This window comes from Ketobacter sp. (genome assembly GCF_003671495.1).
GTDB lineage: Bacteria > Pseudomonadota > Gammaproteobacteria > Pseudomonadales > Ketobacteraceae > Ketobacter.
In genome coordinates this window covers 57,672-223,631 of the sequence record NZ_RCHN01000045.1, presented here as the reverse complement: position 1 = coordinate 223,631, position 165,960 = coordinate 57,672, and the positions used below count along the sequence as shown (strand labels likewise).

The 165,960-nt window shown below is 55.7% G+C and carries 160 protein-coding genes, 3 tRNA genes and 3 pseudogenes (1 of these 166 cut by a window edge); 134 read left to right on the top strand and 32 right to left on the bottom strand.

Annotated elements, in window-relative coordinates; translation table 11 throughout:
* The first annotated feature begins 137 nt into the window (after nucleotides 1-137).
* The 20 genes from rpsB (at nucleotide 138) to D9N14_RS21275 (ending at nucleotide 22,237) form a co-directional block, all read left to right on the top strand.
* Nucleotides 138-905 (top strand): 30S ribosomal protein S2, encoded by a 768-nt coding sequence (rpsB, locus tag D9N14_RS21370; protein ID WP_290583636.1) that lies wholly within the window; start codon nucleotides 138-140, stop codon nucleotides 903-905.
* Between the two features lie 129 nt (nucleotides 906-1,034).
* Entirely contained in the window at nucleotides 1,035-1,916 is an 882-nt protein-coding gene (gene tsf / locus D9N14_RS21365; RefSeq protein WP_290583634.1) for a translation elongation factor Ts, read from the top strand.
* Between the two features lie 110 nt (nucleotides 1,917-2,026).
* The gene (gene pyrH, locus D9N14_RS21360; protein WP_290583632.1) at nucleotides 2,027-2,758 is read left to right on the top strand and encodes a UMP kinase; all 732 of its coding nucleotides are present in this window, start codon (nucleotides 2,027-2,029) and stop codon (nucleotides 2,756-2,758) included.
* A gap of 5 nt (nucleotides 2,759-2,763) precedes the next feature.
* Complete coding sequence (frr, locus tag D9N14_RS21355; RefSeq protein WP_290583630.1) at nucleotides 2,764-3,321, top strand: ribosome recycling factor; 558 nt, start codon at nucleotides 2,764-2,766, stop codon at nucleotides 3,319-3,321.
* 69 nt (nucleotides 3,322-3,390) lie between these two features.
* Nucleotides 3,391-4,158: a polyprenyl diphosphate synthase gene (gene uppS / locus D9N14_RS21350; protein WP_290583628.1), complete on the top strand. Its 768-nt coding sequence runs from the start codon at nucleotides 3,391-3,393 to the stop codon at nucleotides 4,156-4,158.
* Nucleotides 4,159-4,968: a phosphatidate cytidylyltransferase gene (locus D9N14_RS21345; RefSeq protein ID WP_290583626.1), complete on the top strand. Its 810-nt coding sequence runs from the start codon at nucleotides 4,159-4,161 to the stop codon at nucleotides 4,966-4,968.
* A gap of 10 nt (nucleotides 4,969-4,978) precedes the next feature.
* Nucleotides 4,979-6,169: a 1-deoxy-D-xylulose-5-phosphate reductoisomerase gene (gene ispC, locus D9N14_RS21340; protein ID WP_290583624.1), complete on the top strand. Its 1,191-nt coding sequence runs from the start codon at nucleotides 4,979-4,981 to the stop codon at nucleotides 6,167-6,169.
* A 38-nt stretch (nucleotides 6,170-6,207) separates the two neighbouring features.
* Complete coding sequence (gene rseP / locus D9N14_RS21335) at nucleotides 6,208-7,572, top strand: RIP metalloprotease RseP (protein ID WP_290583622.1); 1,365 nt, start codon at nucleotides 6,208-6,210, stop codon at nucleotides 7,570-7,572.
* 48 nt (nucleotides 7,573-7,620) lie between these two features.
* A complete protein-coding gene (gene bamA / locus D9N14_RS21330; protein WP_290583620.1) occupies nucleotides 7,621-9,978 on the top strand; it encodes an outer membrane protein assembly factor BamA in 2,358 nt (785 codons plus the stop codon).
* A gap of 67 nt (nucleotides 9,979-10,045) precedes the next feature.
* Nucleotides 10,046-10,516, top strand: a complete 471-nt coding sequence (locus tag D9N14_RS21325; protein WP_290583619.1) for an OmpH family outer membrane protein — start codon at nucleotides 10,046-10,048, stop codon at nucleotides 10,514-10,516.
* A 6-nt stretch (nucleotides 10,517-10,522) separates the two neighbouring features.
* Nucleotides 10,523-11,578 (top strand): UDP-3-O-(3-hydroxymyristoyl)glucosamine N-acyltransferase, encoded by a 1,056-nt coding sequence (lpxD, locus tag D9N14_RS21320; protein ID WP_290583617.1) that lies wholly within the window; start codon nucleotides 10,523-10,525, stop codon nucleotides 11,576-11,578.
* Nucleotides 11,579-11,669: 91 nt separating this feature from the next.
* The gene (gene fabZ / locus D9N14_RS21315; RefSeq protein WP_290583615.1) at nucleotides 11,670-12,107 is read left to right on the top strand and encodes a 3-hydroxyacyl-ACP dehydratase FabZ; all 438 of its coding nucleotides are present in this window, start codon (nucleotides 11,670-11,672) and stop codon (nucleotides 12,105-12,107) included.
* Between the two features lies 1 nt (nucleotide 12,108).
* Entirely contained in the window at nucleotides 12,109-12,876 is a 768-nt protein-coding gene (gene lpxA / locus D9N14_RS21310) for an acyl-ACP--UDP-N-acetylglucosamine O-acyltransferase (protein ID WP_290583613.1), read from the top strand.
* A 13-nt stretch (nucleotides 12,877-12,889) separates the two neighbouring features.
* Entirely contained in the window at nucleotides 12,890-14,086 is a 1,197-nt protein-coding gene (lpxB, locus tag D9N14_RS21305; RefSeq protein ID WP_290583611.1) for a lipid-A-disaccharide synthase, read from the top strand.
* Nucleotides 14,076-14,666, top strand: a complete 591-nt coding sequence (gene rnhB / locus D9N14_RS21300; protein WP_290583609.1) for a ribonuclease HII — start codon at nucleotides 14,076-14,078, stop codon at nucleotides 14,664-14,666. The genes lpxB and rnhB overlap by 11 nt, the downstream gene beginning before the upstream one ends.
* A 28-nt stretch (nucleotides 14,667-14,694) precedes the next feature.
* On the top strand, nucleotides 14,695-18,162 hold the full coding sequence (dnaE, locus tag D9N14_RS21295) for a DNA polymerase III subunit alpha (RefSeq protein ID WP_290583607.1): 3,468 nt from the start codon (nucleotides 14,695-14,697) through the stop codon (nucleotides 18,160-18,162).
* A 144-nt stretch (nucleotides 18,163-18,306) separates the two neighbouring features.
* The gene (locus D9N14_RS21290; protein WP_290583605.1) at nucleotides 18,307-19,260 is read left to right on the top strand and encodes an acetyl-CoA carboxylase carboxyltransferase subunit alpha; all 954 of its coding nucleotides are present in this window, start codon (nucleotides 18,307-18,309) and stop codon (nucleotides 19,258-19,260) included.
* Nucleotides 19,260-20,042 carry a sulfite exporter TauE/SafE family protein gene (locus tag D9N14_RS21285; RefSeq protein WP_290583603.1) on the top strand — a complete coding sequence of 261 codons (783 nt, stop codon included), beginning with the start codon at nucleotides 19,260-19,262 and terminating at the stop codon, nucleotides 20,040-20,042. Before D9N14_RS21290 ends, D9N14_RS21285 begins: the two co-directional genes overlap by 1 nt.
* A gap of 84 nt (nucleotides 20,043-20,126) precedes the next feature.
* On the top strand, nucleotides 20,127-20,768 hold the full coding sequence (locus tag D9N14_RS21280; RefSeq protein WP_290583601.1) for a DUF2057 family protein: 642 nt from the start codon (nucleotides 20,127-20,129) through the stop codon (nucleotides 20,766-20,768).
* Between the two features lie 380 nt (nucleotides 20,769-21,148).
* Complete coding sequence (locus tag D9N14_RS21275) at nucleotides 21,149-22,237, top strand: porin (protein ID WP_290583599.1); 1,089 nt, start codon at nucleotides 21,149-21,151, stop codon at nucleotides 22,235-22,237.
* A 208-nt stretch (nucleotides 22,238-22,445) separates the two neighbouring features.
* On the opposite strand, the gene fabB is transcribed toward D9N14_RS21275, so the two are convergent.
* Nucleotides 22,446-23,660 (bottom strand): beta-ketoacyl-ACP synthase I, encoded by a 1,215-nt coding sequence (gene fabB / locus D9N14_RS21270; protein WP_290583596.1) that lies wholly within the window; start codon nucleotides 23,658-23,660, stop codon nucleotides 22,446-22,448.
* Nucleotides 23,661-23,714: 54 nt separating this feature from the next.
* Nucleotides 23,715-24,230 (bottom strand): 3-hydroxyacyl-[acyl-carrier-protein] dehydratase FabA, encoded by a 516-nt coding sequence (gene fabA / locus D9N14_RS21265; protein ID WP_290583646.1) that lies wholly within the window; start codon nucleotides 24,228-24,230, stop codon nucleotides 23,715-23,717.
* A 341-nt stretch (nucleotides 24,231-24,571) separates the two neighbouring features.
* Here fabA and D9N14_RS21260 point away from each other — a divergent pair, with 341 nt between their 5' ends.
* The 7 genes from D9N14_RS21260 to D9N14_RS21230 all read left to right on the top strand — a co-directional run bounded on the left by D9N14_RS21260 (nucleotide 24,572) and on the right by D9N14_RS21230 (nucleotide 32,697).
* Nucleotides 24,572-26,560 carry a heme lyase CcmF/NrfE family subunit gene (locus tag D9N14_RS21260; protein ID WP_290583594.1) on the top strand — a complete coding sequence of 663 codons (1,989 nt, stop codon included), beginning with the start codon at nucleotides 24,572-24,574 and terminating at the stop codon, nucleotides 26,558-26,560.
* Nucleotides 26,557-27,099 carry a DsbE family thiol:disulfide interchange protein gene (locus D9N14_RS21255; protein WP_290583592.1) on the top strand — a complete coding sequence of 181 codons (543 nt, stop codon included), beginning with the start codon at nucleotides 26,557-26,559 and terminating at the stop codon, nucleotides 27,097-27,099. Before D9N14_RS21260 ends, D9N14_RS21255 begins: the two co-directional genes overlap by 4 nt.
* A complete protein-coding gene (locus tag D9N14_RS21250; protein WP_290583590.1) occupies nucleotides 27,096-27,548 on the top strand; it encodes a cytochrome c-type biogenesis protein CcmH in 453 nt (150 codons plus the stop codon). Before D9N14_RS21255 ends, D9N14_RS21250 begins: the two co-directional genes overlap by 4 nt.
* Nucleotides 27,549-27,578: 30 nt before the next feature.
* On the top strand, nucleotides 27,579-28,841 hold the full coding sequence (ccmI, locus tag D9N14_RS21245) for a c-type cytochrome biogenesis protein CcmI (RefSeq protein ID WP_290583588.1): 1,263 nt from the start codon (nucleotides 27,579-27,581) through the stop codon (nucleotides 28,839-28,841).
* Between the two features lie 172 nt (nucleotides 28,842-29,013).
* On the top strand, nucleotides 29,014-30,438 hold the full coding sequence (locus tag D9N14_RS21240; protein WP_290583586.1) for an HDOD domain-containing protein: 1,425 nt from the start codon (nucleotides 29,014-29,016) through the stop codon (nucleotides 30,436-30,438).
* A gap of 370 nt (nucleotides 30,439-30,808) precedes the next feature.
* The gene (gene adk / locus D9N14_RS21235) at nucleotides 30,809-31,462 is read left to right on the top strand and encodes an adenylate kinase (RefSeq protein WP_290583584.1); all 654 of its coding nucleotides are present in this window, start codon (nucleotides 30,809-30,811) and stop codon (nucleotides 31,460-31,462) included.
* Between the two features lie 449 nt (nucleotides 31,463-31,911).
* The gene (locus D9N14_RS21230; RefSeq protein ID WP_290583582.1) at nucleotides 31,912-32,697 is read left to right on the top strand and encodes a hypothetical protein; all 786 of its coding nucleotides are present in this window, start codon (nucleotides 31,912-31,914) and stop codon (nucleotides 32,695-32,697) included.
* 56 nt (nucleotides 32,698-32,753) lie between these two features.
* On the opposite strand, the gene mobA is transcribed toward D9N14_RS21230, so the two are convergent.
* Complete coding sequence (mobA, locus tag D9N14_RS21225; protein WP_290583580.1) at nucleotides 32,754-33,335, bottom strand: molybdenum cofactor guanylyltransferase MobA; 582 nt, start codon at nucleotides 33,333-33,335, stop codon at nucleotides 32,754-32,756.
* A gap of 86 nt (nucleotides 33,336-33,421) precedes the next feature.
* Between mobA and D9N14_RS21220 the strand changes: the two genes are divergently transcribed.
* From D9N14_RS21220 to D9N14_RS21195, 6 genes are all read left to right on the top strand, one after another.
* Nucleotides 33,422-35,329, top strand: a complete 1,908-nt coding sequence (locus D9N14_RS21220; RefSeq protein WP_290583578.1) for an ATP-dependent DNA helicase — start codon at nucleotides 33,422-33,424, stop codon at nucleotides 35,327-35,329.
* A 59-nt stretch (nucleotides 35,330-35,388) separates the two neighbouring features.
* Entirely contained in the window at nucleotides 35,389-36,081 is a 693-nt protein-coding gene (gene tsaB, locus D9N14_RS21215; protein ID WP_290583576.1) for a tRNA (adenosine(37)-N6)-threonylcarbamoyltransferase complex dimerization subunit type 1 TsaB, read from the top strand.
* 49 nt (nucleotides 36,082-36,130) lie between these two features.
* A complete protein-coding gene (locus D9N14_RS21210) occupies nucleotides 36,131-36,568 on the top strand; it encodes an acyl-CoA thioesterase (RefSeq protein WP_411267968.1) in 438 nt (145 codons plus the stop codon).
* Nucleotides 36,569-36,595: 27 nt separating this feature from the next.
* Complete coding sequence (locus tag D9N14_RS21205; protein WP_290583572.1) at nucleotides 36,596-37,402, top strand: undecaprenyl-diphosphate phosphatase; 807 nt, start codon at nucleotides 36,596-36,598, stop codon at nucleotides 37,400-37,402.
* A gap of 82 nt (nucleotides 37,403-37,484) precedes the next feature.
* On the top strand, nucleotides 37,485-37,850 hold the full coding sequence (locus tag D9N14_RS21200) for a hypothetical protein (protein ID WP_290583570.1): 366 nt from the start codon (nucleotides 37,485-37,487) through the stop codon (nucleotides 37,848-37,850).
* Nucleotides 37,851-37,885: 35 nt separating this feature from the next.
* Nucleotides 37,886-38,653 carry a class I SAM-dependent methyltransferase gene (locus D9N14_RS21195; protein WP_290583568.1) on the top strand — a complete coding sequence of 256 codons (768 nt, stop codon included), beginning with the start codon at nucleotides 37,886-37,888 and terminating at the stop codon, nucleotides 38,651-38,653.
* A gap of 4 nt (nucleotides 38,654-38,657) precedes the next feature.
* Here the strand turns inward: D9N14_RS21195 and plsB are convergent, their stop codons facing one another.
* Nucleotides 38,658-41,159: a glycerol-3-phosphate 1-O-acyltransferase PlsB gene (gene plsB, locus D9N14_RS21190; protein WP_290583566.1), complete on the bottom strand. Its 2,502-nt coding sequence runs from the start codon at nucleotides 41,157-41,159 to the stop codon at nucleotides 38,658-38,660.
* 333 nt (nucleotides 41,160-41,492) lie between these two features.
* Here plsB and D9N14_RS21185 point away from each other — a divergent pair, with 333 nt between their 5' ends.
* The 15 genes from D9N14_RS21185 to rpoS all read left to right on the top strand — a co-directional run bounded on the left by D9N14_RS21185 (nucleotide 41,493) and on the right by rpoS (nucleotide 56,941).
* The gene (locus D9N14_RS21185) at nucleotides 41,493-42,410 is read left to right on the top strand and encodes an ABC transporter ATP-binding protein (protein ID WP_290583564.1); all 918 of its coding nucleotides are present in this window, start codon (nucleotides 41,493-41,495) and stop codon (nucleotides 42,408-42,410) included.
* Complete coding sequence (locus tag D9N14_RS21180) at nucleotides 42,410-43,144, top strand: ABC transporter permease (protein ID WP_290583562.1); 735 nt, start codon at nucleotides 42,410-42,412, stop codon at nucleotides 43,142-43,144. The genes D9N14_RS21185 and D9N14_RS21180 overlap by 1 nt, the downstream gene beginning before the upstream one ends.
* 25 nt (nucleotides 43,145-43,169) lie before the next feature.
* Nucleotides 43,170-45,113: a GldG family protein gene (locus D9N14_RS21175; protein WP_290583560.1), complete on the top strand. Its 1,944-nt coding sequence runs from the start codon at nucleotides 43,170-43,172 to the stop codon at nucleotides 45,111-45,113.
* A 15-nt stretch (nucleotides 45,114-45,128) separates the two neighbouring features.
* The gene (gene tilS, locus D9N14_RS21170; protein WP_290583558.1) at nucleotides 45,129-46,478 is read left to right on the top strand and encodes a tRNA lysidine(34) synthetase TilS; all 1,350 of its coding nucleotides are present in this window, start codon (nucleotides 45,129-45,131) and stop codon (nucleotides 46,476-46,478) included.
* Nucleotides 46,479-46,555: 77 nt separating this feature from the next.
* On the top strand, nucleotides 46,556-48,199 hold the full coding sequence (locus D9N14_RS21165) for a CTP synthase (RefSeq protein WP_290583556.1): 1,644 nt from the start codon (nucleotides 46,556-46,558) through the stop codon (nucleotides 48,197-48,199).
* Nucleotides 48,200-48,219: 20 nt separating this feature from the next.
* Nucleotides 48,220-49,089, top strand: a complete 870-nt coding sequence (gene kdsA / locus D9N14_RS21160; RefSeq protein WP_290583554.1) for a 3-deoxy-8-phosphooctulonate synthase — start codon at nucleotides 48,220-48,222, stop codon at nucleotides 49,087-49,089.
* Nucleotides 49,090-49,129: 40 nt separating this feature from the next.
* Complete coding sequence (gene eno / locus D9N14_RS21155; RefSeq protein ID WP_290583552.1) at nucleotides 49,130-50,428, top strand: phosphopyruvate hydratase; 1,299 nt, start codon at nucleotides 49,130-49,132, stop codon at nucleotides 50,426-50,428.
* Between the two features lie 128 nt (nucleotides 50,429-50,556).
* Entirely contained in the window at nucleotides 50,557-50,874 is a 318-nt protein-coding gene (locus D9N14_RS21150) for an FtsB family cell division protein (RefSeq protein ID WP_290583550.1), read from the top strand.
* A gap of 8 nt (nucleotides 50,875-50,882) precedes the next feature.
* Complete coding sequence (gene ispD, locus D9N14_RS21145; RefSeq protein ID WP_290583548.1) at nucleotides 50,883-51,599, top strand: 2-C-methyl-D-erythritol 4-phosphate cytidylyltransferase; 717 nt, start codon at nucleotides 50,883-50,885, stop codon at nucleotides 51,597-51,599.
* Nucleotides 51,600-51,613: 14 nt separating this feature from the next.
* Nucleotides 51,614-52,087 (top strand): 2-C-methyl-D-erythritol 2,4-cyclodiphosphate synthase, encoded by a 474-nt coding sequence (gene ispF, locus D9N14_RS21140; RefSeq protein WP_317622659.1) that lies wholly within the window; start codon nucleotides 51,614-51,616, stop codon nucleotides 52,085-52,087.
* A complete protein-coding gene (gene truD / locus D9N14_RS21135) occupies nucleotides 52,084-53,112 on the top strand; it encodes a tRNA pseudouridine(13) synthase TruD (RefSeq protein ID WP_290583544.1) in 1,029 nt (342 codons plus the stop codon). The genes ispF and truD overlap by 4 nt, the downstream gene beginning before the upstream one ends.
* 140 nt (nucleotides 53,113-53,252) lie before the next feature.
* Nucleotides 53,253-53,882, top strand: a complete 630-nt coding sequence (locus tag D9N14_RS21130; protein ID WP_290583644.1) for a protein-L-isoaspartate(D-aspartate) O-methyltransferase — start codon at nucleotides 53,253-53,255, stop codon at nucleotides 53,880-53,882.
* 52 nt (nucleotides 53,883-53,934) lie between these two features.
* On the top strand, nucleotides 53,935-54,891 hold the full coding sequence (locus D9N14_RS21125; protein ID WP_290583542.1) for a DUF368 domain-containing protein: 957 nt from the start codon (nucleotides 53,935-53,937) through the stop codon (nucleotides 54,889-54,891).
* A 170-nt stretch (nucleotides 54,892-55,061) separates the two neighbouring features.
* Complete coding sequence (locus D9N14_RS21120) at nucleotides 55,062-55,829, top strand: peptidoglycan DD-metalloendopeptidase family protein (protein WP_290583540.1); 768 nt, start codon at nucleotides 55,062-55,064, stop codon at nucleotides 55,827-55,829.
* 113 nt (nucleotides 55,830-55,942) lie between these two features.
* Nucleotides 55,943-56,941, top strand: coding sequence for an RNA polymerase sigma factor RpoS (gene rpoS, locus D9N14_RS21115; RefSeq protein WP_290583538.1), 999 nt, complete (start codon nucleotides 55,943-55,945; stop codon nucleotides 56,939-56,941).
* A gap of 909 nt (nucleotides 56,942-57,850) precedes the next feature.
* Here the strand turns inward: rpoS and fdxA are convergent.
* Complete coding sequence (gene fdxA / locus D9N14_RS21110; RefSeq protein ID WP_290583536.1) at nucleotides 57,851-58,174, bottom strand: ferredoxin FdxA; 324 nt, start codon at nucleotides 58,172-58,174, stop codon at nucleotides 57,851-57,853.
* A gap of 119 nt (nucleotides 58,175-58,293) precedes the next feature.
* Nucleotides 58,294-60,879, bottom strand: a complete 2,586-nt coding sequence (gene mutS / locus D9N14_RS21105) for a DNA mismatch repair protein MutS (protein WP_290583524.1) — start codon at nucleotides 60,877-60,879, stop codon at nucleotides 58,294-58,296.
* A 199-nt stretch (nucleotides 60,880-61,078) separates the two neighbouring features.
* Between mutS and D9N14_RS21100 the strand changes: the two genes are divergently transcribed.
* The 4 genes from D9N14_RS21100 (at nucleotide 61,079) to fnr (ending at nucleotide 65,223) form a co-directional block, all read left to right on the top strand.
* Nucleotides 61,079-61,663: a CinA family protein gene (locus D9N14_RS21100; RefSeq protein ID WP_290583523.1), complete on the top strand. Its 585-nt coding sequence runs from the start codon at nucleotides 61,079-61,081 to the stop codon at nucleotides 61,661-61,663.
* A gap of 57 nt (nucleotides 61,664-61,720) precedes the next feature.
* The gene (gene recA, locus D9N14_RS21095; protein ID WP_290583522.1) at nucleotides 61,721-62,749 is read left to right on the top strand and encodes a recombinase RecA; all 1,029 of its coding nucleotides are present in this window, start codon (nucleotides 61,721-61,723) and stop codon (nucleotides 62,747-62,749) included.
* A gap of 218 nt (nucleotides 62,750-62,967) precedes the next feature.
* Nucleotides 62,968-64,377 carry an oxygen-independent coproporphyrinogen III oxidase gene (hemN, locus tag D9N14_RS21090; protein WP_290583520.1) on the top strand — a complete coding sequence of 470 codons (1,410 nt, stop codon included), beginning with the start codon at nucleotides 62,968-62,970 and terminating at the stop codon, nucleotides 64,375-64,377.
* 84 nt (nucleotides 64,378-64,461) lie between these two features.
* Entirely contained in the window at nucleotides 64,462-65,223 is a 762-nt protein-coding gene (fnr, locus tag D9N14_RS21085; protein WP_290583518.1) for a fumarate/nitrate reduction transcriptional regulator Fnr, read from the top strand.
* Nucleotides 65,224-65,241: 18 nt separating this feature from the next.
* Here the strand turns inward: fnr and D9N14_RS21080 are convergent, their stop codons facing one another.
* Nucleotides 65,242-65,691, bottom strand: a complete 450-nt coding sequence (locus D9N14_RS21080) for an Hsp20/alpha crystallin family protein (RefSeq protein WP_290583516.1) — start codon at nucleotides 65,689-65,691, stop codon at nucleotides 65,242-65,244.
* Nucleotides 65,692-65,946: 255 nt separating this feature from the next.
* Here D9N14_RS21080 and D9N14_RS21075 point away from each other — a divergent pair, with 255 nt between their 5' ends.
* The 12 genes from D9N14_RS21075 (at nucleotide 65,947) to D9N14_RS21020 (ending at nucleotide 78,010) form a co-directional block, all read left to right on the top strand.
* Nucleotides 65,947-67,407, top strand: coding sequence for a flavin-containing monooxygenase (locus tag D9N14_RS21075; protein ID WP_290583514.1), 1,461 nt, complete (start codon nucleotides 65,947-65,949; stop codon nucleotides 67,405-67,407).
* A gap of 132 nt (nucleotides 67,408-67,539) precedes the next feature.
* Entirely contained in the window at nucleotides 67,540-67,845 is a 306-nt protein-coding gene (locus D9N14_RS21070) for a hypothetical protein (protein WP_290583512.1), read from the top strand.
* A gap of 199 nt (nucleotides 67,846-68,044) precedes the next feature.
* Nucleotides 68,045-68,761, top strand: a complete 717-nt coding sequence (locus D9N14_RS21065) for an acyl-CoA-binding domain-containing protein (protein WP_290583510.1) — start codon at nucleotides 68,045-68,047, stop codon at nucleotides 68,759-68,761.
* A gap of 19 nt (nucleotides 68,762-68,780) precedes the next feature.
* Nucleotides 68,781-69,236 carry a regulatory protein RecX gene (locus D9N14_RS21060; protein ID WP_290583508.1) on the top strand — a complete coding sequence of 152 codons (456 nt, stop codon included), beginning with the start codon at nucleotides 68,781-68,783 and terminating at the stop codon, nucleotides 69,234-69,236.
* Between the two features lie 142 nt (nucleotides 69,237-69,378).
* Nucleotides 69,379-71,976 (top strand): alanine--tRNA ligase, encoded by a 2,598-nt coding sequence (gene alaS, locus D9N14_RS21055; protein ID WP_290583506.1) that lies wholly within the window; start codon nucleotides 69,379-69,381, stop codon nucleotides 71,974-71,976.
* Nucleotides 71,977-72,126: 150 nt separating this feature from the next.
* A complete protein-coding gene (locus tag D9N14_RS21050) occupies nucleotides 72,127-73,362 on the top strand; it encodes an aspartate kinase (protein WP_290583504.1) in 1,236 nt (411 codons plus the stop codon).
* A gap of 153 nt (nucleotides 73,363-73,515) precedes the next feature.
* Nucleotides 73,516-73,701: a carbon storage regulator CsrA gene (csrA, locus tag D9N14_RS21045; protein ID WP_290583502.1), complete on the top strand. Its 186-nt coding sequence runs from the start codon at nucleotides 73,516-73,518 to the stop codon at nucleotides 73,699-73,701.
* A 138-nt stretch (nucleotides 73,702-73,839) separates the two neighbouring features.
* Nucleotides 73,840-73,932: transfer RNA gene (locus tag D9N14_RS21040), tRNA-Ser, on the top strand.
* Between the two features lie 176 nt (nucleotides 73,933-74,108).
* Nucleotides 74,109-74,185: transfer RNA gene (locus D9N14_RS21035), tRNA-Arg, on the top strand.
* A 424-nt stretch (nucleotides 74,186-74,609) separates the two neighbouring features.
* Nucleotides 74,610-74,855, top strand: a complete 246-nt coding sequence (locus tag D9N14_RS21030) for an OadG family protein (protein ID WP_290583500.1) — start codon at nucleotides 74,610-74,612, stop codon at nucleotides 74,853-74,855.
* Between the two features lie 46 nt (nucleotides 74,856-74,901).
* A complete protein-coding gene (oadA, locus tag D9N14_RS21025) occupies nucleotides 74,902-76,689 on the top strand; it encodes a sodium-extruding oxaloacetate decarboxylase subunit alpha (protein WP_290583498.1) in 1,788 nt (595 codons plus the stop codon).
* Between the two features lie 16 nt (nucleotides 76,690-76,705).
* Nucleotides 76,706-78,010, top strand: a complete 1,305-nt coding sequence (locus D9N14_RS21020) for a sodium ion-translocating decarboxylase subunit beta (RefSeq protein ID WP_290583495.1) — start codon at nucleotides 76,706-76,708, stop codon at nucleotides 78,008-78,010.
* 114 nt (nucleotides 78,011-78,124) lie between these two features.
* On the opposite strand, the gene D9N14_RS21015 is transcribed toward D9N14_RS21020, so the two are convergent.
* From D9N14_RS21015 to hemH, 3 genes are all read right to left on the bottom strand, one after another.
* The gene (locus D9N14_RS21015; RefSeq protein ID WP_290583493.1) at nucleotides 78,125-78,529 is read right to left on the bottom strand and encodes a hypothetical protein; all 405 of its coding nucleotides are present in this window, start codon (nucleotides 78,527-78,529) and stop codon (nucleotides 78,125-78,127) included.
* A gap of 114 nt (nucleotides 78,530-78,643) precedes the next feature.
* Nucleotides 78,644-80,410 carry a serine/threonine protein kinase gene (locus D9N14_RS21010; protein ID WP_290583491.1) on the bottom strand — a complete coding sequence of 589 codons (1,767 nt, stop codon included), beginning with the start codon at nucleotides 80,408-80,410 and terminating at the stop codon, nucleotides 78,644-78,646.
* Nucleotides 80,411-80,486: 76 nt separating this feature from the next.
* Nucleotides 80,487-81,488 carry a ferrochelatase gene (hemH, locus tag D9N14_RS21005; RefSeq protein ID WP_317622655.1) on the bottom strand — a complete coding sequence of 334 codons (1,002 nt, stop codon included), beginning with the start codon at nucleotides 81,486-81,488 and terminating at the stop codon, nucleotides 80,487-80,489.
* Between the two features lie 99 nt (nucleotides 81,489-81,587).
* Between hemH and bcp the strand changes: the two genes are divergently transcribed.
* Entirely contained in the window at nucleotides 81,588-82,058 is a 471-nt protein-coding gene (gene bcp, locus D9N14_RS21000) for a thioredoxin-dependent thiol peroxidase (RefSeq protein ID WP_290583489.1), read from the top strand.
* Nucleotides 82,058-82,915 (top strand): rhomboid family intramembrane serine protease GlpG, encoded by an 858-nt coding sequence (gene glpG, locus D9N14_RS20995; protein WP_290583487.1) that lies wholly within the window; start codon nucleotides 82,058-82,060, stop codon nucleotides 82,913-82,915. Before bcp ends, glpG begins: the two co-directional genes overlap by 1 nt.
* A 32-nt stretch (nucleotides 82,916-82,947) precedes the next feature.
* Here glpG and modC read toward each other — a convergent pair whose 3' ends face one another.
* The 3 genes from modC to D9N14_RS20980 form a co-directional block, all read right to left on the bottom strand.
* Entirely contained in the window at nucleotides 82,948-84,033 is a 1,086-nt protein-coding gene (gene modC / locus D9N14_RS20990) for a molybdenum ABC transporter ATP-binding protein (protein WP_290583486.1), read from the bottom strand.
* Entirely contained in the window at nucleotides 84,030-84,713 is a 684-nt protein-coding gene (gene modB, locus D9N14_RS20985; protein ID WP_290583484.1) for a molybdate ABC transporter permease subunit, read from the bottom strand. Before modB ends, modC begins: the two co-directional genes overlap by 4 nt.
* Nucleotides 84,714-84,746: 33 nt before the next feature.
* Nucleotides 84,747-84,823, bottom strand: a tRNA-Arg gene (locus tag D9N14_RS20980).
* A gap of 248 nt (nucleotides 84,824-85,071) precedes the next feature.
* Here D9N14_RS20980 and D9N14_RS20975 point away from each other — a divergent pair.
* The 5 genes from D9N14_RS20975 (at nucleotide 85,072) to D9N14_RS20955 (ending at nucleotide 89,736) form a co-directional block, all read left to right on the top strand.
* Nucleotides 85,072-86,250, top strand: a complete 1,179-nt coding sequence (locus tag D9N14_RS20975; RefSeq protein WP_290583482.1) for an acyl-CoA dehydrogenase family protein — start codon at nucleotides 85,072-85,074, stop codon at nucleotides 86,248-86,250.
* 8 nt (nucleotides 86,251-86,258) lie between these two features.
* Nucleotides 86,259-87,386 (top strand): acyl-CoA dehydrogenase family protein, encoded by a 1,128-nt coding sequence (locus D9N14_RS20970; RefSeq protein WP_290583480.1) that lies wholly within the window; start codon nucleotides 86,259-86,261, stop codon nucleotides 87,384-87,386.
* Nucleotides 87,387-87,498: 112 nt separating this feature from the next.
* On the top strand, nucleotides 87,499-88,464 hold the full coding sequence (gene arsS / locus D9N14_RS20965) for an arsenosugar biosynthesis radical SAM (seleno)protein ArsS (protein ID WP_290583478.1): 966 nt from the start codon (nucleotides 87,499-87,501) through the stop codon (nucleotides 88,462-88,464).
* A gap of 4 nt (nucleotides 88,465-88,468) precedes the next feature.
* Nucleotides 88,469-89,143, top strand: a complete 675-nt coding sequence (locus D9N14_RS20960) for a TIGR04283 family arsenosugar biosynthesis glycosyltransferase (RefSeq protein WP_290583476.1) — start codon at nucleotides 88,469-88,471, stop codon at nucleotides 89,141-89,143.
* On the top strand, nucleotides 89,140-89,736 hold the full coding sequence (locus D9N14_RS20955) for a TIGR04282 family arsenosugar biosynthesis glycosyltransferase (protein WP_290583474.1): 597 nt from the start codon (nucleotides 89,140-89,142) through the stop codon (nucleotides 89,734-89,736). The genes D9N14_RS20960 and D9N14_RS20955 overlap by 4 nt, the downstream gene beginning before the upstream one ends.
* Before the next feature lies 1 nt (nucleotide 89,737).
* Here D9N14_RS20955 and D9N14_RS20950 read toward each other — a convergent pair whose 3' ends face one another.
* The 4 genes from D9N14_RS20950 to flgA all read right to left on the bottom strand — a co-directional run bounded on the left by D9N14_RS20950 (nucleotide 89,738) and on the right by flgA (nucleotide 92,298).
* Complete coding sequence (locus D9N14_RS20950; protein ID WP_290583472.1) at nucleotides 89,738-90,505, bottom strand: flagellar brake protein; 768 nt, start codon at nucleotides 90,503-90,505, stop codon at nucleotides 89,738-89,740.
* A gap of 78 nt (nucleotides 90,506-90,583) precedes the next feature.
* Entirely contained in the window at nucleotides 90,584-91,081 is a 498-nt protein-coding gene (locus tag D9N14_RS20945; protein ID WP_290583470.1) for a flagella synthesis protein FlgN, read from the bottom strand.
* Between the two features lie 86 nt (nucleotides 91,082-91,167).
* Entirely contained in the window at nucleotides 91,168-91,479 is a 312-nt protein-coding gene (gene flgM / locus D9N14_RS20940; RefSeq protein WP_290583468.1) for a flagellar biosynthesis anti-sigma factor FlgM, read from the bottom strand.
* Nucleotides 91,480-91,596: 117 nt separating this feature from the next.
* On the bottom strand, nucleotides 91,597-92,298 hold the full coding sequence (gene flgA / locus D9N14_RS20935; protein WP_290583466.1) for a flagellar basal body P-ring formation chaperone FlgA: 702 nt from the start codon (nucleotides 92,296-92,298) through the stop codon (nucleotides 91,597-91,599).
* A gap of 156 nt (nucleotides 92,299-92,454) precedes the next feature.
* On the opposite strand from flgA, the gene D9N14_RS20930 reads away from it, so the two are divergent.
* From D9N14_RS20930 to D9N14_RS20740, 41 genes and pseudogenes are all read left to right on the top strand, one after another.
* Nucleotides 92,455-93,402: a chemotaxis protein CheV gene (locus D9N14_RS20930; RefSeq protein ID WP_290583464.1), complete on the top strand. Its 948-nt coding sequence runs from the start codon at nucleotides 92,455-92,457 to the stop codon at nucleotides 93,400-93,402.
* Nucleotides 93,403-93,461: 59 nt separating this feature from the next.
* A complete protein-coding gene (locus tag D9N14_RS20925; RefSeq protein ID WP_290583462.1) occupies nucleotides 93,462-94,307 on the top strand; it encodes a CheR family methyltransferase in 846 nt (281 codons plus the stop codon).
* Nucleotides 94,308-94,486: 179 nt separating this feature from the next.
* Complete coding sequence (gene flgB / locus D9N14_RS20920) at nucleotides 94,487-94,891, top strand: flagellar basal body rod protein FlgB (protein ID WP_290583460.1); 405 nt, start codon at nucleotides 94,487-94,489, stop codon at nucleotides 94,889-94,891.
* 2 nt (nucleotides 94,892-94,893) lie between these two features.
* Nucleotides 94,894-95,337 (top strand): flagellar basal body rod protein FlgC, encoded by a 444-nt coding sequence (flgC, locus tag D9N14_RS20915; RefSeq protein ID WP_290583458.1) that lies wholly within the window; start codon nucleotides 94,894-94,896, stop codon nucleotides 95,335-95,337.
* A 16-nt stretch (nucleotides 95,338-95,353) separates the two neighbouring features.
* Nucleotides 95,354-96,034 carry a flagellar hook assembly protein FlgD gene (locus D9N14_RS20910; RefSeq protein WP_290583456.1) on the top strand — a complete coding sequence of 227 codons (681 nt, stop codon included), beginning with the start codon at nucleotides 95,354-95,356 and terminating at the stop codon, nucleotides 96,032-96,034.
* A gap of 15 nt (nucleotides 96,035-96,049) precedes the next feature.
* Nucleotides 96,050-97,387, top strand: coding sequence for a flagellar hook protein FlgE (gene flgE / locus D9N14_RS20905; protein ID WP_290583454.1), 1,338 nt, complete (start codon nucleotides 96,050-96,052; stop codon nucleotides 97,385-97,387).
* A gap of 230 nt (nucleotides 97,388-97,617) precedes the next feature.
* Nucleotides 97,618-98,355 carry a flagellar basal body rod protein FlgF gene (locus tag D9N14_RS20900; RefSeq protein ID WP_290583452.1) on the top strand — a complete coding sequence of 246 codons (738 nt, stop codon included), beginning with the start codon at nucleotides 97,618-97,620 and terminating at the stop codon, nucleotides 98,353-98,355.
* Between the two features lie 95 nt (nucleotides 98,356-98,450).
* Complete coding sequence (gene flgG, locus D9N14_RS20895; RefSeq protein WP_290583450.1) at nucleotides 98,451-99,236, top strand: flagellar basal-body rod protein FlgG; 786 nt, start codon at nucleotides 98,451-98,453, stop codon at nucleotides 99,234-99,236.
* A 19-nt stretch (nucleotides 99,237-99,255) separates the two neighbouring features.
* A complete protein-coding gene (flgH, locus tag D9N14_RS20890; RefSeq protein ID WP_290583448.1) occupies nucleotides 99,256-99,954 on the top strand; it encodes a flagellar basal body L-ring protein FlgH in 699 nt (232 codons plus the stop codon).
* A gap of 11 nt (nucleotides 99,955-99,965) precedes the next feature.
* Nucleotides 99,966-101,063 carry a flagellar basal body P-ring protein FlgI gene (locus D9N14_RS20885; protein ID WP_290583446.1) on the top strand — a complete coding sequence of 366 codons (1,098 nt, stop codon included), beginning with the start codon at nucleotides 99,966-99,968 and terminating at the stop codon, nucleotides 101,061-101,063.
* Between the two features lies 1 nt (nucleotide 101,064).
* On the top strand, nucleotides 101,065-102,087 hold the full coding sequence (gene flgJ, locus D9N14_RS20880; protein ID WP_290583444.1) for a flagellar assembly peptidoglycan hydrolase FlgJ: 1,023 nt from the start codon (nucleotides 101,065-101,067) through the stop codon (nucleotides 102,085-102,087).
* A gap of 14 nt (nucleotides 102,088-102,101) precedes the next feature.
* Complete coding sequence (gene flgK, locus D9N14_RS20875; protein WP_290583442.1) at nucleotides 102,102-104,084, top strand: flagellar hook-associated protein FlgK; 1,983 nt, start codon at nucleotides 102,102-102,104, stop codon at nucleotides 104,082-104,084.
* 10 nt (nucleotides 104,085-104,094) lie between these two features.
* Complete coding sequence (gene flgL / locus D9N14_RS20870; protein ID WP_290583440.1) at nucleotides 104,095-105,318, top strand: flagellar hook-associated protein FlgL; 1,224 nt, start codon at nucleotides 104,095-104,097, stop codon at nucleotides 105,316-105,318.
* Between the two features lie 160 nt (nucleotides 105,319-105,478).
* Nucleotides 105,479-106,486: pseudogene (locus D9N14_RS20865) on the top strand (flagellin hook IN motif-containing protein); the annotation flags it as partial.
* Nucleotides 106,487-106,510: 24 nt separating this feature from the next.
* Nucleotides 106,511-107,017 carry a flagellin gene (locus D9N14_RS22740; protein WP_411267967.1) on the top strand — a complete coding sequence of 169 codons (507 nt, stop codon included), beginning with the start codon at nucleotides 106,511-106,513 and terminating at the stop codon, nucleotides 107,015-107,017.
* A gap of 265 nt (nucleotides 107,018-107,282) precedes the next feature.
* A pseudogene (locus tag D9N14_RS20860) lies at nucleotides 107,283-108,287 on the top strand (flagellin hook IN motif-containing protein); the annotation flags it as partial.
* 27 nt (nucleotides 108,288-108,314) lie between these two features.
* A complete protein-coding gene (locus D9N14_RS22735) occupies nucleotides 108,315-108,827 on the top strand; it encodes a flagellin (protein ID WP_411267966.1) in 513 nt (170 codons plus the stop codon).
* A 98-nt stretch (nucleotides 108,828-108,925) separates the two neighbouring features.
* The gene (locus D9N14_RS20855) at nucleotides 108,926-109,393 is read left to right on the top strand and encodes a flagellar protein FlaG (protein ID WP_290583434.1); all 468 of its coding nucleotides are present in this window, start codon (nucleotides 108,926-108,928) and stop codon (nucleotides 109,391-109,393) included.
* A gap of 167 nt (nucleotides 109,394-109,560) precedes the next feature.
* On the top strand, nucleotides 109,561-110,979 hold the full coding sequence (gene fliD / locus D9N14_RS20850; protein ID WP_290583432.1) for a flagellar filament capping protein FliD: 1,419 nt from the start codon (nucleotides 109,561-109,563) through the stop codon (nucleotides 110,977-110,979).
* A gap of 10 nt (nucleotides 110,980-110,989) precedes the next feature.
* Nucleotides 110,990-111,415 carry a flagellar export chaperone FliS gene (gene fliS, locus D9N14_RS20845; protein WP_290583430.1) on the top strand — a complete coding sequence of 142 codons (426 nt, stop codon included), beginning with the start codon at nucleotides 110,990-110,992 and terminating at the stop codon, nucleotides 111,413-111,415.
* 6 nt (nucleotides 111,416-111,421) lie between these two features.
* Entirely contained in the window at nucleotides 111,422-111,733 is a 312-nt protein-coding gene (locus tag D9N14_RS20840; RefSeq protein ID WP_290583428.1) for a hypothetical protein, read from the top strand.
* Between the two features lie 153 nt (nucleotides 111,734-111,886).
* Nucleotides 111,887-113,320, top strand: coding sequence for a sigma-54 dependent transcriptional regulator (locus tag D9N14_RS20835; protein WP_290583426.1), 1,434 nt, complete (start codon nucleotides 111,887-111,889; stop codon nucleotides 113,318-113,320).
* 148 nt (nucleotides 113,321-113,468) lie between these two features.
* The gene (locus tag D9N14_RS20830) at nucleotides 113,469-114,722 is read left to right on the top strand and encodes a sensor histidine kinase (RefSeq protein ID WP_290583424.1); all 1,254 of its coding nucleotides are present in this window, start codon (nucleotides 113,469-113,471) and stop codon (nucleotides 114,720-114,722) included.
* On the top strand, nucleotides 114,719-116,080 hold the full coding sequence (locus tag D9N14_RS20825; protein WP_290583422.1) for a sigma-54-dependent transcriptional regulator: 1,362 nt from the start codon (nucleotides 114,719-114,721) through the stop codon (nucleotides 116,078-116,080). Before D9N14_RS20830 ends, D9N14_RS20825 begins: the two co-directional genes overlap by 4 nt.
* A gap of 59 nt (nucleotides 116,081-116,139) precedes the next feature.
* Entirely contained in the window at nucleotides 116,140-116,457 is a 318-nt protein-coding gene (gene fliE, locus D9N14_RS20820) for a flagellar hook-basal body complex protein FliE (RefSeq protein WP_290583420.1), read from the top strand.
* Between the two features lie 26 nt (nucleotides 116,458-116,483).
* Nucleotides 116,484-118,169 (top strand): flagellar basal-body MS-ring/collar protein FliF, encoded by a 1,686-nt coding sequence (gene fliF / locus D9N14_RS20815; RefSeq protein ID WP_290583418.1) that lies wholly within the window; start codon nucleotides 116,484-116,486, stop codon nucleotides 118,167-118,169.
* Nucleotides 118,162-119,193: a flagellar motor switch protein FliG gene (gene fliG / locus D9N14_RS20810; RefSeq protein WP_290583416.1), complete on the top strand. Its 1,032-nt coding sequence runs from the start codon at nucleotides 118,162-118,164 to the stop codon at nucleotides 119,191-119,193. Before fliF ends, fliG begins: the two co-directional genes overlap by 8 nt.
* Before the next feature lie 22 nt (nucleotides 119,194-119,215).
* On the top strand, nucleotides 119,216-120,136 hold the full coding sequence (locus D9N14_RS20805; RefSeq protein WP_290583414.1) for a flagellar assembly protein FliH: 921 nt from the start codon (nucleotides 119,216-119,218) through the stop codon (nucleotides 120,134-120,136).
* On the top strand, nucleotides 120,108-121,457 hold the full coding sequence (gene fliI, locus D9N14_RS20800; RefSeq protein ID WP_290583412.1) for a flagellar protein export ATPase FliI: 1,350 nt from the start codon (nucleotides 120,108-120,110) through the stop codon (nucleotides 121,455-121,457). Before D9N14_RS20805 ends, fliI begins: the two co-directional genes overlap by 29 nt.
* A 7-nt stretch (nucleotides 121,458-121,464) precedes the next feature.
* A complete protein-coding gene (gene fliJ / locus D9N14_RS20795) occupies nucleotides 121,465-121,902 on the top strand; it encodes a flagellar export protein FliJ (RefSeq protein ID WP_290583410.1) in 438 nt (145 codons plus the stop codon).
* A gap of 159 nt (nucleotides 121,903-122,061) precedes the next feature.
* Nucleotides 122,062-122,355: a lipid asymmetry maintenance protein MlaB gene (locus D9N14_RS20790; RefSeq protein WP_290583408.1), complete on the top strand. Its 294-nt coding sequence runs from the start codon at nucleotides 122,062-122,064 to the stop codon at nucleotides 122,353-122,355.
* Nucleotides 122,356-122,381: 26 nt separating this feature from the next.
* Nucleotides 122,382-122,744, top strand: a complete 363-nt coding sequence (locus tag D9N14_RS20785) for a response regulator (protein WP_290583406.1) — start codon at nucleotides 122,382-122,384, stop codon at nucleotides 122,742-122,744.
* Between the two features lie 4 nt (nucleotides 122,745-122,748).
* Nucleotides 122,749-124,956, top strand: coding sequence for a chemotaxis protein CheA (locus D9N14_RS20780; protein WP_290583404.1), 2,208 nt, complete (start codon nucleotides 122,749-122,751; stop codon nucleotides 124,954-124,956).
* Between the two features lie 73 nt (nucleotides 124,957-125,029).
* Nucleotides 125,030-125,539, top strand: coding sequence for a chemotaxis protein CheW (locus D9N14_RS20775; RefSeq protein ID WP_411267965.1), 510 nt, complete (start codon nucleotides 125,030-125,032; stop codon nucleotides 125,537-125,539).
* A 125-nt stretch (nucleotides 125,540-125,664) separates the two neighbouring features.
* Nucleotides 125,665-126,477, top strand: coding sequence for a CheR family methyltransferase (locus D9N14_RS20770; protein ID WP_290583399.1), 813 nt, complete (start codon nucleotides 125,665-125,667; stop codon nucleotides 126,475-126,477).
* Nucleotides 126,477-127,142, top strand: a complete 666-nt coding sequence (gene cheD / locus D9N14_RS20765; RefSeq protein WP_290583397.1) for a chemoreceptor glutamine deamidase CheD — start codon at nucleotides 126,477-126,479, stop codon at nucleotides 127,140-127,142. The genes D9N14_RS20770 and cheD overlap by 1 nt, the downstream gene beginning before the upstream one ends.
* 8 nt (nucleotides 127,143-127,150) lie before the next feature.
* Nucleotides 127,151-128,218, top strand: coding sequence for a chemotaxis response regulator protein-glutamate methylesterase (locus D9N14_RS20760; RefSeq protein WP_290583395.1), 1,068 nt, complete (start codon nucleotides 127,151-127,153; stop codon nucleotides 128,216-128,218).
* A gap of 7 nt (nucleotides 128,219-128,225) precedes the next feature.
* Nucleotides 128,226-129,137, top strand: a complete 912-nt coding sequence (locus D9N14_RS20755) for a hypothetical protein (RefSeq protein ID WP_290583394.1) — start codon at nucleotides 128,226-128,228, stop codon at nucleotides 129,135-129,137.
* 125 nt (nucleotides 129,138-129,262) lie between these two features.
* Entirely contained in the window at nucleotides 129,263-129,565 is a 303-nt protein-coding gene (locus tag D9N14_RS20750; protein WP_156871627.1) for an STAS domain-containing protein, read from the top strand.
* A 45-nt stretch (nucleotides 129,566-129,610) separates the two neighbouring features.
* Nucleotides 129,611-131,356: a fused response regulator/phosphatase gene (locus tag D9N14_RS20745; protein WP_290583388.1), complete on the top strand. Its 1,746-nt coding sequence runs from the start codon at nucleotides 129,611-129,613 to the stop codon at nucleotides 131,354-131,356.
* A gap of 16 nt (nucleotides 131,357-131,372) precedes the next feature.
* The gene (locus D9N14_RS20740; RefSeq protein ID WP_290583386.1) at nucleotides 131,373-131,717 is read left to right on the top strand and encodes an Hpt domain-containing protein; all 345 of its coding nucleotides are present in this window, start codon (nucleotides 131,373-131,375) and stop codon (nucleotides 131,715-131,717) included.
* 10 nt (nucleotides 131,718-131,727) lie between these two features.
* Here the strand turns inward: D9N14_RS20740 and D9N14_RS20735 are convergent, their stop codons facing one another.
* Together D9N14_RS20735 and D9N14_RS20730 are read right to left on the bottom strand one after the other, a co-directional pair.
* Nucleotides 131,728-132,243 carry a hypothetical protein gene (locus D9N14_RS20735; protein ID WP_290583384.1) on the bottom strand — a complete coding sequence of 172 codons (516 nt, stop codon included), beginning with the start codon at nucleotides 132,241-132,243 and terminating at the stop codon, nucleotides 131,728-131,730.
* A 130-nt stretch (nucleotides 132,244-132,373) separates the two neighbouring features.
* Nucleotides 132,374-132,841, bottom strand: coding sequence for a YchJ family protein (locus D9N14_RS20730; protein WP_290583382.1), 468 nt, complete (start codon nucleotides 132,839-132,841; stop codon nucleotides 132,374-132,376).
* A gap of 236 nt (nucleotides 132,842-133,077) precedes the next feature.
* On the opposite strand from D9N14_RS20730, the gene fadB reads away from it, so the two are divergent.
* From fadB to D9N14_RS20685, 9 genes are all read left to right on the top strand, one after another.
* Complete coding sequence (fadB, locus tag D9N14_RS20725; RefSeq protein ID WP_290583380.1) at nucleotides 133,078-135,225, top strand: fatty acid oxidation complex subunit alpha FadB; 2,148 nt, start codon at nucleotides 133,078-133,080, stop codon at nucleotides 135,223-135,225.
* A gap of 24 nt (nucleotides 135,226-135,249) precedes the next feature.
* Nucleotides 135,250-136,425: an acetyl-CoA C-acyltransferase FadA gene (fadA, locus tag D9N14_RS20720; protein WP_290583378.1), complete on the top strand. Its 1,176-nt coding sequence runs from the start codon at nucleotides 135,250-135,252 to the stop codon at nucleotides 136,423-136,425.
* A 145-nt stretch (nucleotides 136,426-136,570) separates the two neighbouring features.
* Nucleotides 136,571-137,236, top strand: a complete 666-nt coding sequence (gene bluB / locus D9N14_RS20715) for a 5,6-dimethylbenzimidazole synthase (protein WP_290583376.1) — start codon at nucleotides 136,571-136,573, stop codon at nucleotides 137,234-137,236.
* A 16-nt stretch (nucleotides 137,237-137,252) separates the two neighbouring features.
* A complete protein-coding gene (locus D9N14_RS20710; protein WP_290583374.1) occupies nucleotides 137,253-137,525 on the top strand; it encodes a TMEM165/GDT1 family protein in 273 nt (90 codons plus the stop codon).
* Between the two features lie 34 nt (nucleotides 137,526-137,559).
* Nucleotides 137,560-137,943 (top strand): DUF6394 family protein, encoded by a 384-nt coding sequence (locus tag D9N14_RS20705; protein ID WP_290583372.1) that lies wholly within the window; start codon nucleotides 137,560-137,562, stop codon nucleotides 137,941-137,943.
* A gap of 6 nt (nucleotides 137,944-137,949) precedes the next feature.
* Nucleotides 137,950-139,677 (top strand): potassium channel family protein, encoded by a 1,728-nt coding sequence (locus D9N14_RS20700; protein ID WP_290583370.1) that lies wholly within the window; start codon nucleotides 137,950-137,952, stop codon nucleotides 139,675-139,677.
* Complete coding sequence (locus D9N14_RS20695) at nucleotides 139,674-140,108, top strand: CBS domain-containing protein (protein WP_290583368.1); 435 nt, start codon at nucleotides 139,674-139,676, stop codon at nucleotides 140,106-140,108. Before D9N14_RS20700 ends, D9N14_RS20695 begins: the two co-directional genes overlap by 4 nt.
* On the top strand, nucleotides 140,098-141,090 hold the full coding sequence (locus tag D9N14_RS20690; RefSeq protein ID WP_290583366.1) for an MBL fold metallo-hydrolase: 993 nt from the start codon (nucleotides 140,098-140,100) through the stop codon (nucleotides 141,088-141,090). Before D9N14_RS20695 ends, D9N14_RS20690 begins: the two co-directional genes overlap by 11 nt.
* Nucleotides 141,091-141,224: 134 nt before the next feature.
* On the top strand, nucleotides 141,225-143,462 hold the full coding sequence (locus tag D9N14_RS20685) for a putative bifunctional diguanylate cyclase/phosphodiesterase (protein WP_290583364.1): 2,238 nt from the start codon (nucleotides 141,225-141,227) through the stop codon (nucleotides 143,460-143,462).
* Between the two features lie 31 nt (nucleotides 143,463-143,493).
* Here the strand turns inward: D9N14_RS20685 and D9N14_RS20680 are convergent, their stop codons facing one another.
* On the bottom strand, nucleotides 143,494-144,486 hold the full coding sequence (locus D9N14_RS20680) for a GlxA family transcriptional regulator (RefSeq protein WP_290583362.1): 993 nt from the start codon (nucleotides 144,484-144,486) through the stop codon (nucleotides 143,494-143,496).
* A 140-nt stretch (nucleotides 144,487-144,626) separates the two neighbouring features.
* On the opposite strand from D9N14_RS20680, the gene D9N14_RS20675 reads away from it, so the two are divergent.
* From D9N14_RS20675 to bfr, 6 genes are all read left to right on the top strand, one after another.
* Nucleotides 144,627-145,130, top strand: a complete 504-nt coding sequence (locus D9N14_RS20675; protein WP_290583360.1) for a hypothetical protein — start codon at nucleotides 144,627-144,629, stop codon at nucleotides 145,128-145,130.
* Between the two features lie 9 nt (nucleotides 145,131-145,139).
* The gene (locus tag D9N14_RS20670; RefSeq protein ID WP_290583358.1) at nucleotides 145,140-145,952 is read left to right on the top strand and encodes a thioesterase family protein; all 813 of its coding nucleotides are present in this window, start codon (nucleotides 145,140-145,142) and stop codon (nucleotides 145,950-145,952) included.
* A 55-nt stretch (nucleotides 145,953-146,007) separates the two neighbouring features.
* On the top strand, nucleotides 146,008-147,354 hold the full coding sequence (locus tag D9N14_RS20665) for a DegQ family serine endoprotease (RefSeq protein WP_290583356.1): 1,347 nt from the start codon (nucleotides 146,008-146,010) through the stop codon (nucleotides 147,352-147,354).
* 189 nt (nucleotides 147,355-147,543) lie between these two features.
* Nucleotides 147,544-147,798 (top strand): hypothetical protein, encoded by a 255-nt coding sequence (locus tag D9N14_RS20660; RefSeq protein WP_290583354.1) that lies wholly within the window; start codon nucleotides 147,544-147,546, stop codon nucleotides 147,796-147,798.
* 91 nt (nucleotides 147,799-147,889) lie between these two features.
* On the top strand, nucleotides 147,890-148,075 hold the full coding sequence (locus D9N14_RS22730; RefSeq protein WP_290583352.1) for a (2Fe-2S)-binding protein: 186 nt from the start codon (nucleotides 147,890-147,892) through the stop codon (nucleotides 148,073-148,075).
* A gap of 91 nt (nucleotides 148,076-148,166) precedes the next feature.
* Nucleotides 148,167-148,637, top strand: a complete 471-nt coding sequence (gene bfr, locus D9N14_RS20650) for a bacterioferritin (protein ID WP_290583350.1) — start codon at nucleotides 148,167-148,169, stop codon at nucleotides 148,635-148,637.
* 68 nt (nucleotides 148,638-148,705) lie between these two features.
* On the opposite strand, the gene D9N14_RS20645 is transcribed toward bfr, so the two are convergent.
* The 6 genes from D9N14_RS20645 to D9N14_RS20620 form a co-directional block, all read right to left on the bottom strand.
* Complete coding sequence (locus tag D9N14_RS20645; protein WP_290583348.1) at nucleotides 148,706-149,572, bottom strand: DUF4123 domain-containing protein; 867 nt, start codon at nucleotides 149,570-149,572, stop codon at nucleotides 148,706-148,708.
* 15 nt (nucleotides 149,573-149,587) lie between these two features.
* Complete coding sequence (locus D9N14_RS20640) at nucleotides 149,588-150,325, bottom strand: RNA polymerase sigma factor (protein ID WP_290583346.1); 738 nt, start codon at nucleotides 150,323-150,325, stop codon at nucleotides 149,588-149,590.
* Between the two features lie 347 nt (nucleotides 150,326-150,672).
* Nucleotides 150,673-151,596, bottom strand: a complete 924-nt coding sequence (locus D9N14_RS20635) for a hypothetical protein (protein WP_290583344.1) — start codon at nucleotides 151,594-151,596, stop codon at nucleotides 150,673-150,675.
* Complete coding sequence (locus tag D9N14_RS20630) at nucleotides 151,586-152,245, bottom strand: hypothetical protein (RefSeq protein WP_290583342.1); 660 nt, start codon at nucleotides 152,243-152,245, stop codon at nucleotides 151,586-151,588. Before D9N14_RS20630 ends, D9N14_RS20635 begins: the two co-directional genes overlap by 11 nt.
* Before the next feature lie 158 nt (nucleotides 152,246-152,403).
* Complete coding sequence (locus D9N14_RS20625) at nucleotides 152,404-153,207, bottom strand: potassium channel family protein (RefSeq protein ID WP_290583340.1); 804 nt, start codon at nucleotides 153,205-153,207, stop codon at nucleotides 152,404-152,406.
* Between the two features lie 44 nt (nucleotides 153,208-153,251).
* Entirely contained in the window at nucleotides 153,252-154,271 is a 1,020-nt protein-coding gene (locus D9N14_RS20620; RefSeq protein WP_290583338.1) for an AraC family transcriptional regulator, read from the bottom strand.
* A 180-nt stretch (nucleotides 154,272-154,451) separates the two neighbouring features.
* On the opposite strand from D9N14_RS20620, the gene D9N14_RS20615 reads away from it, so the two are divergent.
* A complete protein-coding gene (locus D9N14_RS20615) occupies nucleotides 154,452-155,633 on the top strand; it encodes a CaiB/BaiF CoA transferase family protein (RefSeq protein WP_290583336.1) in 1,182 nt (393 codons plus the stop codon).
* Nucleotides 155,634-155,699: 66 nt separating this feature from the next.
* On the opposite strand, the gene D9N14_RS20610 is transcribed toward D9N14_RS20615, so the two are convergent.
* From D9N14_RS20610 to D9N14_RS20600, 3 genes are all read right to left on the bottom strand, one after another.
* The gene (locus tag D9N14_RS20610; RefSeq protein ID WP_290583334.1) at nucleotides 155,700-156,362 is read right to left on the bottom strand and encodes a TIGR04211 family SH3 domain-containing protein; all 663 of its coding nucleotides are present in this window, start codon (nucleotides 156,360-156,362) and stop codon (nucleotides 155,700-155,702) included.
* Nucleotides 156,363-156,445: 83 nt separating this feature from the next.
* Nucleotides 156,446-156,745 carry a YciI family protein gene (locus D9N14_RS20605; protein WP_290583332.1) on the bottom strand — a complete coding sequence of 100 codons (300 nt, stop codon included), beginning with the start codon at nucleotides 156,743-156,745 and terminating at the stop codon, nucleotides 156,446-156,448.
* Complete coding sequence (locus tag D9N14_RS20600; protein ID WP_290583330.1) at nucleotides 156,745-157,329, bottom strand: inner membrane-spanning protein YciB; 585 nt, start codon at nucleotides 157,327-157,329, stop codon at nucleotides 156,745-156,747. The genes D9N14_RS20605 and D9N14_RS20600 overlap by 1 nt, the downstream gene beginning before the upstream one ends.
* Before the next feature lie 88 nt (nucleotides 157,330-157,417).
* On the opposite strand from D9N14_RS20600, the gene D9N14_RS20595 reads away from it, so the two are divergent.
* The 6 genes and pseudogenes from D9N14_RS20595 (at nucleotide 157,418) to rluB (ending at nucleotide 163,218) form a co-directional block, all read left to right on the top strand.
* Entirely contained in the window at nucleotides 157,418-158,284 is an 867-nt protein-coding gene (locus D9N14_RS20595; protein WP_290583328.1) for a PHP domain-containing protein, read from the top strand.
* A gap of 42 nt (nucleotides 158,285-158,326) precedes the next feature.
* Entirely contained in the window at nucleotides 158,327-158,947 is a 621-nt protein-coding gene (locus tag D9N14_RS20590) for an L-threonylcarbamoyladenylate synthase (protein ID WP_290583326.1), read from the top strand.
* A gap of 163 nt (nucleotides 158,948-159,110) precedes the next feature.
* Entirely contained in the window at nucleotides 159,111-160,325 is a 1,215-nt protein-coding gene (locus D9N14_RS20585) for a tryptophan--tRNA ligase (protein WP_290583324.1), read from the top strand.
* A 140-nt stretch (nucleotides 160,326-160,465) separates the two neighbouring features.
* Nucleotides 160,466-161,227: pseudogene (locus D9N14_RS20580) on the top strand (segregation and condensation protein A); the annotation flags it as partial.
* A gap of 184 nt (nucleotides 161,228-161,411) precedes the next feature.
* A complete protein-coding gene (scpB, locus tag D9N14_RS20575; protein WP_290583322.1) occupies nucleotides 161,412-162,206 on the top strand; it encodes an SMC-Scp complex subunit ScpB in 795 nt (264 codons plus the stop codon).
* Between the two features lie 172 nt (nucleotides 162,207-162,378).
* On the top strand, nucleotides 162,379-163,218 hold the full coding sequence (gene rluB / locus D9N14_RS20570; protein WP_290583320.1) for a 23S rRNA pseudouridine(2605) synthase RluB: 840 nt from the start codon (nucleotides 162,379-162,381) through the stop codon (nucleotides 163,216-163,218).
* Nucleotides 163,219-163,246: 28 nt separating this feature from the next.
* On the opposite strand, the gene D9N14_RS20565 is transcribed toward rluB, so the two are convergent.
* From D9N14_RS20565 to D9N14_RS20555, 3 genes are all read right to left on the bottom strand, one after another.
* Entirely contained in the window at nucleotides 163,247-164,194 is a 948-nt protein-coding gene (locus D9N14_RS20565; RefSeq protein WP_290583318.1) for a GGDEF domain-containing protein, read from the bottom strand.
* 290 nt (nucleotides 164,195-164,484) lie between these two features.
* Nucleotides 164,485-165,243, bottom strand: coding sequence for a YciK family oxidoreductase (locus D9N14_RS20560; RefSeq protein WP_290583316.1), 759 nt, complete (start codon nucleotides 165,241-165,243; stop codon nucleotides 164,485-164,487).
* Nucleotides 165,244-165,329: 86 nt separating this feature from the next.
* Nucleotides 165,330-165,960, bottom strand: the 3' portion of a protein-coding gene (locus D9N14_RS20555) for an HAD family hydrolase (protein WP_290583314.1). 53 nt of this gene lie beyond the right edge of the window; only the last 631 of its 684 coding nucleotides appear in the window; its start codon lies off the right edge, out of view; its stop codon occupies nucleotides 165,330-165,332.

Here is a 165,960-nt window from a genome sequence, read left to right as displayed (position 1 = left end):
TAAAGCGCCGCTCTAACTAAACCCTAAACCACACATGTTCCGACACATGCATCAGGGTGCCCGGTTTGCCGCACGGCAGCGGGGTTGATTCATGGGGAACATGGAGGCTTAACCCACTGAAAATTCAGGAGTCTATTATGACTACGCAAGTCAGCATGCGTGAAATGTTGAAAGCTGGTGTTCATTTTGGTCACCAGACCCGTTTCTGGAACCCCAAGATGGGCGAGTTCATCTTTGGTGCCCGTAACAAGATCCACATCATCAACCTGGAACAGACCGTTCCCGCATTTAATGATGCCCTGCAGTTTATTAACAAACTGACCTCCCACAAAAACAAAATTCTGTTTGTCGGCACCAAGCGTGCGGCCAGCAAAATCATCCAGGAGCAGGCTCGTCGCGCTGGCATGCCTTATGTTAACCACCGCTGGTTGGGCGGTATGTTGACCAACTGGAAAACCATTCGCCAGTCCATCCGTCGCCTGAAAGATCTGGAAACCCAGAGCCAGGACGGCACCTTCGACAAGCTGACCAAAAAAGAAGCGTTGATGCGTACCCGTGAAATGGAAAAGCTGGAGCGCAGCCTGGGTGGAATCAAGGACATGGGTGGTCTGCCGGACGCCATTTTTGTGATCGACGTGGATCACGAGCGCATTGCGGTCACCGAAGCCAACAAGCTGGGTATCCCGGTAATCGGTATTGTGGACACCAACAGCGACCCGGACGGTGTGGACTACATCATCCCCGGTAACGATGATGCCATCAAGGCCATCCAGCTGTACGTTGAGTCCATCGCAAATGCCTGTCTGGAAGGCGCAGAATACGCCAAAACCCAGGGCGGTGCTCCGGAAGCCGATGGTTTCGTAGAAGTGGCTGAAAGCAGCGAAGAAGCCCCTGCTGCCAACTAATCGAAACAGCCGTCACATATAGTCGTTATAACAGTACTTGTTGTGACGGATCGAAGAAGGGGGCGCGGCCCCCTTTTTTCCAACTGAACAGACTGCAACCAAATTCATTCAAGGTAAGAGGAAATTCTCATGGCTGTGACTGCCGCCCTGGTAAAAGAACTGCGTGAGCGCACCGGATTGGGCATGATGGAATGCAAAAAAGCCCTGGTGGAAACCGAAGGTGATATCGAGCTGGCCATTGATAACCTGCGTAAGTCCGGGCAAGCCAAGGCTGCCAAAAAGGCGGGCCGTACGGCTGCTGAAGGTATCGTAATCGCCAAAGTTTCTGCCGACGGCAAAACCGGCATCCTGCTGGAAGTAAACAGTGAAACCGACTTTGTGGCCCGTGACGACAACTTCCTGAAGTTCGCCAACGGCGTTGCTGACCGTGTACTGGATACCAAAGAGACCGATATCGCCAAGCTGCTGGAAACCGCCATGGTGGAAGGTGGAGAAGACACCATTGAGACCACCCGCTCTGCCCTGGTGCAGAAAATCGGTGAGAACATTCAGGTGCGTCGCTCCTACGTTGTGGAAAGCGAAGGTCTGGTATCCGCTTATGTTCACAGTGGCAAAATCGGTGTGCTGGTGTCCCTGAGCGCGGGAACTGACGAGCTGGGTAAAGACGTTGCCATGCACGTGGCTGCTTCCAACCCGCTGGTGGTGAACCCGGATCAGGTGGATCAGGCGACTCTGGATAAAGAGAAAGAAATTTTCTCAGCCCAGGCAGCAGAAAGCGGCAAGCCTGCCGACATCGTGGAAAAAATGGTGCAGGGCCGTATTTCCAAGTTCCTGAAGGAAGTGAGCCTGGTAGACCAGCCTTTCGTAAAAGACCCGGACACCACCGTGGGTAAGCTGGTGAAAGGTGCCGGCGCTGAAGTGATCTCTTTCACCCGCATCGAAGTGGGCGAAGGCATCGAGAAAGAAGAAGTGGACTTTGCTGCGGAAGTAATGGCTCAGGCCCGCAAATAATCTCGCTCCTCTCTAAAAGGCACTCATGGACTGCATGATACTCTCTGGGTATCATGCTCCCCCATGGGTGCTTTTTGATAACTAACGCTTTCTGATTTTGGAGTATTTGCATGCCAGCGACCGACCGTACGCCCAAGTACAAGCGCATCTTGTTGAAGCTCAGCGGTGAAGCCCTGATGGGTGATATGGACTTCGGTATCGACCCTAACGTGTTGAATCGTATGGCATTGGAGATCGGTCAGCTGCGAGGGATCGGGGTCCAGGTCGGATTGGTGATCGGGGGAGGCAACCTGTTTCGGGGGGCGGCCCTGCAGAAAGCCGGGTTGGACCGGGTATCCGGCGACCACATGGGCATGCTGGCCACGGTAATGAACGGCCTGGCCATGCGGGATGCCCTGGAACGTTCCAATATCTCCACGACCCTGATGTCCGCCATTCAGATGAGCGGTGTGGTGGAGCATTATGATCGCCGTAAGTCCATTCGCCAGCTGGAACTGGGGGATGTGGTGATCTTTGCCGCCGGTACCGGCAACCCGTTCTTTACCACTGATTCTGCCGCCTGTTTGCGGGGAATTGAAGTGGAGGCGGATGCGGTATTCAAGGCGACCAAGGTGGATGGTGTTTATGATTCCGACCCGGTGAAGAACCCGGAAGCGATCAAGTACGAGCGCCTCACCTATGACGAAGTGCTTGAAAAAAAGCTGGGAGTCATGGATCTTACTGCCATCTGTTTGTGCCGGGACCATGATCTGCCCGTGCGCGTGTTCAATATGAACCAACCGGGTTCGCTGCTCACTGTGACATTGGGTGGGGATGACGGAACCCTTATCGAAAAAGGATAAAGACCGTGATTGACGACATAAAAAAAGATGCTGAAGTGCGCATGAAAAAGTCTCTTGAAGCGCTGGCTAATGCTTTCAAGAAGATTCGTACCGGTCGTGCGCACCCCAGCATTCTGGACGGTGTGATGGTGTCTTACTATGGGGCGGATACCCCGCTCAAGCAGGTTGCCAATATCAATATTGAAGATGGGCGCACCCTGGCCATCAGTGTTTGGGAAAAACACCTGATCCCGGAAATTGAAAAAGCCATCATGAAGGCCGACCTTGGCCTCAACCCCAGCAGCAATGGTGACCTCATTCGTGTGCCAATGCCGCCTCTCACGGAACAGACCCGTAAGGAAATGGCCAAGATATGCAAGGCCGAAGCCGAGCAGGGTCGCGTTTCTGTTCGCAATATCCGTCGTGATGCCAACAGTGACCTGAAGGATTTGCTGAAAGAGAAGGAAATCAGCGAAGACGAAGAGCGCAAGGGCCAGGACGACATTCAGAAGCTGACGGACAAGTACGTGGCTCTGATTGAAGAGATGTTGAAGAAAAAAGAAGCGGACTTAATGGAAGTTTAAGTTCAGGTTGCTTTCCGGCAGGGGCTGCTCGGCCCCTGTCGCGTCTGTTTTTCACTCCAGAGGATCACTGTGAAAGTACAATCTTCTGCGCCAGATCTGGACAGCGTCCAGTCTCCGGTTCCACGCCACGTGGCGATCATCATGGATGGCAATAACCGCTGGGCCAAACAGCGCGGGTTGCGTGGGGTCGAGGGCCACAAGCAGGGGGCCAAAACCGTTCGCGACACCGTTGAAAATTGCGCACGGGCAGGGGTGGAAGTGCTCACAGTGTATGCTTTCAGTAGCGAAAACTGGCGCCGCCCCCAGGCTGAAGTCAACGCACTGATGAACCTGTTTCTGGAGGCCCTGGCGGAAGAGGTACCGGATCTGCATAAAAACGGTATCCGCCTCATCTTTATCGGCGACCTGTCCGCCTTCAGCGATGAGCTGCGAAGCAAAATGCAGCAGGCCATGGACCAGACCGCCGGGAATCGGCAGATGGTGTTTGCGGTGGCGGTGAACTACGGCGGCCAGTGGGACATTACCAACGCCGCCCGGCAGTTGGCACAGCAGGTGAAGTCCGGTGCGCTGGAGCCCGAGGACATCACACCGGAGCGCATGCAAAGCCAGGTTGCGCTGGGGGATCTGCCTCCGCCGGATCTGTGTATTCGCACTGGGGGCGACAATCGCATCAGCAACTTTCTGCTCTGGCAGATTGCCTATTCTGAACTGTATTTCACCGATCTGTTCTGGCCTGACTTCGATAAGTCGGCCCTGGAGCAGGCGTTTGCGGATTACCAGCGGCGCCAACGACGCTTTGGTCGCACCAGTGAACAAGTAGAAGCGAGCCAACAATAGATGCTGAAACAAAGAATAATAACAGCACTGGTTTTGTTGCCCCTGGTTCTTGGGGCAATTTTTTATTTACCAACCCCTTGGTTCGCCCTGGTGATGGTGATCCCGGTCGCGGTGGCAGCCTGGGAATGGGCCAACATCATGGGGCTGGAAGAGCAGCCCGCCCGCTTTGGCTATGCCGCATTGGTGGTGGCAGGGCTGGCGCTGGAATATTGGATCGAACTGGACCTGGTGCTCGCCCTGGCGGTGATCTGGTGGTCCCTGGCTGTGGCGCTGGTGCGAGCCTATCCCGCCAAAGTATCGCTCTGGTCCTCCCGTGGGGTACAGGGCGCTATCGGTTTGCTGCTGCTGTTACCTGCCTGGTGGGGCCTGTTGGTGTTGCATCGCCAGGAAGGTGGCTCCTGGTGGTTGTTGTATGCTTTTCTATTGGTATGGGGTGCGGACACCGGAGCCTATTTCGCCGGTCGTGCCTTTGGTAAGCATAAGCTGGCCCCCGCCGTCAGTCCTGGTAAGACCATAGAGGGCTTGCTCGGAGGGCTCGCACTGACCGCGCTGATTGCCATTCTGGTGGCGACTCAGACCCAGGCCCTCAGCACGGTCAGCCTGGCCTGGTTCCTGCTGGTGAGTCTGGTGGCGGTGCTGGGCTCGGTATTCGGGGATTTGGCCGAGAGCATGTTCAAGCGTCATCGGGGCATCAAAGACAGCAGTCAGATCCTGCCTGGGCACGGTGGTATTCTGGATCGCATCGACAGCATTACGGCCGCGGTACCCCTGTTTTCAGCAGGTATGCTGCTACTCGGCGCTTTCAAGTAAAGGTGCCTTCATGAGCCCAGTGCAAAATATAACCGTTCTTGGCAGTACCGGGTCCATCGGGCTCAGTACGCTGGACGTCATCAGTCGTCACCCTGAGCGCTATCGTGCTTTTGCACTCACTGCCAACCGCAATTCAGAGGCCTTGTTCCAGCAAGTGGTTAAGTTTCGCCCCCGCTTCGCCGTATTGCGTGAAGAGTCCGCGGCGGAGGCGTTGCGGAACCGATTGCGTGGTACCGGGTCTGATACTGAGGTCCTGGCGGGCACGGCGGGGTTGATTGCCGTTGCTGAGCATCCGGCCGTGCAGCAGGTGATGGCGGCCATTGTGGGAGCGGCCGGTCTGTTGCCTACCCTGGCAGCGGTGAAGGCCGGCAAGCGCATCCTGCTGGCCAACAAGGAATCTCTGGTGATGAGTGGGCAGTTGTTTATGTCCGCGGTCCAGGAAAGCGGGGCCCAGCTGTTGCCCATCGACAGTGAGCACAATGCTATTTTCCAGTGTATGCCGGCGGATTTTTCGGCCGGCCTGCAACGTCGGGGGGTCGAGCGGATTCTCCTGACCGGCTCCGGTGGGCCGTTTCGCACGTTGCCCCTGGATCAGTTTGCCGGGGTGACGCCGGATCAGGCCTGCGCCCATCCCAACTGGGACATGGGCCGGAAGATATCGGTGGATTCGGCCACCATGATGAACAAGGGCCTGGAGTTTATTGAGGCTTGTTGGCTGTTCTCCGCCGCTACCGATCAGGTGCAGGTGGTGGTGCACCCACAGAGCGTCATCCACTCCATGGTGCAATATGTGGATGGCTCTGTGTTGGCGCAAATGGGTAACCCGGACATGAGAACCCCCATAGCCTATGGTCTCGGTTGGCCCGGGCGCCTGGTGTCCGGCGTGGAGCCGTTGGATTTGGTCAAGGTGGCGCAGTTGGATTTCCAGGCGCCGGATGAATCCCGCTTTCCCTGTCTGCGATTGGCGCGGGAAGCCATGGAGGCCGGCCAGACAGCGTCAGTGGTACTGAATGCGGTGAATGAAGTGATGGTGGATGCGTTCCTGCAGGGGGCTGCCCGATTCACGGATATTCCGGCGGTGATCGAAACGGTGCTGGAGCGATGCCCATTGGTGGACGCAGTGGATATTGATACTATCCTAAGGGCGGATGAAGAGGCCCGGAGGCTGGCTCAAGAGCACATTGGCGTTCGAAAAACCTAATCCGGTACGGTTGAAACAACAACAAGATAGAGGCTCAATTGTTCGATTTTTTGCAAACTCTACTGGCCTTTGTGGTCACGCTTGGATTGCTCATCTTTGTCCACGAGTACGGTCATTTCTGGGTGGCCCGCCGCTGTGGCGTCCGGGTGCTGCGCTTTTCCATCGGGTTTGGCCAGCCACTGGCAAAATGGACCGATCGTCACGGCACAGAATTCGTGGTGGCCGCCTTGCCCCTGGGCGGCTTTGTCAAAATGCTGGGTGAACCCGGCAGCGACGTCAGTGACCACCAAAAACAATTCTCCTTTGCCCACAAATCGGTATTCCAGCGTTTTGCCATCGTTTCTGCCGGTCCGCTGGTGAACTTGTTTTTTGCGGTGCTCCTGTATTGGATGCTGTTTGTTTCCGGCGTGAGTTCCCTGGTACCTTACGTTGGTGATGTGAAGCCCGGCAGTCAGGCTGAAGCCGCCGGCTTCCAGACCATGGACGAGATTGTGGCCGTGGATGGCGAAGCCACCGAAAGCTGGGATGATGTCACCATGGCGCTGATTGCCCGCATTGGCGAAAGCGTGCAGGTTCGTTTCAGTGTTCGCCCCGACGGCAGCAGCGTGACCGTGGATCGTGTACTTGACCTGCAGAACTGGATGCAGGGCCAAGAAAAAACCCATCCTCTGAAATTGCTGGGAATGGAGCCCTACTTTCCGGCGATTCCCCCGGTGGTGGGTGAGCTGGTGGAAGGTCGCGCCGCCCAGCAGCAGGGTATGCAGCCCGGGGATCACGTGCTGTCGGTCAACGACGTGGAGATTCAAACCTGGGACGAGTGGGTGGAACTGATCCGCCAGAACCCCGGTATCACCATGGATGTGCTGGTGGAGCGCGCAGGCAAACCGGTACCGTTGCGGATCACACCGGAACGGGTGACGGGGGAAGACGGTGAGGCCTTTGGGCAGATTGGCGCAGCCAACTCACCGGAATATTCCACCTTGCCGGACTTTATGGTGCGCAAGCTGGAATACGGCCCGCTGGCGGCAGTGGGTAAGTCGGTGGCCTACGCCTGGTCCCGGATTGAACTAACCGTACTCTCCATTGCCAAAATGGTGACCGGGAAAATATCGCTGGATAATCTGAGTGGGCCCATCACCATTGCCAAAGTGGCCGGAGACAGCGCCAGTTACGGTCTGGAATCGTTCCTCAGCTTCATGGCCTATTTAAGTATCAGCCTTGGAGTGTTAAATTTGCTGCCCATTCCCGTTTTGGACGGCGGGCATTTAATGTACTATCTCGTTGAAATGGTTAAAGGAAGCCCGGTATCGGAGAAAGCCCAAGCGTTGGGAAACAGCCTGGGGCTCGGCTTGCTGGTCATGTTTATGGGACTTGCATTTTACAACGATATTATGGGGCTTTGATCCCGCCTTTTTAGGACCAATTGATTTTCCTGCGGACTTGAGCGTTAAATGAATCGAATTACCCGTTTTGTGCTGTTGTTGTGGGTGGCCATTGTGGCAAACGCAGCGACAGCAGACTCCTTCGTCATAAAAGATATTCGAATAGAAGGATTGCAACGTATTTCCGCCGGTGCAGTATTTAATGTATTGCCGTTACGGGTGGGGGATGAGGTGAATGACAATGTGCTGGCCCGTTCCGCCCGCATCCTGTTCAAGACCGGCAATTTCCAGGACATCAATCTGCTGCGGGATGAGGATATCCTCATCGTTCAGGTCAGCGAGCGTCCCTCTATCGCCAGCATCGAGCTGGAAGGCAACAAATCCATTGAAACCGAAAACCTGATGGAAGGCCTGTCCCAGGCCGGCCTCAGCGAGGGCAGCGTGTTCCAACGGGTGACCCTGGACCGGCTCAAAGTCGAGTTGGAGCGCCAGTATATTGCCCAGGGCCGCTATGGCGCCCGGGTGGACCCGGTGGTGAAGCCCTTGCCCCGTAACCGGGTGGCGATCCATATCACCATTAAAGAAGGGGATGTAGCCACCATTTCCGGAGTGAACATTGTTGGCAACACCGTGTTCCCCGATGAGCTGTTGGTGGAGGAGTTCGACCTCAAGGAATCCCACATGTTTTCCTTTTTCAAAGGCGACGATAAATACTCCCGCGAGAAATTGTCCGGCGACCTGGAAAAGTTGTCTTCCTACTATCAGGACCGCGGCTACGTGAATTTCCGGGTGGAATCCACTCAGGTTTCCGTAACCCCGGAAAAATCGGAAGTCTACATCACAGTGAACGTCTCGGAAGGGGAACGCTTTACCGTCAATGAAGTGAAACTCACCGGTGATCTCAAGGTGCCTGAGGCGGAGTTGCGCCGACTCATCCTGCTGCAGCCGGGGCAGACGTTCTCCCGTGCCCTGGTGACCACCTCCAATGAGCTGATTTCCAAGCGTCTCGGTAATGAAGGTTATACCTTCGCCAACGTCAATGGCGTACCCTCGTTGTCACAGAACGGTGACAACACGGTGGATGTGACCTTTTATGTGGACGCCGGTACCCGGGTGTATGTGCGTCGCATCAATTTCTTCGGCAATACTAAAACCCGGGATGAGGTTCTGCGCCGGGAAATGCGGCAGATGGAAGGCGCCTGGGCCTCGGGCCAGTTGATCGAGAACTCCAAGGTGAGATTGGAACGACTGGGCTTCTTCAAGGGGGTGACGGTGGAAACCCCTCGTGTTCCTGGCGAAGATGATCAGGTGGACGTCAATTATTCTGTGGAAGAGCAACCTTCCGGCTCCATCGGTGCCAGTGTGGGCTATCAGCAGGGCACCGGCTTTGTGTTCGGTGCCAACCTGTCCCAGACCAACTTCCTGGGTACCGGTAACCGGGTCAGCATTGCCGCCAACCGCAGCGATATCCGGGACAGCGTCAGCTTCTCCTTCCTTGATCCCTATTACACCATTGACGGCGTTTCCCGGGGCTTTTCACTGTTCTATCAACAGACCGACATCAGTGAAGACGACGTTATCTCCAACTGGGCCTCGGATCGCTTTGGTGGCAACCTGACCTTTGGTTACCCCACCAGCGACATCTCCCGACTGAGCTTTGGCATTGGCTTTGAGAATGTCACGGTGTACGCCAGCCAACGCTCCCCGATTCAGGTGTGGGAACTGGTGGGCTATGACCTCTATGAGGCCAATATCAATGGCGAGTATACCCAGTCGGACAAGTTCACCAACTTCCCGCTTACTGGCAGCTGGAGCATCAGCACCTTGAACCGTGGGGTGTTCGCCACCAGGGGCTCCTCCCATAGCGTGTCCCTGCAGGTGACGTCGCCCGGCAGTGACCTGGAGTATTTCAAGTCCACATTCCAGTCGCAGAAGTACTTCCCGCTGACCCAGGACTGGACCTTGCGGCTGCGCTCGGAGCTGGGCTATATGGATGCCTATGGAGCGGATGATACGCCACCGTTCTATGAGAACTATTACGCCGGCGGTTTTGGTTCCATCCGCGGTTATGAGGATCGGTCCCTGGGGCCTCGCGAAATCCAGTCTGCCTATGATTTTGGCGATCCAAGGGCCATTGGTGGTAACCTGCTGGTGGAAGGCAGTGCAGAATTCATTTTCCCCATGCCCTTTGTGAAGGACAACCGCTCCTTCCGTACCCTGCTCTTCATTGACGCGGGTAACGTGTTTGATACTCATCGCAAAGAGGAATATGGTTTCGAAGTGGATGAAATACGCATGTCGGCGGGTATTGCCCTGTCCTGGATTACCGGTATCGGTCCGTTATCGTTCAGCTTGTCCAAAGCCTTTAACGACCAGCCCGGTGATGATATACAGGCGTTCCAGTTCTCTCTGGGGCAGCCTTTCTAATAAAGAACACACGCAGGTAATGAGGTTTATAGTGAAAAAGTTTCTGGTAGTGCTGGTAGGATTGTTCATGGCCCAAACTCTGATGGCGGCCGAAACACCCAAGATTGTCACCGTGGATGTATTGCGTGCCGTGATGTCCACTGAAGAAGGCAAAATCAAAATCGAAAAGCTGAAGGGCGAGTTCGAGAAAGAGAAAGCCGGCCTGGAAGCCCTGAACATGAAAGGGAAAAAACTGCAGGACCGAATTCAGAAAGACGGTGCGGTGATGTCCACTGATGAGCGTCATAAACTGGAAAAAGAGCTGATGGAAATTGCCCAGGAACTGAAGTTCAAGGAGCAGCAACTGAAGCAAAGCGGTCAGGCTGACCAGCGTCAGGTGGTGGAATCCATGTTGCCCAAATTCCAGCAGGCCATGAAGCAGATCATTGCTGAGCAGAAAATCGATATGGTATTGCGACGTGAAGCGGTGCTGGATCTTAACCCCAGCCTCGACATCACGGACTTGGTGGTCACCAAAATGAACAGCATTAAAGATTAATCAGCCATGAAAAGTGTTGCGGTGCGGGATGCCTGGCCTTTGGGTGAACTGGCCCAGGCATTGGGGGTCGAGCTGCAAGGGGACCCAGCCCTGGAAGTGAAGGGTATGGCCACTCTGGCGGCGGCTCAAAGTGGTCAGCTCAGTTTTCTGGCGAACCCCCTGTATCGCAGCCAGCTCGCAACCACGGGCGCCACGGCGGTTATCCTGCAACCCCGGTTCGCAGACGAATGCCCGGTGGCAGCGCTGCTGACGGATAATCCCTATCTGGTGTACTCCCGGGTATCCCACTTTTTCGACCGTCGTCCGCGGCCGGCGGCGGGTGTCCATCCCAGTGCCTATGTGGCGGACGGAGTGGTGATGGGGGCTGGCTGTCGTATTGGGCCAAAAGCCGTGATCGAAGCCGGCGTTCAGCTGGGTGACAATGTGGAAGTGGGGGCCGGTTCGGTGATTGGCCCCCACAGCCGAATCGGCAACGATTGCCTGTTCCACGCCAACGTGACCCTGTATCACGGTGTGACCGTGGGTGATCGTTGCACCTTCCATGGCGGTGTGGTGATTGGAGCGGACGGCTTCGGCTTTGCCAACGAAGCCGGGCAATGGAAAAAAATCGCCCAGCTGGGTGGGGTGACCATTGGTAATGATGTTGAAGTGGGTGCCAATACCACCATCGACCGTGGGGCTATTCAGGATACCTTGATTGGTAATGGGGTCATCATGGATAACCAGATCCAGATAGCACACAACGTGGAAATTGGTGAGGGAACCGCCATTGCGGGTTGTACCGGCATTGCCGGCAGCACGCGTATCGGCAAATACTGCACGATTGCGGGGGCCGTGGGCATTGCCGGTCACCTGGAGATCGCCGACCGGGTTCATCTCACCATGCGCAGCGCCATCACCAAGAGCATCGCTGAGCCGGGGTCATATTCATCCGGTACTGCCATGTCCAAAACCGCTGAGTGGCGGAAAAATGCAGCCCGCTTTCGCAGCCTGGACGACATGGCCCGCCGGATCAGCCGCCTGGAAAAGCAGCTTAAATCACTGCTGGTCAGCAGCAAGTAAGACATATCGTGTTACGTTAATGGACGTGATTTGTGGCTGGAATGTCCATAAGCTAGTGATTTACAATGAGATAAATCCTACCGTTTGAACTATGATGAATATTAACGAAATCAAGGAAATTCTCCCACACAGAGCCCCCTTCCTGCAGGTGGACCGGGTGCTGGAGCTGGTGGAAGGGGAGTACATCGTTGCTGTACGGGGCATCTCCAACAACGAACCCGTGTTCGAAGGCCATTTTCCGGACAATCCCATCTTCCCCGGGGTGTTGATCATTGAGGCCATGGCCCAGACTGCAGGATTGCTGGCGTTCAAGACCGTGGGTCAGAAGGCGGAAGCCAACAAGGTGTACGTGGTGGCCTCTGTCGACAAGACCAAGTTCCGCCGTTCGGTGGTGCCGGGGGAACAGTTAAAAATTCGAGCGACTATTAAAACCAGAAAACGTACTATCTGGAAGTTCCATGCCGTGGCGACGGTTGATGGCGAGGAAGTCGCCGTTTCCGACATAACCTGTGCTGAAAGGGATTTATAGATTGATCCATCCACAAGCAGTCGTTGATCCAAAAGCTGAGCTGGCCTCTGATGTGGAGGTTGGCCCGTTTACCTATATTGGTCCGGGTGTCACCGTGGACTCCGGCACGGTCATCCACTCCCACGCCTGTATCAAAGGCCCTACCCGGATTGGCAAGCGTAATCGTATTTTTCAGTTTGCCTCCATCGGGGAAGACTGCCAGGACAAAAAGTACAAAGGTGAACCCACCAGCCTGGAAATCGGTGACGACAACCATTTCCGTGAGTGCTGCACCATCCACCGGGGTACCGTGCAGGATGAGGGTGTGACCCGCATCGGCAACCGCAATTTAGTGATGTCTTACGTACATGTGGCTCACGATTGTGTCATCGGTAACGATAATATATTTGCCAACAATGCCACCATGGCCGGCCATGTCCATGTCGCCCATGATGTTATCTTTGCCGGCTTTTCCGGGGCTCATCAGTTCTGTCATGTGGGCCCGTATGCCATGCTCGGCATGGGTGCTCTCACCGGTAAGGACGTACCGGCTTTCATGATGGTGGCCGGTAACCCCGCTCGACCCGCAGGGATGAACTTTGAAGGCATGCGTCGGCGCAAATTCAGTAAAGAAACCATGTCTCTGCTCAAAGATGCTTACAAGACGGTCTACATGCGCGGGTTGAAACTGGAGCAGGCGTTGGCGCAATTGGAGGCCAAGCCAGAGGATCAGTATCTGCAGCTGTTTCTGGACTCCATCAAAACCTCCAATCGCGGAATAGCCCGTTAAGCCTGGGAGCATTATGTCCACGCCGGATCACGCAGACATCACCATTGGTATTGTCGCTGGAGAGATGTCGGGTGACCAGCTGGGTGCTGGCCTGATCCGGTCTCTCAAAGCCTATTGGCCCAACGCCAAGATCTTTGGCATCGGTGGGCCGGCAATGATTCAGGCCGGGTGCGAAACCCTGTTCCCCATTGACCGCCTCAGTGTCATGGGGCTGTTCGCGGTGCTGGGCAGGTTGCGTGAACTGCTGCGTATCCGCAAAACCCTCAAGCAACGTTTCCTTGATGAAAAAATTGATCTGTTTATCGGCATCGATTCACCGGATTTCAATCTGCCTTTGGAAGGATACCTGAAACGCCACGGCGTGAAGACCGCCCATTATGTGTCGCCCACTGTGTGGGCCTGGCGGCAAAAGCGGGTGTTCAAAATTCGCCGGGATGTGGATTTGATGCTGACCCTGCTGCCGTTTGAGGCGGACTTCTATCAGCGCTTCGACATGCCGGTCAAATTTGTCGGTCACCCGTTTGCGACGGACATTGACCAGAGTATTGATCACGATCGGGCCAAACGTTATTGGGAATACGCCCCTGCCGACAAGGTGGTGGCGGTATTGCCGGGCAGCCGTGGTGGTGAGCTCAAATACATGGCACCCCTGTTTCTGGAAACCATGCGCATGGTGCATATCATGTGCCCCCAGGTGAAGTTCATCGTGCCGCTGGCCAATGAGCAGCGTCGCCAGCAGTTCGAGATGCAGCTGTTGCAATTCGATGCGGAACTGCCAATCAAACTGGTGGACGGCCATGCCCGTGAAGTAATGGCGGGGGCGGATTTTGTGCTGGCCACCTCTGGCACCATTACCCTGGAAGCCATGTTGCTGAAGCGTCCTCTGGTGGTGGCCTACCGCTGGGGTGCCCTGTCCCACGCGATTTTCTCCCCTTTGGTGAAGAACAAATTTATCGCATTGCCAAACCTGCTGGCGGACGAGGAAATTGCCCCCGAATTTTTGCAGGAAGCGGCGACTCCGGAAACCCTGGCACGGGAGTTGTACAGCCTGATGCAGGATCCGGAACGCTGCAAAACCATGCAGGCCCGTTTCGGTGAAATCCATGAGCAGCTGAATCTGAACGCCAGTGAACAGGCTGCCCAGGCCATTGTGGAATTGCTTTCCGGAAAGGATTCCTGCGTCCGCCAGGGGGTGGTGGATGCAGGGTGAAATGAATTTTTCCCAGGGGAAGCTCGTTGCTGGTGTGGATGAAGTGGGGCGTGGCCCATTGGCCGGTGCCGTGGTGGCCGCCGCAGTGATCCTCAATCCCGCCAAACCGATTGCCGGGCTCACGGATTCCAAAAAACTCACCGAGAAGAAGCGGGATCAACTGTTCGATATTATTCAGCGCGATGCCTTGGCCTGGGCGATTGGCCGAGCCGAGGTGGAAGAGATTGATTCGCTGAATATCCTTCATGCCAGTATGTTGGCCATGCAGCGCGCGGTGGAGCAGCTTTCACCCCAGGCGGAATTTGCATTGGTGGATGGTAACCGTTGTCCAAAGCTCCCTTGTCCCAGCCAGGCCATCGTGAAGGGCGACCTGACCGAGCCTTGCATCAGTGCTGCTTCGATTCTGGCGAAAGTCACCCGCGATCGGGAAATGGACCGTCTGGAATTGGTGTACCCTGGTTACGGTTTCGCCAAGCACAAGGGCTACCCCACCAAAGTGCACATGGAGGCCCTGCAGAAACTGGGCCCCACCGACATTCATCGCCGAACGTTCGGCCCGGTAGCCAGGTTATTGACCTGATTCCGTAATCCACTTCAGGTGTTCTGACATGACTCAGCCATTCGTACATTTGCGCGTTCATTCCGAATATTCACTGGTGGATGGGTTGGTTCGAATCAAACCGTTGGCCAAGCAGTGCTCCGAAATGGCCATGCCGGCATTGGCTCTCACCGACTTCTGCAACATGTTCGCGTTGGTGAAATTTCAGCGCGCCACCATGGACGCGGGCATCAAACCCATTTATGGCGCCGATGTCTTGATTGAGTCCGTCCAGCCCGACGAGCCGCCTTCACAAGTGGTGTTGCTGGCAAAAAGCCTGCAGGGTTACCGCAATCTGACCGAGCTGGTGTCCGAGTCCTATCTGCATGGACAAAAACTCGATAAAGCGATCATCTCCCGGGATTACCTGAGCCAGAAAACCGAAGGTTTGATTTGCCTTTCCGGCGGCAAGCAGGCCGAAATCGGCCGAGCACTCCTGAGCGGCAAGCAGGAGCGGGCATTGGAGCTGGTGCAGGAGTACAACCGTCTGTTCCCCGATTCATTTTATCTGGAGCTGCAACGCACCGGGCGACAGGATGACGAAACCTACCTGCATCTGGCGGTGGAGCTGGCCTATAAAACCGACTGTCCTGTGGTGGCCACCAACGATGTTCGCTTTCTCAAGCGGGAAGACTTTGAAGCCCACGAAGTGCGGGTCTGCATTTATGAGGGCTGGACCCTGGAAGACCCCAGCCGGGAGCAGCGTTACAGCGAAGAGCAGTACCTGAAGTCGCCGGAGGAAATGTGGGAATTGTTCCAGGATATTCCCGAGGCCATTGAGAACACACTGGAAATTGCCCGCCGGTGCAGTTTTGAGATTCCCCTGGGCACCTATTATCTGCCAGATTATCCAGTGCCGGACGGCATGACCCTGGATGACTTCATCATTGCCGAATCCAGAAAGGGGTTGGAAGAGCGCCTTGCCTTTCTGTTTGATGTGAATGCCCCGGACTTTGCCGAGATCCGCAAACCCTATGATGAACGTTTGCAGGTGGAGCTGGATGTGATCATCCAGATGGGTTTCCCCGGCTACTTCCTGATCGTGGCGGACTTCATCCAGTGGGCCAAAAACAACGGCGTACCGGTGGGGCCGGGGCGGGGTTCCGGTGCCGGTTCGTTGGTGGCTTATGTGCTCAAGATCACCGACCTGGACCCGCTGGAATACGACCTTCTGTTCGAGCGCTTTTTGAATCCCGAGCGGGTTTCCATGCCCGACTTTGACGTCGACTTCTGCATGGACGGACGGGATCGGGTTATTGATTACGTGGCCGAAAAGTACGGTCGAAATGCGGTGAGCCAGATCATCACTTTTGGTTCCATGGCCGCCAAGGCGGTGGTGCGGGATGTGGGGCGGGTGCAGGGGCGTTCCTACGGTTTTGTGGATCGGATCGCCAAGCTGATTCCGTTCGAAGTGGGCATGACCCTGAGCAAGGCCATGGAGCAGGAGCCGCAGCTGCAGGAGCTGTACGACCGGGATGAGGAAATCCGCGAGCTGCTGGACATGGCCCTCAAGCTGGAAGGCATCACCCGCAATGTGGGCAAGCACGCCGGAGGTGTGGTGATTGCACCGTCCGCATTGACCGATTACGTGCCCCTCTATTGCGATGAGCAGGGCAACAACCTGGTGACCCAGTTCGACAAGGATGACGTGGAAGCCGCCGGCCTGGTGAAGTTCGACTTCCTGGGGCTGCGTACCCTGACCATCGTCGACTGGGCGTTGAAAACCATCAACCCCATGCTGGCGAAGCAGGGCAAGCCACCGGTGGATATCGATCGCATTCCGCTGGATGATCAGGCCTCTTTCGACCTGCTGCAAAAAGCGGAAACCACCGCCGTGTTCCAGTTGGAATCCCGCGGTATGAAAGACCTGATCAAACGCCTGAAGCCCAGCACCTTTGAAGACATCGTGGCACTGGTGGCGTTGTTCCGCCCAGGGCCTTTGGGATCGGGCATGGTGGATGATTTTATCGCCCGTAAGCACGGCCGTCAGAAAGTGGATTACCCTCATCCTGATCTGAAACCGGTCCTGGACACCACCTACGGTACCATCCTCTATCAGGAACAGGTCATGCTGATTCCCCAGGTGTTGGCGGATTTCACTCTGGGCGGTGCGGACCTGCTACGCCGGGCCATGGGTAAGAAAAAAGCCGACGTCATGGCCCAGCAGCGGGGGCTGTTTGTGGACGGCGCCGCCAAGAACGGGATCGACCCCAAACTCTCCGGTGAGATCTTCGACACCATGGAAGAGTTTGCCAAGTACGGGTTTAACAAATCCCACTCCGCCGCCTACGCCCTGGTGTCGTACCAGACCGCCTGGTTGAAAGCCCATTACCCGGCCGGCTTTATGGCAGCGGTGCTGTCGGCGGATATGCACAACACCGACAAGGTGGTGACCCTGATCGACGAGTGTCGTCGCATGAAGCTGGCCATCGTGTCGCCGGATGTGAACGTCAGTGAATACAAGTTCACCGTCGATGAGCAGCAACAGATTGTCTACGGCCTGGGGGCCATCAAAGGGTTGGGGGAAGGCCCCATCGAGGCAATTCTGGAAGGGCGCGAAGACGGCAAACCCTTTAAAAACCTGTTTGAGTTCTGCCGCCGCCTGGATATGAAAAAGCTCAATCGGCGTTCCATGGAGGCGTTGATTCGCGCCGGTGCCCTAGACAAACTGGGACCGGATCGCGCTACCCTTATGGCCAGCCTGGAAGAGGCCATGCGTTACGCGGAGCAGGAAAGCAAGAACCAGGACCTGGGCATCATGGACATGTTCGGCGCGGTGGAAGAGGAAGAGCGGCCGGAACCGGAATGGGCGCGGGTGAAACCCTGGAGTGATGATGAGCGCCTGAACGGTGAAAAGGATACGCTGGGACTGTATTTGACCGGCCATCCCATTGATCAGTACCTGGAGGAGATTTCCCACTTCGTCACCAGTCGCATCGCCGACGTCAAGCCGGGCAGCAGCCGGGAATCCCGAACCATTGTGGCGGGACTGGTGATCGCCCAGCGGGTGATGAAGAACAAACGCGGCGACAAAATGGCGTTCCTGACCCTGGATGACAAGAGCGGCCGCCTTGAAATCTCCATTTTCTCCGACACCTATGAAGAGTATAAGGATCAACTGGTCAAGGATGCGGTGTTGGTGGTGGAAGGGGAGGTCAGTATTGACGACTACTCCGGCGGCCTCAAAATGGTGACCCGCAAGGTGTTCGGTATCGCCCAGGCGCGGGAAAACTACGCCCGCCTGATCAGTCTGGATATTGGGCAGACCGCGTTGGGTCCGGATTTCAGCCAGAAACTGCAATCCGCTCTGGCGCCCTATCGGGAAGGGGGCTGCAAAGTTCGGGTTCAGTATTCCCGCCCCGGCGCCAAAGGGCGTTTGTACCTGGGGGATGAGTGGCGTATCTCCCCCAAGGCTGAATTGATAAAGCAATTAGAACAGCTGTGCGGTGAACGCGCCTTAACGGTTTTGTATCGCTGAGATTCTTCCATAACATTTTGCCACAAAATCGATGACGCTCCCTTTGCCTAAATCTCGACACCGGGCAGGGCATCACGTAAGGTATTGCCCTGAAAGATACTCACAGGCACGTCGCCGATAACAATTAAACAGGATCAGAGCTTTATGAATCCTAACTATCTGGATTTCGAACAACCGATTGCCGAACTGGAATCCAAGATTGAAGAATTGAGCAGCATGGGCAATGGTGCTGCATTGAACATTACCAGCGAAGTGAAGCAGCTCAAGGACAAGAGCCTGTCGCTGACGGAATCCATTTTCTCCAACCTGTCGTCCTGGCAGATCGCCCAATTGGCCCGTCATCCAAAGCGTCCTTATACGCTGGATTACGTGAAGCGGATTTTCACAGAATTTGATGAATTGCACGGTGACCGTACCTTCGGCGACGACAAAGCCATTGTGGGCGGTGTCGCCCGGTTGGATGGCAAGCCGGTGATGATCATCGGCCATCAGAAAGGCCGCGATGTAAAAGAGAAAGTACGGCGCAACTTCGGCATGCCGCAACCGGAAGGTTACCGCAAAGCCATGCGCCTCATGCACATGGCGGAGCGCTTCAAAATGCCGTTGCTGACCTTTATCGATACCCCGGGAGCCTATCCCGGCATCGAAGCGGAGGAGCGCGGTCAAAGTGAGGCCATTGCCCGTAACCTGGCCGTAATGGCCAGCCTGCGCACCCCGATCATTGCCACCGTCATCGGTGAGGGTGGCTCCGGTGGCGCCTTGGCCATCGGTGTGTGCGATCACCTGCAGATGCTGCAGTACAGCACCTATTCGGTGATCTCCCCCGAAGGCTGTGCTTCCATTCTGTGGAAGAGCGCGGAGTACGCGTCCGAAGCGGCGGAAGCCATGGGCCTCACCGCCAAGCGCCTGCATGAGCTGGGCCTGGTGGACCAGATCATTCCTGAGCCCCTGGGTGGTGGTCATCGCAACCACGACGCCATTGCCGATTCGCTGAAGGCCTCGCTCATTGAGAACCTGGAGCGACTGACCGCCAAAGACGAAGAAACCCTGATGGTGGAACGCTATCAACGTCTGATGAGCTACGGTTTCAGCGGCTAATGGAGTTCCTGATTTACCCCGCCCTCGGTGTGATGGCGGGGCTTGCCGCTGGCTTGTTGGGTGTCGGCGGGGGACTGATCATTGTCCCGGTTCTGATTTATTCTTTCAGCCTGCTTGGCTTTCCTCCGGAGGTGCTGACCCACATGGCGGTGGGCACCTCCCTGGCCACCATCATCCTCACTTCCTTTGGTTCCGTGTATCAGCATCACAGGAAAGGTGCGGTGCTGTGGCCGATCCTCACCTGGTATGCACTGGGCCTCGCCGTGGGGGCATTCCTGGGGGCTAAACTGGCGGATGTCATTCACGGTCGCCTGTTACAGATTCTCTTTGGTGTGTTCGCCATACTGATCGCCATTCAGATGGCTTCCGGCGTCAAACCCCGGGGTTCCCGTGAGCTGCCAGGCGCGCTTGGCTTGTCCCTGACCGGTGGCATCATCGGCGCGGTGTCTGCCATTTTCGGCATCGGCGGAGGATCTCTCAGCGTGCCGTTTCTCACCTGGTGTAACGTCAAAATGCAGCAGGCGGTGGCGACTTCTGCGGCTGGCGGCATGCCCATCGCCCTGGCCGGCAGCCTGGGCTTTGTTCTGGCCGGGTGGGATAAACCCGTACCCGAATACAGTCTGGGCTATGTTTATCTGCCGGCGTTATTGGGTATCGCGGTCACCAGTGTGCTGTTCGCCCTGGTGGGCGCGCGCCTGGCGCATCGATTGCCGGCGGCCACCCTCAAAAAGATCTTTGCCGGCCTGTTGCTACTGGTGGGTGTCAAGCTGCTGTTAGGCTGATGTAATTGTTTCAGGTATTGTCACTCCAATGTCATTATTTTGTAATATGGTGCGGGCTGGCTGATCAGAACTAAGGATTCCCAAATGAAGCGTTTCTCAACTTACCTTTTCGCGACTCTTTCCACTGTGACATTCCTGACGAGTTGCGCCAATCAACAGGTGCAGGTGGCCTATCAGGGCCCGGAGACCAACACCGCGCTGGTGACATCTTCCGGAACGGTGCTGATCAAATACGTTGATAACGATGAAGTGCATGAGGGGTTTATCGGGCAGGAGATCACCTATCGTGTGGACGCCGGCCAACGGGTTCTGCTGCTGGCGTATTCTGATCTGTTCAACGTGAGTGCGGATGAACACGAGAAAGTGGTTTCCAGACCGGCCAAGGTCACCTTTAAGGCGGAGGCGGGCAAAACCTATAAAGTGGTGAATCCGAAGCAGTCCAATTTGGAAGCGGCCAAGACGTTCGCCGAAGCACCGGAGTTCAGTGTGATTGATGCGAAAACCGGAACCGAAATCGAGGCTTCGCAAGAACTGAGCCGCCCCAGAACGTTCCTCACAGAGTTAAAGTCCGCAGTGACTCCGGTCTACGAATTTGAAAGCGATCAGGTACCGGTGGCACAGGTGGAGGCGGCTGCATCGTCGTTGGAGCAGCTGAAGTCCGTCTGGAGTCGGGCCACTGAGGAAGAACGAGAAGCCTTCCGTTCCTGGTTGTCCACCGGGCAATAGTACGCTGCACTGTATTTGTATCATATTATTATTTTGGTGCGTTTTTTGAGCGAAAAAGGTGCACCAAAACCGTTGCTTTTCACTCAATTGTCATATAATCGAAACATCGCTAAATGAAGGATTTAGACGATATCGCGTGATTTTCGGATTAACGAACCCACGCAGCTAAAGGATATTATTAAAAAAATACGGAGATACCCGACTATGAGGGTGTGCAGTTGGGAATACACTATACACCCTGTTCTTCGTATAGAAATCATGCAGATAATGTCCTTTGAATAATCCGTTTGTCACGAAAGTGTCATATAGCTTATTCATACTTCGCTGCGTTCGTAAGCCGACAAATTTGCGAAAAACCTCGGACCCTCTAGGAGAGAAAAATGAAAATCAAATTGCTTCCCTTAGCTATTGGTGCTGCGATTGCTATGCCTGGCGTAGCAATGGCTGATGTCAACTTTTACGGCAAAATCAACCTCGCTTACGGCATGTCAGATGTTGATTATGCTTATGACTTTGATATTGAAGACGGCACTATCCCGCCAGCTTCAGTCGATGTTACCTCATCCGATCGCTGGGAGTTGACAAGCTACAACTCTCGTTTTGGGGTTAAGGGCTCTGAAGACATCAATGACAATCTGAAAGCCATTTACCAGATTGAATGGGGTGTTGATATTGATGGCGGTTCAGCTGATATGTCTCACCGTGACCGTTTTGTAGGTCTTGAGGGTGGCTTCGGTACGTTTAAAGCGGGTAAGTTTGATACTCCTTTGAAGAAAGCCCAAGGAAAGATTGATTTGTTCGGTGATACTACCGGTGATATCAAATACATCTTCGCTGGTGAGAACCGTATAAACAACATTCTTCAGTATTCTTCCCCAGAAATGGGCGGTCTGCAGATTAACTTCGCGTTTGCGCCTGGTGAAGAGTATGAATCTGATACTAATGATGATCCAAAGGATGGACCAGCGGATTCGTTCTCGGCTTCTGTAACGTTCAATGCAGATAACATCTATGCCGCAATTGCACACGACTCAGAAGTTACAAGCGATGTTCGCTTTTACATTGATAGTGGATTTAACATCCAAGACTTCTCTGCCCCGATGGATACCACTCGGTTAGTGGGTGTGTTCGATCTGGACGCCATTCAATTGGGTGCGATGTACCAAGTTGCTGAAACATCCGATGCTGATGTGGATGGTGATTTCGAGCAGAGCGGATTCCTGCTGAGCGGTTCTTTCAAGATTGATGCAATCAAATTGAAAGCCCAGTACGGTATGACCACGTTGGAAGACAATGATGGTGGCGAAGAAGTTGACTCAGAACTGTTCGCTGTAGGTGCAGACTATATTCTCAGCAAGCAAACTAACCTGTATGCTCAGTTCACTACTGTTGGATATGAGTTCGACGTTGATGGCGGTGAAGAGCAAACTTCTGACAAGTTTGATCTGGGTATCGTCCACAAGTTCTAATCTCTCTTAGATCAGAGCTTACAAAAAACGCCCGCATCATGCGGGCGTTTTTTTATGTCTGCGTTTCTTGCTTTACCACCCAGGCATCTCAATAAAAGCGCTTCAATAAAAAAGGGCAGCTTTCGCTGCCCTTTTGTCCGGCCATGGTTTCTGGCTCACGTCTTGTGTGGTTTACGCGGCGTAGTTACACAACGTAGTTACACAACCATCAGTCGATCTTGCTGAATACCAGCGTGGCGTTGGTGCCGCCAAAGCCGAAGCTGTTGGACATCACGGTCTTCAGGCCGGCGTTGTCCTTGCGCTTGCGGGCGATGTTGGCACCTTCGATCTTGGCATCCAGTTGTTCAATGTTGATGGATTCCGCGATGAAGTCGTTCTCCAGCATCAGCAGGCTGTAGATGGCCTCCTGTACACCGGCAGCGCCCAGCGAGTGGCCGGTGAGTGATTTGGTGGAGCCCACCACCGGCATATCGGCACCGAATACTTCCCGCACCGCGCCGATCTCGGCCGCATCACCCACCGGGGTGCTGGTGCCGTGGGCATTGATGTAGTCGACGGGGGTGTTTACGGTGGAGAGAGCCATTTGCATGCAGCGCATGGCTCCTTCACCGGAGGGCGCAACCATGTCGCTGCCGTCGGAGGTGGCACCATAGCCCACCAGTTCGGCATAGATCTTGGCGCCGCGGGCCTTGGCGTGCTCATATTCTTCCAGCACCAGCATGCCACCGCCACCGGCGATCACGAACCCGTCACGGCTGGCGTCGAAGGCGCGGGAGGCTTTGTCCGGGGTGTCGTTGTATTTGGTGGAGAGGGCGCCCATGGCGTCAAACATCATGGTCAGGGCCCAGTGTTCCTCTTCGCCGCCGCCGGCAAATACCACATCCTGTTTGCCCAGTTGGATCAGTTCCATGGCGTGGCCAATGCAGTGGGAGCTGGTGGCGCAGGCGGAGGTGATGGAGTAGTTCACGCCTTTGATTTTGTACGGTGTCGCCAGGCAGGCGGAAATGGTACTGGTCATCACCCGCGGCACCATATAGGGGCCAATGCGCTTGACGCCTTTTTCCCGCAGGATGTCGGCGGCTTCCACCTGGTTTTTGGAGCTGCCGCCGCCGGAACCGGCCACGATGCCGGTGCGGATGTTGGACACCTGGTCTTCACTCAACCCAGCGTCGGTAATGGCCTGGCCCATGGCAATATAGGCGTAGGCGGCTGCGTCACCCATAAAGCGCAAAGGTTTGCGATCAATATGCTCAGCGATGTCGATGTCAACCTGACCGGCCACATGGCTGCGCAGGCCCATCTCCTTGTATTCTTCTTTGAAGCGAATGCCGGAACGGCCTGCGCGCAAGGAAGCGGTGACGCTGTCTTTATCGTTGCCGAGGCAGGACACGATGCCCATGCCTGTAACCACTACACGTTTCATGGTAATACCCTTTGTTTGTGTCGCGTTGCTTATTATCGTTGTTATAGGCCAGGATCAGAAGCTGTCGGTGGAGGTGAACAGTCCTACGCGAAGGTCCTTGGCGGTGTAAATTTCCCGGCCATCCACCTGCAGGGAGGCATCGCCGATTCCCATCACCAGTTTGCGCTCAATCACGCGCTTCATCTGGATTTCATAACGTACAGTTTTGGCGGTGGGTAACACCTGGCCAAAGAATTTCACTTCGCCGGCACCCAGGGCGCGGCCGCGACCCTTGTTGCCTTTCCAGCCCAGGAAGAAGCCGATCAGTTGCCACATGGCGTCCAGTCCCAGGCAGCCGGGCATCACCGGGTCTTCTTCAAAATGGCAGGCGAAGAACCAAAGATCGGGTGTGATGTCCAGTTCGGCGATGATCTCGCCTTTGCCGTGGGTGCCGCCCTCGGCACTGATGTGGGTAACGCGATCCATCATCAGCATGTTGGGCAAAGGCAAACGTGCGTTGCCGGGGCCGAACATTTTGCCGTGTCCGCAGTCCAAGAGTTCTTCAAGAGTGTATGAGCTTTTTTGAATCATCATTAAAAAGGTCTTGTTGGTGAACGAGTTGTCAGGCCGATTGATCGGATTTCGAGATGGCATTCCCATGTGCCAGGCCAACGATACGGATAGTTATTGTTGTTCGTCTCGAGGTGACTACAGCCTGTGCATACTTACTTTGGTACTCAGGGCCACATGTTAGCGGTTCTGGGAGTAAGAATCGACCGCTTGGAAGCCTAATTTGTATGGGAATGTGTTCCAGGCACAGAGGCTTGGGCCGCACGGTCACGATTGGCGTGGAAAGCTAGGGCAGAGGTGGGCTTTGTGGTAAGGTAAGCGGCGGATTTTTCAGCGATATAACGACTCAGAGAGGTTGGTGCGTGATTCCGGAAATAGGGCATTTTGCCATTGTGATGACCCTGGTGCTGGCCACGGTTCAGGCGATTGTACCACTGGCCGGGGCTACCCTCGGTAACGAGCGCTGGATGGCCGTGGCCCGGCCGGCGGCCTATGGTCAGTTTTCCTTCCTGCTGGGGGCCTTTGTGTTGCTGGCCTACAGCTTTGTAATCAACGATTTCACCGTGTCTTATGTGGCCAACCACTCCAACACCCTGTTGCCGGTGGGTTACAAGATATCCGCGGTGTGGGGCGGCCACGAAGGCTCCCTGTTGCTGTGGTCCCTGGTGTTGTCCGGCTGGACCGCTGCAGTGGCGCTGTGGAGCCATCACTTGCCTACGGTGGTCTCGTCACGGGTATTGGGGGTGATGGGCCTGATTTCCATTGGTTTCAACGCCTTTCTGCTGTTCACATCCAACCCCTTTGACCGCCTGCTACCGGACTTTCCCCCGGATGGCGCAGATCTCAACCCCTTGCTGCAGGACCCTGGCCTGATCGTTCATCCCCCCATGTTGTATATGGGATATGTGGGTTTTTCGGTGGCGTTCGCGTTTGCCATCGCCGGTTTGATGGGGGGGCGCCTGGACAGTGCCTGGGCGCGCTGGTCGCGACCCTGGACCACGGTGGCCTGGTGTTTTCTGACCCTGGGGATCGCTCTGGGTAGCTGGTGGGCGTATTACGAGTTGGGTTGGGGCGGCTGGTGGTTCTGGGATCCTGTGGAGAACGCCTCTTTTATGCCTTGGTTGGCGGGTACGGCGTTGATGCATTCCCTGGCAGTGACGGAAAAGCGCGGGGTCTTCAAGGCCTGGACGGTGTTGCTGGCCATCCTCACATTCTCATTGAGTTTATTGGGTACATTCCTGGTGCGCTCCGGGGTGTTGACGTCGGTACATGCCTTTGCGGCTGATCCTACCCGTGGCTTCTTCGTGCTGGTGTTCCTGTTGTTGGTGGTGGGCAGCTCGCTGTTGCTGTTTGCAATTCGCGCCCAGGCCTTGAACAGTGAGAGCCATTACGATCTGTTTTCCCGTGAAGTGTTCCTGCTGGTGAACAATATCATCCTGATTTGTGCCACCGGAGTGGTGCTGGTGGGCACCTTGAGCCCCATCCTGTTTGATGTGTTGGAGTGGGGAAAAATTTCCGTGGGTGAGCCCTTCTTCAATACCACGTTTGCGCCCATTGCGTTGGTGCTGATGGTGTTTGCGGCGGTGGGCCCGTTGGTGAACTGGAAACGGCATAATGTCGCGGTACTGCGCCGCTCTTTTCTGCAGGCATCGGTGATTTCCATCGCGGCCGCCGCCATCTGCCTGTGGGCTTTTGATGCCGGTTGGAACTGGCTGGTGTTTGTGACCTTAATGCTGTGCGTGTGGGTGGTCAGCCATTCTGTGCTGGATGCCTGGAAGAAGATCCGTTCCGCCAAAGCCGGCACCTGGGCCGGTATCAAGCGCTTGTCCCTCAGTTATCGCGGAATGCTGGTGGCCCATATCGGCATGGCGATCACCGTGGCGGGCGTGGCGATGACCAGCAACTTCGATGTGGAGCGCGATGTGCGCATGCACGCGGGCGATGAGGTGGACATCGGGCCATATCATTTTGTGTTTGAAGGGGTGAAGGAAGTGGAAGGCCCCAATTATTTTGCCACCCGGGGCTTTGTCTCTGTCACCAAAGCGGGTTCACCGGTGGCGTTGCTGACCCCGGAAAAACGCCGTTACCACGTACGCCGAGATGTGATGACCGAAGCGGCCATTGATGCCGGGTTCAGTCGTGACCTGTATGTGGCATTGGGTGAGCCCCTGGAGGATGGCAGTTGGGCCGTACGGATTTATTTCAAACCGTTTATGCGCTGGGTCTGGGGCGGTGGTGTTGTGATGGCGTTGGGCGGTTTTATTGCCATGAGCGATCGTCGCTACCGCATCAAGGTCAAACAAAAGATGTCCAATCTGGCCAGCGGCCTGGCAGGAGGCAATGCCGCATGAGTCGAACTAAATGGTTGGTATTTTCCCTGCCGCTGCTGGCGTTTCTGGTCATGGGCTATTTTTTTCTGCGGGCCCTGGATTCCGATCCGTCCCTGTTGCCTTCCACCCGTGTGGACCAGAAGGTTCCACCCTTCTCATTGCCGGAACTGGCTGACCCCCAGCAGATGTTATCGGAACAGAACCTGAAGGGGCCGTTGCTGCTGAACGTGTGGGCCACCTGGTGCCCATCCTGCAAAGTGGAGCACCCGGTGCTGAACGAATTGGCAAAAAACGGGATTCGCATTGTGGGCCTCAACTATAAGGATGTGCGTGAGGCAGCCATCCAGTACCTGGAGTTCAATGGCAATCCCTACCAGCAGAATATCTATGATGAAGCCGGTGACCTGGGGTTGGACCTTGGGGTGTACGGTGCGCCGGAAACCTTTCTGATTGATGCCCAGGGGGTGATTCGATACCGGCACGTGGGGGTGGTGACGCCGGACAACTGGCGTGAGCTGCTGTGGCCCAAGTGGCAGGAAATGGGAGGCAAAGGGCCATGAGAGCGTTGCTGATATTAGTGCTGATGATGGGGAGCTCTGCGTTCGCCACCATCGACGCCTACGAATTCAATGATCTGGAGAAAGAACAGCGCTTTCGCGTGTTGATCGGGGAATTGCGTTGCCCCAAATGTCAGAACCAGAACATTTCGGATTCCAATGCCGGGCTGGCGAAGGACATCAAGGATCGCACTTACCGTCTGATCAACGAGGGTAAGAGTAATCGCGAGATCACCGACTACATGGTGGAACGTTATGGGGACTTCATTACCTACCGCCCACCCATGAAACCCGCGACCTGGTTCCTGTGGTTTGGCCCCTTTGTGCTGACCCTGTTGGCCCTGACCATTTTGCTGGTGCGTAAACTGAGAGCCCAGCCGTCTGCCCCGGTGCGTGTGGATGCAGAAAAGCATAAACAGGTGGAAGACCTGCTGAAAAAGCTGGATGACTGAAGCCGGATTACTGTTTAAGGAAACCTGACTATGACCCTGATGTGGGTAGCCCTGGGGGCAATGACTGTTATCGGTGTGCTGATTATTGTGCTGCCGTTGATACACTTCCGTCCGCAGCAGGAACTGTCCGGCGATGTGATCAACGCCGCGGTGTTCAAGGACCGAATCGCAGAATTGAAAGTGGATCTGGCTGAAGGCCGGTTGGACCAGGCGGAATACGATCAATTGAGCCAGGAGCTGGAGCTGACTCTGCTGAGTGATGTCAGCATTCGTGACGGCCACCAGCCCCGTCTGCTGGGAGGCAAATGGCTGGTGATTCCCCTGGCACTGCTGATTCCCGTTGCTGCGTTCGTGGTTTACTGGAGCGAGGGGTATCACCCGGAACTGAATCAGTGGTTCGCCAAGCAGGAGACCATGGCGCGAGTGATGCCGTTGATGATGGCCGGTAAATTCGAGGTGATCCAGGACGAAAACATCGATGTAGCAGACTTTATCCGGGCGTTACAGCGTCAGCTGCAGGCCGACCCGGAAGATGCTCAGGGCTGGTATTTGCTGGGCGTCAGTTACCTGCAGGTGCAGTTACCCCAACAGAGTGAAACCGCATTTCAGCGGGCATTGAACCTGGAGCCCAACAATGTGGATTTTGTGATGGGTTATACCCAGGCCACGTTGGCGGCCAATGGTGGCAACATGACGCCGCAGATTCGTGGCACACTGGAACAGGTGATGCGAGCCCAGCCCAATAACCCCAAACCCTACATGACCATGGGGATGGCCCTGTTTCAACAAGGGGATTTCGGTGCGGCCATCGCGGTTTGGGAACGTTACCTGGCTCAGGACAACCCCGATCCCCGTGCCGTGCAGCTGTTGCAGCGCAGTGTGGAGGTGGCTCGTAATCAGATGGGCGAGTCTGCACCCAGTCAACCCCAGGTGGCAGGCAGTGGCCCCAGCATTCAGGTAACTGTGGATGTGGCGGCTGACGTGAAGACCCGCCTTGGCGCCACGGATACCCTGTTTATTTATGCGAAGGCCCAGAGTGGTCCCCCCATGCCCCTGGCCGTGGTGCGGCAACCGGTATCCCAATGGCCGGTCACCGTGACCCTGAGTGATGCCAACGCCATGACGCCTGCCATGACGCTGTCCAAATTCAAGAATGTGCTGGTGTTGGCCCGGGTCTCTGCGACCGGCAATGCGATTCCCCAATCCGGTGACTGGGAAGCAACACCACAGCCCCTGGAGCTGAGCGATGGCGGTAAACAGGTGCAATTGGTGATTCACACGCAGCGACCTTAATGCATCCGGTTACCTTAATGGATTATGTAATGCCGGTTGCAGTGTGAACAACGTCTCAAGGGTTGGGAGAATCATTGAGTAAACTGAGTATACAGTGAGCAACACACAGGTCCGTGGTGCCATTTGCTGACTACACTTTCCAGAGATTCTGATGTGTAAGTCGAGGCGACCCATGGATATAGCCCAATCGATCGAACGTTATCTTCAACGGAAGGAAATAGCGTTCACCCTACATTCCCACGCTCAGGAAACCAGTCTGTCCGCGCTCTGTCATGATTTGGGCATTGCACCGGAACAAATGGCGGTTCCGTTGTTATTGCGCACTGAGCGGCAAGCCTATCTGATGGCCATTATTCCCCTCAGTCACCGCTTGGACCTGGACCGGCTCGAGGCCTTGTTGCGGCGCCAGTTTGTGTACCTGGATGAGGCGGAAATCAATGCCTGGTTTCTGGATTCCGAACCCGGCGCAGAACCGGCCATTGCAGAGCCGTACAATCTGCCCTGCATCGTAGAGCGTAGCCTGTTTGAATGGCATCGTGTCTATCTGCGGGCGGGCAGCCATCGGTCTCTGATCAGTCTCGACAACGATAACCTGAAAAAACTTTACCACGCATACCCCAAAGCGGTGATCTCAAACCCGTCGCGTCAGTCAGCGGGGGGGGAGCCGGCCACGGAACTCAACCCAACTTCCATCATCGCGATTTATAACGCGCTGGACAGCCTGGATCGCTTGCCCGCCATTCCTGCGCTGGCCATGCGTTTATTGGAACAGGCCAGCAGCTCGGACACCTCGGCGGCGGATCTGGCCGCCACCATTGAAATGGATCCGTCGGTGACGGCTCAGGTGATGCGCTACGCCGGTTCGCCGTACTTCGGTTATCGTGGCAACCTGGATTCCGTGCAGCATGCCATTACCCGTGTGCTGGGGTTTGAAATGGTGAGTAACATTGCCCTGGGGATTGCCTCCAGCAAGGCGTTTGATGTTCCCCAGGACGGTCCCCTGGGATTGAAAGCGTTCTGGAAGCACGGTTTGTACAGCGCGGTGCTGGCGCAGAGCCTGGCCCGTAAAATCAATCGTCCCCAGACGCTGAATCCGGCCCGGGCCTACCTGTGCGGGCTGTTGCATAATTTCGGGGTGTTGTTGATGGGGCATCTCTTTCCCCAGGAGTTTCGCCTGTTGAATCTGGAGGTGAAACGGTATCCCGATCGGGCGCTTCATGATATTGAACAGGATATGGTGGTGGCGGGAGAGGTTCAGCAATTCATCCGTCTGGGTCATGATCATATGGGGGGCTACCTGTTGGAGCAATGGCGCTTACCGGAAGCCGTCAGTATTTGTGGTTATTACCATCACGATGCCGAATACGATGGTGATTGCGGAGACTACGTGGCGCTGATTCAACTTTGCAATCAGTTGCTGGCCACCCGTGGCATCGGAGACTGTGGCGCTGCGGCTGGGCAGGAACGGGCAGACGACCGCAACGGGCCGGTTTGGCGGTCAGATCTGATCGAGCGGGAAGCGGCGCTGGCGGTATTCGAAAAAGTCATGGAGCTCGCCCCGGAATTAGACAATCTAGCTGATAATATGGCGGCCTGAATCCGCATTCATCCCTGCTGCCCCCGCCGCTCCAGCGCGGGGGCCTTCCTTCTGCGAATCTTTGTAACATAATCTAACCCATTTAAAATCAGGCAGTTAACTTGAGGAATCCGGGCAGGCTTGTAACTGTGGGCGTTCGTGTGTATGTTTGGCGATTCTTTTCTCGCAGGTGGGGCATGTATTCTTCGTCCCCGCGATTATAATACGGAAAACTTTCGACTAATTGCCTACTTCAAATGGCTGTGTGCTGCGTTAGGATTACCTGCGAAAGTAGGCACAGGAAAACTATTTCAAGCGGTCGTCTGGCGCAGGCCCAAACAGATTGCTGCTCTCCGCATTTATCTACCAACTACTTATGGAGTCAAACTCGATGCGTATCATTCTTTTAGGCGCTCCCGGTGCCGGTAAGGGGACTCAGGCACAATACATCACCGAAACCTTCGGCATTCCACAAATTTCCACCGGGGACATGCTGCGGGCGGCCGTCAAAGCCGGTACTCCCCTGGGTCAGGCAGCCAAAAAAGTAATGGACGCGGGTCAGTTGGTTTCAGATGACATTATTATCGGCCTGGTCAAAGAGCGCATTCAGGAAGCGGATTGCAAGAACGGCTTTTTGTTCGACGGATTCCCCCGCACCATTCCCCAGGCAGAAGCCATGTTGAAGGAAGGGGTTGAGATCGACCACGTGCTTGAGATCGCCGTCGAGGACGAAGAAATCGTAAAACGTTTGAGTGGTCGGCGGGTGCATCCGGGGTCCGGTCGTGTTTATCACGTGATCTACAATCCCCCGGCCGTGGAAGGGAAAGACGATGCCACCGGCGAAGACCTGGTGCAGCGTGACGACGACCAGGAAGATACTGTGCGCAAGCGCCTGGAAGTGTATCACGATCAGACAGCCCCTCTGGTGGGTTTCTATCAGGACATGGCGGCCAAGGGCGAAGCCAAAACCCGTTATAGCCGGGTGGAGGGGGTTGGTTCCGTGGAAGACATCACGGCCGCGGTGATGGCTGCCCTGAAAAAGTAAATTCGTGCCCCGCAGATTGAAGTAAGGCACCCGTTGGGGTGCCTTTTTTTTTGTCCAGATCTGGATCGAGTGCAGGCCCATTATTCGGTGCCGGCATTTTCATTTTGAAATCCAAAGCCGATCGCGCAAAGGCGTTGCCGGTGGGTGCGCTTGATTGGATTTGGGGCTGTTAATTTCACGCCCCGTTTTTTGCGTCGCACGCGTGTGCAGTCGTGATGAAAGATGAGCGCTTTTCTTTATAAAAACGCATCAGAAAATAAAGAAAGTGGAATTTTTGCTTCGATTTTTGGAAAAAAGGGGGGCTATATGGTGGAAATAAATTAATTATTAAATAATATTGCCATGTGTATGTATCACATGCATTTTTTTTGTGCTACTTTTTCTTTAAGCACATTTACAAGCTGAATGAATGTGCCTGCCTGAAATGCCATAGCTGAGGAGACAGAACAATGGCAAAAGCAAAGAAAGCCGCTGCGAAAAAACGTCCTGCACGTAAAGCAGCACCCAAAAAAGCGGCAGCGCCTGCTCATCCGATTTTGGAAAAAGCGGAAGCTGCATTAACGAAAGTCCAGGCGGAACTGGCAGAAGCCACCAAAAAGGCTGACGCTGCCAAGAAAGACGCCACCACCAAAGCCAACGCGGCCAAAAAAGCCGGCACCAAGGCCGCTCAGCGTTCCGCTGAGTCTGCCAAGAAAGCCGCAGCCAAAGCCGCTGACCAGGTGAAAGCCAAGCGCGAAGCTCTGCGTCACGCCAAAGTGGGTCATGCGGTTGCCAAAGTAGAGGCCTCTGTTATTGAAGCCGAGCAAAAAGCCGTTGCCACAGTCAAGGAATTCGCGGATTCCCTGGGCAAGAAAGCCGAAGCCGACCTGAAAAAAGCGGTGGCTGCTTTCGAAGCTCGCTGGAAGAAGTCCCGTGCTTCTGCTGACTCCAAGAAAGTGAAAACCAAAGAGAAGCGCGAAGTGGCCAAAGCCAAGGCTGCTGCCAAGAAAGCCGCCGTTAAGAAGAAGGTGATTGCCAAGAAAGCCACTGCCAAGCCGAAGAAGCGCGTTGCCAAGAAGCGCGTCGTGAAGGCAGCTGCAGCCGCCGCGCCAGCACCAGCGAAGAAAGCCGTTAAAAAGGCACCGGCCAAGAAAAAGGCCCCTGCCAAAAAACGCGCTCCCGCGAAAAAAGCGGCCGCCAAAAAGGCTCCCGCCAAGAAAAAAACAGTATCCCGTGGTCGTCCCAAGAAGGCATAAGCCCTCTGACCCAGTGATCTGAAACAAGAAAAGCCCCAACATGGGGCTTTTCTTGTTTATGTGGGAAGATTTTTCTCAAATTCAGATAATTCAGAGGGGGTGTTCAGGTTGGTGAAGGCCTCATTGTCACCAATGGTGACACGGGTTGGGTGTTGCCGTTCACACCACAGGGTTAATTTCCTGTCTCCTGCTTGTAAAAAATCGTCGATGGACGTCGCCAGGGAGCGATGGTACAGCCCAAACAGTGGCTGCAGACGTCTCTGATCCTCGCACAAAATCAGCTTGGCAGGCCGATGCCGGCAGAGAGTTTCCACCAGGTTCAACGGGATCAAGGGGGCATCGGTGGGCACCACCAGTGCGTATTCGGTTTCGATGTGCTTGAGGCAGGCTGCAATGCCGCCCAGGGGGCCCAAATAAGGTGTGTTGTCGTGGTAAATGGGGTAACCCAGTGCTTCATAGGCGGCCAGATTGCGATTGGCACTGATGACGATGTGCTCCACCTGGGGCTGCAGTCGTTCGATGGCGCGTTGAATCAGTGGCAGCCCCTGCAGGGGGACCCAGCCTTTGTCTTCCCCCCCCATGCGTCGACCTTCACCACCGGCCAAAATCACGCCGGTGACGTCCTTCGGTTTTGACATTCTGGTTCTCCGTTATGGTACATTGCGCCGATCAGACCTTGATGGCCAAGTATAACCGAGTTGTGATGCCTGCTTTGAGTGTATCCGTGCAAGAATTTTTAGCAGAGGGTGGCCCTTTGTCCCGGCAATGGCCCGGCTACCGGGTGCGGCCGGAGCAGATTCGACTGGCGCAGGAAGTGGAGAATGCCATGACTACCCGGGTCTCCATGGCGCTGGAGGCGCCCACGGGAACGGGCAAGACTCTGGCGTATTTGCTGCCGGCACTGCTCACCGCGACCAAGGTCATTATCTCAGTGGGCAATCTTACCCTGCAGGACCATTTGCTGCTGGGGGAATACCAGAAATTGCGCACGTTGCTGCCGGATTTACGCCGTCTGGTGGTGCTCAAAGGCTGTGACAACTATTTCTGTCATTATCGTTTTCATCAAGCACGGGAAGGGCAGGTCTCCACCGAGGCCCAGAAGACCCTTCATCGGTTTTGGCATGAGCTTTCCAACTGGCTGCTGCAGACCCGTAACGGTGAGGTTCAGTCGTTGCCAATGAGCGCGGACTCGCTCAATGAGCTCCAGCCCTGGATCACCCTGGGAGCCGATCAATGTGTTGGCCGTCGTTGTCCCCATTTCGAGGAATGCTTTTTCCAGAAAGCCCGGCAACAGGCGGCCTCTGCCGATCTGCTGTTGATTAACCACACCCTGTTGTTGAGTGATCAGCGGCTGTTTGATAAGGGCATGGGCGCCCTGTTGCCCAGCACGGATACGGTCATTGTAGATGAGGCCCACCAACTGCCGGATCTGTTGATTCGGCGCAACACGCATTCCATCGAGGATTATGCTGTGCGGCGCTGGCTCAAACGGGTGCGCAAGCTGATCAAGGGGCACACCGCTCTGTTTGCTGACCTGCCCGGTACAATGCAGCGCCTGGAGCGCATGTGGGAGCAGATTCGGCAGCAATTATTGCGTTCGGATGCTGAACCGGGGGTCAAGGTGGTGAGCGGGAACAGCTTCAAGCCATTGTTGCGGCTTCTGCAGGAGATGAACTCGGTCCTCTGGGGTGTGCATGTGGCAGCAGTGGATGTGAGTGCCGAGCTGCGACAACTGCGCGACTGGATCGAGACACTGGAGCAGTCGGAACAAGACGAGTCAGTGCTGTATTGCGATCTGGATCAGGGGCAACTCCGCGTGGTGGCGGCGCGACTGCACAATCCCTTCACCAGCATTAACAGCCAGTCAGTGTCCTGGGTGTTTTTGTCTGCGACCCTGGTGGTGGATGGCGGCTTTGATTATTTCCGCCGCAGCCTGTCGTTGCCCTCTGTGGAAACCCATTCCCATCAGGCGGCCATGGACTACGGCCAGCAGGCCATGCTGCTGGTGCCTGCGGATCTGCCGTTGCCGTCACAGGAGGATTTCTATCCGCGCTGGGTGCAACAGTGCGTGACGTTGTTGGATCACCTTGAGGGCGGCATGCTCATGTTGTTTTCCAGCCACGGGGCATTGCAGGAAGCCGCCGCACTGATTCAAGACCGCACGGATCGTACGGTGTTGATCTATGAGGCGGGGAGTAACCGCCACCGCCTGTTGCAGCGTTTTCGGCAGGAGACCCGCAGCGTATTGCTGGCCACCGGCAGTTTTTGGGAGGGCATCGACGTGAAAGGTGCGGCGCTCAGTTGTGTGGCCATTGATAAATTGCCTTTCGCTGCACCGGATGATGTCATCAGCCTGGCCTGGAAATACAAAGCGAGTCAGGAGCAGGTGTCGGTGTTCAACGATTACATGGTGCCCCATGCGGCAACCCGTCTGCGCCAGGGGGTGGGTCGGCTGCTGCGATCCCATGAGGATGTGGGGCTGGTGCTGCTGGGGGATAATCGCATTCTGAAGAAGTCCTACGGGCTGCGTTTTCTGCACGCGATTCCCCCCATGCCCCTGGTGCAGTCCCTGGCGGAAGCGCAACCTTTTCTGCAGCAACAGGGCCTGTGGCGGCCGGGATCTGAAGCCTGATTTTCCAGCTGCGGGAAAACCTGAGATAATGCCCGCTTTCCGTTGCCGAGCCCCGCAGTATGAGCCACACAATACTCGCCATTGAGACCTCCTCCGAAGCCTGTACCGTCGCCCTCAGTTATGGGGCCGAGCCGCTTGTTCGTTATACGGATGAACCGCGCAAGCATGCGGAGCTGGTGTTGCCCATGGTGCAGGAGCTCCTGGGCGAGGCGGGGCTCTCCCTCAGCCAGGTCGATGCCATTGCGTTCGGCCGTGGACCGGGTGCCTTCACCGGGTTGCGTATTGCCGCCGGCATGGTGCAGGGCCTGGCCTTTGGTGGGGAGCTGCCGGTGGTGCCGGTGTCCTCTCTGGCGGTGGTGGCCCATCGTGCCTGGCGTGAGTACGGCGTGCAGCAGGTGCACGTTGCTTTTGATGCTCGCATGGGGGAGGTGTACTGGGGCTCGTACGTCGTGGAGCATGCCGGTCGCGTAAGGCTGGTGGGAGAAGAGTGCGTGCGCAAGCCGGACCAGGTGGCCACGCTCGCAGGTATTACGGCCCAACCGGGCTGGTCTGGCGTTGGCAGCGGCTGGTGTTACCAAAAACTACTTGAGCTTGGCACCGGTCCATTGCAACAATGCGAGCCGTCTCTGCTGCCCCACGGGCTGGATCTGTTGGCGTTGGCACAAACCGAATTCAGTGACGGCAATCAGGTGGCAGCGGAGCAGGTGGCACCGGTCTATCTGCGCAACGATGTGGCAGCCAAGGCCAAATGATCAGAAACCGTGTTAGGGGTCATGCATGAACCAGGAAGAAGTCAACGCACTGGAGTGGGATTACGGCGCGCCTTCTTTCCATCGAGTCATACAGGTGGACGATCAACACATCGATATCATGGGCCATACCAATAATGTGGTCTATGTGAGTTGGCTGGAAGACGCCGCCTGGGGGCATTCCCAGGCGTTGGGCCTGGGCTGGGATAAATACACCGAGTTGAACCGGGCCATGGTGGCCCGTCGTCATGAAGTGGATTACCTGGCGGCCACCTTCAAAGGCGACACTCTGGTGATGGGCACCTGGATTGTTGAAAACGACCAGAAGATTTCCATCACCCGCCGTTATCAGCTCATCAGACCAAAAGATGGTGCCACCGTATTGCGTGGGTGCACCAAATGGGTCTGTGTGGCCGTGGATTCCGGCAAACCCAAAAGAATGCCGCCGGAATTTGTGGCGGGCTATCGCATTACCACCCAGGTACCGTAGTGGTTGATACTGATTAAGGATGGGTAGATGGATATTATTATTCAGGCGTTGATCTTGGCCGTGATTCAGGGCCTGACGGAGTTCCTGCCTGTTTCCAGTTCAGCACACCTTATACTGCCGTCGCAATTGCTGGGCTGGCCAGATCAGGGGCAGGCCTTCGATGTGGCGGTGCACGTGGGCACCCTGATGGCGGTGGTCACCTATTTCAACCAGGACATCCGCCGCATGGTGGCGGGCATGTTCACGGGACTGCAGACCCGGGAGATGAACCAGGATCTGGGGCTGGCGTTTGCGGTGGTGGTGGGCACCATTCCGGCGGTGGTGTTTGGCGGCCTGTTCAGTGATTTCATCGAAGACAATCTGCGCTCCAGTTTTGTGATTGCGCTGACCACCATTATCTTTGGCCTGCTGCTGTGGGCATCGGATCGCAAGGCCAACAGCGGCTTCGATCTGGCGCGGATGACGCTGATGCTGGCGTTGGTGATCGGTTTCGCCCAGGCCATCGCACTGATACCCGGCACCTCCCGCAGTGGCATCACCATGACCGCAGCCCTGTTCCTGGGCTTTAACCGCGTCGCAGCGGCCCGTTTCTCCATGCTGTTGTCCATTCCCATTATCGTGGCGGCAGGCACCCTGGAGACGGTCAAGCTGGCCTCCAGCGGTATGGAGGTGCCCTGGAACCTGATGATTCTCGGTATCCTGGCGTCGGCTTTCAGCGCGTTTCTCTGTATTCACCTGTTCCTGCGCCTGTTGGAGCGAATCGGCATGACGCCCTTTGTGATCTATCGCCTGCTGTTGGGGGCAGGGCTGTTGTTGTTTGTGGGTCTAAACTGATTAGGACTTGATCCCCGGGCGCTCCGGTAACAGGTCAGGCTATACTTAGCTGATCTGCATTTCAGGTGGAACCTAATCAACCATGCGCGTCAGCGGCGGCTTACAATCCTATGTGTCCAATGGACTGTCCGGGCGGGAAGATCCCCGTCTGCAACAGTCGTCCCTGGACCGTGCCCGCCAGCAGGAAACCGCCCCGCAGAAACCGCCTCAGTCGGACGACGTTCAAATCAGCGATGCGGCCCGTCAGGCGGCTGCAACCCGGCAGATTGTGCCCACCAACCGCACCGAATCCAGTCAGGCCAATTATCAGTACTATCGCCCCCTGGAGCAGGCCGACCTGCCGTCCTCCAAGCAGCGGGCCCTGCAGGCCTACACCAATACCCAGCAGATCAGCCGTGAAGCACAGGGCAGTGGTGAGTTCCTGGGCAGTATTGATCTGTTTGTGTAATACTGCTCGGCCTTCCTGTTTCGAGAGAACCTGTTGTGACGTCCTGGATTGCCGTCGACCAGCCTGAATTCCGCTCCCGCGTTCGCCAGTTGGGCCTGCCCGTGGCTTGCCTGGATGGGCATTGGTCCAGTCAGGTGGCGGATCAGACGGGGCTGAGTGCGGTGCTGGAGTGGCGGGATGGCCTGGTGCAGCTGCGTCCGCTGGATAAGGCGCTGGGCAATCCGGTGATGGTGGATTTTATCCACGGCAAAACCGGCTTTCGTTTTTTGCGGGCCCAGCATGAGATGATCGTGAAGGCCGTAGCCGGGCGCAGTAAAGAACCGCTCACCGTAATCGATGCTACCGCTGGCTTGGGGCGCGACAGCTTTATTCTGGCGGCGGCGGGCTTTTCAGTGCAGGCCATCGAGCGTCATCCGGCCATCGCCTGCCTGTTGTGGGACGGTCTGGATCGCGCCAGTTTGTCGCCAGAGGGTGCCACGGTGGCCGGGCGTATCTCACTGCAGTGGGCGGTGGCGCACGAGCGGTTGGCAAACCTGCCTGAATCCGAGCGGCCTGATGTCATTTACCTGGACCCCATGTTTCCGGAGCGCAGCAAGCAGGCACTGGTAAAAAAGGAAATGCGCTTGTTTCGGGATCTGGTGGGGGAGGACCTGGACGGCGAGGCGCTGCTGGAGATTGCCCTGCAAACCGCCCGCAAGCGGGTGGTGGTGAAGCGTCCCCGCAAAGCGGACAGTGTGGCGGGGCGTAAACCGGGCTACCAGCTGCTGGGTAAGAGCAGCCGGTTTGATGTGTACCCGGTGTAAAACCCTATTTGGATTTCACCTCTTCTGTGAATTCCTTTTCCAGGTCCATATCCGCAATCTGTTGAATACTCTGCCGGGTATCTTCACCCAACAACGAATGAGCATCCTCATGGGAGCGCAGTAAGGCATCCCCGAAGGTGAGGTTGCCGTCTTCATTGATGTTCAGCACACCGTTTTTCACTAGCGCCTGGATAAAGTTGCGGAACAGGGATTTATCGGAGAACTCCGGGCCGCTGAATTCATGCAGCAGGGACATGCGTTGGGCCAGCATGGTACAGGCGTTTTCCAATTGCGCCCGCTGCAGTTTGCCGGAGCCGGATTTCACCAGGATTTCCACCGCAATAAAGAAACGCTCCAGGGAGTGTTTGGTGGTGTTGGCCAGTATGCTCAGGTGCATGAACTCGGTGGCACGGCTATCCGGTGCCCAGACTTCTGTCTCGTTGGCAATCAGGTAACCGTGGGCCACCAGCAGTTCCACGCTGCGGTCCACAACATCGGGAATTTCCTGTTCATCCCAGTGGATAAAGAGCTCTGATTGGAAGAACACATAGAGCTGGCGGATCTGCCGGGTCAGGGTGTCCCGTTTGATGCGGCGGTTATTCAGCACCAGGCAGGCCACCAGTGAGATCAGGGCAAACAGGTGGATGATGTTGTTGCGGTAGTAACTCATCAACAGCGCTTTATCGTCCGTGAGCCGGATCACATCGCCGAGGGCATGCTTTTGCCGGGTGAGAACGTCCATGCGTTCACAGTAGGCAATGATATCTGCGCCGCTGATGTCCGGCACCACCACCAGTTCGGTGTAGGGCACTTTACGCAGGAAATCCAGGTAGAAATCCAGTTGTTTGGCCAGCGCCCGTTCATCCATGGCCTGCTTGGGGGTGGACAGCAGGGTAATGCTCATCAGGTTGATGGGGTTCACCACGGCGGCGCCGTTGATGCGGGTGATGATCTCGGTGCCGATGTTGTCCACGGTCTGGGATACCCAGGCCGGTGGCTTGTTGTCGTCATAGGGGAACTCGCGCCACTCCTCGGTGACCTCACTGAGGGCGTCATTGAGGTGGATCGGGTGGCCGAAGTTCACATAGACCCGCCCAAAGGTGCCGCGGATCTTGCGCAGGGTGCGGAAGATATCAAAGATCGACTCCTGCTTTTTCTCTTTGCCATACAGTTCACCCAGATAGGTGCCGCCTTCCAGCACTTTCTCGTAACAGATGTGCACCGGCACAAAGACAAAGTTGCGCCGCCGGGTACGCAAAAAGCTGCGCACGGTCATGGCCAGCATGCCGGGGCGCGGTGCCAGCAGGCGGCCGGTGCGGCTGCGCCCGCCTTCGATGAAATACTCTACTGAGAAGCCACGGTCGAAGGTCATGTTCAGGTATTCGTTGAACACGGCCGTGTAAAGTCGGTTGCCTTTGAAACTGCGGCGCAGGAAGAAGGCGCCACCGCGGCGCAGAATCGGGCCCACCACCGGCATATTCAGATTAACCCCGGCTGCAATGTGCGGGGGCACCATGCCATGGCGGAACAACAGATAGGACATCAGCAGATAGTCGATGTGGCTGCGATGACAGGGTACATAAATGACTTCGTTGTCCGTCGCCACTTTTTTCAGGCGATCAATGCCATTCACCGATACCCCGTTGTACAGTTTGTTCCAGAGCCAGGTGAGCACGATGTAATAAATACGGATCACTGAGTGCGAGTAATCGGCGGCGATTTCGTTGGCATAGCTGCGGGCGGTGGCCTCGGCTTTGCGGCGGTTGCCTTTGGCCGAACGCTGGGTTTCCGACTCAATGGCGGCGGTGACCGACGGCATACGCAACAGCGCATTCACCATGGTGCGGCGGTGGGAAAGGTCGGGGCCGATGACGGCTTCCCGCAGGCGGCGGAAATGGGTTCGGAAGACCCGGCCCAACTTGCGAACCGCCCGCTCTTTCGGCAGGCCTTCGTTGAGCACTGTGCGCAGGGACACCGGCTCATCAAAATGTACCACCGTCTGGCGGCCCTGGATCATGATGATCAGCAGCTTGCGCAGCAGCCCGGGCACCCGCCAGGTGTCAGAGAACAGAATTTTAAAGATGGAGTTTTCCCGGGCCGGTGCTCGACCATAAAACAGGGACACGGGCACCAGTTGTACGTCCAGCTCAGCATTGTGTTCCAGCTCGTCGATCATGCTGAGCAGTTTTTGCGGTTGCGCCAGGGCTTTCTCCTTGCGTTCCCACACCCAGCCTTTCCCCGTCAGAAAGTAGGAAGCCCGCTTATGTTGATAGCGACCCACGGTGAGGCCTTTGCTGGGATCGGGCAGCCCCAGGTTGATGCATTCCCGTGCCATCACCAGATAGTCAGCGAGGGATTCATTCTTCAATACGTAACACACCGGCTGATTGGGATCGATGGAAAGACTTTCCCGGGTCTCCGGTTGAACCTGGGTGCGTACCATCCAGAACAGAAAGCGCTTAGCCAACCAGATGAACAGCAGATCCAGTCCTAACCAATGGGTCATGTGACTACCTATAGAGTCCTTAAAATTGGCGCCAGTCTACTGCCTAATGCCAGCTTAGGCAAAAATCTGCCACTCGTCAGTGTAACAAAGCATTAATCCATAAAGTTTACAAAAATAAGCCGTTGAAAAATCGTGTCTCCGGTTCCATATTACCGGCTCCCTTTGTGGGGGCTGAATGTCGGTTCGGCCACCGAACTTTCCGGAACGGCATGGGTCCAAAGGGGCGTTTTGGGGTATCGAACCCCACCCTATAAAGAAAATTGAATAACTTGTCTTTTCGTGTCTCGGTGTGAACGCGGGTCGCACGTTGTTAATTGAGAACAGGGATTCAACATGATCAGAATCGATAACTTGACCAAGACCTTTGGCCCCTTTACCGCGGTCAATGGCCTTTCCTTTTCGGTCGCGCCTGGGGAGGTACTGGGTTTCCTGGGACCTAACGGTGCCGGAAAATCCACCACTATGAAGATGATCACCGGCTTTCTGGCGCCGACTTCGGGTAAAGTCACGGTGCTCGGCCACGACGCCACGGAACAGCCCTTGAAAGCCAAGGAGCTGATCGGCTATCTGCCGGAGGGCGCCCCCAGTTACGGCGATATGACCCCGCGTCAGTTTCTTGCCTTCATCGGTCAGGTGCGCGGGTATCGCGGAGCAGAGCTGCAAGCGCGGGTGGAGCGGGTGGAAACAGCCCTGCAACTGTCTTCGGTCTTTGATCAGCCCATCGAAACCCTGTCCAAAGGTTTCAAGCGCCGGGTGGGGCTGGCTCAGGCCATTATCCATGATCCCAAAGTGCTGATTCTGGACGAACCCACCGATGGCTTGGACCCGAATCAGAAGCAGGAAGTGCGTAACCTCATTGCCAACCTGTCCAAGGACAAGATTGTCATTGTCTCCACTCACATTCTGGAAGAAGTGTCCGCCGTATGTACCCGCGCCATCATCATAGCCGGTGGCCGGATTCTGGCGGATGGCACTCCCCAGCAACTGGAAGCCCGCTCCCGCTATCACGGCGCCATCAGCATGACTTTGCAGGGAGCCGAAAACGCCGAATCCGAGTTGGTCAAACTGCCTCAGGTGGCCAGTGTGGAAGCGGATCAAGGGCGCCTGGTGGTGTTCCCCAAATCAGGGCAGTCCCTGTTTGCGCCCGTGAACGCACTGATCAGCCAGCAAGGTTGGCAGGTGGATGAACTGCATGTGGAACGGGGTCGTCTGGACGAAGTGTTCCGCACCATTACCCAGGAGGTGGCCTGATGCGTCAGACAGCCGTGATCTTTAAACGGGAACTGGCCAGTTATGTGGCCACTCCACTGGCCTATGTGTTCACCGTGATTTTCCTGGTGCTGGCCGGTTCCTTTGCCTTTTTCTTTGGCGGGTTCTTTGACAACGGCCAGGCGGACCTGCGTGCGTTCTTCAACTATCATCCCTGGCTCTATCTGTTTTTAGTGCCCGCCCTGTCCATGCGCCTGTGGGCGGAGGAACGCAAGAGCGGCACCCTGGAATTGTTGATGACTCTGCCCATCAGCCTGCGGGATATGGTGCTGGGAAAATTCCTGGCCGCCTGGGTGTTCACCGGCATTGCATTGATCCTGACCTGCCCCATCTGGTTCACCGTGAACTACCTGGGGGACCCGGACAACGGGGTGATCCTGGCCAGTTATCTGGGCAGTTGGTTGATGGCCGGCGCCATGCTGGCGGTGGGTTCCTGCATTTCCGCCTGTACCAAAAATCAGGTGATTGCGTTTATTGTGGCCGTGGTGGTGTGTTTTCTGATGATGGTCAGCGGCTGGGAAATCGTCATGGGCTGGTGGCCGGACTGGATGGCAGACTGGTTCATTGAGTCCGTGGCCGCACTGAGTTTCCTCACCCATTTCAACGCCTTTGCCAAAGGTGTGCTGGATCTGCGGGACGTGCTGTATTTCCTCATCATGATTGCCGGCTGGCTCACCGCCACCGCCATCGTCATCCACATGAAGAAAGCCAACTGAGCGCCAACGAGGAGGAGCCGAGACAATGCGAGTAAGCAAATGGTTTTCAGGTGCCGGTCTGGTTGTGCTGGCGTTAGCAATGTTGTTCTCCACGCTGTTCACCGATTGGGTGTTCAAAAGTGCCCGGGTGGATCTGACAGAAGGAGGCTTGTACACCCTGTCCACGGGCAGCAAAAATATTGTCAGGGATCTGCAGCAGCCGCTGGATCTGTATTTCTTTTTCTCCACCACCACCACCAAGGATGCCCTGGCCTGGCGCAACTACGCCAAGCAGGTGCGGGAACTGCTGGAAGAGTTTGAGCTGGCGTCCCAGGGGCGCATCAAACTGACCGTGATTGATCCGGAGCCGTTCTCGGAGGATGAGGATCGCGCCGCCGCCTTCGGTCTGCAGGCAGCGCCCATCGGCAACGCCGGCGATACGGTGTATTTCGGCCTGGTGGCTCAGTACGGCGAGCTGGAGGAGGGCGCCAGCGCGGAAGAGAGCGAGCGTCCTACTTTGCAGATTCCATTCTTCAAACCGGATCGACAGGAATTTCTGGAATATGACATTGCGAAAATGATCTATCAGGTGAGCCAGGAGCACAAACCCCGGGTGGGCCTGATTGCCGGCCTGGAGGTGGAAGGCGGTTTCAATATGATGATGCGCCAGCCCACCCAGCCCTGGTTCAGCGTGGACCAGATTCGGCAGTTGTTCGACGTCAGCACCATCGGCAATGATCAGGAGGACATCTCCACGGAGGATTACGATCTGCTGGTGGTGATTCACCCGAAAGACCTGCCCGACACCACGCTCTTTGCCATTGACCAGTTTGTGCTGCGGGGCGGCCATGCCATCTTCTTTGTGGACCCCTACGCTGAGTTGGCCCAGGCACCTGGCAGTAAGGCTTCCGATGATCTGAACAAGCTCTTCAACGCCTGGGGTGTGGACGTTTCCACCCGGGAGTTTGTAGGGGATGCCCAGCTGGCATTGCAGGTGGGAAGCCCCAGCGGACAGCCGGTTCGTCATTTGGGTATTCTGCAGTTGACCGACCAGAACCTGGCCCGGGATAACCAGATTGTGAGTCAGCTGGAAACGTTGCACATGGCCAGTGCCGGTTACATCAAGCCCCTGGAGCAACGGACCACGGAAGTAGGCGTGCTGATGAAATCCTCCGCCTACGCCATGCCCATTGTGGCCAGCAAGCTGGACATGATGCAGGACCCCAGCGGCTTGGCCATCGGCTTTAAACCCACCGGTGAAGAGTACGTGCTGGCGGCCACCGTGCGGGGTCCGGTGCAGTCCGCGTTCCCGGATGGCGTGCCGGTCAGCGAAGGGGAAGACGCACCTGAAAATGAATCGGAGACGGATTCTGAGGGCGCTGCACAACCTAACGCAGCCGCCGCCACGGATCAGCCGGCGGAGTTCCTGCAGCAATCCCAGCAGCCCATCAATGTGATGATTGTGGCCGACACGGACATCCTGACGGACCGTCTCTGGGTTCAGATCCGGCAGTTCTTTGGCCAGAGTGTGGCCGCGCCCTTTGCCGATAACGGGGACTTCTTCTTCAATGCGGTGGATACCCTCTCCGGCAGCCCGGACCTGGTGAGCATCCGCGGACAGGGGCGTTATTTCCGCCCGTTCACCGTGGTGAAAGAGATGCAACGGGAGGCGGAGGAACGTTTCCGCAGCGTGGAGCAGGATCTGCAGAACCAGTTGCAGGCGGTGGAACAAAAGCTGATGGAATTGCAGAACCAGCAAGGGGATGACGCCAACAGCATTACCCTTACCCCTGAAGTGGAGGCCCAGTTGCTGGAGTTCCAACGGGAGAAGCTGTCAATCCGGAAAAAACTGCGCAACGTCCAGCATCAGTTGAATCAGGACATTGAACAACTGGACTTCACCCTCAAACTGATCAATATTGCCCTGGTACCTCTGTTATTGACCCTGTTGCTGATCGGGGTGGCGTGGCTGCGCCGCCGTCGTGGCTGACATGTTGATGGTAATGTGCCAAACGCAAATGTTCTGAACAGTCAATTAATCGGTCAGGCCCTGGCGGAATGTCCAGGGCCTGACCGCATTCATGTGGGCTTCAGTGGTGGGCTGGATTCCACCGTTCTGTTGCACCTGGTGTACCGCTGGTGGTGCCAGCTTCCGCCTCACCGGCGGCCGCCCCTGCAGGCCATTCACGTCAATCATCAATTGCACGCTGAGGCTCCCGGCTGGCGCAATCAGTGCGTCGCGCTGTGCCAGCAATGGTCCATTCCCTGCGTCACCCGTGATGTCACCGTGGACAGGGCAGCTTCCAGTCTGGAACAACAGGCCCGCAGGGCCCGCTATCAGGTGTTCCACGAGCTGGTGCAGCCCAGTGAGGTCCTGCTGTTGGCCCATCACCGGGATGATCAGGTGGAAACCCTGCTGCAGCGCCTGGCCCGTGGCAGTGGTCCTCTGGGACTGGGTGCCATGACCGCCCACAGTCGTCGCCATGGCTTCCACATTGTGCGCCCGCTGCTGGACTGGGACCGGCTCGAGCTGGAAACCTATGCCCGGGAGCACCATCTGCACTGGGTCGAGGACCCCAGCAATCAGGACGAATCCCTGGAACGCAATTTTATACGGCGGCGTTTGCTGCCCCTGTGGCGCTCCCGGCGTGCAGAGCTGAACCAAACCCTGGCCCGCTCGGCTCGGTTATGCAACGAGTCGGCACTGCTGCTGGACGACCTGGCGGCGCTGGATCTGGGAGGGGCTCGCCCCGATGGCGGCCTGCCACTGGTGCGTTTGCAGACCCTGAGCACGGCACGGCAGCACAACCTATTGCGCTTCTGGTTGCGGGAACTGGGTATCCCCTTGCCCAGCGCAGTGGTGTTGCAGCGCATTGCCAGCGAAGTTGCATCGGCAACCACAGACGCTCAGCCCCTGGTCACCTGGGGGCAGGCCAGTGTGCGCCGCTTCCAGGGTGTTCTCTACGGCCTCGGCCAGCCGTTACCGGAGGCGGGCAGTGACCCCATTGTCCTGCCGACGGTAGACACCACGGTGACCCTACCCTGGGGGCAATGGCGGGCAACGGGGTCACCACTGCCTTTTTCCCGTCAGGCCCTGAGCGGAAAAACCCTCAGCATTCAATTTCGAGCCGGGGGTGAGCGCCTCAAGCTGCCAGGGCGGCCGGGCAAGTCCCTCAAAGACCTGTTTCAGGAAGCGGCCGTGCCCCCCTGGTTGCGGGGCCTGTGGCCTATCCTGTATGCCGATGGACGGATCGCCGGGCTGCCTGGCCTGTGGGTGTGCGAAGACTATACACCTGTGTCCGAAGCAGATCGGGTGTGCTTCCACTGGCAGCGCCCCGGCTGTGCTCAAGATTGAGTCTGCCCACCTAATCCGGTAGAATTGCCCTCCATTCTGATTACAACCTTTTCCATTCTCCGTTCACTGGTAAGTCGATGACAAAATACATTTTTGTGACGGGGGGTGTTGTGTCTTCCTTGGGTAAAGGAATCGCAGCAGCCTCCTTGGCGTCTATTTTGGAAGCCCGTGGCCTCAAGGTCTCCATGATGAAACTGGACCCTTATATCAACGTCGACCCGGGCACCATGAGCCCCTATCAGCACGGGGAGGTCTTTGTTACCGAGGATGGCGCTGAAACCGACCTGGATCTGGGTCACTACGAGCGCTTCATCCGTAACACCATGACCAAAAAGAATAATTTCACCTCCGGCCGGATCTACCTGGATGTGATCGAGAAGGAGCGTCGCGGAGATTACCTGGGGGCCACCGTGCAGGTCATTCCCCACATCACCGATGAAATCAAAAACCGTATCCTGAATAATGATTTAGGCGTGGACGTGCTGCTGGTGGAAATCGGCGGCACCGTGGGCGACATCGAATCCCAGCCGTTCCTGGAGGCCGTGCGCCAACTGCGGGTGGAACTGGGTTCCAACAACTCGGTGTTCATCCACCTTACCCTGGTGCCCTATATCGACACCGCCGGCGAGACCAAAACCAAACCCACCCAGCACTCGGTGAAGGAACTGCGTTCCATTGGTCTGCAGCCCGACGTGCTGCTGTGCCGTTCCGATCACAAGATCCCCGACTCCTCCCTGGCCAAGATTGCATTGTTCACCAACGTGGAGCGGCGTGCGGTCATCGGCCTGATGGACGTCAATACCATCTACAAAATCCCCTCGGTGCTGCACGCTCAGGGGCTGGACGATTTTGTGGTGGAAAAACTGGGGCTGGAGTGCAAAGCGGCGGACCTCAGCGAGTGGACCGCGGTGGTGGATGCGCAACTGAATCCGCAACACGACATCACCTTGGCCATGGTGGGCAAGTACACGGATCTGGCCGATGCCTATAAATCCTTGAACGAAGCGTTGCTGCACGCCGGGATTCGCACCCGTACCAAAGTGAACATTGAATACGTTGACTCCGAGGATCTGGAGCGCGATGGGGTTGGCTGTCTGGAAAAATACGATGCCATCCTGGTGCCCGGTGGCTTCGGCAAACGGGGTACCGAAGGCAAAATCGCAGCGGTGCGCTATGCCCGTGAAAACAACGTTCCTTACCTGGGCATTTGTCTGGGTATGCAGCTGGCGGTGATCGAGTACGCCCGTGATATGGCCGGCATGGCCGATGCCCACAGCACCGAGTTTGTGGAAGACACCACCACTCCGGTGGTTGGCCTGATCACCGAGTGGCTGGAAGAAGACGGCTCACTGCAACAGCGCGATGCTGAATCCGACCTGGGTGGCACCATGCGCCTGGGCGCCCAGGAGTGTCGCCTGGTGGACGGCAGCCGCTCCCGTGAACTCTATGGCAAGGATGTGGTGTTCGAACGGCACCGTCATCGTTATGAAGTGAACAACAAGTACGTTCCGGATTTGGAGAAAGCCGGTCTGCGCGTGGCGGGCCGCTCCCTGGACGGATCGCTGGTGGAAATGATTGAGGTGCCGAACCATCCCTGGTTCGTGGCCTGCCAGTTCCACCCGGAATTTACGTCCACCCCACGGGACGGGCATCCATTGTTCACCGGTTACATCAAGGCCGCCAAGGCGCATAATGACAGCAAACTGGCCCCCAAAGACTAGCCCGGCGAGAGGGAACTCAAATGAGTCAACAAGCCCAGAAAACCATTGCCCTGACCGCGCCCGGTGGCGCCAGCATCAACATTGGCAACGACCTGCCATTCGTGCTGTTCGGCGGCATGAATGTGCTGGAATCCCGGGATCTGGCGCTGCAGATCGCCGAAAGCTACGTGAAGGTCACCGAGAAGCTAGGCATTCCCTATGTATTCAAGGCGTCGTTCGATAAAGCCAATCGCTCCTCGGTGAATTCTTTCCGGGGGCCGGGGCTGGACGAAGGCCTGAAAATCTTCGAGGAAATCAAAAACACCTTTAATGTCCCCATCATCACCGATGTGCACGAGCCGCATCAGGCCCAGCCGGTGGCGGAAGTCTGTGACATTATCCAGTTGCCCGCATTCCTTTCGCGGCAGACGGATCTGGTGGTGGCCATGGCGCAAACCGGCGCCATCATCAACGTCAAGAAAGCCCAGTTCCTGGCACCCCGGGAAATGAAACACATCATCAAGAAGTGTGAAGAGGCCGGCAACGACCAGGTCATTCTGTGTGAGCGTGGCTCCAGTTTTGGTTACAACAACCTGGTGGTGGACATGCTGGGCTTTGGCATCATGAAAGAATTCGGCAATCCTGTGTTCTTTGATGTTACTCATTCCCTGCAGATGCCCGGCGGTTTGGCAGAAGCGGCTGGCGGGCGTCGGGCCCAGGTGACAGAGCTGGCCCTGGCCGGAATGAGCCAGCGTCTGGCAGGTCTGTTCCTGGAGGCTCACCCGGAACCGGAACAGGCCAGGTGTGACGGCCCCTGTGCTTTGCGACTGGCAATGCTGGAACCCTTCCTGGCCCAAGTGAAAGCGTTGGACGAATTGGTGAAAGGTTTCGACAAACTGGACACCCACTGATTTTTCAAATTAAACATTATCAATAGGAGACATCCTGACCATGCCTAAGATCGCTCAAATCCGCGCCCGGGAAGTGCTGGATTCACGAGGAAACCCCACCGTTGAAGCGGACGTTGTCCTGGAATCCGGCGCGGCCGGTACCGCTTGTGCGCCGTCCGGAGCCTCCACTGGTTCCCGCGAGGCACTGGAGCTGCGCGATGGTGACAAGTCCCGCTATCTGGGCAAGGGTGTTCTGAAAGCCGTTGCTGCTGTGAACAACGACATCCAGGCCCTGCTGAAAGGCAAAAATGCCCTGGACCAGCGCGCCATTGACCAGCTGATGATCGATGCCGACGGCACTGAAAACAAATCCAAGTTCGGTGCCAATGCCATCCTGGCGGTGTCCCTGGCTGTGGCCAAAGCGGCGGCGGTGCACAAGCAGGTGCCCCTGTTCCAGCACATCAGCGAAATCGTGGACGGCAAGGCTGGGCCCTACAGCATGCCGGTGCCCATGATGAACATCATCAATGGCGGCGCCCACGCGGATAACAACGTGGACATCCAGGAATTCATGATTCAGCCGGTGGGGGCGCCCAGTTTTGCAGAAGCGCTGCGTTGTGGTGCGGAAATCTTCCACGCCCTGAAATCGGTACTGAGCGCCAAAGGCCTGAACACCGCAGTGGGTGACGAAGGCGGTTTTGCTCCCAACCTGTCCTCAAATGAAGAAGCCCTGAAAGTCATCTCCGAAGCGGTGGAAAAAGCCGGTTACAAACTGGGTGAAAACGTGACCCTGGCGTTGGATTGTGCCTCCTCAGAATTCTATAAGGATGGCAAATACGTGCTGGCCGGTGACAACAAATCCCTGACCTCAGAAGAGTTCGCCGATTACCTGGCTGACCTGTGCAGCCGTTACCCCATCATCTCCATCGAAGACGGCATGGATGAAGGGGACTGGGCCGGCTGGAAGGTGCTGACGGAAAAGCTGGGCGAGAAAGTTCAGTTGGTAGGGGACGACCTGTTCGTGACCAATACCAAGATCCTCAAGGAAGGCATCGACAAGGACATCGCCAACAGCATTCTGATCAAGTTCAACCAGATCGGCAGTCTGTCGGAAACCCTGGACGCGATCCAGATGGCCAAGGACGCCGGCTACACGGCGGTGATTTCCCACCGTTCCGGCGAAACCGAAGATGCCACCATTGCCGATCTGGCGGTGGCCACTGCGGCCGGCCAGATCAAAACCGGCTCCCTGTGCCGCTCAGACCGTGTTGCCAAGTACAACCAGTTACTGCGTATTGAAGAAGTGATCGGTGATCAGGCTCCCTATAAGGGCAAGTCTGAATTCCGCGCCTTCAAGTAAGCCGGGTCCCGCGCCGAAGCTGACCTTTGGCTTCGGCGCCGCCTCCAGGCGCCTGGCTTTGCGGCTTGACCAATCCCCCGTAAAGCTCCATTCTTATCCCCATGTTTCGCCAGCCCTGACCTTTGACCATGACCGAAAACAGCCAATCGACTTGGTTCACCCTGCCCAGGGTATTGTTCTGGGTGTTGGTGATCTGTTTCTTTGTGCTGCAGCTCAGGTTATGGATTGGTGAGGACAGTTTGGCTGATATCTGGCGCCTGAAAGGGGAAATCGAGCGTCAGGAGCAGGAAAACTACCTCGCGGCGGAGCGCAATAAACGGTTACGGGCCGAAGTGAAAAACCTGAAAGAAGGTTTGGATGCGGTCGAGGAACGGGCCCGTACCCAATTGGGGATGGTGAAGGAAGATGAAACCTTCTTTCTGATAATTGACGACGATCAGCAGTAACTTTCTAAATGACGACATCTAATCGTATCTGGTGCGTGGTGCCGGCCGCTGGTGTGGGGAAGCGATTCGGCTCGGCGTTGCCCAAGCAATACCTCCAGCTCAACGGTAAAACCGTGGTCGAGAATACTCTGGACCGACTGCTTACCCTGGCAGAGATCGTTCAGGTGGTGGTGGTCATCAGTGCGGAAGACCGTCACTTCAAGGGTTTGCCTGCCGCGAAGAACCCCCGTATAAAAACCGTCGTCGGTGGCGACGAGCGCTGCCATTCCGTGCAGAACGGGTTGCGCTACCTGTCCGGGATCGGGGATGAGCGGGACTGGGTGCTGGTGCACGATGTGGCACGACCCTGTGTGCGGGCGGATGATGTCCGCAAGCTGGTGCAACAGGTGGATCAGTTCGACGCAGTCGGGGGGATTCTGGCCAACCCGGTGCGGGATACCATGAAGCGGGCCAACCGCATCAACCAGATTGAAGCCACCGTGGACCGCAACCAGCTTTGGCATGCGCTCACGCCGCAACTGTTTCGCCTGGGTACCCTGCGCAGTGCCATCGATTCTGCGCTGACCGATGGGGTACTGGTGACAGACGAATCCGCTGCCATGGAACGCCTCGGTCATCAACCCCTGCTGGTGGAAGGGCACTATGACAACATCAAAATCACCCATCCCCAGGACCTGACACTGACCGAGCTTTACATCCAGCAGCAACTCATCCAGCAGTCATAATAGGTAGCACTATGATTCGAATTGGCCATGGCTTTGATGTCCATCGTTTTGGCACCGGTGATCACCTGATGCTGGGTGGGGTGCGCATACCGTATTCTCATGGGTTTGTGGCGCATTCCGATGGCGACGTCGCCCTCCACGCACTGGCGGATGCCCTGTTGGGAGCCGCTGCCCTGGGGGACATCGGCAAGCATTTTCCGGACACCGACGCTCAGTACAAAGGGGCAGACAGCCGGGAGCTGCTGCGGCACGTGGTGGCGCAGGTAAGACGGGCCGGTTATCAGGTTGGAAACGTGGATGTCACCATCGTGGCCCAGGCACCTAAAATGGCACCCCACATCGACTCCATGCGGGCGAACATTGCCCAGGATCTACAGGTGGGAGTGGAGGCCGTGAACGTCAAGGCCACCACCACGGAGCAGCTGGGGTATACCGGTCGCAAGGAGGGCATTGCGGTGCATGCCGTTGCCCTGATTGGTCCCGCATGAGCGTCCTTCACGCCGGGCTGCCCGCACAGGGCCTGGACAGCGCACCTTACGCTTATGGCGCGCCGGATATGCAGGGTGATTTCAAGACCCTGCCCGAGGACTTTGTGGTGGAGGAGGTTCTGGGCTTTGAGCCCAGCGGAGCGGGCGAGCATCTGTTTCTGCAACTGCAGACCGATGATCAGAATACGCGTTACACCGTCAAATGCCTCGCCCGTCTATTCAGTGTGCGGCCCCGCCAGGTCAGTTATTCCGGTCTCAAGGATCGTCGGGGGCTCACCAGCCAGTGGTTCTCCATCCACCTGCCGGGAGTGAACCCGGAGCCGGATGCTGAGCGGCTGTCTGCGGAGGGGATGACTCTGTTGCAGCATGCCCGTCATCATCGCAAGCTGCGCATTGGCACCCACAAAGCCAACGGGTTTCATATTCGGCTGCGCAATCTGACTCCCGGCAACCTGGAGCAGCGGGTCCAGCTGGTGCGGGAGCAGGGGGTGCCCAACTATTTTGGTGCCCAGCGCTTTGGTCATGGGGGCGGCAACGTCACTGAGGCTCTTCACTGGGCCCAGGCTGGGGAGCTCCCCCAGGAGCGGGCACTGCGCAGCCGCGTGCTCTCTACGCTCCGCAGTTGGTATTTCAACGGCAGCCTTGGGCAACGGGTAGCGCAGGGTGATTGGTGCCGCTGGACGGCGGGCGACCCGATCATGCTGGATGGCAGTCAGAGCTATTTTGTGGAAGAGGCCTGGAGCGAGACCTTGCAGCAGCGTTTTGACCGCGGTGACATCCACCTCGGCGGTTGGCTGCCCGGAGCAGACAGCCCCGCTGTTTCGTCAAGCCATGCTCAGCTCCTGAAACAGGCGAACATCAAGCCCGAGCCGCGGCCATTGCGCCTGTTGCCCCGTAATCTGCAGCTGGAGTCTCATGGTGACGACCTGATGCTGCGTTTCGAGCTCCCCAAAGGCGCCTATGCCACCAGTGTGCTGCGTGAACTGGTCCAACTCAACGATCGCAGCGGCGCCCAGGATAAATAAAACGCCAATTCAGCTCGCCGTTTCCGGTACCTTCTTTTACAATGAATTACTTGTATAACAAGAATTTAGTTTCATGACGGGATGAGGACCAGCGAGTGAACGATTCTTTTCTGGCAGCAAATGGGGTGAACGGCATCGGGATGACCTCCCAGCGGACCCGGGACCGGCTCATTGCACGCCTGCAGGATCAGGGCATCCGCAACCATGAGGTTCTGGAGGCCATACGCAGTACGCCCCGGCATCTGTTTGTGGATGAAGCGCTGGCCCATCGCGCCTATGAAGATACCGCGCTGCCCATTGGCCACAGCCAGACCATCTCCCAACCCTACATCGTGGCCCATATGACTGAGCTGTTGTTGGAGGCGGGTTCCCTGGGGCGGGTGCTTGAGATTGGCACAGGCTCCGGTTATCAAACCGCTATCCTGTCGCGGTTTGCCAAAGAGGTGTATTCACTGGAGCGTATCAAAGCGTTGCAGGAAAAGGCCCGCAAGCGAATTCGAGCCCTGAAGATCCACAACGTGGTTTTTCGCTATGCCGATGGCAGTATCGGATTGAAGGACAAGGCGCCGTTTGATGGCATCCTGGCGGCGGCAGCACCCTCGGATGTTCCCCAGGAACTGCTTGATCAACTGGCTATCGGTGGGCGCCTGGTTATCCCCATCGGCGAACAGGAGCAAAAGCTCTATCGTATCACCCGCACAGAGGAAGGGTTTCAGCGGGAGTTTATTGAGGATGTGCGATTTGTTCCTTTTCGTTCCGGTTTGCGCTGATTTTCATTAGTATCATCCCTCCTCAACGCTCTCAGATGATGTGGTTGTGCGCATGACAAGTTCTTCGGTAAAAGACTACGCCTGGATTTACGTAAAAGGCATGGCCATGGGCGCGGCGGATATTGTTCCGGGGGTGTCCGGTGGCACAGTGGCCTTCATTACCGGTATCTATGAAAAGCTCATCGACAGCATCGGCGCCATTGGCCCGGGCACGCTGACAACCTTGGTGAAGCAAGGTCCTTTGGCCGCTTGGCGATCATTCAACGGCAATTTCCTGTTGACCCTGATGCTGGGGATTCTCACCAGTGTTTTCACCCTGTCCAAATTGCTCTCACATCTGCTGCAAACCCAGCCAGAGTTACTGTGGTCCTTCTTTTTCGGGTTGATTCTGATTTCTGCCGTTCACATCGGGCGCCAGATTCCCTGTTGGACGCCCGCCACCGTTGTCGCATTGGTGGCGGGAGCCGCTATTGCCTTCGTGATTACCCTGGTGTCGCCACAGCAGTTGCCCCTCAATGCCGTCACCCTGTTTGTGGCCGGCAGTATTGCCATCTGTGCCATGGTGCTGCCGGGCATCTCCGGTTCTTTTATACTCCTGCTGATGGGGATGTATGCCCACGTCATCGGTGCCGTCAAATCCCTGGAGCTGGTCAACCTGGGGATCTTTGCAACCGGATGTCTGGTGGGGTTGCTGCTGTTTACCCGTCTGCTGTCCTGGCTGCTGCATCATCTGCACAACGTCACCATGGCCGTCTTGACCGGATTCATGCTGGGTTCACTGAACAAGGTCTGGCCCTGGAAACAGACGCTGAGCACCAGAATCAATAGCCATGGCGAGACGGTACCGGTAGAGCAGGCCAATCTGCTGCCTCATCAATACCTGGAGCTCACCGGGCAGGATCCGAAGCTGGTTTTCAGCCTGGTGTTGATGGCGGTTGCCGTGGTCTTGGTGCTGGCCCTGGAGCGTTTGGGCCGCGCTGAACCCAGCCCCTGGGCTGAACGCTCGTAGTCCAGATTTGTATGTTTGTTGATCAATTGGTGTGCAGTTGTTCAAAAAACAGTTAGATTTTGTCGTAATAAGCCTAAGAGGTTTATGAAATTTGATTCTAAAGTAATTTAGGTGATTTTGTGATCTGAACTGGGGAGGGTGCGCTCAGCAACGTGGTGTTCAGTGGGAATATGGCCGTTAAATTTTGTATACCTGTGATCAGCCTCACACTCTTGCTCTGTGCCTGCGGCCCCTCCCGCTATGAACCCCTGCGCAACGTCTATCGCTCTCCAGCCCCCGTATTACAAGGCTCCCACACAGTTCAACCAGGAGAAACGCTGTACTCAATCGCCTGGCGATATAACCGTGATCACGAGGAGCTGGCTCAGAAAAACGGCATTTCCGCCCCCTATCGAATATATCCTGGCCAGGTTCTCAGCCTGGATGCGGGCGCATCGTACAAACCTAAACCCGCACCCGCCACCGCGAAGCGATCAACTTCCGAACAAACAACTCGTTATAAGAAACCCGAAACCAATACCAAACCGGTCCAAGAAAAAGTTGCAAATCAAAGACATAAAAAGGTAGATATGGTCTGGAGCTGGCCAACAAGCGGACCCGTGATCGAAACCTTCTCCTTGCAGGGAAGGGTCAATAAGGGTATCGACCTGGCCGGCAAGCAAGGGGAACCTGTATTTGCAGCGGCGGATGGCAAGGTTGTCTACAGCGGGACAGGGTTGGTCGGCTATGGCAATCTCATCATCATCAAGCACAACGATTCGTACTTGAGTGCCTATGCCCACAATAGCCGATTGCTTTTGAAAGAAGGTGAAAGTGCTAAAGCCGGGCAAAAGATTGCCGAAATAGGTTCTACCGGGACCAACCGGGACAAATTGCACTTTGAAATTCGTCGTGATGGTAAACCGGTCAACCCGATATCGTATTTGCCCAGACGCTGAGTGGGAGAGGGTGGGTAAACATTTGCTGCCGTTTGCAGGCAGTCTTTTTATAAACGGGGCCGCATCATCCAAGTGGGCGGTGATAAAAACTAAATAGCGCGGGAAGAAGAGCAATGATTCAAGCAGAACGGGACGAGAACCTAGACCTGGAATACGTGGAAGAGGATACCGATCTGGAGGACGCTTTCGAAGAGCGTGCTGCTGAACTGCGCGATAAGCGCAGCGGGTCCGACGATGCCGACGACGACTCTTTTGTAGCCCAGCCCGGGATGCAGAAGACCCTGGATGCAACTCAGCTTTACCTCAACGAAATCGGCTTTTCTCCACTGCTGACGCCGGAGGAAGAGGTTTACTACGCCCGTCGAGCGTTGCGCGGACACGAGGATGCCCGCAAGCGCATGATTGAAAGTAACCTGCGCCTGGTGGTGAAAATCGCGCGCCGCTACGTTAATCGTGGGCTGTCCCTGCTGGACCTGATCGAAGAGGGCAACCTGGGCCTGATCCGCGCAGTGGAAAAGTTCGACCCGGAGCGTGGCTTCCGTTTCTCCACCTACGCCACCTGGTGGATCAGGCAAACCATCGAACGTGCCATCATGAACCAGACCCGCACCATTCGTCTGCCTATCCATGTGGTCAAAGAGTTGAACATCTATCTGCGCGCGGCCCGGGAACTGACCCAGAAACTGGATCACGAGCCCAGTGCGGAGGAAATTGCCGAGCTGCTGGATAAGCCCCTGGACGACGTCAAGCGCATGCTGGGACTGAATGAGCGGGTTTCCTCTGTGGATACCCCAATGGCCCATGATTCGGACAAGTCCCTTCTGGATACCATCGCGGATACCAACGTTTCAGATCCCGCCGAACTTCTGCAGGATGCAGATCTGCGCTACAGCATCGATTACTGGTTGGATCAACTGCCCACCAAGCAGCGTGAGGTCATCGCCCGTCGCTTTGGCCTGCGGGGCTATGAGATGAGCACTCTGGAAGAGGTTGGCCTGGAAATCGGTTTGACCCGTGAGCGTGTGCGCCAGATTCAGGTGGAGGCACTCAAGCGGCTGCGTGATCTGCTGGAGAAGCAAGGCCTTACGGGCGAAGCAATCTTCGGTGGCTGAGTGGGTTCACCACTGGAAATGCATGACGCGCCTCAGGGCGCGTTTTTTATGGGTGAGAGAAAGACGATCTTTTTTGTGAGATATGTCTTACATTAATGTAGGTGCTTGTACAAAACATGTGCAGATTTTGCGCTGGGGTGATTGTATATTACTGATAAATAACAACAAAATTAGATGTGTGATTTGTCGGTTCAGAATATAGAGTCGCTGGGTAATTGTTCAGATCCAGGACTTGAGTAGACTAGCTCTCGTCGACAGGAGTTCGACCTGCTCAGGAAGAGCAGATGGCAGGAGCCCCAAGGGATTGGACTATGGCACCAGGGACGGAGCCGAGCAGGCTAGGGATTGCTGGGCAAGGACGCCGAAAAGGGACATGCCGCACGGAATGCTGCACACGTTCATGGAAGCGCAGGGATTTTGGCAAAGGAATGTCGGTCAGGGAAAGTACAAGGATTAAAGCCAGCAGGGACGTTCGGCGGGTTGGATCAGGGAAGATTCGAAGCGAGGTGGGCGGTTAAACCGCCCTTCTTTGTTTTTGTCCAAAGAATTTGTTCCGAATTCATCAATAACCCAATCATAGGACATATTCTCCCAGCTGTGTAGGAGATTTCTTACATTGTTGTGCGAGAGTCGTAGTTATTTGCCAGAGGAAGCGGCTTTCAGGTAGGCGGCCTTTTTCTAACTCTCTGATCCATATAAGAAAATTGCGCGCTGTAGGACAATCAAGTCCCACCTGTTTCATTTTGTAGCTCTAGCGTATCCGTTTGTTTGGCTTATTATTACTACATCAGCAGGACGCTGATTTCAGGGACATGATCAGGATGATCATCAAGGACGTTTAGGCAGGATGCCTGGGTATGGATATCCAAGCGAGGTGGGGCGGTGTAAAAACCGCCCTTCTTTTTTGTCTTATTTTTCCAGATATTGGATTTTGCCTTCCACTCCATCCCATTCTTCCGCATCGGGCAAAGAGTCCTTCTTCTCCGTGATATTCGGCCAGGTTTCGGCCAATTCAGCGTTCAGCTCGATGAACTCCTGCTGGTCTGCGGGAACCTCATCTTCGGAATAAATGGCGTTTGCAGGGCATTCCGGCTCGCATAGTGCGCAGTCAATGCACTCATCCGGGTGGATTACCAGGAAGTTGGGACCTTCGTAGAAGCAGTCCACCGGACATACTTCAACGCAGTCCGTGTATTTGCATTTGATGCAGTTATCGGTAACAACGAATGTCATGAATTAATGCCCTCTACTATTTTTACGCGGGGGAGTCTACTGCCTATACCGACTCCAGGCAACAGTAATCGTGCCGGGTGGAGTTGTTGGCAAGTCATTGGTATACAAATGGTTGGAAGTTATGACTTTTCGGTCATTTCCTTCAGTTTGTACACCAGATCCAATGCCTGTCGGGCATTGAGGCAATCCGGATCCAGCTTGCCCAACATATCCACCACCGGGTGGGGAGTGGGAGGTTCGGCGAACAGGTCTGATTGCAGTGGCTGGTTGAGGTGACTCAGCGCCTGGCTGCCCAGTTCCTGTCGTTCCAGTTGCGCCAGCTTTTTCCGGGCGTTGCTTATGACGTTGGCGGGCACGCCCGCCAGCTTGGCCACCTGTAAACCATAGCTTTGGTTGGCGGGACCTTCCATCACCTTGTGCAGGAACAGTATGGTGTCACCCTGTTCTTTGGCCGCCAGGTGCACGTTAACGACATTGGGCGCCTGGTCAGGCAGTTGGGTGAGCTCAAAATAGTGGGTGGCGAACAGGGTCAGAGCCTGGATCTTCACCGCCAGGTGGTTGGCACAGGCCCAAGCCAGGGACAGACCATCAAAGGTGCTGGTGCCACGGCCGATCTCATCCATCAGTACCAGGCTTTGGCGAGTGGCGTTGTGCAGAATATTTGCTGTTTCGGTCATCTCCACCATAAAGGTAGAACGACCGCTGGCCAGGTCATCGGAGGAGCCGATGCGGGTGAAGATGCGGTCGATAGGGCCGATCTTGGCGCTCTCAGCCGGCACAAAACTGCCCACATGGGCGAGGATGGCAATCAGTGCAATCTGGCGCATGAAGGTGGATTTACCGCCCATGTTGGGGCCGGTGATCACCAGCATCCGCCGGTAGCTGTCCAGGCGAAGGTCGTTGGGAATGAATGCGTCACTGAGTACCTGCTCCACCACTGGGTGGCGCCCGGATTCGATCTGCAGGCCGGCTTCTTCCACCAGCAAGGGACGAGAGAGGGCCAACGTGTCCGCCCGCTCCGCCAGACAGGCCAGTACGTCCAGTTCCGCCACCGCCATAAAGCTCTGCTGCAACTCGAACAGTTGCTCACTCAACCGTTCCAGCAGGGCGTCAAACAACGATTTCTCTCTGGCCAGAGCCCGGCTTTTGGCACTCAGGGCTTTATCCTCGAAAGCCTTCAACTCCGGGGTGATGTAGCGCTCAGCGTTTTTCAGGGTTTGGCGGCGGATGTACTCTTCCGGTGCTTGCTTCGCCTGGGCTTTGCTGATTTCGATATAGTAGCCGTGGACCCGGTTGTAACCGACTTTCAGGGTGGCCAGCCCGGTGCGCTCCCGTTCCCTTTCCTCAAGATCCACCAGGTATTGCCCGGCGTTTTCGCTGATACCCCGCAGCTCATCCAGTTCCCCATCGTAACCCTCGGCGATCACCCCGCCGTCCCGGATCAGGACAGGGGGCGTTTCGATGATGGCCCGGTTCAGCAACTCAGCCAGCTCCGGGTAGGTGCCGATCTCTTCTGCCAGAGGGCTGATGACATCGGATTCAATGGAATGGATGGCGTCCTGCAGGGCGGGTAACGCATTGAAGGCATCGCGCAGTCGGGACAAATCCCGGGGGCGGGCTGATCGCAGGGCGACCCGGGCCAGAATCCGTTCAATATCGCCGATCTGTTTGAGCACCGATTGCACGGGCTCGTATTGGTAGTTGTCCAAAAGGGCAGCGATGATGTCCTGCCGCTGGATCAGTTTGCGGCGGTCGCGGATGGGGCGGTGCAGCCAGCGCCGCAGCATTCTGCCGCCCATGGCGGTTTTGGTTTTGTCCAGTACCCAGGCCAGAGTGTACTTGTCATCACCGTGAATGTTTTCCGTCAGTTCCAGGTTACGGCGGGTGGCGCTGTCCAGCACCACACAGTCGCTCAGGGTTTCCACCGCCAGGCCACGAATATGGGGCAGGGCGGCCCGTTGGGTCTCTTTGGCATACTGCAGCAGGCAGCCGGCCGCAGCAATGGCGACGGTCATCTTGTCGCAGCCAAAGCCGCCAAGGTCTTGGGTTTGGAATTGTTGTACCAGCGCCCGTTGGGCGGATTCCTGATCGAAATCCCACGCCGGCCGGGTGCGCACGCCACTGCGATCAGCCACCAGGGTGTGCAAATGGGATTCTTCCGTCACCAGCAGCTCCGCCGGGTCAAGCCGCGACAACTCTGCCAGCAACGCGGGCTCCCCTTCCACCTCTGAGACGTGAAAACGCCCACTGGAGATATCCAGGTGAGCAATGCCGTAAGTATCCATATGCTGGGTGATGGCGCAGAGAAGGTTATCGTAACGTTCGTCCAGCAGGGCCTCGTCACTGACGGTGCCGGGAGTAACCACGCGAACCACCTTGCGTTCCACCGGCCCTTTGCTGGCGGCGGGGTCGCCGATCTGCTCTGCCACCGCAACGGACACCCCCATTTTCACCAGGCGGGCAAGATAGCCCTCTGCGGCGTGGTAGGGTACCCCGGCCATGGGGATGGGTTTGCCGGCAGATTGACCCCGTTGTGTCAGGGTAATATCCAAAAGGTCGGCGGCCTTCTGGGCATCCTCATAAAAAAGCTCATAAAAATCCCCCATGCGATAGAACACCAGTTCCTGAGGGTGGTCTGCTTTGATTCGCAGGTACTGCTCCATCATGGGAGTATGTTTTGCTTGTTGTGCTTGAGCTGCCGACATGCTGATTTCTGATCGTTCCCGATTTTGGTGACAAAGACAGGCATTGTACCCTGTCTGCCTGGCTTTAAAAGATTTCGCGCGGCAAAATCCGGCGGCGGAAGTCAGTTCGGTTAACTACCTGAAATAGGTCTTAATCAACGTGGTCGCGAGCCGGCTAAACCAGTAGAATTCATGCAATTTTGTTAACCAAGAACCGTCTATGTTGTTGTACTCAGACCAAATCATGCTGATAGAGGCGCTGGCCACCCAGCTGGGCGCGCTGTTGGCGGATAAGAACAAGAAAATCGTCACTGCCGAATCCTGCACAGGAGGCTGGGTTGCCCAGGCGATCACCCAGGTGCCGGGCAGCTCCCTCTGGTTCGACCGCAGCTTTGTCACCTACAGCAACGATGCCAAACGGCAGATGCTGGGGGTGAAGCTGCGGACTTTGAACCGGAGTGGGGCTGTGAGCCGTGAGGTGGTGGAAGAAATGGCCAGCGGTGCCCTGAAAAAATCCGCTGCAGACTTCAGCGTCGCCATCAGCGGTATCGCTGGCCCGGATGGCGGCACCGAGGAAAAGCCGGTGGGCACCGTGTGGTTTGCCTGGGACATTGCCGGTGAGGTGGACTCATCAATGGCATTATTGCCGGGTTCCCGGCGAGACGTGCGGGCCGCCGCGGTTACCCTGGCGCTGCAGGGGTTGCTGGTGAGGATTCGAAAATGGTTGGCCGATCACCCTGGAGCGGTGAGTGGTACTGGGTTTGCAGAAAAAGAATTAACTCAATTACTTGATGATTCAGAATAATACTGTTTAAATATACAGTAATTGATTGGGTAGTCGAATAACTGTGAGGAATGATTAATGGACGACAACAAGAAAAAGGCACTTGGAGCCGCTCTCTCTCAAATCGAGCGTCAGTTTGGTAAAGGCGCGGTCATGCGCATGGGTGACCAGGAGTTACAGGCCATCCCTTCTATTTCCACCGGTTCTCTGGGTTTGGACATTGCGCTGGGGATCGGTGGCTTGCCCAAAGGCCGAATTGTTGAAATCTACGGCCCTGAGTCCTCCGGTAAGACCACTCTGACCCTGAGCACCGTGGCGCAGGCACAAAAACAGGGCCTTACCTGTGCCTTTGTTGACGCGGAACACGCGCTTGATCCGATCTATGCCCAGAAGCTGGGGGTGAATGTGGATGATCTGCTGGTGTCGCAGCCGGATACCGGCGAACAGGCGCTGGAAATCACCGACATGCTGGTGCGCTCCAATGCGGTGGACGTGATCATTGTGGACTCTGTTGCTGCTTTGGTGCCCAAGGCGGAAATCGAGGGTGAGATGGGGGATAGCCATGTGGGGTTACAGGCCCGTCTGATGTCACAGGCACTGCGTAAAATCACCGGCAGCGTGAAGCAGGCCAATTGCCTTGTGGTGTTCATTAACCAGATTCGTATGAAGATCGGTGTCATGTTTGGCAACCCCGAAACGACCACCGGCGGTAACGCGCTCAAGTTTTATTCCTCCGTGCGCCTGGATATTCGTCGTACCGGCGCGGTCAAACAGGGTGAGGAAGTGGTGGGTAACGAAACCCGTGTAAAAGTCGTCAAGAACAAGGTTGCACCTCCGTTCAAACAGGCTGAATTCCAGATCCTGTATGGCTCCGGGATTTATCATATGGGCGAGGTTCTGGACCTGGGGGTTGCCTGTGGATTGGTAGACAAATCCGGGGCTTGGTATTCCTACCAGGGCGATAAGATTGGGCAGGGTAAAGCCAACGCTGCCAAGTTCCTTGAGGACAATCCGGAAATTGCCGGCGCAATTGAGCAGGAGATTCGCAGTCAGATGCTCAGTATCAAGGTGCCCAGCCGCGGCGAAGAGGTCCTGGAAGAAGCCTGATAGGGCAATTCAGTACCCCGTTGCTGATCTTGAGAGAAAGTGGACGAAAGCCGACAACAGTGCGTTGTCGGCTTTTTTCGTTTCTGGATCAGATAATTGGGAAACGTCGGCGAATGAGGCAAAGCCTGCTTTGACGTGGGTCAAAACTCGATTTTTGTGTTGCAGCATAATGCATTACTGATCGAAGCAGACTAATTTCTTGGTGGCAGGGTTTGGCTATGCATTTGGTGAAAGAAAACTCGGAAATGGATTCGTTGTGGGACAGCGAGTTCATCAGGCGGCATGATGTCGCCGGCCCCAGATATACCTCCTATCCAACAGCGCTGCAATTCCATGAAGAGTTCACGCATCAGGATTATCTGGACGCCGCTGCCCGCAGCAATGCCTCCCGCATGCCGCTTTCTCTGTATATCCATCTGCCGTTTTGTGCATCCCTCTGTTATTACTGTGCCTGCAATAAAGTCATCACCCAGAGTGATGAGAAGAAGCGCTTCTATCTGGATGCCTTAATCAAGGAGATCCGCATGAAGTCCGCGGATTTTGATTCGGGGCGGCCGGTGTATCAGATGCATTGGGGCGGTGGCACACCGACCTATTTCAGTGAGGCGGAGCTGACCGAACTCTGGTTTGAAGTGGGCCGTCACTTCCACCTGGTGGACGCGGAGCGGGGTGAATACTCAATCGAAATCGACCCCAGAACCATGACCCCGGACAAGCTGGGATTGTTGAAGGGCTTGGGATTCAATCGGATCAGCCTGGGTATTCAGGACTTCGACCAACGCGTGCAGGAAGCCATTAATCGGGTGCAGTCCTATCGGCAAATAGAGGAGCTGATGGATGCTTCCCGCAATTATCATTTCCGCTCAGTGAACTTCGATCTGATTTATGGATTGCCGTATCAGTCGGTTGCCTCGGTGAGAACCACGATTGAACAGGTGATTGAGTTGTCCCCGGACCGTATCTCATTGTTCAATTATGCGCACTTGCCCCAACGGTTTAAATCCCAGGGACTGTTACCCGAAGAGGCGCTGCCGCCCGCTGAGGAAAAGCTGCAGATTCTTTGTGCTGCCTCCAATCAATTGCTCGAGGCGGGCTATGTGTATATCGGAATGGACCACTTTGCCAAACCCACGGATGAGTTGGCCCTGGCTCAGGCCGCAGGCCGTCTGCACCGCAATTTCCAGGGGTATACCACCTTCAAGGATGCAGATCTGGTGGGGTTGGGGGTGTCTTCCATCAGTCTGATCAACAATGTTTACTGCCAGAATACCAAGTCCATCACAGAGTATCAGGGCTTGATGGAAGCAGGTTCGTCACCCATCACTGCCGGGGTGGTGTTGTCCACCGATGACGAAATTCGCCGTGGGGTCATCATGTCCTTGTTGTGCCAGAACTGGTTGGTGCCGTCCCAGATTGAAGAGCAGTTCGGCATTGTGTTCAACGAATATTTTCGCAACGAAATCATGGAGTTGAATGGCTTTGTGCAAGAGGGCCTGCTAACCCATCAAGGCGGAGTGTATCACGTCACCCCGAAGGGGCGGCTGGTGGTCAGAAAGATCTGCATGCTGTTCGATATCTATCTGCCACAACATATGAAGGATGGAGCCCGGTTTTCCAGAGTTCTCTAGTTCGGTCATTACGTGTTAATATCGCCGCATATTAGATAAATGAGATCTAATGATGGTCTCGGCAACTATGGCACGGAATCACCTATGTCTTCAGAGCACGATTGCAAGAACCGCGTTCCAACCCGCAATATCAACGTATCCTGCACGGATTGTAGCCTGAATCCCATTTGCCTTCCGGTGGCTGTCAATGAATCCCAGCTGGAAGAGTTGGACCAGATCATCAAGCGCAGCAAACCGCTGAAAAAGGGTGAGCACCTGTTTCGTGCCAGCGATCCGTTTGCTTCCATCTACGCAGTGCGCAGCGGCACCATCAAAACCTATTCCGTCACTGAGGATGGAGAAGAGCAGGTCACCGGATTCTATTTGCCGGGAGAAGTTCTGGGGGTGGATGGCATCAGCACCAATATTCACTCCAATTCCGCCAAAGCCTTGGAAACAGCTGCAGTCTGCGAGATTCCATTTGAGAAGCTGGAGTTTCTTTCCGCCAAGATCCCGACTCTGCAACGTCATTTCTTTCAATTGATGAGCAAAGAGATCCAGGCGGACCAGCAGTTGATTATGCTGCTCAGCAAGAAAAGTGCAGAGGAGCGGATAGCCTCGTTGTTGCTCAGCATCTCCACCCGGCACACCAAGCGCGGCTTGTCCGCGTCCGGTTTCCGCCTGCCCATGTCCAGAAACGACATCGGAAATTTCCTGGGCCTGGCAGTGGAAACCGTGTCCCGGGTGTTCACGCGCCTGCAAAAGCAGGGCGTGATTTATGTTGACGGTAAAGAAGTAGAGGTGCTGGACATGCAGGGGTTATGTCACATGGCAAACGGCATGGAGTCCAATGCCAAATCCGCCTGATGTCCTCATCGCATAACCTCAGTTAATGGGGATGGCTTTCGGCTTGGGGGCTTCCGGTGGGATGGTTTTCTTCACCACCAGCTTCAACACGCCATCTTCAAACTTGGCCTGGACAGCCGATTCGTCGGCATTTTCACCCAACGTAAAGCGGCGGACGAATTTGCCATAGCGTCGCTCCGATCGAATCTGCTTGTCGCCTTTCTCCTGATGCTCGCTCTTGCTGTGCGCCTCAATGGACAGCACACCATCATGCAGGGATACCTCAATGTCTTCTTTGCGAATGCCAGGCAACTCCGCACTGATGGTGTACTCCGTTTCGTTTTCGGAGATGTCTGTTGCGGGCATGTTGAAGGCCTCGTCGGCGAAGGCGGGAAAGCCCCCGCTACTGCGTCCGAAGAAGTTGTCAACCAGTTGCTGAAAACTGTCAAAGCCCCGTGGGGCATTGCTTATCTGTTTATTTGAACTCATGTTCGATTCCCTCCTCAGGTGATCGGTTACAAGGCTATTTATAGGGTCGCCTGCACTGTTTTCAATTGACGCAAGTCAACAACTTTTTGCGAGCTGAACGGGTTTGGTTTGATTGACTGGCGGGGGCGTCCTGGGAGCCACTGACAGACTTGCTGCGTTGTTGTTTTATGGTTTAAGCTACTTGGCTTAAATTGTTGTATAAATGGGCTGCGGCCCGACTAGACTATAAGAATGACAGTGAACAGTGAGAAGGCTATGACTACAGAATTCGTTGATGTCTTGATCATCGGTGCGGGCTTGTCGGGAATTGGTGCCGCCTGCCACCTGCAAAAACAGCTGCCCAATAAGTCCTTCGCCATTTTGGAAGGGCGTCAGGCCATCGGCGGAACCTGGGATCTGTTTCGGTATCCCGGTATACGGTCTGATTCTGATATGTATACGCTTGGCTATAACTTCAAACCCTGGACCAACCCCAAGGCGATTGCCGACGGCCCCGATATTCGGGCGTACATTCAGGAAACGGCGCGGGAATACGGCGTCGACAAAAAAGTGCGCTTCGGGCACAAAACGCTGAAGGCATCCTGGTGTACGGACCGTGCCCGCTGGACCGTGGATGTACAGAAAGTGGAAACCGGCGAAGTGTTCCAGATCGAAAGCCGGTTCCTGCTCGGCTGCACCGGTTACTACAATTATGAAGCAGGGTACACCCCTGATTTTCCCGGGCGGGACCGTTTCCAAGGGCAGATCATTCATCCTCAGCACTGGCCGGAGGAGCTGGACTACCGCGGCAAGAGGGTGGTGGTCATAGGCAGTGGCGCTACCGCGGTGACACTGATTCCGGCCATGGCAGATCAGACAGCCCACATCACCATGCTGCAACGGTCACCTTCCTATGTGGCAACGGTGCCGTTGCGGGACAAGCTGTCGAATAAATTGCGCAAGTATCTGCCGGCCAAGATGGTCTACCGGATGGCCCGTACCCGCAACGTGGGCTTTCAGATGTTTTTCTACAAGCTGGCGCGTACCCGGCCCCGCGCGATTCGTCGTTTGTTGCTGGCCCAGGTGCGACGGCAAGTGGGCGAGAATTTTGATATGAAGCACTTCTCTCCCAAATACAATCCCTGGGATGAACGGCTGTGTGCGGTGCCCAATGGGGATTTGTTCAAAGCTATCCGACAGGGCAAGGCCTCGGTGGTCACGGATCAGATCGAAACGTTTACCGAACACGGCATCCAGCTGCAATCCGGTGAGGTGCTGGAGGCGGACATCATCATCACCGCCACCGGACTGGACCTGCAATTGCTGGGAGGCATGGAGCTGACGCTGGACGGTAAGCCTCTGCACATGTCCAGCACCATGAACTATAAAGGTGTGATGTTCCGGGATGTGCCCAATTTCGCCATGGTCTTTGGTTACACCAACGCCAGTTGGACCCTGAAAGCGGACATCACGTTGGAATACCTGTGCCGACTGATCAAGGTCATGGATAAGAAGGGCATGCAGCAGGTGACGCCTCGCCTGACAGATCGCGGAGTGGAGGAACTGCCTTTCCTGGACATGCAATCCGGTTATGTGAAGCGGGCCCTGCCCAGCCTGCCAAAACAGGGCAATAAGGCGCCTTGGAAACTGCATCAGAATTACGCTATGGATATGGCCATGTTACGCTTTGGTGAAGTGGATGACGGTGTGGTCACGTTCTCCAATCCGGCCGCCTGAGCAGGGACTGCCAGGCAGGCGCGTGGGCAGGTACCTAAAGCGAGCGTGCAACCGGAGGTTGCTTGATGTGAATCAATATGACCCGGCCCGCCATCTGCCAAAGTCAGGCCATCACGATTGGGAGGGAACACAATGAGCAGACACGAATACACTGAGAAGTTGAAACAGCAATTGGCGGAATGGGAAGCGGATATTGAGCGTCTGGAAAGCAAGATGGATCAGGCGCAGGATGAATATAAGGAGAAGCTGGACAAAACCCTGGCTGATCTCAAACTCAAGCGGGCAGAGCTGAAAAGCAAATTCGACAAACTGGAAGACGCCGCTGAAGAAGCCTGGGAGGATATCAAGGAAGGGCTGGAGTTGGCGTGGGATTCGTTGAAACTTGGGTTCCTGTCGGCCAAATCCGAGTTCATGGACAAAGAAAAAGACCAGGACTGAGCCTCGTGCGTGAGGGACTCTTCACGCAACGCTATTGGCAAAAGCCGTTCGACCCGAAGCCCCATTGGCAAAGCAATGGGGCTTTTTCATTTCTATCGATATTGTGTAGCATTATCAGCTTCGTACCGGCTTGCAGCAGGCCGCGCTTCACCGGGAATTCAGAGAATTCACCAAGCACACAACGCAACAGGAAACAATGATGGGAAAATTAGCTGACATGGTATCGGAAGACCTGTCTTGGGTGGAGAAAATGAGGATCAACCTGCGTAAGGTGGGTTTGGCCGGTGTGGGACTGGTCAGCATCATGGACTCCGAGCGCACCAAACTGTATCGCCAGATTATGGAGCTCGGGGCAGCCTACGGGGGTTCGGATACGGTAGTGGGGCGCATCAGCCTATTGGGAACGGGCACGGTGAATCTGGTGCTGGAGGAATCCCAACGGGTGTTTGATGATTTGGTGGCCGAGGGAGAACAGGCCTTGAATCGCAACAAGGCGCCGGTGGAAAAACCGGTGCCCCGTAAAATCCATCAGCCCCGGCCGGTGGCGAAAACCCCGCTACGGCCCGAATCAGCATCTGTGGCCAAAAAGCCAGTGGCGGTTAAAGCCAAAGCACCGTCTGATGTACAACCACCGAATGTACAACCGCCGTTAAGCGCCGCCATGAAGTCCCGCCTGGAACAGGTGGCTAACCGTTTGGCAGGCGCCAGCCTGAGCCCGCAACAACAGCTGGAAATCATGGCCCTCACCCGCCAGGTTGAAAGTGGCGATGTGAAAGGCCGTCGGCCGTCCAAGGCCAAGCCCGCGGAGCAGGCAGAATTCGACGCCCGCAAGGGGCTGAAAGGCATGAAGCCCGAAGAGGCCATCAAGCGTCTGGAGCTGTTGTCGCAGCGCCTGGCCCCTGAGGTCGTCAGCTAAAGCATGTGGAAATGAGCCCATGGAAGCGGAACAGCAGGCCATTCGCGAGAAAGCAATCCAGTTGCTGGCGCGCCGGGAATACAGTGCCCGCGAGCTGATGACGAAACTCAGTATCAAGTTCGACCCGGAGCAGGTCTCCCAGGTGTTGGCAGCACTGGCCGAACAGGGCCTGCAAAGCGATGAGCGCTTTGCCAGTGGGCTGGTGCGGGGGCGAATCAGCCAGGGCCATGGGCCCATCCGTATCCAGTCAGAGCTCAAGCAGAAGGGCATCGATCAAGCCCTGATCCAACACATCATGAGCGAGCAGGAGGTGGACTGGTTTGAGCAGGCCCTTGCCACCTACCAGCGACGCTTTGGCACCCATCACAGCACTGATCTCAAAGTGAGAGCCAAGCAGATGCGTTTTCTGCAATACCGGGGCTTTTCCCTGGACCAGATCCGATATGCCCTGGATTTCGACCCCGAACCCCTCTGAAGGCGCCAAAATCAGTGCCTTTGCCAGCCGCCTAGATGCAATCACCGGAATAGATGGTAAACTGCGCCCCTTGCAGATTGCCGAATTCCGCGGCCAGTCTCCCCACAATTGACCGAAGCAGCGAGTTTAGATAGCCACAGCTATGAAAACCTCAGAGATACGTAAAGCATTCCTCGATTATTTCCAGTCCCAGGGCCACGAAGTGGTGGCCAGCAGTTCCCTGGTGCCCGGCAATGACCCCACCTTGCTGTTCACCAATGCCGGTATGGTGCAGTTCAAGGATGTATTTCTGGGCCGCGATCAGCGCAACTACACCCGGGCCACTTCCTCCCAGCGCTGTGTGCGGGCCGGTGGCAAGCACAATGACCTCGAGAATGTGGGGTACACCGCCCGTCACCACACTTTCTTCGAAATGTTAGGCAACTTCAGCTTTGGCGACTATTTCAAGCAGGATGCCATTCGCTTTGCCTGGCAGTTCCTCACTGAAACCCTGGGGCTGCCCAAGGAAAAGCTGTGGGTTACCGTTTATCACGAAGACCAGGAAGCCGAAGCGATCTGGCTGAAGGAAATGGGCGTGGACCCCGAGCGTTTCTCCCGCCTGGGGGAAGACAGTAACTTCTGGCAGATGGGCGACACCGGCCCCTGCGGTCCCTGCACCGAAATATTTTATGACCACGGTGCTGACGTGTGGGGCGGCCCTCCGGGGAGCCCGGAAGAAGACGGCGATCGTTACATTGAGATCTGGAACCTGGTGTTCATGCAGTACGACCGCCAGCCGGATGGCACCCTGGAGCCGTTGCCCAAGCCCTCGGTGGATACTGGCATGGGGCTGGAGCGCATCGCCGCGGTCATGCAGGGCGTGCACAGCAATTACGAAATTGATTTGTTTGCCAACCTGCTGCAGGCGGTGGCCAAGGTCGTGGGCACCGAGGATTTCGACAACAAATCCCTGCGGGTCATCGCCGACCATATCCGCTCCTGCGCATTTCTGATCACTGATGGTGTATTGCCTTCCAATGAGGGGCGGGGGTACGTACTGCGGCGTATTTTGCGGCGGGCGATTCGGCACGGCAATCAGCTGGGTATGAAGGATCTGTTCTTCCATAAATTGGTGGCGCCCCTGGTGGCGGAAATGGGGGCGGCCTATCCGGAGCTGGCCCAAGCGCAACCCCAGGTGGAAAAGGTCCTGAAGCTTGAAGAGGAACAGTTCGCCAAGACCCTGGAACAGGGCCTGCGGATTCTGGAACAGGACCTGGCGGACCTGAAGGGCGAGGAAATTCCGGGCTCGGTGGTGTTCAAACTGTATGACACCTATGGATTCCCGGCGGACCTGACCGCAGACATCGCCCGCGAACGGGGTCTCACCATTGATGAGCCCGGCTTTGAAAAGGAAATGGAGGAGCAGAAGAAACGCTCCAAGGAAGCCGGTAAATTCAAGGCCAACTACCATGATGGCCTGGAGATCGCCTCTGCCAGCGAGTTCTGCGGCTATGATCAAACCGCCAGCGAATCGGTGGTGACCGAATTGTTTGTGGATGGCGAACCGGTTCAGCGCGTCAGCAGTGGGCAGCAGGCCGTTGTCGTACTGGATAACACCCCATTCTATGCGGAATCCGGTGGTCAGGTGGGCGATGTTGGTTTTATCCGTACCAGCGGCGCCCAGTTCGACGTGACCGATACCACCAAAGAGCGCGGCGCTCATTTGCACCACGGCGTGCTGACCCAGGGCGAGCTCAACGTGGGTGACACCGTCCATACCGAGATTGACAACAGCCGGCGTCAGGCCATCCGCTTGAACCATTCCGCCACCCACCTGATGCATGCAGCCCTGCGCAAGGTGTTGGGCGAGCATGTGCAGCAGAAGGGCTCTCAGGTGACAGCAGATCGCCTGCGCTTTGACTTCGCTCACCTGGAAGCGATGAAGCCCCAGGAGATCAAGGCGGTCGAGCGCCTGGTGAACGAACAGATTCGGGCCAATACCGAAGTCACCACCGAATTGATGAACATCGAGGATGCCAAGGCCAAAGGTGCCATGGCGCTGTTCGGTGAGAAATACGATGACGAAGTGCGGGTGCTCAGCATGGGGCAGGACGACTTCTCCATTGAGCTGTGTGGTGGCACTCACGCGCGCCGTACCGGCGATATTGGGCTGTTCCGCATTGTGTCAGAAGGGGGTGTGGCCGCCGGCGTACGTCGTATCGAGGCGGTTACCGGAGCCGGTGCGTTGGCCTGGGTGGATGAATCTGAAGCGGCGTTAGCCGGTATAGGTGCCCTGGTCAAAGGTTCCCGCGATACCAGCCTGGAAAAGGTGCAGCAGATGCTGGAGCGCGTAAAAACCCTGGAAAAAGAACTGGAGAAGCAAAAAGCCAAACTGGCCAGCAGTGCCGGCGATGACCTGCTGCAACAGGCACAGGACGTGGCTGGAGTGAAGGTCCTGAGTGCCGTGGTGGAAGGGGTGGACGGCAAGTCCCTGCGCGACATGGTGGACAAGCTCAAGGACAAGATGGGCAGCGGCATTGTGGTTCTGGGTGCTGGAGGCGAGAAAGCCAGCCTGGTGGCGGGTGTCACCAAAGACCTGACTGGGAAGGTGAAAGCCGGTGACCTGGTGAACCATGTGGCCCAGCAGGTGGGCGGAAAAGGCGGTGGCCGGCCGGATATGGCCATGGCCGGTGGACCTGATGTGGCCAATTTGCCGGCTGCAATTGGCTCGGTAACCGGCTGGTTGGCGGAGAAACTCTAGTATCGGCTGTTTTTTGGTCTGGGGTGCTTTTGTCTTACAACAAAAGGTATACAATACAGGCCTTTAGTTTCCAGCCGGGAACGGGTATCTTTGCAGCCCGCAAGCCCGGTCCGGACGCTTAACCCTTAATCCTATCTAAGATTTATTGCAATGGCATTAATTGTTCAAAAATACGGTGGTACATCGGTAGGTACCATTGATCGCATTCGAAATGTCGCCAAGCGCGTTGAGCGATTCCGCGATGAAGGCCATGATGTTGTTGTGGTGGTGTCCGCCATGAGCGGTGAAACCAACCGTCTGTTGGCCCTGGCCAACGAGATGACGTCCAAACCGTCCCCCCGGGAACTGGATGTACTGGTCACCACCGGTGAGCAGGTGACCATAGCATTGTTGAGCATGGCCCTGCAGAGCGATGGCTACGATGCCCGTTCCTATACCGGTGGCCAGGTCCGTATTCTGACCGATGACTCTTTCGGCAAGGCCCGCATTCAGGACATCGATGCTGAGCGCATTCGTTCAGACCTGGCGAAAGGCCGGGTTGTGGTGGTGGCCGGTTTCCAGGGTGTGGATGATGAGGGCAATATCACTACCCTGGGACGGGGCGGTTCAGATACCACCGGGGTTGCTCTGGCGGCAGCTCTGAAAGCGGATGAGTGCCAGATTTATACCGACGTGGATGGGGTTTACACCACAGACCCCAGGGTGGTCAGTAATGCCCGCCGCCTGCATCAGATCACCTTCGAGGAAATGCTGGAAATGGCCAGCCAGGGCTCAAAGGTGCTGCAGATCAGATCAGTGGAATTTGCCGGTAAGTACAATGTGCCACTCCGGGTGCTGTCCAGCTTTGAAGATGGCCCGGGAACCCTAATTACAGTAGATCAAGAGGATCCCATGGAACAACCAGTAATCTCGGGAATCGCGTTTAACCGTGACGAAGCCAAAATCACCGTGCGCGGTGTGCCGGATATTCCGGGTGCGGCTTACAAAATCCTGGGTCCGGTGGGAGACGCCAATATTGAAGTGGATATGATTGTGCAAAACGTGGGTGCAGACAACACCACGGACTTCACGTTTACTGTCCACAAAAACGAAATGGAAAAAGCCACCAATGTGCTGAAGAATATCGCAGCAGAAATTGGGGCCAAGGAAGTGCAGTCTGATGCTTCCATTGCCAAGGTGTCCATGGTCGGTGTGGGGATGCGATCCCATGCTGGCGTGGCGAGCAAAATGTTCAAGGTGCTGGCTCAGGAGTCCATCAATATTCAGATGATTTCCACATCGGAAATCAAAATATCGGTGGTGATTGCTGAGAAGTATCTGGAATTGGCTGTTCGGGCGCTTCACAATGGCTTCGACCTGGATAAAGATCCCTACGAAGCCAGTTAAATTTGACCATCAATCCAAATAAATCCATCCGCTGCTCTACCAAAATTGAAAACCTGGTCAATAATTAGATTAGGTTCGTGGTATGCAGAGATTGAGATGACCCCGGTTAAGCATCTGCGGTTGTCTTGGGAGCAGTATTTATAGGAGAAGGACATGCTTATTTTGACTCGCCGAGTGGGCGAAACCTTGATGATCGGTGACGAAGTCACTGTGACCGTATTGGGTGTTAAGGGTAACCAGGTGCGAATTGGTGTGAATGCGCCGAAAGAGGTTGCTGTACACCGCGAGGAAATCTACCAGCGCATTCAGCGTGAGAAGACTTCCGATCACGACATGTAATGTGTTGATCGTCCTGAAAAAAGCGATGCTGGTCATCGCTTTTTTTGCTTATGCTGGCTTTGAGATTTAATTCCATCAAAATCAGCGATTTGGGCTAGGAATTTGTGGCAAAGACGAGTATCATCTCGCGCACGTTTTGGAGAGGTGGCCGAGAGGCTGAAGGCGCTCCCCTGCTAAGGGAGTATACGGTTTATACCCGTATCGAGGGTTCGAATCCCTCCTTCTCCGCCATTTTCAGGGTGGGCCGGTTGAGCACACCGGCCCGCGAAACCCTGGAGATAACGGCTCGTGATTAGCCTCCTGTGATTGGCTTCCCGTAAGAGCCTGAAAAGTTGATAAAAAAACGGGTTGGAAATTAAGTTTTTTTATTGACATGAAAGTTGTAATACGTAGAATGCATCACCCACGCGCCCGTAGCTCAGCTGGATAGAGTACCTGGCTACGAACCAGGCGGTCGCACGTTCGAATCGTGCCGGGCGCGCCATATTCAGGCCTGATTAGTATAATCGGCTGACCTCACTGAAAAGCCCTGTCGGAAACGACAGGGCTTTTTCATTTCCTGATTCCCGGATTAGCGGTAAAGTGGCTCTTGGTGTTGCTCACCGGACTGGACTCCGCAGTCACAAATGGCGCCACATCCGGCGTTGCAGCCATTGATCTTTTGGGCTTTTTTTGAACGCTTTTTGTGCCGGCCAAAAAGCGGGTTTTTCCGCTCAATGCCGCGGTTTTTCAGGGTTTTTTTGCTGGCTTCAGGTTGCGATGGGGTAGTATAAACGGTAAATTTGCGCAGCTTGTGCGATCGGGGCCCGCGGGGTGCAGAAGCCTGTAATCCAGGGCCAAGCTGTGATGGCAAGTCACGGAGCGACCGAAGCACAACGTTAGGTGTAAACCAATCACGAGGCGATAAAATGAGCAATTTGCTGTGGGAAGGTGTCAACCTGATGATGATCGGCATGGGAGCTGTATTTGTCTTCCTGGTCTTGCTGGTGTTCGCGACCAGTATCATGTCCGCCCTGATCTCCAAATTCCTGCCAGATCCCAATATTTCCTCAACACCCACTGCAACCGGCCACCAGCCCCCCCAGGCGAGTGATGGTCAGTTGATGGCTGTTATCGCAGCCGCCATACACCGGCATCGTTCGCGCCACAAGTAGCGAACCGATCCAGAGTTAAGCAGAAACCACAAAAAGGCCATTTCCCATGAGTCAGGCAAAAAAACCTTTAGGCATTACCGATGTTGTCCTGCGTGATGCGCATCAATCCCTGTTTGCAACCCGTATGCGCATTGAAGACATGCTGCCCATTGCGGATAAGCTGGATAAAGTAGGCTTCTGGTCTATTGAATCCTGGGGTGGAGCCACCTTCGATTCCTGTATTCGCTATCTGGGCGAAGACCCATGGGAAAGAATCCGATTACTGAAACAAGCCATGCCCAACACTCCCCAGCAGATGCTGCTGCGGGGCCAGAACCTGTTGGGTTACCGTCACTATGCGGATGATGTGGTCAACAAGTTCGTGGAACGTGCCGCAGTGAACGGCGTGGATGTGTTCCGGGTGTTTGATGCCATGAACGATCCCCGCAATCTGGAAACCGCGATTAAGGCTGTGTTGAAGCAGGGCAAACACGCCCAGGGCACCATTTCCTACACCGTCAGCCCCGTGCATACCATCGACATGTGGGTGGACATGGCGAAGACCATCCAGGACATGGGCGCTAATTCGGTGTGCATCAAGGACATGGCCGGGCTGCTGAAACCCTATGTGGGTTTCGAGCTGGTGACCCGCCTGAAGGAAACCCTGGAAATCCCAGTGCACATGCAGTGTCACGCCACCACCGGTATGTCCACCGCCACCGCCCTGAAATGTGCTGAGGCGGGCATCGACAACGTGGACACCGCGATTTCCTCCATGAGCATGACCTATGGGCATTCCCCCACGGAAGCAGTTGTGGCCATTCTGGAAGGCACCGAGCGTGATACCGGGCTGGACATCCACCTGCTGGAAGAGATCGCCGCCTATTTCCGCGAGGTGCGGAAAAAGTACGCCAAGTTTGAGGGTGCCTTGAGAGGCGTGGACTCCCGCATTCTGGTGGCCCAGGTGCCCGGCGGTATGCTCACCAACATGGAAAGCCAACTGAAAGAGCAGGGCGCCGGCGATAAGCTGGATGACGTGTTGGCGGAAATCCCCCGCGTGCGTGAAGACCTGGGCTTTATTCCCCTGGTGACCCCGACTTCCCAAATCGTGGGTACCCAGGCGGTGCTGAACGTGTTGACCGGCGAACGCTACAAGAGCATTTCCAAGGAAACCGCCGGTGTGCTCAAGGGCGAATACGGAGCGGCCCCGGCGCCGTTCAACAAAGCGCTGCAGGAGCGGGTGCTGGAGGGTAAAGCCGCGATCACCTGTCGTCCGGCGGATCTGCTGGAGCCGGAGCTGGACAAGTTGACAGCCGAGCTGAAGAAGCTGGCGTCAGAGAAGGGCATCAAGCTGGCCTCTGCCGAAGTGGATGACGTGCTTACTTATGCCCTGTTTCCGCAAATCGGGCTGAAGTTCCTGGAGAACCGTGGTAACCCAGACGCCTTTGAGCCGGTACCCACCGGAGTCGAAGTGGCCGCGGCAGCGCCTGCCAAGCCCACGGCTGAAGACAGTGGTGTGTATACCGTAACCGTCAATGGCCAGTCCTACGTGGTACAGGTGGCGGAGGGTGGAGACATCACCCATGTGGCACCGACAGCCGCAGCGGCACCTGCCGCTGCACCAGCAGCCCCTGCAGGCGCCGGCGAGCCGGTACCGGCGCCTCTGGCCGGGAATATTTTCAAAGTGACGGTGAGCGCCGGCCAGCAGGTGCAGGAAGGGGATGTGATCGTGATTCTGGAAGCCATGAAGATGGAAACAGAAGTGCGTGCCGCCAAGTCCGGTACGGTGACGTCCATCGCGGTCAAAGAAGGTGATGCGGTGAAAGTGGGTACCACCTTGATGTCCATCGGCTGAGTGGGGCGTTGCATTCATGGATAATTTGATCAAGCTTTGGCACAGCACCGGGATTTATCACCTGGAAATGGGGCAGGCGGTAATGATCCTGGTGGGGTTGTTGCTGCTGTGGCTGGCAATCAAGAAGCGCTTTGAACCTCTGCTGCTGGTGCCCATTGGGGTGGGGGGGATTCTTGCCAATATCCCGGTTGCCGGTATGGCGGAGTCGGCCCTTGGTCACGCACTGTATTACGGTGATGGGGCCTTGGTGGACAGCGTCAAAGCGGCATTGGGGCTGGCGACCGATGCTACGGCCACTCAAGTGAAGAACGCCTGGTACGCGGCGGAACCCGCGGTGCACGATCAGGTGACGCATATGGTGAAGGCGGGGGGCCATTCCGACGGTATCCTCTACCTGATCTATACAGTGGGTCTGACCACGGGGCTGTTCCCGTTGTTGATCTTCATGGGGGTGGGGGCCATGACGGACTTTGGCCCTCTGTTGGCCAACCCCAGAACCCTGTTGCTGGGCGCTGCGGCCCAGTTCGGCATTTTCGCGGCCCTCCTGGGTGCGCTGGCGCTGACCAGCCTGAATATCGGTATTGATTTCTCCCTGGCGGACGCCGCCTCCATCGGCATTATCGGCGGAGCGGATGGGCCCACCGCTATATATGTGACCAGCAAGCTGGCACCGGACCTGTTGGGTGCGATTGCGGTGGCTGCCTATTCCTACATGGCGCTGGTGCCGCTCATTCAGCCTCCGATCATGCGGGCGCTCACCACTGAAGCTGAGCGCAAAATCAAAATGGAGCAGCTGCGCACAGTATCCCAGGCGGAAAAAATCATTTTCCCCATCGTGATCCTGGTGTTGGTTGCGTTGCTGCTGCCGGATGCCGCGCCGCTGTTGGGGATGTTCTGCTTTGGTAACCTCATGCGGGAGTGTGGCGTGGTGGACCGCTTGAGCGACACGGCACAAAACGCCTTGATCAATATCGTCACCATCGGTTTGGGATTGGCGGTGGGCTCCAAGCTGAGCGCTTCCTCGTTCCTGGTGGCGGAGACCCTGGGAATTCTGATTCTGGGGATGGCGGCATTCTGCATTGGTACCGGTTGTGGTGTGTTGATGGCCAAGGTCCTGAACAAGTTTTCCAAGCAGGCCATCAACCCGCTGATCGGTTCTGCGGGGGTATCCGCGGTGCCCATGGCGGCACGGGTGTCCAACAAGGTCGGTCTGGAGGCAAACCCCCAGAACTTCCTGCTGATGCATGCCATGGGGCCCAATGTGGCGGGCGTGATTGGCTCGGCGGTGGCGGCCGGTATCCTGTTGAACTATGTCGGCTAGTGCCGGGGAATGGACTAGGACAGGGTACCCGTTAGCTTATTGAAGACCGGCCCTCACCTGCAGTGGGGGCCGGTCTTTTCTACTTCAGTCTGGACCGTCAAAAGGAAGGTGGTATTACTTTACCAGGCGGAAACGCTGTGGATTCTTGCGCAGGTCTGCGGCTTTCTTGGCGCGGTTCTCATCCACCACCGAGCGTAAGGATTCTGCTACGGCCCGAATGTCATCCCCCATGGCTTCGGCGATGAACTCCGGCGAATGGCCGATCATGAACAGGCATTCGATGAGCTGGGGTTTGATTTCCGGGGGCACATGGGCAAAATCAAACAGGGCTATTTTACGGCGACACTGATGCGGTTCGCGCCCGTTCTGGGGTTCCTGTCGCAACACATAAATCGATTCCGGAATATCGTAAAACGCCAATAAATCAACAACTTGTTGGCCGCGAGCCTTGTTGAGGAAACGGTCCTGCTGGATTTCCTCGAGTTCGATTAGAAGATCGGTTAATTCATAATCGATCATGGCACCCTCCAGTGGGAGATGGGACGCTGTCCTTCCTGAGAGCGTCGTCTATACATAAAGGCCTAAGCTATCACACTTTAAATGAAGCCTGAATAGAGCATGAAGTAAACAATGCTAATTTGGTTTTGATCTGTCCACCTTCTGAAAGCGGAACTCGGGTTCCTCGCTGGGCGGTTGAATCTGCAGAGCGGTCGCACCGGCGCTGTCCCCGGACTTTTTCACGTAAATCCAGAAATACAGGGCGCCGTTCACGCCCAACAATAGCACCAGTGCCGCGGCCAATGCCAGTGTGCGTAAGGGGCCATGTTTTCTGCCTTTCCTGGGGGCGGTCTGGATTTTGGTTTTGTCTTTAGGCGGGCCTGCCACATCTTTCAGGTGCAAGGCGTGTTTCACTTCCTCGAAGGATTGCACCCGCACATGGGTCTCCAGGCACAGCATGGCTTTGATGACCGTGCGCAGATTCTGTGGGATCTCGGAGAAGGCGGCGCAGGGTTGCAGTAAGCCCCGTTTCCATTCCGGCAGGGAACCGGTGAGCAGTTGGTAGAAAATCACGCCGGCAGCGAACACATCGGATTGTGCCGAGGGGGATTCACCGGGTGCTTTGTACCAGTTCTCCTCTTCGGTCTCCACATAGTGGGGCTCAAAGCCAAAATCCATGACTTTTACGGTGTTGGTGTCATCGAACAGGATGTTATGGGGGCGCAGATTACCGTGCACGATGCGGTTGCTGTGGGCAAAGGCCATGGCGTCGCAGATCTGATCCGCCACCACCGTAAACTCATCCACGGGCATGGGGTTTGCCATTCGGCTCTGCAGGCTGCCGCCGGGCAGGTATTCCAGGATCGTGATGAAGAGGCGGTCGTTGCGGCTCACCCCGCGCACATTGATGATGTTGCGGTGCTTGATGCGGGAGAGGATTTCGCTTTCATTGTAGCCATTGAAGTTGCCGATGCGCTTCTTCAGCACCATGAGTGAATGGTCCTGGCGGTTTTCGTACAGGCAGACGCTGCCGAAGCGGGTTTCCCGGATTACATCCAGCAGGCGGAATTTTTCTTTCGGGTCTTTGAACGTCTCCTGGGCTTCGACTTTTTGTTCCTGGTTCAGGTGAGCGCCTTTCAACGCCTTCAACAGCAGCGCCACCAGCTTGTCGGCGCTGGGGCGCCGGTCCGGGTCTTCGGCCAGGCAGGCCATGGTGATCTTGTCCAGGGAGGATGGGATCTTCGGATTGAAGTGAGAAGGTGGAGGATAACCGGCTTTCGGCAGTTTGTTGGCCAGCATCAGGTACATGATGATTCCCAGGGAATAGATGTCGCTGGCGGAACTGGTGAAACTGGCGCCCCGCTTTTGCTCCGGCGCCATGTAGGCCGGGGTGCCGACGGTCATGCCTTCCTCTTTGATGGTGGAAACTTCGGTGTCTTCCGATAACCGGGCAATACCGAAATCCACCACCCGGGCGTTGCCTTCCCGGTCCAGCAGAATGTTGCCGGGCTTGATGTCCCGGTGGATAACGTTGTTTTTATGGGCATAGCCCAGGGCTTTGGCCACCTGCATGATGATGCGCAGTTTGCGCCGGTCGGACAGTTTTTTGTTTTTGAGGGCATCCTTGAGGGTCAGGCCCTCCACGTAATCCATGACGAAGTAGGGCATCTCGTCGGAGGTGAGGCCCCGGTCGATTACGCGAATGATGTGGGGGTGATCCAGGCGAGCCACAATGCGGGATTCCCACTCAAACATCTCATGAGCTTCCGGAGTCCCCTGCAGGGCGCCTTTCATCACTTTGATGGCAACCGGACGGCCGAGGGAGGATTGAATCCCCCGATACAGAACGGCCATGCCGCCCTCGGCAATTTTTTCCAGTTGCGAGAATCCTTCCAGTTCCATGTGGCAACGCTAAAAGGTTGATATAAGGGATTAATTTATAATGTTAAGCGTAGTCACAATTTACCGGTTGTCACGGTCAGAGCCAGGCTTTTGCGCGCTCCAGTACCAGATTGGCGAACACCTCAATGTGAGCCGGTTGGTCATTCAGACAGGGTATGTAGTGGTACTGCTTACCGCCGGCTTCCAGAAACACCACTTTGTTCTGCTCTTCGATCTCCTCCAGGGTTTCCAGGCAGTCCGCCGCAAATGCGGGGCACAGCACGTCCACCCGGTTGATGGCATCATCCTGCCCCCAGGTCTGCAGCAGTTCATCGGTATAGGGCTTGACCCACTCCTCCCGTCCAAAGCGGGATTGGAAACTCTCCGACCACTGTTGTTCGTCAAGGCCCAGTTTGGCAGCCACGCCGGCGGCGGTCTGTCGGCACAGGCTGGGGTAAGGGTCCCCGCTGTCTTCATAGCGCTGGGGAATGCCGTGAAAGGACATCAGCAGGCGGTCCGGGCGACCGTGCTCGTCCCAGAATGTTTGCACGCTGTCCGCCAGCGCCTGCAGGTAATCGTCCCGCTGCCAGTAATCGCGAATGAAAAGGATCTCCGGAAGGTCCGGGCAACGTTGCAGGGCGTTGGCCAGCCCGTCGAATACGGCGGCGGTGGTGGAGGAGGAATACTGGGGATACAGCGGCAGCACCAGAATCCGTCGCGCGCCGCGATTGGCTAGGGCGCGTCCGGCCGTGGTGATGCTGGGCTCGCCATAGCTCATGGCCAGCTCCACGGGAATCTCGCTGCCATGCAGTGCCGTCAATCGGGTTTGCAATGCGGCCTGCTGGCGCCGGCTGATGGCCATCAGTGGTGAACCCTCGTCGGTCCAGATGGTCTGATACAGGCGGGCGACTTTGGCCGGTCGAACCCGCAAAATGATGCCGTGCAGAATCAGCCACCATAACAGGCGCGGAACCCGAATCACGCGGGGGTCCGATAGAAACTGCGCCAGGTATTTACGCACGCTGGCTGCATCAGGGTTTTCCGGAGTGCCCAGGTTCACCAGCATGACACCAAACGGTACTTGGGGTTGCTCAGACAAGATCGACCTCCTTGGTTGATCCCTGTATTGTATGTCAATTATTCTTGATTTCGACACGTGATCGATGATTTCTAGCTATTGATGAACAGGAGAAAAACTATGGCGTTCCCGAAAGTGGGAAATCTGGCACCGGCCTTCACACTGGTGAATCAAAATGGGGAAAAGGTCAGCCTCAAGGACTTTAAAGGCAAAAAGACCGTGGTGTTGTACTTCTATCCCAAAGCGTTGACGCCTGGCTGCATCACCCAGGCCTGCGGCATTCGGGATACCAAAAAAGATTTCGACAAGCTGGATGCGGTAGTGTTGGGGGTGAGCCCGGACCCGGTGAAGAAGCTGCAGAGCTTCATTGAGAAGAAGGAATTGAATTTCGACCTGCTCTCCGATGAGGAAAAAACCGTGGCGGAAAAATACGGTGTCTGGGGCTTGAAAAAATTCATGGGCCGCGAGTTCATGGGGATTCTGCGTACCACATTCATCATTGGCAAAGACGGGCGTCTCAAACATGTGATGGATAAAGTAAAAACCAAAACCCACCACGACGACGTACTCGAGATCCTGAAAACCCTCTGATGCAGCATCTGACCTTCATTCAACACCCTCGTTATGCCCAGGCCTTTGCGGATTATCTCAAAAGCCTGGGCTTGTCCGCCTCCGTGCAACTGCGGGCTGACGGAGCCAATATTTTCATCGAACGTGATGAGGAATTACCGCAGGCCCAGGAAGAGTTGCAGCGGTTCCTGAATGAGCCGAATCATGAGCGTTATCGGCAGGCCTCCTGGCTGGTGCCGGAGGACGACGCCCAGGCGCAGAAACTGTCCGGGATGTATCGGGGGTTGAGTTTCGCCCGCATCCTGAAGTTGAGCGGCGTGGTGACCAAGACCATCATCGTGATCTGCCTGGTGGTGTACCTGCTGACCTCCCAGGGCATGGATGCGGTTGCCCGGGCGCCGTTTATGTTCTTCAACAGTTTTGGGGCGGCGTTGAACAGTGGTGAGCTGTGGCGCTGGTTGACACCGGCCTTTGTGCATTTCGGCATTTTTCATTTTCTGTTCAATATGAGCGCCTGGTGGGTGTTTGGCGGCATGGTGGAACGAACGCAATCATCACGGCGCCTGTTTGCCCTGTTCTTCCTGTGTGCGGTGGTATCGAACCTGGTGCAGTTTATGTGGACCGGCAATCGCTTTGGTGGTTTGTCCGGCGTGGTGTACGGAGTGTTGGGCTATTTGTGGTTTTACGAGCGCTTCAGCCCGGCTCCGCCGTTTCGCTTACCCAAAGGGTTGATGGTCTTTATGCTGATTGCACTGGCGCTGGGTTTCACCAACATCATGCCTCTGGCCAATCAGGCCCATTTGAGTGGGCTGCTCACCGGGTGCTTCCTGGGTGGACTGTTTGCCCGGCTGGATCGTGCCGGTCGCCGTGAACGCTAGGCCGCGCCGGGGCGTGGCACCTTCCATAGTCGCTAGCGCATCAGTGCCACCGACTTGACCTGGGCATAGACCAGTTTGTCCTTCTCAATGTGCAGCAACGCTGCGGAGCGTTTGGTGATTTTGGAGAGGATAAACTGGCCGCCAATATCCAGTTTGACAATGACCTGAAACGGCGTGTTACTGGGAAACACCTCCACCACCCGGGCCGGCAGGATGTTGCTGATGCTGGTTTGAGACTGCATCTGCAGGGCCAGGCTCACATCCCGCGCCAGAATGCGGACCCGCACCGGATGATCGGTGGGCAGGTCTTTAAACGGGACCAGCAGTTTCTGTTTGAGGCCGCTATTGTCGATGGCCACGTAACTCACATGGTAGTCCGGGTCGTGGGCCGCCACCCGGCATTTCAACACGGCACTGGCTTCGTCCAAGCGTGACAGGGACAGATCTGAGCGGGTGAGCAGTTGGTTGATTTCGCCCTGCGCCACAATCTTTCCGTGTTCCATCAGTACCAGATGGTCTGCCAGTCGTACCACCTCGTCGGGGGAGTGGCTGACGTACAGGATCGGCACTCTGGATTCATCGTGCAGGCGCTCCAGGTACGGCAGGATTTCCTGCTTGCTGTCCAGGTCCAGTGCGGACAAGGGTTCGTCCATCAGCAGCAATGCCGGGCTGGTGAGCAGAGCGCGGGCAATGGCCACCCGTTGGCGCTGGCCGCCGGAAAGTTGGTGCGGGAAGCGCCCGAGCAGGTGTTCCAACCCCAGGAGGCGGATAACTTCCTCGAACTCAATGTTGCGATGCGGGCGGGGAATGCGCTTCCAGCCATATTCCAGATTGCGTTGAACCCCCAGGTGAGCGAACAGGCTGGCCTCCTGGAACACGTAACCAATGGGGCGTTGGTGGGTGGCCAGGAAGGTAGGGCCTTGCTGCCAGACTTCTCCGTTCACCACCAGTTTGCCCCCCGGTGCCCGTTCCAGCCCGGCAATGCAACGCAGCAACGTGGTTTTGCCAGAGCCGGACGCACCGAACAGGGCGGTGATGCCGCGGTCCGGCAGCGTGCCGCTGACCTGCAGTTTGAAATCCTCCCGCGGTAGCTGAAACTCGAATTCAATACCACTCATACCGGTTGCCACTTACGCTTTTTGTTGAGTTGTTGCAACAGCAGCAGGGTGGTGAACGAAAAGACGATCAGCCCGGCGGACAATAGGTGTGCTTTGTCGTACTCCAGGGCCTCCACGTGATCGTAGATGGCCACCGACAGCACCCGGGTTTCCCCTTCAATGTTGCCACCCAGCATCAGTACCACACCAAACTCACCCACCGTGTGGGCGAAGGTCAGCACCATGGCGGTGAGCAGGCCCGGTCGCGCCATGGGCAGGGCGATGGTAAAAAAACGGTCCAGCGGTGACGCCCGCAATGTGGCAGCGACTTCCAGCGGTCGATTGCCCAACTGTTCAAAGGCGGCTTGTATGGGTTGCACGGAAAACGGTAAGGAATAGATCACGGATGCCACCACCAGTCCGCTGAAGGTAAAGGGCAGCAGGCCCAGGCCCAGGGTTTGGGTTAACTGGCCCACCAGGCCCGCCGGACCCATCATCACCAGAAGATAAAATCCCAGCACACTGGGAGGCAGCACCAACGGCATGGCCACCAGGGCGGACACTGCGGTTTTGGCGCGGCTGTGGGTGGTGGCCAGCCACCAGGCGAGGGGGGTGGCCAGGAGCAACAAGATCGCTGTGGTAAACAGGGCCAGCTTCAACGTAATCCAGATGGCCGGGCTATCTACTACCGAAAAGTCCATCGCATCTCAACTGTGGAGGGCCCAATGGTGATGTGGTCCGCCCTTCAGGATTTGAACCTGAGACCTTCCCCTTAGGAGGGGGACGCTCTATCCAGCTGAGCTAAGGGCGGCCATACAGAACATGGGGGATTTTAGCGAGTTACCTTGGGTTTATCCACCCTAATTGGCCTAAGCCGCTGTTTTCACAAAGGTTGCTACCTTGGGAAAGGATTGCGTAGGACAAAATTCTGGCAATTTTGGTCAGTGACGCTCCCGGGGGTGTCGCCTACACTGATAACCCGCTATAACGGTCTGTTAAGGCAGCGGCATGATAAATACATAGAGGCTACGAACTGAGGCTTCGAACTGAGGAATAGGAATGGACATTCAACTGACTCCCAATGATGTTGCATTTCGCGATGAAGTGCGCGCTTTTCTGCAAGAGAAACTGTCTGAACGGTTCACCAAGGCGGTGGTGGGCGGCCAAATTGATAAGGACACCATCATCGAATGGCAAAAAATCCTGTACGAGCAGGGTTGGATCGCCCCCAACTGGCCCAAGCAGTATGGCGGCACTGGCTGGAGCATCACCCAAAAGTTTATTTTTGAGAATGAATGTGCCGAAGCGGGGGCACCGGCAGTGGTGCCCTTTGGCCTGAAAATGGTGGGGCCGGTTATCTACTCCTTTGGCAACGACGAACAAAAAGCGCGTTTCTTGCCGGACATCCTGCAGAGCAATGTCTGGTGGTGCCAGGGTTATTCCGAACCCGGTGCCGGTTCCGATCTGGCGGCCCTGCAGACCAAAGCGGAGCGGGACGGGGATGACTACATCGTGAATGGCCAGAAAATCTGGACCACCTATGCCCAGCATGCCGACTGGATTTTCTGCCTGGTGCGTACCGATTCCAATGCCAAAAAGCAGGAAGGGATTTCGTTCCTGCTCATTGATATGAAGACGCCGGGCATTGAAGTGCGCAAGATCGATTCCATCGACAACAAGCATTCCCTGAACGAAGTGTTTTTCGATAACGTGCGAGTGCCGGTGGCCAACCGCATCGGGGAAGAAAACAAGGGTTGGACCTACGCCAAATACCTGCTGACCCATGAGCGCACAGCGATTGCCGGGGTGGCGCAGTCGAAAAAAGCCATCGAACAGCTGAAGGGCATTGCAGCGCAGGAGATGTCCGGCGGCAAACCTCTGCTGGAAGATGAAATGTTCTGTGCCAAACTGGCGCAGATTGAAGTGGACCTGATGGCGCTGGAATACACCGAGCTGCGAGCCATTGCCAGTGTGGCGGATGGTGGCGCGCCGGGGCCGGAATCCTCCATTCTGAAAATCCGGGGCACGGAAATTCAACAGGCGCTGTCGGAGTTGGCCGTGGAAGCCTGTGGTTATTACGCTCATGCTTTGGGGCAAGGTTCATTGGGGCAGGGTATCGGTAACGATTACGCTGCGCCGGTTTCCGCCAAATACCTGTACGGTCGGGCCGCCACTATTTATGGCGGGTCCAATGAAGTGCAGAAGAATATCATCGCGAAAATGGTGTTGGGGTTATAGGTGGAACTATGAATTTTAATTACAGCGAAGAACAGACTCTTTTAAAAGACAGCGTCAGCAAATTTATCCATAACGACTACGACTATGAGACGCGCAAGAAGCACTGCGCCATGGACGGCGGTTTCGATGCCGCCACCTGGCAGACCTTTGCCGAGCTGGGCTGGTTGTGTGTGCCGTTTTCCGAAGAGGACGGCGGCATCGGCGGTGGTGCGTTGGAAACCATGATCATGATGGAAGAGTTTGGCAAGGGCCTGGTGGTGGAACCCTATGTGTCCACGGTGCTGGTGGCCGGTGCAGTGTTGGCTAAGGCCGGCAGCGCGGAGCAGAAAGCGGAGATTCTCAGCGGGATCATTGACGGCAGCCGCAAGTTGGCGCTGGCGGCGGTGGAACCCCAGTCCCGCTTTGACCTGTTTGATGTGACCACTCAGGCCGCCGCCGAGGGTGACGGTTATGTGTTGTCTGGCCGCAAAACCATGGTGATGCACGGTGCTGCAGCGGACACGTTCATTGTGTCGGCGCGCACGTCCGGCGCCAGTCGTGATCAGGATGGCGTGTCCCTGTTCCTGGTGCCGGCAGACAGCGCCGGGCTCGAGCTGCAGGATTATCCCACGTTGGACGGCCACCGGGCAGCAGAGTTGACGCTGAACGGGGTCAAGCTGCCGGCCTCGTCACGGGTTGGCGATCAAGGTGCCGCAGTGGCGGTGCTGGAGGCGGTGGCGGACGAAGCGTCGGTGGCGCTCTGTGCCGAGGCCGTGGGTATGATGGAAAAACTGTATCGGGAAACCGTTGAATACAGTAAAAACCGCAAGCAGTTCGGCGTGCCCATCTCTGTTTTCCAGGCACTGCAACATCGCATGGTGGATATGTTTACCCTGTATGAGGAGTGTAAATCCCTGTTGTTGCGTGCGGTCATGAGCCATCAGGCCGGGGCAGCGGATTTTCGCAAGAATGTATCGGCGTTGAAGTACGCGGTGGCGGTGAAAGGCCAGAAAGCAGCTCACGAGGCGGTGCAGATCTTCGGTGGCATGGGCATGACCGATGAGATGAGTGTTGGCATGTACCTCAAGCGCATCAATGTGATCAATACCCTGTTCGGCAATGGGGATTATCACCTGAAGCGCTTTATGTCGCTGTGATGTGGCCGACCCTGTAACAAAGTCGGTTTGCGTGCGTCTACCAACCCGTGGCCCTGTAGGTCACGGGTTTTTTGTTTTAAGATGGACTGATGCGCACCGGGAATAAGAACCAATGATTGATACCAAACCCCTGTTATACCGATCCAGCACTGATTTTCCGCCGGTTGAACGTGGCCGGCTGGAGATTTTGCAGGTCAATCTGGGGTATCGCTGTAATCTGAGCTGTACCCATTGTCATGTAAACGCAGGGCCCAAACGTACGGAAGAAATGAGCTGGCATACGGCGCAGCAGGTGCTGGAGGTGATGCAAAAACGCAGCCCCCAGACCCTGGACCTGACCGGAGGGGCGCCGGAACTGCACCCGCATTTCCGCTGGCTGGTGGAGCAGGCCAGGGCCCTGAATGTGGAAGTCATCGACCGTTGCAACCTCACTATCCTGCAGGAACCGGGTCAGGAAACCCTGGCAGCGTTTCTGGCCGGGCAGGGGGTGCGGGTGGTGGCGTCCATGCCGTGCTACAGCCAGAAGAATGTGGATGAACAGCGTGGCAAAGGCGTGTTCGAACGTTCCATTGAAGGGCTGCAGACCCTGAACCGGGTTGGCTATGGTCAAGCAGACAGCGGCCGGGTGCTGGATTTGGTGTACAACCCGGGCGGCGCTTTTTTGCCGCCCCCCCAGCAGCAACTGGAACAGGATTACAAACGGCGCCTGCGGGAGGATTTTGGCATCGAATTCAACCACCTGCTGACACTGGCCAATATGCCCATCAGCCGCTTCGGCAGTATGCTGGTTTCGAAAGGGCAGTTTGATCACTACATGCAGTTGCTGCGGGACAGTTTTAACGGTGCAACGCTGCCCGGCTTGATGTGCCGCAACACCATCAGTGTGGACTGGCAGGGCAACTTGTACGATTGCGATTTTAACCAGATGCTGGAGCTGCCGCTGCAGTACCATGACCAACCCCGCCACATCAGCGATCTGCTGAATGAAGACCTGGAAGGCAATGCCGTCATCGTCGCGGACCATTGCTTCGGTTGTACCGCCGGGCAGGGCAGCAGTTGCGGCGGTGCCCTCGACTAAGCCTATGCTGGGAACCATTGTGATGCCGGTGCTCAATGAAGCCTCCGGCATCGATCATAGTCTGCAGGCGTTGCTGAAGACCTTGCAGGCACGCTGGCAGGTGGTGGTGTGCGATGGTGGCAGCGAGGATGCCACTGTGGAACGCCTGGCGGCCTATCCGGTGCAGGTGGTGACGGCCCAGGCCGGCCGTGCTGTGCAGATGAATGCCGGCGCCGGTTTTGCAGCCGGTCCGCTGCTGGTGTTCCTCCATGGCGACACCCGCTTGCCCAATCATTTCAATCAGCTGATGGAAGCGTTTCTCGAATCCGACTTTGAATGGGGACGTTTTGATGTGAGGTTGGATAATCCCCGCTGGCCCTTTCGCATGATTGCCTGGTTCATGAATCAACGCTCTGCCATCACCGGGGTGTGTACCGGGGATCAAACCCTGTTTATGCGCCGGGATTTTTTTCAGCGCATGGGCGGTTATGCCGAGTTGCCGCTGATGGAAGATGTGGAGTTCAGCCTGCGCGCCCGCCTGCAGGCCCGGCCATTGCGCATCCAGGCGCCGGTGGTGACCTCATCCCGACGTTGGACCAAAAATGGGGTAGTCAGAACCATTCTGTTGATGTGGTGGCTGCGGCTGGCCTACCGGCTGGGGGTTAGCCCGCAGCGTTTGCAACGTTGGTATTACCGATGAGTAGCCTGATTCAAATCTTTGCCAAAGCCCCTGTGGCCGGGCAGGTAAAAACCCGGCTTGCCAAAGACAAGGGGGATGCATTTGCGCTTGCTGTCCATCAACGCCTGTGTGAAACGGTGATCGCCACCGCATTGAATAGCGGGGCGGATGCGGTGGAAGTCTGGACCACAGACGCAGCGGCCTTCCCCTATTTTGAAGCCTTGGGTGTAGCGTGCTGGCTGCAACAGGGATTGCACCTGGGCACCCGTATGGACTTTGCGCTGCGGCATGGCCTGGCGCGCCACGATAACGTGGTGTTGATCGGAGCGGATGCCCCTTCCATCGATGCAGCTTATCTGGCAGAGGCGTTCCGGGGGCTGGAGCAGTCCAGTGTGGTGATCGGTCCGGCAGCGGACGGGGGCTATGTGCTGGTGGGTGTCACCACGCCGGCGGGTTTCCTGTTCCGCGACATGCCCTGGGGTACGCCGGCGGTGATGGGGATAACCCTGGAGCGTTTATTCAGCAGTGGGGTTGGTTTTCACGTGCTGGCAGATCGTTGGGACATTGATACCCTGGAAGATCTGCAGCAGCACCTGCCGGACTGGCTCAGCTGAATCAGCTCAATTGACGCTGTTTGCGTTGCAAGTCGGTAAGATAACGGTTCAAGGCCCGTTGGGTGTTGCCGTCCAGGTCGGAAAACTGAATGCCCAGATAGGTGACCCGCAGATCCGGATCGTATTTCCAGTGCATCAGCCGCGCGCCACTGACAATGGGACTGCCATCGCTCAATACCAGATGGCAGGAACTGTAAATGGCGCCCCGTACCGGCTTGGGCGATACCAGGCCCTCCACCCGTACCCGCATGCCACTGGCGGAGAGGTCCGCCAGACTGCCGGTGATGGCAGGCAGGTCCACTTGGGTGAGGGTGACCTTGATCGGATGAGCCTGACTTAACTTCACCCGGAAGGCATCCCGTAGCTGAATCAGTTCAATGCCCTTGGGAAACTGGAAATGGTGGTGCAAACCTTCCGGCGATGACTGGTTGTGCAGATGCACGGCGTCAAACTGATGACGTACACCGTGGTGGGTGAGGGAGAACTGAATCTTGGCGCCGTTCGCCAACAGGTGTTCCGACTCGTTGGGCTGGAATCGATCCGTCACGAATTGCTGGGCGCCGTCGTCCACCGCCAGGATGCCGGTATTGAGCTTGGCAATCTTGCGCTGCCCCGCGTTCATTATCATGGCCGTCATCAAATGCTCCTGATCCCGGTACAGGTTCAGGAGTCTGCTGATTTCTTCCGGGGCGTGTTTTATATTTTTTGGAGAGCCCTGTTTCGGTTTGTCTTCATTACCGAACAGCTTATCCAGCAAGCCGTGGATCATACCGCATCGAACACTCTGCAATTAATACCCTAAGTTTTATTCTAGCAGAACCTTGCGCAACTGCTTGATCTTTTAAAATCAGGCAGTTGCCAGCATCCTGTGGGCTGCGTTCAGGTTGCGCCGGCCATTGGCCTGATACACCGACACCTGATTGGCAGTGCCCTTGATGATCGACATCAGGTGCTCCATGGAGTTCTGGGCGTGGGCCAGTATCTTGCCGTTGACCCGGTTCAGGCGGGCACAGGCGTTCATGGTGTCCGCCAGCTTCTCCCAACCGCTTTGGAAACGGGCCTGCCAGGTAGGGGGGACTTGTTGTACGAACAGGTCAAAGCCCTGCTTGTCCAGTTGCAGCCCCATATCCGCCATGGCCTGACGCCGGGCGTGATCCGCCTGGTCCAGTTCCATCAGCAGTTGGGTCTTGCGGGACAACAAGGCGGAATGGGCAGCATATTGCCGCTGCTCCAGGATGGATTTTTCCTCCTGCAGTACGGTTTTCAGGGTTTGCGCCAGTGCGTAATCTTTTTCGATTGCCCGCAACAGCTGTTGCGCGGCCTGGGGGGACACCTGGTTAGTCATAGCAACTCCGAAACATCAAACCAAAGGGATGTGTTTAGAAAATAGCAATTTGCGTGCCGGAGTGGTGAGCTTGATTGCAGGCAGGATTAAAACAGGGAATCGCTTTCCAGCATTTTGCGGGCGATGGACTGGGCGTTGATCTTGTAGCTGCCGTCCGCCAAAGCCGCTTTCAGGGCTTCGACCTTATCCTGGTTGACCGGAGCGTCAGTTTCCATTTGCTGGCTGACCCGGTTGAGGGCCTGGGCTTCCGGGCTGATTTTGACGGTTTCAGCGTTGGCGGTTTCCGTTTGGGCCGTGGTTTTTTTGGCATCAGCTTCAGATACGCCAACCTTCTGGCCGCCACGGGCCTTGTTGGAGTTTACCTGGTTGCTGTTTAAGCCATTGATTTCCATAGCCATCTTCGTACGCCTTTGCTGAAATACTGCGTTGTTATCCAATATATCGGCTGGTACCGCAGTAACTTTAGTTTATTTATGCACAAAATTTTCATTTGTGCCACTGTGTTTATCGGCCGCTTACAGGCTGACTTTAATCAGCCCCGGTGCCGTGATCCTGCCTTCCACCACTTTGTTGGAGTTGGTATTGCGCACCCGGATCAATTCACCATAGGCGCCGTCCTCCATGGCCAATCCGGTGGCACGAATGCTGAGCCCCGGCCCTTCCGCCACAATCATCACCTTCTCGCCCCGGTTGATCATTCTGGCCGGGTCCACCAGGGCCGGGGTCATGACCTGTTCCGCCTGAATCGGGCGTTTGGCCACAAAGCCGTCCAGCTCTGCCATGGATTGAAAATAGCCACCGTGGAGGAGGGAGACATCCACCAGCTCCAGGCGCAGATCCGATGGGCTCAGGTGCGTGCCTTTGGCGATGGGAAGATCGGAAATAACCACATGATCAAAGGCTTGTACGGTGACCGGCACATGGATGGACCAACTGTCCGGCCCGGCGCAGGTGACTTTGAAGGTGAGTCGGCCGGTGCTGCGGTTGCGGGGGCGATGCTGCAATTGCAGGGCCTGGCCACAGGCTGCCAGGCGCAGGCGGGGATCAATGGGCTGGATTTCAACCGCCACATCCTGGTAGTGACCGGTATGGGATTCAGTGACGTACAGCTCAATTGCCTCGTCGATCTGCTGCTGGATATCGGTGGCCGCAGCCTGGGAAATACTGGTGAATACCAGGCTCAGAAGGGCCATGATCAACCGGACTGGCATCGACATTATAATTTCTCGTCGCTCGCTGTTCATTTGTCTGTTTTGACCTATTCTGAAGGAATGGTGTGTTAAAACAGTCATCTGCCACTTTATTGACAAAATGACTGTTCATTGAATATCAAGCAAAGGTTATGCCGTAAGGTACGAACACGGAGTTTTTATATGGCCGGGGTGCTGGATACAGTCGATCAACGAACGCAGCTGGTGGGTCAGAACCGGTTGGAGTTGTTGCTTTTCAGATTGAGTGACGACCAGATCTACGGGATCAATGTTTTCAAGGTTCGCGAAGTACTGCAGTGCCCGAAACTGACCGAGATACCGCAGCGAAATCCTGTGGTGAGAGGGATTGCCCACATCCGTGGCGGCACCATCTCGGTGATGGATATGAATCTGGCGATGGGTAACGAACCGCTGGACGATATCGAGAACTGCTTCGTGATTATCTCTGAATACAATATGGCGATTCAGGGCTTTCTGGTGAAGGCGGTGGAACGCATCGTTAACCTGAACTGGGAAAACATCCATCCACCACCGAAGGGTGCCGGCAAAGGCAATTATCTGACGGCGGTAACGGAAGTCGACAATCGCATCGTGGAAATCATCGATGTGGAGAAAATCCTGTCGGAAGTGTCCCCCATGCAGGAGGAGATCTCCGCCGAGGTGATTCGCCAGGATACGGTGGATCGGGCCAGCACCAGCGACCTGGCGGTGTTGATCGCTGATGATTCCAGCGTGGCGCGCAAACAAATCAAACGCTGTGTGGAAAAGGTGGGTGTGAAAACCCATGTGGTGGCCGATGGGCGGCAGGCGCTGGATCATATCCGCGAGATTGTGGAAGCGGGGGAGGCCATCACCGACCGTTACATTATGCTGATTTCCGATATCGAGATGCCGGAAATGGATGGTTATACCCTGACGGCCTCCATCCGGGAGGACCCCAGAACCCAAAACCTGCATGTGCTGTTGCACACTTCCCTCAGTGGGGTGTTCAACGAGGCCATGGTGAAACGGGTGGGGGCTGACAATTTCTTGGCGAAGTTCAAACCGGATAAACTGGCAGACCTTGTTCAGGAGCGGGTGAACAACGCGCTTGAGCAACGTAATGATTAGGGGCTGCGCCTTCGCTGCGAAGGGCCCCCATCTGACTTCAAGGATGAGCAACGGCTGATATGGTATTTCCCAATCGCGACAATTCCCGCTTTGAGCAGGGGGAATATGCCCAGTTTCGCCAGTATTTGGAGAAAGCCTGCGGGATTTTACTGGGTGATAATAAAAATTACCTGATCGACAGTCGCCTGCGTAAGCTGATGAAAGATCAGGGCATCCAATCGTTGGCTGAGCTGGTGCGTGAGATTGATCGCCCCGGCGCCAGGAATCTGCGCCAGGAAGTGATCGACGCCATGACCACCAACGAAACGTTATGGTTTCGTGATCGGCATCCCTTCGTTTATCTGCAGGAAACCCTGTTGCCGGAGTTAGCGAAGAACCCGGGCGATATTTCCATCTGGTGTGCGGCCTGTTCCACCGGGCAGGAGCCTTACTCTATCTCTATCTGTGTGGAGGAGATGCGGCGCCGTCATTTTTCCCTGGCGAACAAGCCGATCAAGTTGTTGGCGACGGATATTTCCAGCCGAGTTCTGGATCAGGCCCGTAAGGGGATTTATGAACCGCTGGCCCTGAAGCGAGGGATGAGCGATGAGCGGCTGAATCAGCACTTTGTTGCCGCCGCGGACGGCAGTTGGGAGATCAAACCGGAAATTCGCCGCCGCATCGACTTCCGCCCTATTAATTTGAAGGAAAACTTTTCCACTCTGGGCAAGTTTGATGTGGTGTTCTGCCGCAACGTCTTGATTTATTTCTCCAGTGAGCTGCAACTGCAGATCATCACCAACATCCATAGAGTGTTGAAGCCCGGTGGCTACCTGTTTCTTGGTGGCTCGGAAACTCCCAAAGGCCTGAACGACTTGTTCGAGATCCAGTATTATTCCCCCGGGGTGGTGTACGTTAAGAAGTAGTGGCATTGCCGCCTTCGGTAAGCGTTTGCCGCCCTGGCCCCTCCCGTTCCTGCCGAAATCCTCTAACACCCTGAATTCACAAGAATCATCTCTGATGGCACAAGGGTTGCTTTATTGCTCCTAACGAAATCTGCATTGCCGGTTTAATGGCGCAGAGGAAAGAGGCGTAAGAGGGCAGCATGGCGATCAGCATTGATAAACACATCGGACTCTACCAGCATGCGCTGGAGTTGCGTTCGCAGCGGGCCAATGTGCTGGCCAACAATATCGCAAATGCGGACACCCCGGGATACCAGGCCCGGGATCTGGATTTTCAGCAGATGCTGAAAGCCAGAATGGGCGAGGGGACAGAGATGGTGCCGGTGTCTGCATCGGACGACAAACACTTCCTCTCGGTTTCCCAGGCTGACACCATCACCGGCCTGAAATTCCGCAACCCCACCAACCCCGCCATTGATGGCAACACCGTGGATGCCCAGTTGGAAAAAACCGAATTTGTGCGCAACACCATGGAATACCAGGCGGCCTTTGAATTTCTCAATGGCAAGATCAAGTCGCTGATGTCGGCCATCAGAGGAGAATAATCATGTCTTTAATGAACGTGTTTGATATTGCCGGCAGTGGGATGAGTGCCCAAACCACGCGCCTGAACACCGTCAGTTCGAATATTGCCAACGCTGAAAGCGTCAGCAGCAATATGGATGAAACCTATCGGGCCAGGGAGCCGATCTTCAAGGCGCAACTGCAGGCAGCGATGTCCAATCAACCATTCGACTTCAGTGCCCGGCAAATGGATGCCGGTGGCGGCGTGATGGTGCAGGGCATTGTGGAGAGCGATGCGCCTTTGCAAATGCGCTATGAACCGGACCACCCTATGGCTGATGACAATGGTTATGTGGCGTATCCCAACGTCAATGTCGTTGAAGAGATGGCCAACATGATCAGTGCATCGCGGGCCTTTCAAACCAACGTCGACGTGATGAGCTCGGCTAAGACCATGATGCAGCAAGTGCTGAGTCTGGGTCGTTAAGGGGAGGGGCTGAATCATGGCAGTCACAGGTGTAGACGCAAACAATGTTCTGAGTGATCTCTCGATCCGCAACAAATCAGAAACCGAGAAATCCCAGGCGGCCGCAGATAAGGACATGTTCATGCGGTTGCTGTTGGCCCAGATTGAAAACCAGGATCCCCTTAAGCCCACTGATCAGACGGATTTCGTCGCCCAGCTGGCGCAGTTCAGTTCCCTGGAGGGCATCCAGAACCTGGCGAGTACAGTGGAAGACATTGGCTCTGTGTACCGTTCCAGCCAGGCTTTGCAGGCGACGGCTTTGGTCGGGCGTGAGGTGTTGGTGAGCGGCCAGGTGGGTTATCTGGAAACCGGTGGCACCATCAACGGTACTATTGAAGCCGGTCAGGCTTCTGGTGATGTCATGATGATTGTGAAAGATGCCAGCGGGCAGGTGGTAGCGAATCGGGATCTGGGCAATATCGGCAGCGCAGAGACCCCCTTCAGTTGGGATGGCACCAATAATGTGGGTCAGGCGTTGCCGGAAGGGTTGTATTCAATCTCCATCGAGGGCTCGCTCTCTGGAGAAAACGAAGCATTGGTGACCAGTATATACAGCCGCGTCAACAGCGTGAGTATTGTGGACAACCAGGGCGGTATGTTGCTTAACCTGAATGGCATTGGTCAGGTTGAGTCCACTGAAATTCAAGAAGTGCGATGATAGCAGGAGAAAGTCATGGGTTTTAATATTGCGTTAAGTGGTTTGAATGCGGCGCAAGCGCAACTGGATGTCACCAGCAACAACATTGCGAACGTGGAGACCACGGGGTTCAAAGGGTCGCGCACGGCATTTGGTGACATCTATGCCAATTCGGCTTTTGGAAACAGTGACACGGCCATCGGTAATGGTGTGTTGCTGCAACAGGTTCAGCAGTTGTTTGATCAGGGTAACCTGGATTTCACGTCGCAGGCATTGGACCTGGCCATCAGCGGCGAAGGCTTCTTTGTGCTGTCTCCTGATCAGATCAGCCAGGAGCGGGTCTATACCCGGGCTGGAAATTTCGGCGTGGATGAAAACGGGTTTGTGGTGAATTCCGCTAACCAGTATCTACAAGTGTTCCCGGTAAATGACGACGGTTCGGTGACGGCTACCGCACTTTCCAGCACCACTCCTTTGCAATTGCCGGACACCGCAGGTGCACCGCAGGCCACCGCTGAAGTGGAGATCGGTGTCAATTTGCCGGCCAATGCCGCCAACATCAGCGTGGATGCTTTTGATCCCACGGACTCCAATACGTATTCTGCTTCCACCTCCATCACGCTGTACGACAGTCTGGGTGATTCCCACATTGCTACCGCGTATTTTGTCAAGGAGCCCAACCTGGGTGCCAGTGGTTTTCAGAATACCTGGGGCGTGTTTTTGACGGTAACTGACGACACCGGAACTCAGAATATTGTGGACGTTTATGACGGTGTGGGCGGTGCCCTGAGTCCAGAGGTGAACGCCGGCGGCATTGCCTATGGTGTGCTGTCTTTTGACTCCCAGGGTGTGTTCCAGGGGACCGATCCCGTGTCCGGAATTTATACCGATCAATTTTCATTCCTGACTAATGGTGCAGATACGACGCAACAGGTTTACTTTGATTTTGCCGGCAATACACCGACCCAGTTTGCATCGCCTTTTTCGGTATCCTCGCTTTCCCAGGACGGTTTCACCATCGGCCGCCTGACTGGATTGAGTGTGGATGATCAGGGTGTGATCCAGGCTACTTATTCCAATGGTCAAACCACCGCGGTGGGCAAGGTGGCGTTAGCGCGTTTCTCCAACCCGCAGGGGTTGTTGCAGGTGGGCAATACCACCTGGCGTTCCTCCACCCAGTCAGGGGAGCCGATTCCCGGAGAGGCGGGAACCTCCAGCTTTGGTTTGATCCAGTCCGGGGCTCTGGAAACCTCGAACATTGACCTGACCAAGGAGCTGGTGACGTTGATTACGTCGCAGCGTAACTTCCAGGCCAACGCAAAGTCCATCGAGACGTCCAATGCAGTAACCCAGACCATTATCCAGATTCGATAAGCCTAAGCCGAGCAGAAATCCCCGCCACGCGGGGATTTTTTTTGCCTGGAAAAAGGGTAGTGCGTCAGCGTTGGTATTACTGGTTGAGTTGGTGACTGAATAGTTAGATGAATCGGGAGCAGAATAGAAAAGTGACTTGGCTAGTGACTTAGCTAGTGAATTGGCAAGTGAATTGCAACTTATCAATTATTGATGAAAAACGATGAGTATTTGACGCGGCGGAATGCTTTATGGACAAGTTTCTCTATATCTCAATGACCGGGGCCAAAGAGGCCCTGGATGCGCAACGGCTGAGGGCCAACAACTTGGCGAACGTATCCACCACCGGGTTCAAAGCAGATTTTCACCAGTATCGCAGCATGTCGGTGTTTGGCGAGCATTATCCATCGCGCGCCTATGCCATGAGTGAGCGACCAGGCACTGACACCAGTAACGGAACGTATATGGAGACCGCCCGAGACCTGGACCTGGCAATCAAAGGCAATGGCTGGTTTGCGGTGCAGATGCCGGACGGGTCTGAAGCTTATACCCGCGCCGGTGATCTGAAACGGGATGTCACCGGTGCCGTTACTACGGGGACCGGATTACCCATCATGAGTGATGGTGGTCCGTTGGTACTGCCTGAATACGAAAAACTGGTGGTGGGTGTGGACGGCACCCTGTCCATTACGGGACTGGGGGAGGACGCATTGTCGCTGACGCAAGTTGCCCGACTCAAGCTGGTCAATCCACCCGCCAGTGAAATGGAAAAAGGTGAAGACGGCCTGTTTCGCTTGAAGGGTGGCGGTGAGTTGCAATCCGATCCGGAAGTGCAAGTGGTGAATGGCATGTTGGAAGGCTCCAACGTGAACCCGGTCAATGAAATGACCGCCATCATCTCTCACGCACGCCTGTACGAAATGAACGTGAAGATGATGCAGGCCGCCAAAGAAATGGACGAGGCCTCGGCACGGATCATGCAGAACTAGGTAAAGCGACGATTTAACGTCAGTAGCGTAATCAGAACGGCAATCCTCTTCCTTAATGTGGCAGTGGGTTGCCAGGCAAAACGGAGTAGTGAAACATGCACGCATCTCTTTGGGTAAGCAAAACCGGGTTGAGCGCACAGGATACCCGGCTGAAAACCATCTCCAACAACCTGGCCAACGTCAGCACCACCGGGTTCAAGCGGGATCGTGCGGTCTTTCAGGATTTGCTCTACCAGATCAACCGTCAACCGGGGGGGCAGTCCTCCCAGAATACCGAGTTGCCCTCCGGATTACAGTTGGGTACCGGTGTGCGTATGGTGGCGACGCAGAAAGAATTCACTATGGGCAATATCGAGGTGACGGATCAGGGTCTGGATATGGCGATCAATGGTCGCGGATTTTTTCAGATTCTGATGCCGGATGGCTCCATCCATTACACCCGTGATGGACAATTTCAGGTGGATTCCACCGGCCAGGTGGTGACGTCCGGTGGCTTTCCTTTGGAGCCCGGCATTACGGTTCCGGAAGGCTTTCAGAATATTTCCATCGGCACTGACGGTGTGGTGACTGCGGTGGACGCGCAAACCGGAGACGCCACCCAGATCGGTAACGTGCAGTTGGCGGATTTTATCAATCCGGCGGGATTGGAGGCCATGGGCTCAAACCTGTTCCGCGAGACGGTGGCCAGCGGTGCGCCTACCCAGGGTGAACCTGGGCAAAATGGCCTGGGGCCCATCATTCAGGGCGCCTTGGAAAGCTCCAACGTGAACGTGGTGGAAGAGATGGTCAATATGATCGAAACCCAGCGAGCCTATGAAATGAATTCAAAAGTCATTTCCACTGTGGACCAGATGCTGCAGTTCATCGGGCAGCAACTGTAATTGTGTGTTGGAGACAATCATGACTCGGCTGATCAACCCCGTTTCCTTGTGGATGCTGACGTCGGTACTGATTTGCGGATGCGCAACCGCACCGCAACCCAAGCCTGGCGACGCCCGTTATTCTCCGGTAATGCCGGTATCGCAACCGGAAGGAGAGCGTGCCACTGGCTCCATTTATGCCAGTGGGGCCGGGATCAGCCTGTGGGAAGACAAGCGGGCCCGCCGCATTGGCGACATCATCACCCTGTACCTGGATGAGCGCACGGTATCATCCAAAACCAACACCACTGCTATTGATAAAGACGACAAGATTGATATGGGAGTGGCCAGCCTGCTGGGTTCATCCCCTTCCACCAGCTATAACGGCACCCATTTAAACATGGCGATTGATGCCGACAACAGTCGTGAATTTGAAGGTGATGCCAATTCCGATCAAAGCAATCGGCTGTTAGGTCAGATCTCGGTGACCGTGGCTGATGTGTTGCCTAATGGCGTGTTGATGGTTCGGGGCGAGAAGTGGATGACCTTTTCCCAGGGTGACGAATTCATTCGGATTGAGGGTATGTTGAGACCCTCGGATGTGGCACCGGATAACACGGCCATGTCCACCCGCCTGGCGGACGCCCGAATTACTTACAGTGGCACCGGCGCATTGGCTGATGCACAGGTTCAAGGTTGGGCGTCGCGCTTCTTCGGTAGTAAATGGTGGCCGTTCTGAGGATTTGTTTCATGAAAACATGGCTGACAGTCATTGCCCTGCTGGTATTGCCCGGCATCAGTCTGGCGGACCGCTTAAAGGACATTTCCGATGTACAGGGTGTCCGCAGCAACCAATTGATCGGGTACGGCTTGGTGGTGGGTCTGGATGGCACCGGCGACAAAACCAACCAGACGCCGTTCACGGTACAAACCTTCCGTAACATGATGGAACAGTTCGGTATCAGCGTACCGGAGAACCTGACCCCAAAACTGAAAAACGTGGCGGCGGTGTCCATCCATTCGGAGTTGCCGCCGTTTGCCAAGGCGGGTCAGCGTATTGATGTAACGGTTTCCTCTTTGGGTAACGCTTCCAGTTTGAGAGGTGGCACTCTGTTGATGACACCGTTGCGGGGTGCAGATGGCCGGGTTTATGCCATTGCCCAGGGTAACCTGGTGGTGGGCGGCTTTGGTGCCCAGGGTTCTGACGGCTCCAAGATCACCGTGAATATTCCCAGCGCCGGGCGCATTCCCAATGGCGCTACGGTGGAAGTGTCTGCGCCAAATCCATTCCACGAAGGCAATACCTTGACGTTCAACCTGCATCAACCGGATTTCACCACCGCCAAACGGGTGCGTGATGAGATTAACCGCTTGTTGGGGCCGGGCGTAGCGCGCTCCATGGATGCCACGTCCATTGTGGTCACGGCTCCCCGCGATCCGTCCCAGCGGGTGACCTATCTATCGGTGTTGGAAAACCTGGAGGTAAAACCGGCGGAACCGTCGGCCAAGGTCATCATTAATTCCCGCACCGGCACCATCGTGATCGGCAACAATGTCAAAGTGTCGCCCGCTGCGGTCACCCATGGCAACCTGACGGTCACGATCTCGGAAAGTGTGGACATCAGCCAGCCCGGGGCGTTTGCCGGTGGCCGGACGGTGGCTGCCAATGAATCCCAGATCGATATTACCGAAGAGAAAAGCCATATGTTCAAGGTGGGCGACAGCGTCACCCTGGATGACATCGTGGCTGCGGTCAATCGGGTGGGCATGGCGCCAGGCGACCTGATGGCGATTCTGGAAGCCTTGAAACAGGCCGGTGCCCTGCGCGCTGAGCTGATCGTGATCTGATATGTTCAAGCCGCCCAGCAACAGTTCTCCTGATCTGTATCTGGACTTCTCCAAGTTCAATCAGCTGCGCAAGATGACCCGCGATGATGGGGATGCGGCCCTGAGGGCAGCTGCCCAGCAAATGGAAGGGGTCTTCCTCAATATGATGTTGCAGAGTATGCGCGACGCCAATGCGGTGTTTGCGGAAGGCAACATGCTGGATTCCCGTGACGGCCAGTTCTATCAGGGTATGTACGACAAACAGCTGTCGTTGAACATCAGTAAGCAGGGTGGTATCGGGTTGGCGGATGTGATTGTCAAGCAGATGCAGACCCAGGCCGCAGCCCGGCAACGAACCCCGGACGTCAATACCGATATTTCCGACTACCTGAAACATCCCGTATTGGCGCGACCTTCACTGCCGGTGGCGGAGGGTGAAACCGATTCCCGATCTGCAGCAACTGCACAGGATTCAAAACCGGCACCGAGTTCCTCTGTTGTTGCCACACCTAACGCGCACCTGGTTGCAGAGCAAGATACAGCTGATGCTCAGTGGCAATCCCCCAGCGATTTTGTACAGGTCATTTATCCTCACGCCAAACGTGCTGCGGAACGCTTGGGCACCTCGCCTGAAGCCGTGATTGCCCAGGCAGTGTTGGAAACCGGTTGGGGACAGCATGTGATGGAAGCGGCCGGCGGAGCAAACTCTTTCAATTTATTTGGCATCAAGGCGGATTCCCGCTGGCAGGGTGATGTGGTTCGCCGCAACACACTGGAATACCGGAATGGAATTGCCGCCCAGGAGAATGCCGCTTTCCGCTCTTACCGCTCTTTGGATCAGGCGTTTGATGATTATGTGAATTTTCTGCATTCAAATGCCCGCTACGAAAATGCCATTGGTAAAAAAAGTGAAGCGAAACAATGGGGTTTTGATTTGCAGAACTCCGGTTACGCCACCGATCCAAATTATGGCAACAAAATTGCAAACATCATGGATAGTGACGTATTTCAAGCAGCGTTAAAAACAGCGGCAACCAAACTTTAAAGCGGAACAGATAAATGGCAGATCTTGCGGGCATAGCATTATCAGGATTGAGAGCGAGTCAAACCTCGCTGTCGACCACCAGCCATAATATCGTTAATGTCGATACCGAAGGCTACAGCCGCCAGAAAACCGGCCTGGCCACTCGGGTTCCGCAATCCTACGGCGGCTCCTTTGTTGGCCAGGGCGTTGACGTTGCCAGCATATCGCGGGTCAGCAATCAGTACGTGGTCGATCAACTGCGGCGGGACATCGCATCCTACAACACCTACGATGCCTATTATGAATACGCGGTGCGTGTGGACCAACTGTTGGGAGATGATTCCACAGCGATCACACCCTCATTGCAATCCTTTTTTGACGCCGTGCAGGATGTTTCCAATGATCCGGCGTCGGTGCCCAATCGCCAGGTTTTACTGAGTTCCGGTGAAGCGCTGGTGAACCGCTTCAACGCGGTGTACGAGCAGGTGTTTCAAACCAACGAAACCCTGAATATTGAGCTGGATGCCGTCGCGTCCAAGATCACCCAGCTGGCCGCCAGCATTGCCTCCTATAACGAATCCATTCAGGCGGTGTACACCAACAATACCGGTGAGCTCCCCAATGACCTGTTGGATCAACGGGACGAGGCCGTGCGCCAGTTATCCGAACTGGTCGGGGTCGAAGTTCTGCAACAGCAGAATCTGAGCCTCAGCGTGTTCATTGGCAGCGGTCAGCCTTTGGTAATCGGCAATGACTCCTTCTCCGTACAAACCGTTTCCAACTCCACCGGTTTGCGCCGTAAGGACATCATCATCACCGATGGCAGCAACGTTCAGAACATCACAAACCTGGTGTCCGGTGGCCGTTTGGGCGGATTGATTACGGTACGGGAAGATTTGATCGACCCCGTATTTAACGAGTTGGGACGCATGGCGTTATCCGTGGCCCAGTCGTTCAATGATCAGCACCAGCTGGGTATGGACTTGGACAATCAGTTGGGTGGTACCTTCTTCAGCGACATCAATTCCAGCACCGCGGAATTTGCCCGTGTGGCGGGGAGAACGTCCAACGCGGGTACTGCAGCGATCTCGGTGACCATCGACGATACCAACCTGCTGACGGCAGAAGATTATCGGCTGCGATACGATGCCGGATCGGGTAACTACACCCTTTACAACGCGGACAATACCGTCAACGCCACGTTTGCTGATCCGGGCCCTGGTGGAACGTTTGCTACCACCGATGGGTTTACACTGAATTTCGTATCCGGCGCACCGGCGGACCGGGATGAATTCACCATCCTGCCCACCCGCCTGGGTGCTTATGAACTGGATATGGACATTACCGATGTCCGCCAGGTGGCCGCGGCTCTGCCGGTGACGACCAATCTGCCCGCCAGTAACACCGGTGCCGGCTATGTTGAGGACGTTATCGTAACGGACACCACCTCCGCGGACTTTACTACCACGCCCTTTGCCTTGGTGCCACCTTATCGGGTTGAGTTCACCAGCGCCACCACCTACGACGTGCTGGATGCCGGTACCAATGCGGTGGTGGTCGGTGGGGTTGCCTATACGCCGGGCCAATCCAATGGGCTGCTGGAATTGGCAGGCCTGTATCCGGCTTCCGGTTACGATGTGGTGTTCAACGGTAATCCCGCCACTGGCGACCAGGTTGAAATTGGCTACAACAATGGTGGCGTGAACGATAACCGTAATGCGCTGCTGTTGGGTGCGCTGTCCACCACCAAAACCATTGCCAATGGTACGGTCACCTATCAGGGTGCCTATGGCCAGCTGGTGAGTGGGGTAGGCACCCGCACCAACGACGCTTCCGTCAGTCAGGAGGCGGCGCAAACCATCTTGAATCAGTCTGAGGCACAGTGGGAATCCATCTCCGGTGTCAACCTGGATGAGGAGGCAGCGAACCTGATCCGGTTCCAGCAGTCCTACCAGGCTTCTGCCAGAGTGATCCAGGTGTCCAGTGAACTGTTCGATACCATAATCAGTTCCCTCTGAGGTTGATAAGATGCCGATTCGAATCTCAACCTCACAAGTATTCACCCAGGGAGCCAACTCCATTCTGGATAACCAGTCCAAGGTGAATCAGACCCAACTGCAGTTATCCAAGGGCACCCGGATTCTGAAACCCTCCGACGATCCGATTGGCTCGGCGGTGGCGCTGGATCTACAGAAGCAGATCGACAACTCATTGCAATTCATCAGTAACGGTCAAACCGCTGAAACCAAGCTTGCGGTGGAGGAGTCTGCGCTGGCCAATGTGACGGATATCCTGCAGCGGATTCGCGACCTCACACTGCAGGGTGCCAATGCCACCATGAATCAGACCGACCGCCAGGCCATCATTGTCGAGATTGAGCAGCGGATGGACGAGCTGATTGGCCTGGGCAACAGCCAGCTGGCCAGTGGTGAGTACCTGTTTTCCGGTTTCAAAACCAACGTCAAGCCGTTCTCCCGGGATGGTACCGGCAGTGTCACCTACAACGGCGATCAGGGTGTGCTGAATGTAAACGTCAACACCTCAGTCAGGGTGGAAAGCGGCAATAGCGGCGACGAAGTGTTCTTCGACATTAAAACCGGTAACGGCTCGTTCGTGACGGAAGGGGATTCCTCCAACCTGGGCACCGGTGTCATCAGTGCTGCGGTGCTGGAAGATCCCACCGTTTATGTGGGCGACCAGTACAGTGTGGACTTCTCGTTGAGCGGCAGCGGAGCGCTTCAATACCAGATTACCGGGGCCAATACCGGGCCAGTCTATGCGGCTCCGTTGCCGCTGTTTGACGAAGACGCGTCCATTTCATTCAACGGCATCAACTTTTCCATCTCCGGGTTTCCGCAGGCCGGGGACAGTTTCAGCATTGAGCCGAGTTTCAGGCAATCCGTGTTTGCTACGGTGAATCAGGTTGTGTCGGCGCTGAAGATCCCGAACAACACCGCTACCCTGCAGGCCACCTTTCAAAATGCCCTCAACGTAGGTCTGCAGAATCTGGATCAGGCCATGAACCACATTGATGAAGTCCGTGCCAGCGTGGGCAGCCGACTCAATGTGATTGAAAGTGAGGCGGAGATCAATGAGAGCCTGAAGGTGGAAGCGCAGTCGGCGCTGTCGGTGGTGAAGGACCTGGATTACGCCGAAGCCATCACGGAATTGAATAAGCGAACCCTGGCGCTGCAAGCGGCGCAGCAAAGTTTTGTCCAGGTTCAGAACTTATCCCTGTTTGAATTTATTTAGCGCGGTTAACACCATGAGTACACAGATTTTACTGCAACACGGTCAATGGCGAGGAGGCTAGCATGGGTGAATTGAAACAGGCCCGGAACATCGAATTAACAGTTGAATCAGCCTTCCTCATCAGGACAAACGCCGGGAAGGCGAAGTAGGAGAAACCAACATGCCACAGATTATTAATACGAATATTTCGTCAATCAATGCCCAGCGTAACCTGAATAAATCTCAGGGCTCGTTGCAAACGTCGTTGCAGCGGCTGTCGTCAGGCCTTCGCATCAACAGTGCCAAGGACGATGCCGCCGGTCTGGCGATCTCAAACCGCTTCACCACTCAGGTCAGAGGCTTGAATGTGGCTGTACGTAATGCCAATGATGGTATTTCGCTGGCCCAGACCACTGAAAGCGCGCTGGATGAAATTACCAACGCATTGCAGCGAATTCGGGATCTGGCTGTTCAGTCAGCTAACGATACCAACAGCGAAGCCGATCGACTGTCCTTGCAGGCAGAAGTGGATCAGCTGATTGACGAGGTGGATCGTATTGCGACGACTACCACTTTCAACGGTCGTAACGTTCTGGATGGGTCACTCACGTCCTATTACTTCCAGATTGGTGCCAATGCAGGGGAAGGGGTCGAAGTAGGTGGGGTAGATGCTCGTATCGACTCCTTGGGTTCTCAGCCTGGTGCAGTGCAAAGTACAGCATCCAATATTGCAGCCGCAGCGGCAACTGCGCTGGCGAGTTTTCCGATCACCGTCGGTACCAATGGTACGACAGTTGATGTGTTGAGTGCTGAGAATGGCGGCACTATTACCGGCGCGACGCTCGCGAACTTGCAGGACCCTACCGCGAACGACTATGGCTCGGGTGTTGCCAAGTACCTGGCTGAGCGGGTTAATGAACTCCGCGAAGAAGGTGTGGAAGGTATGGAAGGGGTGTACGCCTCTGCCACAACTACGTTTGATTGGTCCGATGTAACGGGCGCCGTTGAGGCGGACGCTTTTGTTGGTGCCGGTACCCTTGCCAACGGTGATTTGCAGATAAACGGAGTAGACATCGGTCCGGTTGAGATCCAGGAGCGTGATGCGGACGGCAGTTTGCTGCGGGCTATTAACGCCAAGGAAGATATCACTGGTGTTAAAGCCAGTATCGACGACAACGGGCGCCTTGTACTGACGGCTGAAGACGGCCGGGATGTGGTCATTTCCACCAATAACGGCGCCGAGGATGTGTTGTTTGACGGGGGCGACGATCCCGCGAACACTAACGATATAACGGCTATAGCAACGCAGTTCAAAGCCGGTACCATTACCGTTTCCGCTCAGGATACCATTGCTTTGGGTGCCTTCACCCAGGCCGGCGATGATGACAACATACAGGCAGTGGGCACCATCGCGAACGCCGATATCACCACGGTTGAGTCCTCCAATATCACCATGGAATCGGTCGATAGCGCCTTGGCACAGATTGATGCTTTCCGCGGTGAGTTGGGTGCGGTGCAAAACCGTTTCGAATCCACAATCCGTAACCTGTCCGCGGTATCGGAGAGTCTGGCCGCTGCCAACAGCCGAATCCGCGATGCGGACTTCGCGGCAGAAACAGCCAACTTGTCCAAGAATCAGGTGCTACAACAGGCGGGTATCTCGGTTCTGGCTCAGGCTAATGCCTTGCCGCAACAGGTATTGTCATTGCTCCAGGGCTAACTTCCGCCCTTAAGCTCTCCCTTATAACACTAAGGCGCCCCAGTTGAAGCAATTCGGGCGCCTTTTGTTATATGTGGGCCGTGATAGATATAAAAAAGTGAGGATATGTAACTAAAAGGTTTAAATATTTGATCAAGTTGTGTGAAACCGGGCCGATAAATCTATTGAACGGAAGATTGAAGTGACACGGCCTCACAGAGGCTACACCAATCGCATAAGTCCTCAGTAGTTGAGGTCGTGTTGAAATAAACGCAGGAGACACACAATGCCCCAGATCATTAACACCAACATTTCGTCCCTTAATGCGCAGCGTAACCTGAATAAGTCGCAGGGTTCTCTCCAGACCTCCCTGCAGCGTTTGTCTTCTGGTTTGCGTATTAATGGCGCCAAGGATGATGCTGCCGGCCTGGCCATCTCCAACCGATTCACTACCCAGATTCGTGGTTTGAACGTTGCCGTTCGAAACGCTAACGATGGTATTTCTTTCGCCCAGACTACTGAAAGTGCTCTGGACGAGATCACCACCTCCTTACAGCGTATTCGTGACCTGGCTGTTCAGTCTGCTAACGACACCAACAGTGCTGCTGACCGTCAATCTCTGCAGGAAGAGGTTGATCAGCTGGTATCTGAAATCGATCGTATCGCCAAAACCACAACCTTTAACGGTAACAATGTGGCAGATGGTTCTCTGACTTCACTGAGTTTCCAGATTGGTGCTAATGCTGGCGAAACTGTAGCGGTTGACGGTGTGGATGCTCGCGCCAGTGCCCTGGGTAGCCAGCCCGGTGCGGTTCAGTCCACAACTGGTGAAATTGTAGCGGGTACCGACATTGCTGCCGGTGCAGGTTACAGCATTACATCAGGTGCTGGTGACACCGTTGATGTGACTCTGGCTGCAAATGGTGGTGGTATTACTGCTCCCACTGCTGCTCAATTGCAGGATCCAAACGATGACAACTACGGATCTGGTGTTGCTCTGCAATTGGCTGAGCGCATCAACACTCTGCGTGAAGATGGCGTAGAAGGCCTGCAGGGTGTTTATGCAACTGCAGTAAATACCTTTGATTATACTGACGTAACGGGCGCAACTGCAGCCAATGCTTACGTTGGTGCCGGTACACTTGCTAACGGTGATCTGGAAATCAACGGTGTCGACATTGGTCCAGTTGAGGTTCAGGAAAAAGACGCTGACGGCAGCCTGGTTAACGCCATCAATGCCAAGACCAGCACCACTGGTGTAACTGCAAGTGTTGACGAAAACGGTAATCTTAAGCTGGAAGCCGTTGACGGCCGGGATATGGTAATCGTAACTGCAAACGGTTCTGAAGAAATCCTGTTTGACGGTGGCGACACTGCCGCAGCCACAGATCTTACCGCTCTGGCTAACGCTGGTGACGGCTTCAAGGGTGGTCAGATCGTGATTTCCGCCCAGGATACGCTCACTTTGGCTGGCTTCACGGCGGGTGCCGCGGATGAACAGAACGTTCAGGCTGTAGGTACCATTGCAAATGCGGACATCACTACCGTAGAAGCTTCCAATATCACCATGGATTCTGTTGACAGTGCCCTGGCTCAGATCGACTCCTTCCGCGCAGGTCTGGGTGCGATTCAAAACCGATTTGAATCTACCATCCGTAACCTGTCTGCGGTGTCCGAGAGTCTGGCAGCTGCCAACAGCCGAATCCGTGATGCAGACTTTGCGGCAGAAACAGCCAACTTGTCCAAGAACCAGGTATTGCAGCAAGCAGGCATCTCGGTTCTGGCTCAGGCTAATGCCTTGCCTCAACAAGCTTTGTCACTGCTGGGTTAATTCTCCAGCGTGATATAAGCCTGCAACAAGGTCATTAGTTTGGCGCGGGGCCCGGGATGAATCTCGGGCGCCCGCATTTGTTGTATCAGGTGGCGTGTATGATAAGCGATAAGCCTTTAAACGCAGATTTGAACTTAACCGTTAAGGATTTGAGCGGTGTAGCATCAAGGAATCGTGCGCGTGATCAGGTGGATAGTGATGGTATTCAGCAGGTCTCGCAAACCGATACCAAGGCGGCTGAGGCTGCTGGTAATTCTATTTCCAAGGAAATCTCCAGGGAAATTGAAGCGCGGGTTGATAAGGATGTTGAGCAGGTTCAGAAGGAAGAGTTAAAGAAAAAAGTAAACGAAGCCATTCCCAAAGTCAGGGAGTTGATGCAGAGAAATCAACGCAGTCTTGATTTTAAAGTGGCGGAACACGAAAATCGTATCGTTATCACAGTAATAGACGAAGAAAACGACAAGGTAATCAGACAGATACCCCCTGAGGATGTGCTGAAAATTGCCGCATCCATCGACCAGGGACTGGAGCTGCACGGAGGGTCAATTCTTAACGACAAGGCCTAAAGCTTCAGCAGACGCAGCCGATAATATTTCTATATCCCATACTATACTCGATTAGTAGGGGATGAAGATAAATATTGAATTGGAATGAAAATTGCTGGTTAACAGGTAAAGTCACAATACGAGAGTAATGAACTGCTCGCCTGTTTGCCGAACGTGAGGTCTGCTCTATGGCTATTACAGCCGCTGGAACCGGTTCCGGCCTTGATATTGAAACCATTATCGAGACGCTGACGAAAGCGGAGCGGACTCCTATGGACTCTCGCCTGGGTACCCGCGAAATTGAAATCCAGGCTGATATCTCCGCTTATGGCTCCTTGAAAGGCGCATTGAAAGATTTCCAGGCGGCATTAACCGGCCTCTCCTCGCTGACAAGTCTTGCCGCCCGTTCCGCCGTATCTTCCAACGAAAGTATCTTCACCGCCACTGCAGCCAGTGGCGCGGCCGTTGGTAACACCAATATCCAGGTCATTAAATTAGCATCCAACCACAAGCTGGTTTCCTCGGCTGACTTCGCCAGTCCCACAACCCAGGTCGGCGCCGGCAAGTTGAGCTTGAGTCTTGGCAGCAACAGCTTCGATGTGGACATCGTCGGTGGTCAAAACAATACTCTGGCGGGCATCCGCGATGCTATCAATGACGATGCCAACAACCCCGGTATCACCGCCAGTATCCTCACCGTGAGTGATGGTATGGGCGGCACCGTTTCCAAGTTGGTATTGACCGCTGATGAGAGCGGTGCAGATAACAATATCACGGTATCCGTAACCGGTGATTCCGATGGCAATGATCTCGATAATAACGGGCTTTCCTCGTTTATTAATGCCAACATGTCGGAGAAGAGCCTGGCGCAGGATGCTGAACTGAGGATCGACGACGAATACACCGTTACCAGTTCCAGCAATGTTTTTGATAACGCGATTCAGGGTGTTACAATCAATGCTGTTGCCGTAAGTTCCGGCACCAACGATACGCTTACTATAAGCCTGGATAAATCCGAGATTAATGCACGCTTGGCTGAATTTGTTGAAGCCTTCAATACCCTGAGCGATACCCTGAATTTCCTGACCGATTACGATATCGAGACGCAGGAAGCCGGATTGCTCACCGGGGATTTTGCTGCCCGCACCATCGAAACCCAGATCCGGCGTACTATTTCCGATGTGGTGGAAGGGGCCGGCAGTTCTTTTAGTACTTTGGCCTCGATCGGCATTACCACTCAGCGTGATGGCAGCCTTGGTCTGGATGCGACCAAGTTGGCTTCAGCGTTGAATTCCAACTTTGATGATGTTGCTGATCTGCTCGCAGGTGACGATGGCATCATCAAAAAACTGGATGACAAGCTGGAAAGTTTTCTCCGCAGCGATGGCATTATTGCCAGCCGCAACAACACGTTTTTGTCGCAGTTGAAGGACATTGACGAGCAAAGAGAAAAGCTGAATTTAAGAATGGAATCTTTCGAGGAACGGTTACGCCTGCAGTACACCAATCTGGATATTTTGGTAGGGCAACTGCAAAGTACAGGCGATTTTGTCAGCCAGCAGCTTGATATTATCAAAGCGGGTATAACAGGAAAAAATTCAAAGTAAGGTGAGACCCATGAATGTAGCCAAAGGCGCTCAACAGTACGCGCAGATGAACAAACAGACCGGTGTGGAAAGCGCGAACCCCCATCAGCTGATTGGTATGTTATACCAGGGCGCATTGGACAATCTGCAGCAAGCGATTGGTTGTATTGATCGTAACGACTTCGAAGGTCGAGGTCGCCATCTGGGCAGGGTGATCACCATTTTAGGCGGTCTGCAGGGCTTTCTGGATCATGAAAAAGGCGGCGAGATTGCCAAGAACCTGGACAGTCTCTACGACTATATGAGTGTTCGTCTGTTTGACGCGTCGAAAGAGCATGATAAGGCGCCTGTCGAGGAAGTGATTGGTCTGCTCAAAGAGATCAAGGCCGGCTGGGATGGTATTGCCGATCAAGCCCGCCAGATCTATACCCCCGAATCCAATGCAATGAGTGAGTGAACGGGCATGTTGGAAGAGGTTATCAGTTTTCGGGACCGGATAGAGCGATCGCTCGCGGAGCAGAATTTTGCCGAGCTAAAGGAGGCCAGCACGGAGTGCGAAGTCTTCATGAGAGCCAAACTTCCGACGCTGGGCGGTGATAGTGAAGACCTTTCCAGCGTGCTTGTTGAGTTGGAGCAACTGATTGATATCTACAGCAAGGCCGTAGTCGCTGTGTCTGAGGCCAAGGAGCAGACTGTTAAGCAATTAAGCTCCTTGGGAAAAAGTCGAAGCAATACCAAGACCTACCTGGATGTCGCCCGGCATCTCACGCCCTGATCCATAGATTCTCTCCTGTAACGGAATTTCTCGTGTCATAAATTTGACTGATCCAGTGGTTATAGCCTTTACTGAACTATAACTATTGAAAATGCGTCAAAAAGCGCATTTCGCTTTACGTTTTTTGACGGGATTGGTTGAAGATTGGCGATTATGTGGCGAGAAATAAAAGTATTACTACTGGATCATAACGAAGAACGTTCTCATGATCTGAAAGTTATTCTGGATTTTATTGGTGAAGAAACCATAGTGTGTAAAGAAGGTGATCTTGACGGGATTACCAAAGACCACGAGAGCGGCAGCATCACCTGTGCCATTATCAGTCAGCTCGATAACACGGATAAGATTGCTGAGTACCTGGTGGATTGGGATCCTACACTCCCGATTATTCTTTTGGATGCTTCCGAGTTATCCGCAGAAGCCGACGAAGAGTTGCGCAAGGCAGTTATAGCCACCATTGAAACGCCGCCTAATTACACCAAGATGATGGATACCTTGCACCGGGCTCAGGTGTACAAAGATCACATGAAAGCGGATCCTGCCCGGGCACAACGGCGAGAGGCCCAGTTGTTCCGGAGTCTGGTGGGAACCAGCCGTTCCATTGTTCAGGTTCGTGAGCTCATGGCTCAGGTGGCGGATAAGGATGTGAACGTGCTCATTACCGGTGAGTCGGGGACTGGAAAAGAAGTGGTGGCGCGAAATCTCCATTACAATTCCCATCGTCGTCACAAACCCTTTGTGCCGGTTAACTGCGGTGCTATTCCCCAGGAGTTGCTGGAAAGCGAATTGTTCGGTCATGAAAAAGGCGCTTTTACCGGTGCCATTACCAGCCGTCCCGGTCGCTTTGAACTGGCCGAGGGTGGCACCATCTTCCTCGATGAAATCGGCGATATGCCGTTGCACATGCAGGTCAAGCTGCTGAGGGTACTGCAGGAGCGGACCTTCGAAAGGGTAGGGGGGGCCAAAACCTACCAGGCCGATGTTCGCGTTATCGCTGCGACCCATCAGAATCTCGAAGAGCACATCTCGGAAGGCAAGTTCCGGGAAGACCTCTACTATCGGATTAACGTTTTTCCCATAGAAATGCCGCCGTTGCGGGAACGAACGGAAGACATTCCGTTACTACTCAACGAACTGGTGGCGAGAATTGAAAACGAAAAGCGTGGTTCCATCCGCTTTAACTCTGCTGCGATCATGGCCCTCTGCCGTCACGAATGGCCGGGTAACGTGCGGGAGCTGGCGAACCTGGTGGAGCGGTTGGTGATCACCCATCCCTATGGGGTGATCGGTGTTTCTGATTTGCCCAAACGTTTTCGTCATGTGGACGATATCGATGAAGACCGCGAAATGCCGTTGGAAGTGGCAGAGACCGGCATGCTGCCTGGGTACGTAAGCATGGATACACCGGCTCTGCTGCCGGTGAACGGGATCGACTTAAAAGAGTATTTGTCCAATCTGGAATGCAATCTGATTCGCCAGGCATTGGATGACTGTAACGGCATCGTCGCCAGGGCTGCCGAGAAGCTTAAAATCAGACGTACCACGCTGGTGGAAAAAATGCGTAAGTACGATTTGAACCGGGCCTAGCTTAACGCTGGCCCTCTCTTCAATTTGTGTCGTAATAATGGCACCCCCATTTGAACAATCTTCTAATTAGCTGATTCCTAAAGTTAAAGTCGTTTTGGCATAAGGTTTGCTGAATGCTCGGAAAGCGTCAAATTAAGGTGCGAATTCCATGAGAGCGGTAGTAGCCGAACGACAAAGCTCCGACAACGAACGTATGCAAACAGCAGGTCAACCCACGCCCCGTGATTTACAGGCCCGTTTGCAGACCACGTTTTCAGCGTTCAGCAATATTTCCAACCAGCTGACCGAATCCTATCTGGATCTGGAAAAACGGGTGGATGAGTTGCAGCAGGAACTGGTCTATGCCGATAAGGCTCTGACCCAGGAGTTGTCCGCAAAGCAGGTGTTGTCCGAGCGAGTCGAGCTGATTGTCAATATCATGCCGGTCGCGGTCATCCTGCTGGATGGTCGTGGTGTCATTGTGCAGGCCAATGCCATTGCCGAATCTTTATTTGAACGTCCCCTCCTGGGCGAACGCTGGATTACCATCATAAACGAGTGCTTTGCACCGAATCCCACCGACGGGCATGAGATCGCCCTGAAGAATGGAAAGCTGGTCAGCCTGGCTACCCAGTCCATGAAGCATGAGCCGGGACAAATTATCGCGTTGAATGATCAGACGGAAACCCGGTCCTTACAGAACAAGCTGAATCATCACCGCAAGCTGTCAGAGATGGGCCGAATGACGGCGTCTCTGGCCCATCAGATTCGCACCCCGTTGTCGACGGCGATCCTGTATGCGGATCATCTTGCGTCAGAATCGCTGACAGAAGAGCGTCGTTTGCGTTACGCCGATAAGTTGAAGAGCCGCCTGATGCAGCTGGAGCAACAGGTGCGGGACATGTTGATATTCTCCAAGGGCGGTGTGGTGTTGAATGCCATACTGCCGGTGTTTCAGTTGGTGTCTGTGTTTCAGGCGCAAGTGGAAGACTACGTCAAGAGTGGGCGTGCCAGCGTAGCGTTTGACGACGATATCCCGGCGGGATCCGTGCGCTGTAATCCGGAACTGCTGTCCAGTGTGTTCAGTAATTTAATCGATAACGCCATTGAAGCCTGTGAAGGTGAAGGTATCGCTCCGCATATCCATGTGTCTACTACTGAAAGCAAAGGCGGTCTGATCACCTTCCTGATCTCTGACAATGGTCCAGGTATTCCCGAGCATGCTATCCATCAGATCCAGGAACCTTTTTTTACCACCAAATCCACCGGTACCGGCCTTGGTCTGGCGGTGGTGAAGGCGGTGGTCGAATCCCATGGTGGACAATTTTCGATGAGCAGCAATTCGATAACTGGTGGGGCTTTGGCCTGTTTGGCTTTACCCCAGATTCAGGGCGGAATGGACTCTGAGGAGGCAAAACAATGAGTGTAACAAACGTTTTGGTGGTGGAAGACGATTCCAGTTTGCGCGAAGCGATTATGGATACACTGGACGTATCCGGATTTACGGTTGACGGTGTGGATTGTGCAGAATCAGCGTTGGACTGGCTGCGCCAGTTCCAGTGTGATCTGGTCATTTCCGACGTCAATATGCCCGGTATGAATGGCTACCAGTTGATGCGTGAAATCGCAACGGAATATCCCCAGCTGCCGGTACTGATCATGACCGCCTACGGCAGCATCTCCAACGCCGTGGAGGCCATTCGCAATGGCGCGGTGGATTACCTGGAGAAACCGTTCTCCACGGAAAAGCTGGCCGCCGTGGTGGAAAAGTATGTGCGGATTGAACTGGATGAATCCGAACCGGTGGCGGAAGACGCAGAAACCCGCAAGGTATTCCAGCTCGCCAAAAAAGTGGCGCAAACGGATTCCAGTGTGATGATCATGGGGGAGAGTGGAACCGGAAAGGAAGTGCTGGCACGTTTTATTCACCGCCATTCCCCCCGCAGTGCCCAGCCCTTTATTGCCATCAACTGCGCTGCCATTCCTGAGAATATGCTGGAGGCCACCTTGTTCGGCCATGAAAAGGGTGCCTTCACCGGCGCCTACCAGAGCAGTGCCGGAAAATTTGAACAGGCCAACGGCGGGACCCTGTTGCTGGATGAAATCTCTGAAATGGACATCAACCTGCAGGCCAAGTTGTTGCGGGTGTTGCAGGAGAAAGAAGTGGAACGCATCGGTGGCAAAAAAACCATTGCCCTGGATGTCAGAGTACTGGCCACCACCAACCGCAACCTGAAAGAGCAAGTGGCCGCCGGCAAGTTCCGCGAAGACCTGTACTATCGCCTGTGTGTGTTCCCGTTGATGTGGAAACCGCTGCGGGAACGCAAAGCGGATATCATTCCGTTGGCATTGCGCATGATTGCATTGAAACAGGGCCAGCGCCAGGTGCGACTGGACCCCAGTGCCGAGTTCGCCCTGACCCAGCACAACTGGCCCGGCAACATTCGCGAACTGGACAATGTGATTCAGCGGGCGTTGATTCTGTGCAGCAATGACCGCATCACCGGTGACGATATTTTTATTCCGGATGCAGCCCTGAACGACACCTCGAACCTGTTATCGGACTTGGATCTGGATGCAGAGATGGACGGCGGCGAGGGCAGTGTGTTGGGCGAAGACCTCAAGAAGCGGGAGTTTGAGTTGATCATCGATACCCTGCGTAATCTGGGCGGCAGCAAAAAACGCACGGCAGAAAAACTGGGCATCAGCCCTCGCACATTGCGTTATAAGCTGGCCCGCATGCGTGAATATGGCATAGATGTTGAAAGAGTCTGTGCATAAAGGCGTAAACGTCAAAATACTATCAGCTTGAGGGTTTCAATATGTCAGGGTCGGTGGAAATGAATTCATTGCTGGCACAGATGCGCGAACTGCGCAGCATCGCCAATATGGAAGCGCCCCAAAGCCAGGGCATCGACATCCCCAATCAATCCGAGCCCCAGTTTTCCTCCATGTTCAAGGATGCCCTGGACAAAGTGAGTGAGCTGCAATCCGCCTCTGGTGCGTTGCAGGAAGCCTATATTCGTGGTGACAGCAACGTGGACATTACCCGCGTCATGGTGGCCTCCCAGAAGTCCAGTATTGCGTTTCAGGCCGTGGTGCAGGTGCGCAACAAACTGGTGGAATCCTACAAAGACATCATGAACATGCCGGTGTAATCCGCTAGCGGTCTGGAGCACAGAGAATGGCAGAGGAAAAAGCAAAAGAGAGCGGTGGATTTGCGGTGCTGGAAGGCCTGGGTGGGCTCAGCGTGGTCAAGCAGATCGGCCTGATGTTGGGCTTGGCCATCAGTATATCCCTGGGTATGTGGATTGTACTGATGTCCCAGGAACCCGACTTTCGCCCACTCTATACAGACATTTCCCATCTGGAAGCAGGCCAGGTGGCGGACCTGCTGCAACGGGAAAACATTCGTTTCAAGGTGGATACTGCATCCGGCATGATTCTGGTGGAGTCCGATAAAATTCATCAGGCTCGCATGAAGCTGGCGGCGGAAGGTTTTCCTTCCGGCAATACCCTGGGTTATGAACTGCTGGATAAAGAGCAGGGCCTGGGCACCAGCCAGTTTATGGAAAAAACCCGCTATTATCGCAGTATTGAAGGCGAGCTGGCCCGCACCATCTCCAGCATGAACCGGGTACGGGGCGCGCGGGTTCACCTGGCCATTCCCAAACGTTCGGTCTTCGTCAATGACAGCCGCAAGCCCAGTGCGTCGGTGTTTGTGGAACTGTATCCCAATCAAAGCCTGGAACGCATGCAGGTGGCGGCCATTGTCCATCTGGTGGCGTCATCGATTCCTGAGCTGGAAGACAAGCAGGTCACTGTGGTGGATCAGCGGGGCCAGTTATTGTCCGAAACCGATAAGGACCAGGACATCGCCCTGGCCGCCAAGCAACTGGATTACGCCAAAACCCTGGAACAAAAATACATCGATCGCATTGAAGCCATCCTGGATCCCCTGGTGGGGCGGGAAGGTTTCAAAGTACAGGTCAGTGCAGATCTGGATTTCAGCCAGACCGAACAAACCTCCGAATTTTTCAGCCCGGACCTGCCGGCGGTGCGCAGTGAGCAGACCCTGAGTGAAGTGGTGGGGGGTGACGGCGCCACGGCCGGTATCCCTGGTGCGTTGTCCAATCAGCCTCCCGGTGCAGTGACCGTACCGGAACAGGCCGGCGGGGAGGGGGGTGCCGAAGGTGCCGCCGCCAGAGGTAATGTGCGTAAACAGGCCACCCGCAACTTTGAACTGGATCGTACCATCAGCCACACCCGTCATCAGGTGGGCGTCGTCAAACGCCTGACGGTGGCGGTGGTGCTGGACAATATCCTGGTGCCTCCGGCCCAGGGCAGCAACACCAATGAACCGCAGAGCGTTCCCCTCACCGACGCGGAGCTGGAACGTATCCGGATACTGGTGCGGGATGCCATCGGCTTCAATGCCGCCCGCGGCGACAGCGTCAGCGTGGTGAATCAGCCTTTCCGCAAGTATGTGCCGCAGGAGCTGGCGGATATCCCCCCGCCCCCCCTGTGGGAGCAGCCCTGGTTTTGGGATCTGGCCAAGCGCGGCGCCGGTTTTCTCCTGGTTATCCTCCTGATTTTTGGAGTATTACGGCCTATACTGAAAAAGCTGGCTGACTCCGGGCGGGATGATTCCCTGGCCGCTCTGGAGTCCCAGTTAGGCGAAGGCCTGTTGGCCGGTGCCGGCGGTGCAGGAGGGGAAACCCCCGATGTGACGCTGACCGGAACCTCCAATCCCCTGTTGCCAGGGCCTGATGCATCCTATGACCAACATCTGGATGCAGTGAAGTCCATGGTGGCGGAAGATCCAAGAAGGGTGGCCCAGGTGGTGAAAACCTGGATAGCGAATGAGTGATCAGAATACCAAGCCCAAGGCGACAGCCGATTCCCTGCCGGCCATTGAAAAGGCCGCCATATTATTGATGTCCCTGGGGGAAGAGAACGCCGCCGAAGTGTTGCGGCATATGGGCCCCAAAGAGGTCCAGAAGATCGGTTTGTCCATGGCCAAGCTGCAGAACGTGCAGAAAGACCAGGTGGAAGCCGTGATGTCCGATTTCATGCAGGTCATCTCTAACCAAACGGCCTTGGGTGTGGGCGCCGACGGCTACATTCGCAAAATGCTGGTGAACGCCCTCGGTGAGGACAAGGCCGGCACCCTGGTGGATCGCATTCTGACCGGTGGCAATACCACTGGCCTGGATACGTTGCGGTGGATGGATGCGCGCTCAGTGGCGGACATGATCCGGTTTGAGCACCCCCAGATTCAGGCCATCGTGATCGCCTATCTGGACCCGGACCAGGCAGCCGAAGCCCTCAAGTATTTTGATGAGCGGGTACGGCTGGACATTGTCATGCGCATTGCCTCCCTGGAGTCGGTGCAACCCCATGCCATGAAAGAACTCAACGACATTCTGGAAAAGCAGTTTGCCAAGCAGACCGGTTCCGCCTCCACCGACCTGGGGGGTAGCAAGTGCGCCGCTGACATCATGAACTTCCTCGATACCAATGTGGAATCCGCCCTCATGGAATCCATAAAAGAGATCGACGAAGATCTGGCTCAGGAAATCCAGGATTTGATGTTCGTCTTCGACAACCTGGCGGATGTGGACGATCGTGGTATCCAGGCACTGCTGCGGGAAGTATCCTCCGAATCCCTGATACTGGCCCTGAAAGGTGCCGACGACATTGTGAAGGAAAAGATCTTCGGCAATATGTCCAAGCGTGCCGCAGAATTGCTGCGGGATGACCTGGAAGCCAAGGGGCCGGTCAAACTCAGTGAGGTGGAAGGGGCGCAGAAAGAAATCCTCGCCATTGCCCGGCGCATGGCGGAAGCCGGCGAAATCGCCTTGGGCGGCAAAGGCGGCGAGGAAATGATCTGATGTCCGGGCCTCGGTAATCATCATGGCGGACAACAAAAAGCCCGGTTATCTGTCAGACGAGAATACACCACCGGAGCAGCTCAGTGCCTGGGAGCGGTGGCAGCTTCCCAATATGGATCGGGACATGCCCATTAAAGGCAATGCCCTCAATATCCCCGGCAAACCCCGGCCGCGTACGGTGGCGGAGCTCGAAGCGGAGGAGCCGGAACTCAAACCGCTCACCGCAGAAGATCTGGAGGCCTTGCGTCAGGCGGCCTATGAGGAGGGGCTGGAGCAAGGTCGCGAGGTCGGACGGGCGGAAGGCTACGACGCCGGCTACCTCAGTGGTGAGGGCGACGTGAAGGCGGCATTGACCCGGCTCTCCCAAATCACCCGCGTATTACTGGAACCCATTCCGCAACAGGATCAGGAGCTGGAGCAGGTGCTCCTGCATCTGGTGGAGCAGATCTGCAAGCGTGTTGTACATCGAGAGCTTTCCCTGGATTCTTCGGCCATTACCACGGTGGTGCAGGAAGCCATTGATTCCATCAACCCCGGCCATCAACGTCTGCGCATTCACCTGAACAAGCAGGATCTGGAACTGGTGCTGAACCATCTACAGGAAAGTGGTGAATGGGAAGAGGGCTGGCGGGTGCTGGCCCACCCCACCATCACCCCCGGCGGCTGCATCATTGAGACCGATAACAGCATGGTGGATGCACGGGCTGAACGGCGCTTGGCCTCGGTCATACAACAGGTGTATGAACAACAGCAGCAGGCCCTCAAGGAGCGCGGCCAGCAGCACGGTCATGTGGATCAGTTGCTGGATGAGGTGGAGGCCTTTGCCGGCGATGCCCAGGAGGATCTGCCCGCGGTTGAAACGCCAGTAACCGAAACGTCGGTAACCGCCACACCCCCAACGGAAGACATACCCGATGACGACGGATCTGAAGCAAAGACCTAGCATCGCCCAGCGCCTGCAGCGCTACCTGCCCTATGCCCAGGCACAACCCCAGTATCTGGTGGAGGGGCGCCTGCTGCGCATGGTAGGCCTGACCCTGGAAGCCGTTGGCTGCAAAGCACCGGTGGGCAGTCACTGTACCATTCGCGGTCACAATCACGCGGACGTGGAAACGGAAGTGGTGGGTTTCTCCGACCAGAAAATGTATCTGATGCCCATTGAGCCGGCCGCCGGCTTGCAACCGGGTTCACGGGTGATTCCCAATCACCAGGTGTCCAAAGTGCCGGTGGGTCCGGGGCTGCTGGGCCGGGTCCTGGACGGTCGCGGCAAGCCGCTGGACAACAAGGGCCCGGTGCAGGCGGAAGCCTATGTGAACCTGCATCGCGAACCCATCAACCCCCTGGAACGTAAACCCATCGACGAACCGCTGGACGTGGGTGTGCGTGCCATCAACAGTTTATTGACGGTGGGCAGAGGCCAGCGCATGGGCCTGTTTGCCGGCAGTGGCGTGGGTAAGAGCGTGTTGTTAGGCATGATGACCCGCTTCACCACGGCAGACATTACGGTGGTGGGGCTGATCGGCGAGCGGGGACGTGAAGTTAAGGAATTCATCGAACACAGCCTGGGTGCGGAGGGGTTGAAACGTTCCGTGGTGGTGGCTTCGCCGGCCGACGATTCCCCTCTGATGCGCATGCACGGCGCCATGTTGGCCACGGCCATTGCCGAGCATTTCCGCGATCAGGGTAAGAACGTATTGTTGTTGATGGATTCCCTGACCCGTTACGCCCAGGCGCAACGGGAGATCGCCCTGGCGGTGGGTGAGCCGCCGGCCACCAAGGGCTATCCGCCGTCGGTGTTTGCCAAGTTACCGCAATTGGTGGAACGGGCCGGTAATGGTCGAGAGGGTGGTGGTTCCATTACGGCCTTTTATACGGTTCTTACGGAAGGGGATGATGTACAGGACCCGGTGGCTGACTCGGCCCGGGCCATTCTGGATGGCCACGTGGTATTGGCGCGCCGCCTGGCGGAAGAGGGCCAGTATCCGGCCATCGACATCGAAGCCTCCATCAGCCGGGCCATGCCCCAGGTGGTGGAGAACATCCACCTGCAGAAAGCCCAGGTGCTGAAGCGGCTGTATGCCCGTTACCAGCAGAGCCGGGATCTCATCAGTGTGGGGGCCTATGTTAAAGGCAGCGATCCGGAAACCGACCTGGCCATCAGCAAGATCGGTCCCATCCGCTCGTATCTGGCCCAGGGCATGGATGAGCAGGTGAATTTCAAGCAGTCTCTCAAACAGTTGGACAAACTGTTCAACAAGGAGTGACCGCTGAATGAAAAAATCCAAACGCCTGTTGCCGGTGCGCCAGCTTAATCAGCAGGCAGAGCGTGAAGAAGCCCGCAAGCTGGCTCACCTGCAGCAGGAACTGCAGGCGGCGCAGCAACAACGGCGCGAGCTGGAATCCTACCTGGCGGACTATTTCCAAACCATCCAGCAACAGCAAAGCAAGGTCACCCAGGCCGCGCAGCTGGGTCTGTACCAATCGTTTATCTCCCGCCTGCAACTGGCGATCCGGCGCCAGGGTGAGTTGGTGCATCAGCGCCAGGCTGCTGTTAAAGCGCAAACCAAACGTTGGGTAGAAGCCAATGCCCGCCTCAAAACCATGGATCAATTGATCGAAAAAGCCCGTCAGCAGGAGCAGCTGGAGGAGTCCAAGCGGGAACAGAAGCTGCTGGATGACCGACCGTTTCGCGGTGGCGGCGGTTTTTGATCGCCAGGGTTCCATGAATTCTGGCTCTAACACGAGCCCTATTGATTCCCAATGCTAATAAGAAAGTCCCACACTAGCGTAACTGTATAAGCTGTCTATGCTTTTTTAAAGGATGCCGGATTTTTACCATTCCTGGTTTGGCGGGTTGGCTACCAATGGATGAAACAGCTTATGGCAGAGTCGATAACGTATCAGCTTGAAAAGATTGCCGACATCAGCAAAGCGGAAGTTTTGCATGAAAAATTAGAGTCTTATCTTAATGATGGCGTGAACATCGCAATCGATGCGTCTCAGGTGGAGCGCATTGATACCAGTGTTATTCAGGTCCTGTTGTCCCTGTTTTCCTCAATGGAAAAACAGCATTTGCAGGCCGCCATACATGCTCCATCCGAACCCTTTCTCAAGGCAGCCTCCATGTTGGGGGTGTCAGACTTTTTACGCATTAAGCATTAACCCCGGAATTCAAACGGAGATCAGCCATGACAAAGATATTAGCTGTCGATGATAGCGCCTCCATGCGGCAGATGGTCAGCTTTACGTTGCAGGGCGCAGGCTATGAAGTGGTGGAAGCCTGTGATGGCCAGGACGCATTCAATAAAGCCAAATTGGGGGGGGTGGACCTGGTGCTGTCGGACGTGAACATGCCGGTCATGGACGGCATCACTCTGATTAAAAATCTCAGATCGCTGCCTAATTACAAGTTTACGCCCATTTTGATGTTGACCACAGAATCCGCGGCGGACAAAAAAAGTGAAGGCAAAGCGGCCGGTGCCACCGGTTGGATCGTTAAGCCGTTCAACCCGGATCAACTGTTGAATACCATCAAAAAAGTACTGGGATAGTGCCATGAGTATCGATCTGAGCCAGTTTCACCAGGTGTTCTTCGAAGAAAGTTTCGAAGGGCTGCAGGTCATGGAATCCAGCCTGCTGGAGCTGGACTGTGAAAACGTGGATTCAGAGACGATCAACAGTATTTTTCGTGCGGCACACTCCATCAAAGGCAGCAGCAGCACCTTCGGCTTTGCTGAGGTGGCGGAGTTTACCCACGTGCTGGAGACGCTGTTGGACCAGGTCCGGGAGGGGGCTCGCCGGTTGTTGCCGGAACACGTGGATCTGCTGCTGCAATCCGTGGATTGCCTGCGGGGCATGCTCACCGCATTGCAGGCCCATGAGACCGTGGATACTGCGCAATCCTGCGTGTTGACCCAGGCGTTTAACGACATTCTGGAAGGGCGTCAGCCGACCACTCCATCCGTTCCCAGGTCGGATGACATTGATGCAGAACAGTCCGTAGCCGACGCAACTCATCGCACGGACGTGAGCGCCGGCGAGCAGGATGCTGCTGCAGACGCCGAGCTCATTACCTGGCACATTCGATTTGTGCCCGACATCAACCTGCTGCGCACTGGCAATGAACCTTTGCGGATGTTCCGGGAGCTGGCGGAAATGGGTGAGCTCGAAGTACAGGTGGATGCCGGCAAGGTACCTGACCTGACCGGTTTGCACCCGGAAGAATGCCACCTGAGCTGGGATCTGTACCTGACCACCACCCGGTCCCAAGCGGAGATAGAGGAAATTTTCGAGTGGGTGGTGGATGACTCCGACATCAATATCACCGCCACTGCAGGTGTGTTCAGTGGTGGGGTGGCTGCTACAGCGGGCACAACACAGGAAACCGCAATCGCTGAAGCCGTGGTCCCTTCAGCGGTTGCTTCCGTTAGCGAGGCGCCGGCAACCCCGTCGCCTGCGACTGCCGTTGCGGGCACAGGTGATTCAGCAGCGAAACCCCAGGCCTCGAAGCCCGCGCCAGCGGCTGGTGCTGCCAAAAGCTCTGAATCCACGTCCATTCGCGTAGCCATCGAGAAAATCGACAATCTGGTGAACCTGGTGGGTGAGTTGGTGATCACCCAATCCATGTTGGGCCAGCTGGGCTCCGAGTTCGATGTAAGCAAGCTGCAGAAACTGCAGGAAGGTCTGGCGCAACTGGAGCACAACACCCGTGAATTGCAGGAGAGCGTGATGCGCATCCGGATGCTGCCCATCAGCTTTACCTTCAGCCGGTTCCCGCGCATGGTGCGTGACCTTTCCAAACAGCTGGGCAAGAAGATCGAACTCAAGCTCCTGGGTGAGCAGACGGAGCTGGATAAAACGGTTATGGAGAAAATTGGTGATCCCCTGGTCCACCTGGTGCGCAATGCCCTGGACCATGGTCTGGAAACCCCCACAGACCGTCGTGCTGCCGGCAAGCCGGAAACCGGCACCATCACGCTGAATGCCTTCCATCAGGGTGGCAATATCATCATCGAAATCATGGATGACGGCAAAGGCCTCAACCGGGACAAGATTCTGGCCAAGGCCCGCAACAACGGCGTCATCGGTGCGGAGGAAGTGTTAAGTGACGAGCAGATTCAGGAATTGATTTTTCAGCCTGGATTCTCCACCGCCGAACAGGTCACGGATGTGTCAGGCCGCGGTGTGGGGATGGACGTGGTACGTCGCAACATCCAGGAACTGAACGGCAGTATTGAAGTGAAATCAATCGAGGGGGAGGGCAGCACATTCACTATTCGGTTGCCTCTGACCCTGGCCATCCTGGATGGACAGTTGATCGATGTCGGTCGCCAGACCTTCATCATTCCCCTGGTGTCCATCGTCGAATCCTTGCAGCCGGATATGTCCCTGATCAATCATGTGGCCGGGGGCTGCGATGTGTTTCGGTTGCGGGATGAATACATCCCCATCATCAAGCTTTGGGAGATATTCGGGGTTGAACCCCGCACCACCAATCTGGCAGAGAGTCTGTTGGTGGTGGTGGAAGTGGGCAATGCCAAGGTGGCCCTGGTGGTGGACGACCTGCTGGGTCAACAGCAGGTGGTGATCAAGAGCATGGAAACCAACTACAAGAAAGTGGATGGCATTTCCGGTGCCACCATTCTGGGTGATGGCACTGTGTCCCTGATCCTGGATATTACCGATCTGATTCACATGGCGGGAGTGCATCAGCAATCCAAAAACGGTTTGAAGCTGGTCGCGAGCAAAACTCGTGCAGCGTAAGCAGTAGCAGCACATTGGGAGATACACTATGAATGCCGCAGAAGAGCGTGCCTATGACAATTCCGAGATGGACGTGTCCGGTCGGGAGAATGAGCAAACGGATCAATACCTCACCTTTATCATGGCCAGCGAAGAATACGGTGTGGATATCCTGAGTGTGCAGGAGATCCGTGGCTGGGAAAGCGTGACGCCCATCCCCAATGCACCCCCCCATGTCAAAGGGGTGATTAACCTGCGTGGCACCATTGTACCGATTATTGATTTGCGGCAGCGCTTCGGGCTGGAGAAGGTGGAGTACGGACCTTTGACCGTGGTCATCGTGCTCAAGGTCGCCACCCGCAAAGGCGCCCGGGTGATGGGCATCGTGGTGGATGCAGTCAGTGATGTGTACAGCCTGGCGGGGGATGACATGAAGTCAGCGCCGGATCTGGGGGATCATGTGAATACCCAGTACATCAAGGGCCTGGTTAATGTGAACAACAAAATGGTGATCTTGCTGGACATCAACGAACTGCTTGGGGCTGACACTATTCCTGATGTCTCCATCAATGCCATCAAGGAACTCAAGGAATCCCAGCACTAACCCGGCAGATCTCGCCCGCCTGTGGATCGGATTCTCAAGGAGCGATGAGTCATCCTATGCAGACCATGAACGCCATTAAAGATTCGGGGAATACAGGGAAGTCATTCTCCCAGCGCGAATTTCCGATGACCGATCGGGATTTCGACACCATCAAACATCTGGCCAAGCTGCGTTCGGGCATTGAGCTGGGTGAGCACAAGAAAGAGATGATTTACAGTCGCATTGTGCGCCGGATCAGGGCGCTCAACCTGGGCGATTTCAAGTCGTATCTGGATTATCTGGAACGCCATCCCGAAGCGGAGCTTACCAATTTTATCAATGCCATCACCACCAACCTGACATCGTTTTTTCGCGAGGCCCATCATTTTGATTTCCTCCGGCAAACGGTATTGCCTGAGCTGCAGCGTAAGAAAAAGGCGCAGCAGCGAATCCGAATATGGTCGGCCGGTTGTTCCACCGGGGAAGAGCCTTATTCCATTGCCATGACCTTGCACGGTGCTCTGGAACGGGCGCGTTGGGATGCGAAAATTCTGGCCACCGATCTTGATACCAACGTGCTGTCCCACGGCCGCCGGGGTATCTATAGCAAGGAAAGGATCGGCAACATGGATGCCCAACTGGTGAGGAAGTACTTCAATGATCCCAGGGGGGGAGGCAACGATGAGGTCTTGGAGGCCAGGGAGTCCATTCGGAGCCTGATAACCTTCAATCACCTGAACCTGCTGGGTGACTGGCCCATGAAGGGGCGCTTTGACGTGATTTTTTGCCGTAATGTGGTGATTTACTTCAGCAAGGAAACCCAGCGGGAGCTGTTCGATCGCTATGCTGATATCCTGGAGCCCGATGGCTACCTCTTCATTGGTCACTCAGAGAGTCTGCACGGTGTCAGTAAACGCTTCGAATCAGTGGGCAGAACCATCTACAGGAAAGTGATGTGATGAAATCCATGTTGAGCACCCAGTTTCAACCCACTCACCCACAGCCTAAACCTCTGAAAGGGTTTTCCCACATTAATCGCTACTGGGATAAGCAGCAGGGCGTTTACGCGGCCAAGATTCTGCCGGGTCAGTTTTATGTCAGCGTGACCGGAGAGATGATCGTGACGGTGTTGGGGTCCTGTATCTCGGCCTGTGTTCGCGACCGCTTCAAGGGCATCGGCGGCATGAACCATTTCATGCTGCCCGTGCAACGTGAGAACATGGAGGCGGGGCCCCTGTCGGCTTTCAGTGAGTCCGCCCGCTACGGTAACTGGGCGATGGAATATCTGATTAATGAAGTATTGAAGAATGGCGGTGAGAAACGCAATCTCGAGATCAAGGTGTTCGGTGGTGGTAAAGTACTGGAAAGCATGAACCAGATCGATATTGGCCGTAAAAATATTGATTTTGTCCACCAGTTTCTCAGCAATGAAAATCTGAATCTGGCGGCCGAAGATGTAGGGGGATTGTATCCGAGAAAGGTGTTGTATTTTTCCGACACGGGTTCCGCCAAGATCAGAAAACTGAAGACTGTCCGTAACGATGTGGTGTTTGAGCGCGAACGCAGTTACGCTCGTACGATCAACGCCGAGCCTGCGCAGGGTGATATTGAATTGTTCGACTGAGTGCTGCTATGGGTGACCCGAAAAAAATAAAGGTCCTGATCGTGGATGATTCTGCCGTCATCCGGCAATTGCTGACTGAAATCATATCCGGGCATGACGATATGGTGGTGGTGGGTACGGCCGCGGATCCTTATATTGCCCGGGAGAAGATCAAGCAATTACAGCCCGACGTCCTCACACTTGATGTCGAAATGCCGCGCATGGATGGCATTACCTTTCTTAAAAACCTGATGCGCCTGCGGCCCATGCCGGTGATCATGATTTCCACCCTCACTGAGGCGGGGGCCGATATTACGCTGGAAGCGCTGCAGATAGGCGCCTTCGATTATCTCCCCAAGCCCAAGGAGAACCTGGGCAAGGGGTTGGTGGAATACCAGCAGGAGATCGTCAGCAAGATCCGCGCGGCTGCCGGTGCCAATGTGCAGCGGCTGGAAATGAACTCGATACGGGGGAAGGCCGAGCGCCCGGAGCCCGTCGCCCGCCACAGCGCCTACACACCAAAACCCGGGGTGATCATCGCCATTGGTGCTTCCACCGGGGGCACTGAAGCCATTAAAGAAGTCCTGCTGGGTTTACCCGAGAACTGTCCGCCCGTGGTGGTGACTCAGCACATCCCCCCCCAGTTCAGCACCTCTTATGCGATGCGGATGAACAACTGTTGTGCCATGCATGTGCATGAGGCGGAATCCAACCAGACCCTATTGCCGGGCAACGTCTACATTGCTCCCGGCGACCGTCACCTGTTGGTGAGAAAAAGCCGGTCCGGGCTGGTGACGCAGTTGGATGACCGCGAACGGGTCAATCGCCATCGGCCCTCGGTGGAAGTGATGTTTGACTCCATTACCGGGCTCGGTTATCGCAAAACTGTGTCGGTGCTGTTGACCGGAATGGGGGCGGACGGGGCCCAGGCCCTGTTGCGGATGAAAGAATTGGGCTGCCATACTATCATTCAGGATGAGGCCACTTCGGTGGTCTGGGGGATGCCTGGCGCGGCCTATCAGTTGGGGGCCTACAATGAAATCAAACCATTGGAATCCATCGCCGGGCGCTTGTTACAGCTAACCAACGGAAGCTGAATTCGTTTTGATTGATTTTCGAACGCAGACAGGGCTCATTGCCAAGCGATTGGTGTATCTTCTGGCCTGGTGTTCCAGTCTCACACTTTTGGTGGTGCTCCGGTTGGAAAACGCACCGGTCTATGTGGCGGTGCTCGCGGTTGTCTCCTTTTTGTGTTGGTATGGCGCCTATCATCTTGCTGCCGGGAACGCCCCGGGCTCGGAACTGCCTGTGGCGGACAGCACCCACGAACCCGCCTATGACCAGAACGGCTCGGTGGACCGGTATTTCGCCCACCTGATCGACAACCTGCAGAAAAACTGGATGCTCTGTGATACTGACCTGGATCATGCCCAGTCCACCCTTAGAAACGTGCATCACGCACTGCTGGAGGCGATTGAAACCGCGAAAAGCACCGGCATGCTGGCGTTGAATTCCATGGCCTCGGCCGCCAACACCGGGGAGGTGGGAAGAGGCTTTGTCACCGTCTCTCGGGACCTGGTGGCCATTAGCGAGCAATCCGGGCGGGACCTGGAAAAAATGCGGGAGATCGTCGCCAGGACCGAGCAGCGTCTGCTCCGTACCCGCCGCATTCTGAGCGCTCCCATGGCGAACTGCCTGGAGTCGGGTGGAGGCAGCTCGATTTCTGAGCTGGTGGTCTCCATCGCCAACATCCAGGGGGCGCAGGAGGAATTGCGGGTCATTGCTGAACGTTATCAGCGCAACAACAAGTCGGATGTGCGCTGGTTGCAGCTGGGTGACGCGGTGCGGCGCCTGCTGAATGAGGTGATTAACGTGCTTTATCAGTTCGAACTGAGGCTCACCGATGTGATTTCAGACCTGCGCCTGGCGCGATTATCCGGCACGCTGAGTGAAAATCAACTACTTGAAATTAAAGGTGGATTCAGCTCTGATAGGGGGGCTGAAGGCATGATTTAAAAATTTATGCCGGAATTTTCGTTTGCATAGTGAAAATGGTCTATGCTCTTAATTAATGGAAGGTTTTTATAACCCTCTGTTGGGTTTATCAACATAAATATTACTTGCTTCTTGAGGTGTAGATAATGGCTATATGGTCTACTGAAGCATCCTCGGGTGAACTGACCATCAAGATCCAGGGACGTTTCGACTTTAGCGCTCACCAGGAGTTTCGAGATGCCTATGAAAAGGTGTCTGAAGATCCCAAAGGCTATATTGTGGACATGAAAGAAACCACCTATCTCGATAGTTCAGCGCTGGGTATGCTATTGCTGTTAAGAGATCATGCCGGAGGGGATAATTCCAGTATTGAGATTGTGAACTGCAATCCCGATGTGAAGAAAATTCTTACTATATCCAACTTCGAACAGTTGTTTACCATTCGCTAGCCCGGAAGTAGTACACCCACCGGTAGGTGGGTGTGGTGTGAACCTATGGATAATCAGGTAAAAGCGGTGGAGACCGAAGGCGAGGCAATTGAGACTCTGCGAATTCTGATCGCAGACGACAACGATTCCGACCGTCTGATACTGCAAACGATTGTCCGCAAGGAAGGCCACATCGTATACACGGCGAAAGACGGGCAGGAAGCCATCGATATTTTCAAGGAGCAATCCCCTGATATCGTGTTGCTGGATGCGCTCATGCCCAACGTGGATGGATTCGAAGCCGCACGCACCATCAAGCAACTGGCCGGGGATAACCTGGTACCCATCATCTTCCTGACCTCCCTGCGTGATGCCACCTCCCTGGCGGATTGTCTGGCGGCCGGTGGATTGGATTTTCTAAGCAAACCCTACAACCGCATCATTCTCCAGGCCAAAATCAAGGCGTTCGCCAGTATGCGGCGTCTGCATGAAACGGTGCAGGCCCAGCGCGACGAGATTTCCCTCCACCATGACCGACTGGTTCATGAGCAGGAAGTGGCCAAGCAGGTGTTCGATAACATCGCGCACCCCGGCTGCATCGATGCCCCCAACATCAAATATCTGTTGTCACCCATGGCGGTGTTCAATGGCGACCTGGTGTTGGCATCCCGTAAGCCTTCCGGTGGCATGTTTGTGTTTCTGGGGGATTTTACCGGCCATGGGTTACCGGCTGCGATCGGCGCCATGCCGGTCTCGGAAATTTTTTATGGTATGGCCCAGAAAGGGTTCTCCCTGCAGGACATCCTCCGCGAAATCAATAAAAAGCTGAAACGGATTCTACCGGTTGGTGTATTCTGCTGTGCCAGTATGGTGGATGTCAGTTTTCGCAAGCATTCGGCCGAAGTGTGGGTGGGGGGGATTCCCGACGTACTGGTTTATCGCAAGCAATCCCGCCAGCTGGAAAACCTCAAGTCCCGCCATTTGCCACTGGGTGTGGTGGATTCCGACCGGTTCAATACGGATACCACTCTGATTCAGCTGGAGAAGGGTGACCGGGTTATGCTCTGGTCTGACGGCATCATTGAAGCCTGCAACCCGCAACAGGAAATGTTCGGTGAAGAGCGGGTGATGGAGGTGCTGCGTAACACCGAGGATGCGGACGCCATGTTTGATAACCTGGTGGCCGCGGTGGAGCGACATACCGGTCGTGGCGAGCAGGATGACGACTACACCATGGTGGAAGTCACCATGGTGGGCGAAGAGGAAATGGGCAATGCCCTGGGCGCCGATGGCAAGTCTTACATGGCGGGCGGGCCCAAGGACTGGAGCATGACCTATGAGCTGCGTCCCCTGACCCTGAAAGAATTCAATCCGCTGCCCCTGATCACCCACCTGTTGATGGAAGTGCCGGGGTTACGCCCGCACAGTGGAAAGATTTATACTATTTTGTCAGAGTTGTACTCCAATGCGTTGGAGCACGGCGTACTGAACCTGCATTCGGACCTGAAAGCTTCGGCGGATGGCTTTGCCCGCTACTACGCCGAGCGCACCCAGAAACTGAATGAGTTGTATGAGGGCTGCGTGCGCTTTCACATCGATCACCACCCTGTGAAGGATGGTGGTGTACTGACCATCGTGGTGGAAGATACCGGGCCCGGGTTTGATTTTAAGTCAAAAGAAGAAAACAGACACAAAACGGAAGGATACAGCGGTCGGGGTATCCCCCTGATTAATACCATGTGCCGGTCGGTTCGTTACCTGGGCAAGGGGAATCAGGTGGAAGTCATTTTCGATTGGCACGTTGATGTTTAGCAATGGGAATGTGAGTATGAGTAATCCAGCGGATCACCTTGATATTGGTGCATTACAGGATCTCAAAGAGATCATGGAAAACGAATTTGAAACCCTGGTGAATACCTTTATTTCGGATTCACAGAACAAGGTGGACGAGTTGGACGCGGTCCTGCAACAACAGGACTGTGATGCGCTGCGCAAGGTGGCCCACAGCCTTAAGGGCTCATCGTCTAACGTCTGTGCGTTCCGTTTGTCGGAATTGGCCCGGCAGCTGGAAATGATGGGCAAAGAAGAAACCCTGGAGGGCGCTGACCAGGTGCTGAGTGCTCTGCGGGTCGAATTCCGCGCGGTCTCCGATATATTGTCCACCAATCTCTGACCGTTTCCGGTCAGAGAAACACCTTGAAGTTGTCTTCCTCGCCTTCATAGCTGGCTTCCATATGACGGGTGTGCATCAATTCCCGCAACCGGGACTCTTCCCTCTCGTCATAGGCATCCACCATCAACAGGGTATCACCTTCCTCCAGGGCATTGTGGAAGCGGGCAATGTGGTGGTTATCACTGGATATCCCGATGAATCCGCCGGCCCAGGTACCAAAGAACGTGAACAGGGCACAAACGAATAGAAAGATGCCCACGCTCATGTGGGAACCCAGCTCGGTGGCGATCAGGTAGGTGGCAAACAAAATGCCGACGCCGAGCCCGGTAATCGCCCCCCAAATACCACTGTGGGGGATGTCCCGTTCATCGAAGATGTCCGCCTGATGGACGTGGGCGGATTGCAGGCCTGCCTGATCGTGGCTGAGAAAGTGTAACTGACCTTCATTGATGCCGGCATCCTGCAGGTCGTTGCTGATGGCGCGAGCGCAGTCGGTGCCGTGAAATAAGTAATAGAGGCGTTTCATTGTCAGGTCTCCCCGTAGGTCCTTTTACGAAAGACGCCTTTAACTATCTGACAAAATTGTCGACCTGTGTAGTGACCATTTTTTATATGCAATGAGCGTTTATAACCTGCTGCAATATCCGATGGTGACACTAACCGTGGCATTTCTTGAACTTGCGGCCACTGCCACACCAGCAGGGATCATTGCGGCCCGGCGCTCGCGTCGGTGCCAGCTGGCCCGAAAGATAATACCAGCGGCCTGTCTCTTTCTTAAAACTGGAGTTTTCTTCCAACACCCCAGGGCTGCCGGAATCCTCATAAACGGCCCGAAATGAAACGGTGCCACGATCATCTTCCTGGCCACCATCCGTTGCGTTCAATATCTGCAAACCCAACCAACGGTGGCGAGCCACTGCCGCCTCCAGTTGGGCGAGTTCATCCGGTGCCCGTTTGCTGGGGTGCAAGGTAGCAAACAGATACTGGGGAAGGCGCTTGGCGAAGGCACTGTAGCGGGATCGCATCAACTGTTCTGCGGTGGTTGGCAGGGCCTGTCCAAGGTGAAAAGGAGCGCAGCACGTTGCATAGGTTCGGTTGCTGCCACAGGGGCAAAGATCTGTCATGATGGGTTGGATTCCTGTTGTCCGGGCCATAGGCTAACGGGTTTTGTTGATGACCGCCAAGTCAGTATGCGGAAATGGACGAAATTTTGCCTGTGAGTGACACTTTTCTTATATGCACGCTAAAAAACTTGCCAAAAACTGCCGGAGTCGGCAACATGCCATGCACTTTCAAACTATCGTTTGAAATCGAACGAAAATAAGTCTCTAGTCGTTAACCCAGTGCGGGAGAAACGTTGATGATATACGAAGGAAAAGCCGTTACGGTCAAACCGTTGGAAGACGGCATTGTTGAATTGAATTTCGATCTGGAAGGCGAGTCGGTTAATAAATTCAACCGCCAGACAGTCGAAGAGCTGGGTGCTGCGGCGGCGGCCATGAAGGCAGACGGTTCCATCAAGGGCATGATCGTCACCAGTGCCAAATCTGTGTTCATCGTGGGTGCAGACATTACTGAGTTTGGTGAACTGTTCACCTCCTCTGAAGAAGAAATCGCCGGTTGGTGCCTCAAGTCCAATCAAGCCTTCAACGCCATTGAAGATCTGCCGTTTCCCACCGTGACTGCCATGAACGGTATCGCATTGGGTGGTGGCCTGGAAATGTGCCTGGCCACAGATTTTCGCGTCATGTCCACCGCGGCCCAGTGTGGTCTGCCGGAAGTGAAGCTGGGTTTGTTTCCCGGTTTTGGCGGCACGGTGCGGATGCCCCGCGTAGTAGGTGTGGACAATGCAGTGGAGTGGGTGGCCGCCGGTGGTCAACACAAGCCGGCCAAAGCGTTGAAAGACGGTGTGGTGGATGCGGTGGTCGAGCCTGACAAACTGCGTGATGCCGCGCTGTCTCTGGTGAAAGACTGCATTGCCGGCAAGATCGATTACAAAGCCAAGCGGCAAGAGAAGCTGGAGCCCCTGAAACTGCCCCCCATGGAGAACATGATGGCGTTCCAGACCTGTTCCGCCATGGTGATGCAGCAGGCCGGTCGCAACTACCCAGCACCGATAGCCGCGGTCCAGGTAATGCAGCAGCACGCCGGCATGACCCGCGACAAAGCACTGGAAATCGAAGCCAAAGGTTTCGCCAAGGTGGCCACCACCACGGTCGCCAACGCCATGATCGGTCTGTTCCTGAATGATCAGGTACTGAAGAAAGTGGCCAGCAAGTGGGAAAAGAAAGCCAAGCCGGTTGGTCAGGCCGCTGTGTTGGGCGCCGGCATCATGGGTGGCGGTATCGCTTATCAGTCCGCCTCCAAAGGCACCCCCATTGTCATGAAAGATATTGCCGACGCGGCCCTGGACCTGGGTATGTCGGAAGCCACCAAACTGTTGGCCAAGCAGGTTTCCCGCGGCAAAGTCGACGCTGCCAAGATGGGCAAAGTCCTGTCCGCCATTCGTCCTACCCTGAACTACGGTGATTTCGGCGGTGTGGACATCGTGGTGGAAGCGGTGGTGGAGAACGTGAAGATCAAGCAAAGCGTGCTGGCGGATGTGGAGAAGCAGGTCAAGGATGGCACTATCCTCGCCTCCAACACCTCAACCATCTCCATCACCAAATTGGCCGAAGCTCTGGAAAAGCCGGAGAACTTCGTCGGTATGCATTTCTTCAACCCGGTGCACATGATGCCACTGGTGGAAGTGATCCGTGGTGAGAAGTCTTCCGATGAAGCGGTGGCCACCACCGTTGCTTACGCTAAGAAAATGGGTAAAACCCCGGTTGTGGTCAACGACTGCCCCGGCTTCCTGGTGAACCGCGTGTTGTTCCCATACTTCGGTGGTTTCGGCATGATGCTGCGTGACGGTGCGGACTTCCAGAAAGTCGATAAAGTCATGGAGCGTTTCGGCTGGCCCATGGGCCCCGCGTACCTGATGGATGTGGTGGGCATCGACACCGGTGTCCATGCTGCTGAGGTCATGGCAGAAGGTTTCCCCGAGCGTATGCAGTACGACCACAAAGACGCCTCTGAAGTGATGTTCGAGAACAAGCGCTTCGGTCAGAAGAACGGCGTTGGTTTCTACAAGTACGAAGTGGACAAGAAGGGCAAGCCCAAGAAAGTGGTGGACCAAACCACCTACGATCTGATTAAGCCTGTTGTAGCTGCCCCGAAAGAGTTCGAAGATCAGGAAATCATTGATCGCCTGATGATTCCCATGTGTCTGGAGCTGGTGCGTTGTCTGGAAGAGAACATCGTGTCCTCGGTAGCCGACGCGGATATGGCGTTGATCATGGGTATCGGCTTCCCACCGTTCCGTGGTGGTGCGCTGAAATACATTGATTCCATTGGTGTGAAAGCGTTTGTTGAGCTGTGCGACAAGTACGCGGATCTGGGCCCTCTGTATGCGCCTACCGCCAAGCTGCGAGACATGGCCGCCAACGGCGAATCGTTCTACAAGTAAGCGGATAGCCAAGGAGACATAGAAATGAGTTTGAATCCAAGAGACGTAGTGATTGTCGACGCTGTCCGTACCCCTATGGGTAAATCCCGTAACGGGCAGTTCCGTAACGTGCGCGCCGAAAAGCTGTCTGCTGAGCTGATCCGTGCACTGCAAAAGCGTAATCCCAACTGGAACCCGGCGGAAACCGAAGATGTGATCTGGGGCTGTGTGAACCAGACCCTGGAGCAGGGCATGAACATCGCCCGCAACATCGCGATTCTGGCGGAGCTGCCGCGCACCGTAGCTGGCCAGACCGTAAACCGGCTGTGTGGTTCTTCCATGCAGGCGCTGCACACTGCCGCCCAGGCCATCCAGACCGGCAACGGTGATGTGTTCGTAGTGGGGGGTGTGGAGCACATGGGTCACGTCGAAATGACCCACGGCGTGGACCTGAACCCGGAGGCCTCCAAATATGTGGCCAAGGCCTCCAACATGATGGGCTTGACCGCAGAAATGCTGGGTCGCATGCACGGTATCTCCCGTCAGGCCATGGATGAGTTCGGGGCCCGCTCCCATCGACTGGCCTGGGAAGCGACCCAGGAAGGCCGCTGGAACAACGAGATTGTGCCCATCGAAGGCCACAATGCCGACGGCTTCAAGGTGCTGTGTGAGATTGACGAAGTCATTCGCCCGGAAACCACAGCAGAAGGCCTGGCCAGTCTGCGCCCGGTATTTGACCCGAAGAATGGTCAGGTCACCGCAGGAACCTCCTCAGCCCTGTCTGACGGCGCCTCCTCCATTCTGGTGATGTCCGCCGAGCGCGCCAAGGCCCTGGGCCTGAAACCCCGTGCCAAGATCCGCTCCATGGCCGTAGCCGGTTGTGATGCGGCGATCATGGGTTACGGCCCGGTGCCGGCCACCCAGAAAGCCCTCAAACGGGCGGGTCTGTCCATCGACGACATCGATTACGTAGAGCTGAACGAAGCCTTTGCGGCCCAGAGCCTGCCCTGCGTAAAAGATCTCAAGCTGGCTGACAAAGTGGAAGACAAAGTGAACCTGAACGGTGGCGCCATCGCCCTGGGGCACCCATTGGGCTGCTCCGGTGCCCGCATTGTCGGTACTCTGTTGAACGTGATGGAGTGGAAAGACGGCAATATCGGCCTGGCCACCATGTGTATCGGCCTGGGTCAGGGGATTGCGACGGTAATCGAGCGGGTTTAAAACCGCTCTCGATCGCGGCTCACCCAGCCCATCGGCCAGCGCCGGATACCCCCTAAGGGCGGTATCCGGCGCTTTGTCGTTTCACGGGCCGGACAAAAAACACTATAATCGCCGATCTTTTCAGCAGCCAATGTGTGTCGCCATCATGAAGGGTCGTCGTTTTTCACCGCAAGAAGCCAGCCTGCTCCAGGAAATCATCCTGAACCGGCGGGATGTGCGGGGAAATCGCTTTCACCCGGATCCGCTTCCTCAAACGGCCATTCAGAGCATTCTGGAGGCGGCGGTCCACGCCCCGTCGGTGGGATTTTCCCAGCCCTGGGAGTTTGTATTGGTCACCGATACCGCCCGCCGCAGAGCCATCCGCGACAGTTTTCAGCAGGAAAACAGTAAAGCCGCTGATCTTTTTGCCGGGGAGCGGGCCGAACTGTATCAGCGCATGAAGCTGGAAGGCATTGTCGAGGCACCTCTCAATATCGCTGTGTTTTACCGGCCATCCACTGCGCCTGTACTGGGCCAGACCAGTATGGATGAGGTGGGTCGCTACAGCGTGGTGTGTGCCATTCAGAACATGTGGTTGATGGCCCGCAGCCTGAACATCGGTATGGGCTGGGTCAGCATCCTGGACCCTGCTGCCATCCGCGGCATACTGCAGGTGCCGAAGGACCGCGAATTAGTCGGCTACCTGTGTCTGGGCTACGTGGATGAATTTTATGACGCACCGGAGCTGGAGCGCCTGCAGTGGGAGCGCCGCCGGGCACTACAGACGCTGGTACATAATGAAACGTATCAGCCACCACAACAGGAAAACTAACCTTTGGGAGTAAAAGATGGACTGGCGTGTGTTTCTCACCATCTTTGTCAGTGTGTTCTTGGCCGAGTTGGGTGACAAAACCCAATTGGCCACCATGTTGTTTGCCTCAGACAAAGCGGTGAGCAAATGGACCGTGTTCCTGGCCTCCGCCTCTGCGCTGGTGGTGGCGGCCGCCATTGGCGTGGCCGCAGGCAGCGTGATTTCCCAGTATGTCAGCGAAAAAGTGCTGTCGATGATTGCTGGAATTGGCTTTATACTGATAGGCGCCTGGGTGCTGATTTTCAGATAAGGTCAACACCCCCAATGGACCATGGGGAACCTGAATGAACACCGAAAAAGTCATCTTCGCATTCTTTATTATCCTGGCTGCCACCCTCAACTTTGGCTTTTTCCTGGGGGAAATCCACGACGCTGACCATCACAACGTCTACGAGTTATTTGCGGCGCTGGTGATCAGCCTGATTGCCACGGTGATGAAATTCGGTGACCGTACTCATCTTGGCGCCGTATTGTTGGCGACCAGTCTGGTGGCGGACTTGCAGCTGATCGTGGCGGCCTGTTTGTGGGCCTACGCCACCAATATTGCCGATGGCGGTATGACCGAAGATCTGATTGCCAGTGTGGTGTCCATGTCCGGGGGAGCACTCCTGGCTAATGTGATCTCCGTGGTATTACTGGTGGTGGAAACCATCACGGTGCGCCGCTAAGCGCTTATGAATTATGTCGCCTATCTGATCCTGCGTCGCCTGCGGGCGCCGCTGATCACCCTGATTGTCATTTACTCCATCTCCGTGCTGGGCTATGTGCTGATACCCGGTGTGGATGACCAGGGCAATCCCTACCGGATGAATTTCTTCCAGGCGTTCTACTTCGTCAGCTTCATGGGGTCCACCATCGGATTTGGCGAGATCCCCTATGAGTTCACCGCGGCCCAACGGTTCTGGACCCTGTTCTGCATCTATGCCACGGTGGTGGGATGGATTTACAGCATTGGTGCCGTCATCGCGACCCTGCGTGACCATACCTTTATCAATCTGATCCAGCGGCATCGCTTTCGTAATCGGGTGGAGCATCTCAAGGAGCCGTTCTACCTGGTCTGCGGCTACGGACTTACCGGCAGCGCAGTGGTGGCAGACCTGGCCCGCCGGGGTATTCAATCGGTAGTGGTGGAGCTGAAACAAAGCCGGATCGACGCGTTGGAGCTGGACAACCTGCCGTTTGACATTCCCAGTTTGTGCGCCAACGCCAGCGAACCGGATGTGGTGCAGGATGCCGGCGTGGCTCTGGAAAACTGTATCGGCGTGTTATGCCTGACAGACGATGACCACGTTAATCTGTACATTGCATTGGCCAGCAAGTTGCTGGCGCCAACACGCATGGTATTGAGTCGGGTGGCCACCCGGGAGTACGCTGGCAACCTGCGCTCATTCAACACCGACCATGTGGTGGACCCGTTTGAAACCTTCGCAGAGTACCTGTGTAATGCGGTGTTTCACCCTTATCGGCAACTGGCCTACAACTGGCTGATCAGCCCCCAGCATCGTTCCCTGCAATCGGTGATGAAGCCGGAAAAAGGGCGCTGGATCATCTGTGGATACGGACGCTTGGGCAAAGCTATTCAGCGTCGCTTTGATCAGCTTGAACTGGAAACCGTGATTGTTGAGCCCAACCCCGATACGCAAAAAATCAAAGATGACCTGTGGGTGGTGAAAGGCCTGGGCACCGAGGCCCATACCTTGATGGAAGCCGGTATCCAGAGTGCAGTGGGCATTGTCGCCGGCACCTCGGACGATGCCAACAACCTCTCCATCGTGTTAACAGCGAAGGATCTTAAAAAGAATCTGATGGTGGTGGCGCGCCAGAACAGTCATCACAATTCACCGGTCTTTAAAGCGGCTTCGATCAACATGATCATGGACCCCAACATCATCGTGGCACAACGCATCATGGCTCTCATCAAGACCCCGTTGCTGATCCGTTTCTTAGAAGAAATCAAACAACATGATGAAGAGTGGTGTGAGAAGCTGGTGCGCCGTTTCGACGTGCTGGTGCGGGATAATCCATTGGACAGCTGGTCTCTCACCATCGATCGGGATACCGCGCCGGCAATGTATGAAATGCTCAGGCACGGGCGGGACATACAAACCCGCCATCTTTCAGTTCATCCCCAGAATCGCGGCGTACAGCTGCCCGCTATGGTGTTGATGGTGGTGCGCAACGGTGCCTATCATGTGCTCCCGGCGGAAGATTTTTGCTTGCGCATCGACGATGAGGTGCTGTTGTGTGGCCGTAGTCACGTGCAGAATCAGATGCTGTGGACGGTGTGCAATTCCAATGTGCTAAAGTATGTGATCAGCGGCCAGGATGAAGGTGGTGGATATCTTTGGCAGCGTCTTTTCAAAAAGAATGAACGGTCGAAAGACATCGGAGGCAGGGTATGAAATCCATTCCCACACTGGCAACAACCATGACCCCATTTCCCTACAGTATTGACGTGAACGAACCACTGCAGGATGCCATTGCCATGATGGAGAAGCAGGGCTTCCATCATTTGCCGGTGACGGAAGCCGGCAAGTTGGTGGGCGTGCTCACGGATCGGGATATCAAATTTGTGGCGTCACCATTCAGCAGCGCGTCACTGGAAGACGAACTCTATGTTAAGGACATCTACAGCTCGCGCACCTATGTGGTGGATATCCACAGCCCTTTGGAAAATGTACTCAAAGTCATGGCGGACAAGCATCTCGGCTCGGCACTGATCACTAAAAATGAGAAACTGGCGGGGATTCTGACGCACAACGATGTGTTCCGAAAATTCGCCGAGGTTCTGATCAAACTCAAATCCAAACCTGATGGTAACGATGCCGCGTAATCCCTGGTATAACCCGGATAAACCCCATCATACCCGGAGTGGTTTCTGCAACCCACCCGGAAGCCCGACCCGACCGCCCCTCAGTGCGGAGGTCGCCCGCGAAGCGGCCCACTTCGCAGGAGAGTTACTGCGTCTGGCGGGCAAGAACCCGTTGCCGCCGGACCATGTGTTACCAGAAGACGAGGCCTTGAACGGGTATCGGGCAGCAGGGGACCAGGACAAAATCCTCTGGCTGGGCCATGCCAGCTTTTTGATTCAACTGGATGGCGTCACCTTGTTGACCGACCCTTACCTGACAGATTATGCCTCCCCGCTACCTTCACGCAGCACCAAACGCCTGGTGCCGCCTGCGGTTGCCATTGCACGACTGCCGCCGGTGGATTGCATCCTGGTGTCCCACAATCATTACGATCATTTGGATACCCGTGCTCTGGAGCGTTTGGCGGCGCGCTTTGGCCAGGCGCAGGTGGTGGTGCCCCTGGGGTTGAAGTCGTTGTTGCAGAAACAGGGTTTCAGCCAGGTGACGGAGTTGGACTGGTACGCAGACGTGAAAGCGGCGTCGTGCCGGGTGACGGCCTTACCGGCCATTCACATGTCCCGTCGCGGGATGTTCGATCTCAACAAAACCTTGTGGTGTGGCTTTTCCCTTGAGAGCGAGAAGCGGCGGATATACTTTGCTGGAGATACCGCCTATGGGCCCGTGTTTCGGGAAATCGGAGACCACTTCGATGGGTTCGACCTGGGGCTGGTACCCATTGGCGCCTACCAGCCAAGAACCCTGATGTCATCGGTCCACACTACGCCGGAAGAGGCGGTTCAAATCGGTGAAGACATTGGTGCCCGCCGCTTGATCGGCATGCATTGGGGCACTATCCGGCTGACCACTGAGCCCATGATGGAACCGAAAGAGCGCTTCCTGGCGGCGAACACCCATGTGCCCTGCGGTGTGCTCAGGATTGGCGAAACTCTGACGCTTTTCTGAAATAAATATTTGCAGGTCGTAACGGGCTGAAAGCGTTTACTTATCCGGGAATTCCGCCGCCGAGCCCGTTCGGGGAAGGTTAAGTTTGTAGCACCGTTAGCGTAGACTGACGAAAAGCCTTCAGGTGGTTGCCCTTGTTAGTAGAGATGCAGGGGGCGCTCAAGCGCCTCATTCTGATCCATCGATTTTTAAGGGAATTCAACAAGCAGAGAACGCTCTGCGAAACCAGGACGGACCTCTTCGAATTGCTGTGTCGACTGGCGGTGCAGCAGGGCGGCTATCGTTTCGCCTGGGTCGGTATACAGCATGGGGATCGGGTGGTCCCCGTGGTTCAATCCGGCGGATTGGGGAACGCGCCGCAATTGTCTTGTGGCGAATCCAAACAGCAATCCGACCCGGTGGTCCGCGCCATTTTCAGCAATCAGGCAGCGGTGCTGACATTGAGTCCCGACCAGGTGCTGCCGGCGTATTGGAGCACGCTGATCCGGCAGGAGCAGCTGCGCGCGGTGGCCGTGATTCCGATTCGCTTCAAGCAGAAATCCGTTGGTGTGCTGGTGCTGTGCTCTCAGTGGGAAGACGATTTTTCAGACCTCTACAGTTTCACGCTGGCAGAGCTGGAAGAAGACGTCAGCACGGCACTGGACAGGCTGGATGAGTATGCCCACCGACTTGATATGGAGCTCCAACTTAAGCAACTGCACCAGGCTGTAGAGAGCAGTGCCACCTCGGTGGTGGTAACCGACACCCAGGGCTTTATTCAATACGCAAATCCCTTTTTCTCCGAGCTGACTGGCTATGATGTTATCGACGTTTTGGGCTTGAGCTACCTTTCGTTCATCCCCAATGACTTTAATGCGTCCATCGTCAATGACATGCAACAGAGTCTGGCGGAAGGCAGGCAATGGCGAGGCGAGGTGCGAATTCTGGCCAGCGACGGCAGCTCCATGTGGGTGTATCAGCAAGTGTCACCAGTAAGTGATAACCAGGGTGTGGCTACCCGCTATGTTTGTACCCTGGTGGACCACACCGAGTTACATGAGGCCCATGCCACGATTGAAATGCTGGCCTACTACGATGAGTTAACCGGTCTCCCCAACCGGCGCCTGTTCCTGGACCGCCTGCAACAGGAAATCAACGGCGCGACCCGGGACAACCGGCACTTTGCGGTGTGCTTCCTGGACCTGGATGGATTCAAGGATGTGAATGACAGCCTTGGTCATGAGGCGGGGGATGAATTGTTGCGGGTGGTGGCGCGGCGCATCCGGGAGCAGGTCCGAACCAAGGATACAGTGGCACGCCTGGGGGGTGACGAGTTCACCCTGATCGTAACGGACCTCAAGCACCTGCAGGATTGCGCCCGGGTGGCAACCAATATTATTAAAGCATTACAAATGCCGATTCCCGTCAACGGCAAAGAGGTGGTGGTAACCACCAGTATCGGCATCGCCAATTTTCCTGTTGATGGAAACAATATAGTCGATCTTTCCCGCCATGCGGATATGGCGATGTACCATGCCAAAGCCAAAGGTCGCAATAATTTTCAGTTTTTCACAGCAGCCCTCAACCGTGAAGTGGAGCGGCGGGTGGAACTGGAGGCCAGATTGCACCAGTCTTTCACTACCGGTCAGTTGGAGCTGCGCTTGCAGCCACAAATGGATGGCATGGATGGCTCTCTACATGCGGTGGAATCGGTGCTGCACTGGCCGGCTCTGACTGAATTTGGGATTCACCAGGATGAGGTCTATGAACATCTTGAAAGCGCCGGCATGTTGGCGGAGGTGTTCGAGTGGACGTTGATGCAGGCGTGTCAGGAAACATCCAGATTGCATCAACAATTCGGTGTCAACTTTCGCCTGGGGGTGCGGCTGCCGCGGCTGATCCTGCGCAACCGGGATCAGCTGTTCAGTTTTCTGGAGCGTTGTCTGGCCATTACCGGACTTCAATATGACACCATTCAGTTCGAGGTGCCGGAAACCGCACTGAACGACGAATTCAATTCCATCACCGGTACTTTGCATGAATTACGCAGTCGTGGCGCAGCCATTGCCATCGATCGCTTTGGTATGGGGGGCACCTCATTGCGCCTGCTCAGCCGATTCAAAGTGGATGTCCTGAAAATTGACAAGAGCCTGATGGCTGATCTGATGACGGACCGCAACGACGCAGCGGTGGCGTCGGCCATCATTACTCTGGCTCATCAGCTCAATATCAAAGTGCTGGCCACTGGAGTGGAGACTCTGGCGCACTTTCAATATCTGGAGCGCTATTGGTGTGATTTCTTACAAGGCGATTACCTGGCACCGGCCATGAGCGTCACCCAGTTCCAGCGCTACCTGGCCCGTTATTGCGAGCAGGGCTTTCAGGCCGGGTGACGTGCTCCCATGCATCATCTTCTGTAGCGTTTCAGCGGGAAAATCGCTTGCGATACTCCGTGGGGGAGAGCGCCACTTCACGTTTGAACAGTCTACGGAAAGAGCTGACGTCCACGTAACCCACCTTTTCGGTTATGTCGTCCACGCTCAACGCGGTGGATTCCAGTAACCGTTTGGCTTCGTCAATACGCAACTTCTGAAAATACTGTTTGGGTGGTTTGCCGGTGGCCTGATTAAAGCGGCGAATGAACGTGCGCGGGCTCACGGCCAATTGGCTCGCAAGCGCGTCCAGCTGAAACTCCTGATCCAGATTTTCCTGCATCCACTGCACCGCGTTTTTTACCAGCTCATCCTGCTGCTTGAAATGGTGAGGCACGGGAATGTAGGGAGCCTGGGTGGACTCCTTGTTCTGCAACATCACGGTTTTGGCGCAACACTTTGCGATGCTGGGGCCGGCGAACCGTTCAATCAAGCGAATGCACAGATGCATATAGGCAGTCACCGCCCCAGAGCAGTAAACATTATTTTGCTCGGTGACCATTTTTTCCAGTCGCAGATGCACTTTGGGGAACGAGTGAGTGAAGTGATGGGCCAGCCACCAGCTGGTAGTTGCCTCGTAACCGTCCAGCAAACCGGTGTCCGCCAACAGGAAGGAGCCACTGCAATTGGAGGCGATGGCGGCGCCCCTGGCGTGGTGGGTCTTGATCAGGTTGCCCATCACACTGCGCATCTCTTCGGTCTTTTTGGTGACCTCATAACCAAACGCATGGTCGATGCCGGGAATGAGGCAGATGTCAGGAGTGCCAGCTTCTTCGTAGCGACCGTCCACTGCGATGGTGATGCCGGTGGAGGTGTGCACGGGTTTGCCGTCCGGTGAGTATATTTTCCACGAAAACAATGGACTACCAGGATTTTCCTTGCGCACTCGCTGGTGGATATTGGCGATGTGAAAGACATCTGTCGGGCCAGTGATCGAAGTCGATAAGCATCCATCATATGCGAATATTGCCAGCTTAGTGGTCATTTTATTCTCTCCGTAATGGCAAAAGAAGCATTCATATTGTCATAAATGCCACTTTTGCATGCCTGCGTCAAGGACTAATCTGAATCCCGGCTACAAACTTCGCGGATCAAATGCTTGCGTACCAAATGGGAGGACGCTTTATGGCAACGACAACCCGCTCCATCCACACCATCGGGGATATGGGCACCCCGGATTTCAGTTCCTGTCCGGTCAGCCGCGGCATGCTGCTTTCCGCATTCAGTGAAAACGTAGCGATTACCCTGGACGTGATTCTGCGCGCCGTCGCGGGGGGGCTGTTGTTCTGGTTGCTGGGCTATGGCTTGCCGGTGCCGCCGGGATTGAGTTTTTTTGCGGCTTTAAGTGCCTCTCTGGGTGTGCTGTATCTGGCCAATCTGGCCGACGTCAATAACGTGCGTGATGGCATTATCTCTACAGTGTCTGCGTTTCTCGTTTGGGGCATCCTGGCGTTTGATGCCAACAACGCAGCCCTGGTGGGGCTCACCTTGTTTGCACACCTGATGGTGGCTTTTTTCGCAGGCTTTGCCCGCGTCTCCGGCAGCTTGAGGGACATGGCCTTGTGGCCGGTTCTGTTCGGTGGGCTGGGTATCACGCTGGTGGGTTTTGTTGATCTGTTTTTGATTTAAGGTAATAACGTGACCGCAGTATTGTTTGAAGTTCAAGGCAATGACTTTGTGCCGACCCCGCTTGCCGGTAGTCCTTGGCACCCCGAGGTACTGCATGGCGGGGCCCCCGCAGGGCTCCTGGCCCATTGCCTGGAGCAGCAGGTGGCGGGGCTTCAGTTGCTGCCCGCCAGGCTGTCCATCGATTTGATTCGCCCGGTACCGGGTACACCGCTGCAGGTGGAGGTCAGCCCTGTTCGGGCTGGCAAGCGAATTGCCCTGTTGCAGGCGAAGCTGACAGCAGGCGGCAGCCTGGTGGCTGTGGCCAGTGGCTTGTTTGTGAAGCCTGAGCCGCTGCCTTTGCCAGCCTACGCCCCCCGGCATCAGGCGACGCTGCCCAGTCCAGATGGCCTGGATACTGTATCGTTCGGTGATATCCTGTTTGGCCAGTCCGGGAATCCACCGCCGGGATTGCACACCACCGTTCAGTTACGCCCCATCAGTGGGCTAGACGAGACCGGTAGGGGAAGCGCGTGGATCAGGTTACCGGCGCTGGTGATTGACGGGCAACCCAATACGCCCTTCATGCTGGCGGCCCTGGCTGCGGATTTTGGTAATGGAGTGGGCCAACTCAGTCTCGGCGATCAGGTTGGCACCATCAATGCGGACATCCAGCTGCATTTGGGGCGACTGCCGCAAGGGGAGTGGATCGGGTTACAGAGTGAGGCGCTGTTGGATGAAACCGGAGTGGGGCAGGTACTGACTGTGTTGCATGATGGGGGTGGGCGAGTGGGCCAGGTCACGCAAACCATCATGCCAATGAGGGGCTTTGGCGGAACTAACTAAATCGCACCCGGTCGAAATGGGAAATTTCCTGATTGAATAGAGTAAGGAGTTTCCGATGCAGCTGAGACAGCGTGTTTTGGCAGTTTTCCTGATGGTGTTGGTCAGCGCCCCGGCGTTTGCCGTGTGGCCATTGCAGGATGGTGATGGCAATCAGCTCCCATCCCTGGCCCCCATGCTGGAGAAAGTAAATCCCGCGGTGGTCAACATCTCAACCTTTGCCACCCGCCAGCAGATGAACCCTCTTTTGAACGACCCTTTCTTCCGTCATTTCTTCGGCCCAAACCAACGGGCGCCACAAATGAAACGATCGCAAAGTGCCGGCTCCGGTGTGATCGTGGATGGCGATGCCGGCACAGTCATCACCAACTTTCACGTCATTGATGGTGCCGATGAGATCAAGGTCTCACTGAACGACGGCCGCTCCTTCGACGCAAAACTGATTGGGTCGGACCCGGATGTGGACATCGCTATCCTGAAAATCAAAGCCGATAACCTGCAGGAAGTGAAAATGGCAGACTCCGACTCCACCCGGGTGGGGGATTTTGTGGTGGCCATCGGGAACCCGTTCGGTTTGGGCCAGACAGTGACCACCGGCGTGGTGAGCGCCATCGGCCGGACCGGGTTGGGTATCGAAGGGTACGAAAACTTCATTCAGACGGATGCGTCCATTAACCCGGGTAACTCCGGTGGTGCTCTGGTGAACCTGAAAGGGGAGTTGGTGGGCATCAACACGGCCATTATCGCTCCTGCGGGCGGAAACGTGGGCATTGGTTTTGCGATTCCCACCAATATGGCGCGCCACAGTTTGGAGCAGATTCTGGAGCACGGCGAAGTGAAGCGTGGCCAACTGGGCGTAGTGATCCAGGACCTGACGCCGGATCTGGCAGAAGCATTCGATTTGGATGGCAAGCAAGGCGTGGTGGTGTCTGAAGTACAACCAGACTCTGCAGCGGATAAAGCCGGCATCAAGCAGGGGGATGTCATCATTGAGTTTGATGGTAAGGAAATGAAATCGGCGGCTCAGTTACGCAACGCCGTGGGCATTCGCCGAGTGGGTGACAAAGTCAAAATCAAAGTGATTCGTGATGGCAGCACCAAGCAGCTTACCGCCAAAATTGGTGAATCCAGCGGAGCGGTACTGGCCTCCAGCAGTCTCCACAAGTTCCTGGATGGCGCTCACCTGGCCAACAGTAAGGACCCGGCAGGTGTGCTGGTCCAGTCATTGGACCCCGGATCAGCAGCCCAGGTGTCGGGATTGCGTGAAGGCGACATCATTACCAGCGTGAACAAGCAGCGGGTAGAAGACCTGGATGACATGAAGTCCGCTTTGGCGAAGAGCAAAAGCCAGTTACTGTTGCGATTGCTGCGGGGTAATGCGGCTCTTTACCTGGTCCTGAAATAATCACTTAGCGTCCGTTCCGGCGCCGCTCCTCCTGAGTTAAGAAGGGGCGGCGCCGCTAGTTCTTGAGTTCCAGAAACCGAGGGGTCATAATTCCCAGCTTGATAAACATCGCGTCTAGGCAACACTTCAGAGTGGTTTGCAACGGACACGGAAGTTGTTTGTATCGTCACCTCTGAGTCACAACTCGTTATGAAGAAAACCATTTTTACCCACTTATTCAAAAGGAAAACGCGTAAAGGCACACCCGACAAGCCCGTCGCCACCGCAGACGATGTGCGTCGGAAACTCGCCAACTATCAACCTGTGGCAGGACCTTCCCAATTTACCCCTGCCGGGGTATATCACGTTAATGAAGTTGACGAAGTGGCCGGGAGCCAGGAGTCTGCTTCGGGCCTGGATACGGCTAAAAACCCGCAGCGGGAAGTTGAGCATCAGGATTCCTGACAAATTGTTGTAAACGTCACACTTTTGTAATTGACAATTATTCGCATTCGCAATATTATTCTTTCCAAACTTGGAGGGGATAAATAAGAGCATGTACGTTTGCATTTGTAAGGGTGTCACTGAAAAGCACATCCAGGAAGCCGCAAAATCAGGTGTTAACGACTACAAGTCCCTGCGTGATAAAACCGGGGTGGGTTCACAATGTGGAAAGTGTGGCAGTGATGCCAAGAGCTGCCTGCGGCAGCACAGCTTGACCAGTGAGAATCTGATCCTATAAAACTTAGCTTTGCAATCACCCGTTATTAGGTTTACCTTTTAGCGGTTAGCTTCTTTTTACATTTTTTTTGTAATCCCGTAAGGAGAGCCCCATGAAGGGTGATGCAAAGGTTATTGAATATCTCAATAAGGTATTGGGTAATGAGCTGGTCGCCATTAACCAATACTTCCTGCACAGCAAGATGTACAAAAACTGGGGGCTCGATGAGCTCGCAGAACACGAGTACCACGAATCCATTGATGAAATGAAGCACGCCGACAAGTTGACGGACCGTATCCTGTTGCTGGAAGGCCTGCCTAACTATCAGCACCTCGGCAAATTGCGTGTGGGTGAAGATGTTAAAGAAATGCTGGAGTGTGATCTCAAGCTGGAGATGGACGCTATACCCGACTTGAAAGAGGCCATCGCTTACTGCGAGAAGGCCCAGGATTACGTGTCACGAGAATTGTTTGTCGACATCCTCGAATCCGAAGAAGAGCATGTCGATTGGCTGGAAACCCAGTTGGAGCTGATGGACAAGGTGGGTATGAAAAATTACCTGCAGTCCAAAATGGGCAGCTAACCAGAATCGGAGTGGTCGGCCCGGTGGCTCACCACTCCTTCCCCCATACGACATCACTCCTGCCTGCTTCATTGCTCATCTCGAATCTGTCCCAATCGTGCCAAAAAGTCCTTATCTGAATCAGTCCCGCCCCATAGCTCTTTGAATCCCTCCTGCTGCCAGAAGTTATCTCCCCACAGCAGTTGGCACTCGATGAACTGGCTGAGCGCTGTGTCCCGGTTTAGCCCCAGTTCGGTACCCTTGTTCAGTCCATTCTGGATCCTGTGCGGAATCAGGGCGGGGTGAAGTCGCGATAGCAACTCTGGCGATCGATCCCACAGACTGTTCTCCATTTCCCGCGCCTGGATGCGGGAAAAATGGGTTTGGAACGCCAGCAGCTGCGGTTCGGCCAGTCGCCAACTGCCCGGTTTGGCGTGTACTGTTGCCCCGGTTTGAATGAGTCGACTCAGCCAGCGGCGCTGATCTGATAGTGGTGTGATGAGGTGTTCCACGGGTGCCAGGAATTGCTGCGCTTGAGACTGATCAAGCGTGCCGATAAAGGGCTCCAGTATTCCCGCGCTCCAATAGCGAAACAAGGGTTGCCTGCCATCGGGAAGTTCAACGTAGAGCCTTGATTTCCAGAAGTCCGGTTGCTGTGACAGGGGGAGGGGCGAAGTGAACCAGATAGGCGCCGGTTCATTGCAGCAATGACGGATAAAATCCAGGTGCTGCGATTTGATCTGCACCAGATAAGGTGACCTGGGGATGCAGTCCTCCAGATCCGTACCCAGAAACAGCGGGTAGTAAGCTGCATCCGGGGCGGTCTGAAAAAAGTGGCTGAGCATAACGTTGTTGGCAGTGCCGTCAATCAGGGCATAAACGCATTGCTCCGGCCGCTCTCTGATGATGCCTAAAAGCACATCGGGAAGCTCGCTGTCGTTTATCGGCGAGGACATTTCCACTTGGGTGCCTTATTTACGATGCAAGAACTCTTGCATGGATTCGGTCAGATGGGGCGGAACCAGTTCCAGCATCTTCTTGCGTGCATTCAGCAACATGATTCGAACGTTGGTTACCGAGTGCCCGGTACGGTCGGCAATCTCCTGGGAGCTTAATCCTTCACAAACCGCATAGCGAATGTGGCGATACTGAACCGGCGTCAGATAGGACCGCAGCATCTCCAGCATAACGGTGATGCGGTCTTTCTCCCGCTCGGCCTCCAGGTCGGTTTCTTCCGGGTCCATATCGCACGTTTCTGCTGCGAAGAAGGTGGTTTCACCCAGTGTCTGGGGTAGGGCGGAACGGTATTCCTCAGGTGCAAACGAGCCATCGAAACCGTTGTCTTCGTCCCTGAACTCCACCATTTGCTCTAACGCCACGTATGAGGGGTACTCTTTGATGAGTGCGTCCACCATGCGGGTGTTGGTGATCATTTTCAGGGTGCCCAACATGATCTGATTGCGGCGGTTCCCCACAGCATCCAGGTTCTTCTCATGCACGGTCTTCAGCGGCTTGTAGGCGATGTCGCAGAACAGGCTCATCATGGAGTCTGTTGCGTCGCTGGGCAGATATTGCAAGCCGATTTTTTTTATCAGGCCGGAGCAGTAACGGTTGAAGTTCGCAGCAATAAACAAATGGATATTTATTGTTTTCCAATCATGGTCCGGCCAGTCCGCCAGGTTGCGGAATCGTGAGATGCTCTGATTCATTTTAACTCCCATCCTTAGATATAAGGTCAAGACCTGTAGTTCATAAGCCCCCGCTTACATGGTCTTGCCCTGTCCAAATCAGCAGTCGACTTGGAACGGCGGCTAGGTTAGCAATGAGGTTTTTTCAAAACAATAGGATTGCAGCAAATTGAGCAATTTCTTACACGAAATTGTGATTAAGTTTTGATTAAAAATGAGCGCTTGCTTGGTTTGTTTCGGCCTTACAAAAACAATACATAATCGAAAAAATAATTTCGATTTTATGGCGAAAAAATTTGTGTTGAATACGTCTATGTATGAATTGGCTGGTGGTTTTGTTGAGCAAAAATCTGCTCAGTTCGATGGCTTTAGAGGGCTCCGTATCGTCTTATCGCGCGCAGTAAAAAAACCAGGTCCTGCCCATCTTTTTCCGAATGCACGCTGAATTGTAAGGCGGAATGAATAATCTGTTTGAGGTGCAGTGAGATAAGAATTTCGCAGGCCCCCGCGTTACGGTACAGGGTCGACAGTGCCAGTTGGGCGCGCCAGGCTTGGGGCAGGTCCGGTGTGTTCCAAAGCGGCTCTATCAGCTGTTGGTGTTCCGGTGAAAAATAGAGGCTGATGTTGGAATACAGTAAGCCGCTGTCTTGATTACAGTCGCCTTTGGCGGCAGCCGGATTCAGAAAAAGGGCCTCAGACGCATGGCCCAGTTGGCGCACTATGGCCAGCTCGTGGGCAAGGGCGATGTCGCTGAATTCATTCACCTGTACGTTGTTCAGAGTGGCCAAACCTTTCTTGGGATCGCCTCCCAGGATTTCATGGCGCGCGATGTTGATCAGTTCAAGATCTGGAGCGTTGCCGTTCTTTAAGCTGGCCTCCAATCGTTCGCGCTTAAGTTGTTCCGCGCTCTCGTCGTCCAACTGGAGCGTGAGCTGCTGGATGACGAGATGAGTGCCCTGGGATTGCGTCAGGTCCTGGAGGGGTTGGGGGATGTCTTCTGATTGCGCTTGGGCGGCTTCCAGTTTGCCACTCTGGACAAGTTGAATCAGCTTCTCCTCCCTCATCAACTCTTTTTGCAAGGGCGACAGGCTTGCCGCTGGCTGCTTGTGCAGGGTCTCCACTTCAAACTGCAGGTGCTCCCGTAGGGGGGAGTCCGGCGGCAGGCCCAGCCCACTCAACTGTTCTACGGTGTGTTCCTGCAGGCAGAGAGCGGTTGGTTGATTGCAGGTGGATGCAGAAAGCGAAGCGCTGATCAGTAGAGCGGCGACCGTAGCGCCTGCGCTACGGAGCATGGGTGGTTCGTAAGGTTGGAAACCCCTGCTTTTCCAGCCAGGCAAGTGCACGCTCTCTGTTGGGGGCCTTGCGTTCCCATTCCATGAATTCCGGCGGGTGTGCCTGTTCCAGGGGGCTGGGAATGAGTTGGTGGCAACACTCATGATAGAGCAGATACTTCAGTACGAACTGCGGCGTGTTGAGTTCCTGCAAGTGGGGGTGAATCGCAATGGTTCGACTATCCGAATAGTAACAGGCCGCGGGCACTGCCCGTACGGTGGCCGTTTGTTGATTGTATTCCCGGGCAAATTTCTGCCATCGGTCATCGCCGATTCGTTTCAGAATATGGCTTAACAATAATTTTGAATCGGCATGATTGGCGGCTGCACAGGCTTCGAGATGAGGAATGGCGCTGTGGGGTTGCCCGGCTTCGATCAGCGTTCTGGCCGTGGCAAACACGCTGTAGAGTTCGTCGCCTGGATGAAAAAGGGGGCCACGCTCGCCGATAAACAAGGAGACTGTACCTTTGGGGACATCCCACAACACATTGGTTTTTATTCTGTTTTGAAAAAAGCGTTTGTTTACGCTGACCAGCAGCTTGTGCAGAAACTCGTTATCGGCTTCCTTGCTGGAAAAATAGTGGCACTCCGCCGTGTTGACTGCTCTCATGGTTCGTCCCTGTTTACAACTGCTTGGTACAACATCGAGATGATGCTAATGGCGCTTTTGGGGTGGCGGGTCCGCTGCCACTGGGCTTTTCAGGCGCGCCGCCATTATAGAGACAGGTGAGAGGTAAAAATGTGGGAGATTTCGTACAAGCGCGTGAGCTAATTTTTGTTTTTCTGCAGGACCTCCAGGATTGTGTCAACTTTCTTTTCCAGTTCTACCATGCGGTCTTCCATCTCGAGCAGTTTGCGCAACTCCCGCTGTTCGTAACGGATCTCTTTCTGTGAAGATCGGTACAGCAGGTAAGCGGAGACGTTGGCGGTGATCAGCGACACCAGGCAAATACCCATCAGGATCAGCAGGGACGCAAATACCCGGCCGGCCACGCTGGCGGGAACAACGTCCCCATAGCCAACAGTGGTGACGGTCACCCAGGCCCACCAGATGCCGTCCACCGGGCTCTTGATGGCCGGGTCGATGCCGGCGATGAGGATGCCGGCCCCCGTGATCAGTATGGCGCTGACTACCAGGGTTTTGCCCAGGTGGTTCTGCCGCAGGACGTTCATCACAATGCGGAAATTGTGGCTGAAAAAACCGAGCAGGAAGGCTAATCGAATCAGGCGCAAGATGCCGAACTTTTCGTTTACTTCAAACAGCGGAGGGAATGCCAGTACGATAATGGCTATATTTGCCCAGTTTCGTGTGAGGTGACGAATCTTGTCCTGGGTGAGCAGGGTCAGGGCGCAGGTTTCCAGCAGGAAAAAGCCCCACACCACCCAGTCCAGTTTGAGGCGCGATCGGGCATCCAGCATATCGTTGGTGATCAGGTACCAATCCAGCAGAATCCAGAGTGCGATCACCAGCATGGGGGCTTCCAGGTAGCCACCCCAGCGGACGGCACGCTCTCTCTCCGCCGGGTGGACGCCACCAAATCCCATGAACACGTCAATGGTATGTCGTTGCATGTTCCCTCGCTCTTTGGGTTATCTGTTCAGTATAGACAGATTGCCTAAATCATTTCCTGGTCGCTGTTCTGGCGATAGGCGCCGGGGGTCAGGCCGGTCCATTTTTTGAAGGCGCGGTGGAAGGTGCTGGGTTCCGAAAACCCCATTAGATCCGCTATCTCATTGATGGTCAGCTGTGAGCGGTTGAGATAGTAGATGGCGGCATCCCGACGCATGGTGTCCTTGATTTCCTGATAGGAGGTGCCTTCCTGCTTGAGGTGGCGGCGCAGGGTCTGGGGGGTGCTGTTGAGGGAGCGGGCCACTGCTTCGAAATCCGGAAAGTCATGGCGGAAGTCGTTGCCGATGATGTGGCGGATTTTAGCGGTGAGGCTGTCGTCGTTGTCCGGAATCACCACCAGGTTGTACGGGGCTTCCCGCAGGAATTCCTTGAGTGTGGACTCGCTTTGGGTGACCGGGTTGTCCAGGTACTTTTGCTTGAAATGCAGGGCATTTCTGGGTTGGTTGAACAGGATGCGGGTGCGGAACAGCCGCTGGTACTCCTCCCGGTGCACCGGTGGCTCACCACTCAGGGATACCTGGGTGAGCTCCAGTCGTTGTCCAATCAGCCAGCTGAAGAAGCGGTGCAGCAGCACCAATATGCTGTCGGTGGTCTGGTGATCCCAATCCAGCTCGGGGTCATCAAACCGGACACTGATGATGGCTTCATCGTTCTTGCGGCTGAGCTTGAAGTGCAGATCGTCCAGCAGCAGGTTGTAAAACTGGAAAAAGCGCAAGATCGCCCGCTTCAGGTTGCCAGCGGGCATGCTGGCGTGGGCCATCAGGGCAAAGGTGCCAGGCCGGGTACGGGGAATGCCCCCCAACAGCAGGAATTCGTCGCGGGTGGCCATCACCAGTTGCATACACAGGCGTACGTACTCTTCGCTGGGCACCCGCGCAGTGGGGTCCTCCAGAATCTCCGGTGAGACGTCCAGACGGGTGATGAAGGGCTGGGTATCCAAGCCGGCCTGACGGGCGCGGGCCAGGCAAGCATTAACGTAATGAACAGATACTGTACTAGTTTTCATTATCACGCAGTTTATCGAACGATGCGGTGGCATGTTGCCCCAGAGAACCGAATAAGGCAAACAAATGGCGTAAATAGCCAGGCTTTTTGATCTTTCTGGTCATGTATTCAGTATGGTCCGTTACCTAGTATGCAAATCAACCATTTAATTGTAACAATAGACCGGCATTTGGACATAAATATGAGCGGACCCCTTTCTTCCCTGCGTGTTCTGGACTTTACCACCCTGTTACCGGGGCCTTTTGGTGCCATGATCCTGGCGGACTGGGGGGCAGAGGTGGTGCGGGTGGAAAGCCCCACCCGGCCGGATATGGTGCGGATGCTGCCCCCGATGGACGAGGGGATATCGGCCTGCCACGGTTTTCTGAACCGCTCGAAGAAATCCCTGGCGCTGGACCTGAAAAAGCCAGATGCGGTGGCGGCGGTGAAGCGGCTGGTGCAACAGTATGACATTGTGGTGGAACAGTTTCGCCCCGGTGTAATGGATCGTCTGGGGGTGGGCTATGAGGCGCTGAAGGCTGAGAACCCGGGACTGATTTTTTGCTCGATCACCGGATATGGGCAGAGCGGGCCGTATCGGCAGCGGGCGGGGCATGATCTCAATTACCTGTCGATTGCCGGCGTTACTGGCTACAACGGGCGCCAAGGCAGCGGGCCGGCGCCGATCAATGTGCAGGTGGCGGATGTGGCCGGTGGGTCCTATCACGCGGTTATGGCCATCCTGGCGGCGGTGATTCATCGTCAGCAGACCGGGGAAGGCCAGCACATTGATATCAGTATGACCGACGCCGCGTTTTCCATGCATGCCCTGACGGCGCCGCCGGCCCTGGTGGGTGGGGTGGAGCCCGGTCTTGAGAATACGCAGCTGAACGGCGGCAGTTTCTACGATTGCTATGAAACCGCTGATGGGCGTTGGCTGTCGGTAGCGGGTATTGAGCCGCAATTCTTCGCCCAGTTCTGCCAGGCCATTGGTCATCCGGAATGGTCAGCCAAGGGGCTGGCGTTGAACCCGGATATCCAGGGGCCTTTGAAGCAGGATATTGCCGCGGTGATGAAAACCCGCAGCTTTGCAGAGTGGCTGGAGGTGTTCAGCGCCCTGGACGCCTGTGTTGAGCCCGTGCTCAGTTTCAATGAAGCTTGCGAGCATCCCCAGATCGTTGCCCGGGAACTGTTGGTGGAGGTGCCCACTGCCGGCGGCGGTTCCCAGCGCCAATTGGCATCTCCGGTCAAGTTTTCTGGCACGCCACCCCGTTACGATTTTACCGGCGCGGCCTTGGGCGCACACACTCGGGAGGTGTTGACGGAGGCCGGGTTCAGCGTGGACGAAATCGAGGCTATGAAAAAAACCGGCGCTACCATGTAGGCGCGCCGGTGCTGTGTGAGGGTCTGTGCATCTACGTGAGTGTCAAGATGTGCGTCATGCCAGTGGTTACCACTCGCTGCGACGTTTCTTGGCACTGCTTTTGGATATTAACCAGGCCAGGATAACGCCCAACAATACGGCGCCGGCCCCCCACTGGATGCCTTCTTTGAGGTTGTCTTCAGCCAGCCGGATGTTCTCCACCTGCAGCTTCTCAATGTCCACCTTGAGCAGTTCCGCTTCTTCCTGCAGTTGGCGGTAGGCGGCTTCGGTTGCAATGGCATTGCGGGACACTTTCTGGATGCGATCCAGCTCCTGTTGCAGCTTCTCGGTGCTGCTGCTCATTTTGTTGTGGTCCGATTTCAGTCCACCCAGTTCACTGCGGGTTTCACCCAATTGTGACTTGAGAGAGTTGTTTTCGGACTGCAGACTCTGAATCTGCTTCAGGGCACGGGCCAGCTGGTCACGGGCAATCGGCTCATCACTGGTGTATTGCGATTGAATCCAGCCCTCTTTGTCACCGATCCGGACCTGAATCCACTCGCCGGACTCCTTCAGGACTTCCATGCTGGTACCGCTGCGCAGAAAATCGATAATTCGATATTCAACGCTGGGACCGGTGCGCATATCCACCCGCAGGTTATCGTGGATGTAGAGTGTTTTGGCATACCCTGGAATGGCCAGCAGGCTGGTGATCATCAGTGTGGCAAGTGCGCTGGTCAGTTGTTTCACTATGGTTCCCCGTTGTTATTGATTTTGGCGCAGTGTATCGATTTCATGTCGGTGGTGACATTAAACCAGGTCACAATCGGTGATTATGGCAGCACTTTTTTGTAAGGCTTGACCATCACGCTTGCGTAAACCCCGGCCGCCACATAGGGGTCGGCATCGGCCCAGGTTTGTGCGGCCTGCAGGCTGTCGAATTCTGCAATTACCAGGCTGCCGGTGAAGCCGGCCGCACCGGGTGTTTCGCTGTCAATGGCGGGAAACGGGCCTGCCACCAGCAGGCGCCCCTGCTGCTTGAGCGCCTCCAGTCGGGCCAGGTGATCCGGTCGTGCGCCCATGCGCAGTTCCAGGCTGTTCTCGACATCTTGGCTGACAATGGCGTAGTACATTAACCCTGTGACTCCTGATTGTTATCCGGTTTGATTTCGCTGATGTAGCGTGACAAATAGACGAACTGCCCAATGAAGAACGCGATATTGATGATGGTGAAGCCCACCAGCTTGAAGGTCACCCAGAAGTCTTCTCCGTAGGTGAAATAGACAAACAGGTTGATCACGCCCAGGGCAATAAAATACAGCACCCATATCAGGCACATGGGGGCCCACTTGGTTTCGGGCATGTTGAGGCTGAGATGGGGTGTCTGTTTAAGGAAACCCTCAGCGGCCTTGCGCACCAGGTTCTTCTTGATCAGCAGGCTCACCAGCAGGACCGCCGCCACTGACCAGTTTACGATGGAAGGTTTCCAGACAATGAAGATCGGGTCATCGAGAAAGATGGTCAGGCTGCCCATCACCAGAACCACCACGAAAGTGCCCAGGTGCATTTTCTCCACGGTGCGTTTCCACAGCCAGAATACCGCTATCTGCACCACGCTGGCGGCCAGCAGCACCTTGGTGGAGAGAATCATGTCTTTACTCATATAGTACGCAACTACAAAGAGCATCACCGGGAAAAAGTCGAAAAACTGTTTCATATCAATTAATTCATCTTTGAAGAGGCACCAATGATAGAATATTTGACCGGCCTAAGCACTCCTGAGGTCCCCAAGATAGGCTTTTTTCATGCAAAACCTGCCAAGCACCGTGGATTTGCACACCCACAGCACCGCGTCGGACGGTGAACTGACACCCAGCCAGCTGGTGGCAGCGGCAGTGGCTGCCGGAGTCTCCGTGCTGGCTGTGACCGATCATGATTGCACTGCCGGTTTGGCTGAGGCGCAGACAGCCTGTTCCGAGGTGGGTCTGACGTTGATCCCCGGGGTAGAGGTTTCCTCCTGCTGGAGCAATATGGATATTCATGTGGTGGGGCTGGGGATCAATGTTGACGACGCCCGCTTTCAGGCTCGATTGCAGCAACAGATGGAGCGACGCAGTGCCCGTGCGCATCTGGTAGCGCAGCGACTGGAGAAGCTGGGTTATCCGGGAATGTTTGAGGCAGCCGCACACGCTGCTCCGCAGGGGATTCCGGCCCGCCCGCACTTTGCCGATGCCCTGGTGCGGGCCGGTGCCTGCGGCGATCGCAAACAGGCATTTCAACGTTACCTGGCGCAGTCCAAGCCCGCCTATGTGAAAACGGAATGGCCGGAGCTGGTGGAGGCCGTGCGCTGGATTCGGGAAGCCGGTGGCGTGGCTGTGGTGGCCCATCCAGGGCGTTACAAGCTGACCCGCAGTAAGCTGGAGCGGCTGGTGAAGGCCTTTGCCGAGGCCGGAGGCCAGGCCCTGGAGGTGTCCGTGGCCACCCATGGGCCGGATATGGTGAAGCAACTTGCTGATTTGGCTGAAAAATATGGGCTTTATGCATCCCAGGGAAGCGATTATCATGGCCCCTCCATGCGCTGGGTTCAGTTGGGGCGAATGCCGGCGTTGCCGGGCCAGTGCCGTCCGGTGTTGGATTTGCTGGGGTGGAAAGCGGAACAGGCAATGCGCTGATCACCATCCTCATTGAGAAAACGTCATTAGGCAGGCAGGGCCATGACCGACATTTTTCGTATCCATCCGGAAAACCCGCAAAAGCGGCTGATCAAGCAGGCCGCAGACCGAATTCGTGGTGGTGGGGTGGTGATTTATCCCACCGATGCGGCCTACGCAGTGGGCTGTGCTCTGGAAAACAAGCGCGGACTGGAGCGGATCGTGCAGATGCGCCAACTGGATGACAAACACCAGTTCACCATTCTATGCCGCGACCTGTCCGAGCTCGCTATTTATGCCAAGGTGGAAAACTGGGCCTTCCGTCTGTTGAAGGCCAACACGCCGGGCCCCTATACCTTCATCTTGCGCGCCACCGGTGAAGTGCCACGGCGCCTGATGCACACCAAGAAGAAAACCCTGGGGCTGCGGGTGCCGGATAATGCGGTGGTCCAGGCATTGCTGGAAGAGCTCGGGGAACCCATCATGAGCACCACGCTCCTGCTGCCCGGTGAGGAGTATCCGTTGATTGACCCGGAAGAGATCTACGAGCGGGTTGGCAAGCAGGTGGATCTGGTGTTGGACGGCGGCTGGGGCGAAATGGATACCACCACCGTTGTCGATCTGGAAGCTGATTCCCCGGTGGTCCTGCGGGAGGGCAAGGGTGATCCGGCGCCATTCAGGTAGTCAACGCCGGGCCCGCATTATTCAACCGCCGCTGCCAGCGCTTCGCTCTTCGACAGCGTGGCGAATATCGCTATAATCACTCCTTTCGTTGCGGTGCCCAGGCCAGGTGGCTGGGGAGGGTGCTGATGACGGTTAAATACAATATTAAAATCAGGAGTTTACCTTGAGCTCAGCAGTTTCGGAGCAGCGTGTCCTGTCGGGCATGCGGCCCACAGGCAGCCTGCATCTTGGCCATTACCACGGCGTACTCAAAAACTGGGTAAAACTACAGCACGAATACGAGTGTTTTCTGTTCGTTGCCGACTGGCATGCGCTCACCACCCACTACGAAGATCCACGGGTAATCGAGGAGTCGGTGTGGGATATGGTCATCGACTGGCTGGCGGCGGGGATCAACCCCGGTTCTGCCACCCTGTTCATCCAGAGCCGGGTACCGGAGCATGCGGAGTTGCACCTGCTGCTGTCCATGATGACGCCGCTCGGGTGGCTGGAACGGGTGCCGACCTACAAGGATCAGATCGAACAGCTTAAAGAGAAGGACCTGGCGACCTACGGCTTCCTGGGTTACCCCCTGCTGCAGAGCGCTGACATCCTGATTTACCGTGCCGGTCAGGTGCCGGTGGGGGCGGACCAGGTCTCCCACATTGAGCTCACCCGGGAAGTGGCCCGTCGCTTCAACTATTTATATGGTCGGGAACCCGGTTTCGAAGAACTGGTGGAACAGGCCATCCAGAAGATGGGTAAAAAGGCCGCCAAGCTGTATCGCAATCTGCTCAACAAGTATCAGGAGCAGGGCGACGAGGAAGCCCTGGAAACCGCCCACGCTCTGGTGCGGGAGCAGCAGAACATCACCCTCAGTGACAAGGAGCGACTGCACGGCTTTATCGAAGGCAGCGGCAAGGTGATTCTGCCAGAGCCCCAGGCGTTGCTGACGCCGGCTTCGAAAATGCCCGGCCTGGACGGTCGCAAGATGTCCAAATCCTATAACAACACCATCACGTTGCGGGACAGCGAAGACGACGTGATGAATAAAATCCGCACCATGCCCACCGACCCGGCCCGTGTCCGCCTGACGGATGCTGGAGACCCGGAAAAATGCCCGGTATGGCAGTGGCATCTGGTGTATTCCGATAACAGCACGCGGGAGTGGGTACAAGAGGGCTGTCGGAGTGCGGGAATCGGTTGTCTGGAATGTAAGAAACCCCTGATTGATGCCTTGCAGGATGAATTGAAGCCGATCCGTCTGCGGGCGGCTGAGTATTCCGGCAACCCGGATTTGGTGAAGAGCATCGTCGCGGAAGGGTGTGAAAAAGCCCGCGATGCGGCAAAGAGCACCTTGGAAGACGTTCGAGAGGCCATGGGCCTGGGATACTTTTAATGACCATATCCGAACAGGACACCCTGCTGGAAGGGGCCGCTGAACCCGTGGCGGTGGCGGAGAACCAAACCTCCCACCAGCAGGAACCGGTGCCGGATCATGAGCCGTCCGCGGAGGGTGGACATCCGCATCAGGCGGAAATGCCGTTTGCCCTGGTGTACGGTGAGGCGTTCACCAAGCTGCCCCAGGACCTGTACATTCCCCCCGATGCCCTGGAAGTCATACTGGAGGCCTTTGAAGGCCCCCTCGACCTGTTGTTGTACCTCATCAAACGTCAGAACCTGGATATTCTGGACATCCCCGTGGCCCAGATCACCGCCCAGTACATGCAGTACGTGGAGCTGATGAAAAGCCTCAACCTGGAGCTGGCGGCGGAGTATCTGGTGATGGCGGCCCTGTTGGGTGAGATCAAATCCCGCATGCTGCTGCCGCGCCAGACCGAAGCAGAGGACGACGAGCATGATCCCCGGGCGGAGCTGATCCGCCGGTTGCAGGAATATGAGCGCTATAAAAAGGCGGCCGAAGACATTGATGAACTGCCGCGGGTGGGTCGGGAAGTGCATCTCGCGGTTGCAGAACAACCCAAGTTCGAGCGGGAGAAAGCCCATCCTGAGGTGGACCTGCGGGAAGTGCTGTTGGCGTTGCAGGAAGTGCTGCATCGGGCCGATATGTTTGAAAGTCACCAGGTCAGCCGGGAGAAACTGTCCACCCGGGAGCGCATGACTCAGGTGCTGGAGCGGCTGGGGCAGGATCGTTTTGTGCCTTTCGTCAGCTTGTTCAGCTACGAGGAGGGCCGCTTGGGTGTGGTGGTGACCTTCCTGGCCATCCTGGAGTTGGTGAAAGAGTCCCTGGTAGAGTTGGTGCAGAGCGAGGCCTTTGGTCCGATCCATGTGAAGGCGCGGGAGTCGGCCCACGAGGCCGGACCGGAAGAGGATGAGCCTCGCCTGGAAGACGAAACGGCAGAGGGCGCCTTCGAGCCGGTTACCCCGCCGGTGTTGGCACAGCGGGACGTGGAGCCCAGTCTGCCTGAAGAGTTGAATCCCGCTGCGGCGGACGTGAACGATCCGAATAGCGAAGAAAATAATAATGTCTCTTGATCAGGATACGGTAAAACGCATTGTGGAAGGCGCGCTGTTTGCGGCGGGTCAGCCCATGAAACTGGATAAACTGGCCGGGCTGTTTTTGGAAGAGGAAGCCCCACCCACCGAAATGCTGGTGGAGGCGATCAATCAGCTGAAGGAAGAGTACGCCAGCCGGGGTGTCATGCTGAAAGAAGTGGCCAGCGGTTTCCGCTTTCAGGTGCAGGAAAGTGTCGGTGAATGGGTCAGCCGGTTGTGGGAAGAAAAACCGGCCCGTTATTCCCGGGCGTTGCTGGAAACCCTGGCCCTGATTGCATACCGACAACCCATTACCCGGGGTGAAATCGAGGAAATTCGGGGTGTCAGCGTCAGTTCCCACATCACTAAAACCCTGCTGGAGCGTGAATGGATTCGAGTGGTGGGGCATCGGGATGTGCCCGGCCGGCCAGCCATGTATGGCACCACCCGTACCTTCCTGGATTATTTCAACCTCAAAAACCTCGATGAGCTGCCCTCCCTGGCTGAAATTCGCGACCTGGATACCATCAATGCCGAGCTGGAACTGGTACAACGGGGCCTGGATCCCAATGGCCAGCTGGACGTGGATGAGAGCGATGTGGAAGAAGGTGGAGACGGTGATCTGACCGGACAGTCCGACAGCGAGGAGGGAGACGATCATTCGCGTTCAGAAGCAGGTTCGCAACCTGCTGAATCTGAAGTGCAAACTGTGGCGCAGTCGGCGCTCGACACTCCGACTGAGACAGAACACACCGGTGATCCCAAACCCGGTGAGCTAACTTAGGTTGAGTATTCTAGATTTTTTCGATTATCTACGCAGTATTGCCATCCGTTAGGGCGGTAAGGTAGCCGTGAGGCTGCACTATACTGTGTTTTATTTGCATTGACTGTTGTGTTGGTACCGCGTGTTGGCCGGTTTTTCCCGGCTCACGCATTGTTGGTGGGTTTAGTTAGTAATGAGTGAAAAAATACAGAAAGTTCTGGCGCGGGTCGGCTTGGGCTCCCGTCGGGCTATGGAAGAGTGGATTGATGCCGGCCGGGTTTCGGTGAACGGTCAGGTGGCGACACTGGGTGACCGGATCGAGGAAGGCGACGAGCTGCGGGTGGATGGTCGCGTAATTGACTTCGCCACCGAGGAAGACAGCATTCGCCGCGTGGTGTTGTATTACAAACCCGAAGGTGAAGTCTGTACCCGAACCGACCCCAGTGGCCGGCCCACGGTATTTGATGCCCTTCCCAAGCTGAAAGACCAGCGTTGGGTGGCGATCGGGCGTCTGGATATCAACAGCCAGGGGCTGCTTCTGTTTACCACTGATGGTGACCTGGCAAATCGCATGATGCATCCCTCGTCCAACATTGAGCGGGAGTATGCAGTTCGGGTCCATGGGCAAGTCAGTGAGGAGAACCTGGAGGCGTTGCGCAACGGCGTCATGCTGGTGGACGGTCCGGCCAAATTCGATGAAATCGTTGATCGCGGCGGCGAGGGCACCAACCACTGGTATCATGTGATTCTGCGTGAAGGTCGCAAGCGCGAGGTGCGCCGTATGTGGGAAACCCAGGGGGTTCAGGTGAGCCGTCTGATCCGGGTGCGATATGGCGACGTATTATTGCCCCGCAACCTGAAAGCCGGCCGTTGGGTGGAGCTGGACAAAGACAGCATTGATCAATTGGCGGAGAGCTGCGGCGCCGCGCTGCGTAAGCGTACGGGGCTGTATGGTCGGGCCAAAGCCCGTTCGGAACGCGCTGTGGAAAAGGAAGTGCGTCGCGGAGGCTACTTGCGTCGACGCCGGTATTGAATAAAAAAGCGCCTCAAGGGCGCTTTTTTTATGCGTTGGCCAGGGACGGTTCTGCCACCACCACCTGATTGCGCCCGCCGCGTTTGGCACCGTAGAGTGCAGTATCCGCGCGGCGCAGTAGATCCTCCTGGGATTCACCATGGCACAGGCTGGCAACACCGATACTGGTGGTCACTGGAATCTGCAGATTGCCGACTTCGATGGTGAGCTTTTCAATGATGCGGTGGATGCGTTCTGCACCGACCTTGGCGCCGCCGATGTCCGTTTTATTCAGTACCACCACGAATTCTTCACCGCCGTAACGGAAGGTCATATCCGCATTGCGGGAGCTGTTCTGGATGGTATCGGCAATGGTCTTCAGCACGCGGTCCCCCACGCTGTGGCCATGGGTGTCGTTGATGGCCTTGAAATGATCCAGATCCAGGATCATCACGGACAGGGGGTGGCCATAACGATTGGCCTGCTCCACTTCCCGGCTCAGTACCGCGTCCAGGCTGATTCGGTTTCCGGCGCCGGTGAGGCCATCGGTCAGCGAGGCGCGCACCGCCTCCTGATAACGTAATCCGTTGCGCAGGGGAAACACCAGGGAGGAGATCAGTCGATCCAGTTTCTCCAGTTCTTTTTGCTCAAACCCTTTGCCCCGACGGAACAGGGTGAGATCACCCAGGTAGTCGCTGTCGGTCTGAATGCGATAGTGGGAATCCTGGCCTTCCTGAATGCCTTGTTGGAAATTGAAACCCTGAGGCTGATGTTCATAGCTCAGGCCGTCCAGCGGCACGATACGGCGCACTTCAGTGAAAAACAGGCGAATGATTTCCGTCAGTTCGATGCTGGTCTGCAGGATGGCGTTCAGGCGAGACAGGGCCAGCGCCTCTTTGTGGCCGCGGGCATCAAACAGCTGGGCTTTGTGGGTGTGATTATTTACCAGTCCATTACTGTCCAGATCTACTATCCGCGCACTGACAATCGCGTTCATTCCTGTTTCCTCTTCTGAATCGAACTTTGACATGGTGAAGTGTCTGCCTGGATAGATGCCAAGACTGTGCCAGTCTTGCCGAAATGTTGTACAGCGTTTGACTTTTCCTTATTTTACAAGAGGTTTTATCGAGGGCGCGATGATCCGGTGGGCTGGGCAGGGTGGCAAATTGTGATCAGTGTCAAATTCCAGTCATTCTTAGATGGCTATTAGGCGAGCAAAAAGGGGGTGGGAGGCGGAGCCCCGGCTTGCCCGCGGCGTTTTCCCAGGCAAGCCGTTGAAGAGGGGGGTTATTTTTTCTGCGCATCCAGGGACTGACCGGTAACCCCCTGGGAGTCGGTGCCCATGAGGAAATTGTAGAGGGGCATGATGGCATCCGGGGGGCAAACACTTGCCGGTTCTTCTGCCGGGTAGGCGCTGGCGCGCATGCCGGTGCGGGTGGCGCCGGGGTTAACGCAGTTGACCTTGATGTTGCTGGTGTCTTTCAGTTCATCTGCCAGGGTCTGCATCATGCCTTCCACCGCGAACTTGGAGATGGCATAGGCGCCCCAATTGGCGCGACCCACGCGACCGACAGAGGAGGTGGTGAAGACAATGGAACCCTGCTCTGATTGGCGCAGCAGTGGGAGCAGGGTTCGCACCAGCATGAACTGGGCGTTCACATTGGTGGCCATGACCTTTTCAAATAGGTCCATGGGGTAAAACTCCAGGGGGCGAATGTCCCCCAGAATGGCGGCATTGAGCAGCAGTCCATCCAGGCGTCCGAACTCCTGCTCAATGGTTTCCGCAATCTGGCGGTATTCCACGTGACTGGCGGATTCCAGATTGAGCGGTACGATGGCCGGCTGTTTGCCGCCTTCCGCTTCGATCTGATCGTAAACCTGCTCCAGCTTCTCTACAGTTCGCCCCAGTAACACCACGGTGGCGCCCAGCCGGGCAAAACTGAGAGCGGCGGCTTTGCCAATGCCGGCACCGGCGCCGGTGACCAGAATCACTTTGTCCTGCAGCAGGTTGTCGGGGGCCTGATATTGGGTGTAATCCTGATTCATAGTCGATTCCGTTTTTTGAGTGCTCAGGTGATGCATTTTATCAGATCCACTGGTGCAGTATGAGAGAGCGCATCAGAATTCTATTGTCACAGTTGCTCTGACAACCATTGGCAGAAAGTCTGTGGCGTGGGCAGGGTGATGCTGGCGCACCAGTCTTCCGCCCGTTCGCCGGCGTTCAGGTAGCCCCAGCCTGCGGCGACCGTGTAGTTATTGGCGCGCTTGCCTGCTTCAATGTCGCGGGCATGGTCGCCCACATAAAGGGTGGCGGACGGGTCTGCCCCGATGCGTTCACAGGCGGTCAATATGGGCTCCGGATGCGGTTTGCGATGAGTCACCTGATCCGGGCAGATGGCTACTGCGCAGCGCTGGTGGAGGTTCAGCCCTACCAGCAACGGGTCGGTGTAGCGACTGGGTTTGTTGGTCACGATACCCCAGGGAATGTTGCGGGCTTCCAGAGCCTGCAGGGCGGTATCCAATCCATCAAATAGGTGGGATTCCACTGCCAGTTCCTGCTCATAACGCTGTAACAACGCGTCCAGGTGCAGTGTGAAATCCGGATTAGATTCTTCGCCGCCAAATGCCAGGGTCACCAGGGCCCGGGCGCCATTAGACACCTGCTGGCGAATGGTGTGGGGCGGGAAGGGGGCCAACTGGTGCTCTAGGCGCATTTGATTCACGATGCGCACAAAATCCGGCGCGGTATCAATCAGCGTGCCG

Excerpts from the sequence above, each read along its gene's own strand:
- ccmI (WP_290583588.1), top strand. The coding sequence starts at position 27,579 with ATGACCCTGATGTGGGTAGCCCTGGGGGCAATGACTGTTATCGGTGTG.
- D9N14_RS20840 (WP_290583428.1), top strand. The coding sequence starts at position 111,422 with ATGTTGGAAGAGGTTATCAGTTTTCGGGACCGGATAGAGCGATCGCTC.
- D9N14_RS22730 (WP_290583352.1), top strand. The coding sequence starts at position 147,890 with ATGTACGTTTGCATTTGTAAGGGTGTCACTGAAAAGCACATCCAGGAA.
- D9N14_RS20590 (WP_290583326.1), top strand. The coding sequence starts at position 158,327 with ATGACCGACATTTTTCGTATCCATCCGGAAAACCCGCAAAAGCGGCTG.
- D9N14_RS20785 (WP_290583406.1), top strand. The coding sequence starts at position 122,382 with ATGACAAAGATATTAGCTGTCGATGATAGCGCCTCCATGCGGCAGATG.
- modB (WP_290583484.1), bottom strand. The coding sequence starts at position 84,713 with ATGGACTTTTCGGTAGTAGATAGCCCGGCCATCTGGATTACGTTGAAG.
- alaS (WP_290583506.1), top strand. The coding sequence starts at position 69,379 with ATGAAAACCTCAGAGATACGTAAAGCATTCCTCGATTATTTCCAGTCC.
- kdsA (WP_290583554.1), top strand. The coding sequence starts at position 48,220 with ATGAGTCAACAAGCCCAGAAAACCATTGCCCTGACCGCGCCCGGTGGC.
- D9N14_RS22735 (WP_411267966.1), top strand. The coding sequence starts at position 108,315 with ATGGTAATCGTAACTGCAAACGGTTCTGAAGAAATCCTGTTTGACGGT.
- D9N14_RS21060 (WP_290583508.1), top strand. The coding sequence starts at position 68,781 with ATGGAAGCGGAACAGCAGGCCATTCGCGAGAAAGCAATCCAGTTGCTG.
- scpB (WP_290583322.1), top strand. The coding sequence starts at position 161,412 with ATGTCTCTTGATCAGGATACGGTAAAACGCATTGTGGAAGGCGCGCTG.
- D9N14_RS20600 (WP_290583330.1), bottom strand. The coding sequence starts at position 157,329 with ATGAAACAGTTTTTCGACTTTTTCCCGGTGATGCTCTTTGTAGTTGCG.
- D9N14_RS20730 (WP_290583382.1), bottom strand. The coding sequence starts at position 132,841 with ATGACAGATCTTTGCCCCTGTGGCAGCAACCGAACCTATGCAACGTGC.
- D9N14_RS20955 (WP_290583474.1), top strand. The coding sequence starts at position 89,140 with ATGAGTAGCCTGATTCAAATCTTTGCCAAAGCCCCTGTGGCCGGGCAG.
- D9N14_RS20930 (WP_290583464.1), top strand. The coding sequence starts at position 92,455 with ATGGCCGGGGTGCTGGATACAGTCGATCAACGAACGCAGCTGGTGGGT.
- fnr (WP_290583518.1), top strand. The coding sequence starts at position 64,462 with ATGTCTTCAGAGCACGATTGCAAGAACCGCGTTCCAACCCGCAATATC.
- D9N14_RS20805 (WP_290583414.1), top strand. The coding sequence starts at position 119,216 with ATGGCGGACAACAAAAAGCCCGGTTATCTGTCAGACGAGAATACACCA.
- D9N14_RS20625 (WP_290583340.1), bottom strand. The coding sequence starts at position 153,207 with ATGCAACGACATACCATTGACGTGTTCATGGGATTTGGTGGCGTCCAC.
- D9N14_RS21205 (WP_290583572.1), top strand. The coding sequence starts at position 36,596 with ATGGATATTATTATTCAGGCGTTGATCTTGGCCGTGATTCAGGGCCTG.
- flgK (WP_290583442.1), top strand. The coding sequence starts at position 102,102 with ATGGCAGATCTTGCGGGCATAGCATTATCAGGATTGAGAGCGAGTCAA.
- rpoS (WP_290583538.1), top strand. The coding sequence starts at position 55,943 with ATGATTCAAGCAGAACGGGACGAGAACCTAGACCTGGAATACGTGGAA.
- adk (WP_290583584.1), top strand. The coding sequence starts at position 30,809 with ATGCGTATCATTCTTTTAGGCGCTCCCGGTGCCGGTAAGGGGACTCAG.
- D9N14_RS20700 (WP_290583370.1), top strand. The coding sequence starts at position 137,950 with ATGAATTATGTCGCCTATCTGATCCTGCGTCGCCTGCGGGCGCCGCTG.
- bamA (WP_290583620.1), top strand. The coding sequence starts at position 7,621 with ATGAATCGAATTACCCGTTTTGTGCTGTTGTTGTGGGTGGCCATTGTG.
- D9N14_RS20900 (WP_290583452.1), top strand. The coding sequence starts at position 97,618 with ATGGACAAGTTTCTCTATATCTCAATGACCGGGGCCAAAGAGGCCCTG.
- D9N14_RS20675 (WP_290583360.1), top strand. The coding sequence starts at position 144,627 with ATGGCAACGACAACCCGCTCCATCCACACCATCGGGGATATGGGCACC.
- D9N14_RS20750 (WP_156871627.1), top strand. The coding sequence starts at position 129,263 with ATGGCTATATGGTCTACTGAAGCATCCTCGGGTGAACTGACCATCAAG.
- D9N14_RS21325 (WP_290583619.1), top strand. The coding sequence starts at position 10,046 with ATGGCCCAAACTCTGATGGCGGCCGAAACACCCAAGATTGTCACCGTG.
- mobA (WP_290583580.1), bottom strand. The coding sequence starts at position 33,335 with ATGTCAAAACCGAAGGACGTCACCGGCGTGATTTTGGCCGGTGGTGAA.
- fliF (WP_290583418.1), top strand. The coding sequence starts at position 116,484 with ATGGCAGAGGAAAAAGCAAAAGAGAGCGGTGGATTTGCGGTGCTGGAA.
- D9N14_RS21185 (WP_290583564.1), top strand. The coding sequence starts at position 41,493 with ATGATCAGAATCGATAACTTGACCAAGACCTTTGGCCCCTTTACCGCG.
- flgA (WP_290583466.1), bottom strand. The coding sequence starts at position 92,298 with ATGTCGATGCCAGTCCGGTTGATCATGGCCCTTCTGAGCCTGGTATTC.
- D9N14_RS21285 (WP_290583603.1), top strand. The coding sequence starts at position 19,260 with ATGGAGTTCCTGATTTACCCCGCCCTCGGTGTGATGGCGGGGCTTGCC.
- tsf (WP_290583634.1), top strand. The coding sequence starts at position 1,035 with ATGGCTGTGACTGCCGCCCTGGTAAAAGAACTGCGTGAGCGCACCGGA.
- D9N14_RS20925 (WP_290583462.1), top strand. The coding sequence starts at position 93,462 with ATGGTATTTCCCAATCGCGACAATTCCCGCTTTGAGCAGGGGGAATAT.
- dnaE (WP_290583607.1), top strand. The coding sequence starts at position 14,695 with ATGACTCAGCCATTCGTACATTTGCGCGTTCATTCCGAATATTCACTG.
- modC (WP_290583486.1), bottom strand. The coding sequence starts at position 84,033 with ATGAGTGGTATTGAATTCGAGTTTCAGCTACCGCGGGAGGATTTCAAA.
- mutS (WP_290583524.1), bottom strand. The coding sequence starts at position 60,879 with ATGTCGGCAGCTCAAGCACAACAAGCAAAACATACTCCCATGATGGAG.
- D9N14_RS20680 (WP_290583362.1), bottom strand. The coding sequence starts at position 144,486 with ATGACCACTAAGCTGGCAATATTCGCATATGATGGATGCTTATCGACT.
- fadB (WP_290583380.1), top strand. The coding sequence starts at position 133,078 with ATGATATACGAAGGAAAAGCCGTTACGGTCAAACCGTTGGAAGACGGC.
- fliS (WP_290583430.1), top strand. The coding sequence starts at position 110,990 with ATGAATGTAGCCAAAGGCGCTCAACAGTACGCGCAGATGAACAAACAG.
- D9N14_RS20745 (WP_290583388.1), top strand. The coding sequence starts at position 129,611 with ATGGATAATCAGGTAAAAGCGGTGGAGACCGAAGGCGAGGCAATTGAG.
- D9N14_RS21345 (WP_290583626.1), top strand. The coding sequence starts at position 4,159 with ATGCTGAAACAAAGAATAATAACAGCACTGGTTTTGTTGCCCCTGGTT.
- fadA (WP_290583378.1), top strand. The coding sequence starts at position 135,250 with ATGAGTTTGAATCCAAGAGACGTAGTGATTGTCGACGCTGTCCGTACC.
- D9N14_RS20705 (WP_290583372.1), top strand. The coding sequence starts at position 137,560 with ATGAACACCGAAAAAGTCATCTTCGCATTCTTTATTATCCTGGCTGCC.
- D9N14_RS21150 (WP_290583550.1), top strand. The coding sequence starts at position 50,557 with ATGACCGAAAACAGCCAATCGACTTGGTTCACCCTGCCCAGGGTATTG.
- D9N14_RS21010 (WP_290583491.1), bottom strand. The coding sequence starts at position 80,410 with ATGGAACTGGAAGGATTCTCGCAACTGGAAAAAATTGCCGAGGGCGGC.
- fabB (WP_290583596.1), bottom strand. The coding sequence starts at position 23,660 with ATGAAACGTGTAGTGGTTACAGGCATGGGCATCGTGTCCTGCCTCGGC.
- D9N14_RS20645 (WP_290583348.1), bottom strand. The coding sequence starts at position 149,572 with ATGTCCTCGCCGATAAACGACAGCGAGCTTCCCGATGTGCTTTTAGGC.
- D9N14_RS20615 (WP_290583336.1), top strand. The coding sequence starts at position 154,452 with ATGAGCGGACCCCTTTCTTCCCTGCGTGTTCTGGACTTTACCACCCTG.
- rluB (WP_290583320.1), top strand. The coding sequence starts at position 162,379 with ATGAGTGAAAAAATACAGAAAGTTCTGGCGCGGGTCGGCTTGGGCTCC.
- fabZ (WP_290583615.1), top strand. The coding sequence starts at position 11,670 with ATGATGAATATTAACGAAATCAAGGAAATTCTCCCACACAGAGCCCCC.
- recA (WP_290583522.1), top strand. The coding sequence starts at position 61,721 with ATGGACGACAACAAGAAAAAGGCACTTGGAGCCGCTCTCTCTCAAATC.
- D9N14_RS20910 (WP_290583456.1), top strand. The coding sequence starts at position 95,354 with ATGGCAGTCACAGGTGTAGACGCAAACAATGTTCTGAGTGATCTCTCG.
- fliD (WP_290583432.1), top strand. The coding sequence starts at position 109,561 with ATGGCTATTACAGCCGCTGGAACCGGTTCCGGCCTTGATATTGAAACC.
- D9N14_RS21050 (WP_290583504.1), top strand. The coding sequence starts at position 72,127 with ATGGCATTAATTGTTCAAAAATACGGTGGTACATCGGTAGGTACCATT.
- D9N14_RS20740 (WP_290583386.1), top strand. The coding sequence starts at position 131,373 with ATGAGTAATCCAGCGGATCACCTTGATATTGGTGCATTACAGGATCTC.
- arsS (WP_290583478.1), top strand. The coding sequence starts at position 87,499 with ATGATTGATACCAAACCCCTGTTATACCGATCCAGCACTGATTTTCCG.
- D9N14_RS20945 (WP_290583470.1), bottom strand. The coding sequence starts at position 91,081 with ATGACTAACCAGGTGTCCCCCCAGGCCGCGCAACAGCTGTTGCGGGCA.
- D9N14_RS20770 (WP_290583399.1), top strand. The coding sequence starts at position 125,665 with ATGACCGATCGGGATTTCGACACCATCAAACATCTGGCCAAGCTGCGT.
- rnhB (WP_290583609.1), top strand. The coding sequence starts at position 14,076 with ATGCAGGGTGAAATGAATTTTTCCCAGGGGAAGCTCGTTGCTGGTGTG.
- fdxA (WP_290583536.1), bottom strand. The coding sequence starts at position 58,174 with ATGACATTCGTTGTTACCGATAACTGCATCAAATGCAAATACACGGAC.
- D9N14_RS21290 (WP_290583605.1), top strand. The coding sequence starts at position 18,307 with ATGAATCCTAACTATCTGGATTTCGAACAACCGATTGCCGAACTGGAA.
- D9N14_RS20885 (WP_290583446.1), top strand. The coding sequence starts at position 99,966 with ATGAAAACATGGCTGACAGTCATTGCCCTGCTGGTATTGCCCGGCATC.
- D9N14_RS20970 (WP_290583480.1), top strand. The coding sequence starts at position 86,259 with ATGAATTTTAATTACAGCGAAGAACAGACTCTTTTAAAAGACAGCGTC.
- fabA (WP_290583646.1), bottom strand. The coding sequence starts at position 24,230 with ATGATTCAAAAAAGCTCATACACTCTTGAAGAACTCTTGGACTGCGGA.
- oadA (WP_290583498.1), top strand. The coding sequence starts at position 74,902 with ATGAGTCAGGCAAAAAAACCTTTAGGCATTACCGATGTTGTCCTGCGT.
- glpG (WP_290583487.1), top strand. The coding sequence starts at position 82,058 with ATGCAGCATCTGACCTTCATTCAACACCCTCGTTATGCCCAGGCCTTT.
- D9N14_RS21200 (WP_290583570.1), top strand. The coding sequence starts at position 37,485 with ATGCGCGTCAGCGGCGGCTTACAATCCTATGTGTCCAATGGACTGTCC.
- D9N14_RS21125 (WP_290583542.1), top strand. The coding sequence starts at position 53,935 with ATGACAAGTTCTTCGGTAAAAGACTACGCCTGGATTTACGTAAAAGGC.
- D9N14_RS21180 (WP_290583562.1), top strand. The coding sequence starts at position 42,410 with ATGCGTCAGACAGCCGTGATCTTTAAACGGGAACTGGCCAGTTATGTG.
- fliG (WP_290583416.1), top strand. The coding sequence starts at position 118,162 with ATGAGTGATCAGAATACCAAGCCCAAGGCGACAGCCGATTCCCTGCCG.
- flgL (WP_290583440.1), top strand. The coding sequence starts at position 104,095 with ATGCCGATTCGAATCTCAACCTCACAAGTATTCACCCAGGGAGCCAAC.
- D9N14_RS20690 (WP_290583366.1), top strand. The coding sequence starts at position 140,098 with ATGCCGCGTAATCCCTGGTATAACCCGGATAAACCCCATCATACCCGG.
- D9N14_RS20710 (WP_290583374.1), top strand. The coding sequence starts at position 137,253 with ATGGACTGGCGTGTGTTTCTCACCATCTTTGTCAGTGTGTTCTTGGCC.
- D9N14_RS20635 (WP_290583344.1), bottom strand. The coding sequence starts at position 151,596 with ATGCTCCGTAGCGCAGGCGCTACGGTCGCCGCTCTACTGATCAGCGCT.
- bluB (WP_290583376.1), top strand. The coding sequence starts at position 136,571 with ATGAAGGGTCGTCGTTTTTCACCGCAAGAAGCCAGCCTGCTCCAGGAA.
- flgG (WP_290583450.1), top strand. The coding sequence starts at position 98,451 with ATGCACGCATCTCTTTGGGTAAGCAAAACCGGGTTGAGCGCACAGGAT.
- D9N14_RS20595 (WP_290583328.1), top strand. The coding sequence starts at position 157,418 with ATGCAAAACCTGCCAAGCACCGTGGATTTGCACACCCACAGCACCGCG.
- D9N14_RS21165 (WP_290583556.1), top strand. The coding sequence starts at position 46,556 with ATGACAAAATACATTTTTGTGACGGGGGGTGTTGTGTCTTCCTTGGGT.
- cheD (WP_290583397.1), top strand. The coding sequence starts at position 126,477 with ATGAAATCCATGTTGAGCACCCAGTTTCAACCCACTCACCCACAGCCT.
- D9N14_RS21030 (WP_290583500.1), top strand. The coding sequence starts at position 74,610 with ATGAGCAATTTGCTGTGGGAAGGTGTCAACCTGATGATGATCGGCATG.
- D9N14_RS21130 (WP_290583644.1), top strand. The coding sequence starts at position 53,253 with ATGACCTCCCAGCGGACCCGGGACCGGCTCATTGCACGCCTGCAGGAT.
- D9N14_RS20830 (WP_290583424.1), top strand. The coding sequence starts at position 113,469 with ATGAGAGCGGTAGTAGCCGAACGACAAAGCTCCGACAACGAACGTATG.
- D9N14_RS20605 (WP_290583332.1), bottom strand. The coding sequence starts at position 156,745 with ATGTACTACGCCATTGTCAGCCAAGATGTCGAGAACAGCCTGGAACTG.
- rpsB (WP_290583636.1), top strand. The coding sequence starts at position 138 with ATGACTACGCAAGTCAGCATGCGTGAAATGTTGAAAGCTGGTGTTCAT.
- D9N14_RS20760 (WP_290583395.1), top strand. The coding sequence starts at position 127,151 with ATGGGTGACCCGAAAAAAATAAAGGTCCTGATCGTGGATGATTCTGCC.
- D9N14_RS20825 (WP_290583422.1), top strand. The coding sequence starts at position 114,719 with ATGAGTGTAACAAACGTTTTGGTGGTGGAAGACGATTCCAGTTTGCGC.
- D9N14_RS20835 (WP_290583426.1), top strand. The coding sequence starts at position 111,887 with ATGTGGCGAGAAATAAAAGTATTACTACTGGATCATAACGAAGAACGT.
- D9N14_RS21255 (WP_290583592.1), top strand. The coding sequence starts at position 26,557 with ATGAGTCGAACTAAATGGTTGGTATTTTCCCTGCCGCTGCTGGCGTTT.
- D9N14_RS21275 (WP_290583599.1), top strand. The coding sequence starts at position 21,149 with ATGAAAATCAAATTGCTTCCCTTAGCTATTGGTGCTGCGATTGCTATG.
- D9N14_RS20950 (WP_290583472.1), bottom strand. The coding sequence starts at position 90,505 with ATGATCCACGGCTTGCTGGATAAGCTGTTCGGTAATGAAGACAAACCG.
- tsaB (WP_290583576.1), top strand. The coding sequence starts at position 35,389 with ATGAGCCACACAATACTCGCCATTGAGACCTCCTCCGAAGCCTGTACC.
- D9N14_RS20790 (WP_290583408.1), top strand. The coding sequence starts at position 122,062 with ATGAAACAGCTTATGGCAGAGTCGATAACGTATCAGCTTGAAAAGATT.
- flgM (WP_290583468.1), bottom strand. The coding sequence starts at position 91,479 with ATGGCTATGGAAATCAATGGCTTAAACAGCAACCAGGTAAACTCCAAC.
- D9N14_RS21015 (WP_290583493.1), bottom strand. The coding sequence starts at position 78,529 with ATGATCGATTATGAATTAACCGATCTTCTAATCGAACTCGAGGAAATC.
- D9N14_RS21280 (WP_290583601.1), top strand. The coding sequence starts at position 20,127 with ATGAAGCGTTTCTCAACTTACCTTTTCGCGACTCTTTCCACTGTGACA.
- D9N14_RS20565 (WP_290583318.1), bottom strand. The coding sequence starts at position 164,194 with ATGAACGCGATTGTCAGTGCGCGGATAGTAGATCTGGACAGTAATGGA.
- flgH (WP_290583448.1), top strand. The coding sequence starts at position 99,256 with ATGACTCGGCTGATCAACCCCGTTTCCTTGTGGATGCTGACGTCGGTA.
- flgC (WP_290583458.1), top strand. The coding sequence starts at position 94,894 with ATGTCTTTAATGAACGTGTTTGATATTGCCGGCAGTGGGATGAGTGCC.
- plsB (WP_290583566.1), bottom strand. The coding sequence starts at position 41,159 with ATGACCCATTGGTTAGGACTGGATCTGCTGTTCATCTGGTTGGCTAAG.
- D9N14_RS20735 (WP_290583384.1), bottom strand. The coding sequence starts at position 132,243 with ATGAAACGCCTCTATTACTTATTTCACGGCACCGACTGCGCTCGCGCC.
- fliJ (WP_290583410.1), top strand. The coding sequence starts at position 121,465 with ATGAAAAAATCCAAACGCCTGTTGCCGGTGCGCCAGCTTAATCAGCAG.
- D9N14_RS20975 (WP_290583482.1), top strand. The coding sequence starts at position 85,072 with ATGGACATTCAACTGACTCCCAATGATGTTGCATTTCGCGATGAAGTG.
- D9N14_RS20780 (WP_290583404.1), top strand. The coding sequence starts at position 122,749 with ATGAGTATCGATCTGAGCCAGTTTCACCAGGTGTTCTTCGAAGAAAGT.
- D9N14_RS20620 (WP_290583338.1), bottom strand. The coding sequence starts at position 154,271 with ATGAAAACTAGTACAGTATCTGTTCATTACGTTAATGCTTGCCTGGCC.
- fliE (WP_290583420.1), top strand. The coding sequence starts at position 116,140 with ATGAATTCATTGCTGGCACAGATGCGCGAACTGCGCAGCATCGCCAAT.
- D9N14_RS21175 (WP_290583560.1), top strand. The coding sequence starts at position 43,170 with ATGCGAGTAAGCAAATGGTTTTCAGGTGCCGGTCTGGTTGTGCTGGCG.
- bcp (WP_290583489.1), top strand. The coding sequence starts at position 81,588 with ATGGCGTTCCCGAAAGTGGGAAATCTGGCACCGGCCTTCACACTGGTG.
- D9N14_RS21020 (WP_290583495.1), top strand. The coding sequence starts at position 76,706 with ATGGATAATTTGATCAAGCTTTGGCACAGCACCGGGATTTATCACCTG.
- flgB (WP_290583460.1), top strand. The coding sequence starts at position 94,487 with ATGGCGATCAGCATTGATAAACACATCGGACTCTACCAGCATGCGCTG.
- D9N14_RS20960 (WP_290583476.1), top strand. The coding sequence starts at position 88,469 with ATGCTGGGAACCATTGTGATGCCGGTGCTCAATGAAGCCTCCGGCATC.
- ispD (WP_290583548.1), top strand. The coding sequence starts at position 50,883 with ATGACGACATCTAATCGTATCTGGTGCGTGGTGCCGGCCGCTGGTGTG.
- D9N14_RS20660 (WP_290583354.1), top strand. The coding sequence starts at position 147,544 with ATGAAGAAAACCATTTTTACCCACTTATTCAAAAGGAAAACGCGTAAA.
- flgE (WP_290583454.1), top strand. The coding sequence starts at position 96,050 with ATGGGTTTTAATATTGCGTTAAGTGGTTTGAATGCGGCGCAAGCGCAA.
- flgJ (WP_290583444.1), top strand. The coding sequence starts at position 101,065 with ATGTTCAAGCCGCCCAGCAACAGTTCTCCTGATCTGTATCTGGACTTC.
- D9N14_RS20665 (WP_290583356.1), top strand. The coding sequence starts at position 146,008 with ATGCAGCTGAGACAGCGTGTTTTGGCAGTTTTCCTGATGGTGTTGGTC.
- D9N14_RS20560 (WP_290583316.1), bottom strand. The coding sequence starts at position 165,243 with ATGAATCAGGATTACACCCAATATCAGGCCCCCGACAACCTGCTGCAG.
- D9N14_RS21080 (WP_290583516.1), bottom strand. The coding sequence starts at position 65,691 with ATGAGTTCAAATAAACAGATAAGCAATGCCCCACGGGGCTTTGACAGT.
- lpxB (WP_290583611.1), top strand. The coding sequence starts at position 12,890 with ATGTCCACGCCGGATCACGCAGACATCACCATTGGTATTGTCGCTGGA.
- hemN (WP_290583520.1), top strand. The coding sequence starts at position 62,968 with ATGCATTTGGTGAAAGAAAACTCGGAAATGGATTCGTTGTGGGACAGC.
- D9N14_RS21065 (WP_290583510.1), top strand. The coding sequence starts at position 68,045 with ATGGGAAAATTAGCTGACATGGTATCGGAAGACCTGTCTTGGGTGGAG.
- D9N14_RS20640 (WP_290583346.1), bottom strand. The coding sequence starts at position 150,325 with ATGAATCAGAGCATCTCACGATTCCGCAACCTGGCGGACTGGCCGGAC.
- D9N14_RS21250 (WP_290583590.1), top strand. The coding sequence starts at position 27,096 with ATGAGAGCGTTGCTGATATTAGTGCTGATGATGGGGAGCTCTGCGTTC.
- D9N14_RS21120 (WP_290583540.1), top strand. The coding sequence starts at position 55,062 with ATGGCCGTTAAATTTTGTATACCTGTGATCAGCCTCACACTCTTGCTC.
- D9N14_RS20630 (WP_290583342.1), bottom strand. The coding sequence starts at position 152,245 with ATGAGAGCAGTCAACACGGCGGAGTGCCACTATTTTTCCAGCAAGGAA.
- truD (WP_290583544.1), top strand. The coding sequence starts at position 52,084 with ATGAGCGTCCTTCACGCCGGGCTGCCCGCACAGGGCCTGGACAGCGCA.
- ispC (WP_290583624.1), top strand. The coding sequence starts at position 4,979 with ATGAGCCCAGTGCAAAATATAACCGTTCTTGGCAGTACCGGGTCCATC.
- lpxD (WP_290583617.1), top strand. The coding sequence starts at position 10,523 with ATGAAAAGTGTTGCGGTGCGGGATGCCTGGCCTTTGGGTGAACTGGCC.
- D9N14_RS20855 (WP_290583434.1), top strand. The coding sequence starts at position 108,926 with ATGATAAGCGATAAGCCTTTAAACGCAGATTTGAACTTAACCGTTAAG.
- D9N14_RS21230 (WP_290583582.1), top strand. The coding sequence starts at position 31,912 with ATGGCAAAAGCAAAGAAAGCCGCTGCGAAAAAACGTCCTGCACGTAAA.
- eno (WP_290583552.1), top strand. The coding sequence starts at position 49,130 with ATGCCTAAGATCGCTCAAATCCGCGCCCGGGAAGTGCTGGATTCACGA.
- D9N14_RS20695 (WP_290583368.1), top strand. The coding sequence starts at position 139,674 with ATGAAATCCATTCCCACACTGGCAACAACCATGACCCCATTTCCCTAC.
- D9N14_RS21240 (WP_290583586.1), top strand. The coding sequence starts at position 29,014 with ATGGATATAGCCCAATCGATCGAACGTTATCTTCAACGGAAGGAAATA.
- D9N14_RS21100 (WP_290583523.1), top strand. The coding sequence starts at position 61,079 with ATGTTGTTGTACTCAGACCAAATCATGCTGATAGAGGCGCTGGCCACC.
- D9N14_RS21070 (WP_290583512.1), top strand. The coding sequence starts at position 67,540 with ATGAGCAGACACGAATACACTGAGAAGTTGAAACAGCAATTGGCGGAA.
- pyrH (WP_290583632.1), top strand. The coding sequence starts at position 2,027 with ATGCCAGCGACCGACCGTACGCCCAAGTACAAGCGCATCTTGTTGAAG.
- D9N14_RS21075 (WP_290583514.1), top strand. The coding sequence starts at position 65,947 with ATGACTACAGAATTCGTTGATGTCTTGATCATCGGTGCGGGCTTGTCG.
- fliI (WP_290583412.1), top strand. The coding sequence starts at position 120,108 with ATGACGACGGATCTGAAGCAAAGACCTAGCATCGCCCAGCGCCTGCAG.
- bfr (WP_290583350.1), top strand. The coding sequence starts at position 148,167 with ATGAAGGGTGATGCAAAGGTTATTGAATATCTCAATAAGGTATTGGGT.
- csrA (WP_290583502.1), top strand. The coding sequence starts at position 73,516 with ATGCTTATTTTGACTCGCCGAGTGGGCGAAACCTTGATGATCGGTGAC.